This window comes from Butyrivibrio sp. INlla21, assembly GCF_900116875.1.
Classification (GTDB): Bacteria; Bacillota; Clostridia; order Lachnospirales; family Lachnospiraceae; genus Butyrivibrio.
Genome location: NZ_FPCC01000003.1, coordinates 57,672 through 227,739, shown reverse-complemented (window position 1 = coordinate 227,739; position 170,068 = coordinate 57,672). Strand labels below are relative to the sequence as shown.

The window sequence follows — 170,068 nt, the reverse complement described above, 5'->3', positions numbered from 1 at the left end:
GGATCGTAAATACGGGAAACAGTTTCTCGGCTTCAGATCCCATGATACAGCAATCATGCTTATCCTTTGCTACATCGATACCAACATAGATCATACACATGATCCTCCTTCAACGTATTTGATGCTGCTGTAAGATCCACAGGGCTCTCTGCCGGATGTAACCTCGTTCTACATAAACCGTCATGCGGTATCTAACTGATTAACATTGAGACAAAGAGGTTGCGGTTGGAGCCTTTCAGAAACCGTCTATGCGGTAGGAGAAAAAAACCAATCCACAGCATCTTTAAAAGCATACCCTACACCTAAGAACAGGTAAAGAATGGGTATGACTATATAATACGAGGAGGAAATTGAAGAATATGAATGAGCAAGAATTGTTAAAAGAATACAATAAATCAGAATCAGAGGCTAAATTTGAAAGCCAGAAGTATAATGCATTTGTTCCATATGTCAATTCGTGTTATAGCGGTGAAGGGATGATTGGCGAGAATTCATATCTTATGTTGTGGGATAAGGAAGATATAGAAGAATTAAATGATGATTATGAAGTTAATGAGTTTTTAAATGATAGTATTTTGATTGGCTCAGATGGTGGTGATACGGCATACGGAATTGATAGGACTGGCAGATTTTTTTCGGTTCCGTTTATAGGCATGTCAAATGATGAGATGGAATATTTGGGTGATTCATTTACAGAATTCTTAGAATATCTCTTTAAACTATAAAATAGATAAATTCTATGAAACTATGAGATGGACGGGATGGGAAATAGACGTTAAAGAAGTAAGCTTTGACCAAGGATTATTGATATATCCGTTCTTATGGGCAAAAGAGTGCGTCATTGATAAAGCTGATAAGAAAGTGGTTCCGTTTGATGAAATAGCAGCATTGAATTTTGATTATAAAAAAAGATTATTTCCCTCGGATGATAAGAAGGTAGAGTAAAATAAAAGATTTATACGACACCACCAAGATGCCCTATGAATAGGAATTTGGTGGTGTTTATAATATCATGCAAAATAGGGCTACGAATCAGCCGGTTATCTTCTTACAACGATAGGAACCATGGTTATTGGAGGAGAAGGGGGCGCAGCATCTAAAGGAGGAGAAGCCGCCAAGGCAGGAGAGGTTGCAGCCGAGACAGCTGAGATTGCAGAAATAGCATCCAAGGTTTCAAAGGCAGGAGAAGCCGCAGAGGTGGCAACAAATGCAGCCAAAGTTGGAGAAGCTGCGGAAGTAGCAGTAAAAGCAACTAAAGTCAATCCAACCACTACCCCGAATCAGAATCGTTGAAAGGGATGATTTAGATAATAATCAGCAGTACTATGCATTAGTTCCGATAAATTGCAATGTGAAATCAATTTACGAGATTTCTGTAAATGATATTTAACGGGATTATGCTTGTATATAGTAGTAGAAAAAAAGAGGAAAGAGAAATGAAGAGAAAAAATTTAAAGTTATTAATTGCAACTACAGTAGTGACAAGCTTGATGCTTGCAGGATGCGGGGAAACAGAGCTGAGCGCTGATACACAGGCAAGCTCTGAAGTATCGATAGAGGCAGTGACGGAAGCTTCTGCGGAAAAGACAAGTGATGCTGATACTGCAACTGAGGCGGTAAGCACGGAAGAAGCCGATACCTTGAACAGTACTGAAAGCACTTCTTCTGCAGGCACTACAGCTACAGTTGACGAGGCTTCCACATCGGTTTCAGTTCCTGAATTTAGCAGCGCTGACGAAGAAGAGCAGTGGGTACTTGAGCAGATCAGCGGAGTCTGGGAGACATGTTATAAGCCCGCAGAGCTGTGCAATATAGAAGGAACAGATGTGTCCTATTATGGTAATAATTGGTATGACGACGGGAATGATGATTCAATGTATAAATTCCGTAAATCTGATTCTCGCTCGAAGGTAAAATATATAGGAAAATCATCTGATCAAAACGGGGATTATTATGAATTTGAGTTCTCCGGTGCGGAAAACAGGACTTATTATTGGTATCCCGGTAAAGATGCATACATGTTCGTTGCTATAGATCCATACAGTGCAAGCGATAGCTTTGAGCGCTCTTATGGTTATGATTACAATAATAGATTCACAATTAATGATTATAATGTAGTTGAATAAAAAACTGTGGGACCGAAAATTAGATTTCGGTCCCTCTTTTTTTTACTCACTTATAAGCTTTAAGCTTGATATATCGGGTGCGATGGCAAGAGAGTAGTTGGTGTAGTAAACTACAAAGCCGGGCTTGGCGCCGTTAGGCTTTTTGACATCTTTTCTTTTTAGATAATCGATCTCGACTTTCTCCTGATTCTTACCCTTTGAATAGTAAGCGGCAAGAGCTGCGGCTTCTTCGAAAGCTCTGTCCGGAACTTCTTTACCGCCTGTAAGAAGTACGACGTGGGAGCCGGGAATCTTCTTGGCGTGGAACCACCAGTCGCCGCCGTTTGCGGTCTTGAAGGTAAGCTCATCGTTTTGCAGATTGTTTTTTCCTACATAGATATCAAAACCGTCGCTTGAAAGATAGTGGAAGGGTTTACTTACAACCTTTTCCTTTCGCGCGTTCTTGCCTTGATAATGAGCCTTGATATATCCGGTCTGTTGAAGCTCTTGCTTGATCTGAACAAGGTCGGCTTCTTCTTTTGCGATCTCGAGAGCTGTCTCAACGGATTCAAGCTGATCGATCGCTTCTTTTGTTTCCTTCATCTGCTCTTCAAGAGCTTCCGCTGTTCTTTTAAGTTTGGTATATTTATCAAAATACTTTTTCGCGTTCTGAGCGGGTGTGAGAGTAGGGTCCAGTGTTATAGTCACATCTTTTCCCGAGTTATAGTCATTGACCGTTATCTTCTCGGCACCTGGCTCTGCGCTGTAACCGTATACAGTTAGGAGTTCTCCGTAAACGCGGTATTTATCTTTCTTCTCGGCATCCTTCATCTGCTTAAGCTGAAGGTCATATTTACGAACGTTACGCTCAAGAGCGGTCTGGACAATCTTTCTTAGGTCGACCGACTTCTGTCGGATCCTTGTGACTATGTTCTTCTCAAGATAATACTGCATGATAAGAGAAGAGATGGTCTCGGGATATACAAGCTCGGCGCCTTCTGAGTCCTCGTAGATGGACAGAGGAATTGAAGCGTACTCCTTGGGAGTGTCGTTTTCATATGCGATGCAGGGAGTAAAAGAGCCTTCTTTAATATTCTGAACAATCTCATCAAAAGCTTTATAAAGTGCGATCGCTTCTTTGGTTTCAAGACTGATCGCGGATTTATCTGCGTCGACTCCCGCTCTGTGGCAGATTTCCTGTGAAATGATGGGAGAAAGACCTGTGTAAGCAGAGTAGATTGCTTTAAAAACAGGCATTCCTTTTGATAGAACACATGACGAGAAGACATCAGCGTTTGTTTCAAGCGGATTTTCTTTTTCCTGGGAAGGGATAAAGTATTCTCTTCCGGGAAGTACCTCGCGGACTGAGCTTACAGATGCGGGGATGTGCTTGATGCTGTCGATTATGACGTTGTTCTCGTCTACAAAGATGATGTTGCTGTATTTACCCATGATCTCGATGAGAAGAGTCTTGTGGCGAAGATCACCCATTTCATCGAGGTGCTCGATTTCAAAGCGTATGATCCTTTCAAGTCCCGGCTGTGTGATGCTGATGATGCGGCCGTTCTGGATGTGCTTACGAAGGAGCATGCAGAAATTGGGCGCGGTCATTGGTGAAGGCTTGGTCTCGTCTGTCTCATAGATGAGGGGAAGAGAAGCGCCTGCAGACATCAGAATCTTGGCCTGCTTAATGCCGTATTTATCAATATTCTCGTAGGAGAGTTTGACAGTGATAAGAAGCTCGTCGCTCTCAGTCTGTGCAATTTTATATATACGGCCGCCTGTTAAGCGGTCGCTGAAATCTTTGGTGAGATTTGCAATTGTAATACCGTCAAATGCCATAATTATCAATATCTCCGTTTATTAAAAAGAGTCTGTTTAATTATATTCTGTGAGTGGTAAAAGGTCAAAGTGAACAGATATTATAACGTTTAACAAAAAATGATTATCATCGGGACAAGATTTGCTTTGACCGGATCCTTTTAAAATAATAACATTAAAAAGATAGGAGGTTTTTATTATGGCTAAGGTTATTTTATTAAACGGCAGCCCCAAGGCTAACGGCTGCACAGCGACTGCGCTCGCTGAGGTTATAAAGGTTTTGAATGAAGAAGGAATAGATACTGAGCTTATACATGTGGGAAATAAAGCTGTAAGAGGCTGCGTATGCTGCGGTTCTTGCGGAAACACAGGTAAGTGTGTGTTTGACGATGATCTTGTAAATGAAGTTGCAAGGAAGTTTGAAGAGGCAGACGGCCTTATCGTGGGAAGCCCTGTTTACTACGCTTCACCAAACGGAACAATTCTTTCGTTCTTGGACAGATTATTTTTCAGCTCACATTTTTCAAAACAGATGAAAGTCGGAGCGGCTGTTACAAGCTGCAGAAGAGGTGGCAATACTGCGACCTTTGATGTACTTAATAAGTACTTTACTATAAGCGGAATGCCTGTTGCTTCTTCAACATATTGGAATCAGGTGCACGGTCATACGGCGGAAGATGTTCTTAAGGACAAGGAAGGCCTTCAGACAATGAGAAATCTTGCCCGCAACATGGCGTTTATGATAAAAGCTATCGGCGATGCTAAGGAGAAGTACGGACTTCCTACGCTTGAGAGCGGCGCATTTACAAGCTTCCCTGACGGAAAATAATTTAGAAAATGGCCACGGGAGACCGAGGTGCCCGGCCGGTTTACACGACCTTATACAGGATATTGAAAACGGCATCGAGGAATTCTTTGTTGTTCATTCCGGTTTCCTTTTGGATGAAGGCTTCCTTGTTGGCGGCAAGTTTGATAACACCGCATAGTGAGCCCCACATCGCAAAGGTCGTGACAAAGGCTTCGTCGCCGAGTTTAAACAGTTCCTTTATATAGGCGCTGATTTCCTGACCTACAATATACGTATCGAGGTCGGTGTTGTAGAATTTGTTTTCTGAAAAATCAACGTTGATGGTGTCTTGTGCAAAGTCAAAGTACATGGGATATTTTTTATAATATTTCAAAAGACCCTTGCAGATACCGAGAAAATTTTCTTTGTCAGTCTTTTTAGGATCGGTGTTTTTGATGATCTCACTTTTTAATAATGACATGCTTTTAAGGGCGAGATAGCTGACTATCTCGTCCTTGTTTTCAAAATAGGTATATAGAGTCGCCTTGCTGTAGCCGGCTTCTTTGGCAATGTCGCTGACCGTTACCTTGACGGTGTCTTGCTCTTTAAAAAGCTTTTCGGCCGCAGCTGCGATTCTTTCTCTGTGTACTATAGGTTCTTCTTTTATTCGTCTTCCCATGTTTAATGTACCTTTATGTAGTCTGATAAGTCCCTTCTGACAGCGTTGTTTTCGCCGTATTTCTTGACACATCCTACGCGTAGGAGCATCTGCGGATTTTCCGAAGGAAGCTGTGTCTTGTATTCGGCTTCCTCAATCGCATAGCTCATCGGATGAACGGATATGTTGTTTTCCGTAAGATCAAGCCAGATGTCTGTTGCCTTGATACCGCACTCCACAAGCTCTTTTTTGGAATCGCCGGAAGATACGATGATAAAGCCCATGCATCCGTTTAGCTGATTTTCCGTATTGGCAATGCCCTGATCTGCGAATGTCTTTCCCTTGGCATTTTCATGGTTGGTAAAAAGATAGTAGAAGACCTTCTTGATACCTGTGATGCCAAGCTGCTCAGCGCTCAGACCGTCTTTTTTATCTTTTGTTTCTTTGTTGGAGAGCCTAAGCCAATTTGAAAGTTCTGCCGCAGTTTCTTCATCGTAAGCTTGTTTGATATAAGCATCCGTCGTTGCTTTTTTTATTATAGCAAATTCTTTGGTGTCAAAAGAGTAGTATTCGCAGCCGTTGTTTTTGCAAAGCTTTGCAACGTATTCGTTTTTGGAAGAATCACTTATGTCAAAAGCTCTTTTGTCTGTGTGACGTTTCTTGATCCTTGCGATTGTATTTGGATCGATCTTATCTGAGATCTTTTTAAATGACAGATTCATGGTATCCGTTGATTCGTCATAGCTGTAAGTAACATTGTACCCGTAAGCGAGAAAAGCCTCTTCGAGGGTTCGTATATAGCATCCGAGTGAGAGGAACTGTTCTCTGGCGTGGGGGTCAACGACACCCAGCTTTCGCTCGGGGTCGGCAGAGACGGTAAGCTTTCCTTCTTCCGGGTACAATTCAATGAGCCAACATTGTATGTTGTGAGAGCTAGGGGCAAGAGAGCCCAGGTACATAATCTCGGACAGTTCTTCGTTAAGTCCTTGTATACTCTTATCAGTATTCACGTTTGTTTTCCTCCCTGTGACAAGTATTGATGTAAGCGCTGATACCAGCACTACTGTAGTTGTGATAAGCGCTATCAGTGTTTTCTTTTTCATAATAGGGTCGCTCCTGAAAGTATTTATTTAATTAAACCAACAGTTCAATTGATGCATCGTAGTAATTAAACCATTGGTTCAATTAATTGTCAAGAGGAAAATGAATCATTAACCCCGAACCTTAAGTTATGGTAGTATATTTATACGAAATATATTTTTGCAAAAGACAAGGAGAACACTTATGGAAACCTGGTATTACATAGTAGACAGCATTGACGGAGATTATGCCAATCTTAAGAGATGTGATATAGAATCCGATGATCTTAAGCTTGTTGCGAGAGCTCTTTTGCCCGAAAGTATTGCAGTTGGCACTAAGCTTAAGTATGAGTTTATGCAGTATTCAATAACTGAATGATATTTGATAAAATAAATAGGACAAAATTTGATAGTGTTAAAGTCGAAATATAAGAAGTAAAAGGGTGAATTATGGATTACAGTCAATACGAAACATACGGTTTTGATAACGTGAGCGCTTTTAATATGTCTACCGGCTTTAAAGAGCGCAGCTACCAGATGCATTGGCATTCCTACGGCGAGATCATTCTCGTTGGACCGGGTAAGACCAATGTATATAAGGTCAATCAGGACACTTACACTCTTGTAGAGGGTGATTTCGTGCTGGCTTGGCCTATGGAGATGCACTCTATAGTTGACGCGGACAGAGAAGAAGCGCTTGTTATTCAATTTAGCAATGCTTTTGTCAATTCACTCTTTGATCTTCAAAGAATCATGCATTTTTACAGGAATCTGCATGTCATCTGCATCAATTCGCATCCGCTCCTTGCAGCCAAGCTTAAAGAGATCACATATAAGATGAAAGAGATCTTTTTTTCGGACGGACCCGATCGCGAGCTTAAGTGTTGCATGCTTTTAATGGAGTTTATGATGACACTTGATGAGCACAGAGAGGAGTTTGTTCCCGAGATTCAGCCGGGGGCTCACAACGGATATACGGATGATGTCATGAAGAGGATGATCGGAGTTACCGATTATATCAAGAATAATCTGACTTCTGACGATCTTTCTCAGACAACAATGGCCAAAAAGGTCGGTATCAGCAGAGACTATTTTTCCAGAATGTTCAAAGAAGTTACCGGAATGAATTACAATAAGTGGCTAAACATGATCCGCCTGGAGAAAGCTATAGAGCTTCTTTCCAACAAAGGGATGACACTCACGGAGGTTGCGATGTTATCGGGCTTCCAGAGTATTCCGAGCTTTAACAGGGTGTTTCATAACGAAAAGGGCATGGCTCCCGGAGAGTACAGGGATCTGTACATAAAGGAGAGGTAAGCTGCCCTTATATCAGTATTTTTTATGAGGGAAGGAAAAGAAATGTCTAATACGGATATCATTAAGTTTTTGTCTGAGAGAAAAAGGCGTATCGCCATGTCTCTTGCAGGCGTCATTATCTGCGCGATAAGTGTCGGAATCTTTAAGCTGGCCGCGCTCGGAGTCGATCCGTTTCAGTCTCTTATGAGCGGACTTGATGCGATCATTCCGATCGAATTCGGTACCTTGTATGTGATTGTAAATGCGATTCTTTTGATATTCAGCTTGGTTGCGGACAGGCATAACATCGGTATCGCAACTTTTATCAATCTGTTTCTCTTGGGATATATCACACAATTTACGTACGCAGCACTTCAAAAGGTATTTCCGAATCCGTCTATGATCTTTAGGATCATCTGCCTGATCATAGGAATCGTGATCATCTGCTTTGGTTCGGCTCTTTATATGACGGCGGATCTCGGTGTCTCGACATATGATGCGGTTGCTATCGTTATGGCAAATAAGTGGAAGCTCGGAAGATTCAAGTACATCAGGATCTGCACGGATCTTGTTTGTGTATCTCTCGGCTGCGCTTTGTTTATAATGGCGGGCAATCATATCGATAAGATTCCTACAATTGCGGGAATCGGAACGATCATCACGGCTTTCTTTATGGGACCGCTCATCGATTTCTTTAATATAAAGATAGCCAGACCTATGCTTGAGAGAGGTAAGAAATAATCAGGGGCACAGCACGTTAGAAAGGATTATTTATGGATTACAAGTTACTTAAAAATATTCAGGGACCTTCGGATGTAAAAAAGCTTTCTGAAAGTGAGCTCATTGAGCTCGCTGCAGAAATAAGAGAGGCTCTTTTTAACAGAACAACAAAGATAGGCGGTCACTTCGGACCGAACTTCGGAGCGGTTGAGCTTACGATCGCCCTTCACTATGTATTTGAGTCACCCATTGATCAGTTTGTGTTTGACGTTGCGCATCAGACATATCCTCACAAGATGCTTACGGGAAGAGCTGTTGCGTACTATGACGACGCACACTTTGGAGATGTTTGCGGCTTTACTCATCCCGATGAGTCAGAGCATGACATGTTCTACATAGGCCACACATCAACTTCTGTAAGCCTTGCAACAGGACTTGCCAAGGGACGTGATGTTACGGGTAAAAAAGGTAACGTCGTTGCAATAATCGGTGACGGATCGCTTAGTGGCGGTGAAGCTCTTGAGGGTATCGATTATGCAGGAGAGATGGATACCAATCTCATTATTGTTGTTAATGATAACGAGCAGTCTATAGCAGAGAATCACGGCGGTCTTTACAAGAATCTGGAGCAGCTCAGAAAGAGCGCCGGCACTTGTGAAAATAATCTTTTCAGAGCGATGGGACTTGATTATAAGTATGTAGAAGAGGGTAATGACATTCAGACTCTTATCAAGGCTTTTTCCGAGGTAAAAGACATTGATCATCCGATAGTCGTTCATGTTCATACACAGAAGGGTAAGGGCTATCCGCCTGCCGAGAAGGATAAGGAAGAGTGGCACTATGCTATTCCTTTTAACAGAGAGACCGGAGAAAAATATGGCGGTGGCGGAGAGTCTTATTCGGATATTTTTGCGGATTATATGCTTGAAAAGATTAAAAAAGATGATTCGGTTGTATGCGTGACTGCAGCGATACCGGGAGTGGCGGGACTTACCGAGGTTGTAAGAGGACTTATGGGTAAGAATTATGTCGATGTCGGAATAGCAGAAGAACAGGCTGTTGCGATGTGCTCAGGTATTGCAAAGAACGGCGGTAAGCCTGTATTTGTAACCAATGCGACATTTGCTCAGAGAGTGTACGATCAGGTTACTCAGGACGTCGGACTTAACAGCAGCGCTGTTACGATAGTTCTTTTCTCTGCATCTATATTCGGAATGGGCGATGCGACACATATCGGTATTTCAGCGATGGACATGTTTACAAACGTTCCGGGAATCGTATATCTGTCACCCACTAACCGCGAGGAGTTCATGGCTATGCTCGATTACAGCCTTGAGCAGAATGATCATCCCACGATCATTGCGGTTCCTTGTGACGGCGTAAATGCGGCGGAATATGAGGTTGCCAAGAGCTATGGCGAATTCAATAAATATCAGGTTTGCGAAAAGGGTGAGAAGGTTGCTGTCCTCGCACTCGGAGATTTCTTTAATATCGGCCGCAAGGCAGCTTCGCTTATCGAAGAGAAGACCGGAACAAAGGCAACACTTGTTAATCCCAGATACGCTTCGGGCGTTGATACGGCTCTTTTGGATGAGCTTATCAAGAATCATGATACGATCGTAACTCTTGAGGACGGTATCCTTGAGGGAGGCTTCGGTCAGAAGATAGCATCATATCTTGGCGGAAAGAACGTCAGAGTCCTTAATTTCGGCTTGGAGAAGAGGTACTATGACGGTATTTCTACGGATGAAGTTCTTAAGATGAATAGACTGACACCTGAGCAGATCTGCGAAGATACTACGACGATTTAATCAAAGTGACAAAATTGTAAGATAATTTATATTGTATTCCTCCTTGGTGAGTGATATAGTTTCAAGATATATTCACACATCAAGGAGGCTTTTTTATGAAGACTATCGGACTTATCGGTGGAATGAGCTGGGAGAGCACGATCACTTATTATGAGATCCTTAATAAGGAAACCGTGGCGAAGCTCGGTGGATTCCACAGTTCCAAGATCATGATGTACAACGTTGATTTTGCGGAGCTTGAAGACAACATGAGTAAAGGCAACTGGGACGGCAATGCCAAGATCCTTACCGACGCGGCGGTCAGACTGGAAAAGGCGGGCGCCGATTTCATCGTTATCGCGACTAATACGATGCACAAGCTTGTACCTCAGATCGAGAAGAATATAAGTATCCCGATTCTTCATATTTCCGACGCTACCGCTAATGCGATCAAGCGCGACGGATATAAAAAGATCGCACTTCTCGGAACGAAGTTTACTATGACTCAGGACTTTATTAAGGACAGACTTGTTGAAGCGGGACTTGAAGTAATGATCCCAGATGAAGCTGACATTGAGCTTGTTAACGACGTTATCTTTAACGAGCTTTGCCTTGGCAAGGTGCTTGATTCATCAAGAAAAGAATATCAGAGAATAATCTCATACATGAAAGATAGAGGCGCTGAGGGTGTTATCCTCGGCTGTACCGAGATCGGAATGCTGATCAAAGAAAAAGACAGTGTTCTTCCTGTCTACGACACGACAATAATTCATGCAACCGAGGCCGCAAGGGAGGCACTTTAAGTAATCAGCAGACTCAGTCCTTTTGAGTCGTGCTGTGCTACTTAGTTCTGGCGAGCAAAGCGAGAGCAGAACTTCCTTTCGGTTTTTTGAAATAATGAGGAGAATATACGATTATGAATATCTTACTTTTTTGCTGTAAGGGTTTTGAAAACATGGAGTTTGCTCCTTTCGTAGATGTTATGGGCTGGGCAAGGAACGACCACGGCTACGATGTAAACGTTACTACCTGCGGTTTTACCAAGGTTGTAAATTCCACTTTTGATATCAAGATAAATATGGATAAGACAATTGACGAGATCGATGTAAGCAACTTCGATGCGCTCGCAATCCCCGGCGGTTTTACAGAGTGGGATTTCTATGACGAAGCTTATGACGAGAAGTTCCTTGAGCTTATCAGAGAGTTTGACAGACAGGGCAAGATCATCGCATCTATCTGCGTCGGTGCTCTTCCCATCGGTAAGAGCGGAGTTCTCAAGGGTAGAAATGCAACAACTTATCACTTAAGGGGAGGCTATAAGCAGAAAGAGCTTGCTGAGTTCGGAGTTAACGTTATCCCCGATCAGAGAGTTGTTGTCGATAAGAACATCATCACAAGCTTTTGTCCAGAGACCGCAGCAGACGTAGCTTTCACACTTCTTGAGAAGCTCGTTGGAAAAGAAAAAACCGCTGTCGTTTCTGAGGCGATGGGATATTAAATACGGGAGAATAGTCATCGGGACATTTTCCTGATAAACTTGTAGTAGCATGGAGGGTGACTTATGCCTAATGAAAACGGAACATGGATAATGTACGGCGTATCTTGGAACGATCCTGAGTGTTTGCACAGCTATGAAGAGGCAATTGACTACATAAATGAAGTAGGCTTTTTGCCTCTTTTTAAAAATGACATTCCCGGATTTTCGCTTGAGGAGCGAACCGTTCCCAAGTACTGGTGGTGCGGAGATCCCGAAGTCGATCCGTGGGAGTGGCGAGAGCTTATCGCAAGGAGCGGAAAGGTCGCATACGGCAAGTTTTTTGATAAAAAAGCCGGTTTCATTTCAAAGAAATGGCTTCCGTATTTTGTAAATGTAAGAAGAGACGGATATGATTTCGATGCGCTATGGGAGGACGGAAAAGCTTCAGCTAAGCAGCGCAAGATCATGAGTCTTTTTGCCGAAGAAAATGAAGACGCCGAGATTTATTCCAATGAACTAAAAGCCAAAGCGGGCTTCGGTAAAGGCGGAGAAAAGAACTTTGACGGAACAATAACCGGCCTTCAAATGCAGACATATCTATGCGTCCGCGATTTCAGACAAAGAAAAAATAAACTTGGAGAAGAGTATGGATGGCCCATTGCAATTTACTGTACGCCCGAGCATCTGTGGGGCTACAAGCATGTTACCAAGGCATACAAAGAAGATCCTAAGGATTCTGCAAAGAGAATCATAAAGCATATGAATGATATTTATCCTGTGGCGACAGAGAAGCAGATACATAGGATTATAAAATTATAGAAAGTGGGGAAAAAAGATTGTATTGTAAAAATTGTGGTCAGGAAATAAATGAGAATCAGAAATATTGTCCGACTTGCGGAGTGCCGATAGAGCATACGCTTGATGAGGTGCCTATTGATAATGAGCCTTTGAATTTTGGAGGACCCGTTCAAAGACCTGTGATGCAGAGCCCGATCGATCAGAGCAATACCGGAGAATCGCAGTATCAGAACAACATGAATGCGCAACAGAATAATATTCCGCCTCAGAATAACGTTCCGCCTCAGTTCGGTGGGATGCCTCAGTATTCAAATGTGCCTCCGTATGTGGCACCGCGCAAAAAAGAGAACAAGCTTGTTGTGGCACTTTTGCTGGGACTCGTAGCTCTTTTTGTATTCGGAGGTATTGTTTCATTTGCTGTTAGAGTTTATAAAGGTATGAACAGCGGATCATATAACAGTGCCTTTGACAATGACAATACGGAAGAAGAGGACAGCGACACTTATACAACGGTCGAGGAAACAGACAAAGATTCGGATGATAAAAGCGAAAACGCCGAATATGCCGCAGAAGATTACACGGGACCCTATGATTATTTCAATGATGAATGGGTTGTTCCCGTCCAGGGAGCGTTTGTAAGTTCAAGCGGCTTTGTTAATTCCGAATACCTTGGAGATTCCATGTCTTTGGCTCAGACGACTGACCTCAAAAAGAGCATGGCCCTTGTAAACGGATTACAATTCATTTTCTTTGACCAAGACGCTTCGGATATTGAGTTTGCTCCTGATGCGCACTGTGCGGACATCGCGCCTAAGGGCGGAAACATGTTCTATGTTATTCCTGCCGGAATTCATGGTGACATTGAGCTTGGAAAGCTTTACATTATTGATACCAATAACGGCAAGACTGAGCTTATCGCAGAGGATGTTGTCAGCAGCTCTCCGGTAATCTCACCCGGGGGAAAATATGTTGCATACTCAAGATATTCCGAAACAGACGGAGACTTTATTCTGTGTGTTGGCGGAAAAGATCTGGAAGAAGAACTTGTAACTATAGGTGTGCTTGCTCCCATATGTGTTTCCGATGATAAACAGATTGTTTTCATAAATCAAAACGAATCAAGTATTGATGCGTTTGACGGGGCCGTATGCTATCCGATATTTGAAAATTGTGAGATCACGGATACTTTTATCAACACGGATTGCAACGAGATATTGGGAACCGGAAAAGACGGAACTTATTATTATAAATTCAATAATTCAGAGGGTGAAAAAAAGATATTTGATTCAAAGCTTTCCGGTATTTTTACCGATTGCTTAAATCAGCCCTACGGACAGATCGCCAATACCAAATACTGCGATGTACCTTCGCTTACAGACATTCTTTTTATATCAAAAGACGGAACCGTATTTGCGATCAACAATGATGGACATGGAGTTACCAAGCTTCCGCATGCTTTCTCGGAATTGTCGAACGTGATGATGAATAGCGGGGTGAACGCAAGAAAAGTGCTTTATTCCTGTGACGGTACGCTTTATCGATTTGATTTTGATGACAGCAAATCGGTAGAATCGGTGGTATACGAGGATATTACCGTCGATAATTTCGTTTGTAGTTATGACCTTAAGAAGATATGGCTGATTTCAGGCTCAGAGATCTATTATCTGGAAAAAGATAAAGCTACACTTGTCGCATCAGGCCTTGCACCACATTCCGATCCGCTTGAGGATGGTATTATGTGGAACATTGAAGATAACTGGCTTTATTATTTAAAGAGTGGCAAGCTGTACAGAGTTAATACAAAGGAAGACAGTAATCAAGTCGTTTCCGATGATGCAAGTATACTTACAAATGTATACGGAAAGCTCTATTATCTTAATGAAGCGAGAACAGGTGTATATCTGTTTATGGACGGCGAATTTAAGAAGGTGCTGTAAAACGGATTTATGTTGTTCTATGGGCTAAACTTGATTGTATTGCAAATGTAATGATGTAGCATTATAATGTATTACACAAGCATTAATGGAGGTTGATTTATGTCAAGTACGATACAGATTCGTGTAGATGATGACCTTAAGAATAAAGTGGATACGCTTTTTAGGGAGCTTGGAACAGATACCACTTCTGCTATAAGAATGTTTCTTGCACAAGCATTAGCAAATAATGGTTTTCCTTTTGAAATTAAAAAGAAAACCGCTAATCCTTATGTCACACTTTCGGAAGAAGAATTTCTTCAAAAGCTTGAAACTGCAAGAGAACATGCAGAGCAAGGTATGATTAGAAATGCTGATGATGTTATAGCGGATATGAGGACTAAGTATGGATTATAAAGTCTACATAACCTCAGATGCTGAAGAGGATTTAAATCAATTCATCAGTTATTTACTTTATGAAAAGAAAAGTGAGCAGGCGGCTTCTAATCTTCTAAATGATTTTGAGGCTACTAAGCTTAGTTTATCAAAGGTAGCGGGAAGTCTTAAACTTTGCAATAATTCTCATTTAAAGGCGCTAGGATATAGAAGGATAAATTTTTTATCACACAGATATTTTATGTTGTATCGAGTTCAAAAAAAGAATGTTTTTGTAGATAGAATATTCCATGAGTTACAGGATTTTGAGAATAAAATGAATTAACAGAAATTAGGAGAGAGACTATGAGCAAGATCGTAAATAAAGAGCAGTACCAAGAATCGTTAAATGCAAAAGGTGAGATTCGTTATACGGAAAGACAGAGACTTCTTTTCTTTGGTCTTCCTTGGACTTTTACCAAATATGAACTTAGAGACAATGATCTTACTATAATCAAAGGCTTTTTTACCGTAAAAGAAAATGATTGTTATATGTACAAGATCTCAGATGTTGAGATAACAAGATCGCTCCTTCAGCGTATCTTCGGACTTTCAACAATTATCTGCTTCACTTCCGACGTAACGGATAAGACTATCACGATGAAGAATATCAAGCACGGACGCGAGATCAAGGATTATCTTCTTCATGCATCCGAGAATGCGAGACTTCGCAGAAGAACAGTGAGCATGCAGAATATCGGATATGAAGGAGATGATCTTCACGACCTTCATGACTTGCATGATATGCATGATATGAGCGATATTCATGATGCCCATGATTTTGAATAAATAAACCGGGATTTGGAAACGGAGTGCGATGCTCCGTTTCTTTTTTTCAGCATTATAATTATCTTAATAATAATCGCAAAGGTGGGAGATATATGAGAAAACACTATTTGGACAATATCAGATGGATAACGGTTGTGATAGTAGTTTTTTACCATGTTGTTTATATGTACAATGCCGCCGGAGTAGTGGGCGGGCTTGGAAATATAACGGGGATGGAGATGCAACCGATTGATGCGTTTATGTATTTCGTATATCCGTGGTTCATGCCGGTTCTTTTTCTGATTTCAGGTATGAGCTCGAGATTCTATTTGGATGCACATAGCGAAAAAGATTTTGTAAAGAGCAGAACGGTAAAGCTCCTTGTGCCGTCAACCATCGGTTTATTTACATTTCAATTTATTCAAGGTTACGTGAGCATGTCGTTTGGCGATGCGTTCTCTGCGCTTGACGGCCTTGTTCCAAAGCCTGTTATTTTCCTTATAATGGTTGCTTCGGGAAGCGGAGTTTTGTGGTTTATACATTTGCTGTGGATTTACAGCATGATACTGTTGCTTGTAAGAAAGATTGAGAAGGGACGACTTTTGAGCGCAGGCGCTAAGACACCCGTTTGGATGATAGTTCTTTTTACAATCCCTATCTGGGGATGCGCGCAGATCCTTAACGTTCCGGTTCCTCCGGTTTACAGGATCGGTTTTTACTTTTCGTTTTTTATGCTCGGTTATTATGTCTTTTCCAATGATGAGGTTATGGAAAAGCTAAAGAGATGCGCGGGAGTGCTGATTTTTATTGGAGTTGCGGCGTCTGTAGCCTTTACGGTGCTCTATTTTATCATGTATAATGAAATGAATTATGCGGACAAGCCCGTAAATAGGGGCATTTTATATACGATGGCGGCGTATTTCGGCTCGCTTGCCATGCTTTCCGGGATGGCGAGATTCGGAGATTTCAGTAACGCTTTTACGGAGTGGATGAGTAAAAAGAGCTGGGGACTCTATGTTTTCCACTATCTTGGAATTTCCTCGGTGGCCCTTTTTATAGCTAAGAAGGGGCTCCTTCCGGCGCCTATGTGTTATTTGCTTAGTTTATTGGCGGGCTTTGTGTTCGGGTACGGTCTGTATGCAATCATTTCAAGGATTCCTATCTACAGGTGGACTGTACTTGGAATAAGAGGAGATAAAGTATGAAAGTATTGGTGATCAACGGGAGTCCCAGAAACATCGGCGTCACGGCAAAGACGCTTCATGTTATCGAGAAGGAGCTAATTGACTTTGGTGTAGATGTAGAGTTTGTTGAGCTTGGAAATATAAATATGTCGCATTGCATCGGCTGCTGTTCTTGTTATACAACAGGGCAATGCCATATAGATGATGACGCGGAAGAGTTGTCCAAAAAGATCGCGAAGGCTGACGGCATTGTGCTCGGCTCGCCCACATATGCGAGCAACGTGTCCGGAATCATGAAAGATTTCATAGACCGCGGGCATTTTGTTATAGAACAGCTGCTTCACGGGAAGTACTGCGTTACGGTCGCAACAGGTGAGAATTACGGCAATAAAGACACGCTGAAGGTTTTGAATAATCTTGTGCTGTATTCAGGCGGAAGGCTCAGCGACAGCGTTCTTATAAAGGCTCCGTTTAATGATGCTTCGGGCGTTGAAGAAATGGTTAATGCCAAGGGTAAGAAGGCTGCGAGAAAGCTTTTTTACGGAATTGGGAAAAAGAGCTTTCTCCCGATTCAGAGTCTTTGTCATTTCATTATCTTTAATTTCGGAATCAGGTCTTTTGTCCAAAAGAAAGGTAAGAAGTACAGCGGAGTAGTGAAGAAGTGGGAAGCTATGGGGATTTGTTAGTGGGATCGCGGAGGAAAAATGAAATCATTTTTACGACTTACAGATTTTAAAACCGAAGAACTGGCGGAGATATTCAAGATCGCTGATTCGATTGATGAATACGCGGACTTTTTGAAAGGCAAAACAATAGTGATGTTTTTCCCTGCATCAAGTATCAGGACCAGAGTGTCTTTTGAAAAGGGAATCTATCTCCTTGGCGGACAATCGATTCTTTTTGACCCGTCGACTTTGGAGAAGAAAGAGGATATAAAAGATGTCTGCGGCTATCTTGAGAACTGGGCGGATGCAGTTGTTGTAAGATACAAAGACATTTCGCTTCTTGATAAAATGGTAGATTCATTGGACATCCCTGTAATAAACGCGCTTACAGACAATAATCACCCGTGTGAAATGATGGCAGATCTTTATTCTCTTTCCAAGAGGAGAGCGGATTATCTTAATGATAAATACTTATTTGTTGGAGCTGACGGCAATATCGGAAGGGCATGGAAAGAGGCTTCAAAGGCGTTTGGCTTTTCGTTTACGCAGAGCTGCCCCGAGAAGTATCGCATCCCTGATGTGCAGTATGTAAGCGATATTAAAGAAGCTATCATCGGAAAAGATATTGTGTGTACAGATTCATTACCAGGTAAGGCACTCGAAGATTTCAGAGATTACCAAATTACAAAAGAGCTTATGGAAACAGCAAATGAGAATGCCGTTCTGAATCCCTGCCCACCTTTTTACAGAGGAGAAGAGGTGTCCGGCGATGTGATCGACTCAAAGTTCTTTGTCGGATACGACATTAAGAAAGATCTTTTGAAGGTTCAGCAGGCGATAATTATTTATTGTATGGGGAAATGAACCTGTAGGGACGCGGGTGGTGACCACTTTTATATAAAATATTGAATTGTGCTATAATATGCTTATGTCAAGGTGGGGTCCTTGATAGGAGAATTATGAGTAATATAGTTACATTTTCAAGAAAGAGAGGTGCTACTGTGGATTATTCTAAGCTAACTATAGATGATCTTAAAGTTGGAATGCATGTAGTACCTGAGCAACTGTCTGACCTTTATGGAGTTTGGGTATTTATAAATCCGGAAACTGCTAATAAAGACGGTTTTGACATACTGTATTTTTGTGATGAAAACACGAAAGATGACAAAGAAATAGAAAAAATACAAAAGCAGTATGGAAAGACCACAGTCATTTATCAGCCTAAATTCTATGAAGATGAGGACGCTGCGATATATGACTGATTTTCTGGAAATAACACTTACCAAAAGCTTAGAGTTTAGATGTGATTTTAAATCTGATATTTATGGAATTCATGGAGAATCTACATTTTATCCGAGTATAAGACAATCCGGTATTAAGATTGATACAGGTGCTCATGGAATATTGATTCCGTTAAGGACTCTGTGTTGGACTGATGCACAGATTCAAAAGATTTTAGACGATGCAATTATAAGTAGCAGAAAAAGTTTGTCGGTTATAAACGGTGTTGAAAGTGTAAATAACATTTCAAGCAGTCAATTGCGAAAAGAGTCTGAGAGTTTTATTAAAAATTACAGAGGAGTTGCAATCACAGTTTTGGCTGACAAAATTGTTATTGGAGATCTTGAATTTGTCGATGTTCCGGTAAGGGTGACTCCTCATACAACAGGAAATATTTTACTTGGAATGGACATTATAAAAAAGATGGATAATCATATTGGGACAAGTAGAGAAACAGGAGAAACAACTTTGTTGGCGTGTCCTGAAGATATGATATCAGAAGATTATTTAAATGCATTAAACAAGCATTTTGGTATCATGAGAAATTAAAAGAAGTACAAATCAAGAGGCTTTGCGATGTATTGTCAGAGCCTCTTTTTTTATTTAAGGAACCCAAAAAACACCATTGACTCTTCCCTTAGGGAACCCCTTAAGGTGGATTTATAAACGAAAAGGAGGTTCCTAAAATGGAAAAGAAAATGACATCAGGAGAAATGGCAAAGAAGGCGGGAGTATCACAGAAAGCGATACGTCTTTACGATGAAAAGGGGCTGCTTAAGCCGACCGATTATTCCGAAGGCAACTATCGTTTGTATGATGAAGCTGCGTTGCAGATCCTGGAAAAAATTGTTGCGCTTAAGCAGATAGGTTTTTCGCTTGAGGAGATAAGAGACAATCTTAAAAGCGGTGAAGCCGGCGACATCAAAGATGCACTGGAGATCCAACTTCAAAAGATGGAGGAAAAGAAATACCGTCTTGAGAAAATTACTGATGCAATAAAGAGAACACTGGCTCGGGGAGATGAACTTGATTGGGACGATGTTGCAGGTATCGTACAGTACGTTAGTGCTGACCAAAGCGCCGATGAGCGCCAATGGGATGCGCTTAAACACACTAGCGGAGAGCTTGACTGGTATGTGAGGATATTTCAATCACTTGATATTAAAGAGGCAAGCAGAGTGCTCGACCTTGGCTGCGGATATGCGAAGCTTTGGAGAAATAACTGGACCGATATTCCGAAGGGAACAAAGATTTCCGGCTATGACATCCACGGAAGCTGGGCCGATGATTTTGAAAAATACATTGCCGATAACAATGATACACTTCCCGAAGGCGTAAGCATAGAACTTGATTTTTCTGATGTTGAGGATGAGAAAACCTGGCAGAAAATTGATTCTACGGGAGAATATGATCTTGTTGTTGCTCACTATCTTGACAATGATATTAAGAATATCGAAGCTATAGTAGCTCACGCAAGCCGCGTTATAGCTGAAGATGGCGTATTCTCTTTTAACGGAGCAAACGTTGCAAACTGGAATAATATCTTTAAAGAAGTGATCGAAGCTGTCGGAGAAGATGCGTCTTTTATCGATGAAACAATAGCTAACCAGACACAGAAGAGAAATGATTATATATCTATGATGGAGAAATACTTTGCAAGGGTGGAGTCGGTTCTTTTGCCCAATTATTGGCATTATACCGAGGCAAAAGAAATAGTGGATAAGATGAAGGACTACTACAAGGATTACGAAAAAACCATCGCCCGCTACGAAGATAAGCTCCTTGATTATTTCAAAGAAAAGATAGAAAATGGCGGTGAGTATGTTCTTGAAGCAAAAAGTCAGTTTTGGCATTGCTATAAGAAGTGATAAGCGTTTGGATTCTAAATGGACCTAGGGAATATTCTTGGGTCCATTTTTCAAGTTCAACTTGAATATATTATTGAAACATAAATCTGTACTTGCTAGAATTATAGTGGATTCGGCAATAGTATTAAGCTGTAAAGAAGAGATCTCTCAACGAAGCAATTCTAGGAGGAAGATGATGAGTATTGGAACAAATATCAAGCGTCTTAGAGAAGAAAGAAAAATGACGCAGGATCATGTTGCGGATGCTTTGGGAATATCTTTTCAGGCCGTATCTTCTTGGGAAAGAGATGAGTACAAGCCGGATACCGATAAGCTGATCAAGTTGGCGGAATTCTTCGACGTTTCTGTTTCTGCAATCGTCGAAGAGAAAAGCAATACATTCAAGACAAAAGAGGCAATCTATGACTGGGAGCACATGAGAACCTTTGTAAAAACTACTGCTAGAAATTTTAAGCTCCCCAACACGCTCAAAGCTGTTGATTATGCTATAAAGGCGCATGAAGGTCAGAACAGAAAACATTCTTCGATTCCGTATATCTATCATCCGCTGAATCTCGCTTGTCATGCTTTGTCGATGGGGATTGTGGATGACGCGATTATAGCCGCTTGTCTTCTTCACGATGTTGTTGAGGACTGTTCCGCAAAGGTAGACGAGCTTCCGGTTGATGAAGAAACGAAAGATTTAGTAAATCTATTGACTTGTGAAGAGACTAATGATGATAATCGACAAAAGGTCAGAAGTGCTTACTATAAGGCTATTTCAAAGAATCCCAAGGCTGCGCTCATAAAGTGCATGGACAGATGCAATAACCTCACAACAATGTCCTGGGGGCTGAGCCGTGATAGAATCTATCGAATGATAAAAGAAACAGAAGAGTATTATCCTGTTTTGCTGAAAACAATAAAAGATACAACGGAATATAACAACGCTGCGTGGCTTCTTAAATATCAGATGGAGAGCATGTTGGATATATATAAGAGATTGCTGTGAGAGGTGAATATGAAATCTATTTTGATCAAAGATACTACAAGAGAAGAAAGAGAACGCATAGTGGCGGAATCAATCGGCAATATTGATGGAAGCTGTGATGGCTGCAGCGCCGGGCTTATAGAAATGTATCAGCCATATATAGATGGCGTTAAGGAAATCCGTGATATCAATATGGAGTTCAGAGCACATTATGAATCCGGAGTGGATGGACCGATGAAGGCTGATTGCGGATATAAGAGGTAACAATTGTTGATGGTGATTTGATTATTTTGAAGGGATGTTTTTTTAATAGAAATGTGGAAGATAAAGCAGATTTTTGATGGGGATTATGGCTGTGAAGAATTGCAGCCCGGACAAAAACCAAAGGTATCTGTAACTCTTGTGGATGATGCCGGAAATGAAAAGTTCGTATCAGCAGAAGATGATTGGCTTTTGGAGAATGGCTTGGATGTCGGTTCAGAATGGCCGATTCAATAAACCGGACATTTTTGTCAGGTGCTTAAATTCGCTGTTTGTGTCGTGTTCTTGAACCGGCAGTTTTTATAATCTCGTAAAGGAAAGGGGAAAAATGGACCAGAAGAAAACAGGAAACTTGTTGAGGGAATTGCGTAAGACTAATGGATTTACACAGGAACAAGTTGCAGAGAAACTTGGTGTATCCGGTCGTACTATATCGAGATGGGAGACAGGCGCATATATGCCCGATATTTCCATGCTTGTCGATATCGCAGAGATGTATGACGTGGATGTCCGCGAGATTATTGACGGAGAAAGAAAGGACGAGAACATGAACAGTGAAGTAAAAGAAGTGGCTGAAAAGATGGCCGATTACTCGACAATGGAAAAGAACAACATGCTTAAGTGGTTTAAGATGATGGGCGTTGGGACAATGATCATATCGTTTTGTCTTATATTGATAAATATAATAAGATTATTTCTCTTACACGATAAGTTGCCAACTCTTGAATGGCCGTTATTCTTAGTTGGTTTTGTATCTCCCGATGCATTGTTATTGTATGTAATGTTTGCTTTTTCCTTTGTTGTTGTGCTTTTCGCCGGCGGAAGATTTAAGTCAATCGGACAGAATTCAAAAACTGTTAAGGTGACGAAGTTTATAATCGTTGCTGCAATAGTCCTTGCGATTATAGCAGTTATTGAGGCTGTGATTGGAGTAGTGGGAATAGTAGTGATTACACAGAACATGAGGTAAAGGGATTATATATCGAGTAAAAGTATGTAGTTGAATATGAAAAAAGCAGCCATAGTGCTGCTTTTTTTATATAGGAAATAAAAATGGTGTGGGACACCCACACCTTATCGTTGGACCCGGGTCTTTCGACCAACCCCTGTCTTGTTTTACATTACTTTTGTATTAGTATCTTAATATAGAAAAACGATAAAAACAATGAAGATTAGAAAGGTTTTATAGAAGAATTATAAATATCGCAATAACGTATGTTTATAAACATTATAATATAATTATTATGACTGATTTTTGACAATTATACCTAGCTTGATCACTTTTTATGGAGATTTCCAATAAAGAGATAGAACAGGAGTTAATGTAGAAATAATGTATAGGGGACAATGGCATGCGAGAACGTTTATTTCAGATAATTGAAGTCGGAGAAGAGAATGACAAACTTAGTCGAGTATATGACTTCTTTATGATGGCGACAATAATTATCAGTATAATACCGCTGTGGTCGCATGAAGACACGACTTTATTTTATTTCATTGACAAAGTTACTGTGTTTGTCTTTATAGTGGATTATTTTTTAAGGCTACTTACGGCTGATTTAAAACTAAAACGGGGAGCTATTTCGTTCTTGCTATACCCATTTACATTAATGGCTATCATAGATTTGTTATCAATTTTGCCATCTATAACTGTGCTTAAGAAGGGTTTTCGCTTACTTAAAATATTCAGACTGATGAGGACTTTTAAGGTTTTTAGAATATTTAAGGCGTTCAGATATTCTAAGAACATTACTATGATAGTAAATGTGTTTAGGAAGCAAAAAGATAGTCTAATTGTAGTTTGCGGTTTTGCTGTAGCGTATGTTCTGATCTCGGCGCTGGTTATTTTTAATGCTGAACCTGAAACATTTCCTACCATGTACGATGCTATATACTGGGCCACAATATCATTAACTACTGTGGGATATGGTGATGTATATGCAACAAGTTCAATTGGTAAGTTTATAACCATGATATCTGCCGTTCTGGGAATAGCTATCGTTGCGCTTCCTGCGGGAATAATTATAGCTGGATATCAAGATGAATTGGAAGAGCAAAAAAAGATTAAAAGAGGATGAGTACAAATAGCTTTATTAGAAATTGCAAGTTATTAAGGAGGTAAAATCAATGAAAATTGGTCTTCGTACTCCATCTATAAAAAAATCGTTTAAGGCTAGGACAACCGGGAAATACAAACGCAAGCTCAAAAGACTTACAAACCCATTCTATGGTAAGAAAGGAATGGGGTGGATTAAGAATCCATCAAGAGCATTAAAAAATAAGATTTATCATAAGACAACTTTTTCAGCTAAGAGTGCTATAAAAGGTACATCTAACATAATTGGCGCAATATTGTATTATTTTATAGCGCTTCCTACGAAATGGATAGCTATTGCTTTATTCTACATGATGAAATACATGTTGTTGGGAATGGCATGGATTTGCGTTGCTGTTTTTAATGGTATTGTTTTCTTGATTGAAATGATTATTAATTTTAAGAGAGAAGATGATCCTGCAGTAGCTAAAATTGTAGATGAAAAGAATCCATTAAGGGACAATGAAACAGAGGATAAAAATGGTGACGCTGAAGGCGTCTGATTTACTTCTTTTGAAGATAAACTATCTGATGAAAGATGAGAGCACTCTGCGTGATGCAGGGTGTTTTTTCTTTGGTTTAGTAGCAATTAAAGTGGCAAATAGTGGAAAAAAGAATTAGGATTGCATAAAAATGTCGATTCAAAAAGCGAAAAGGCGCGCATAATCAAAATGTAAAGGCAAATTATATTGCGCATAGTCAAAAATAGCGGTATAATATGCGTATAATCAAAAGGTGAGCAAACACGAAAAGTGCGCATAATCATAATTGCATGATGAAAAGTCCAATTGTCGATACCAAGGAGATTATCATGATTTTAAAAAGAAAAATCTATAGCAAATTACTGAATTGGAAAAATGAATGTCAGGGAACAAAAGCGATAATGGTGGAGGGCGCCAGACGTATTGGTAAATCCACAATTGTAGAGGAATTTGCCAAGCAGGAATATGAATCATATATCCTTATAGATTTTGCGAAAAAAGATAAGGTTGTAGAAGAATACTTTAATCAATACCTTAATAAGCTGGATGATTTATTCATGCTGCTTAGCACATATTATGGCGTTAATCTTGTTCCGAGAAAGTCTGTATTGATTTTTGATGAGGTGCAGATGTTTCCACAGGCCAGAGCCGCAATAAAGTATCTGGTTGCTGATGGCAGATACGATTATATAGAAACCGGATCGTTGATATCAATCAAGGAAAATGTAAAGGACATCGTAATTCCTTCAGAGGAGAGGAGTATCACGATGTATCCGCTTGATTTTGAGGAATTCGCCTGGGCACTCGGAGAAGAACAACTAATAGGTTATATAAAGAACTGCTTTGAAAAGAGAGAAGCTTTGGAAAGAGGGATGCATAACAAAGCAATGATGCTTTTTAAGCAGTATATGCTAGTAGGAGGTATGCCAAAACCGGTTATTCTTTTCATTGAGAATGAGAAGAACTTTAGCTTAGCGGATGCTGAGAAGCGAGATATCTTGAAATTGTATCGTAATGACATTATGAAGATCAAGGCTCAATACCGTAGTAAAGTTTTGGCGATTTTTGATCAGATTCCCGGTTTGTTGTCACAACATGAGAAACGTGTCGTGTTTAAAGATATACAAGAAGGAAGTTATGCGGATCAATACAGTGATACGTTCTTTTGGTTGTCTGATTCTATGATCTCAAACGAGTGTTTTTTGTGTAATGATCCCAACGTCGGACTTTCCATAAATGAAGAACGTACATATGTGAAATGCTATCTGGGAGATACCGGACTCTTGCTCAGCCATGCTTTTGATGAGAATGAACTGCTGGAGAGTGAGGTATATTCGCAGATACTTAATGATAAGCTTTCTGTTAATGAGGGAATGTTATATGAGAACGTAATAGCACAGATGCTTGTAGCGAATGGATACAAATTGTATTTCTACACTCATTACTCAACTGAGAAGCATCGTAATGATATAGAAATTGATTTCATTATTTCCAATAACAGCAAGCTAAAATATAAAATGTATCCGATTGAAGTTAAGTCAGGGAAAAAATACACTACAACTTCGTTAAATAGATTCATGGAAAAATACAAAACAAGAATCGGGGAAAGCTATATTATCCACCCAAGAAACTTGGTTATAAAAGATAATATAGTGTGCATACCGGCGTATATGACATTTTGTTTATGATCTAATTGGCTGTTGAAAGAGAAACTGGAGAAAACTAATTATGATAAATATACTTTTCGTCTGCCACGGCAATATCTGCCGCTCAACAATGGCGGAGTTTGTTATGAAAGATATAGTCTGTAAAGCGGGAGTTGCGGATGAGTTTCACATTGAATCCGCAGCGACGCATACAGATGAGATATGGAACGGAATGGGAAGCCCCGTGTATCCGCCGGCGAGAGCGAAACTTCGCGAGCATGGGATCGGAACAGATGACAATGAGCTTGGCGTAGCGGAGAAGAGAGCAAGACTTACAAACAAAAGAGATTACGAGAACTTCGACTATATCATAGGAATGGATTCTGCGAATATACGCGACATGAACCGTATATACGGCGGAGATCCTGACGGAAAGATATACAAGATGCTAGATTTTACCGATAGAGACGGTGATGTAGCAGATCCTTGGTACACAGGGAACTTCGATGCGACTTGGAGGGACGTATCTGAAGGGTGCCGGGGACTCTTTTCACAGATAAAAAAATAATAATAGGAGAATACGCTTTATGAAAGGAAAGAAAGTAATTGCACTGATTATCATGGCAGCGCTTTCTACGTGCGCATGCACGAAAGAAACTGAAAGATCGCAAGATTTAAGTAATGAAGTTTCCCAAAAGGAAGCATCAATTGAGACATCAAATGAAGGATTAAGTGAAGGATCAAATGTGGCAGCAACTACCGCTATATCATCTAATAAGCCAGAACAAAGGTATACAAGGGAAGCCGATGATAAATCCGGCTTATATACAGCTTTTTTAAATAATGAGGAGCAGGTAACCATTGAGCTGGAGCATAAGTATAATGATTATGCCGGGATAGTTGATGATGATTTTAAATTTGATCCCGGCGAAAGTATCAATCTTAAGACTTTGACGGAGAGACTCAGTGGAGCTTTTTCCAATGACGGCGAAGAAGTATTCTTAGATGATCATCGATATATAGATTGCGGAAATGACGGTGAAAAGGAGCTTCTTGTTACTTTTAAGCTTCAAGAAACAGATCCCGATTACTATTCATTGGTAATTAAAGAGCGCGATGGTAAGCTTTACTTGCGCTATGGTAAGTACGGAGAGAACTCTGATATAAGTGATGACGGATATATTCATTCTTCAGGGAAATATACCGGTTCTTCCTGCTATTTTAAATATGGTTTTTTAGATAAAGACGTCAATTACATTTTTTACTACAGCGGAATTTATTATCTTGATTGGGCTGAGCAAATGTTAATGCAATATCCCAATAAGGATGCTTCTTTATGGAATGACAGTCAGCTTATATCATATAATTTAGGGGAAGACGATAATGCTAAGACTTACTCCCGATTTTTTAGAGATTATGACAAGGATTATAAAAAAGAAAATGATCCGGACAGCTCTTTTGTGAAAGTTTTAAAACAAGACGGAATGAATCTGTGTACGGAAGAGGAACTTGAAAAGCTTCTTGATGACAGGGCAAAAGAGATCGGATGGGAGAGAAACACTGCTATATTAACTGAAAAAGAGCTTGAAGCCATAAACGAAGATTTTAATGTAATAAAAAAAGAAAATATAGAAAACAGAGTTTTTCTTAAAGAAGAATTTAGCAGTGAAAAAGAAATCAAAGAAATAGAAGAAACTGTAAGCTATATAAAAGAAAATTTTGAAATGGAAGCGAAATCCATAACAGGTTCCTATAAAGTCGTTTCCGGAAAAAGAGAAGGCGATACATACACCGTAAGAGTAGAAGTGACAGAAGGAGATAACTGGGCTGAATTGGTATTTCCTCCGCGTGATGTTACTTTCACCAAGGATGGAGATACTTATAAGTTTATTTCCAATAAATTTGATTGGGCAAAAGAGAGCAACATTGATAAATCCTATAAGGTCGATTTAGATAAGTATTCCGGATCTGTATATTGTTATATTTATGAATATTCCGATGCAAACTCACCTTCAAACCTGATAGCACCCGGGGAATCTTTTATATATGTGGTTTATAACGGAAAATGCATTACACGAATAAAAAAACATCCCGAAGAGATCACAACGAATGAAGCTGATGAATTAGTAGAGGAATATCTGAAATAATTCTATTGACATGGAACAAAAGTTGTAAAATCGCAATATTTTTTAAATTTCAATTTGGACAAAAAATCCCTTGTGTAAATGTCCTTCTGATAATAGAATGATAAGGATGATTATTAAAAAGACACAAGGGAGGAGTTCCATGGGACAGAGAACAGACATACACAAAGTGCTGATAATCGGTTCAGGACCTATTGTTATCGGGCAAGCGTGTGAATTTGACTATTCAGGAACGCAGGCGTGTAAGGCGCTTCGTAGTCTTGGATATGAAATCGTATTGGTAAATTCAAATCCGGCGACTATTATGACAGACCCGGAAATGGCAGATAAGACATACATCGAGCCACTTAATGTGGATCGTGTTGCAGCAGTTATTGAAAAAGAAAGACCGGACGCTCTTCTACCTAATCTTGGTGGACAATCTGGTCTTAATCTTTGTTCTGAGCTATATCAGGCAGGTATTCTCGATAAATACAATGTAAAAGTTATAGGTGTTCAGGTTGACGCTATTGAGCGTGGGGAGGACAGAACCGAGTTCAAAAAGACCATGGATATGCTTGGCATTGAGATGGCTCGTTCCAAGGCATGCTACAGCATAGAAGAGGCACTTGCTGAAGCAGATGAGCTTGGCTATCCCGTAGTTCTTCGTCCTGCATATACAATGGGCGGCGCCGGCGGCGGACTCGTTTACAACAAAGAAGAGCTTCAGACCGTCTGTGCAAGAGGACTTCAGGCATCCATCATCCATCAGGTTCTTGTTGAGGAATCAATCCTCGGATGGGAAGAACTTGAGCTTGAAGTAGTTCGTGATAAAGACAACAACATGATCACTGTTTGCTTTATCGAGAACGTTGATCCTGTCGGCGTTCACACAGGTGATTCATTCTGTACGGCTCCCATGCTCACAATCGATGAGGACCTTCAGAAAGAACTCCAGCGTCAGGCTTACAAGATCGTTGAGCACATCGGCGTTATCGGCGGAACCAACGTACAGTTCGCTCATGATCCCGTTTCCGGACGTATTATCGTAATTGAGATCAATCCCAGAACATCCCGTTCTTCAGCCCTTGCAAGTAAGGCAACAGGCTTCCCGATCGCTTTGGTATCGGCTAAACTCGCTACAGGACTTACACTTGCGGAGCTCCCCGATTCCAAATTCGGAACCCTTGATAAATATGTTCCCAACGGAGACTACGTAGTAGTTAAGTTCGCTCGTTGGGCCTTTGAGAAATTCCACGGCGTAGAAGATAAGCTCGGTACTCAGATGCGCGCTGTCGGCGAAGTTATGAGTATCGGTAAGAACTTCAAGGAGGCATTCCAGAAGGCTATCAGATCCCTTGAGAAAGACCGCTACGGTCTCGGCGCCATCGAGAAGTTTGAAAAGATGGACAAAAAAGAGCTCCTTCGCCTGTTAAAAGACGCATCTTCAGAGCGCTACTTCCTTATGTACGAAGCAATGAAGAAGGGTGTTACAGTAGACGAACTCTACGATATAACCAAGGTTAAGCACTATTTCCTTAACCAAATAAAAGAGCTTGTGGATGAGGAAGTTGAGCTTGTAAACAAGTATAAAGGAACAGTTCCCGCTGCATCCGATCTTATAACAGCCAAGGAAGATGGCTTTGCGGATAAGTACCTTGCAAAGGTTCTCGGCGTTACAGAGGATGACATCAGAGAGGGACGTGAAAAAGCAGGTCTTACAGAGAGCTGGGATGGCGTTCACGTATACGGAACAAACGGAAGCGCATATTACTACTCAACATATCAGAATGAAGACAATGCAGGTGCCAATGAAACACCCGATACTGCCGGCAGCAACAAGATCATGATCCTTGGCGGCGGCCCCAACAGAATCGGTCAGGGTATCGAATTTGACTATTGCTGCGTACACGCTGCGATGGCTCTTAAGAAGCTCGGTTTTGAGACTATCATTGTAAACTGTAACCCCGAGACGGTTTCAACAGACTATGACACCTCAGATAAGCTCTACTTTGAGCCCCTTACACTTGAGGATGTGCTTCAGATCTACAGAAAAGAAAAGCCTCTCGGCGTAATCGCTCAGTTTGGCGGACAGACACCTCTTAACCTTGCGGCTAAGCTTAAGGAAGAGGGCGTAAATATACTCGGAACAACACCTGAAGTGATCGATCTTGCCGAAGACAGAGATCAGTTCAGAATGATGATGGATAAGCTCGGAATCCCTATGGCAGAATCAGGCATGGCTTCTGATGTTGAAGGGGCAAAAGAGATCGCGGCCAAGATCGGATATCCCGTAATGGTTCGTCCTTCATTCGTTCTCGGTGGTCGCGGAATGGAGATCGTTCGCGACGAAGAGAGCATGGAAGGATACATGAAGGCTGCTGTTGGCGTAACTCCCGACAGACCTATCCTTATCGACAGATTCCTTCACAACGCACTTGAGTGCGAGGCAGATGCAATAAGTGACGGAAAGGAAGCATTTGTTCCTGCGGTTATGGAGCATATCGAGCTTGCAGGTATCCACTCAGGAGACTCTGCTTGTATCATTCCTTCCAAGCACATTTCCGAGAAGAATCTCAGAACTATCGAGGAATATACCAAGAAGATCGCGGTAGAGATGAACGTTGTCGGACTTATGAACATGCAGTATGCGATAGAAGACGATACTGTATACGTTCTTGAGGCCAACCCCCGTGCATCGAGAACAGTACCGCTTGTTTCGAAAGTATGCGGAATCAAGATGGTTCCCGTTGCTACAGATATCATCACTGCAAGTCTTACAGGAAGAAAGTCTCCTGTGGAAGACCTTATTGCAGCCAAGAAGAATACAGAGCCTGCATACTACGGCGTAAAAGAGGCAGTGTTCCCGTTCAATATGTTCCCTGAGGTTGACCCTGTTCTCGGACCCGAGATGCGTTCAACAGGAGAGGTACTTGGACTTGCCAAGACTCCCGGCGAAGCATTCTTTAAGGCTCAGGAAGCAGCAAATGCGGCACTTCCTACAGAAGGTGCGGTTCTTATATCACTCAACAATGAGGATAAGCCCAATGCTTCAGCACTTGCAAAGAGCTTTGCGGAAGACGGATTTAAGATCTACGCAACAGGTAAGACCTATGATCTTATTAAGGAAGCGGGAATTGAAGTCGGAAAAGTAATGAAGAATTATGAAGGCGGAAGACCCAACATCGAGGATCTTATCAAGAATGATGAGGTTCAGCTCATTATCAATACTCCTATCGGTAAAGATACCGAGCACGATGACGGCTATGTTCGCCGCGCAGCTATAAAAGCAAGAATCCCTTATATCACAACCGTAGCCGCTGCTAAGGCTGCAGCAGAGGGAATTCATGAAGTTAAGACCAAAGGTTGCGGCAACATCAATTCTCTTCAGGATTATCACGGTCAGCTGTAAAAACCTAAATTGTTCTTACAGCTCCTCATCGTATGAGGCATCCAATATATCATCAAAAGGGATCTTGGTGTTTACTATTTGAAGTATGCGGGCGACATCGTCGAACCTCGCAACCATTCCTGTGACCTTGAGGTATTCGCCTTTGTGGAAATAGACACAGGTTATGATCCGACCCTTTTTGATATTATGCATTTTCTTATCGAGCTCTTCGTACATTTCTTCGGAGAGCTCGATTTTTGGTACAACTATTTTTTCTTTTGCAAGGAGAGCTTCGTCAAGTCCCTTAACCGCCTGAAACGGAAGGAACTGAGCGGCTCTTTTTTCTATTGGCATTTTCTGTCTGGCCATATGTATACCTCGTATTCAGAGTGGCGATGGGCTGCGCGGGGTGTGGGTGCGGAAGTGGCCCCGTCTCCTAGGTCCGGTCCCCGCTACGCTTTATGCCCTCCGATCTGGTTGTTGCGGTCGCGTGTTGTGGCGCCGTCTTCGAAGTTCAGTCCCTTTAGGATCGCATTTTTTCCGAATTTGTTCTTAATCTCAAGGACAGCCTTTTGCATCTTGCGGTCCTTCTCAAGATCCTGCGCGGGCATGAAAAACGAGTACTGCGTATATTCCTCGGGGATTACGTTGTTGGCTACAACGTACATGCGGCGAACCTTGTACTGCGGATTGACGATCTTGCTGTAAAGGTCTGCAATTCCGGGAATAAGCAAAAACGAAGCATTTGTTTCCGTGTCAAAAGAAAAAGTGCCCTTGGCGGCAGGTAACGGGCAGCCCTTGGCATATCCGACCATCAGGGAAAAAGATTTACTGACAAGCCCTTTGTCGACCATATCGAGGCAGAGGATATCCATCATTTCTTTTGCAATCACTAGTCCCATATCGAAGGTATAATCGCTCATAAGGACCTGTCCCTGAGAAAGAGAGTGCGCCGCAGACGAATACGCCTTGATATCCTTGATGGTAGTGGGTTCGCGTCCCCAGGCGTGGTCTATAAGAAGCTCTGCATTTACGCCGAGAAGCTTATAGATAAGATTCTCATCGCCGTTTGCGATATCTCTCATTGTCAGCATGCCGTAAGTCTCTAGTTTACGCGCAATTCCGGGACCGATACGCCAAAAGTCGGTAAGCGGTCTGTGATCCCATAGAGTCTCTCGATAGCTCTTTTCATCAAGTTCTCCGATAAAATCCTTGGCGTGCTTGGCTGTGATATCAAGGGCGACCTTGGTTAAAAAGAGATTGCTTCCGATTCCGCAGGTTGCGCGAAGCCCCAGCGAATCGTATATGTCGCCGATTATGGTCTGTCCGAGCTCCCTGGCTGTCATATGATAGAGATTGAGGTATTCCGTGACGTCCATAAAAGCCTCATCGACGGAGTAAACGTGTATATCGTCCTTGGAAATGTACTTAAGATATATGGAATAAACTTGTGCGGAATAATCGAGGTATTTCTGCATCCTCGGAACCGCCATGATGTAATCTATGTGCTTTGGGATCTCAAAGACGCGGCATCTGTTGGGAACTCCCAGTGCCTTCATCGCGGGAGAGACCGCAAGACAAATAGTCTTGTCGCTGCGCTCGGGATCGGCTACGACAAGACGTGTGGTCATAACGTCAAGTTTCCTCTCAACGCACTCAACGGAGGCGTAGAAGGACTTAAGATCTATGCAGATATATGTTCTTTCTCTTTCAGCTGCCATAGCTATATTATACAAACGTATGTTCTGCTAGTCAAACTTAAGTTTCCGGAAAGACACCGCCTTATTTGTAACACAATTAAATATATATTGTGCTATAATCGGTATATCTGAGAAATTCTTCTGTTCATACATGCAATTCGCGTATTTTCTACATATGTATGAATATAAAATATGCTTTTAGAGGAGGAAGGTATGTTAAAAGACGGAAAAATATGGGTTGCTAACAACGAAAGCGGCGAGAATGTATTTCTTTTGCCCAAGATGGCTAACAGACACGGACTCATTGCAGGTGCAACAGGAACAGGTAAGACAATAACTCTTAAGGTTCTTGCTGAGTCTTTCAGTGATATGGGAGTTCCCGTATTCCTTGCGGACGTCAAGGGTGACCTTGCCGGAATGGTACAGGAAGGCGTGGATTCCGAGGATATGCAGAAACGTATTCAGAGATTCGGTCTTGAAGAAGCAGGCTTTGATTATCAGAAGTATCCTTCAACATTCTGGGATGTATTCGGAGAAAAGGGTATTCCGCTCAGAACAACGATCTCCGAGATGGGACCTGTTCTTTTGTCAAGAATACTGGGACTTAACGACCTTCAGAGAGACATACTTTCAATCGCTTTTAAGATTGCCGATGACAACGAGCTTCTTTTGGTAGATACCAAGGATCTCAAGGCAATGCTTACATACATTTCCGATAATAATAAAGAGTTTGCCGCTGAATACGGTAATATCAGCAAGGTTTCGGTCGCAGCCATCGTGCGTGCGGTTGTTTCTCTTGAGATCGCAGGCGGAGATAAGTTCTTCTTCGAGCCCGCGCTCAACATCAAAGACTGGTTCACAACAGGCGAAGGTGGCAAGGGTATGATCAATATCCTCGACAGTACAAGCCTTATCAACAACGGAACTCTTTATTCGACATTCCTTCTTTGGATGATGTCCGAGCTCTTCGAGACACTTCCCGAAGTCGGCGACCTCGACAAGCCCAAGATGGTATTCTTCTTCGATGAAGCACACCTTCTTTTTGCGGATGCTCCCAAGATCCTGATGGACAAGATAGAGCAGGTAATTAAGCTCATCAGATCTAAGGGCGTCGGAATTTACTTTGTAACTCAGAACCCCAGGGATATTCCCGACGGCGTTCTTGCACAGCTCGGAAATAAGATCCAGCATGCACTTCGAGCTTACACACCTTCAGATATGAAGGCAGTTAAGGCTGCAGCTGATTCTTTCCGTGAGAATCCCGCATTCAAGACTGCTGACGTTATTCAGGAGCTTTCCACAGGTGAGGCTATCTGCTCATTCCTTGATGAGCACGGAACACCCACAATGTGCGAGAGAGTTAAGATCTTACCTCCTCAGAGCCTTATGGGCGGAATCGATGATTCTGTCAGGGATAAAGAGATCAAGGGCAGCGTACTTTACAGCAAGTACTTCGAGCCTCACGATCCCGATTCTGCTTATGAGTTCCTGCAGAGAAAAGGTATAGAGGACGCCAAGGAAGCCGAGAGACTCAAGGCCGAAGAGCTCGCACGCAAGGAAAAAGAAAAAGAGGAAGCTGCCGCTGCTAAGGCAAAAGAGAAAGAAGAGGCAGCCGAAAAGAGAAAACAGAAACAGAGAATCAAGACTGTCGGTAATGCAGTTGTTGGTACTGTAGGAAGAGAAGTAGGAAAAGGACTTGGCGGAAAGTTCGGAAAATTCGGAAAGACACTCGGAGGAAATCTCGGAGCAAGTCTCGGAAGAGGAATACTTTCAACAATCTTCAAGACCTGATAGCCGATGTTTATTCTTATCAAAAGATATTTATGCAATACAAAGGACCTGCTTATTATAAGCAGGTCCATATTTTTTGGGAGGAGGGGCTGTCCGGTTGGGGGACCTGACAGCCCGTGTATGAAAAAAAGTATTGTTGGGGGTTCAGAAGGTCTGTCCTTCTGATGTAATTTATATTACAATGTAACTGTTGCCAAACTGTGACAAAATTATAAAAGAATTATAACCAATTCAAAAAATAAAAATAGGAGAGAGAAAAAATGTCAAAAGATATACGTAATAACAACTACGCAGACCGCGAGTACTATTCGCGGGATGATAGGCGTGAGCGGGGATACGAGCGCTATAGAGATGAATACGACGATCGTTATGATGATCATATAGATTATTATGGAAATGAAGAAAGAAATGATGGCGACGACCGCTATGATGATCACTTTGATAATGGAGATCGCTACGATGACAGAGATTATAGATACGAGGATTCCGACGATCGCTATGATGATTATCGATATGAGGATGCCGATGGTGGTCGCTATGACGATCGCTACGAAGATGACAGACGCTACGAAGATGAGCGCTATGACGATCGCTACGAAGGGGACAGACGCTACGAAGATGAGCGCTATGATGATCGTTATGATGACGACTATGATCGCAGAGATGACCGTTACGACGAGCGCGATGACCGTTATGACGACCGAGGCGAGCGTTATGAAGATGATTACGAGGATGATTATTATCGTGACGACCGCTATGATGACAGATATGACGATGAGAGATATGATAGAAGAAAAGAACGTGACAGGCGCCGCGATGATGACAGGCGTGATGAGCGTGGCAGACGCAGGCGTCGCGATCGCGTAGAAGATTTTGAAGACGATTTTGATGATATTCACGGTGGTAAGGATATGAAAAACGGTGCAGTTAAGGCAATTATTGTAATTGCGGTATTATTGATAGTGGGACTTGTTTTTGTAAAAGTCGCAGTTCCGGCGATCAAGCAAAAGGCTAAGAAGGCAGTCGCTGAAAAAGCGGTAGAGACAGTGATTGAAAATGCAGAGAAGATCCCCGGTGCAGGAGAAAAGATCGGGGAGATCACTTCCAAGATGAGTGAAGAAGACAAGCAGAAAGTTACCGAAATAGTTGAAGAGCATATGGATACCGAGACGGTTACCGAAGTAATGCAATATGTAAATGATGGTGACGAGGCGGGACTTATGAAGTACGCCGCAGAGAATCTCTCACCGGAGGAGGTACAGGAGCTTACCGAGATGTACCAAAAGTACAAGGACTGAGATGTAGAGTGAAAATCTATGGCAAACGCCTTATATTTCAGAATTAAAAAAGTCCGCAGCAATTGCTGTGGACTTTTCTTGTGCTTTCGACGTACAAAACGGTGCATATTTAATAATGATATAAAAATAATCCAATAACGCAAAAACACCCACGGGGGGACGTGAGTGCCTGCGATTTTCTTATGAGGGGGAGATAGTGATTACTCTATAGAATAGAGCATGATTACATCACTAACTTTATAAATACTATAAACCATAAATGTGTTCAAAAAGTGAAATATTTTATTTTTTTCAAAAAAATTTTCAAATTTATTTGTGCGCAATGTAATTTCATTTCAGTTTCGATGTAATTTTATAATTTAAATATAGTTTTTTACAAAACCACTTACTACTATAAGAATAGAGTTATGTTTTTTTTGATAAGGAGGCCGATATGACAGGCATTTCTTCAGTATCCGGATATTCTTCATATTCACCATATTCGGTTATTTCAAACGGAGGTACGTACACCAAGGCTGCTCAGGGAGCGTCCGAGCTTGCGATTCAGGAAAAGACCAAGGCCCAGACAACAGGTCTTGAAGCCGGCGGTGAGAACCTGACTTCCGCAAAGTCTGCTCTTAACGTAGAAGACGGAGCGATGCAAGAGGTTACAGAGTATCTTCAGTCGATAAAAGAGCTTTCGGTAAAGGCTTCAAACGGAACTTTATCGGACAGTGACAGACGCTCGATCCAGGATCAGATCGATCAGTATAAGAAGGGCATTGACGATATAGCAGGTGCCACTACTTATAATGAAAAGAAACTTCTTGACGGAACAACTCCCGATATGAGAGTTGCATCCGATAACAACGGCTCCGAGGAGGTTATCTCTTCCAAGAACGTTTCACTTAAGGCGCTTGGAATCGAAGATTACGACGTAACGAGCGGTGACTTCGATATGAGCAGGATCGATAAAGCGATCGAGAAGCTTTCAAGTGAAAGAAGCGATGCGGGAGCTACAACGAACAGAGTGGAGCATGCGCTTACATATAACAGCCATGCCGCTATGGAGCTTAACGGCTATCAGATGAACAAGGAAGAGCAGAACGTATCTGATGCTATAAGCGCACTTAAGACCAAACAGGCTCTTGATGCATATCAGGTTAATCTTCAGAAGAAACAGCAGGAGGATAAAGAGAGACAATCGTTAATGATGTTCGGTTGATAACGATACAAGGAGCTGCCAAATTATTTTGGCAGCTCTTTTTTGCTAAAAAAGTCTTTCGCTCGCGCACAGGTGTTTTTTTGTCAAGGATTCTTGATTTATTTTAATCACTTTGAGTGATTTTAATGTATCGCTTGACATGGGTTAATCGTTTGATTATTATAGTCTGTGCTTGCACGTATTTAAGATAAGATTTATACGTGTGCTTAATATGGATGTTTCGGTACAATGACGTACGGGCAAGTATGTCATTGTACTTTTTTTGCTCGATTTAATGTGATAAAGTGGTAACGCTTTGCTCGAAAAATGAAAGCTCTAACATTCCATTATTTCGGTGTATAATATACTTATACCCGATAACATAAATTTTTACAGGTTGGAGAGACTATGAATACTAAGACATTAATGTACATTGTAAAGAGAGTATTGCTTGCAATCGTTACTATATGGGTAGTTATCACAGTTACCTTTTTCGTTATGCATGCAGTACCGGGAGGCCCATTCACAGGGGAAAAGGCTGTAACCAAACAGGTTATGGCAGCTATGGAAGCTAAGTACGGTTTGGACAAACCTTTAGGAACACAGTATCTTACTTATCTTAAGGACGTATGTCTGCACTTTGACTTCGGTCCTTCATTAAAGCAGAGAGGACGTAATGTAAACGGTATCATCCTTGACGGAATGAAGACTTCCGCCAAGCTCGGTATCATTGCAGCGCTCATCGCTCTTATCTTCGGAGTTGTTCTCGGATCTTTTGCAGCGCTTCGCAGAAACAAACTCGTTGACAGGATCATTATGGTAATGACAACAGCATTCGTATCAATGCCTTCATTTATCATGGGATCGTTCCTTCTTATAATATTTGCAATTTCTCTTAAGATTTTCCCGGCTAACGGAGCGGCAAGAAACGGACTTTTCCTTCCCGTTGTAACGCTTTCGCTTTATCCGATGGCATATATCACAAGACTTACCAGATCTTCAATGCTTGAAGTATTGGGACAGGATTATATCAGAACAGCAAAGGCAAAAGGCGTATCCGGAACAAAGATTATTTTCGGACATGCGCTTAAAAATTCACTTATCCCGGTTATCACATACTTTGGACCGATGCTTGCCGGTATTGTTACAGGTTCCCTCGTTGTTGAACAGATCTTCGCGGTTCCCGGAATCGGAAGAGCGTTCGTTAACAGCATCACGGGACGTGACTATCCGCTTGTAATGGGCACAACTATCATACTTGCAGCCCTCATCGTAATCATGAACCTTATCGGTGACATCATGTATAAGGTTGTGGATCCTCGTATCACTTTAGAATAATTGGGAGAGTAATATAAATGGACAAGAAAATTTTCAGTGCACAGGTTAATATGGACGACTTTATTCCTGCCACAGACTCTGAAAAAGAGTATATGGTGCAGATGCGTCCTTCATCTACATTTTTTAAAGACAGCGTAAAGAGACTTCTCAAGAACAAGGTTGCTACAACTTGTTTCTTTATAATAGTATTTATCACATTGGCAGCTATTTTCGTGCCGATGTTCTGGCCTTATTCATATGAGCAGATGCTTGGGATGCAGGCCGGTAAGGCTACAGACAATTCTTTTAATAATCTCAGTCCTTTTGAGTACAGCACGACAGAGCAGACTTTAAGAGCTGCCGGAGAGAAGGTTGTTCCTCATATCTTCGGAACAGATTCTCAGGGCAGAGATTATTTCATTCGTGTTGTTTACGGAACACGTATTTCACTCGCAGTTGGCTTTTTTGCCAGCATAATCGTTCTTATTATTGGTATGACGATCGGTTCCATCGCAGGTTATGCGGGAGGAAGAGTCGATCTTATCATAATGAGAATAGTCGATATCATATATTCACTTCCGGATATGCTTATGGTTATCCTTCTTTCATCCGTCCTTAAGGTCGTAATGGAGGGAGCGCTTGACGGAACGGTACTTGCCAAGATCGGTTCGAACATCATCAGTTTGTTTATAGTATTTGGTGTTCTTTACTGGGTATCAATGGCAAGACTTATCAGAGGACAGATCCTTTCACTTCGTGAACAGGAGTATGTACTTGCTTCTCAGGCAGCCGGAGCAAAAGGAAAGTGGATCATTCTTAAACATCTTATTCCTAACTGCTTTTCGGTAATCATTATTTCAACAGCGCTTCAGATTCCAAGTGCAATATTCACAGAGAGTTACCTCTCATTCCTTGGACTTGGTGTTAACGCACCGATGCCTTCGCTCGGATCTCTTGCATGTGACGCGCTCAACGGTGTTTCATCATATCCTTCAAGATTGGTGATCCCTGCACTTGTTATTTCACTCATCGTTTTGTCTCTTAACCTTTTCGGCGACGGACTACGCGATGCGTTTGATCCTAAGCTTGATACTTGATAGACATTTTTATAAGAGAAAACAGATGGAGATTTAAATATGAGTTTATTGGAAGTCAGAGATCTGCACACCTCTTTCTTTACGGATGCGGGAGAGGTCAAGGCAGTTAACGGAATATCTTTTAATTTAGACAGAGGCAAAGTCCTTGGAATAGTAGGAGAGTCAGGCTCCGGTAAGTCAGTTACGGCTTATTCGATCATGCAGATTCTTGCGGGAGCAGGTAAGATCGTTTCGGGTTCTATAAAGCTTGACGGTCAGGAGCTTGTTAATTCAGGCGAGAAAGTCATGAAGACCGTAAGAGGAAATAAGATTTCGATTATTTTCCAGGATCCCATGACCAGTCTTAACCCTACATATACAATCGGTCATCAGCTTATGGAGGCAATTTTACTCCATACAGGAAGAAATAAAGAGCAGGCAAAAGAGCGTGCGATCGAGATGCTGAGGCTCGTTAACGTAAACGAGCCCGAAAAGCGTATGGATCAGTATCCTCACGAGTTTTCAGGTGGTATGAGACAGAGAGTTATGATCGCTATGGCGCTTGCATGCGAACCTGATATCCTTATCGCGGATGAGCCCACAACAGCGCTTGACGTTACTATTCAGGCACAGATCCTTGATCTTATGAAATCACTTCAGGAAGAGCTCGGAATGGCTATCATCATGATCACACACGATCTTGGCGTTGTTGCTCAGATGTGCGATGAAGTTATCGTAATGTACGCAGGTTCTATCTGTGAGCAGGGAACAGCGGATGAGATCTTCTACAATCCTTGTCACGAATATACGAAGGGCCTTCTTCGTTCAATTCCTACAGAGGGAAAAGAGGGTAAGAAGCTTGAGCCTATCAGCGGAACACCTATCGACCTTCTCAATATGCCGAAAGGATGTCCTTTCGCACCCAGATGCGATGCTGCCATGAAGATATGTCTTCGTGAGAGAGCAGAGCGTATGCAGATTAATGACGACCACGCCGCAGGCTGTTGGATGAATGTCAAAAAGCAGATGGAAGGCGGTGATAGGTCATGAGTACAAATAATAACGAAAAAAATCTCCTTGAGATTAAACACTTAAAAGAATACTTTGATATTAACGTAGGATTTTTCAAGACCAAGCCTCTTAAGGCGGTTGACGATGTCTCTTTTGCCATCAAAAAAGGTGAGACATTAGGTCTTGTAGGAGAATCAGGCTGCGGTAAGACAACCGTAGGACGTACCATTCTTAATCTTTATAAGCCCACATCCGGTGAGATCTGGTATGACGGCAAACTTATTAAGACCAAAGAGGATATAAAAGAGTTCCGTAAAAAAGCCACTATGGTTTTCCAGGATCCTTATTCATCACTTAATCCGAGAATGACGGTTTCCGATATTATCGGCGAGCCGCTTGACATACATAAGCTTTACAAGACTAAGGAAGAGCGCAGAGAGCGTATCCTTGAACTCATGGGATATGTTGGACTTAACTCTGAGCATGCTTCCAGATATGCACATGAATTTTCCGGCGGACAGAGACAGCGTATCGGTATCGCAAGATCTCTTGCCGTTAATCCTGAATTTATAGTTTGTGACGAGCCCGTATCGGCTCTTGACGTTTCCATTCAGGCGCAGGTTATCAATATGTTTGATGAGCTTCAGGATAAGCTTGGTCTTACATATTTGTTTATAGCACACGACCTTTTGGTTGTACGTCACATAAGTGACAGAATCGCAGTTATGTACTTAGGTAAGATGGTAGAGCTTGCGGATGCTGATGAGATTTACAATAATCCTCTTCATCCTTACAGCAAATCACTTCTTTCCGCAGTACCCGTTCCGGATCCCAAGATCGCAAGAGCCAATCAGCGTATCGTATTATCCGGTGATATACCCAGTCCTCTTAATGCTCCTTCGGGATGTCCTTTCCGTACGAGATGCCCTTATGCAAAGGCTGATTGTGCAGAGTGCATGCCTGAGTTTAAAGAGGTTAGCAAAGGTCACTTTGTTGCGTGTCATCATATGGAAGACGCCAACTGAATGATAAAACCCAACTCATAATTCATAATAAGGAGGAAAATTATGAAAAAGAAGTTATTTTCAGTACTTCTTGCAATGACAATGGTACTGAGCCTTGTTGCCTGCGGCTCTAAAAAGGGCCCTGCAGAGGATGGAATCAACGTATGTTTAGCATCCGAGCCGGCAACACTTGATCCTGCACTTCAGTCAGCTGTAGATTGCGGTATCGTTATCAATCACCTTTTCGCAGGTCTTGCTACTTGGGAAGAGGGCGCAAACGGTGAGAGCGTACTTGCTCCCGATTGCATCACAGAGTTTACTGAGGGTGTAGAGAATCCTGACGGAACAGTAACTTATACTTATACACTTAGGGATGGTCTTACATGGTCTGACGGTAAGGCTGTAACAGCAGGCGATTTCGTATTTGCTTGGAACCGTGCTGCTTCACCTGCTACAGCAGCAGATTACGGTTACATGTTTGATGTAATCGACGGATATGATGCTATGTGGGCTGATGATGCCAAGGGTGATGAGACACTTAATGTTCAGGCTCCCGATGACAAGACTCTTGTTGTAACACTTAAGAATCAGGTTCCTTACTGGAACGAGCTTATGGCATTCCCTACATACAAGCCTGTACGTGAGGATGTTGTATCTAACGAAGCTTGGGCAACAGAGCCTAAGACAATGATCTGCAACGGTGCTTACACAATTGAGAGCTGGGAGCACAACTCTTATCTTACACTTAGAAAGAGAGATGACTATGTTGATGCTGCTAAGGTAACAATGCCTGCTATCAACTTCTATCTTTCTGACGATGTAAATAATGACCTTGCTAACTTCAAGAACGGCGATTGGCAGTTCATTGATGATGTACCTACAAACGAGATTCCTGCTCTTAAGAAGGATTACCCTGATGAGTTCGTTATCACAGGTAACGTTGGTACATATTATCTTTGCTGGAATGTAAATGAAGACCTTCTTCCAAACAGTGACCTTGAGGGCACAGAGAAGGCTCTTGCAGAGGCTGAGATCAGAAACGCCGTTAACCTTCTTGTAGACAGAAACTACATTGTTGAAGATGTATCACAGGGCGGACAGGTTCCCGCTTCTTCATTCGTAGCTATGGGTCTTACGGACGCTGACGGAACTGAATTCTATAAGAATGCAGGTAATAACGACTATACAGGATACTTTGATGTATCTAAAGAAGCATATGAAAAGACTTGGGAAGAAGCTAAAGAAGTACTCAAGAAGTACTACACATTTGATGAGGCTTCAGGAAAGTTCACAGATATGCCTTCACTTGTATACCTCTACAACACAAACGAGGGACATAAGGCAATCGCTGAGGCTATCCAGTCTAACTTCGCTCAGATGGGCATCAACATGAGCCTTGAGAATCAGGAGTGGGCTACATTCCTTGAGACAAGAAAGAACGGTGACTTCTCTGTAGCACGTAACGGATGGCTCGGAGATTACAACGATCCTATTTCTTTCCTTGATATGTGGACAACCGTTTCCGGAAACAACGATGTTCAGCTCGGTAAGGGCGACAATGAGACAGTTAAGGCTTACAGCATTGACCTTACAGACCTTGGATATGAGACAAAGGTTGAGAACGGAACATGGGCTGAGACTTATGACGTTGTTATCAGCGACATCAAGACATGCACAGATCCTAAGACAAGATATGCTCTTATGCACAAGGCTGAGGATCTCCTTATGTCAACAGGCACAATTTGCCCTATCTTTTACTACACAGATCTTTACATGATCGACGACAGCGTAGACGGATTCTTCACAACTCCTCTCGGCTTTAAGTATTTCATGTATTGCACAATCAATAAATAATAGTTATACTTCTTGTGTATGACATCATGGCGTCGCCCCGGAGGTTCCGGGGCGGCGTTTTTACGGAGAATGTTATCAGGGAGAATATTATGGAAAATGAAAAACTTAAACCAATGCTGTTTACCGTTTTAAAAGGCTATAACGGTAAACAATTCGCGCAGGACCTTGTATCCGGAATCATAGTTGCGATAATCGCACTTCCTCTTTCAATCGCACTTGCGCTTGCATCAGGTGTTGGGCCTGAAGAAGGTCTGTACACGGCTATCGTTGCCGGCTTTATTATTTCCTTCCTCGGTGGAAGCAGAGTACAGATAGCCGGTCCTACAGCAGCCTTTGCAACAATCGTTGCGGGCATTGTAGCCACAAAAGGAATGGAAGGCCTTGCTCTTGCAACTGTATTTGCAGGAATCCTTCTGATACTGATGGGTGTATTTAAACTCGGATCACTTATCAAGTTTATTCCTTATACGATCACAACAGGATTTACAGCCGGTATCGCAGTAACCATCCTTATAGGACAGATAAAGGATTTCCTTGGACTTACTTATCCTGCGGGAACAGCAACGGTTGAGACAATGGATAAGATCGAAGCCATCGGTAAGAATATCGGAACTTTAAATTATCAGGCTCTCATCGTAGGTGTTGTTTGCCTTGTTATTCAGATAGTGTGGCCTAAGATAAGCAGCAAGATCCCCGGATCTCTTATCGCTGTTATAGTCGGAATCTTTATGGTAAAGTTCCTCGGACTTCACGTTAATACGATTGGAGACCTCTATGTTATTAAGGGACAGCTTCCTGCGTTCAGATTACCTGCAATAAGCTATCCATTGTTAAAAGACGTAGCGGGAGACGGCTTTACAATTGCAATCCTTGCGGCTATCGAATCTCTTTTGTCCTGTGTTGTTGCAGACAGTATGATCGATTCGAAACACAGATCCAATATGGAGCTTGTAGCGCAGGGCGCTGGTAACATCGGATCGGCTCTTTTTGGCGGAATCCCCGCAACAGGAGCTATCGCACGTACCGCAGCCAATATCAAGAATGGCGGTAGAACACCTATCGCAGGTATGATCCATTCAATCTGCCTTGTTCTTGTGCTTGTGGTGCTTATGCCTTACGCAGCACTTATTCCTATGCCTACAATAGCGGCTATTCTTTTCATGGTCGCTTATAATATGTGTCAGTGGAGAACCTTCGTACATCTTGTAAAAACAGCGCCCAAGAGCGATATTTTGGTGCTTGTTCTTACATTTGTACTTACGGTGGTATTTGACCTTGTTGTTGCCATCGAAATCGGTATGGTTCTTGCTTGCCTCCTTTTCATGAAGAGAATGAGCGAAGAATCTCGTGTAAGAGGCTGGAAGTACTTCGATCCCGAGGATGATCCGGACGGAACGGACCTTAAGGATATTCCGAAGCACGTTCGTGTTTATGAGATCAGTGGACCCATGTTCTTTGGTGATGCCGAGCAGATCGCCGAGATCAGCATTAAGGACTTTACCAAGGCTCTTGTTATCCGCATGCGTGGTGTACCTGCGATCGACGCAACAGCAATGCATTCATTCGAGCAGCTCTATGACAGATGTAAAAAGAACGGTGTTCAGCTTGTCTTTTCACATGTAAATGAGCAGCCTATGAACACGATGAAGAAGGACGGCTTTGTAGAGCTTGTTGGAAGTGAGAATTTCCTCCCTCACATCGACGAAGCACTTAAGAGAGCCGCAGAAATACAGTAAAAATATGGCTTTAATCCCCGAATGCCGGTAGATGACATTCGGGGAATTTTTTTGCCTCCTCGCATCAAGAATTATATTGTTAAAACACAAGATGTGGTATAATTAAGGTACAAGTCATACAAATAAGGGGGACGTACGCATGAAGAAGATCTACGTACTGGACACCAACGTTTTGATTCAGGCACCACACGCCTTGAAGTGCTTTGATGATAACGAGGTCGTTCTTCCGCTGGTAGTCTTAGAAGAATTGGACGCCCACAAACGCGATGAGGGCGAGAGAGGAGCCAATGTAAGAGAAGCAATCAGAATCCTCGAACAGCTTCGGGGATCAGGCGATCTGGTTGCAGGTGTTAAGCTTGATAACGGGGGAAGTCTTCGAGTAGAGAAGAACTTCAAGGATACAGTCCTTCCGGAAGATATGGCGGAACACAAATCCGACAACAGGATACTTAAGGTATGTAAGGGATTGTCGGAGAGTAGGAAAGAACAGGTAGTTCTGGTAACTAAGGATATTCTGATGCGTATCAAGGCGCAGCTTATCGATATCAGATCCGAGGATTTCACAACCGAGCAGGTTGCGGGACACCAAGAGCAGTACAGTGGTAGGATTGATGTATATGCGCCCGAAGAGATTTTTAAGGATTTCAAGAAAAAGGGTATACCCGTCAGCAAAGTTTATTGTTGCGATGAAGACGGTAACAGATATGAACCTGAGTTATACGAGAATGAATTTGTTGTTGTAAGAGCCGATCAGTCTACCAATAAGACTCAGATGGGCAGAGTAAGTAAGGGCGTCATCAAAAAGCTTGAATTTGAAAGATCGCAGCCCTACGGTGTTAAGCCGAGAAATGCAGGTCAGTACTTTTTACAGGAAGCGCTTATGCAGCCCGCTGACGTGGCGCCGCTTGTAATCGTTAAAGGTATGGCGGGTACAGCCAAGACTTTCTATTCACTTGCTGTCGGACTTGAGAAGATGATAAACCGGCCGACAGGAGAGTACAGAAGGATTCTTGTGTGCAGACCCAATTCACAGTTTGATGATGATATAGGCTTTCTTCCCGGCGATGAGCAGGAGAAGATATCACCGCTTATGCGACCCATTATCGATAACCTTGAACAGCTCATTGATTCCAATGAGGAAGAGAGATACAAGGACGAGAAGGAGCTTCAGGATAAGACTGATGAAGTCTTTGACAGAGGTATCGTACAGTGCGAAGCGCTGAACTTCATAAGAGGAAGATCAATTCTTAAGACTTTCCTTATTATAGATGAAGCTCAGAACATGACACCTACACAGGCTAAGGGTATAATTACCCGTGCCGGTAAGGATACCAAGATCATACTTCTCGGTGATCCCAATCAGATAGACAGACCGTTCCTTGATGAGAGAACCAACGGTTTATCCTATGCTTCAGAGCATATGAAGGGCAGTCCGTTCTGCTGGCAGGTATCGTTATCTGCTTCAGAGTGTGAGCGTAGCCGTCTTGCAATGGATGCGATTGAGCGTATGAGAGATAAAAAAGACTTCTGATATTATTAGGTAAGTCTTCATATTATTAGTGCATGCTAACACCTCACTTTTAAAAGTGAGGTGTTTTTTACTTACAAAGCCTTGAAAACACTATGAAATTTTGTTAGCTATTAACAACAAAAAATTGCCAAAATCTATTGACAAAGAATTTCAAAAAGACTATTCTTATCATGGTTAGCAAGGACTAACATTTTATTAGATGATGCTAACAGGTAATTAATTTTATCTTTTATGCATTTGAAAGGAGATCAATATGCCTTTAAGTATGGGAAATATTGGTGAACTTGTTTCTATAAAACGTGTCACCGGCAATGATGAGACACGTCAGCATCTCGCAGAACTTGGTTTTATCATTGGTGAGCCGGTTACCATTGTAAGTAAGAACGGTGGGAATCTGATCATCAATGTTAAAGATAGCCGAATTGCTCTTGATAAGACTTTGGCTAATCGCATTATGATCTAATAGATATAAAGAAGAGGAGACTTTATTCATGAAGACATTAAGAGATGTTGCGATCGGACAGACAGCTGTTATTAAGAAGCTGCATGGGGAAGGTCCTACAAGACGCAGAATTATGGACATGGGACTTACAAAAGGAACAGAGATAATTGTTCGCAAGGTAGCGCCTCTTGGTGACCCTATCGAGCTTACAGTCAGAGGCTACGAACTTACAGTTCGTAAAGCAGACGCAGAATTTGTAGAAGTCGAATAATCAGGAGGTTAACATGGAAATCAAGATTGCTCTGGCGGGTAACCCCAACAGCGGAAAAACAACATTATTTAATGATCTTACAGGTAGCAGGCAGTACGTTGGTAACTGGCCCGGTGTTACTGTAGAAAAGAAAGAGGGTAGACTTAAAGGTCAGGAATTTAAGGATGTTATCATCCAGGATCTACCCGGTATTTATTCTCTTTCTCCATATACTCTTGAGGAAGTTGTATCTCGTACATATCTTGTAAATGAGAAGCCCGATGCGATCATCAATATCGTAGACGGTACCAATATAGAACGTAATCTATATCTCACAACTCAGCTTCTTGAGCTCAATATTCCCATTGTAGTTGCACTTAATATGATGGACCTTGTTCGTAAGAACGGTGATAAGCTTGATATCAAGGCTCTTTCAGAGGCACTTGGTTGTGAAGTTGTTGAGCTTTCTGCTCTTAAATCCGAAGGTACGGATGCACTTGTAAAAAAGGCTGTCGCAGCAGCCAAGGAAGGAAAGGCAGCCGACAGAAAAGAAGTTCTTACAGGTGAAGCAAAAGAAGCTATCGAAAAGATAGAAGAAGTTTTGAAGGGTTCGGTTGATGATAAATTCCTTCACTGGACTTCAATAAAAGCTTTTGAGCGTGATTCCAAGGCGTTGGAGGCACTTAATCTTTCTTCAGATAAGAAGGCTCAGATTGAGAGTATTACCAAAGCTTGCGAGGCATCTCTTGATGATGACGCAGAATCAATCATCACTAACGAGAGATATTCTTATATCACAAGCGTGACAGAAAAAGCTGTTAAAAAAGGCCGTGCAAAGGGCGAACTTTCTATTTCCGATAAGATAGACAGAATAGTGACCAATCGTATTTTGGGTCTTCCTATTTTTGCACTTGTTATGTTCCTTATCTATGCGATAGCAATGGGCGGATGGAGCGTATCTATCGGTACAGCGGCAACTGATTTCACCAACGATGTTATCTTCGGTGAGTGGATTCCCGGATTCTTTGATACTTTGCTTACAGCTCTTCATGTTGAAGAGGGAACCGTTCTTTACGGACTTATTCAGGACGGTATTGTTGCAGGTGTCGGAGCCGTTATCGGTTTCGTTCCTCAGATGCTTGTTCTTTTCTTCCTTCTTTCAATCATGGAAGATATCGGATATATGGCTCGTGTAGCATTCGTTATGGACCGTATTTTCAGACAGTTCGGTCTTTCCGGTAAGTCATTTATTCCTTGCCTTGTTGCTACAGGCTGCGGTGTTCCCGGTGTTATGGCAAGCCGTACTATCGAGAACGAGCGTGACAGACGTATGACTATCATGACAACAACATTTATGCCTTGCGGAGCTAAGCTTCCGATTATCGGACTTATTGCAGGTGCCGTATTCGGAGGATCACCTCTTATCGCTGCATCGGCTTACTTTATCGGAATCGGTTCAATCGTTCTTTCAGGTATCATACTTAAGAAGTTCAAGGCATTTGCAGGAATTCCCGCTCCTTTCGTTATGGAGCTTCCCGCATACCATATTCCTTCATGGACAGGTGTGCTTCGTGCAACATGGGAGAGAGGCTGGTCATTCATTAAGCGTGCCGGCAGCGTTATCGTAGTTTCTTCTATCATTATCTGGTTCTTATCCGCATTCGGTAATGTAAACGGAAACTTCGGACTTGTAGACAACCTCTTTGAGGATGAATCAATAGTTACGGAAGAGTATGTTCAGAAGCTTGCTGACAAGATGGATGTTCCCACTGAAGATGTAAATGCTATGGATGCATCACTTCTTGCAGGATTCGGTAATGCATGCTCACCTGTATTTAAGCCCCTTGGATTCGGTAACTGGAAAGCTACCGTTGCAACGATCACAGGTCTTGTTGCAAAAGAAGAAGTAGTAGGAACTTTCGGTGTCCTTTATAACTATGACGATGAGGCTGAGGAGCTCGGAGAAGAGGGTGAACAGATCTGGGATAGAGTAGCTTCAGATTACACACCTCTTGCAGCGTTTGCTTTCATGGTATTTAACCTTCTTTGCGCACCTTGCTTTGCTGCTATCGGTGCGATCAAGAGAGAGATGAACAATGCAAAGTGGACATGGGCAGCTATCGGATATATGACGGTATGGGCATATGTGCTTGCACTTATCACATACAATCTCGGAAGCTTTATAACAGGAGCCGCATCATTTGGATTCGGTACTGTTGTTGCGGTAGTTCTTTTGGCTGCTATAATCTATCTTCTTTTCAGAAAGGGCTATGTAGCTACGGGAAATGAAGGTCTTGAGTCAGCTGTAAAGGCTAATTCATAATTGTTTTAGGATTTTTGGAGGTGGTAAAATGACACCTTTGGTTGGACATATTATAGTAATTGCTGTTTTATGTGCTATAGTTTTTATATGCGGTAAGAATTTTATCAGAAATATCAAACATGAACTTTCGGGCGGAGGCTGTGCTTCCTGCCCGGGAGGTTGTTCTTGCGGCAAATGCGATGGCAAAGGACATAAGTAATTACTTATAATGAATAACAATTTCAGACAGATCGAATATACGGTAACAAAAGATGACGGCATCATAACAGCCGGTGATATTATGCGCCAAAGACTTTTTCTTTCAAGCAGAGAGGTTTCAAGGTGTAAGTGCTTTGATGACGGCGTTATGCTCGACGGTGCCCCTATCAGGATATTCAAAAGGCTTGGTCCCGGGCAGACTCTTACTGTCAGGATTTATGAGGATATAGAGAACGGCTCAGAGATCGTTCCCTCGGACATTCCTGTGGATATCGTATATGAAGATGAGGATCTGATACTTCTTAATAAGCCGGGAGACATGGTCGTCCATCCTTCCTATGCACATTTTTCGGATTCGCTCAGTAACGCTCTTGCAGGTTTGTATAAAAGACGCGGTGAGGAGCATGTAATGCGTGTTATAGGAAGACTTGATCGTGAGACTTCAGGGCTTATTATTTTTGCCAAAAACAGGCACAGCGCGGCGCTTTTATCCAAGCAGGGACAGAATATGTCCAAGAGAAAAGAGTATCTGGCTCTGTGCAGCGGTATCTTTGATAATCCGGAAGGAACCGTGGATGCGCCCATTGAGAGGATTCCCGGTCAGAGAATGATAAGGGAAGTAAGAGAAGACGGAAAAAGAGCGATTACCCATTATAAGGTTATTAAAGCATTCAAGAATTGCAGCCTTGTAAGGCTCCGCCTCGATACGGGAAGAACGCATCAGATAAGAGTTCACATGGCGTATCTTGGTCATCCGCTTCTTGGAGATAACTTCTATGGAAAAGAGATTTCGGAGAATTACGGGCTGACGAGAGCGGCGCTCCATGCGGCATATTTGGAATTTGATCAGCCGATAACGGGAGAAAAGCTTGTCTTTGAAGCTCCGCTTCCGAAGGATATGGAAGAAGCGATGAAAATGATGCGATGATACCATATATAAACGGACAAGAGCAGAAAATGCTTTTGTCCGTTTTTTTCAATTTATCTATTTAAGCAGACTGCCTTTTACAACGGTATTTTTACCAAACTTATCTGCAAGCTCGTCGGCCATCTTGCCAAGCTTCCTGGTCTTATCGTCGGTGGAGAATGCTTCATCGAAAAGGCTCATCTGTCTGTAAGAGCCGTCGTCGAGTTTACTTACTCCGACGCCGACAAGGCGAACGACTTCGCCGTATATAAACAGTCCTTCTTCTCCGAGAAGGAGCTTATCTGCGAGATATTTGGAATATTTATATATTTCAGCGGCATCGGACGTAGAATTATCAAGCTGCATCTGAGATGAATGCCGTTTGAAATTACCTGTTTTGACAGACAGGGTTATAGTTCTTCCGAAAACTTCATCTCTTCGAAGCCTTGATGATACCTTCTCTGATAGATATTTAAGGACGGGAACTATATCTTTATCATAATTATCTGCGTTAAGATCCGAGGATAACGTGGTTTCGTTGGAATAACTCTTGGCTTCTTCATAGGAATCGGAAACATGTGAACTTCCAATACCGTTGGCACTTGCGTAGATGTAGCTTCCCGCGTTATCGCCAAGTATGCCTGTAAGCATCTCATAGTCTGCATTGGCAGCATCACCTATTGTGCGAATCCCAAGGCTATTAAGTCTGCTTGCCGTAGAACCTCCGCATCCGTACAGGTCACCTATTGGAAGCGGCCACATTTTCTCTTCAATTTCATCGGGAAAAAGAGTGTGTATCTTATCGGGCTTGGTAAAATCACTTGCCATCTTGGCCAAAAGCTTATTGTCTGAAATTCCCACATTAACCGTAAAACCTAAAGTATCACGTATCTCGTCTTTGATCTTCCGGGCAACGCAGATGGGAAAAGGGCAGTCGGGTGTTTCAAGATCCTTGTACATCGATCTTGTACCTGTCATATCCATATAAGCTTCATCTATAGAAACTTGCGCAACTACAGGGGCGTATTTATGAAGTATCTCAATAAAAGCATGAGAGCATTCTCTGTAGAAATTAAAGTCAGAGCTTACCATAACAAGGTTAGGGCACTTCTGAAGCGCCTTGACAACGGGCTCGCCCGTAACTATTCCGTATTTCTTGGCAGGGATAGACTTGGCTGTGATGATACCGTGCCTTGTCTTGACATCGCCTCCGACAGCGGAAGGGATAGTTCTAAGGTCAATGCTCCCGGGTTCTTCGCGCAGCTTTTTAACCGCAGACCATGAGAGGAATGCGGAGTTTACATCAACGTGAAATATGAAGTTGTCATAGTCATAAGCCCTTGATTTCTCCATGCTTGTATTATACATCGAACAAACGTGCGAGACAAGACGCCGGTAGAAAGTTTCACAATAATATAGGTTTGGAAAAAAAGTTTCAGAGTTTGATTTGCGCTATGAAATAAAGAGCTTAAAAATGCGAAAAAATTTAAATATCCTAATTGATTCAATTTCGCTAATGGATTAGCATTATTTTAGGAATATGGATATCTATTTCCATGAATGATCACAGGGAGAAGTGAGACGATGAACAGATTTGGCAAGATAGTAGCAATACTGATGGCCGGTGTTCTTACGTTCACATTTACAGCTTGTGGCTCAGCTAAGATCGGAGCCGTTGATGATGAAGCTGTAAAGAGAACCGAGGAACTGGCAGCCGGAGAGTACATAATCGATGAGAACAATTTAGCTCTTGCAGGAAGTGCAGCTTCCAGCCAGGCTTGTATCGATGCGTGCTCAGCAGTTTACAACTTAATAAATCAGCAGAGAACAGCTCAAGGTTTACCGGCTCTTGCTTGGAGCGATCAGCTTACCAATGCAGCACAGGTTCGTGCCAATGAGATCATCACAACATTCTCACACACAAGACCTGACGGATCGGAATTCTGGACAGTAGACAGCAGTGTTCAGTACGGTGAGAATCTTGCTAAGCTTTATCAGTCAGCTGACAGCGTATTCGTAGCTTGGATGAATTCACCTACACACGCAGCCAACATGATGGACGGTGGTTTCAAGACAGTAGGAATCGCAATCGCACAGGATTCTGGCGGCAACTGGTTCTGGGCTCAGGAATTTGGATATTGATAATATGATGATATAACATCCGCATAGATGAACGAATAATTGCTTTCCTTCATTTATGCGGATTTCTTTTCCTAAATACTTATTTTTAAGGAGGTATCTGATATGTTTGGAAACTCTTCGAAAGATATTTACCTTAACAGTGAGACAAGACCGATCTCCGTATCGGGAGCCAATGACAATCCGTATATGCAGGAACTTTTAAGAAGCGAGGAGAGACGCCGTGAGAAACATACGGACGATATCTACAATCGCCAAAACGGATACATTAAGTAAATAACCGAGAATGATCGCATTTAATAAACGAGCCGACCACTTATGTGATCGGCTCGTATTATTATTGCTTTATCATATCATTTCTTTACTGCGTCGCCGTCGGAATACTTCTCGTCGCAGTATTTGCATCTGTAAACTTCGTTCTTTTCATCTGCAAGATAGAAGATCTGAGGAAGCTCCTGCTCGATGGAAGAGATGCATCTGGGGTTGTGACATCTGAGCACGCCGTGAATCTCCTTGGGGAGTACGAGAGCTCTTTTTTCTATGATCTCACCTGCCTTAATAACGTTTACTGTGATGTTGTGGTCTATGAAGGCAAGGATGTCGAGGTTAAGAGTATCTATGTCGCATTCGACCTTTAAGATGTCTTTTTTGCCCATAACCTTACTCTTGGCATTCTTGATTATGGCGACGGTGGAATCGAGCTTATCAAGTCCGAGATGACGATAGATCTGCATTCCTTTTCCGGCCTGGATGTGATCGAGAACGAATCCTTCTTCGATTTTTCCGATATTTAACATGAAATACCTCTTTCTGTTTGATTAAAATTTTCTGAGTAACCCTTCATTCATATGCGCATCTGTCATATCAAGGAGTGTCAGGATGAGTGCCATTCTTACGTATAATCCGTATTGAACCTGCTTAAAGTATGCGGCTCTGGGGTCGCTGTCGATCTCGACTGAGATCTCGTTAACTCTCGGAAGCGGGTGGAGGATAAACATTTTTTCTTTTGCAAGCTCCATCTTGGCTTTGTCGAGTATATAGAAATTCTTCAAACGAATGTAGTCTTCTTCGTTGAAGAAACGTTCTTTCTGAACTCTTGTCATGTAGAGGAAATCGAGCTTTCCGATGACTTCTTCGAGTTTAATAACTTCTTCGTATGTGATGCCCTTGGAATCGAGCATTTCTGTAATGTAATCGGGAACACGGAGCTCTTTGGGAGAAACGAATACGAAGTGGATTCCCTCGTATCTTGTAAGAGCATTGATTAGAGAGTGGACCGTACGACCGAATTTGAGGTCTCCGCAAAGACCGATCGTAAAGTCACCGAGTTTACCGTATAAAGATCTGATGGTTAAAAGATCTGTAAGTGTCTGTGTGGGATGTTGATGACCACCGTCGCCGGCGTTGATAACCGGGATAGAAGATTTGGATGCTGCCACCATAGGAGCGCCTTCCTTGGGGTGACGCATTGCGCATATATCTGCGAAACAGGAAATAACACGAATAGTATCAGCGACACTTTCGCCTTTTGCTGCTGAGGAACTGCCTGCATCGGCAAAGCCGAGCGTCTTTCCTCCAAGTCTTAACATAGCTGTTTCAAAACTTAGTCTTGTTCTGGTACTGGGCTCATAGAAGCACGTTGCAAGGATCTTGCCGTCACACTTATGTGAGTAGGCTTCCATGTTGTTTTCGATGTCATTGGCAACATCGAAGAGCGCCTCGAGTTCATCCACCGTGAAGTCCAGCGGATTCATCATGTGTCGCATGTTATTCATACACTCTCCTCGTTATAAAATTATATTTATTTTACTTTCACATCAAAAATGGATGCAGGAGCTGATCCATCCAAAGGTATATGGTACATCACTTCGTCGTTTCCGTAAACCTTAAAATAGATATATTTTGATGTGACATTGAGACTGTTGGTCACGCCGTTAAACATTGTAACCGTGCCGCTTCCGGTAAGGTCGCAGCGCTTAAGGGCTTCACGGCCGGAAGCAGAGGTTGAATAGTAAATATAGTTGTCATCCATAGTAAAGCAATCGACTCTGTCCATCGTGATCTTGTTCTGCTCACCGTTAAGAAGACTAGTTCTATAGATTGAGTAATTGTCGTCGCCGTTAAGATAGTAGATATAACCGCCCTGAACAACAGGGAAGAAGTAATTGCCATATAAAACAGGAGAAATTGAATCGCCTGCGTTGGTATATAGCGCATGGATATTGTGGTCGTTTGTTACTCCTGTGTAGTAGATAACTCCGCTCTCATAACAGACGGGTGATACATACTCCGTTGAAACAAGAGAAGAATTGGTCTGATCCACGCGTATCTTATGGAGAGAGCCGCCGTTTGGCTTAACCTGATAATACAGGTATTCGCCGCAAAGCTGAACTTCGCCGCAGAAATCACGAAGAAGGCATGTTTGGCTGCGGCCGGAGGTTCTGCATCTGTAGATACCGAACTGGTTGGTCGCGGTTCCGAGGCCCTTAACTCTGCCCGATACTTTGGTCGAATCCATATAGAAATATAAAAACTCTTTTGCTCCGCTGATATATTTGACGCCCATACTTGTAAGACGTTTGGGCTTTGATTCGTCGACATTCATAGAATAGAGACAGTTACTGTCGTTGGGATTGGAGAAATAAACCTTACCGTCCATTTCAAAAAAGAGGCCGGAATTATGAAGATTGCCGGCGCTGTTTCCTCGATCGGTCGGTGACATCGTAACCCGTTGTTCCGAAATATAAACAAGCAGGATACCGACAAGTATAAGCGTTGTCAATATTGTGAATATTACAGTTTTTAATTTCATATCTTTCCCCTCAATGTTTATCCTCATAATTATTATAGGCGCGTTATTTCTTGCTATCAAGCTGTATTTGTTCTAAAATTCAAATAGATAATAAGGTTTTCGGAGGACGAAATGGATTTAAAAGATCTGCGCACAGAAATTGATGCGGTCGACAAACAGATAGTTGAATTGTATGAAAAAAGGATGGATATAGCATCCCGAGTGGCCGATTTTAAGATAAATACGGGCAAAAAAGTTTTTGACAAGCAAAGAGAAGATGAGAAATTAACAGAGATCAAAAAGCTTGCAAAATCTGATTTTAACAGAACGGGACTTGTGGAGCTCTTTTCACAGCTTATGTCCATGAGTAGGAAGCTTCAGTATCAAAAGCTTGCCGAGGCGGGGGCTTCAGGTCAGCTTCCTTTTATAAAGATTGATTCTATAGATAAAAAGAATGCAAGGGTTTGCTTCCAGGGAGCGGCAGGATCATACTCCGAGGGAGCCATGAAACAGTTCTTCGGTGAAGATGTTAACAGCATTCCCGTGGACACGTTCAGGGATGCGATGGCTCTTTTGGAAGAGGGAAGTGCCGATTATGCGGTTCTTCCGATCGAGAATTCCACAGCGGGTATCGTAAGCGAGATCTACGACCTTCTTGCCGAGTATGAGCACTATATAATTGGCGAGCAGATCATAAAGATAAGGCATTGCCTTTTGGGTGTTCCAGGTGCAAAGCTTTCCGATATCAAGACGGTTTATGCACACCCTCAGGCTCTTATGCAGAGCGCAAGATTTCTTTCGGATCACAGCTATATACAGCAGGTCGGTATGAAGAACAATGCGTTTGCAGCAAAGAAGGTTTCTGAGGACAAAGACATAACTCAGGCCGCTATCGCAAGTGCGGGGGCTGCGAAGGTTTACGGGCTTGATATCATTGAAGAAGGCATCAATTCAGCCGATGCCAATTCAACAAGGTTTATCATCATTACCAATCAGAAGGTTTTCCTTAAGGATGCCAAGAAGATAAGCTTATGCCTTGAGATTCCGCATGAGGCGGGTTCGTTGTACCACCTTATGTCACATTTTATCTATAACAATCTCAATATGTCCAAGATTGAGTCAAGGCCTATTGAGGACAGAAATTGGGAATACAGATTCTTTATTGATTTTGACGGTAACCTGGCAGACAGTGCTGTTAAGAATGCACTTAGGGGGCTGCGCGAAGAAGCGAGAATGCTCAGGATACTGGGTAACTACTAAGAAGACCTGACAGCTTAAGTTTTTACGTGATTTTCACAGAGGGTATTGATTATGATGGGTGAGGTATTTGCTGCAATTGATGTGGGTTCATACGAGATCGCACTCAAGATCTTCGAGCTTTCCAAGAGGAAAGGTGTAAGAGAGCTTGATCATATTAGGCATCGTATGGATATCGGAAGTGAGACTTATGCAACCGGCAGGATCTCGAGTCTTCATGTCGATGAGATGATAAGGATCCTTTCGGAGTTTAAGAAGATAATGAAGGAGTATGGGGCTTCGCATTATCAGGCTTACGGAACGAGCGCGATAAGAGAGACCAAGGATATTTTGATCGTTCGTGATCTTATCGAGCAAAGGACCGGAATTCACATCGATGTCTTAAGTAACTCGGAGCAGCGCTTTATTGATTATAAGTCGATTGCTCTAAGGCACGATAAGTTTGAGAAGGTGCTGGAGAAGCCGACTGCGATAGTTGATATCGGAGGCGGAAGTATTCAGATATCTCTTTTTGAAAAAGACACTTTGGTTGCCACTCAGAACCTTATGACAGGTGTGCTTAGGCTTCATACGACAATGGAGCAGGTGCACGCTTCAAGATTAAAATACTCAGAGCTTGTTTCGGAGCTTGTTAATTCAAGACTTTCCGTTTTCGCCAAGATGCATCTTAAGGATAAAAAGATAGAGAATCTTATCATAATAGATGACTATGTTTCTCCTATAATGCAAAAGATTAGATCAGGTGATGACGGAGACGGCTTTGCCACAAGGGATGAATTTAATAAGATCATCAAAGTGGCTGATGAAATGAGTGATTATGAAGTTGCCAAGAAGCTCGGGATTCCCGAAGAGAACGTTCCGCTTTTGCATGTTGCAAGTACACTTATAAAATGTATTTTGGATGCTACGAAGGCAGAGAATCTCTGGGCTCCCGGAATTACGCTCTGCGACGGTATCGCATATGAATATGCGGAGAAAAAAGACTATATCAGATCGCCGCATGATTTTGAGCAGGACATCATAGCCTGTGCTCAGAATATTTCCAAGAGATATATGGGAAGTAAGTCAAGAAGAGAGACACTAAAAAAGATTGCGCTTACGATCTTTGACAGTACAAAAGAGATCCACGGTCTTTCAGACAGAGACAGACTTCTTTTAGAGATTGCGACAACGCTCCATGACTGCGGTAAATATATTAGTCTTGTTTATCTTGGCGATTGTTCCTACAACATTATCATGTCGACCGAGATCATAGGTCTTTCTCATATTGAGAGGTCGATAGTCGCCAATGTTGTCAGATTCAATCACGAGGAGTTTGAGTATTATAACAGCGGATCTGAATTCTTTGACGGACTTTCAAGAGAAGACTATCTGAGGATTTCCAAGCTGACCGCTATCATGCGTGTGGCGAACGGACTTGACAGAACGCACAAGCAAAAATTCAGGGACGTTACGGTCAGCATTAAAGACAGAAACCTTATTATCAATGTTGATACATCTGCGGATATTACACTTGAGAAAGGGCTCTTCTTTAACAGAGCGGCTTTCTTTGAAGAAGTATTTGGACTCAAACCTGTTATTCGTCAAAAGAAATTGATGTAAATATGAGAGGGAATCTATGGCAAAGGGCGGACATAAAAAATTAAATGAATTTGATTTTGAAAATCCAAAGCTCTATATCAACAGGGAACTTAGCTGGATAAGCTTTAATTCGAGAGTTCTTTCCGAGGCGGAAGATGCTTCAAATCCGCTTTTTGAAAGACTTAAGTTCCTTAGCATATCTGCGAGCAATCTCGATGAGTTTTTCATGGTAAGAGTTGCTTCGCTCAAAGATATGATCAATGCCGAGTACAGTAAGCTCGATATCGCGGGCATGACTGCCAAACAGCAGCTTGATGCTGTACTTAGAGATCTGCACAGATTTGTGGATCATCAGTACAACATTTACAACGACATGCTCATCCCGCTTCTTGGAAAAGAGGAGCTGTATATCTGTGATCCCAAGAACCTTTCCGATAAGGACAAGGATTATCTGAGCAGATATTTTGATGAGTTTGTTTATCCCGTGCTTACTCCGATGGCAGTTGATTCATCTAGACCTTTTCCGCTTATCAGAAATAAGACGCTCAATATCGGATCTCTTTTGAAAAAGAAAGAGGGAAAAGATGATGTCGATTTCGCAACGGTTCAGGTTCCGGATGTTCTTCCGAGAGTAATTGAGCTTCCGCAGGAATTTGAAGATGAAACAATAAGAAGAGTTGTTCTTTTGGAGCAGCTTATCATGGCGTATGTAGATAAGCTTTATCTTAACTACGATGTAATTACGAGTGCGCCGTACAGAGTTGAGAGAAACGCCGATCTTTCGATAGATGAGGATGAGGCGGAGGATCTTTTAAAAGAGATCGAGAAGCAGATCAAGCGTCGCCAGTGGGGACAAGCGATAAGACTTGAAGTGGACAAGAGCATCGATAAAAAGCTGCTTAAGTTTATTTCAAGAGAGCTTCAGGTAGATGACAGCGAGATATTCTCCGTTAACGGACCTCTTGATCTTACGTTTCTTATGAAGGTTTATAAGCTTGAAGGTTTTGATGAGCTTAAAGAGCACAGCTACAAGGCACCTCAGGCTGTTCCCGAGTTCGACAAGGGCGAGGATATATTTGAGGTTATAAGTAAGGGTGATATTCTTATGCACCATCCTTACGAGACTTTTGAGAATGTCGTCAAGTTCGTTGAGAACGCGGCCGTAGATCCCAATGTCCTTGCGATCAAACAGACTCTTTACAGAGTAAGCGGTAATTCTCCGATTATCGCCGCACTTGCAAAGGCCGCAGATAACGGCAAGCAGGTTACGGTGCTTGTTGAATTAAAGGCTAGATTTGATGAAGAAAATAACATCGTATGGGCCAAGATGCTTGAGAAAGCGGGCTGCCATGTTATTTACGGACTAGTGGGACTTAAGACTCACTGTAAGATCACTCTCATAGTAAGACGTGAGGAGGACGGTATCAAGAGATACGTTCATCTTGCGACGGGTAACTACAATGATTCAACGGCTAAGCAGTATACGGATGTCGGACTCTTTACCTGCGCACCTGCGTACGGTGAAGATGCGACCGCTGTGTTTAATATGCTTTCGGGTTATTCGGAGCCTCTTTCATGGAACAAGCTATCACTTGCTCCGTTGTGGCTTAAGGACAGGATCATCGATCTTATTAAAAGAGAAGAAGAGCATGCTCTTTCAGGTGAGCCTGCAAGGATCATCGCCAAGATGAATTCCATCTGTCACAAAGAGGTTATCGCAGAGCTTTACAGAGCAAGCTGCGCGGGCGTTAAGATCGATCTTATCGTAAGAGGTATATGCTGCCTTAAGGCAGGTATTCCGGAGATCTCGGAGAACATAACTGTCAGATCCATTGTCGGAAACTTCCTTGAGCATAGCAGGATCTTTTACTTTGAAAACGGCGGAAGTCCCGAGTACTATGCAAGCAGTGCGGACTGGATGCCTCGTAACTTGGAGCGCCGTGTAGAGATCATGTTCCCTGTTGAAAACGATAAGCTCAAAGCTAAGCTGTGGCACATTCTTGATACCGAGCTTAAGGATACCGAGAAGGCACACGTAATGAACGAGAACGGAGTGTACGTTAAACAGTCGGCTGTTTTGCCTGAAGGATCGAAAAAGATCAACTCGCAGAAGATTTTCGGAGATGAGGCTTCGAAGGCTGTCGGCGAGCTGAATACACAGAATTCAAGAGTATTTGTTCCTGAGATGAATCCGGACAATAGATTTTGAATGTTATAATAAACAAAAAAGGAAAGAGGATTTATTTGTAATGCGTTATATTTTGGCATCGGGTTCTCCCCGAAGAAAGGAGCTCCTTTCAAAACTAATAAAAGAATTTGAGATTATACCGGCTGTGGGAGATGAGTCCACGACAAAGGTCAGACCGTTTGAAGTTGTCGAGGAATTGTCTTTCAAGAAAGCTTCAGAAATTTTTCACAAAATTTTTACCGAAGATGGAGCAAAGCCTGTTGTAATAGGCGCCGACACAGTCGTATCATATAATTATAAGATACTTGGTAAGCCTAAGGACAGAGAAGATGCAAGGAAAATGATATCTTCCATGCAAGGCAACGAGCACACGGTCTATACAGGGGTGACCGTTTTTTATCAAAAAGACGGGAAAGTAGAGCACTTTACGTTTTCCGAAGAGACTATCGTATATGTGACATCAATGACCGATGAAGAGATCGCTGCTTATCTCGAAACGGGAGAAGCAGACGACAAAGCAGGTGCTTACGGCGTCCAGGGACAGTTCGGAAAGTTTATTAACGGAATCAGAGGAGATTACTTTAATGTTGTCGGGCTTCCTATAGCAAGGCTTTACCGGGAAATGAAAAAAAGAAGTTTGTTATAAGTGGAGGTTTTGTATGCACGAGTATGATGAAGCGGTTTTGAAATGTTTTCTTGAGAATCAGGGACAGCTTTTTCCTGAAAATGTAGCAGAGAACATGGAAGAGGCTGAGGCTTTTCTGGAGGATTCCATGGCGGTTGTTGTTGACGGCCCCGATGAAGTTATGGAATACTTCGAAGAGACAGGCGTTGACGTGGAAGATGACAACGTGCTTGATGCAGATGAGGTTTTTGACATAGGAGATGGCAGATATCTCATTGTAGAGGCTTGATGATCGGAGTTTTTTAATATGAGTATATCCGCTAAAAAAATATTTTTCTTTGATCTTGATGGGACTTTGCTTACGAGTAGTAAGCAGGTCTCAGAAAAGACCATGGAAGCCCTTAAAAAATTCACGGATGCGGGAAATCATTTCTGCATTAATACCGGGCGGGCGATTGACAGCGCTAAAGCTGTCGCTTCCGACCTGGGGCTGAATTTTAAGGGCTCTTTTTTATGTGGCAGCGACGGAACGGAGATCTTTGATGTCGACAAGGGTGAATACGTCTACAAGGTAGGTGTTCCGCTTGAACTTATCCGTCCTATCTTTGATCTGGCAAAAAAATATGATGTTCATATCCACGCTTACACGGAGACTCACCTTGTTTCATTAAATGACGGCGAGTGCATGAAATACTACAGAAGAGTTATAAAGACTCCTCTCATTATTACTGATGATATCTTAAAAGAAGTAAAGACGCCTCCGTCAAAGCTCTTATCGGTTGAGCTTCACGACCATGACAAACAGGAGCGTTTCAGAGAGGCTCTTCATAAGATGACGGGTGATGTGCTCACGACTCTTTATTCCAATCCGTATTATCTGGAAATCTTCCCTGCTGAAGCAGGAAAAGGAAGTGTTGTAAAACGCCTTTCTGATTATCTGGAAATCCCGATTGAGAATACGTATGCTGCGGGCGATGAAGAAAATGATATTTCGATGTTGCAGGCTGCGGGCTGCGGAATCGCAATGATAAACGGTAAGGATAACGTGAAGGCATGTGCGGATGTAATCACCAAGGAAGACAACGACCACGACGGACTGGCGGAGTATATACTGGGAGCGATATAAATGAGAGCAATTGATCTACACACACATTCGAATAATTCCGACGGAACTTTTACCGTTAAGGAACTAATGGATTATGCATATAAAAAAGACTTGGCGGCGATCGCACTTACAGACCACGATACGGTCAAGGGACTTGATGAAGCTATAAGCTATGCGGAAAAGCATTGCCCCGGACTTGAGGTTATTCCGGGCGTTGAAGTCTCAACCGTAAATGAGGGCAAGGATTGTCATATCGTCGGTCTCTATATCAATCATCACGATGAGACTTTTCTTAATAGGTTAAAAGAGCTTCATGATGTGCGCGAAAGAAGAAATGTCGAGATCGCAGCGAATCTTCATAATATCGCAGGCTTTGATTTTACCTATGAAGACGTTCAAAAAGAATTCCCCGGAGCTGTTATAACAAGAGCTCATTTTGCGAAATATCTTTTGGATAAAGGCTATGTCGGAAGCTGGCAGGAGGCCTTTGACAGATATATCGGAGAGGGTAAGCCCTGCTTTGTTCCTCCGAACAGGATAGATCCCGAAACAGGCGTAAGATACATTCTTGATGCGGGTGGTGTTCCGGTTCTTGCACATCCTATTTTGTATCATCTTAGTGATGAGAAGCTTGAAGCGCTTGTTTCAAGGCTTAAGGATGCGGGACTTATCGGAATAGAAGCCATTTATTCAACGTATGATTCACGAGATGAGAGACAGATAAAAGACCTTGCGAAGAAGTATGATCTTCTTATAAGCGGCGGCTCCGATTTCCATGGTAAAAATAAACCGAAGATCGATTTGGGAAGCGGCATGGGAAAGCTGTTTATTCCTGAGGATTTACTTGATGCGCTTAAGGCTGCGAGAGGTTGACAGAGCACGCGTTTTTGTGCTTTAATGAATTAAATTGTGAAAATTCAGGGGGCATTATTCCATGAGTGAAAATAATAAGATACCTTATAAAATTTATTTAAGTGAGGACGAGATTCCCAAGCAGTGGTACAACGTAAGGGCTGATATGAAAAATAAGCCTGCTCCGCTTCTTAATCCGGGAACACTTGAGCCTATGGGCTTTGAAGATCTTCGTCCCGTATTTTGCGATGAGCTTATTAAGCAGGAACTTGACGATACAACTCCTTATATTGATATTCCTCAGGAAGTTCAGGACTTCTACAAGATGTACAGACCTTCACCTTTGGTAAGAGCGTACTGTCTTGAGAAGGCACTCGGAACACCTGCCAAGATCTATTACAAATTTGAAGGTAACAACACAAGCGGAAGCCACAAGCTTAACTCCGCTATTGTTCAGGCATATTACGCCAAGAAGCAGGGGCTTAAGGGCGTTACCACAGAGACCGGTGCAGGTCAGTGGGGAACAGCTCTTTCAATGGCATCTGCATATCTTGGAATTGATTGTAAAGTATACATGGTTAAGGTTTCATATGAGCAGAAGCCTTTCAGAAGAGAGGTTATGCGTACATACGGTGCAAGCGTAACGCCTTCACCTTCAATGGATACTGAGATCGGACGTAAGATCAACGCCGAGCATCCCGGAACAACAGGTTCACTCGGATGTGCTATCTCAGAGGCTGTAGAAGTTGCAACCAAGACAGAGGGCTACAGATATGTTCTTGGTTCGGTTCTTAACCAGGTACTTCTTCATCAGACAGTTATCGGTCTTGAGGCTAAGGCCGCACTTGATAAGTACAACATCACACCTGATGTCATCATAGGATGTGCAGGTGGCGGATCAAACCTCGGCGGACTTATTTCTCCTTTCATGGGCGAGAAGCTCAGAGGAGAGAAGGATTACAGAATTGTCGCTGTTGAGCCCGCAAGCTGCCCGAGCTTTACAAGAGGTAAGTTTGCATACGACTTCTGCGACACCGGAATGGTATGTCCTCTTGCCAAGATGTACACACTCGGAAGTAACTTCATTCCTTCTGCGAACCATGCAGGCGGACTTAGATATCACGGCATGAGCCCGATCCTTTCACAGCTCTATCACGATGGTTATATGGAGGCTATTTCTGTTGAGCAGACATCTGTATTCGAAGCAGCTCAGCAGTTTGCAAGAGTTGAGGGTATTCTTCCCGCACCCGAATCAAGCCACGCTATCAGAGCAGCGATCGATGAAGCTCTTAAGTGCAAGGAGACCGGAGAGGAGAAGACAATTCTCTTTGGCCTTACGGGAACAGGATATTTCGATATGGTTGCATATCAGAAATTCAACGACGGCGAGATGACAGATTATATTCCTTCAGATGAGGAGCTTGCAAAGAGCTTTGCAACACTTCCAAAGGTTAATGGATAATATATAGACATTCACCCGCGAATGCTTGTTTTCTGTCTCGCATAGATTTACTAAAATTCAAAAACAGGAAAATGTCTCATTTCGTGTTACTCATGGAATTCGACATTTTCCTGTTTTTTTATTTTGTAAATCACTGCTCGTGCGAGAACAGCGCATTTGCGGGTGAATTGTCTATATATTAGCTATTATACCTTTGCGGTATTCTAATTGGTATTGCTTAGGTGATACACCAACTTGTTTGGTAAATGTTCTTGAAAAATTGGAGTAGTTGTTGAAGCCTGATTTGAAGCAAGCTTCATAGGCTGTGCTTCCTTCTCGCAAATGCTTGCATGCAAGTGCTATTCTTTTTGCGATGACATATTGGGAAATTGAAAGTCCCGATATTTTTTTTACGCATCTTGATATATATGTTCCGTTACTGTGGATTTCTTTTTCCAAGATCTTAAGTGAGATATCGTCTGTAAGATGCTTGTCTATGTAATTAAATGTTCTTTTTACGATGTCGGGCATCTTATCTTGTGAAATGGTTATATCGTTATGTTTATATTTTTTGTTTAGCATAACCATGATGATCTTAAGATAAGACATGGCGAGGATCACGGATTCGGGAGAGTTATTAAAAAGATTATCCTGAAGCTTTCTGCTTAACAGATCTATCTCTTCGAGTTCTTCCTCCTCCAGATGAAAAGAGTGAATCTTCTTGTCGTTATATGGCTTAAAACAGTTGTTTAGGCTATATTCTGATGTTGAAGCATCGTCTATTATATTTTCACTTACGTTTATTACAATTCTATCGTAGATACCGGGAGTCGAAAGCTTTCCTCTGTGGAATCTGTACTTTGGGACCAGTGCGACATCACCGCGTTCCATTTCGATACCGGAATTATCCGTAAAAAGACTAAGGCGACCTTTTTTAATGATCAGTATCTCGTGGCAGGTGTGATTATGCATGTCATCAGTCTCGTCGAGAGGATCGGTAATGGTCTTTACTTCGCATACAAGGTCGGAACCCATAGCCTGATAAAGTTTTCTTCCTTTTTCGTTCATAATTTCTTTCCTTTAATATGACTTTGAAAGTATTATATCGTGATTACGTTTATACCACAATCATAAAAATTGCGCAAACTGATATAAGTATTGTACAGAATTTTATATGTTTTTTGTTGCAACATGCATAAAACGCCGAAAATAGGTATTATTCCAAAATATACATGGTCGCATTTTGCAATATTTTAATCATATCTGTAAAGGAGAAATCTATACTTAAGTGATAAAGTGAGCTTATCAGAAAACTTGAAGGAGAAAGAAAGTGGCTAGAGATAAAGCTTTTAAAGCACCAAAAGTAAAGTTCGACAAAGTCTACTTCAAGAGATATTATCAGCTGTATCTTTTATTGGCATTACCTTTGATATATCTTTTGATATTCAAGTATATTCCCATGTGGTACATACTTATCGCATTCAAAAAATACAGTATTGTCTTGCCCGTTCATAAGATGGCATGGGCCAAGAACAACGGTATGGAGTTTTTTATAAAAGCTTTCAAGTCAAAAGACTTTATGATAGCGCTTAAAAATACCATTGTTCTTAATCTTAAAGATCTGATCGTAGGTTTCCCGGTTCCGATAATATTTGCTCTTATATTAAACGAGCTTAGAGTTAAGCGATTTAAAAAGGTTGTGCAGACGATCACTTACATGCCTCACTTTCTTTCATGGGTTGTTATCTATGGATTGGCGCTGCAGCTTTTTGCTCCTTCAACCGGACTTGTAAATATATTCATCGAAAAGCTTGGCGGAACTTCCGTAAATTTCCTTGGTGAACCCGGAAATTGGGTGAGAACTTATATAGGACTTGGAATCTGGCAGAGCTTTGGCTGGAATTCGATCATATATCTTGCAGCGATCGCAGGAATCTCGCCCGATCTTTATGAAGCGGCGAGCGTGGACGGCGCTTCAAGATTTCAAAAGATGTGGCATATAACACTTCCCGGAATCAGATCAACTATAATCGTTCTTCTGATCATGGCACTTGGAAATATCATAGGTTCAGGATTTGACAGACCTTTTGCACTTGCCAATCCCACTGTGCTTGAAAAAGCTGAAGTAATTGCTACGTATGTTTATAAGGCAGGTATTAAAGGCTCGCAGTTTTCTCTTACCGCCGCGGTTGGCTTATTCCAATCTGTAGTAAATGTATTCTTCTTGTTAGGCGCCAACTGGTTATCCAGAAAATTTGGCGAACGCGGAATCTGGTAGGAGGTTAATGTAATGGAAGAAAGTAGAGCGGTGCATTCCACCGGAAGTAGGATTGGGGATGCGATATTTATTTTGATTTGCCTTATCATTTCTCTGATGTGTATCATCCCGATGATAAATCTTTTGGCTAAATCCGTTTCGGGAACTGACTATCTTATCAGAAGAGAAGTTTATTTATTGCCGAAAGGCTTAAACTTTGATGCATATATGCATGTTTTAAAGGATGCAAAATATATAAAGTCTTTTGCGTGGACAGCGTTTTTGACAGTCGGATGTACGATCCTTTCTCTTACAATGACGATGTTGTGCGCTTATCCTCTTATCTTTGAGGGACTTAAGGGCAGAAAGTTCATAAACATTTTTGTCACCATCACAATGTTTTTTAACGCAGGTATTATTCCGAATTACCTTCTTCTTTTTAGGATCGGAATGATAGATACTCCTTGGGCGCTTATTATTCCCAGCTGTATGAGCGTTTATAACGTCATCATCATGAGAAGTTTCTTTTACGGAATACCGGAGTCTCTCAGGGAGTCGGCGCAGATAGACGGGGCAAGCTTTATAAGGATACTTGTCAGCATCTATATTCCTCTTTCCAAGCCTGTTATGGCAACGCTTGCATTATTCTATGCGGTAGGAAGATGGAACGGATACTCTGATGCACTTATGTACATTAAGAACAAAGAACTGTATCCTTTGCAGCTTCTTTTATATAACATTCTGAAAAATATAAATGCTGTTGAGGTTGCGACGCAGGAGGGATTTACAACTCCGGGACTTAACGAAGCGATCAAATGTGCAATTGTTATGTTCTCAACGGTTCCGATCATTTGTATATATCCTTTCCTTCAGAAGTACTTCATTTCGGGAGTAACTCTCGGAGCGGTAAAGGAATAAAGAGGGTAGTTAAGCAAAAAAACTATATATAAAAATAATGGGAGGTTATAAGGATGAAGAAAAAAGTTTTATCGGTTGTTCTTGCATGTGCAATGGTCTTTTCTCTTGCAGCATGCGGTAACACAGGCGGGGGATCTGCGAACGCACCGGCCGGCACAGGTTCAAACGGTTCTGATTCGGTAGCTTCAGGGGATGCAGCCGCTTCTGAGCTTACAGACGGAAAATTTGCCGACACAAGACATATCACCGTAGAGGTATATGACAGAAATAACGACGGTGGTTCGGACCCTACCAATAATGTTTACACAGAGTATATTAAAAAGGGCATGCTTGAAAAACACAATGTTGAAGTTGAGTTTGTAGCTATTCCCCGTTGGACTGAGACAGATGAGATCAACACTCAGCTTGCAGCAGGAACGGCTCCCGATGTATGTGTGACTTATTCATATCCTACTATCAAAGCTTACGCTGATATGGATGCTGTAATCGATATGAGACCTTACATCGACAATTATAAGGATGAGCTTCCAAACCTTTGGAACTGGCTTGGAGAAACAAATCTTTATTGGAATTCGGATCTTAATGACGGAACAACTTGGGCTATAGAAGCTAAGCTTGCAAACATGAATCGTGTTATCACATTCATTCGTAAGGACTGGCTTGATAAGCTCGGACTTAAAGAGCCCACAACCAAGGAAGAGTTCCATGATGTTCTCGTTGCGTTTAAAGAGAATGCGGATACACTTCTTGGCGCTGACGCAAACAAGATGATCCCTTATTCGGTATCATATGATGTGGGTTGGAGAGCAGGAACACTTATTGAATCTTTCTTGGATCCCAATATGTCCGATAAAGAATATTATGTAAATGGTTTTGATGACAGAAAGCTTACTCAGAACGGAACCAAGGAAGGTGTTAAGCTTCTTAATGACTGGTATAACGAAGGCCTTATGTGGAAGGATTTCTACCTTTACGGTTCAGGTGATTCTACTGAGGATGATATGATGAAAGCCGGTTATGTCGGAGCATTTACACATAACTGGGATTATCCGTGGAGAAACGGTGATGATTCAATCGCAGCAAACCTTAAGAGACTTATAGGTGACGATGCCAAGTATATAGCTATCGATCCTTTTGAAGATAAGAACGGCGGACACAACAAGTTCCTTGCCGGTCCTATCGACAGAAAGATATTCTTCCCCGCAACCAATGATGAGCCTCTTGCGTCAATGCTTTATCTTGATTATATTTCAAGCCCTGAAGTAATCGAATTCCTTCAGGTAGGTGAAGAGGGTGTGACACACAATGTTCTTGATGACGGCGGTTATGAGATCGTTGCCGCAACAGGAGATGCTATACAGAACTCAGGAATGAATATCGACTATACGATCACATGTAACGGTCTTCACCTTACCAATGAGGATCTTACAAATAAGTCACTTGCACACACATATGCAGGTATCGATCCTCAGGATATACTTGATGCTGACAAGATCGCAAAGACAGATACAAGAGTAGGTATCAATGTTAATGTAGGTGATATCGAGGCTGAGACAGGTGCCGGCGATACGCTCACAGCTAAGAGAGATACATGCTATGATAACGCTGTAAAAGCTCCTTCTGCAGATTTTGATTCTGTATGGGAGGAAGGCCTTTCAGATTATCTTACTTCCGGCGGACAGGCTATTATTGATGAAAGAACCGAGAAGTGGGACGCTGTTTATCCTTCAGATAATATCAGATAATAAGAATATTTAAATTAAAAAGTCTTCTTCTTACATTTACAAAGTGTAGGAAGAAGGCTTTTCTTTATACATTTGCTATAACGCCGTTACGATATTCAATCTGAAACTGTTTTGGAGATACTCCGACTTGCTTGGTAAAAGTGCGAGAGAAGTTGGAGTAGTTGTTAAAGCCGGATCTGTAGCAAGCTTCGTTTGCGGTGTTGCCTTCGCGAAGGTATCTGCAGGCGAGTGCGATTCTCTTTGCGATTATATATTGAGAGATCGTAAGTCCGGATATCTTTTTTACACATCTTGATATGTAAGTTCCGTTGTTGTGTATCTCGTTTTCCAAAGACTTAAGTGTGATATCCTCGGTAAGGTGTTTGTCTATATAATTAAAGGTTCTCTTTACTATGTCGGGCATCTTGTCTTCGGCAAGAGAGAGTTCGTTTTTTCTGTACTTTCTGTTTATCATGACAAGTATAAGTTTAAAATATGCATCTATAAGAATGGGCGATTCGGGAGAATTGCTGAACAGATTCTCTTTTAGCTTAGAACTGTATTTGTCGATTTCTTCCAGTTCATCTTCATCCAGATGAGCGGTGTGGATGTGCTTGTCGTTATACGGTTTAAAGCATTTATTAAGATCATACTGATCATACGAAGCATCTTCCAATATATTCTCAGTGACATTTATAACTATTCTGTCGTATTCATTTGTGGTAAGTATCTCACCTCTGTGGAACTTATACATCGGAATAAGTGCAATATCACCCCTTGTTAATTCTATTCCCGCGTGATCGGTAAAGAGATTGAGTCGTCCCTTTTTTACGATAAGTATCTCGTGGTTGGTGTGATTATGCATGTCAGTAGTCGTATCGAAGGGGGCACTGACGTTCTTGATCTCACATAACAATTCTGCGCCTAGTGAATGGTATGATCTTTTCCTTATCTCGTCCATTGTTGTTCTCCCTTAATTTCTGAATATAGAGTATTATAACGTGAAAACGTGCACAACACAATGCTAAAAAATTGCGCAAATTGATACAAAAAATATATACAATTCTATATTTTTAATGGATAATCCGCATGAATACGTAAAAACATTGCAAATAGTATATTTTGTAAAAGTTAGTTGACGCAATGTTCTTATCAATTAAGTGGACGGAAATCAGACGATACTTTGATATATTAAAAACCAGCAAAAAACAATTCAAAATTTTGGGAGGCTTCTATGAAAGATCATCGTAAGCTTGGTGCCAAGATATGGAACTATCGCTGGCTATATCTGATGCTCGTTCCGATACTGGCATATTACGTCATCTTTAAATACATACCAATGTATGGCGTAACCATAGCGTTTAAGGACTACAACGTATTTAAGGGAGTACTTGCAAGTCCTTGGTGCGGATTTAAAGTTTTCAATAAGCTTTTTGCCAATAAGAATTTCTGGCACGCCGTACGCAACACACTTATTCTTAATTTCGCAACACTGCTTGTAAGTTTTCCGCTTACAATCATCGTATCTCTTATGCTTAATGAGGTAAGAAGTGCACTGTTTAAGAGAGTCACACAGTCAATTCTATATCTGCCTCACTTTATTTCATGGGTAGTTGTTGCAGCTATTTCGGTAAACATGTTCTCTGTGACAGACGGTACGATCAACATGATCGTTGAGAGAGCAGGTTTTAAAGCAATTCCTTTCCTTTCGGACAATACTTGGTGGGTTGTTACCTACGTTATATGTAATGTTTGGAAAGAGATCGGATGGGGAACAATCATATATCTCGCGGCACTTACCGGTGTTGATGAGAGCTTGTATGAAGCTGCTTACCTTGATGGCGCTACAAAGTTCCAGAGACTTATCTATATCACACTTCCATCAATTAAATCAGTCATAGTGACAATGCTCATATTACAGATCTCCAAGATGATGACCATTGGCTTGGAAGCACCTCTTCTTATCGGTAACAAGAAGGTTTTGGGTGTATCCGAAGTTATCAGTACATATACCTACAGAATAGGTATTGAGAGAGCAAAGTACAGCGACTCTACTGCGATCGGACTTTTCCAGTCTGTATTCAACATCATTGTACTTGTTCTTGCCGATAAATTTGCCAAGCTCATCGGCGAAGACGGAATTATCTAATCTAGGAGGCTTATATGACGACAAAGAAAAAACTGTCGGTAGGACTGGTTATAAACGGAATAGTACTTTTTATCATAGGTTTTATATGCCTGTATCCGTTTCTCAACGTACTTGCTTATTCGATGAGCGGATACAATGCGGTTCTTTCAGGCAAGGTAACCTTTTATCCTATTGATTTTAATATTGATGCTTACAGACAGATTCTGGGAAAAACACAGATCTGGCTGGCGATGAGAGCAACAGTGATAGTTACTTTATTGGGAACTGCACTTTCTCTTATACTTACGATTTTTGCGGCTTATGCTTTATCAATCAAGGATCTTCCGGGAAGAAAAGCTTTTACGATTTTTATTCTTTTCACTATGTATTTTAGCGGTGGAATGATCCCTACATTCATTGTTGTAAAGAGTTTGGGAATGTACGACACTTTGCTTTCGCTTTTTTTACCGCAGGCGATCAACGTATTCAACTTCATCGTAATGCGTACATTCTTTAGGAACCTTCCCGAGAGTTTATCGGAAGCGGCAAGAATAGACGGCGCTTCATATATGACGATACTGTTTAAGATCGTACTTCCTCTTTCAATACCGATCATTGCAACCATCGGACTTTTCTATGCGGTTGCATATTGGAACACATATTTCGATGCACTTCTTTATATCAAGAGTCCTGAGAAATATACATTACAGTTAAGACTTAAGAGCCTTCTTTTTGAAGGTGAGCTCAACAACTCAGGTGCTAATGTGGAGGGTATCGGTACTCAGGTTATGACGCAGTCACTTAAGATGGCAACGGTTGCGGTTTCAACAATGCCTATCCTTGTGGTTTATCCATGGCTGCAAAAGTACTTTGTTAAGGGCGTTATGATAGGTTCAGTTAAGGGTTGATCCTGTCTTAGCTTTTATAAATGCGAAAGGAGCAAAATATGAAAAAGAGAGTTATTTCTTTGGTTCTTGCAACAGTCTTTGCAACTACCATGCTTGCGGGGTGCGGTATCAAAAATGAGCCTGCTCAGCAGGGCACAACAAGCACTGACACAGCTGACACAACAAGTGAAGGGGGAGAGGATTCAGCCAAAGCTGATACACCGAGTAAGTATCAGACAACATACGGTTCAAAGCAGTTCGATAACGTGACTATCACTGTAGAGCTTTTCGACAGAAGCAATGCTCCTGACGGTTCAACCATCACTGACAACAAGTGGACCAAGTATGTTAACGAGCAGATGAACAAGGTTGGTATCAACGTAGAGTTTGTACCTGTTCCCAGATGGGATGAGGTTACCAAGATGCAGGCACTTGTTCCTGCAGGTGAAGCTCCCGACCTTACACTTACATACACATATGCATATGCAGAAGACTATTTTAACCAGGGTGGTACATGGGATCTTTCTGAGTTTGTAGACGGAAAAGATCAGGCTCAGAACCTTAGAGCTTATATCGGAAGCGATGTTCTTGATATCGGACGTAACTCAGACGGAGCGCTTTACGGAATCGTAGCAAGAAGAGCTACAACAGCTAAGAGTAACTACTTTATCCGTAAGGACCTTCTTGATAAGCTTGGACTCGATGTTCCCAAGAATCCCGATGAGCTTTACAACTGCCTTGACAAGATGGTTCATGAGAATCCCAACGGCGACAAGAATGCAGTCGGAGCCATCATCTGGAACGGCTGGAACTTAAAGGAAGTATTCTCACAGATTGCAAACGATCCTCTCAAGAACAATATTTGCGGCGGCGGTGAGGAAGTTATCCAGGATTACTATGATCCCGGTATGCATGATTACTACAAGTTCCTCAACAAGCTATACAACAACGGACTTCTTCATCATGAGTATTACACACTTAAGGAAGATGATTTCAAGAGCCAGATCGTATCAGGTAAGCTTTGCTTTGCTGAGTACAGTGTAAACGGTAACGTTGATGTTCTCCGCGGATCACTTCTTAAGACACTCAGAGAGAATGTTTCGGATGCAGACTTTGTTTCTATTCCTCAGTTTGCAAACGTTAATGACGGACAGGTATATAACGCAGGTTACGGTGAAGGCGGACTTATCGCATTCTGCCCCAAGACTGCTGATGAAGAGAAGGTTGAGGCTTGCATGACATACCTTGACTGGATGTGCACAAAGGAAGGCGGTTTCGTTCTTTATCACGGATTTGAGGGCGAGAACTACAACATGGTTGACGGTGTTCCTCAGGTTATCGATGCTGAGTTCAATGCAACAGATAAGGACTGGATCCGTACAGATATCTTTATTGTAGGTAACCAGGGTTACTTCGAGTCTGTTGAGGACTTCAACAAGTGCACAGCTAAAGAGGCTCCCGGCTTTGAAGATTATGTAATGCAGAACTATGAGCTTGCGCTTGAAGGAAATGTAATTCATGACGCTTCTTGGACATCACCTTCAACAGCAGATCTGATCACAGATCTTAATATCGCAAAGGATGATTATCAGGTTAAGGTTGTAACTTGCCCTGAGGCTGAGTTCGATGCTACTTTCCAGGAGTACATGGATGAGCTTAAGAGCATTGGTATAGACACTATCATCGATGAGCGTACTGAGTACTACGAGGCGAGACAGTAATACTTTTTCCAAAATGAATTTAATTTGAATTTATGCGGGGTGGCAGTAATAATCCTGTCACCTCGCATTTTTAAAGGAGAGAAAATGAGTAAACAAGACGGAATGAATTATGCGCCAAAGGGGAAGCCGAGCCCTGTTGTTAAAGACGGTGAGTTCTGCATTGCTGCAATAGCACTTAATCACGGACATATATACGGAATGTGTAACGGCCTTATCGAAGCCGGAGCGACTCTTAAGTGGGTATATGACGATGATGAGAAGAGAGTCGAGAATTTTGTAAAGACATATCCCGGAGTTAAGGTTGCAAAGAGTGAAAAAGAAATCTTGGATGACCCTGAAGTTAAGCTTGTTTGCTCTGCAGCTGTTACCAGCGAAAGATGCCCTTTGGGTATAAGGGCTATGAAAGCGGGGAAAGACTATTTTACGGACAAGGCTCCTCTTACAACACTCGAACAACTTGAGGAAGCCAAAAAGACGGTGGCAGAGACCGGTAAGAAATACATGGTTTATTACAGCGAGAGAATTCATGTTGAATCGGCTGTATATGCAGGACAACTTATTGAAAGAGGTCTTATCGGAAAGCCGGTTCATGTAGACGGCTTCGGACCTCACAGGATCGGTGATCCCAAGGGAAGACCCGATTGGTTTTTTGAAAAAGAAAAATACGGCGGAATCCTATGTGATATAGGAAGCCATCAGATAGAACAGTTCTTATTCTTCTGCGGAGAAGAGAACGCACACGTCGCATACAGTGAAGTTGCCAATTACAACCATCCCGATCATCCGGGACTTGACGATTACGGTGATGCAATAATAGTTGGCGATAACGGAGCGACACAGCACTTCAGAGTGGATTGGTTTACTCCCGACGGCCTTTCGACTTGGGGAGACGGACGTACATTTATCATCGGAACCGATGGATATATTGAGATCCGTAAGTATGTAAATGTCGGAACAAATGACGGAACGACAGATCATGTTTTCCTTGTAAATAAAGACGGAGAGCAGCATTTTGAAGTTGCCGGCAAGGTGGGATATCCCTTCTTTGGTCAGCTCATACTTGACTGTATCAACAGAACGGAAAATGCTATGACACAGGCACATGCATTTAAAGCAGCCGAGCTTTGCGTAAGAGCGCAGATGCAGGCGGTGGACTTAAGCCGCAGATATAAGTAATCACTTAGCGTTGGTTTGGGTTATATAACACATACAGATTGGAGACGTAATAATGATAAACGTAGCTATAGTAGGAACGGGTAATATCGCCAATATGCACGTTAAGGGACTTCTCGAATTCCCCGATAGATGTAAGATCGTAGCACTTTGCGATATCTACCCCGAAAAAGCGCAGGCAATGAAAGAAAAATATGATATTAAGGATGCTGAAGTTTTTGCAGATCATAAGAGCATGCTTGAATCGGATATAAAGATAGATGTTGTTCATGTATGTACTCCTCCTTACGTACATAGTTCCATCAGCATCGACAGCATGAATGCCGGCTGCAACGTACTTTGCGAAAAGCCTCTTGCAGCCAGCATTGAGGAGTGCAACGAGATGCTTGATGCCGAGAAAAAGAACGGAGTGGTTCTCGGAGCCATTGCTCAGAACAGATTCAGAAACGGCGTCTATAAGCTTAAAAAGCTCCTCGACAGCGGACTTGCGGGCAAGCTTTGTTTCGCTGAGGTTGAATCCGCTTGGTGGAGAGCTCATTCATACTATGACCTCTGGTGGAGAGGAACTTGGGAAAAAGAGGGCGGTGGACCTACACTTAACCATGCGGTTCACCATATCGACATGCTCAACTGGATGATGGGATGTGAGCCTACAGAAGTAATCGCTATGCTTTCAAATGTCATGCACGACAATGCGGAGGTAGAGGATATTTCTGTAGCATGCGTAAGATACAAGGACAATAGCATGGCAAGGATCCTAAGCTCTGTTGTTCATCACGGAGAGGAGCAGGGTATATCGCTTCAGTGTGAGAAGGCCAAGATCTCGGTTCCTTTTGATGTAAAGGCAGAGATCGGACAGGCCAACGGTTTTCCAAAAGAGGGCGGAAATACAGAACTTATTAAAGAAATCACAGATTACTACAACAGTATCCCAGATCTTAAATACGAAGGGCATACAGGCGAGATAGATGATTATCTTACAGCTCTTGAGAACGGAACAAGACCTCTTATCACGGGAGAAGACGGTAAAAGAACCATTGAACTTATCACAGCTATCTATGCAGCCGGAATTATGAAAAAGCAGGTAGAGATGCCTATTTCAATGGATTCGGAGTTTGCTCATACGGGAACTATAGTTAAGAAAGCACCTCATTTCTTTGAGAAAAAAGAGAGCGTTGAGAACTTTGCAGATGAATCTTTTACCGTAGGAAACTATAAATAAAAGACGGAGAAGCTTATATGATCAAGTTTGCTATTGTCGGTATCGGCAATATGGGAAGCGTTCATGCAGGGAAGCTTTATGATGGCGCGGTAAAAGGGGCAACCCTTGCCGCGCTTTGTGACGCCGATATGGAAAAACTAAATGCTGCCAAGGATATTTACGGTGATAATATTCTGTATTTTGACGATTATCATGAGATGATAAAGAAAAAAGTGGCGGATGTTCTTTTGATAGCTACGCCTCATTATCTTCATCCGATAATAGCTGTGGAAGCTTTTGAAAACGGTTGGAACGTTCTTACCGAAAAGCCTGCGGGAGTCGATACGGCTTCGGTTGAAACTATGAATGAGGCGGCGAAGAAGAGCGGAAAAGAATTCGGGATCATGTTCAATCAAAGAACAGATCCTTTATATCAGGCACTTCGATATTATATCTCTATCGGAATGTTTGGCGAAATAAAGCGCTTTGTTTGGATTATCAGCAATTGGTACAGGACGCAGGGATACTATGATTCCGCAGGTTGGAGAGCTACCTGGAAAGGCGAGGGCGGCGGAGTTTTGATCAATCAGTGCCCACACAACCTGGATCTTTGGCAGTGGATGATTGGTATGCCGATAAGTATTCATGCGCATTGTATTAAAGGTCATTTTCATGATATCGCAGTCGAGGATGATGCAACGATATATGCTCGTTATCCAAACGGTGCGACTGGTGTCTTCATTACTTCCACTGGAGAATATCCGGGAACAAACAGAATAGAGATATCAGGAACAATGGGTAAGGCTGTAGCCGAGGACGGAAAGCTTAAGCTGTTTCTTTTGCATAGGGATGAAGAGCTCTTAAGACAAGAGAAGTTCGGCTTTGTTACCGATGAGAAAGTCAGTAAGATCGAGCTTAATTTTGGAACGGATAACAATGGCCATATCAAGATACTTCAGAATTTTACTGACCATCTTTTAACCGGAAAAGAGCTTGTTGCTCCGGGATATGAAGGTATAAATTCGCTTACGATAAGTAACGCGGCTTATCTGTCTACATGGCTTGACCGGGAAATCGAGATACCTTTTGATAAGGAGCTTTTTGTAAAAGAACTTTCGAAGCAGAAGGATAAAGATAAACAAGGCGGCCCGGCAGAGCATAAGCTCAGTATGAATACGGAATACTCGGGAAGATGGCAGGTCCGCTGGTAAACATATGATAAAATACTTTGTTGTCTATGATGCTTTAATGTGTTAAAATGGGCACTGTGTATTGTGAATTGCATCGCATTTAATGCGCGGTAATAAATAAAGTTAGATTGGAGTATTGTTATGAATATCGTATGTTTGGACCTTGAGGGCGTACTTGTCCCTGAAATTTGGATCGCATTTGCAAAAGAGAGCGGAATCCCCGAGCTTAAGAAGACTACAAGGGATGAGCCCGATTATGATAAGCTTATGAACTGGAGAATCGGAATTCTTAAGGAACACGGACTTGGTCTTAAGGAGATTCAGGAGACTATCGCCAAGATAGATCCCCTTCCCGGTGCCAAGGAATTCCTTGATGAACTTAGAAAGACTACTCAGGTAATCATCATAAGTGATACATTTACACAGTTTGCAACTCCTCTTATGGAGAAGCTTGGCTGGCCCACAATTTTCTGCAACTCTCTTGAGGTTGCTGATAATGGAGAAATTACTGGATTCAAGATGAGAATCGAGAATTCCAAGCTCACAACAGTTAAGGCTCTTCAGTCTATCGGATATGAGACTATCGCAAGCGGCGACAGCTACAACGACCTTGCTATGATCCGGGCTTCAAAGGCAGGCTTCCTTTTCCGTTCAACGGATAAGATCAAGGCAGATTACCCTGAACTTCCCGCATTTGAAGAGTATGACGATCTTCTTGCAGCTATCAAGAAGGCACTTTGATAATCAGCCATTTGAATATTGTAATTAAGAGGAATCGCGTTCTTACAGGAGCGCGATTCTTTTTCTTTATTCATGTTGGTTTGTCTTTTTTGAAAAAAGAAGAATATAATAGAACTAGGTTTTGATTTCATGTACGATGGAGCAAAATATGGCGAATGTAATTAACTATATAAAATGGCGCGGAGATCTGACATTTGGAAGAGCTCCGTTTAATGAAGTAGATAATCTTGCGCTTTCGCTTCTTGTTTATAATGATTTTGCCGGAATAATCCCCGGCAAGGATGAAGAGGGAAGTGTAACTGTAAAAAAGGCATCCGAAGAATTTATTAAGACATATTCTTTGGAGGGCGCACCTAAAACGGACTTTGGCTGGGTGCCTTACTATATGAGGAATTCCAAGAGGTTCGGAGAGCTCAGGCTTTCCGATTATCTTGATATTAAAGATACCGAGAGAGATATGATGATCACGGCATTTACCGTTCATTTTCCAAGTGGTGCCGTTTTTGTGGTGTTTAGAGGAACCACAATGGAAATTGATGACTGGAGAATGGACTTCCAGATCAGTTTTGAAGAGATAAAAGCGCAGAAAGCCGCTGTTAAGTATCTTAATCATATTTTGAATAAATACGCAGGTGATGTGTATGTGGGCGGACATTCCAAGGGAGGTAATCTTGCTCTTTATGCTGCCATGCATATTTCCGATGATGTTCAGGACAGGATAAAACATATATACAGCAATGACGGTCCGGGCTTTTGTCCCGAGCTTATCGATATGAAGAAGTTTGAAGATATCAAGTGGAAGCTTACGCATATCGTTCCTACATACAGTATCGTGGGAATGCTCTTTGAACTTCCTGTTCCGCACAAGATAGTTGCCAGCGATGCCACTAAGCTTTTGCAGCATTCGGGTATGACGTGGCAGGTAGAAGGAGACCATTTCGTAACCAGATTGCATCTGACAGAAGAAAGCTCGGGGCTTAACAGGGTTATTGACGACTGGATCGGTAATGCCACCATGGAGCAGAGAAAGTCATTTACCAAGGATATGTTTGATTCGATGAAGTCAGGCGGAGCTGTTTCGCTTGAAGATATATCCAAGAGCGGAATCCACGATTTCGGAACGATAATCCTATCCGCAGCGGGATCGGAGAGTAAGACCAAGATACTACTTGGCAAGTTCTTCGGGTCACTATGGCGTGAATTTGAGAAGATAAGGATTCTTGAAGCTCTTAAGACGCAGCAAGGTATTATTGATGTCTTTCTTATATTGTTGGGCATTATTTTCCTTGCCACGCCTCAGGCTGTGTATAACTTTATAGGCGGCGGTGTAGCGATTTCCTGTGCAATCTGGAGCGCTACAAGGCTTATAAAGGCAGGCCTTCGAGAGGAAAAAGCCTTTATTAAGCGAGGCCGAATGGTATTCCATATATTTGTACTTAGCTTTATGGTCTTTATTCTTTCCAATATTGAGAGAATACCAAAATGGACCAATGCGCTAGTTTCGATAGTGTTCTTTTACCTTGCAATAGCCAGTGTGTTCTATATAGTTAAACACAAAGATACCATCAAAAAGGGTGGAATATTCTGGATGATCACGATAGCCGTTATCAACCTTAACCTCGGCATTATAACCTTGTTTATGCCGCAGCGCCTTAACTACGGTAAATCCATCACTGTGGGAAGTTACCTGATACTTATCGGTATCGTAAGACTAGTCATTCAGATTTTGACCAAGAGAGGATTGCACGAACGATCGGTCAATCCGTATGAAAGTAATGAATAAGTGAATAAGATAAAGAGTCGCTTGCCGGTCTTGTGCAACAAAAAAGTACCGCCACCGGGATCCTGCCGCAGTGACGGTACTTTATAATTCTGAAAGGTTATTCATGTTCCCTTTCCTCCTTCACTCTTTATATCGTCTTTTAGTTTTCCGCCTTTAGAGCTTTGAATTAAATTCATATATTTGTTAGAATGATTTACAAAATGTTTATAAATTTGGGGAATGACTCTATGAAATGCAATAATTGCGGACATGAAGTGAAAGAGAAATTAAAATATTGCCCGATTTGCGGTAATCCAATGATATCTATTGATGACAGCGGTTGGGAAAAGATAGAAGTAGAAGAGAAGATCTTTAAAGATGTTCCTGAAGATAATCCGGATAAAAACGATGCTGTTGAACAATATAATATAAAAAAGAAAAAAGAGATCAGGAAGGAGAAAGGCATTGCGGCGCTCATCCTTACTGCTTTGTTCGTGTTTATCGGATGTCTTTTTATAATTCCTAATTTCTGGTCTGTTTATTATACGTTTAAAAGTCCTGTTGTATCTAAATTTATCGATCCCGACTCGGATATAGTGAACCTTGCCGAGAATAACGGCGTTATTTATAACAATCGAGATAATGTCAATTCGGAGTTTAAAGACAATCTCAGCAATATGATCTATATTCCCGCAGGTCATATCGGTATTGTGGTAGATAATGACAATAATCTTTATTTTATAAACTGCGAGGATCTGACGACGGAATATATTGATCACGCGGTTGGATACAGTTGCAGCTATTACGGTGCGGTTTTATATTATATCGATGATGGTGGCAGGCTTAAGGTGAATGACCTTGCCAATAGGAAAACCTGGATTCATAAAACAAATAATGAAGTTGTCAGTGCGGCAATGTCACCTAATTCAGGTTATCTTTGCTGTGAAGAAACCTGGTACGATGTTAATAATGGCCAACAGTATAAGGCCTGTATAGTCGATAAAAACGATAATGTTATATATGAGTATACTATCGGAGATGAATTCTATGATCTTCTTGGCATGAGCAATGACGGAGACACTGTTTATATGTGCTCTTATAGCCTGGGAAGATTATATTGTCTGCATGATAAGCGTTTAAAAACAATCTATTGGTCGAATATCTACAATGCCGATCAGCTATATTTAAACAGTGAGCAGAATAAGCTGCTTTTTGTAAATAACGGTAAGGTATATTATCACGTTGCGGGAGAAGAAGAGTGCAAGGAAGTGTTCACGGGAACCAATTGCATAGTCTATCCAAAGGCGAATGTCGATATTATCGATAATATGCATTTTATTCTTGAAGAAGATTTTGACGGATACGTTATCTGTGAGCAAGGCTTTGGAAATGAGAGTAAGTACTACTGGCTTAATGAAGATATAAAGCCTATTCCGTTTGCAAAAAATGATATAGAGTATACGGTAGAAACCGTAACTACCGATAAGCATGGATATAAGTTTTTGTACACATACGGATCCGAAATTCATTATGCTACATTAAACGATGGAAAATCAGGCGATGTAACTCTTAAAGATATCAAGGACCCTGTTTTACAGATTGTTTCGGATAATCAAGCTGTTGATATTTGGATATCGACAGCGGGTAATAAGATATATCATGTAAGAGGTGATGCCATCGAACAAATTTATGAGCATCCTATTTCAGACGGTGAAGATCCCCCGGAACTTGCTTATGACTCACTTACTGAATTTTTGTATTATACGACTCCGGATAATAAGCTTATCGGTGTAGATAAAGAAGATGAAGTCAAAATGCTGATAAAAGGTGTTAAAGGCTTTGTCCCCGGAACCGAGGATTCGGGAGATATAATCTTTGAGTTTAAAGGCGGGGCAGAGTATAGGATCATATTCGATAAACTTATAAGATTTGATGATCAGTGATCGGAACAATATATTTATGATAAAAAACGGCTTGGGTACATATGTACTCAAGCCGTTAGTGTTTATTAATAATTATTATACGTTAAGTTCTGAACCTGTAAGGAGCTTATATGCTTCAAGGTACTTAGCGATTGTCTTGTCGATGACATCCTGAGGAAGATTGTAGTCACACTCGGGATTAGCCTTTAAGTAGTCACGAACGAACTGCTTATCAAATGAAGGCTGACCGTGACCGGGTTCATAGCCGTCTACGGGCCAGAAACGTGAGCTGTCGGGTGTGAGCATCTCATCAGCAAGCACAACCTCGCCGTTTTCATCAACACCGAACTCAAACTTGGTATCTGCGATTATGATACCGCGAGTGAGAGCGTAGTCTGCACATTTTTTATAAAGAGCAATAGTGTAATCCTTGATCTTGGTTGCGTACTCAAGTCCCTTTCCGGGGAAAGCCTTCTCAAGTACTTCTACGCTGCGGTCAAAATCGATATTCTCATCGTGATCGCCGATCTCAGCCTTGGTGCTGGGAGTGTAGATGGGTTCAGGAAGCTTGTCGCATTCCTTAAGACCTTCGGGAAGCTTGATTCCGCATACGGTTCCGTTTTCTTTGTAGCTGTTCCAACCGCTACCTGTGATATATCCTCTAACGATGCACTCAACGGGAACCATATTGAGCTTTTTGCAAAGCATGCTGTTTCCTGTGAAATCAGGTGTTCTGAAGAACTCGGGCATATCAGCCGTATCAACGCTGATCATGTGGTTGGCTACGATGTCTTTGGTGTAATCAAACCAGAACTTAGACATCTGTGTGAGAACAGCACCTTTCTTGGTTACTTTGTTTTTGAGAATTACGTCGAAGGCAGAAATTCTGTCTGTTGCTACCATGATCAGGTTTTCACCGATGTCATAGATCTCACGAACTTTACCTTCTTTAACAGGACTAAATGTTTGCATTATTGCTCCTCCTTAATATATAGAAAAGATAACTTTATCAGTCGTCTTCCTCTTCCTCAGCAACTGTATTGTATACTGTACGCTTTCTTGCCATCTCGTCGCTTTCGAGATATTCATCATAAGTTGAACGCTTATCTACCAAAGTTCCGTCGGGAAGGATTTCCATTATTCTGTTGGCTGTAGTCTGAACTACCTGGTGGTCACGACAAGCAAAGAGCTCAACTCCGGGGAATTTGATCATTCCGTCGTTAAGAGCGGAGATTGATTCCATGTCGAGGTGGTTGGTAGGCTCATCGAAGATAAGGCAGTTGGCACCGCTTATCATCATCTTGGAGAGAAGACAACGAACCTTTTCTCCTCCGGAAAGAACCTTAACCTTCTTGACACCGTCTTCACCTGCAAAGAGCATACGTCCGAGGAAACCTCTTACATAAGTGGCATCCTTGATCTCGGAATAGCCTGTAAGCCACTCTGTGATGTTGTAGTCATTGTCGAATTCCTTGGTGCTGTCCTTGGGGAAGTAAGCCTGAGATGTTGTTACACCCCATTTGTATGTTCCCTCATCGGGCTCAATCTCACCTGTAAGGATCTGGAAGAGAGTAGTCTTTGCAAGCTCATTACCACCTACAAACGCGATCTTGTCGTCGTGCTGAACAACGAAAGAGATGTTATCGAGAACCTTTTCTCCGTTGATAGTCTTGGAGATACCCTCGACTGTAAGCACTTCGTTACCGATCTCTCTTTCAGGTCTGAAATCAATATAAGGATATTTTCTACTAGAAGGCTTGATTGTATCAAGCTCGATCTTTTCAAGAGCTTTCTTACGTGAAGTAGCCTGCTTGGATTTACTTGCGTTAGCGGAGAAACGAGCGATGAATTCTTTAAGTTCCTTGATCTGTTCCTCTTTTTTCTTATTGGCTTCCTTCATCTGTCTGATCATGAGCTGTGATGACTCATACCAGAAGTCATAGTTACCGGCAAAGAGCTGGATCTTGCCGTAATCGATATCTGCGATATATGTGCAAACTTTATTAAGAAAGTAACGGTCATGAGACACTACGATAACGGTGTTCTCAAAGTTGATAAGGAACTCCTCGAGCCATGCGATGGCATCGAGATCCAAGTGGTTGGTAGGCTCGTCGAGAAGGAGAATATCGGGATTACCGAAAAGAGCTCTTGCAAGAAGAACCTTGACCTTCTGATTACCGTCAAGATCTTTCATGAGCTTGTAGTGATTCTCGGTCTCGATTCCAAGTCCGTTAAGAAGAGACTCTGCATCTGACTCAGATTCCCATCCGTTCATCTCGGCAAATTCAGCCTCGAGCTCACTTGCTCTGATTCCGTCCTCGTCTGAGAAATCCTCTTTTGCATAAATAGCGTCTTTTTCATTCTTGATCTCGAAAAGTCTTGCGTTACCTGCAATAACGGTATCAAGAACAACATTGTCATCGTATTTGAAGTGATCCTGCTCAAGGAAAGAGAGACGCTGACCGGGAGTTATAGCGATATCACCGTTTGTTGTCTCGATCTGTCCTGAAAGGATCTTAAGAAATGTAGATTTACCTGCGCCGTTTGCACCGATTATTCCGTAGCAGTTTCCCTCGGTGAATTTGATGTTTACATCCTCAAACAGAGCTTTTTTACCGACTCTTAGTGTTACGTTATTAGCACTTATCATTAAAAATTGCCTCACTTAATAAAATCAATTATCTTTGCAACAGTTCGTATTATAGGAGAATCTTCCATAAAATGCAATATATCCGCGGCCAATTGTTTTTACCGTAATTATAAGCTATTATATATAGACGTGAAAAATGTTTTCTTATTAATACGCATAAAGGGGACTATCAAATGAAGCTTAATTACAAGAGAACTTTACTTATCGGTTTTGCATTTCTTGCTATCTGTGCCTTTTGGCAATTCTATGACAATGAGATTCCCAAGATCCTTAAATATACATTTGGCCTTGGAGAGACCGCAACGGGAGCGGTTATGGCTATGGACAACGTCCTTGCGCTTTTCCTTCTTCCGCTTTTCGGATCTCTTTCGGATAAGACCGAGACCAAGATCGGTAAAAGAATGCCTTACATAATCACAGGAACCGTTCTTTCAATTATATTTTTGTTTGTGCTTATAGCTGTGGCAAGAAACAGCGGAAGCCTCCTTATTTTTATAGGAGTTCTTTTGCTTCTTCTTATATCAATGGGAATATTCAGATCCCCTGCGGTTTCGCTCATGCCCGATCTTACGCCTGCACCTGTACGAAGCAGCGCGAATGCGATCATCAACTTAATGGGCACTCTCGGCGGAATCTATGTGCTAGTTATGACCAAGCTTTTGCTTAAAGAGGCTGCAAATCCGGCAGATACAAACTACATGCCTTTTACCTTGAGTGTCATTATCTGCATGGCTATCGGAATAGGTATTCTTGTTCTTACCATTAAAGAGAATGCGATCAAGAAAAAGATAAAAGAAGAGGGCGGTCTTTTATCGCTGGGAGATGAGCTTGAAGAAGACGGATGCTCTTTCAGAGAAAAGACTACCGTGTCAAAAGAGGTTGAAAAGAGCCTTAGGTTCCTTCTGGTATCGGTATTTCTTTGGTATACGGCTTACAACGCGGTAACAACCGCTTTTTCCAGATTTGTTGTAGAAGTATGGGATTTAAGAAACGGAGCATATGCGACATGCCTTTTGGTTGCAACTGTCGCAGCCACATTAAGCTATGTGCCGATCGCATATATATCGGGTAAGATCGGAAGGAAAAAGACTATTTTAATAGGAATAGTTATCATGGCAACCGGTTATATATCAGCCGGAATGTTCCACAGCTTTTCGTCCCTTATTAATATATGCTTTATTATGGTCGGAATAGGATGGGCTTCCATCAATGTAAATTCATATCCCATGGTTGTGGAGATGTGTAAGGCTGGAGATATAGGTAAATTTACCGGTATGTATTATACCTTCTCCATGGCTGCTCAGGTGTTTACACCTATTTTTTCGGGATTTTTGCTTGAGCATATTTCCTACAAAACACTCTTCCCGTATGCGTTTATTTTCTCCGCATTTGCGTTTGCGACTATGCTCATGGTCAAGCACGGAGACACTCGTCCGGATAAAAAGAAGAGTATTTTGGAAAATTTTGATATAGATGACTGATTTTTCTGCAATTTATTGTTGTCAATTAGACAATTAGGCTGTAAAATATTTAGCGGACGCGTTACGAATTATATTACTAGGAAGTGGTTTGAATGTTCTTATTTGAGGTTTTATGCGCTGTTGCGGTTATTTTGATCGCGCTATATTTTATCATGATAATGCCCAGGATGTTCTGCAAACCTTCCAGAGAACCACATGTCAAAGTGCTGTATGCTCATCGCGGACTTCATGACAACAACAGTGAGGCCCCCGAGAATTCAATGGCTGCTTTTAAGAAGGCCGTTGATGCAGGCTACGGAATAGAGTGCGATGTTCAGCTCTCTAAGGACGGAGTTCCTGTTATATTCCACGATTTCACTCTTGAGAGAGTGGCAAGGAATGAGGACGGAACACCTGCAAAGGGTAAGGTTATCGATTATACCTATGAAGAGCTATTGCAGTTTAGGCTCCTTAATTCCAATGAGCGCATCCCCAAATTTGAAGATTTCCTTAAGCTTGTAGACGGCAAGATACCGCTTATAATCGAGCTCAAGATTGAGCTTAAGGACCTTTCGGTATGCCCGAAGGTAGACAATCTTCTCAGAGATTATAAGGGAGTTTATTGTATAGAATCCTTCAATCCTCTGGGGCTTATATGGTACAAGAGACATAATCCCGGTATCATGCGAGGACAGCTTTCCGATGAGTTCCACAAGGAAAAACCTGAAGAGTTCAATACATTTTTGTATTTTTCCCTTACATATCTTTTCCTTAATGTGCTTGCTAAGCCCGATTTTATAGCTTACAACCACAAATATCCTTATAATTTGTCGCTGTGGCTGTGCAGACATTTATATAAGAATGTAACCGCCGCATGGACGATAAAGAGTGAGGAAGAGCTCGACAGAGCCAAGAGAAACTTTGATATCTATATCTTCGATAGTTTCATACCGGCCGACGGCCCCAATCTTTGATAATTAACTGCATCTTTTTACTATTTGATAAAAGAACCGCAGTAGTTATAAATAAAAATGTATATATGAAAGGTTGCCATTATAGAGGAATGGCAAGAAAGGTAAAACAATGGCGAACAAGTGGGTTTATATGTTCAACGAAGGTAACATGACAATGCGTAACCTTCTCGGTGGTAAGGGTGCTAACCTTGCTGAGATGACAAGTATTGGTCTTCCTGTACCTCAGGGATTCACAATCACAACAGAGGCATGTACACAGTACTATGAGGACGGTCGTAAGATTAACGACGAGATCATGGCTCAGGCTATGGAAGGCGTTAAGAAGATGGAAGAGATCAACGGTAAGAAATTCGGCGACCTTCAGAATCCTCTTCTTGTTTCTGTTCGTTCAGGAGCTCGTGCTTCAATGCCCGGTATGATGGATACAATCCTCAACCTCGGTCTTAACGATGAAGTAGTTGCAGCAATGATCAAGGGTAACCCCGATCCTGCATTCGAGCGTTTCGTATATGATTCATATCGTCGTTTCATCCAGATGTTCTCTGACGTAGTTATGGAGGTTGGTAAGAAGTACTTCGAGCAGCTTATCGACCAGATGAAAGAGAAGAAGGGTGTTAAGTTCGACGTTGACCTTACAGCAGCTGATCTTAAGGAGCTTGCAGAGCAGTTCAAGGCTGAGTACAAGAACCAGCTTGGTAAAGACTTCCCTTCAGATCCCGTAGAGCAGCTCAAGCTTGCTATCGAGGCTGTATTCCGTTCATGGGATAACCCTCGTGCTAACGTATATCGTCGTGATAACGATATCCCTTATTCATGGGGAACAGCCGTTAACGTAATGCCTATGGTATTCGGTAACCTTAACAATGAATCCGGTACAGGTGTTGCATTCACTCGTGACCCTGCTACAGGTGAGAATAAACTTATGGGTGAGTTCCTTATCAACGCTCAGGGTGAGGACGTAGTTGCCGGTGTTCGTACACCTATGCCTATCGCTCAGATGGAGCAGGAGTTCCCTGAGGCTTATGCTGAGTTCATCAAGGTTTGTGATACTCTTGAGAATCACTACCATGACATGCAGGATATGGAGTTCACAGTTGAGAATAAGAAGCTCTACATGCTTCAGTGCCGTAACGGTAAGAGAACAGCTCCCGCTGCTCTTAAGATCGCTTGCGACCTCGTTGATGAGGGACACAAGACTCCTGAAGAGGCTGTAGCAATGATCGATCCTCGTAACCTTGATACACTTCTTCACCCTCAGTTCGATGCTGCTGCTCTTAAGGCTGCAACACCTATCGGAAAGGGTCTTGGTGCATCTCCCGGAGCTGCTTGCGGTAAGGTTGTATTCACAGCTGATGACGCTGTAGAGTGGGCTGAGAGAGGCGAGAAGGTTGTTCTTGTTCGTCTTGAGACATCACCTGAGGATATCACAGGTATGAAGGCTGCTCAGGGTATCCTTACAGTTCGTGGTGGTATGACATCACACGCTGCCGTAGTTGCTCGTGGAATGGGTGAGTGCTGCGTATCAGGTTGTGGCGACATCAACATGGACGAAGAAAACAAGAAGTTCACACTTGGTGGAAAAGAGTTCCACGAGGGAGACTTCATTTCAATCGATGGTACAACAGGTAACATCTACGAGGGACAGATCGCAACAGTTGATGCTCAGATCGCCGGCGAGTTCGGACGTATCATGGCATGGGCTGATGAGTTCAGAAGACTCAAGGTTCGTACAAACGCTGATACACCTGCTGATGCTAAGAAGGCTAGAGAGCTCGGTGCTGAGGGTATCGGTCTTTGCCGTACAGAGCACATGTTCTTCGAGGAAGACAGAATCGCTGCATTCCGTGAGATGATCTGTTCAGATACAGTAGAGGAGAGAGAAGCTGCACTTGATAAGATTCTTCCTTATCAGCAGAATGACTTCAAGGCTCTCTATGAGGCTCTTGAGGGATGCCCTGTTACAATCAGATTCCTTGATCCTCCGCTTCACGAGTTCGTTCCCACAACAGAGGACGAGATCAAGAAGCTCGCTGATGCTAAGAATAAGAGCGTAGAAGAGATCAAGGCTATCATCAATTCTCTTCACGAGTTCAACCCTATGATGGGTCACAGAGGATGCCGTCTTGCAGTTACATATCCTGAAATTGCTAAGATGCAGACTAAGGCTGTTATCCGTGCTGCTCTTGAAGTTCAGAAGGCACACGCTGATTGGAACGTTAAGCCTGAGATCATGATTCCTCTTGTATGTGAGGTTAAGGAGCTTAAGTACGTTAAGAAGGTAGTAGTTGAGACAGCTGACGCTGAGATCGCTGCTGCAGGCGCTAAGCTTGAGTACGAAGTTGGTACTATGATCGAAATCCCCAGAGCTGCTCTTACAGCTGACGAGATTGCTAAGGAAGCTGATTTCTTCTGCTTCGGTACAAACGACCTTACACAGATGACATTCGGATTCTCTCGTGATGATGCAGGTAAGTTCCTCAATGCTTACTATGACACAAAGATCTTCGAGAACGATCCTTTCGCTAAGCTTGACCAGACTGGTGTTGGTAAGCTTATGGAGATGTCACTTAAGCTTGGTAAGCCCGTTAATCCTGCTCTTCACGTTGGTATCTGTGGTGAGCACGGTGGTGATCCTTCATCAGTTGAGTTCTGCCACAAGATCGGTCTTGACTATGTATCATGCTCACCTTTCCGTGTTCCTGTTGCCAGACTTGCAGCAGCACAGGCAGCTATCGCTGACAAGGCAAGCAAGGCTTCTGATACAAAGTCTTTCGTAGACGATGAGACTAAGGAGAAGCTTAACGAGGCAGCTAAGAAGGCTGAGGCTATTGCTAAGGAACTCGCTGAGACATCAGCTGAGGTTGCTAAGGCAGGTCTTGCAGGTCTTAAAGCCGGACTTGAAGAGGCTAAGAAGGTTTACAACAACTCAAAGAAGAACTAATAGTTGAAAAACTATAGTGATAAGGAAAGGGCTGTCCGTTTGGGCGGCCCTTTTATTAGAAAGGAAAACAATTATGTGGTTGTTTTTTGCATTGGCTACGACTTTTATATGGGGCCTGGCCGAGCTCTTTTATAAAAAGGGAGCAAGAGAGCATGAAAAGTATGCTCACCTTAAGATATGCGTATGCGTCGGTGGTGTAATGGGAATACATGCGCTCTTTACGCTTATTACCAAGGATATAAATTATGATCCGATAAATCTTATCAGATACCTTCCCGTATCTCTTTGTTATATTGTATCAATGGCGTTTTCATTCTTTGGAATGAGATTTCTTGAAGAGTCTATTTCAGACCCAATAGAGAACACATCTGGAGCTCTTTGCTCACTTATGTGCGTTGTGTTTCTCGGAGAAACTATAGCAAGAGGATCGGTTGTCGCTATAATAATCATCGTTATCGGTATTCTTGGAATCGGATTTTTGGATAATACCGGTGATACGGACAGAAAAAAGAAGATAGGAAAGAAGATGGCGCTTATAGCTTTTGCGATGCCTTTTTGTTACGCCATGATCGATGCGCTCGGAAGCTTTCTTGATATATATTTCTTAGACATGAAAACAAGCCCTTTATTTGACGTTACGGAAGAAACGATAGAAGAGGTCGCAAATACCTCATATGAGCTCTCTTTCTTTATCGTAGCTGTTATTTTAATGATCTTTATGCTTGTAAAGGGAGTTAAGTTTGAACTGCCTACGCAGAGAGATAAGATACTTGCAGCTGTATGCGAGACTGCAGGACAATTTACATACGTTTACGCTATGAGCGGAAACGGCGCTATCGCCGCACCGATCATTTCTTCAGTATGTGTGGTTTCGCTTATTCTCTCTAGGGTGATTTTAAAAGAGAAGCTAAAAGCAAAACAATATTTCTTCTTGTTTTTAGTTATTATAGGAATACTTATCTTAGCTATTATTGAAGGAGATTGATTCAAAGAGTAATTTTGTGTATATCCGAAAATGTGCTGTTCTCGGACGAGCATTATGATTTTTTAATTGAAAAACACCTGTATATGCTGACTTTTCTGAGCAACGTCGAAAGGAAGCATATACAGGTGTTTTGAAATTTTAAAAATCAAAGCGCAGAAGAAAACAAACATTTTCGGATAACACAAATTATACTCTTGAATCAGTACAATCTTGTTGCTTGATCAATCAGGCCAAACGGACTGTCATTGGTTCCTGCTATAGCAAAAAGCATAACATATCCGTCTTTGGTAAGACACAGGAATCTTTGCCTGAAGTTTACACCGTCGACTTTTCCGGTGACATTTAAAGAAGGATGTTTCTCTCCGAGAAAAGCTATTGAATCTATGGTTGCATTTAGATCGCTGAATCCACCGACATTGTTATAATCGTCTATTACCTGCTTTGCCTTGGATTCAACAATGCTTTTTTCATCGTATTTATCTGTTATGTTTTTGCCGACATAGGTAGCTATAACGGTGAATACCGAGGATTTATTGGTGGTCGCATTAGCTAGGATAACAGGTGTGCTGCCGTTGATCTGATCGATAATGGCATTTACGGCGGCAGGATCGGATACTTTTTTGCCAAGCTCCGTGAGCTTTCCGTCTCTATCGAACTTCATTCCTTTAAGAACAGGGAAGCGTACGTTGAAAAATGAGTTTTCATAGGCTCCGTCTTTAATCTCACCGAGTGTAAATACGGCGTTTTGAGTTTCTACCGTTTTTGCTTCGTTTTGAGGGAGCTCATTCGTTTTTTCGGTTGCATATGCGGGAGCTGAAAACAGCATAGATAATGCAAGTACCGGAATTATTATCTTTTTATTCAGTAATTTAATCATGGATTTTCTCGCTTTTCCTTTATTTTATATTAAGCGTTATATATACTTTATCACGTTTTATCGTATGTGTGAAATCAAGGAAAAAGACCTGTAGGAGATTAGTGTCTCCACAGGTCTTTATTTCCGGCGCTTATATATTATTTTATGTTTTTTTTAAAATAGATTAGTTAAGCTTAGTAGCGTTTGCGATAGGAGCGAAATCCTTCTGCTCAAATCCGCCGAATCCGATTACAAGAACATATCCGTCCTTAGGAATGCAAACGTATTTGTGGTTGTAATTAACGCCTTCGATGGTTCCTGTAACATCCATACAAGGGTGCTCCTCGCCAAGGAAATTAGTGGTAGCAACAGAAGTCGTTACATCTGTTAATCCCATATTCTTATACATGTTTACGATATCATCTAGCTTTGATTCGATCAGAGCTTTTTCGTTAAGGTAATCGTCTGTATTATCAGCTACATAACCAACATATACATCTAATGATGCATTTTTGTTATTGTTAGCATTTAGAAGCTGTACAGGATAATCATTATCTAAGATTACCTGAACAAATGCTTTAGTAGCATCCTTTGCAAAAGGGGTTGAAGTATAATCATCAACAAGTGTCATTAATCCTTCATGATTAAAAGTAAAATCCTCGGGAGCAGTAAGACGAACGTTAAAGAAAGGATTCTCATATACCTGTCCGTTTACCTCGCCGAGAGTGAAGCCTTCTTCAATGGCTGCATCGGCTGCAGCTTCAACGCCGGAATCTGCGGCTGCGTCATCATTAGAAGAACTTTCAGCAGAAGCGTCAATTGAAACTTCGGTATTATTATTTTTGTTGTGATGATGAGATTTCTCGCATGCGAAAGCAGGCAAGCTTAAGACCATAGATAAAGCTAAAACTGATACAATTACTTTTGTAAGTTTCATAGTTTTCTCTCTTTCCTATTTTTATATAAGCGTCAAACATAATGTACCAGTTTTAGCTCTATTTGTAAATTGAATAGTATTTAATTTATTATTGACGCTTATATTTCATTTATTAGAATAAAAAGATTATTTGAACTTAGTAGCTTCTGTGATAGGAGAGAAGTCTGTTCTTTCAAAACCACCGAAGCCGATTATAAGTACATAACCATCCTTGGGAATGCATACATACTGATGTGTATATGGAACACCTAAGAGTGATCCGGTGACAAGCATTGCGGGATGCTCTTCGCCAAGGAATGAGATTGTATTAACTGATGTCTTTACATCTGTTAATTGCATGTTTGTAAACATATCTACTATGTTGCCAAGCTGTGATTCTATAAGAGCTTTCTCATTATAGATATCATCAGTATTATCAGCGACGTATCCTATGTGTACATCGAAAAGAGTATCTCTTCCATTGTCTGCATTGAGTAGCTGAACCGGCTTGCCATTTTTTGTGGTTACTTGAACATGAGCGACAGCTGCGGATTCAGGAATAATGGCGTTAGTGAGATAATCAACTTGTGTTTTAAAACCTGTGTCATTATACTGTAGATCTTCGGGAATGGTCACTTTTACATTAAAGTATGAATTCTCATAAACATTACCCTTTACTTCTCCGAGAGTAAAGCCTTTATTAATTGATTCCATCGCCTTAAGATAAGGTGATATTTGCTCTTCGGTAGCTTCGGATGACGAAGCAGTAGCAGTTTCTTCGGCTGATGATACAGCGGTAGCGGCAACTTCAGTAGAATTCTCTGTGGATGCAGCGTCTGTTGAAACAGCCTCTGTTGAAGAGGCCTCAGTTGACGCATTTTCTGTAGAAACATCCTCTGTAGATGAATCATCAGTAGAAGCAGCATCTGTTACAGCTGCATCTGCAGTTTTGTGATGATGGTGGTGATGGTGTGATTTGCCGTGAGCCATTACAGGCATGCAAAAGAGCATAGATAGAGCTAAAACTGAAACAATAAGACGTTTTACTTTCATTCTTTTTCTCTCTTTCCTATATTATTATTTGAAATATAAGCGCCTTATCAAGAGTATCAGTTTTAGCTCTTTTTGTAAAATGTATTTAATTTAGTTTAATGAAGTTGTCTTTCCAAAATAGTCGATAAAGTCAGCAAAACCGCTAAGTTCGAACTGGTAAACATATCCGTCCTTGGAGTAGAAGAGATAGTTGGCAATATAATTCTCTTCACCTAAAGTACCTTTGAAAGTATAAACATCATGACTTTCTCCGAGGAAATTTGTACTTCTTGTTTCAGAAGTAATATTTGTGGGAGGAAGATCACCATTTACGCTCTTATAAGCATTTGTTGCTATTTCAATATATTTATCCGGATTAAAATTATTATCCTTAAAAATTGTTACTTTAAAAGAATCCATATCAAGTCCTGCGTACTGAACAAGTACAGGTGAGCCGGATTCTACCTTTTGCATTGCGGTAGCGGGCCATTCAGCTACGGAAACGTTGTTCTGCTTTGCAAAATAGTCGTCTTCAGAAAGCCATACACTGTCAGGAAGATTCATCTTTAAATTTAAAAATGAGTTTTCGTAAACGCCTGCTTCACCTACTTTGACAGTCTTTCCAAGCATTGCGGAAGGATCCTGCGCAGAAGCGGATGCGTTGGAAGCAGGAGCGGAGTTTTCACTTGAAGTCTCATCAAATCCCATATCGGTGTCTTCGAGTGATTCATACTCAGAATCAACATCAATAGATTCGATTGATGTTTCTTCACCGGAACTCATTTCTACGTCTGTGTTACCGGATTCCTCGACAGTTTCAGTTGTTGTTTCATTGATCTGATCCTCATCAGAACATCCCATAACTGAGAGGATAGTAGCGGCTGCAACAATTGCAGCGATAATTTTCTTATTCATGTTATCTTTTTCCTTTTTCGTTTTATTCTTTTATATTCATATTACTTTTTTAAAAGTGATGATTTCTTTAAAACTTCTGTCTGGTTACGACCATATCCGTCTATAAGTACTTCCATATAGCAATCGTCTTTAAAATAGAAAGTGTGAGCGGATGTAAAATTACGTCCGGCATATTGTCCTTTAACTAAGATTACAGGACGATCCTTACCAAAACAGTTAATCTTTTTAAGTCCGCTTTCGGAAATTGTAAAATCGGGATCTTCATTCCATGCATCAATAGTAGCTTGAAGGTCTTCTTTAGCGATAGTCTTCATGAAAAGCTGTTTTTCTTCTTTTGAATCGAATTTTCCTACAGCGATTGAAACGACATTATTGTTGCTTTCGAAATGCTGAATATATACATGCTCGCCGGCGTTTATTGCAGCAATTCTCTTGTCTGCGGAATAACCGTTGGGATCAACTCCGTTATCGGCTGCAAGATCGGCGTCAGTTCCGATTGTTGAGTTTTTGAATAACGGAATCTTAACTCCGAAATACTCGTTTGTATAAGATTTGCCATTGGTTGATCCGAGGATGGATGCGTCAACGCTACCTGCAGCGAATGCTTCATTGGAAAAACCGATCATGCATGCGCCGAAGATTGTAAGCGCTGACAAAGCCAAGGCTAAGATATTTTTAATTCCCATTTTTCTTTCAATACATTTTTTCATTTTTTCTCTCCTTATTATTCACTAAAATCTAAATCTGAAATCATTTTTGAAAAACCTGCATTGGGTAGTACTTCCTCTTCGGCAGGTGATTCTTCTTGTTCTTCGTACATGTAGTCGTGAGCGATTCTGTATGGCTCATCGGCATGTGTCTTGTTAAAATGTGTCATGGTAAAGAAATTGATAATTATAAAAATGATAGCTCCAACAATATAAACTTCCATATTTAATCTTTTAAGATCTTTTTCCATACTTTTTTCCATGATTTTGTTCCCCTTTTTTAATCAATCCCAAACAATAATTTCTATCTATATCAATTAAGCTTAGTGGCGCCGTCCAAAATATTACAAACTTCTTCGGATGGACCGCCGACAGCGAATGTTCCGATATAACCATCTTTTAAAAGACAAATGACTTTGGCGTGGAATGTTACGCCTTGAGCTGTACCTGTCATTGAGAGACATTCATGTTCTTCTCCTATAAAAGTGGTCTTTTCAATCGATGTGCTGATATCTGTTAATCCCATTCCCTCGTACTGCGATATAAGAGAATCCTTGCTGGCTTCAATTATTTTCTTTTCGCTTAGTAGAGCGGTGGCGATTTTTCCTGCAGAACCAATCGAAACTGTGAAGGCTGAAAGATTATTATCTGTAGCATATGCTACGGCAAGAGAGCCTTGCTTATCCATCGCTTCTTTCAGCTGTTCATTGGTGATAGTGTTATCAACCAATCCGTTAAGTTCTGCAACCTTAACTTCATCCGCGAACACCATTCCTTCTGATACAGGAATCTTAACATTAAAGAATTCGTTTTCATAAACATTGTCTATGACTTCGCCGGATGTGAAGTTTGCATCTGTTGAAACCTCAGTGGAAGATTTGTCTGCCTCATCAAGCGAGTCATCATCGGACGCTTTGACTTCAATCCCCGATGATGTACCAAGCGTCGCCGGCTGAATCAGTACTTTGTCCCCACAAGCAACAGATGTAATTGCGATTGCAATTGACATAAGTGTTACTATTATTCTTTTTTTCATACCTGATTACCTCTCCAAGCTAAATATTAACTCTAACGTAATATTACTTTAATAGATATTAAAAAATATGTCAACACTTTTTTAAAAAATATTTCATTTTTATTTCATAAAGCTTTTAAAACTACAGTTTATTGAGAAAAGTACATATTGTATGGTAGAATTAATATATATTTAGAAGGAATCTGAATATTCTTTATCTTATGAGGGCATAAAATTTATGACAGTGCAGGATGATGAGCTTGTGAATGAATTAAATAGTTATGCCGGACTTGAATCTTTTAATAAGAACGCCTATGAGAGAGAATTAGAGTTGTGTGCAAACTTAGGAGCCGATGTTGAGAAACTTAAGGCTCTTGGTTTTAATGCCCTCCAGCTTGCTGAGATAAGGAAGGGTATTGCAGATAAAATAGATGTTTCTAAATATACTAACCCTGAAATGCCTTGGACGGAGATGGAAGAACTTCGTCTTGAGATGTCTCAGGGTATTGATATGTCATCATATAGGGAGCAGGGTTTTGACCTTCAACAGCTCTCGCAGATCCGCCAGGGTATTGCTATGGGAATAGATGTTACGGTTTATGCAAAACCTGAGTATCTGGCAGATCAGATGAGAGAATTGCGCATTGGTCTTTCCAAAGATCACGATGTTCCCATTATCTTTTATCAGGACCCGTCTTATGACAGTATGCAGATGAGAGAGATCAGAAAGGGGCTTGAAGCCGGTATCGATATTTCTCATTATGCTTCTCCGGCAATTCCTTATATGAAAATGAGAGCTGTCAGAAAGAGTGCGGTTGACGGGCTCATATTCAGCGGCGGAGAGATCACCAAATATAATGCAAATATACTTGAGCAGCTTCACCTTGCACATCTTGACGGGGTTGATATTCAAAGATACATAAAAGACAGCTTTGATGCCGAACAGCTTGAGCAGATCAGAATCTGTTTAAAGGAAGGCATCGATATAGACCGTCATATAACCGGTGATATGAGAGGCGATGCGATCAAAGAAATAAGGCTCGGACTTGAAAGTGGTGTTGATGTCGGTCAGTACGCAGATCCGTCATACGGATGGATGCAAATGTACGAGCTCAGAACGGGACTTGAGCATCAGATAGATATTTCGCCTTATGCAAAGCCTCTGTACCAGGCTGATCAGATGCGTGAGATTAGGCTTGGCATAGAAGAAGGCCTTGATATCAGTAAGTATTCAACGATGATGTATACCGCTACCGATATGAGGCGCATTAGAGAGAAGCTTGAAAAGGGTGAGATAACCGGCGGCGAAAGGAAGGTTACGGCTGATAGTCCCGCTGCACTGGACAGAACCGAGGGTATCAGTGATGACGCTGTGCTTCTTAATTCTATGCTGGCGCATAAGGATGATTATATTTCTTTCTCGGCAGACGATATGCTCTGTATGTTAAAGCTTCCGCTTAGAAGTGACGGTGCTTCTTATACGGAAGAACTGATATTTAACTTCCTTTTAAAATGTAGGATCAGAATGGGTATCGATAAAGAGGGCATCAAAAGGATGCTTCGGCATATCAATTCCGGTGAGAATTACGTTGTTGCCGCAGGTAAAGGCCCTGTTGACGGTGTTGACGGATATTATGACTTCTTCTTTGATACCGAGACCAATAACGAACCTATAATATTAAAAGACGGTACGGCCGATCTTTCCAATATGGATACGCTTAAGCAGGTTCGCGTAGGCGATAAGCTTGCTTATTATCACAGAGCGACCAAGGGTGAAGACGGATACAATGTATTCGGAGAAGCTCTGAAAGCCAGAAACGGTAAAGAAATCCCGATACTTAAGGGCGAAGGCTTTATGATCCTTAACGACAGAGTTACTTATGTCGCGAAATATTCAGGCGCCATAAGTATGGTTGACGGTGTGATCAATATTCAGAAGGTAATGATCGTTCCGGAAGTTAAGGTGACGGATAAAAAGATCAATTATGACGGCGTTGTATATGTAACGGGCGACGTTCATTCAAGCAGTGATATCAAGGCTACCGGAGATATTATTATCGGTGGTCATATGGAAAGCTCCGAGATCGTGAGCGGTGGTAATGTCATAATTAAAGGTGGTGCGACTTGTCCTATAAGAGGTTCAATCACTGCAAAAGGAGATATTTCCGCCAAGTTCTTTGAGGGAGTTACGATCACAGGTAAGAATATATCCGGTAACTACTTTATTAATTGTAAGATCAACTCAAGCGGGCTTATAAAGACTTACGGACGTGTCGGAATTATATACGGCGGAACGTGCCAGTCGCTTGTCGGAATAGAAACGGCTTCCGTTGGTAACAGGTCAGGTGCCAAGACTATCATCAATCTTGGAGTTAACGGATCACTCCTTACTGAGTACAATAATATTCAAAAGATGATAAGCAGAGAGGAAGAGGATCTCAGAACCCTTCAGACAGAGAGTCTTAAGCTCCAGGAAGCAGGCGCTGTCGATAGGCAAAAGATGCAGTGGAAGATCAAGATCAACGCTGCCATCGGAATGAAAGAAGCTAAGATAAAAGAGCTTTCTGCCAAAAAGATAAGGATACAAGCCGAAATCGACAAAGGAAGTGCCGCTCAGGCCGTCATATCGGAAGTGGCTTATGCCGGAACCATATTTGTCATAGACGGAATTGTTCTTAGAATAGAGAACGACAGAAAGACTTATGACAAGATGATCGTCAAAGCAAATGCTCAAAAGGATGCGATCGAGATCATCTGATTTTGAAGTAAACGTTAAATAAAATCCATGAAAGGACGAGGCAGAGAAGCTTCGTCCTTTTTGGCGGAATATTCAGAAAACTTTAACTGCGTGGCGAATATTATTTGCGCAAAATATGTTTTAACCGTGAAAAGGATTGCACAATTACCGCATAAATTCTATAATAGTCTATAGTTTTGATTAACAGGAGAGCTGTATGAAAGAACTATTTAATGAACTTCTTAAAGAAGATAAAGCATTTATTCATGTTCCATACGGGAACGGTTTATTTGATCTTTATAAGTCGGTTGTTGTTTCTTGGATAGTAATAGGTATTCTTATTCTTTTAATCTTATTTCTTACCCATGGTTTTAAGGTGCACAATATTTCAAAAAGACAGGCCGCCGTTGAAAGCTTTGTACTCTGGATAAGAGGAGTGACGGGAGGTATGCTCGGAGAAGAGGGCGTCAGATATCAGGACTATATGGCTACGGTACTTATTTTTATCTGTGCTTGCAATATGGTCGGATTGTTCGGAGCCACTCCGCCGACTATGGATCTGACAGTTACGGTAGCTCTTTCTCTTATGAGTATAATTCTTGTCGAAGCGGCAGGGCTTCGCAAGAAAGGTCTCGGAAAGTGGTTTAAGGGCTTTGCGCAGCCGATGCCCGTGATCGCGCCTATGAACATACTTGAGCTTGCCATAAGACCTTTGTCTTTGTGTATGCGACTTTTCGGTAATATCTTGGGAGCAACGGTAATCATGGAACTTATCAAGCATGTTATGCCGGTTATTTTCCCCGCATTATTAAGTGTTTATTTTGATATATTTGATGGAGCAATACAGGCGTATGTATTTGTATTTTTGACATCATTATATATAAAAGAAGCAGTCGAGTAATATTTGACGCTAAGGAGGAACAGTAAGATGAATTTAACAGCATTAGGTGCAGCTATTGCAGCATTTACAGGAATCGGAGCAGGAATCGGTATCGGCCTTGCCACAGCTAAGGCTACTGATGCGGTTGCAAGACAGCCCGAAGCGGACGGAAAGATCATGAAGCTTCTTCTTCTTGGATGCGCGCTTGCCGAGGCAACAGCTATTTATGGCTTCGTTGTGGCTATTATGATTATCTTTTCTACATGATCTTTGATTAAACTATTAGAGACGAGGGTATAGACGTGTTAAATGTTAGTATCTTAAGTATTGGGTGTACAGTTTTTAATCTTTTGCTTTTGTTCTTTGTAGCCAAGAAGTTTCTTTTTGGCAGAGTAGATGCCGTTCTTGTAAAGAGAATGGAAGAGGTTGACGAAGCTACTTTGGAAGCAGAAGAGGCCAAGCAGAAAGCTCTTAATACACAAAAAGAATACGAGGATAAGATAGCGTCCGTTGATGTTGAAAAAGAGCATATTCTTTCCGAGATCAAGAAGAAGGGCTATGTTGAGTATGATCGTATAGTTAACGATGCCAAGAAAAAAGGCGAGCAGATCCTCGTAGAAGCCAAGCACAATGCTGAGGTTGAGAATGAGCGTGCAAAAGAAGTTTATGCGGCTCAGCTTACAGACATGGTTATCGATGCGGCTTCCAAGATTGCGGCAACCAAGCACAGCAGTGAAGATGACAAAAAACTGTATGACAAATTTATAATTGAAGCCGGAGTAAACAATGAGTGATGTTTTAAAAGCTAAGCTCCGCTATGCAGATACGGCCCCGAGCGGAGAGCAGTTTGACAAGATCAAGTCTGTTCTTTGCAAGAAGTTTGAAGTTGATGACATAGAGGTTGAGCTTGTATGCGATCCTTCCATCGGCGGTGGATTCATAGTGTCTTGCAAAAACTATGAATATGACTGGTCGGATGCCGGAAGGGCCAAACAGCTTCGCGCTGAACTTAATAAGATAAGCCGCAAGACCGGTGACAGAGAGACAGGTAAGATCATATCAATGCTCAGCAATAAGGTTGAGAGATTCGATCTTTCCATTAAGGACCGTGAAGTCGGAACAGTTACCTGGGTCGGGGACGGCATTGCAAATATTGACGGAATAGAACATGCATTTTACGGTGAGATCATTGAGTTTGAGGGCGGTACCAGAGGTATGGCTCAGGATATAAGAGACGATCACATAGGATGCATTCTTTTTGGTAATGATACATCGATCAGACAGGGAACAAGAGCTGTCAGAACATATAAAGAGGCAGGTATCCCTGTTGGAGAAGCTTTTATCGGAAGAGTTATCGATGCTCTCGGAGCGCCGATAGACGGGCTGGGCGATATCAAGGAATCGGGCTACAGACCTGTTGAGGAGCCTGCACCCGGAATCGTTGAAAGGCAGTCTGTATGCGAACCCATGGAAACGGGTATTTTATCAATAGATACCATGTTCCCTATAGGAAGAGGACAAAGAGAGCTTATTATAGGCGACAGACAGACCGGTAAGACTTCCATTGCACTTGATACGATCATCAATCAGAAGGGCAAGGACGTTATCTGCGTCTATGTTGCCATCGGTCAGAAGGCATCAACCGTTGCCAAGATCGTTCAGACCCTTAAAAAGACCGGAGCCATGGATTATTCCATAGTTGTAAGTTCAACGGCTTCCGATATGGCGCCTCTTCAGTACATAGCACCGTATTCGGGAACGGCTCTTGCTGAGTATTTTATGCATCAGGGCAAGGATGTTCTTATTGTATATGACGATCTTTCCAAGCACGCCGTTGCTTACAGAGCACTTTCGCTCCTTCTTGAGAGATCGCCCGGACGTGAAGCTTATCCCGGAGACGTATTCTATCTGCATTCAAGGCTTTTGGAGAGATCAAGTAAGTTATCTTCAGAGCTTGGAGGAGGCTCCATTACGGCGCTTCCCATTATAGAGACACAGGCAGGTGATGTATCTGCATATATTCCTACCAATGTTATTTCTATTACCGACGGACAGATTTTCCTTGAGAGCGATCTTTTCTTTGAAGGAATGAGACCTGCCGTTAACGTCGGACTTTCCGTATCCCGTGTGGGATCTGCGGCGCAGACCAAAGCAATGAAAAAGGCTGCGGGAAGTATCAGAGTAGATCTTGCGCAGTACAGAGAAATGGCTGTATTCACACAGTTTAGTTCCGATCTTGACGAAGCGACCAAGAAACAGCTTGATCACGGTAATGTATTGATGGAGCTTTTAAAACAGCCTCTTGAGCATCCACTTGCGATGCATGAGCAGGTTATCATACTCGTTGCCGTAGGTTCGGGAAAACTTGATATGGTTCCCGTCAAGAGCGTTAAAGATTATAAAGAAAGACTTCTTACTTACTTTAATACGGAGCAGGGTGAGATCTGCGAGGAGCTTACCAAGAGCAGGGATCTTTCAGATCTTTTGAAAAAGAGAATTTTGGACGCCGTAGATGAGTTTAACGATGCGGAGAACAAAAAACTGAAGGAAGAAATAGCAAGTGGCAACTATTAAAGAGATCAGGGATCGTATAGAAAGTGTCAACGATACCAGGAAAATTACAAATGCGATGTATCTCATATCTTCAACCAAGCTCCAAAGAGCAAAGAAGATGCTGACAGATACCGAGCCGTTTTTCTTTTCCACTCAGGCTATGATATCCAGAATTGTAAGGCATTTGCCTGAGGAAGTTGAGAATATCTTTTTGGAGACAAGGCTTGATATTCCCGAGGAAGAGAGAAGGCGCGGCTACATCGTCTTTACCGATGATAAGGGACTTGCGGGCGCATATAATCACAATGTTATCAAGCTTGCCGAGGAACATATCAAAGAGGACGGTGACAGATGGAAGCTCTTTGTGATAGGCGAAGTCGGAAGATTTCATTTTGCTACTAAGAATATGAAGATTGAGGAATCTTTTATCTTTACATCTCAGAATCCCACTCTTCACAGAGCAAGAAAGATTGCGGCAGAGATACTTGAGTATTACTACACAAGACAGGTTGATGAGTTTTACATCATTTATACAACGGTTCACGGCAATAAGACGGAGACCAGATTCCAAAAGCTCCTTCCGCTTGATATCATTACGGACATCAGAAAAGAGAAGGTACCTACAGGTACAATGCTTGAGGAATTTCTGATGGAACCCAGTCCTTCCGCCGTATTGGATAATATAGTTCCCAATTATATTACGGGATTTATATACGGAGCGCTTGTAGAAGCATTTTGCAGTGTGCAGAGCGCGCGTATGATGGCGATGGATAACGCTAACAAAAACGCCGAGAAGATGATAATGGATCTTCAAAGAACCTATAACAGGCAAAGGCAGGCGATGATAACTCAGGAAATAACTGAGGTTGTCAGCGGTGCCAAGGCGCTTAAGCATGCCAAAGAAGTTAAGGCAAAAAAAGCAGCCAAAGCCAAAGAAGCTAATTAATGAATCGAGGATATTCTTTTGAAAAACGGTAAGATTTTACAGGTCATGGGACCGGTTGTTGACGTAAAATTTGAAGACAACGATCTTCCATATATCAGCGACGCTCTTTATGTATATGTAGAAGATAAAAAGCGTGTCATGGAGGTTTCGCAGCATATCGGCGACAATGTCGCAAGATGCATCATGTTATCTCCTAGTGAAGGCTTATGTAAGGACATGGAAGTAATCTCTACAGGAGGACCTATTACTGTTCCCGTAGGTGAAGGAGTTTTGGGCCGTCTGTTTAACGTAATGGGCGATGTTATCGATAACAAGGGAGAAGTAGCCTGCAGCGAGAAGTGGGAGATTCACAGAGAAGCTCCGAATTTCGTAGATCAGAGTCCTGTTGTCGAGATACTTGAGACCGGAATTAAGGTAATCGATCTTCTTGCTCCTTATGCAAAAGGCGGTAAGATCGGACTTTTCGGTGGTGCCGGTGTAGGTAAGACCGTGCTTATTCAGGAGCTTATTCAGAATATCGCGACCGAGCACGGCGGATACTCCATCTTTACAGGTGTAGGAGAGAGATCCAGAGAAGGAAACGATCTCTGGCTTGAAATGTCGGAGTCGGGAGTTATTGATAAGACGGCGCTTGTCTTCGGACAGATGAATGAGCCGCCCGGAGCCCGTATGAGAGTAGCCGAGACCGGACTTACGATGGCTGAGTACTTTAGAGATGTTAAGCATCAGGATGTGCTTCTTTTTATAGATAATATTTTCCGTTTTGTGCAGGCAGGCTCGGAAGTTTCATCACTTCTTGGAAGAATGCCTTCGGCTGTCGGTTATCAGCCGACACTTGCAACAGATCTCGGTGCACTTCAGGAGAGGATTACTTCAACGAGATTCGGCTCGGTTACATCCGTACAGGCTGTATACGTTCCCGCCGATGACCTTACCGATCCCGCTCCCGCAACGACATTCGCACACCTTGACGCTACAACGGTTCTTTCACGTAAGATCGTAGAACAGGGTATTTATCCTGCGGTAGATCCGCTTGAGTCATCAAGCCGTATCCTTGAAGAGGACATTGTCGGAAAAGAGCATTATGAAACAGCCATTAAAGTTCAGGAGACCCTTCAGAAATACAAAGAGCTTCAGGACATTATCGCTATCCTCGGTATGGAAGAATTAAGTGATGATGACAAGCAGACTGTATACAGAGCAAGAAAGATTCAGAGATTCCTTTCTCAGCCTTTCCATGTTGCTGAGCAGTTTACCGGGATCCAAGGAAAATTCGTTCCTCTTAAGGATACGATAAAAGGCTTTAAGGCGATCATCGACGGCGAGATGGACGAATATCCCGAGGCAGCGTTCTTTAACGTTGGTTCGATCGAAGAAGTTATTGAGAAGGCTAAGCAGATAGAGGCGTAATTATGAGTAAAGAAAAAGCCCCGACCTTTGGACTTAGGGTCATATCTGTAAACGGAATATTTTATGATGACAGAGCAGAGGAGATAATCCTTCCCTGCGCTGACGGCGAGCTAGCAATCCTTGCCAATCACGAGGAGCTTATCCTTGCGCTTTCCGACGGAGTTATCAAGATTAAACAGCCCGGCGGAGAGTGGCTTTACGGAGTTGTGAGTTTGGGGTCTGTACAAGTAGCCAACAATAGGTGTATAGTTCTTGTGAATACCGTTGAAAGACCTGAAGATATTGACAAGCAAAGAGCAAGGGAGGCTTATGAGTTTGCCATGGAACATCTTCAGCACAAACAGTCTATCAAAGAGTTTAAGAAATCTCAGGCGGGACTTGCGAGAGCTCTTACAAGACTCAAGGCGGCATCCAAATATTCTGACTAATATACGGAGTGAGATTTTGAAAAAGTTTTTTAGAAAAAGTTTTTGTTTGGGTTTGGCTTTTGTGTTCATATTCATGGCAGTCGGATGTGGAAAGAAAAACGATAAGCTCGAAGCTTATAAGACCGAGATGTCTGAGTTTTATGATAAACTCTCGCAACTTGGTGATTCCATAGATGCTATCGATCCTAATTCCGAGGGCTCCAAGGAAGAGCTTCTTGGATATCTTGATGAAATGAATGATATATATCAGAAGATGGGACAGTGTGAAGTGCCCGATGAGTTTTCCGGTGTTTCCGAGATTACCGTCGAAGCTGCAGAGTATATGCAGAAAGCCAACGAGTGTTATCATCTTGCTTATGACGGCGAATTCGATGAAGAGAATGAACAGCTTGCTTCTCAGTATTATGAAAGAGCCAACAACAGAGCGATGGTAATCTTGCAGGTTCTTCACGGAGAGGTTCCTTCCGGTGAAGGAGTTTCCGTCACGACAGAAGATGCATATCAGTTATCGACTATAGATTCAGAGGATTCAGATTCAAGCACTGAGTAACATCAGTGCTTCTTTTCTAGTATAATAGGAAACGCTCAGTAGTGATGCGTCGGAACTATGCCCATGGAAATGAAAGAAAATAAATTTTTATATCTTATAAGTTTTATAGCATGCATGCTTGTTATTGTAATCCATACAGGTTTTCCGGGAAATATCGGAACACTTATGGAAGCTGTCAGTAGGATGGCTGTTCCTTTTTTCTTTGTTTTATCTGGAAGATATCTTCTGAGGGACGGTGACGACAACGCTCAAAAGATACGTGAAAAAAGCGGAAGATATTTCATAAAGATATTAAAAGTCACCGCCTGTGTATATATCATTTATTTTATCTTTTCGATAGCTGTACATTTGTATCTGGGTGATTCAATCAAAGAATGGCTTTTTTCAAAATACGGATATAATGAGGCTTTAAGATTCGTTTTGTTTAACTCCGGAACATTTGTATATGACTCTGCATTTGTGTTCGATCATATGTGGTTTTTGTTCGCACTTTTGTATGTTACGGGACTTATCTATATTTTTGCACCTGTACTCAGGAAGTGGTATAAATTCCTTATTGTTGCATTGCTTGTCTTATTGTATTTCGGGCAGGCGCTTCAGACATTTTATCCGATAAGACCGTTTGGAATAAGCATAGCGACTTGGTATGTTATGAGGAACTGGTTGTTTATCGGTATGCCCTTTGTGCTTCTTGGCATATTTTTGTCCGATCTTTTCAGGGGCAAAAGAAATGAGCTTAAAGATTCGTATATAGATGTAATGAGTGCGAAGAAGCCGGTCTTTATTTTCATGACAATATTCGGAACGCTGTTGTCTATAGTTGAAGCATTTATTTTCGGTAAAAAAGAAGTGTATTTAGGATCTTTGATCGTAGTCGTCGGAATATTTCTTTTGTCTGAATGCAAAGTTTTTTCCGGGGATCATTTGTATAAGATCGGGAAAAAGAGCTCTAATTACATTTACTATTATCATGTGCTTGTTTTGGCAGTGGTAGATAGATTATCATATGCAGAGATAATTCCGTATCCACCGATGTGGCTAAAGCCGTTCTTGATAGCTGCCTTATCTTTGATATTGTTTTATTTCGCTCCTATATTTATAAAAAAGGTAAAAGATAGATGAACAGAGAACAATTTTTGGAATTTACAAAAGACAGGATAATATTTCTTGACGGTGCGACGGGCTCCAATCTCATAAAGGCCGGTATGCCGGTCGGAGTTTGCCCCGAGGCGTGGATCCTTGAACATAAAGATGTAATGAAGGAGCTTCAGAAGAATTACGCCGAGGCGGGTTCCGAAATTGTCTATGCTCCGACATTTACCGGAAATAGGATAAAACTTGCCGATTACGGCCTTGATAAAGATATAGTTAAGATAAATACCGAGCTTGTTCGGTTGTCAAAAGAAGCTGTTGCAGGCAAGGCTTTGGTTGCCGGAGATCTTACGATGACAGGAAAGCAGCTTAAGCCTATAGGCGACCTTGATTTTGAAGAGCTTGTCGATGTTTATAAGGAACAGATCAAGATTCTTGAAGATGCAGGCTGCGATCTCCTTGTTGTTGAGACAATGATGAGTCTTCAGGAGTGCAGAGCTGCGCTTATAGCTGCAAAAGAGGTATCGGATCTTGCGGTAATGGTCACGCTAACATTTGAAGCTGACGGAAGAACGCTCTTTGGTTCGGATGCAGCTGCAAGTGCCATTACATTGGAAGCTCTCGGAGCTTGCGCCGTCGGAGCAAACTGCTCGACAGGTCCCGATAAGATGGAAGAGATCATTCGCAGCATGGCGGAGGTTACTTCTATACCGATAATTGCTAAGCCCAATGCAGGACTTCCTTCCGTTGATGAAGACGGAAACACTACCTATGACATGGACTGCGATACTTTCGTTGTCGAGATGGAAAGACTTGTTAATGTCGGAGCCTGTGTGCTTGGCGGTTGCTGCGGTTCAACACCTGCATTTATCAAAGGAATTAAAGATAGATACGGTGAAGTTAAGCCCAGTACGATCGTTGACGGTGAAGGTAATCATATTAAAAGAAAAGATCTTTCTAAAAGATATCTTTCATCAGAGAGAAGCTCACTTTCTTTTGGAATGGACGATCTCTTTATGATAGTTGGTGAGAGGATAAATCCCACAGGTAAAAAGAAACTCCAGGCGCAGCTTCGCGAAGGAAATCTTGAGATGGTAATGGATTTTGCCCAGAGCCAGGAAGAAGACGGAGCTTCGATACTTGATATAAATGTCGGAATGAGCGGAATCGATGAAAAGAGCATGATGCTTACGGTTATGGAAGAAGTGAGTTCCATAACGGATCTTCCTCTTTGTATTGACTCAAGTAGCGCCGAAGTAATGGAGGCTGCTCTTCGCAGATACCCGGGAAGAGCACTTATGAATTCAATATCACTTGAAAAGGGTAAGGCAGAGGTTTTCCTTCCTCTTGCAAAGAAATACGGTGCGATGTTTATTCTTCTTCCTCTTAATCCCGAGGGACTTCCGAAGTCATCGCAGGAGAAGATAGATAATATAAACAAACTTTCACAGATGGCATTTGATATGGGAATGGTCAAGCAGGACATTGTTGTTGACGGTCTCGTTGCAACAGTCGGAGCCGATCCAAAGGCGGCGCTCAACACACTTGATACGATAGGCTATTGTCATTCAAACGACTATGCAACTATCTGCGGATTATCTAATATCTCATTCGGACTTCCTCAGAGAAGTAATGTAAACACGGCGTTCCTTACAATGGCGATCCAGAACGGACTTACCATGGCTATTGCCAATCCGTCTCAGGAAATGCTGGTAAATGCGGCTTTTGCGTCAGATCTTTTACGCAATAAGGAAGGCGGAGATCTTCGCTACATCCAAAGGATGCAAAGGTATGAGATTAATAATGCACAGGGTGATGCTCCTGCAAAAGAGGTTAAAAAGGACACTCCCGCTGATGGTGATATTCTTGGTATAATAAAAAAAGATGTGCTTAACGGTTCAAAGAGAAATATCGTAAAAGATACTGAAAAAGCAGTGAGCATGGGTATTGAACCCAGAGTCATTCTCGATACGGTCTTGATGCCTGCGATCAACGAAGTCGGAGATCTTTTTGATAAAGGAAAGTTTTTCCTTCCGCAGCTTATAGCGGGCGCTGAAGCCATGAAGCTTTCTATCGGTTATCTCGAGCCGCTTCTTAAGGATAGCGCAGATACCGGCAAGGAGCTTCCTTCGATCGTTATTGCTACGGTTCACGGCGATATTCATGATATCGGTAAGAACCTGGTTGCTCTTATGCTTAAGAACTACGGCTTTAGAGTGGTTGATCTTGGAAAAGATGTTCCAAAGGAAGAGATAGTTAAGGCTGCGAAAGAGAATAATGCAAGTATCATTGCTCTTTCAGCTCTTATGACGACTACTATGAAAGAGATGAAAAATGTGGTCGATCTTGCCAAGGACGAGCATCTTGATGCAAAGATAATTATAGGCGGAGCGGTGGTCACACCCGATTATGCCGAAGAGATCGGTGCGGACGGTTATTCATCAGATGCGGCCGATGCGGTAAGACTGGTTAAACAGATACTTAGTATTGAATAAATATAGACTTATGTTTATTGAGGAGGATTGTTATGATTGGAGCTGAGGCGATAGTTAAGTGCCTTGAAAAAGAGAAGACCGAATACGTATTTGGTTATTCCGGAGTTGCAATTGATCCTTTTTGGAACAAGATTCTTGATACCAACATCAAGAGTGTTCTTATAAGGACTGAGCAAAATGCTGCTCATTGCGCAAGCGGATTTGCACGTATCAGCGGTAAAACGGGAGTGTGCGCCGTCACATCAGGCCCCGGTGCGACCAATCTTATAACGGGAATTGCTACGGCATATGCCGACAGTATCCCTCTTGTTTGCATAACAGGACAGGTAAACAGCGACATGATAGGAAGTGATGTCTTCCAGGAGGCCGATATTACTGGTGCTGTTGAGTCTTTTGTTAAATACAGCTACCTCGTAAGAGATGTTGCGGACATTCCGAGGATCTTTAAGGAAGCTTTTTATATTGCCAGCACAGGTCGTAAAGGCCCTGTACTTATCGATGTTCCTTTTGACATCCAGAATGCGGAGTTCCCGGGCAAGTTTGTATATCCCGAGACAATTTCCATGAGAACCTACAAGCCTACGGTTAAGGGTAATATGGTTCAGATCAAGAAAGTCATTAAAGAAGTTGAGAAGGCTAAAAAGCCTATCATCTGTGTGGGCGGCGGAGTTCATTTGAGTAATGCGACCAAGGAACTTAGACAGTTTGCCGAGCTCAACAACGTTCCCGTTGTTTCAACAATGATGGGAATAGGAGTAATGCCGACAGAGCATCCTCTTTATTTTGGAATGGTCGGTAACAACGGTCAGTCTTATGCAAATAAAGCCATGAATGAATCCGATCTTCTTTTGATGGTAGGAGCAAGAGTTGCGGACAGAGCGGTAAACAGACCCGATCTTATCACAGAGAATAAGGTCATGGTACATATAGATGTCGATCCCGCCGAGATAGGTAAGAACGTCGGTCCTACAATACCTCTTGTAGGCGATATCAAGCATATCTTTCAGGATTTCCTTGAACAGGACGATCATGCGGACGATCATTCCGAGTGGATCGCTACTATTAATGGATACAAAGAGGCAGCTCTTTCCAAGGCTAAAAAGAGTGTTAAGAAGAAAGCCTACGTTGAGCCTAAAGAGTTTATAACAAAGCTCTCCGGCGCAATGAAGAACGACGCGGTCTATGTTGCCGATGTCGGCCAGAACCAGATGTGGTCCTGCGCTTATCATATAGTAAAGAACGGCAGATTTATTACTTCGGGCGGAATGGGAACGATGGGATATTCAATCCCGGCTGCGCTCGGTGCCAAGCTTGCGAGTCCCAAGAAGCAGGTAGTTGCCGTTACCGGAGACGGAGCATTCCAGATGTCCATGATGGAGCTTGCGACGATGAGACAGTACGGCGTTGCGGTCAAGATCGTGGTAATGAAGAACGGTTATCTCGGAATGGTAAGAGAGCATCAGCACTTTGCGTATAACGACAACTATTCCATGGTCGAACTTAAGGGGGATCCCGATCTTTCTCTTATTGCGGCAGCATACGGAATGGGATATGCCAAGGTTGACGGAAGCGTTGACCTGGACAAGGAGCTTAAGGCTTTCCTTTCAGACGATTCATCGGCGCTTATGGAGGTCATTGTTGATCCCAAGGCGCTTACCAAGTAATAAGGAGGGACTGTGATGAGAAGAATATATTCAGTCTTGGTAGAAAACAGAGCAGGTGTACTCTCCAAAGTATCGGGACTATTTTCAAGAAGAAATTTCAATATCGAATCGCTTGTTGTCGGTGAGACTGCCGATAAGAGCGTTTCATGTATGACCATCGTTTCATCGGGTGATGAGCGTACTATCGAGCAGATCGAGAAGCAGCTTAATAAGAAGATCGATGTTATCAAGGTTAAGACCTTTAAGGAGAGCCTTAGTATCAACAGAGAGCTTATGCTCATAAAGGTTAAGTACAACAAAGAGAACAGAAGAGATATCATGGAGAACTGTGAGATCATGAATGCCTCTATAGTAGACATGTCCAAGAATCTTATGGTTATCCAGATCTGTGACACTTCGGAGAGGATAGAACTCTTTATAGAAATGCTCAAAAGCGTGAGTATTGTTGAAATTGCACGCACCGGAACGGTAGCATTGACGAAGTGTAAAGAGCAGTGATATAATCTGATTTAATTGGTTAAAAGATTAAAGTGTAAAAGAATCAATTATATATGGGAGCTAAGTAATGCAAAAAAAGGTTTTTCAGCTTCTTGTAGATAACAATCCCGGTGTACTTTCCAGAATATCGGGACTGTTTTCGAGAAGAGGATATAATATTGAGAGCATCACCGCCGGTGTTACCGCAGATTCGAGATATACGAGGATCACGATCGTTGCGGCGGGAGATGATGTGATACTTGATCAGATTGAGAAACAGGTAGCCAAGCTTGTCGATGTAAGAGATATTCATGAACTTATCCCTGCAGACAGCGTATACAGAGAGCTTGCGATGGTCAAGGTAAGAGCACATGCGGATCAGAGACAGAGTATTCTTGCAACTGCCAATGTGTTCAGAGGTAACATTGTTGATGTAAGTATTGATTCACTTATTATAGAGATCACAGGTAGCCAGTCCAAGATTGATGCTTTCCTTAAGCTTCTTGAGGGCTATGAGATCTTGGAGCTTGCAAGAACAGGTATTGCCGGACTCGGAAGAGGAACGGACAACGTCATCTATCTCGATGACTGATGATCGCCTTTTAAATTTTTTAAATATATAATCTATCTAAAGGAAAAAATGGAGGAAAAACAATGTCACAGGAAGCACGTATTTTTTATCAGGAAGATTGCAACTTATCTTTACTTGAGGGTAAGACAATTGCAATTATCGGCTATGGCTCACAGGGACATGCACATGCCCTTAACCTTAAGGATTCAGGCTGCAACGTTATTATAGGACTTTACGAGGGTTCAAAGAGCAAGGCTAAGGCTGAGGCTCAGGGACTTAAGGTTTACAATACAGCTGAGGCTGCTAAGATGGCTGATATCATCATGATCCTTATCAATGATGAGAAGCAGGCTAAGATGTACAGAGAGGACATCGAGCCCAACCTTCAGCCCGGCAACATGCTTATGTTCGCACACGGTTTCAACGTACACTTCGGACTTATCAAGGCTCCCGCAGGTGTTGACGTTGCTATGATCGCTCCCAAGGCTCCCGGCCACACAGTTCGTTCTGAGTACCAGGCAGGAAAGGGAACACCTTGTCTTGTTGCTGTAGAGCAGGATGCTACAGGTAAGGCACTTGATATCGCACTTGCTTACGGTGCAGGTATCGGTGGGGCAAGAGCAGGTCTTCTTGAGACTAATTTCAGAACAGAGACAGAGACTGACCTCTTCGGTGAGCAGGCTGTTCTTTGCGGCGGTGTTTGCGCACTTATGCAGTGTGGTTTCGAGACACTTGTTGAGGCAGGTTACGATCCCAGAAATGCATACTTTGAGTGTATCCACGAGATGAAGCTCATCGTTGACCTTATCTACCAGTCAGGTTTCGCAGGAATGAGATATTCAATCTCCAACACAGCTGAGTACGGTGATTACATCACAGGACCCAAGGTTATCACACCTGAGACTAAGAAGGCTATGAAGCAGATCCTTAAGGACATCCAGGACGGAAGCTTCGCTAAGGAATTCCTTCTTGATATGTCAGAGGCAGGCGGACAGGTTCATTTCAAGGCTATGAGAAAGCTCGCTTCCGAGCATCCCGCTGAGAAGATCGGTGAGGAGATCAGAAAGCTTTACAGCTGGAACAACGAGTCTGATAAGCTCATCAACAACTAATTTAAGCCTAACTTTACGTTGAAAAACTTTGTTAAGTAGACTAATATTAAAAGAGTGTCATTATGGCACTCTTTTACTTTGTTTATTTCAAAAAACGATGCATTTTTGCATGATGGTTGAAGGGGAAAGGTTTTGAATTCTAATAATTTAGAGTATGCAGGATCCAATAATAAAAAGGGCCGGTATGTGACACTTATCGTGTTCCTTAGCTCGTTTTTGTTCTATATTTTGGCGGTGTTGCCTATCTTTATACGCAGAGGTTTGCCGTTCTTTTATTACGGGGATTACAACGTTCAGCAGATTCCGTTTTATATTGTTGCTCACAGGGCAGTCAGAAGCGGAAGCCTTTTTTGGAACTGGAATATTGATCTGGGCGGCACGATGCTGGGCGACTTTGCCTTTTATCTGATGGGTAGTCCTTTCTTTTGGATATCTACACTATTTCCCGAGGCTGCGATACCTTATATGATGCCTTTTTTAATGGCGCTTAAATATGCTACTGCCGCAGCTTGCGCATATGTTTATATAAGAAGATATGTTCATAAGTACACCTACGCCATGATAGGTGCATATCTTTATGCATTTTCGGGCTTTAACGCCTGCAACATTGTCTTCAACCATTTCACCGAAGCGGTTGCGTTTTTCCCGTTGTTCCTTTTGACATTTGAAGAGCTTATGAAGGTTGATGACGGAAAAGAAGAGGTTAGCATTAAATTTTCCGGACTTCCTTTTGTCAGATTCGCACTTATGACAGCACTTATGTCCGTTATTAATTATTATTTCTTCTTCGGACAGGCTGTCTTTATGGTGATATACTTTGTCATTCGCTATGCACTCAGCAATAAGATCAAGACTACGCTTGTTATGATGCTTCGTGCTGCGCTTGCCGGTATAAGCGGTATTTTGGTTTCTGCGTTTTTCCTTCTTCAGGCATTTGCCGGACTTAAGGGAAATACCAGACTCAATAACTTTGTACTTGGCTATGATATGTTTGTTTATCCAAGCGAAAAGATGCTCTGGGATATCGTAAAGAGCCTTGCCATGCTTCCGGATATCATCGGAAAAGGTACTTTGTTTTATACGGGTACGGTTAAGAACGCTTCACTTGCGGCATATATTCCTTTGTTTGGAATATCCGGTGTCATCGCTTTCTTTTTAATTTATAAGAAAAAGAATAACTGGGAAAAGAGTCTTTTGATTGCATGCGCAATAATAGCTGTAATACCTTTGTTTAATGCGGCATTTTCTATGTTTAACAGCTCATATTACGCAAGGTGGTTCTACATGCCCATTCTTATAATGTGTCTTATGACAGCTCAGGTCGCTGAGAGAGGTAAGTCTCCTCAGCTTAAAAAAGGCGCGGTTGTATCCGTTATCCTGTTCCTGTTCTTTGTGCTTGTGTACTACTTGCCTTCAAGGAATGATGATGGTGAGATTGTTTTCTTTAACATGACGGAGAATACCGAGATATTCTTAAGAGATGTCATGGGGACAGCGATCCTATGCTTTGTTCTTTTGGTTATAGTATTCGCTCTGCCCAAGAGATTTAAGAAGGAAAAAGAACTTACGGGTAGACGTGTGTCTTTTAGAGATAGAATAGTTCTGGTTGTAGTTATGCTCAGCTGTATCTTGTCAACATATATCCCTCTTCAAAACGGAAGCTCGATCATAAGCGAAAGAGGAAAGAAGATGTGGCAGCAACAGATGATTTTTAATAAAGTCACTGTAGATATGAGTGATTTCTGCCGCGGAGAAGTTGACAGCACTTCTACCAACTATGATATGGTCTGGGGAATTCCTTCAATTCATTGCTTCCTTAGTACGGTTCCTTCCGAGATTTTTGATTTCTTATACGGAACAGCGGGTATTAAGAGAACGGTAGAGACTACAATACCTGTAAACAGATGCGGCGCAAGAGCAATCCTTTCCGCAAGATATTACATGGAAAATGCCGAGATCAGTAAGAACAGAGTTTTCTACAATGATGAAGGTACGGAAGGATATCATTTCGCTGAGCTTATGAACGGCTTTGATATCTTTGAAAACGAGAATTTTATCCCTATGGGATTTACATATGAGAATTACATAACTGAGTCAGAGTGGGAGGATCTAAACCCTGCAGATCATGACTATGATCTTTCGAGAGTTCTTATAATCTCTGATGATGATGCCCTTAAATACGGCGATAAGATCGGAATGAAAGAGCTTACCGCTGAAGATATCGCGAACGATGAGTTCTCGTATGTTGATTTTGCAAATGAGTGTAAAAAGAGAGCACAGACTTCATGTACGGACTTTGTATATGATACACATGGCTTTACTGCCAAGACATCGGCACTTTCAGAGGATACACTTGTATTTTTCTCAGTTCCTTGCACGGAAGGCTTTGTCTGCACGGTAGACGGAAAAGATACCGAACTTATCAAGGTGGATTACGGCCTTATGGCAATCCCTGTAACTGCGGGTGTTCATGAGATCAAAGTGACTTATATTCCCGAAGGCTTTAAGCTTGGTCTTATACTGAGCATTGTAGGAATCGCTTTTCTAGGGACTTATCTGGTTGTTATATTAAAAAGCATCAAGAAAAAGTGATTAAATTTGTTATGTGTTTTTTATGACCGGTGTATGTTATATTTACTGTTAAGTTTTTGATTTATATTAACTATAGATGTGAAGGAGACAGACTATGAGTGGAATGACAATGAGCCAGAAAATATTGGCTGCTCATGCCGGACTTGATCATGTTGAGGCAGGACAGCTTATTGAGGCAAATCTGGATCTTGTACTTGGCAATGATATTACCAGTCCCGTTGCCATCAATGAGATGAGCAAGTTTACTACAAAGGGAGTTTTTGATAAGGATAAGATCGCGCTTGTTCCCGATCACTTTGTTCCCAATAAGGATATCAAATCAGCTGAGAACTGTAAGTGCGTTCGTGAGTTTGCAAGAAAGAACGAGATCACCAATTATTTTGAAGTCGGAAAGATGGGTATCGAGCATGCTCTTTTACCTGAGCAGGGTCTTACTGTTCCCGGTGACCTTATTATCGGTGCTGACTCTCATACATGTACATACGGAGCACTCGGAGCTTTCTCTACAGGTATCGGTTCAACCGATATGGCTGCAGGTATGGCTACAGGAAAGGGATGGTTTAAGGTTCCTTCCGCAATTAAGTTCAATATTGTAGGAAAGCCTTCAAAGTGGGTTAGCGGAAAAGACGTTATCCTTCATATCATCGGTATGATCGGCGTTGACGGCGCTCTTTACAAGTCAATGGAATTTGTGGGAGAGGGAATTAAGAATCTTTCCATGGATGACAGATTTACTATCGCAAACATGGCTATCGAGGCAGGCGGAAAGAACGGTATCTTCCCTGTTGACGAGCTTACTGTTGCTTACCTTGAGGAGCACGCTCCCAGTAAGAAATATACTGTATTCGAGGCTGATCCCGATGCGGTCTACGATGAGGAATACACGATTGATCTCAGCACTCTTAAGTCAACCGTTTCATTCCCTCACCTTCCCGAGAATACACATACATTTGACGATATCGCAGATATCAAGATCGATCAGGTAGTTATCGGCTCTTGTACAAACGGAAGACTTGACGACCTTAGATGTGCCGCTGAAGTAATAAAGGGACATCACGTTGCGAACGGTATCAGATGTATCGTAATACCTGCTACACAGCAGATCTTCTTAAAAGCTATGGAAGAAGGTCTTGTAAGAACATTTGTTGAAGCCGGTGCGATCATCTCAACTCCAACATGCGGACCTTGTCTTGGCGGATATATGGGCGTTCTTGCTTCAGGAGAGAAGTGTGTATCTACTACAAACAGAAACTTTGTGGGAAGAATGGGAGCGATCGATTCCGAGATCTATCTTGCTTCACCCGCTGTTGCGGCTGCAAGTGCCATCACAGGAAAGATTTCTCAGCCGTCTGAAATCGGTTTATAATAAAAGAGATTATTAAGGAGAGTTAAAATGAAAGCTGCTAAAGGTACAGTTTTTAAATATGGTGACAATGTGGATACGGATGTTATCATCCCCGCAAGATATCTCAACAGCACTACCGGAGAAGAGCTTGCCAAGCATTGCATGGAAGATATAGATAAGGATTTTACCAAGAACGTTAAGAAGGGCGATATCATTGTTGCCGAGAAGAATTTCGGCTGCGGTTCATCAAGAGAGCATGCGCCTATTTCAATCAAGGCTGCAGGTGTTTCTTGCGTTATCGCAAAGAGCTTTGCAAGAATCTTTTACAGGAATTCGATCAATATCGGACTTCCCATCATTGAGTGTGAGGAAGCTGCTGATGCTATTTCAAACGGTGATGTTGTAAGCATCGATTTCGATTCCGGCCTTATCACCGATGAAACAACCGGAAAGACATTTAAAGGACAGGCATTCCCTCCTTTTATGCAGAAGATAATCGATTCCGAAGGTCTTATCAATTACATTAACTCATCGGAGGATAAGTAATGAGCAGATTATTCTGTGTAATCCCTTGTTATAACGAACAGGAAGTTCTGCCCGAGACTGCGAAGAGACTTAAAGAGAAGTTTGAAAGTCTCATCGCAAATGGGAAAATCGACGAGGATAGTAGGGTTTTATTTGTTAATGACGGTTCAAAAGATGAAACCTTCAATATGATCAAAAAACTTCATGAAGAGAATAAGCTTTTTCAGGGTATCAATCTGTCCAAAAACATGGGACACCAGAATGCGCTGCTTGCGGGACTTATGACCGCAAAAGATTTATGTGACATGGCAATATCGATGGATGCCGATCTTCAGGATGATATAAATGCCATTGATGCCATGGTTGATAAGTTTAATAACGAAGGCTGTGATGTTGTTTACGGAGTAAGATCCAAGAGAGCAACAGATACTTTCTTTAAGAGATTTACTGCCGAGTCATATTACAAGCTTATTGACTCGATGGGAGCCAAAACCGTTTTTAATCATGCTGATTACAGACTTTTGAGCAGACGTGCGCTCTTTGCGCTTTCTGAGTTTGGCGAGGTTAATCTTTTCCTTAGAGGAATCGTTCCAATGCTAGGCTTTAAGTCAGATATAGTTTACTACGAAAGAGCCGAGAGATTTGCGGGTGAGAGTAAGTATCCTCTTAAGAAGATGCTTAGCTTTGCGATTGAAGGAATCACGAGCCTTAGCACCAAGCCCATCAAGATGATCACGGGTCTTGGCTTTATGATCGTTTTTATCACTTTGCTTGTATTTATCTATTCACTTGCAAGGTATTTCACGGGACACAATGAGCCCGGATGGACAACCATCGTTATGTCTGTCTGGTTTATCGGTGGTCTTACAATTTCTTCGATCGGTATAATCGGAGAGTATATCGGTAAGATTTATCTTGAGACCAAGAACAGACCAAGATTTATAATCGAATCATATGTCGGCGACGATGAAGATGTGGAAGTATCCGATTATATCTACAAGCGCTGATATGTAAGTAATAAGGAATGTGTCTTTTTGCATAGTATAATATATGCTAAAGGCACTCCTTTTATGTTCTAAAATAAATTCAGAAACGGAGACATATAATGGCTAACGGACACGGCAAGAAACCCGAAGATTTCAAAAAGCAGATGGAAGATAATTTCAAGGTTAAACCATCTGAGCATTCTCATATTAAAAAGGTTATAGGTATAGTGAGCGGAAAGGGCGGCGTCGGAAAGAGCCTTGTGACAGGACTTTCAGCCGTTTACATGAATAAAAAAGGTTATAAGTGCGCGATCATGGATGCCGATATCACAGGACCTTCAATACCTAAGATGTTTGGCATAGGCCAGGCCAAGAACGCGGATGAGACAGGTCTTTTGCCGGCTGATTCCAAGAACGGCATTAAAGTTATGTCGCTTAATATGCTTATGGACAACGAGACAGATCCCGTTATATGGAGAGGACCTGTAATTGCGGGAATCGTTAAGCAGTTCTGGTCGGATGTAAACTGGGGCGATGTTGATTATATGTTTGTTGATATGCCTCCCGGAACAGGTGACGTTCCGCTTACGGTGTTCCAGTCTCTTCCCGTTGACGGAATAATCGTAGTTTCAACTCCTCAGGAGCTTGTAAATATGATAGTCGAGAAGGCTGTAAATATGGCTACCATGATGAATATCCCTGTGCTGGGAATAGTTGAGAACATGAGCTATATGAGCTGTCCTCACTGCGGAGAAATGATAAATATTTTTGGAGACAGCGGGCTTGATTCATACGCCGCATCCAAGGGAATTGACGTTCTCGGAAGACTCCCTCTCGATCCCAAGATTGCGGGATTATGTGATTCTGGTAAGATAGAAGATATAGAAGAGAATTATCTTGATAGTCTTGTTTATGTTCTTGACGCTATGAAAGAGTAAATAGGAGAGTAATTATTATGAAGATGAAACCCGAGAAAAATCAGGTCACATGGGCAATCACCATATTTTGCTTGTGTATTGCACTTATGCTTGCATATTATGTGCTGTTTGACGGAAAGACGATCGTAAAAACTTTTTCGTCAATATTAGATTCGCTTTCGGGCATTGTAATCGGTATAGTTATCGCGTTTGTGCTTATTCCGCTCCTTGAGTTCATCGAGGAGAAGATTCTTATGCCTATCTATAAATTGAGAGGTATAGACGTATCCAGAGCGAGCACAGCCGATAAGAAAAAGAGAAAGCATATAAGATATATTTCTGTTTTGATCACAATGATCATTTTTCTCTTTATTATGTACGGGCTATTTAGGATCATTATCCCCGAGCTTATAAGGAGTTTACGTGAGATCATAAGGAATATGCCTATTTATATCAATCAGATTGATACGCAGTCCAACAAATATCTCGCCGATAACCCCGAGCTTCAGAAGTTTATCGATTCTCAGCTCGATACTTATTATGAGAACTTGAGCTCTTATATTTCCAAGCAGCTTATCCCGATGATGCCGAGTGTAAATATCATTATGAAGTTTGCTTCACAGAGCTTCTTTTCAGTATTCGGTGTTATCCTTGATCTTGTTGTCGGATTTATTGTTGCAATCTATGTGCTTCTTTCAAAGGAACGCTTTACAACGAGCGGCAAGAAGCTTGCATATGCGATCTTCAGAGAAGACTTTGCCAATGAACTTATCGGCGGTTTCAGATTTGTGAACAATACATTCGAGGGCTTTGTAGGCGGTAAGCTTGTTGATTCCTTCGTAATAGGTGTTATCTGTTACATAGGATGTCTTGTCCTTAAGCTTAAGTATCCGCTTTTGATTTCGGTTATTGTAGGTGTTACCAACATTATTCCTTTCTTTGGCCCTTACATCGGAGGAATCATGGGAGCGATGCTGCTTGTGCTCATTGATCCGATACAGGCTTTGATATTCCTTATATTTGTCATCGTGCTTCAGCAGTTTGACGGCAATATCTTAGGGCCTATGATCCTTGGAAATTCCACGGGACTTTCAAGCTTTTGGGTTATCTTTTCCATTATGTTGTTTGGCGGACTGTGGGGAATTGTAGGATGGCTTATAGGTGTTCCTATTTTCGCTGTTATTTATGCGCTTGCTTCTCGTCTTACGAATATTCTTTTGGAAAAGAAGGGGCTCAGTACAAACACCAAGGATTACTATGATCTTGCCTATATAGAAGATAAAGAATATAAGACGCTTAGCAATCCCGATAATACCAAATTTAACGCAGGAAAAGAAACATCAACATTTAAGAAGATCTTTAGTATCAATTTAAAAGAAAAGATAAGTGCCGCCAAGAACGTTAAAAATAAGGCGGATAAAAATAAGTGATATAAAATCGTATAGCTTACTTGACGCATGAAAATAAAGGGTTATAATTTAAACATTAGTGTTTTGACGTGCTAAAGTAATCTAAGGAGATGGAAGAAAGATGAGCAAGAAGAATTTGGATTGGGCAAATATTGGTTTTAGTTATATGGTTGCTGATAAGAGATTTGTCTCCAACTATAAAGACGGCAAGTGGGATGATGGTGTCATTACAAGCGACAACACAATCGTACTCAGTGAGGATGCCGGTGTTCTTCATTACGCACAGGAGTGCTTCGAGGGACTTAAAGCTTATGAGACAGAGGATGGCAAGATCGTAACCTTCAGACCCGATCTCAATGCCAAGAGAATGGTAGACTCAGCTAAGAGACTTGAGATGCCTGCATTTCCTGAAGATAAATTTATAGAAGCAGTTGAGAAGGTTGTTGAAGCCAACAAGGATTGGGTTCCCCCTTACGGAAGCGGTGCAACACTTTATATCAGACCTGTTATGTTCGCTACAGGTAATGTTATCGGTGTTAAGCCTGCAGATGAGTATCAGTTCAGAATCTTTGTTACTCCCGTAGGACCTTACTTCAAGGGCGGCGCTAAGCCTATCGTTGTTAAGATCAGTGATTTTGACAGAGCAGCACCGCACGGAACAGGTAATATCAAGGCCGGACTTAACTACGCAATGAGCCTTCATGCTATCGTTACAGCACACAACGAAGGTTTTGCAGAGAACGTATATCTTGATGCCGAGAGCAGAACATATATCGAAGAGACAGGCGGAGCAAACATCATCTTCGTTACAAAAGAGGGCGGACTTGTAGTTCCTAAGTCACATACAGATTCAATCCTTCCTTCAATCACAAGAAGATCACTTGTACAGGTTGCAAGAGATATCCTTGGACTCAATGTTGAGGAGAGACCCGTTAAGCTTTCAGAGGTTGAGAACTTTGTTGAGATGGGACTTTGCGGAACAGCTGCTGTTATCAGCCCTGTCGGAAAGATCAACGATCACGGCAAGGAAATCTGCTTCGCAAGCGGAATGGATGAGATGGGACCTGTTATCAAGAAGCTTTACGATACACTCACAGGTATCCAGATGGGTACAGTTGAAGCTCCCGAGGGATGGATCCACACAATCTGCTGATCACGGCAATAAAATAATGGTTATTAAGGGTCACGTTCGCGTGACCCTTTTTTGTATCTGAAGCTAAGAATTGTAGTATTCTTCGTGCTTGGAATTGTGGTATAATGAGCGTTGTAGTATGAAAAAAAGGGGAAGAGAAATATTATGGATAACAAAGAAAAAATGAGAGTAGCAATAACGGCAGGAGTTATCGCCGTTATATTATTGATATTGATAGCTTATATTGCAATATCAGGTAAAAAGGTTGATAAGAATAGCGAGGATGCGCTTCTTGCAAGCGATATCATGGAATATGCGAACAGCGGAGCATCCGATGATCAGTCATCAAATCTTGTCTCACAGGGCGTATCACCAGGTTCTTTTGATAGCTCAGAGGATGCTTCATCTGCGGCTTCTTCCGATAATGCCGATTCGAGCGTTTCATCATCAACAGTTATTGAAAAGAACGAGAAAGTAAATAAGGAACCCGGTAAGTGCTTTTACAGAGCAGATGCTGCCGAGCTTAAGGATAAATATGGCAAGGTTAAATACGACAGAGATGCTCAGCTTAAGGAAATGCACGATTACTGGGCTAAGAATAATATGAACGCCGTAAGAGAACTCGCTCATCTCGAAAGATATGAAGCGATGTCTTATGCTCTTAACGGAAGCTACGACTTTTATTATTACGGTGAAAAGAATAAAGACGGTAAACCTGAAGGAAAAGGTCTTGCGGTATATGCCAACGATCAGTATTACTTCGGTGAGTTCAAGGACGGAAAGAGAAGCGGAAGCGGTTCATGGATCTGCTTTTATCCTTCATATTCCGGCAATGTCGTAACCGAGCACACTTATTCCGGCGAGTGGGCTGAGGATCGTCCGAACGGAAAAGGTCAGGAGCACTATGACTATGACACAAGTAGAATGAACACTGCAGATGTCTATATTCAAAATGCGATAGGTTCTTTCAAGGATTCTTATTATGACAAGGAAATGTATATTATTACCCTAGATAAGTCCGAACATACCGATGAGTGGGTCGGAACATGTACTGAAGGAAAGTTTAACAGTCCTGCGCATGCTTCCAAGGATAAAACAGGAAGATATCCCGTTATGTCACTTAAAGGTAATGATGATACACATCTATACATGACCGATAAGGAAATTGAAGAGAATCTTATCAGAGGTATCATCACAGGCGGAAATGCCGCAAACTAAAAGGAGAATTATTGAGCTCTGTAGATATAATATGCGTCGGTAAGATCAAAGAGAAATACTGGAATGATGCTATCGCTGAATACTCCAAGAGACTTTCAAGGTATTGTAAGCTTAATATCATAGAAGTTCCGGATGAAAAGACTCCCGATAATGCTCCGCCTGCTATAGAAGAGCAGATCAAGCAAAAAGAGGGAGAGAGAATCCTTAAAAATATTGATGATAAAGCCCATGTTTGTGCGCTTGCTATCAAAGGTAAAAAACACAGCTCAGAGTCTTTTTCCGAATTTATAAATGACTTGGGAGTAAGAGGTGTCAGTCGTATTCAATTCGTTATCGGAGGATCGCTCGGACTTTCTGACGAGGTACTTAATAGAGCCGATTCGCAGATAAGCTTTTCGGATATGACGTTTCCTCATCAGATGATGAGAGTAGTGCTTTTGGAGCAGATCTACAGGGGTTATAAAATTATAAGCGGAGAACCATACCATAAATGAGTGAGATTACAGAACTTAGCCTGGCGCTTACAGCTGAAGACGAGCGCAATATATTCGGAGGCAACGACAGCTATATCAGAAAGATCGAGGACAGCCTTCATGTCGAGATAATCGATCGAAACGGTGAGCTACATATTATCGGAGATAAAGAGGGCGCTCAGAAGGCATCCGAGATAATAAGAGAGCTTGTGCAGCTTTCAAGACGCGGCTCTGACATTGAGGAGCAGAGCGTTGATTATGCAATTCTTTTAAAGGATGACGAAGAAAAAAAGAATAATCCGGAAGCTGATAACAGCAATGTCCTTGCTGACATAGACAGGGATATTATCTGTCATACCATTTCGGGAAAACCTATAAAGCCCAAGACTCTCGGGCAAAAGAAATATATCGATGCGATCAGAAATAAGATGATCGTCTTCGGTATCGGTCCTGCCGGTACAGGTAAGACTTACCTTGCCATGGCTATGGCTATAACCGCATTTCAGAGAGAAGAAGTAAGCAGGATCATTCTTACGAGACCTGCTATTGAAGCGGGAGAAAAGCTGGGATTTCTTCCCGGTGACCTTCAGAGTAAGGTCGATCCTTATTTAAGACCTTTATATGATGCGCTGTATCAGATAATGGGAACAGAGAACTTTATCAAGAATATGGAGAAGGGACTTATTGAGGTTGCACCTCTTGCATATATGAGAGGAAGAACACTGGATAACGCATTTATTATTCTTGATGAAGCTCAGAACACAACACCTGCACAGATGAAGATGTTCCTTACCAGAATCGGTTTTGGCTCCAAAGTGATCATTACCGGAGATGAGACGCAGAAGGATCTTTCCGCCGATGTAAGAAGCGGACTTGATGTTGCCCAGAGTGTACTTAAGACCATAGACGATATCGCATTTTGTAAGCTGACCAGCAGCGACGTTGTAAGACATCCGCTTGTTCAGAAGATTGTAAAAGCATACGAAGACTTTGAGAAAAAGTCAGCCAATAAGAAGACCAAGAAAGAAATACAAAAGATGGAGAGACGTTCAAAGAATGGCAAATGAGAATTCAACTGCTAAGAAGATCAAGCTTTTATATTCTGTAATGTTTTTTCTTACGGGCATTTTTGTATTTGCATTTTCATATTTTACCGATAAGAGCATCGAAGCGATAATAAGAAACACTGTTGTTTCTCTAATGATGAGCGGAACTGTGATATTCATGCTTCTTGATGCTTCTTCAAGGGGAAGAGAAGGCTTTTTTTACGATAACTACGATCAGAGAAACAGATTTGTTCTGGCTTATATAATCGGCCTTTTGCTTTCGCTTGTTCTTTCACTTGTACCGAATATGTTCTGGCCTTATCTGGCTTTCTTTGTAATACTTTCTCTTTTATCCAATACGGAGATCGGACTTATAACCGGAACTTTTTTTGTTTGCCTTTCGGTTATGCTTGAGGAAAGCGGCGGATGCAGCGAACTGTTTATGTATGTTCTTGCCGGAGTAGTTGCCATTGCAATGTTCAGGGATCTTAAGGAAAACAGTTCGATCGGACTTCCGACCTTTGTTTCGCTCTTTATGCAGGCGGTACTTCTTATCGCTTTCAATATTTTGTTCCTTAACAGGACGCTTTCGTTTAATCTTTTTGTTGCACCGTTCATCAATCTGATGATCAATCTTATTTTCTTACTTCTTTTCCTGAATCTATTCGGGGTGTATGTAATAAGAAAATCCAATGATATGTATATGGAGATCAATGATCCTGAGTTTCCGCTTCTTGTATCCTTAAAGGAAAAAGATAAGGATGAATACTTCAGGGCGATTCATACGGCCTACCTTGCCGAGCGTATAGCGATGGGGCTTTCGTTTAACGCAAGAGCTGCCAAGACCTGTTCATATTATCACAGGATAGGTGCTCCTGAAGGAAAGCTTAAGTGGGATGAGATCAAGCACTATTATGAGGAAAACAATTTCCCTACGGAAGCGATCGAGCTTCTTCATGAGTACACGGAACCTCAAAAAGGAAACGTTAAATCCAAGGAATCTCTCACAGTCATGTTAAGCGAGACCGTTATTGCTTCGATCATGTACCTTATCAAGAAAGATAAAGACATCAAGATAGATTACGATAAGCTCATTGATTCGGTATTGGAAAAAAAGATGAGCGAAGGTAAGCTAAAGGACTTTGACGTTACGTTCAGAGAGTTTGACGAGATCGGAAAGATACTTAAGAAGGAGAAACTCTACTATGACTTTTTACGTTGAGAATGAGGTGAACGCCGAGTTTGACTTTGATATAGAAGAGGTTGCCAAAACTGTTGCTGCGGAGGTCCTTAAGGAAGAGGGCTGCGAACACGACGTAGAGATAAGCCTTACGATTACCGATGATGAAGGCATCAGGGAAATGAACAGGGATTTCAGAGATATAGACAGACCGACAGATGTTCTTTCTTTTCCGAACGTTTCCTACGATGAGCCGGGCGATTTTTCCGTGATAGACGGAGAGCAAAGGGTAGACCTTTTTAATCCCGATACAAATTGCATTATGTTTGGTGATATAGTTATTAATGAAAAAAGAGTTCGCGAGCAGGCTTTAGAGTATGGACACAGCCTTAAGCGAGAATTTGCTTTTCTCGTAGCGCACAGTATGCTTCATCTTTGCGGCTACGATCATATGGAAGAGGATGAAGCTGCTGTTATGGAAAAGAAGCAGAGCGACGTTCTTAATAAACTTGGAATTACAAGAGACTGATTTTTAGGCATTTGGAGAACTTGTATGAAAATTTATTCTGAAGAAAAGAGAATACGTCCTGATATACTTACATCTGCGGTATATCTGGCTGTTGTTATAATGATGTTGTTTGCGATTTTTTCAATTCGCATTTTCGGAGATAAAGGAGCCGGCTTTGCATGCGCTCCGCTTGCATTTTTCTTTACCTTTTATGCTATTTTCGTTCTGGCTGTTCAGAAGGCTGTTTGGGTAATGGTAAGAGTGCGTGCAAGACGTTCGCAGTTTGTAAATGCCGAGCACAATATGAAAAGTTCGCTCAGATTCTTTGCTGTTTCGGGTGGAATTGCGGCGTTTCTTCTTGTGCTTATCAATATATTCGCTTCTAATTTTCTTTTCGGTACACAGAGAGGACTTATTCAGGGACTTATTGCCGCTGTAAGTATTTTGTTCTTGGCGGTTCAGGGTGTCCTTAGGGGCTATCTTCAGGGAATAGGTTACACCAAACCTATCGTGATATCGGATGTGATCATAGCTGCCGTTGCTTTAATATTCGGAATTCTTTTTTCATTGGTTCTTTTCAGATACGGGATTAAAGTAAATGCACTTTTTCATGTAAATGAATTCAGCGCTGTTTACGGCTCTACAGGAATGATGATCGGTATTTTGGTTGCTTCATTGGCAGGCCTTATACAGATCGGTATCAGTTTTTATCTAAGAAGAGATGAGCTTAGAGATATAGTTAAGGGCGGAGCTCCCAGATATCTTGACAGCAGTAATGATGTGCTCAGCAGTGTAAGACCGCTTATTTTCTTATATGCAACGCCCGGTGTGATGCTTCTTTTTGATCAGGTCTTTTATTTGATCTATGAAAGAAAGATAGGAAGCGAAGCGGATACACTTCTTAATTTTGGAATATACGCGGGAAGAGTCGTTACTTTGATTGTTCTGTTTTCAATCCTTGTTTGCATTCCGTTTATCAAAACGTGGAACAGGATCATGGCAAGAGCTTCGAGAGATGAGTTCGACGGAGCAAGGGACAGATACGCTACTTTTGTAAAGAGGTTCTCACTTCTTGTATTTCCTGTAGTTATATTTGTGTTTACACTCGCTTCACCCATTGAGGTCGCGTTATTTGGAAAGACTTCGCAGCTTGCGGACGGTCTTTTGAGAGCGAGCGCTTGTTTGATATTGCTTGTTCCCATTGCGGTTTTTGCTTCATGGATGCTTAGTCAGATGGGAAAGACTATCCTTATAGTCACCAATCTTGCGATCGCATGGCTTTTCCATATCGGAATGACTGTTGTGTTTGAGATCATTCTCATGATGGGAATCTACGGAGCAGCCGTAGCTACGATCGTTTCGGTACTTGTTTATGATATTTTATGTCTTCTTATGTTCTCTAAGATGTTTAGGATCAAAGTGAATAAAATGAGGACATTTATATTTCCGCTTGCGTGCAGCGCTGTTGCGGGACTGGTTGTATTCTTCCTTAGTATGGCACTTGTCAATCTTATAGGTGATATACTTACCATCGCAGTATGCTTTATACTGTTTTATGTAGTTTATGTTGTGGCAATTGTGCTGCTTAGGCTCGTTAATTCTTATGAGATCGGAGTTATTCCCTTTGGCAAAGCTTTTTCCGGACTTCTTATGATGTTCGGCGGCTTTGATGGAGATGAGGAATGAGCGTATATAAAAAGAAAATAATAGTTGCGGGAGGCGGCGCGTCAGGAATGTGTGCGGCTATATGTGCGGCAAGAAGCGGCGCCGAAGTAACTTTACTTGAAAAAAATAATGTTCTTGGAAAAAAGCTGTCGATGACGGGAAACGGAAGATGTAATCTTACGAATCTTAAAATTGACGGCTCGTATTATAATGCAGCTGCGAAAAGCAGAATCGGCTCATGGCTTAATGAATTCGGTGCATTGGATACGATAGAGTTTTTCAGATCTCTTGGCGTTATCACGATGAGTGAATATGGCTATGTATATCCCGTATCAGAGCAGGCGGCCGGTGTTGTCAGTGCTCTTTCCAATGAGCTTTCAAGACTTGGTGTTACTATTGTATATAACAGCCAGCTTAAGAGCATTGAAAGAACGGGAGAATCCGTAGGTTATACGGTAAAGACTTCCGAGGGTGTTTATGAAAGCGATAAGGTTATCATCGCGACAGGTTCGTTATCGGGCGCGAAGACTACAATGTCTACGGGCGATGGCTATTATATTTGTAAAAAGCTTGGAATGAGCGTCAAGGATACGTTTCCCGCACTTGTAGGCTTTAAGACGACGGATGAAGATATCATGCCTGCTGCCGGAGTCAGGAGCAAAGCCGCTATTTCTTTTTATCTGGGAGAAGAGCTTCTTACTTCCGAAAAAGGTGAAGTGCAGCTACTTACTGATGGTATTTCGGGTATTCCCGTTATGCAGGCAAGCAGGGGAATAATCAAGCTTGTTTCCGAGAATAAACCTGTTTATGCACTTCTTGATCTGTATCCCGATTATGACGAAGAGTCTTTTGACAGGCTCATCAATGAAATGATAAAACTTCGAGACAGTCGCAGTATTTCTGAGCTTCTTTCGGGATTTGGAAACAGCTATATCAATGAGATGGTCTTAAAGCGAATGAAGCTTTCACCGACTATGAAAGCGGTCAATATCTCAGAAAGCATGCTCAGATGCATATTTGAAAACTACAGAAAGCTTAAGTTTAATATAAAAGAGTGCAACGGCTATGCGGCTTCTCAGGTGACAACAGGCGGGATCAGTGTCGGAGATATTAATGATGATTTTTCATATAAAAACAATCCCGGTATATATGTTGTCGGAGAGCTTTTGGATGTTGACGGAAGATGCGGAGGCTATAATCTTCAGTTTGCTTGGACTTCCGGGTATATCGCAGGAAACGCCGCTTCGCACTGATTGCGAGGCTTAAATATAAATTATTTGAGGAATTTAAATGATCCGAATCAATCAGATTAAAATTTATAATGATCTAAATACAAGCAAAACAAAGGAGGAGCTTTTTGATATGCTGTATCAAAAGGCTTCTAAGCTTTTACGGATAAACAGGAGCGATATCGAAAGCCTTGAGATCATAAGGCATTCGATTGATGCCAGGAAAAAGCCCGATATCTTTGATGTTTACATGGTAGACCTTTCCGTTAAAACGGGCTCTGATGAAAGAATCGTAAAAAAGTGTAAGGATAATAATATATCTGTTGTTTCGGTAGCCAAATATAATTTCGAAGAAATGGCTAAAGCTGCCAAGACAAAGGTTTCGGAGCATATTGATAAAGACGGAAAGATAGTTATTGTCGGGGCGGGTCCCGCAGGACTTTTCTGTGCATATATGCTTTCGGAGGCAGGATACAAGCCTCTTGTGATCGAGAGAGGTTCCGATGTTGATAAAAGGCTGCAGGCAGTGGAAGCTTTCTGGAGCGGAAAAGAGCTTGATGAGCATACGAATGTTCAATTTGGTGAAGGCGGTGCAGGTACTTTTTCCGACGGTAAGCTTAATACCATGGTAAAAGATAAGGACGGCAGAGGAAGAAAAGCACTGTCGATATTTGTAGAGCACGGTGCAAGTGACGATATCATGTATGAGGCAAAGCCTCATATCGGTACGGATATCTTGTGCAGAGTAATCAAGAGCATGAGGGAAAAGATCATAGAACGCGGCGGAGAGTTTATGTTTGACTCTAAAGTAGATGAGCTAATGCTTGATGAAACAGGTAAGCTAACAGGCGTTAAGGTTTTGGATAAGATTATAAGCTGCTCATGCGCGGTTCTTGCGATCGGACACAGTGCGAGAGATACCTTTTACATGCTTAAGGATAAAAAGGTAAATATAGAGCCCAAGCCTTTTGCTGTGGGATTTAGAGTAGAACATCCGCAGAGTATTATAAATTTATCACAGTACGGAGTCGCAGATCCAAAGTCGCTTCCGGCATCACCATATAAGCTTGTGATGAATACGGATAAGGGCAGAGGCGTTTATTCGTTTTGTATGTGCCCGGGTGGCTTTGTCGTAAATGCTTCTTCCGAAAAAGGAAGGCTTGCAGTTAACGGAATGAGCTACAGTGCCAGGGATTCCCGCAATGCCAATTCCGCGATAATCATGACGGTTTCACCAAAAGATTTTGGCGGTGATGATGTTTTGTCGGGAGTTGAGTTCCAAAGAAGACTTGAAGAAAAGGCTTTTGAGATCGGAAAAGGTAAGATTCCCGTTGAGTACTACGGTGATTTTAAGAAGGCCGTTAGCGGTAACGACAGCTCTTTTGACAAGAATAATAATGGAGTTGCATCCAAAGCGGTACCTGAAAATGAGCTTATAAAAGAGCTTGATAAAAAAACCAATCTGCCGTGCATGAAGGGTGAATACTCTTTTGCGGAAGTGCATAAGATACTTCCCGATGAGCTTAACAGGGACTTCATACAAGGAATGGAGAAGTTCGGAAGGATGATAAAAGGATACAACAGTGACGGAGCGCTGGTTTCCGGTGTTGAGTCAAGGACATCGTCTCCCGTTAGGATACCTAGGGGTGAGGATGGTGTGTCTACGAATATAAGAGGTCTGTATCCGTGCGGCGAGGGCGCGGGATATGCAGGCGGAATAATGTCCGCTGCGATGGACGGAATTAAGACAGCTGAGCTTATAGCAGCAAGTATAATGAATTAAGGAGTTTATATGAGCGACATGATCAAAATCGATTCTGACGGCAAGGTTAACTTTAACAACAATGTCGATTACTGCGTCGGAACAGGACGCTTAGGGCTGGCTCTTACAGAGGAATATCTTAAAGAGCTTAAATATGTTCAGGATATGATCGGTTTTTCTTTTATAAGAGGACACGGTCTGTTTTCCGATGATATCTCCATCTATCATGAGTATGAAGAAGACGGAGAAACAAAGGTTGAATATAATTATACGTATATAGACAGGATCTTTGACAGCTACTTAAAGTTGGGAATTCGTCCGTACCTTGAGCTTGGCTTTATGCCGGAGCAGCTTGCGAGCGGAACCCAGACTATCTTTTACTGGAAAGGAAACACCACACCGCCCAAGGATTATAAGAAGTGGACGGATATGGTTATAGCTCTTTTGCAGCATCTTATGGACCGCTATGGTGATGAAGTTGCAACATGGCCCATAGAAGTATGGAATGAGCCCAATCTTGCCGGCTTTTGGTACGAAGCCGATATGGATGAGTATTTTAAGCTCTTTAAAGAGACATTTTATGCGATAAAGAAGTTTGATTCACGTTTTATGGTCGGAGGCCCCGCAATCTGCGGAGTTAAGGATGCCGAATGGATAGAAGGCTTTTTAAAGCTTTGTAAAAAAGAGGGTATCCGTCCCGACAGGATAACGAGACATCATTATACGGTTGATTTCCCCGAGAGGATCGGGCATTATGATTATTCCACATTGGAAGACAGCGAGATGCGTTTTGACAATCTTAAGTCTACGCGCGATATAGTTGATTCTTTTGAAGAGTATAGAGGTCTTCCGATTCATCTAACGGAGTTTAGTACTTCTTATACTCCAAAGGGTGTTATTCATGATACGAATATCAATGCGGCTTACCTTGCAAGGCAGCTTTCAAGACTCGGCGATGTAAACGAAGCTTATTCGTATTGGACTTTCGGAGATGTGTTTGAAGAGCAGGGAGTTCCTGATTCTCTTTTCCACGGAGGTTTTGGAATGGTCGCCGCGGGCAATATCCCCAAGCCGACTTTCTGGACATTCTATTTCTACAAGCAGCTTAAGCTTTTTGGAAGTGATTGTGTATATAGGGATGATAATTCTGTTATAGTTAAAAATGACAAAGGATTTAGCGGAATTATTTGGAACATAGATGAAGAGGATATAGAGAGGCAGTATTCGTTTGACCTTGATCCTTCATCCGAGTACACGCTGATAAAAAAGATTGTTGATGAGTCTACATGTAATCCGCTTAAGCTTTGGCACGATATGGGTGAGCCCGCATATCCTACGGACGATGAGATCGAGATGATCAAGAGCGGCGCTAATCCGCTTGTTTCAAGTTCCGTTGTCGCAGGTAAGAGCGGCGCGGAAGTTTCTTTTGAGGTTAAAAAACACGGTGTTGTCTATTTTACTCTTACAAAGAGAAATTACACACCGGATCGCGGATATGATTATGATAAAGTGATATCTTTTCACTGATATTTTTTATGAAGGGGAGTATATGAAAAGTAAAGACGACATTAGGAAAGAACTGCTAAAGAAAAGAGATATTCTGACTTCGGAAGAAGTTGAAGCTAAGAGCAGAGCGATTTTTGAAAAGCTTGTGAATAATGAAGCCTACAAAAACGCAGAGAATATTCTTATTTACGCTTCATTTTTGACTGAAGTTAAAACGGATGAGATCATTCTCGATGCGCTCAGCCTTGGGAAAAATGTCTTTTGCCCAAAGGTTACGAACAGGGATCTGGGCTTTATGAAGTTTGTTAGGATATATGATACTTCGGAGCTTTCGGAAGGTTATTTTGGAATCAGAGAGCCTGAAATATCGGAAAATTCTGAGATCTACACTTCTTCGCCGAACACACTTGTGATAATTCCGGGAGTTGCCTTTGATAAAAAGGGTAACAGGATTGGCTACAAGGGCGGTTTTTACGACAGGTTTTTGGCCGATCACAATGAAGCTTATAAAATTGCGATAGCTTACAGTTTTCAGATTTTGGACGAAATTATTCCCGAAATTCATGATATTCCTGTAAATGAGGTGATTTGTGAGTGATTTTCGGATATAATGTATTGAAGATTTTGATTTTTGAATCTGAAGAATTAAAAAGGATGGGAGTATTAAATGGAACTTATTGAAATATGCAAACGTGCCAAAGAGGTTAAGTACGAAGTTCAGAATCTTTGCACGGATAAAAAGAACAAGGCACTGCTTGCCGTTGCGGATAAGCTCGAAGCAAAGGCGCAGGGTATAATAAATGCCAACAAGAAAGATTACGAGAACGGTGAAAAGAACGGAATGCATCAGGGGCTTCTTGACAGACTCCTTCTTGATGAAAAGAGGATTAAGGCTATGGCTGACGGACTTCGCGTTGTAGCCGAGCTTCCCGATCCCGTAGGCGAGATCACCGAGGAATTTGAAAGACCTAACGGACTTAAGATAAAGAAAGTAAGAGTTCCTATGGGCGTTATCGGAATAATCTACGAGGCTCGTCCCAATGTAACCGCAGATGCATTTGCGCTTACTTTTAAAGCAGGAAATGCGGTTATTTTAAAGGGCGGAAGCGATGCAATCAATTCCAATATCGCTATTGCCAATACAATGAGAGAAGCTCTTACAGATGAGGGAATCAATCCCGATGCGATCCAGCTCATAGAGGATACGGACAGAAGCGTAACTACACAGTTCATGCAGATGAACGGTTATGTTGACGTTCTTATTCCCAGAGGAAGTGCCGGACTTATCAGAGCAGTTGTTGAGAATTCAACTATACCCGTTATTGAGACAGGTACCGGTAATTGCCACATCTATGTTGATAAGGCTGCCGATCTTGATAAGGCTATTACCATTATAATCAATGCCAAGACTCAGAGGATTGGTGTATGTAATGCCGCTGAATCATTGGTTGTTCACGAGGCCGTTAAGGACGAGTTTCTTCCTGAGTTTGAGAAAGCGATGAAGGAGCATAACGTAGAGATAAGAGGTGACAAGGATAGCACGGCTGTAATGAGTTCAGCCAATCCCGCCACTGAAGAGGACTTTGGAAAAGAGTACCTTGATTACATTATCTCTGTTAAGACGGTTAAGGATGTTGATGAAGCTATCGCTCATATCAACAAATACAACACAGGACATTCCGAATCCATTATCACAGAGGATAAAGAGGCGGCTCAGAAGTTCCTTGACAGAGTCGATGCTGCTTGCGTATACGTTAATGCTTCGACCAGATTTACGGACGGTTTTGAGTTCGGATTCGGTGCCGAGATCGGAATCAGCACACAGAAGCTTCACGCGAGAGGACCTATGGGCCTTAAAGAGCTTACATCATACAAATATCAAATTGTGGGAGAAGGACAGATCAGGGGATGATAGAAAACGAAATGGAGTTACTTGAAGCAAAGAAACATATCATAGCGGTTTCGCGCGAGCTCCACGAAGTCGGATTGCTCGTTCGAACCTGGGGAAACATAAGCCAAAGAATTGATGATAACAGTTTTTTAATAACACCTACGGGAATCAGATATGAAGACCTTACACCCGACATGATCTGTGAGGTCAAGATATCAGATCTTTCTTGTAAGGGAGATTATGCGCCGTCAAGCGAGACGGCTGTTCATGCGGCAGCATATAAAGCAAGAAAGGACGCGGGATTTATTGTCCACACGCATCAGGTGTACGCATCATGCTGCAGCGCACTTGGTCAGAAGAAGATATATACATATTTTGACGATGAGGATATTGTTGTTCCTTGCGCTCCTTTTGCGCTTCCATGGACAGACAAGCTTGCTCAGAATGTCGGCGCCACACTTGAAAAATACAGTGATGCGCAGGGAATAATCATGGCCAATCACGGCGCACTCTGCATCGGAAGAGATTCCAAGGAAGCTATTTATGTTGCCGAGAAGCTTGAGGTTTCCTGCAACAACTTCCTTATCGATGTATGTAAGACGGATATGACTCACGGAGTGGAAGAGGGCTATAGCAGTCATCTTGAAAATGGACATATAGTCTATGATATTCACGATACTCCGAACAGAGTTAAGGATATTCACAAAGAGATATATGCAAAACGTCCCGATGTCAGATATATCATACACAATAAATCGGAGGCTGTTGTAACCGTATCGAGAACGGCAACACATATGAGACCTCTTTTATATGATTTTGCACAGCTTATCGGATACAGTATCAAGGTGCCCAGCAATGAGCACGGTAAGGACGGAATGAATTACCATAACATCAAAAAGAATGTAAACGCCGTTTTTGCGCTCAATGACGGAGCTTATTGCCTCGGTGTTACTTATGATGATGCCATGGATGCTTCGATCGTTCTTGATAAGGGATGTATTGCACATCTGGCTGCGCTCAGGCACGGAGAATGTCACTATCTGTCTATCTTTGATTGCATAAGGATGAACAGGCTATACAGGAATAAATATTCCAAGCTTGCAGATATGTACAAGCATAACAAGGAGAATGAATGATAAAGAGGCCAAAGAGTATAGGTCCAGGATCCGTTATCGGTATTACCGCACCTTCTTTTGGTTGTGCGAGAGAACCGTACAGCTATCTAATAGATGTTGCCATTGAGAATATTACTAAAAGAGGCTATAAGATCTTGGAAGGCAAGACAGCCAGACTCGGTGACGGAATCGGAATCAGCACCGATCCCAAAGTGGCGGCTATGGAGCTTACAGAGTTTTACAAAAGAGACGACATAGATGCGATAATCTCTGCGGGCGGCGGCGAGCTCATGAATGAGACAATAACTTATGTTGATTTTGAGGAGCTTAAAAGTGCAGAGCCCAAGTGGTTTGTAGGCTATTCAGACAATACCAACTTTATTTTTCCTCTTGTGACCATTACAGGCGTTCAGGGAATTTACGGACCTTGTATTTCGGGCTATGGTAAGGTCTTTGAAGCTACGGAAGAGGATGCGTTTGCTCTTTTGGAAGGAACTAAGAACGAATTTAAGGGCTATGACAGCTTTGTAAAAGAGCCTGAGAAGACAGATGAATCTGAAGCGGAAGCTTTAGACGATACGGAGCCTGAAGATGATCTTTTTTCAAAGCCGAGAGAAGAGATCTTAAAAGTTTTGCGCGAGTATAGATTTGAATTAAATGAAAAGAAGGTTCTGACTTCTTTTTCATGTGACGGAGGAAAGGCTGTTAAGCTATCTTCCGGCGATAAGGTAAGTGCCTCCGGAATTCTATTGGGCGGCTGCCTTGAAGTTCTTGAAAACCTTGTCGGTACAAGATTTGACAGGGTAAAAGAGTTTAAGAAAGAAAATAAAGATATTATATGGGTTCTTGAAAAGTGTGAAATGAACCCGATGAGCTACAGAAGGAGTCTTTGGAACCTTAGAGAAGCAGGCTGGTTTGACGGTGCTGCCGGCTTTATAATAGGTCGCCCCGGAAACTTTTTTGACGGCGACATGATGGGAGTAGACAGATTTAATGCTGTTACAGATATACTTACACCTATCGGAGCTCCGATAATAATGGATGCCGATATAGGACATGTCAATCCCATGCTTCCCGTGATAATGGGAGCTGATGCGCATGTTACAGCCGCCGGAAATGACCTTAATATCAAATATCTATAGATTAAAAGCCATATACACCCTGACTTTATGACGAGCCGGGGTGTATTTTTGTTCCCACTTTTCTTTATCTGTGCTAAAATATGAAGAAGACAAAGCTTTTACAAATCGCTTTAGGGAGGCATATATTAACAATGGCTGCTAATAAAAAGTATGTTGCTTACGTTTCAAGCTACACATCCGGACTTGGTTCTGATTACGGAATCAGAATTTATGATGTAGATCTTAAGAAAGGCAGACTCACCGAGAAACAGAAGGTTGAGATCACCAATTCTTCTTATATAGGAATCGCACATAACAAAAAGACATTATACTCGATCACCGACGAAGGTGTTGAGGCTTATCATATTGAGAAGGACGGAAGTCTTAAGTTCCTTAACGAGGCTTCTATCAACGGTATGCGCGGATGCTACGTTAATATGGATCAGCAGGATAATTATCTTATCACCGCAGGTTATCATGACGGTAAGGTTACGATCCTTAAGCTTAATAAGGACGGAAGCATCGGCAAGATAACAGATGAGAGATACCATAAGGGACTTGGTACAGCTGCGGGCAGAAACCATGTTCCTCATGTTCAGTGTATCAAGGTGTCCAAGGACAATCAGTATCTTCTTGCGGCAGATCTTGGTATGGACAGAGTTAATGTTTATAAGCTAGATCTTGAGACAGGTAAGATCAAGGAAGTTGACGTTATTCACTGCGATCAGGAATCATCACCCAGACATATGCAGTTTTCCAAGGATGGAAAATTCTTGTATGTTTGTCTTGAGCAGAAGTGTGCGATCGAAGTTTATGAGTATGTAGATAACAACGGCGATCCCGATTTTAACAAGGTTCAGTCGGTTTCATGTTCCGATGAATCCGATTCACTCGGCGTGGCAAGCAGCGCGCTTACTTTCTCTGAGGACTACAATTACCTTGTAAGCTCAACAGCAGGAGAGAATAACGTGATCGTATTTAAGGTTGATAAGGATACGGGACTTCTTACGAAGCTTATCCAGCTTCCTGTTGCGGGAGAGTATCCCAAGGATGCAGCTCTTTTCCCCGATAACAAGCATTTGGTATCACTCAACCACGAGTCTGATTCAATGACTTTCTTCCATGTTGATATGAAGGCGGGAACGATCGTTATGAACGGACCTGAGCTTCCGATACCCAGACCTAACTGTATAGTATTCCATCAGCTTGAGGATTGAAATTAATAAAAACTATTAAAGCCGCAGGAATCTGAGTTTTTAGAACCTGCGGCTTATATTATTTCTGTTATTGTAGTATCAGAATATATGCTTTATTTCTTGTAGAAGTTTATGACATTTTCTGCCTTGGCATACATATTGGATATCATGAGGTCCAAAAGTGTGATGGCGCACATGCTCTCAACAACGACAACCGCTCTCGGAACTACAACGGGGTCGTGACGGCCTTTGATATTGATCTCGATATTTTCACCGTTTTTGTTTACGGTATTCTGAGAAGCAGCGATGCTGGGAGTCGGCTTTACATGGGCTCTTAACATGATGGAAGAGCCATCGGACATTCCTCCGAGTATTCCGCCTGAGTGGTTGGTAGCTTTGGCTACTGAGCCTTCTTCCATAATAAATTCATCGTTGTTTTCAGAACCGGTATATTTTGAAACTTTTGTGCCATCACCAATCTCGATTGCTTTAACGGCACCTACACTCATAACGGCTCTTGATAGAAGAGCATCAAGTTTATCAAAAACAGGTTCTCCGATTCCTGCGGGAACTCCCGTTATCTTACATTCTATGACACCGCCTATAGAGTCACATTCGGCGCGTTTAGCCGCAATAAGCTCCATTGCTTTTATATCTGCATCTCTGTCAGGCATTGAAGTGGGAGTTGAGCAGATCGCGTCCTTATCAAACTTGGAATCGTCAATCTCGACATCTCCGATAGAACGTGTATATGCGCATACATCGATGCCCATTTGCGAAAGAAGCTTTTTGCAAAGAGCTCCTGCGGCAACTCTGCCTATCGTTTCTCTTCCCGAAGATCTTCCGCCTCCTCTGTAATCTCTAAAGCCATATTTCATATCAAAAGGATAATCGGCATGACCGGGGCGATAGTAGCTTGCAATCTCACTGTAATCTCCAGAGCGCTGAGAAGTATTCTCAACAAGCATTGAGATGGGGGTTCCGGTTGTCTTACCTTCGAATATTCCGGATAAGATCCTTACCTTGTCATCCTCTTTTCTTGAAGTTGTAGCGGCGCTTGTTCCGGGCTTTCTTCTGTCAAGGAGCTTCTGAACGTCTTCTTCGCACAGCTCCATGCCTGCAGGGAAACCGTCTATAACCACTCCCAGAGCGGCTCCGTGAGATTCTCCCCATGTTGATATTTTGATATTGTTTCCGAGAATTGAACCTGACATTTTAGTTCCTCATTTCCAGTATTAGTTGTCTTTCTATATCATAATACATTACCTAGGGCAAAAAATGTAAAAAAAGATGAAAACGGTACAAAAATGTTATATAATATATAAAGACTTTGATTAAGGCATAATATCGAAATATGAGGGGATTTCCGATATGAACGCTAGTAATCTACAGATGAAGCTCACCTTTAAGAATAAGGTGGTTTCAGCCGTTAGTAAATTTAACAGGAAGCATAAGGCTTTGTCCTTTTTAGGCATCGCTTATGCGTTATTTGCGATAACTGTTTACAATATTCTGTTTTATTTTTACAGAAATGCAAAGAGGCATATTTGTCTTGCGTGTATCTTACTGTTCTTTGTCTTCAGCAGCAGCTTTTCTTATCCTGCTATGTCCCTTAACATCAGTTTTGCTACAGATATGAGTATAGAGGATTATTCGGCCGATGATTCTATAAGTCTGTCCGAGACGGAAGTTGCGGAATCAGATGCTGAGCTTGCTGTTGTAAATGATGTCGACAAGACTCTTATTGAAGAAGCTATGGACAGCGTCAATCCCGACGTTGCCGAGGCGGAACACATGAATCCCGAAAAGCAGGCATCACTTTCTCAGATCTTGGAGTCTGCCGGCGATTCCGATGATACATCAATAGAAAATACTGCCGATGATGTAGAGTCTAACTCTGAAAAAGCAGATCCTGTGACAGAGTATTTTTCACAGTTTACGGAAACAGGTAAGGTTTTTGACAGCAACGAATGGAATATCATTCTTGTCAACAAACAGCACCCGATACCCGAGAATTACGAGTTTCCTCTTGGAGTTATCAGCGGAAGCATGAAGTGCGATGAGAGGATCATCTCACCGCTTCTTGATATGATGAGAGCGGCAAGCGCCGACGGTGTTAGTCTTATTATCTGTTCTCCTTACAGAGATCGTGACAGACAGACAATGCTTTTTGACAACAAGATTGACAGATACATGGATGGCGGAATGTCTTATATGGAAGCTTATAACCTTGCGTCTCAGGCTGTTACGGTTCCGGGATCTTCAGAGCACCAGATCGGACTTGCGATTGATATCATCAGTGACAATTATTCCAACCTCGATGAGGGATTTGGCAATACACCCGCCGGAAAGTGGCTTCACGACAACAGTTACAAGTATGGATTCATATTAAGATATCCCGAGGGAAAAGAGAAAATTACAAGTATTGAGTACGAACCCTGGCATTTTAGATATGTGGGGGTTGACGCAGCAACGATTATCTACGAAAATGATATCTGCCTGGAGGAATTCTGGAATACATACGTTAAGTAGAGGATATATATGTACAAAATAATTAAAAAAGACGGAAACGCCAAGAGAGCTGAATTTACTACCGTACACGGAGTGATTCAGACTCCCGTGTTTATGAACGTTGCAACGGTTGCGGCAATAAAGGGCGGTGTTTCCACTTATGATCTTGAAGGTATAGATACTCAGGTGGTTTTGTCCAACACCTACCACCTGCATTTAAGACCGGGAGATGATCTGATCTACAGAATGGGCGGGCTCCACAAGTTTATGTCGTGCGATAAGCCTATTCTTACTGATTCAGGCGGATTCCAGGTCTTTTCTCTTGCTAAGACAAGAAGGATCAAGGAAGAGGGCGTTTATTTCCATTCGCATATTGACGGACATAAGCTTTTTATGGGACCTGAGGAGAGTATGAGAATACAGTCGCACCTTGGTTCCACTATCGCGATGGCTTTTGATGAATGTCCTTCAGCCAAGGCTGAGCATGATTATGTTCAGATGTCTGTAGACAGGACAACAAGATGGCTTGAGCGTTGCAAAAAAGAGATGGACAGATTAAACGGACTTCCTTACACGGTCAATCCGAATCAGATGCTTTTCGGTATCAATCAGGGAGCAATCTTTGATGACATAAGAATTGAACACGCCAAGAGGATCAGTGAGATGGATCTTGACGGTTATGCTGTCGGCGGACTTGCGGTCGGTGAGAGCCATGAGGAAATGTATCATGTTCTTGAAACTACGGTTCCTTATCTTCCGGAGAACAAACCCACATATCTGATGGGTGTCGGAACACCGGCCAATATTCTTGAAGCGGTAGACAGAGGAATAGACTTTTTTGACTGTGTTTATCCAAGCAGAAACGGTCGTCACGGTCATCTTTATACAAAGAGAGGCCATATCAATATTTTAAATGCAAGATATGAATATGATGACACACCGATTGAAGAAGGATGTAAGTGTCCCGCATGTACGAGATATTCCAAGGCCTATATAAGACATCTTCTTAAGGCCGGAGAGATGCTTGGAATGAGGCTTTGTGTTCTTCATAATCTCTATTTTTACAATCATCTTATGGTTGATATAAGAAATGCCATTGAAAAGGGAGAGTATTCGTCCTTTAAGAAGCAGATGATCGAAGGAATGCAGGAATTTGACGGCGCTGAATCAAAAAGTAAATACAACATCGCCGTTAATTGGAGAAAAGGTTGAATTTAGCTTTTCTTTTTAGTATTATTTATTGGTGTATATTAAACTAACTAATACTTGGAGGATGTTATGGTATTATTTTTAACAGCTCAGGAAGCCGGAGCCGGCACTCCTATTTACGGAACATTGGCTATATATGCGGTATTCATGGTAGCTATTTACTTTTTGATGATCCGTCCCGGAAGAAAAGATCAGAAGCAGAAGGCACAGGTACTTGCTTCTCTTGATATCGGTGACAGTGTTAGAACAACAGGCGGATTCATCGGTACAGTTATTGATATCAATGATGATATGGTTATTGTTGAGTTCGGTAACAATAAGAATTGCCGTATACCTATGGTAAAGGATGCGATCGTTGAGGTTGAGAAGCCCGAGGATGCAACCGTTAAGGCAGACAGCAAGGATGCCAAGGATTCCAAGAAAAAGTAATCACTTTCGAATTCTTAAAGCCTGATTGGCATGCCAATCAGGCATTTGTTCTATAATAGAAATTTATTAAATTAACTTACTAAAGCATCAAGGGAGTCATTATGAAAATGAACATTACTTGCATCCCGGGTGACGGAATTGGACCCGAGATTGTTACAGAGGCCAAGAAGGTTCTCGATAAAGTTTGTGAGAACTTTGGTCATGAGATTGAATACAAAGATATTTTGATGGGCGGATGCTCAATAGATGTACACGGAGTTCCTCTTACAGACGAGGCAATTGCCGATGCCAAGGCTGCCGACGCGGTTCTTATGGGATCGATCGGAGGAAACACATCAACATCTCCTTGGTACAAGCTTGAACCACAGCTTCGTCCCGAGGCAGGACTTCTTAAACTCCGCAAGGCACTTAATCTTTTTGCCAATTTAAGACCTGCATATCTTTATCCTCAGCTTAAGGACGCATGTCCTTTAAAGGAAGCCGTTGCAGAAGAGGGTTTTGACATGCTCATTATGAGAGAGCTTACGGGTGGTCTTTACTTCGGAGAGCGCAGTACAGAGCTTAAAGACGGAGAGATGGTCGCAACAGATACACTTACATACAAAGAGAGTGAGATCAGAAGAATAGCGATCAGAGCTTTTGATGTTGCAAGAAAGCGCAGAAAGAGCGTTATCAGTGTAGATAAGGCCAACGTTCTTGATTCTTCAAGACTTTGGAGAAAAGTAGTCGAGGAAGTTAAAAAGGATTATCCCGATGTGACTTTAGAGCATATGCTCGTAGATAACTGCGCAATGCAGCTTGTTAAGAACCCTGCTCAGTTTGACGTTGTTCTTACAGAGAATATGTTCGGAGATATTCTATCCGATGAAGCCAGCATGATCACAGGATCTATCGGAATGCTCTCAAGCGCATCCTTAAATGATACAAGCTTTGGACTTTATGAGCCCAGCCACGGCAGTGCTCCCGATATCGCGGGAAAAGATATCGCCAATCCCATTGCAACGGTTTTGTCTGCTGCAATGATGCTCAGATATTCATTCAACCTCGATAAAGAGGCTGATGCCATTGAAAAGGCAGTTGAGAAAGTACTTGAGGACGGTTTTAGGACTGTAGATCTTTTACCTAAGGGTGAAGAAGATAAGTTTACACTTGTCGGATGTAGCCGGATGGGAGACCTTATTGCTGAACGAATCATTTGTAGCAAAGAGTGAAAAAAGAATATATGACCTGTTACCGCATGAACCTGAGACAATCGGTGTAACCTTGTTTATAATCGGTATGGCCGTCTATTATCTGTGGCGTATGTTTGCGATTACTCCTCAGTATGATGAGCTTTATACTTTTTATACTTTTATAAGTAAAGGACCGGTATATTCAGCAATTCATTGGCCGCTTCCGAATAACCACGTAGGATATTCGGTTTTGTCTGCGATACTCAATGTTTTCGGTAATCCGTATATCGGACTTCGCGGTATTTCTTATATCTGCGCGGTTTCAAACCTTATTCTTGTCTACAGGATATGTAAAAGATACTACGCTCACGGACTTCCGCTTGGTGCGGTGTGCTTATACAGTGCAATGCAGATTGTTAATGAGTACAGTGTTCAAGGAAGAGGATATACGCTTGCGACAACATGTTTTTTGATAGCGATCTATGTTATCGGTGACATTTGCAGAATCGGTGAGGATGATACGTTCCCTTATGCCAAGCTTACCATTGCGCTTGTGCTCGGATTATATACCGTTCCCAGCAGTATTTACTGGGTTATTCCGGTCAGCTTGTCGGCAGTTCTTTTTCTTGTTATCAATGCATACAGAAGTAAGAGCGTTTACACCAAGATAGGGGATAATATTTATTATAAGAAGCTGCGTTCCCTGGTTATTTCGGGAATAGTAGCGGCGGCCATCACATTCTTTTTATATCTTATTATTTGGCTCGCGATCGGTTCCAACCTCTTGGTGAAAACCGAAGATTCCGGATTCTATGGTATGTCTCACGTAAGTGTGCTCCTTCATGCTCCGTTTAAAGCGGCCGGAACAGGAATTAATTACATGCTTTCGCAGCCTTATATTCAGAGTGTCAGTGCCGCAGAGTTTAAGGCCAGATACCCGGGCTGGATCATGAGTCTTTTTGAATATATGATCCCGAGAGGCGGAGCAGTACTTCTGATTTTTGTTATTATAAGCTTGGGATGTCTTTTTTATGAGTGTTTCAAGCATTTTGAATACAGCAGAACGGTCATAAACCTTGTTGTTATAGTAAATGTGCTTTTTATAGCGATTGTATTGATCCTTCAGCGTAAATTGCCTTATCTTAGAGTGTTCAGCTACAGTGGTTTTATTTTTACCCTGTGCTTTTGCACTGTAATGGAGAGGCTTATCAATGTGACGGTAAGACTGTACAACAAAAAGAAAATGGCCGGAAACTGGGATGCTTCTTTACATCCCGAAAATGAGAGCATTGAAAAAAGCGGAAAGTGGTACGGCGGACTTGGCGTCTATCTTCCGATGGCGTTCATGCTGCTTGTGTTTATCTGCAGATTCTTTAGTCCTTCGTACAGCATGCAGCTGGGCGGACGAGAGAATGAAGTGTTCAACATTCTGTATATTGCGGATGTTCCGATCCGAGACAATATGGCGGTGCTTGACTGTGATCAGCAGTATCTTCTAAAGTTTGGATGGGACATAAATTGCAATAAGATGGATGTTACCGATTCTGATTGTGTTATTCTTGATAAGAATATGATGACTCCCGGATACAGCGGTGATGATTTCTGGAAGTTCTATCAGACATATGAGACCATTGATTGGGATTATTTGAATACACTTCATGTTTTATATGAAAATGAGAATTTTATTCTATATATCAAGTGAGAAAAAGGAGAAATGTTATGGCTATGAATAGTGACAGAGTTATGGAAGGTTTACAGCAGGCTCCTCACAGAAGCTTGTTTAATGCTCTCGGATTTACCGAGGAAGAAAGAAAAAGACCGCTTATCGGTATTGTTAGTTCATACAACGAGATTGTTCCCGGTCATATGAATCTTGATAAGATTACTGAGGCTGTTAAGCTTGCGGTTGCGGAAGCCGGTGGAATGCCTGTCGTTGTTCCCGCTATCGCTGTTTGCGACGGTATTGCCATGGGACATATCGGAATGAAGTATTCACTTGTTACAAGAGATCTTATCGCTGACAGTACGGAATGTCTTGCTACAGCACATGCTTTTGACGGAATGGTATGTATTCCCAACTGCGACAAGAACGTTCCCGGACTTCTTATGGCAGCTGCAAGAGTTAATATTCCTACAGTATTCGTTTCGGGCGGACCTATGATGGCCGGAAGAGTTGACGGTCATAAGACATCACTTTCTTCTATGTTTGAAGCGGTAGGAAGTGTTTCTGCAGGTAAGATGACAAACGAAAAGCTCTGCGAATATGAAGAGAAGGCTTGTCCCACATGCGGATCTTGTTCAGGTATGTACACAGCCAATTCTATGAACTGTCTTACAGAAGCGATCGGTATGGGACTTCCCGGAAACGGAACAATTCCCGCCGTATATTCAGCACGTATCCGTCTTGCTAAGCACGCAGGTTACGCTGTAATGAACCTTATTAAGAACAACATTCGTCCCAGAGACATCATGACAAAAGAAGCATTCATGAATGCTATGGCTATGGATATGGCTCTTGGATGCTCTACAAATACAATGCTGCATCTTCCCGCTATTGCTCATGAAGCAGGTGTTGATATTAACATGGAAGTTGCCAATGATGTATCAAGCAGAACTCCCAATCTTTGTCACCTTGCTCCGGCCGGTGCCACATACATGGAGGATCTCAACGAGGCAGGCGGTGTTCTTGCAGTTATGTCAGAGCTTGTTAAAAAGAATCTTCTTAATCTTGATGTTCTTACTGTTACAGGTAAGACCTTGAAAGAGAACCTTGAGGGTGTTAAGAATCTCAATCCCGAAGTTATCAGACCTATTGAGAATCCTTATATGGAGTCAGGCGGAATTGCCGTACTTAAGGGAAATATTGCTCCCGATACAGGTGTTGTTAAGAAGTCTGCCGTTGTTCCCGAGATGCTTGTTCACGAAGGACCTGCAAGAGTATTTGACTGTGAGGAGGATGCTATCGAAGCTATCCTTACAGGTAAGATCGTTGCAGGAGACGTTGTAGTTATCAGATATGAAGGACCTAAGGGAGGCCCCGGAATGAGAGAGATGCTCAATCCCACATCTGCGATCGCAGGTAGAGGACTTGGCTCAAGCGTAGCTCTTATCACTGACGGAAGATTCTCAGGAGCCAGCCGCGGAGCTTCTATCGGACACGTTTCTCCCGAAGCTGCAGTCGGCGGACCTATTGCTCTTATCGAAGAAGGTGATATAATCAGCATCGATATCCCTAACAATGCACTTAATGTTAAGGTATCCGATGAAGAGCTCGCCAAGAGAAGAGAGAAATGGCAGCCCAGAGAGCCCAAGATCACTACAGGCTATCTTGCAAGATACAGAGAGCTTGTTACCAGCGGAAACAGAGGAGCAATCCTTGAGATTCCCGGTACTTCAAAATAATTATATATAAATAGGATGGTATATAAGAAATGCAACTTACTGGTTCACAGATCGTTTTGGAATGTTTGAAAGAACAGGGCGTGGATACCGTTTTCGGTTATCCCGGCGGAAGTATTCTCAATATTTACGATGAGCTGTACAAACAGCAGAATGATTTTTTGCATATCAGAACTTCACATGAGCAGGGCGCGGCACATGCTGCCGACGGTTATGCAAGAGCTACGGGTAAGGTTGGCGTTTGTTTTGCGACAAGCGGACCCGGTGCTACCAATCTTGTAACCGGAATTGCTACCGCATATATGGATTCTGTTCCCATGGTTGCGGTTACGTGTAACGTTAATCTGCCTCTTCTTGGAAAAGATACTTTCCAGGAGGCTGATATTGCAGGAATCACGATGCCTATCACCAAGCATGGCTATATTGTAAAAGACATTAAAGAGCTTGCTTCCACTATGAGAAAGGCATTTAAAATCGCTACTTCAGGTCGCCCCGGCCCGGTTCTTGTTGATATCACCAAGGATGTAACAGCCAAGACCTGTGACTTTAAGCCTCTTAAAAATGATAAAAAAGAAGAGCCTAAGAAATCTTATACAGATGAAAACATAAATGCTGTTCTTAAGATGCTCAAGGCTTCAAAGCGTCCTTTTATTTATGTAGGTGGCGGAGCCGTTATTTCAGGTGCTTCCAAAGAGCTTGCAGAGTTTGTTTCCAAATTCAATGCACCTGTTTGCGACACACTTATGGGAAAAGGCGCTTTTGACGGAACAGATAAGCTTTATGCCGGAATGATCGGTATGCACGGAACAAAGGCTGCCAATTTCGGTGTAAGTGAGTGCGACCTTCTCGTTACTCTCGGAGCCAGATTCTCTGACAGAGTTACGGGTAACGCCAAGACATTTGCTTCAAAAGCAAAGATCCTTCAGATTGATGTGGACGCCGCAGAGATTAACAAGAATATCAGAACCAATTATTCTATAGTAGGAGATCTTAAGGAAGTTCTTTCTGATATCAATAAAGTACTTCCTAAGATGGATCATTCCGATTGGGTAGCAAAGATTGATGATTACAAGAAGCAGTTCCCTCTTAGCTATGAGAAGGATAAGCTCACATGCCCTTATATCATCGAAACATTAGATAAGCTTACCAAGGGTGATGCCATTATCTCGACCGATGTAGGTCAGCATCAGATGTGGACAGCTCAGTATTATAAATTCAGAAATCCCAGAACCTTCCTTACATCGGGAGGCCTCGGTACTATGGGATACGGACTCGGAGCTTGTATCGGAGCCAAAGTCGGCATGCCTGATAAGGTTTGTGTAAATATCACAGGCGACGGCTGCTTTAGAATGAATATGAACGAGCTTGCTACCGCTTCCGGATACGGTATTCCTATCGTTGAGATCATTATCAACAACAGCGTTCTCGGAATGGTAAGACAGTGGCAGACTCTTTTCTATGAAAAGCACTACTCACAGACTGTATTTTCCGATAAGGTTGATTATTGTAAGGTTGCAGAGGCACTTGGGTGCAAAGCGATCAGGATTACCAAAAAGTCTGAAGTTGAAGATGCTTTGAAGAAAGCGTTAAATTCAAAAGTTCCTGTAGTGATCGATTGCGTTATAGAAGAGGACGACAAGGTGTTCCCTATGGTTCCTGCGGGCGCTTCTATCAGTGAAGCTTTCGATGCCAAGGATCTTGCGAAGAAAAAATAATATTTATAAATACTTCATTTAAGTTGGGGAAAAAAGATGAAGAGAAAATTTAAGCGGATATGGCTTGTACTTTGGTTAAACCTGGCGGCCATTATAGCTTTGTACATAGCACTTGCGTTTTATTACAGTGAAGGTTTTCCTTGCTGCTGTTGGATAAACGGTGTTTATTGTACAGGAAAGAGTGTTGAAACAGTAAATAAAGAACTTCTTGCTAAGCACGGATACGAAGGCGTCAATGTAATTGACGCCGGAGGAGCCGAGCTTTATATAAGTGCGGAATCCGTAGATTTTAATGCGGATTATACCGAATCACTTAATTCTTTTATTGAGTCACGGAATTCTTTTCTCTGGGGCTATAATCTCTTTCAAAATCTCATTGTAAAAGTTGAACCGAGAGTATCTCTTAATGAAGATAAGCTTCTTGGTTTTGTAAATGATTGGGAGATCTTTTCTGATATAGGAAGTAATGATGTCTATATTGAGAAGGGCGATAACGGTTATATTCTTATAAACGGTATAACCGATGTTCCCAATAAAGAAAAGATAGTAAATACCGTATATCATTGTATGCTTCATCTTGAAGATACAGCCGATCTCGGAGCTACGGAAGGCTGCTATACGGAGGTTGAGGCTACAGAACAGCAGAGGGCTACGATAGATCTTTTTGATAAGGTAAAAGAGCTCCAGGCCTGCGGTATCACTTATGATATCGGAGGTGAGCTGATAAGCTTCGGCCCGTCGGTTGCATCTGATTGGTTTGTGACGGCTGATGAGGTTGATGAATATTTGAATCAGGAAACATCGTCTACGGACCCTGCAAGCGGATTGTTTATCATAGACAGAGCCGTTAGAACATTCCCTTCGGAAGAAGAGATGTATACACTAAACGGTTTTGTATGTGATGCAAATGGAAGTCCGATCCTTAGTGAAAAGAAAATATATGATACTCTGAACAATATCGCGAGGTCGCACAGCACAAAGAGTTTGATCGAGAGATACAGACAGACTCATGAAGGAAGCATTTTGGTCAAAAAGGGAAGTAAAGGTGACGGAAGTCTCTATGATGTGAACGGAGAGTTTAACTATCTCGTTGATAAGTATGTTTCCGGCGATATCTCTGCTGAAGAGAGCAGACCCCTTTCTTATTATGATTCTGTTGCCTCTTATGATGCTGCGACTGAGCTCGGTGATACTTATATAGAAGTAAATATGAGCGAGCAGCTTCTTTCTTATTACGTAAACGGTGAGCTTAATATGCAGATGCCTGTGGTTACCGGAAATATCAACAGAGGAAGAGGAACGCCGGCAGGACTTTTTAATGTCTATAATAAAAGATATCACACTTATCTTAGAGGAACCGATTATGTTTCTTATGTAAATTATTGGCTTGGAGTTAATAAAGGCGTCGGAATTCATGACGCAACATGGAGAACTCAGGAAGAATTCGGAGGAGATACTTTCAAAAGAAACGGATCTCACGGATGCATAAATTGTCCTTTGGAATCAGTCGAACAATTGTGGAATGTCGCGGAAGTAGGCACTCCCGTCATATTATACTATTAAATTATCCGCTCTTTTATGATTAAAGAAGCGGATAATTTTTTGGTTAAAAACCGATTTGAAAAAATAAAATAACAGAGATTATGTAATGACGTTATTGACATTTTTTTATCTGCGTATAGAATAAAATTATTGAGGCTTTTTAATGCTTTAATATGATAAAACACAGGAGGATACAAAAGTGTCACGAGTTTATAATTTTTCTGCCGGACCGGCAGTGTTACCCGAGGAAGTATTGAAGCAGGCAGCTGCAGAGATGCTTGATTACAACGGATGTGGAATGTCCATCAACGAGATGAGCCACAGATCCAAGACTTTCGATGAGGTTATTCAGACTGCCGAGCAGGATATCAGAGATCTTATGAATATTCCTGACAACTACAAGGTTCTCTTTTTACAGGGTGGCGCAAGCCAGCAGTTCGCTGCAGTTCCTCTTAACCTTATGAAGAACGGCAAGGCTGCATATATCGTTACAGGTCAGTGGGCTAAGAAGGCATACCAGGAAGCTCAGAAATACGGTGAGGCTATCGAGGTTGCTTCAAGTGCCGACAAGACTTTCTCTTACATTCCGGATTGTTCGGATCTCGACATCCCTGAGGATGCTGATTACGTATATATCTGCGAGAACAATACAATCTACGGAACAAAGTTCAAGACTCTTCCCAATACTAAGGGACATGTTCTTGTTTCCGACGTATCATCATGCTTCCTTTCAGAGCCTGTTGATGTTACAAAGTACGGCGTGATCTACGGCGGTGTTCAGAAGAACGTAGGACCTGCAGGTCTTGTTATCGCTATCATCAGAGAAGATCTTATCAGAGATGACGTTCCCGCATTTACACCTACAATGCTTAAGTGGAAGACTCAGGCAGACAACGGTTCACTTTACAACACACCTAACTGCTGGAGCATCTACATGTGCGGTCTTGTATTTAAGTGGCTCAAGAAGCAGGGCGGACTTGAGGAGATGAAGAAGAGAAACGAAGCAAAGGCTAAGATTCTTTACGATTATCTCGATCAGAGCAAGATGTTCAAGGGTACAGTAAGACCTGAGGACAGATCACTTATGAACGTTCCTTTCGTAACTGACAGCGAAGAGCTTAATGCTAAGTTCATCAAAGAAGCTACAGCTGCAGGCTTTGTAAGCCTTAAGGGACACAGAACGGTTGGCGGTATGAGAGCAAGTATCTACAACGCTATGCCTATCGAAGGTGTTCAGAAGCTCGTTGAATTTATGGCTAAGTTTGAGAAGGAGAATTCATAATGTATAAGTACAAATGCATGAACCCGATTGCCAAGATCGGTCTTAATAATTTCACTGATGAGTATCAGGTAGTAGACAATGTTGATGACGCAGAAGGCATTCTTGTAAGAAGTGCCAACATGCTTGAGATGGAGTTCTCTGACAACCTTCTTGCAATTGCAAGAGCAGGTGCCGGAGTTAACAACATCCCCCTTGATAAGTGCGCTGAGCAGGGTATCGTTGTATTCAACACACCCGGTGCCAATGCCAACGGTGTTAAGGAGATGGTTCTTGCTGCAATGCTCATTGCTTCAAGAGATATCATCGGCGGTACAGAGTGGGTTAAGGCCAATGCAGGTGATCCCGATATCGCTAAGCTTACAGAGAAGTCAAAGAAGAAATTTGCAGGAACTGAGATCTTTGGTAAGAAGCTTGGTATCATCGGACTCGGTGCTATCGGTGTCAGAGTAGCTAATGCCGCAAGACAGCTTGGTATGGATGTTTACGGATATGATCCTTATCTTTCAATTGATGCTGCTTGGAGACTTTCTTCAGACGTTAAGCACGTAACCAATGTTGATGATATTTATTCTAAGTGCGACATCATCACAGTTCATGTTCCTGCGCTTGATTCTACAAAAGGCATGATCAATGCGGACGCTATCGCTAAGATGAAGAAGGGTGTTATCCTTATCAACCTTGCAAGAGATATCCTTTGCAACGAAGTTGATGTTCTTGCGGGCATCAATTCAGGCAAGATCCGTAAGTATGTTACAGACTTCCCGAACCCTACAACATCAGGTCATGACGGATGTATCGTTATCCCTCACCTTGGCGCTTCTACAGAGGAGTCTGAGGATAACTGTGCTGTTAAAGCAGTTCTTGAGCTTAAGGATTATCTTGAGAACGGTAACATCAACAATTCGGTTAACTATCCTAACTGCGACATGGGCATCTGCACACGTCCCAGAATCGGAATTTTCCATAAGAACGTTGCCAACATGATCAGCCAGTTCACAACTGCGCTCGGTGATGCAGGCTACAACATCTCCGATATGACCAATAAGTCTAAGGGAGACTATGCTTATACACTTATCGATCTTGAAGATAAGATCACAGACGATCTTGTTAAGAAGCTTACTAAAGTTGACGGTGTTATCAGAGTCAGAGTTGTAAAGAAAGAAGCATAATTATGGCGGATATCAGACCTTTTAAGGCATACAGACCGACAAAAGAAAAAGTGGGAAGAGTTGCGGCTCTTCCCTATGATGTTTTTAGCAGAAAAGAGGCTCTTGAATATGTAAAAGAAAATCCCGAGTCTTTTCTTGCTATAGACAGACCCGAGACACAGTTCGAGCCCGATCATGACATGTATGCGCCCGAAGTTTACAAGAAGGCACATGACATGCTTCATGAGCAGATGGAGAACGGTGTCTTTGTTCAGGACGAAGAAAAGAGTTATTACATCTATGAGCAGACAATGAACGGAAGAACTCAGACCGGTATAGTTGCCTGCGCTTCTATAGATGACTATTTAAACGGAGTCATCAAGAAGCATGAGAATACAAGAGCTGACAAGGAAGAAGACAGAATTAAGCATGTCTATAACTGTGAAGCTCAGACGGGACCTATTTTCCTTTGCTACAGAGAAAATAAGATGCTTTCCGATCTTATTAATAAGGTTAAGGAATTGGATGAACCCGTTTATGATTTTGTTTCCGCAGATGATGTGAAGTCCAGAGTATGGGTTATTGATGACAAAGAGGAGACCGATACAATCAGCAGGATCTTTGCCACCATCGATGCCGTATATATTGCGGACGGTCATCACAGATGTGCATCGGCGGTCAAGGTCGGACTTAAGAAAAGAGAAGAGAATGAAGGAAAGGTTCGCGGTAAGCAGGAGTATGACTATTTCCTCTCGGTTCTTTTCCCTGACAACGAGCTTATGATCATGGACTACAACCGTGTGGTTAAGGATCTTAACGGCCTTTCCAAGGATGAATTCTTTGATAAGCTTAAAGAGAAGTTTGATCTTGTAAAAGAAAATGAAGCCGTTAAACCTGCTAAAAAAGGAGAGTTTGGCCTGTTTATCGATGACGAATGGTTTAGACTTTCCGCTCATGCAGACATATTAAAGAGCGATGCTGTAGACGGACTCGATGTTTCTGTTTTACAGAACGAAGTTCTTTCACCGATTCTTGGTATCGGAGATCCCAGAACGGATAAGAGAATTGATTTTGTCGGAGGAATCAGAGGACTTAAAGAGCTTGAGGATAGGTGCCATAATGACATGAGGCTTGCTTTTTCCATGTATCCCACATCTATTTCGGAGCTTTTTGCCGTTGCCGATGAGAAGAGACTTATGCCTCCAAAGTCAACTTGGTTTGAGCCTAAGCTCTTAAGTGGGTTATTTATTCACGAAATTAATGGTACAATTATCTAAATAACAACAATTTAAGTATTGTTTTTTATTTGGAGGGGACCATAGTGAATAACAGACTGTACAAGATGATGAACTGGCCGGAGATTGAAGAGATTATTTATTCTGACGGAGACGATCCACACAGAATACTCGGAGCACATAAGGTTGGAGGAAACTATCTTGTGCAGGCTTTTTATCCAAATGCGAAGGCTGTAAGTGTTCTTGTTGAGAATACCAAGAAGGCTTATGAGATGGAGCTTGCCGATGAAGCCGGTTTTTATGCGGCTATTGTTCCTTATGTTGACAAGCTTAAGTACAAATTCATCATAACCGATGAAAACGACAAGCAGGAAACTGTTATTGATCCTTATTCCTTCGGACCTACCATGGACCGTGAGGATTTTATAAAGTTCGGTAGCGGTATTCATTACCGTATCTATGAAAAATTAGGAGCTCATCCCATGAGGCGTGGCGGAGTAGCCGGCACGCAGTTCGCGGTATGGGCTCCTTCTGCTGCCAGAGTCAGCGTTATTGGTGATTTCAATAATTGGGACGGAAGAATGTGTCAGATGCACAGACTCGATCCTATCGGAATTTTTGAGATATTTGTTCCGGGCGCCAAGGTAGACGACGGCTATCAATTTGAAGTTAAGACCAGAAGCGGTCACATCTATAAAAGACCCGATCCCTATGCTACAAAATCAAAAGGAGAAAACGGCGTTATTTCCGTTATAAATAAGTTTGCTCCGTTTAAATGGACTGATGAAAAGTGGATCGCCGCAAGAAAGAAATTCGACAAGGACGAGGGGGCTCTTTCTATTTGCGAGCTTTCTCTTGATGCGTTTGCCGAAAGACATGAGCATAAGACTACAATAGAAGAGATAACGCAAGATATCCTGACTTATGTTACGGACCACGGCTTTGATACAGTTGAACTTATGCCTGTTATGAAGCATATTCCCGAGCATTTTTATCATATTCTTGATTTCTTTGCTCTTGATGATGCCAACGGTAAGCCTGAAGAGTTTATGAACTTTGTAAATACCATGCATGAGAACGGAATCAGAGTCATCCTTGATTGGGTTCCAACGTTCTTTCCCAAGGCGTCATACGGACTTAGCGATTTTGACGGTAAAGCTCTTTATGAATACGAAGATCCGAGAGTTGGAATCCATCCCAAATCAGGCGATCTGATATTTGATTACGGTAGAAAAGAAGTTACGAATTTCCTTGTTTCAAACGCTCTTTTCTGGATTGAAAAATATCATGTGGACGGTCTTAGGATATCCGATATCTCAAGGATTCTTTATCTTGACTATGACAGAAAACCGGGAGAGTGGATGCCCAATATCTACGGCGGAAACGAGAATTTGGAGGCGCTTGAGTTTCTTAAACAGTTAACTACTGCCGTACATAAGGATAATCCCGGAGTATTCATGATAACCAAGGAGACGGCATGCTGGCCGCAGGTTACCGACAGTATAGACGACGGCGGACTTGGGTTTGATTATAAGTGGAACAACGGCTGGACGAGAGATTTTCTTTCTTACATGCAGAACGATCCATTGTTTAGATCGGGCCACCACGACGAGCTTACGTTTAGCATTATCTACAGTTATACAGAGCGCTTTATCTTAAGCTTTACGCATGAGGAGCTTGAAAAGGGACTGGATGGTCTGTATTATCTCATGCCGGGTGATTCCAATCAGAAGATGGCAAATCTAAGGCTGGCGCTGAGCTTTATGATGGTTCATCCCGGAAGAAAGCACATATATATGGAACCTGATGCACTCACTGTTGACCAGTCGGTGTTTGTTGAAAACATGCTTTCAAAGCTTAATGCTCTTTATAAAGAGCATCCGGCACTTCATCAGCTTGACAGTGTTGAGGGCGGCTTTGAATGGATCAATAATCTGGCTGCGGATGATTGCATGATCTCTTTTGCACGTAAGAGTTCTGATGAAAAAGAGATTCTGCTCGTTGTTGCCAACATGGCGGGAATCGAGCGTGAATATGAGATAGGTGTCATCGCTGACGGAAGATATACGGAAATTTTTAACAGTGACGATGTCAGCTACGGCGGCTCCGGAATCCTCAATGAAGGCAAGATTGAAGCTAAAAGAAAAGAGGCCGACGGACGCGATTATTCCGTCAGCATAAAACTTGCTCCCGTTTCGCTTGCAATCTTCTCGCTTACTCCTTATACACAGCAGGAGAAGAAGATACGTGCAATTAAGGAAGAAGAGGAGATCAAGAAAGAAAAAGAGCGAGCTGAGAAACTCACCGCTCTAAAAGAAAAGCAGAACGAAGAGGAGCAGAGACTTATTTCGGAGCTTAAGAAAAAATATGAAAAAGAGCTCGCGAACGAGGAAAAGGCTATAGAAGAAAAATATGCCAAGATCGAAGAGGAAAGAATATTTGATATTGTTTCCAAAGAAGCAATAAAGAATATCAATAAGAAAAAGCGCGGCAGAAGAAAAAAGTAATAAAAAAAGAAGGCTGATAAAGCCTTCTTTTTTAAAGCTGGAAAAGGGACTTGAACCCTCGACCTACTGATTACGAATCAGTTGCGCTACCAACTGCGCTATTCCAGCATGCCCATGCTTTCTTGGCACAAAAATGATTATACATTCAGGATGCCCATTTGACAAGAGAAATTGGAAATATAATTATTCAAATGCAGTCAGTTTGTGATATACTAATATACTGAAATAATATTTTGTATTGCCGGTGCGTTTTAGCGCAAGGTAGAGAGGATTTTCATTATGAAAGATTTAAAAGATTACGTTAGAACCATTCCTAATTTTCCCGAGGAAGGAATCATGTTTAGGGACATAACTTCTGTTTTACAGGATCCCGACGGATTTAAACTTGCTATCGACAAAATGCAGGATATGGTAAAGGATTTGGATTTTGACGTTGTTCTTGGTGCTGAATCCAGAGGCTTTATCTTTAGCGCACCTATAGCATATAACAGAGGTAAGGCGCTTGTTCCTGTTCGTAAGAAGGGTAAGCTCCCTTGCGAGACAATTGAGGTAGAATATGACCTCGAATACGGTAAGGCTGTACTTGAGCTTCACAAGGATGCGATCAAGCCCGGGCAGAAGGTTCTTCTTGTAGACGATCTTATGGCTACAGGCGGAACTATCGAAGCTATGATCAAGCTCGTTGAGAAGCTTGGCGGCGAGGTTGCCGGAGTTCTTGTTCTTATGGAACTTAAGGGCCTTAAAGGAAGAGAAAGAATCAGCAAGTACAGACTTGATGCTGCAATAAGCTACGAAGGGAAGTAATGTAAATGCCGCAGGACTTCGATGACGGAAAAATTGAAGCCATTGAGGAATTTCAGGCGCCTGATAAGCTCTATGAGGGACTTATAGAGAGAGTCAGAAAATATCACCCTTCAGATGATATTTCCCTTATAGAAAAGTCTTACAACACAGCGGCTGAAGCTCACAAGGACCAGTTACGCAAATCGGGTGAACCTTATATTATTCACCCTCTTTGTGTTGCCATAATCCTTGCCGACCTCGAAATGGATAAAGAGACTATAGCAGCGGGCCTTCTTCATGATGTTGTTGAGGATACTATCTACACCAAGGAAGAGGTCGAAGCGGAGTTTGGCGCGGATGTTGCGTTACTTGTAGACGGTGTTACCAAGTTGACGGCTCTGCAGCTTTCAACAGATAACGCCAATAAGACGCAGGAACAGCTTGATATGCAGGCTCAGAACCTTCGTAAGATGTTCCTTGCGATGGCTAAGGATATTAGAGTAATTCTGATCAAACTTGCCGACAGACTTCATAATATGAGGACTCTTGCTCATATGCCTCCGGAGAAGCAGTCAAGGATTGCTCAGGAGACCCTTGATATTTATTCCCCTATTGCGGGAAGACTCGGTATCAGCCGTATCAAGGTTGAGCTTGATGACCTTTCACTTAAATATCTTAAACCCGATGTTTACTATGATCTTGTGGAGAAGGTTTCCGTAAGAAAGAGCGAGAGGGAGAAATACGTTGAGGATATCTGTGCCAATGTCAGAAAGGCTATTGCAGATGCCGGAATTATCGGTGATGTCAACGGAAGAGTTAAGCATTTCTTCAGTATATATAAGAAGATGCGCAATCAGAACAAGACTCTCGATCAGATATACGATCTTTTTGCCATAAGGATCATTGTTGCGACTGTAAAAGACTGTTATGCGGCTCTTGGTGTTATTCACGAGATGTATAAGCCTATTCCCGGAAGGTTCAAGGATTACATCGCCATGCCCAAGCCCAATATGTATCAGTCTCTTCATACGACGCTTATCGGTCAGACGGGACAGCCCTTTGAGATTCAGATCCGTACCTATGATATGCACAGAGCTGCTGAATACGGTATCGCTGCCCACTGGAAATATAAGGAAGCATCCGACGGCAAAAAGGCTGAAAACGGAGAAGAGGAGAAGCTTATCTGGCTTCGTCAGATCTTAGAATGGCAACAGGACATGTCTGACAACCAGGAGTTCATGAATCTTCTTAAGAGTGACCTCAACCTTTTCTCAGAGGATGTTTATTGTTTTACTCCTACAGGAGAAGTCAAAAACCTGCCTGCAGGTTCTACGCCTATTGACTTTGCTTACAGTGTTCACAGTGCTGTCGGCAATAAGATGATAGGTGCCAAAGTTAACGGTAAACTTGTGCCGATCGATTATAAGATCCAGAACGGCGACAGAGTTGAGGTTATCACCAGCCAGAATTCAAGAGGCCCGAGCAGAGACTGGCTTGCCATTGCCAAGGCTACATCAACCAAGAATAAGATCAATCAATGGTTCAGGCATGAACTTAAAGAGGAGAATATTGCCAAGGGCAGAGAGCTCCTTATCGAGTATTGTCGCAGTAAAGGAATAGATCTTTTTGCGATTTCCAAGCCTGAATTCCAGAATATTGTTATAAGAAAATACGGTTTCCATGATTGGAACGCCGTTCTTGCCGCAGTCGGACACGGCGGACTCAAGGAAGGCCAGATCATCAACAAGATGCTTGAGCTCGGAGAGAAAGAGCATAAGCGCAACATTACCGATGAGGAAGTTCTTGCTGCCGTTGCGGAGTCCAATGTTACTCCTCAGGTTTCCGGTTCCGACAATGCCATTATCGTTAAGGGTGTACATGACGTAGCTGTTAGATTTTCCAAGTGCTGTAATCCTGTCCCCGGCGATGAGATATGCGGTTTTGTTACAAGAGGGCGAGGTGTATCGATTCACCGAAAAGACTGTGTCAATGTTATTAAGATGCAGGAAGAAGACAGAACCAGACTTATCGAGGCAAGATGGCAGTCTGATTCCACAACGGGAAGTCAGTATGCCGCTACGATCAAGATATTTGCCAATAACAGAAGCGGTCTTCTTGCCGATATTTCTAGAGCGCTTACCGAGAAAGATATCGATATCATCTCGATGAATACAAGAACGAGTAAGCAGGGCCTTGCCACAATGGAGACTTCGTTCCGTGTAAGCTCCAGAGAGCAGCTCAGAATTATCGTCGATAAGATCAGACAGATTGACAGCGTTATTGACATTGAAAGGACAACAGGCTGATGGCAAAAAGAAAACTTAATGTCGGGTTACTTACACTTGGCATGGTTGCTACCAACTTTTACTTTGTTTTCGATCCCGAGAAGATTGATGAAAACGGGAAAAAGCACGTTATATGCTTTGATCCGGGAGACAGAGGAAAGTATATCTATGATTATCTTTCCGAAAAAGACTTTGTGGTTGACCTTATATTACTTACGCACGGTCATTTCGATCATATCGGCGGAGTTGAGGAACTTAAAGAGCTAACGGGAGCGAAGGTTGGCTGTTATGAAAAAGAAATTGCCATTTGCCAAGATCCCCATCTTAATCTTTCCAATTATTACGGAATGAATTTAGGAATAACTCCGGACGTAACATATAGAGACGGAGATATAATTGAAGCTGCGGATCTTTCGTGCAAGCTTATTGCCACTCCCGGACATACTTCCGGTGGCTGCTGTTATTATTTCGAAGATGCAGACATACTTATAAGCGGAGATACACTTTTTGAGGAATCTGTCGGAAGAACCGATTTTCCTACCAGCTCCACAAGCGAGCTTGTAAGATCTGTTACAGAAAGACTGTTTGTCCTCCCTGATGAAACTTATGTATATCCGGGGCACGGAGAGATGACAACAATCGGTCATGAAAAGGAATATAATCCTTTTTTCTAAAAAAATTTGCAGCTGTAAATGCAGTAACGAAGAGCCTTTGCGGGCTCTTTTTTAATTTATTTAAAAAAAATAATTAAAAAAGATTTGACAAATAGTTACATATGATGTAATATATGATCGTCCGATGATTACAAAATCAGTAAGGACAACGTTAGAGTAAATTGCTTTTGGCAATAACTCAGTTTAACGAATATGCTTATTTAAAATGAAAGGGAGAAATTTTAAAAATGTTTAACAGAAAAAAAGTTAGTGTTCTTTGCAGAACAGTCGCGGCTGTAGCCGCTTCAATATCTATGATGCTCGGATGTGTTGTACCTTCATTTGCACAGGTACCCGGAAACACTCCTGATGAGCAGATTTACAATTTCATGAAGAATGAATGTGGTGTTAAAAATGATGCCGCTATCGCAGGTATTATTGCCGTAATCGAACAGGATTCAGAATTTAATCCTCAGATGGTTGCTTGTGACGGTGACACAGGGGCAGACAGAATCGGTCTTTGCTTATGGACAGGAAATAGACTTAATAATCTTAAGGCTTTCTGTAAGAAGAACAATTATGATTGGCAGAGTTTCGAAGGTCAGTTACGTTTTATTAAATACGAGTGGGAAACTTCATTTAAGAACGTAAACAGAGCAATGCACAATACTCCTATCGATCAGGATTATAACTTCCCTGATTCTGAGGCAGGTGCACAGAGTTTTGGTGATTACCTTGTATGCCAGTATGTTCTGACAGGTTTTGCGGAAAATGATGAAGGAAAGAGAGCAAAGGAGTATTACCCCAGAGTAAAGCAGATTGCACAGGCTTCATCAGCAAATGCAGCTACAACAAATGCATCAACTCAGGCACCCGCTGTAACTAACAGTGCAGCACCCGCTCCTGCAGCTCAGGCAGCACCCGCTCCTGCAGCTCAGGCAGCTTCAGCTCCCGGTCAGTCACAGGAGAGCACAGAGCAGCACATTTACAATTTCCTTGTAAACAATGCAGGAATTAAGAATAAGGCTGCTATTGCAGGTATCATGGCAACTATGGAATTTGATACAGGTTATAACCCCAATGCTGTTAATAATCAGGACGGTGTTGAGAGATATGGTCTTTGCTCATGGTCAGGCGACAGACTTAAGGGATTAAAGGTTTATTGTAAGAAGAATAAGCTTGATTACCAGAGTGTTGACGGCCAGCTCAACTACATGGTATATGAGTGGAATACATATTTTAAGAACATTGACAGAGTAATGCATAACAACGTAAAGGATCAGGATTATAATTTTGCTGACAGCGCAGAAGGTGCAGATCAGTTTGCTACATTCTTTGTACTTCAGTATACAAAATTTTCAAATGTTATCAATAACGAGTTCGCCGGTGACAGAGCGCGTAACGTAACATATCAGAAGGTTGTTAACGGATTCACAGCTAAATAAAAATATCTTTAAAAGAGCCGCTTGCGGCTCTTTTATTGTGGTATAATCTTTTGGATATCAGTAATTCAAAAGGTAATGCAATGATAAAGATTATTATTTCGGAAGATAAATTTGCATATGACATCCATTCTCTTTTTAAGGCTTTTTTTCCTAAAGAAGAGATAAAGGTTATTCCCGGAGACACTAATTTTATAGAAGATTCTGCCGGCGAAGATATTGTTTATAACATTGATGTAAATGTTACCAAGAATGAGCTTAAAAGAAATATATATAAGCTTTTATCTAAAGAAACGGGAAAAGAGCTTCCCTGGGGCAATCTTACCGGTATCAGACCTACAAGGATAGTGATGAATCTTTTGGATGAAGGCATGACCGATGATGAGATTCGCACCTATATGAAAGAGACTTACTTTGTAAGTGATGAGAAGATCGAGCTCAGCCTTCTCATCGCTCACAGGGAAAAAGAGATCCTTAGTGATATAGATTATGAGAACGGCTATAGCCTTTACATCGGAATCCCTTTTTGCCCGACAAGATGTCTTTATTGTTCTTTCACGGCTTACCCGATAGGAGCATATGCGAATATCGTTGATGATTATCTTACTTGCCTTGAAAAAGAAATTGATTATGTTTCGGAGAATTTCAAAGGTAAGACACTTGATACTATCTATATCGGAGGCGGAACACCCACAACACTTGAACCGCATCAGCTCAAGAGACTTTTGTCTTATGTTTACGATAAGCTCGATGTCTCCAAGGTAAAAGAGCTTACGGTGGAATCCGGAAGACCCGACTCCATTACAAGAGAAAAGCTTAAAGTAATGAAAGAGATGGGGGTAACCAGGATATCGGTTAATCCCCAGTCAATGAAGGATGAGACACTTGAACTCATAGGAAGAAGGCACACTGTCAAAGAGCTTGTCGATGCTTTTAACTTGGCAAGGGAAGAGGGCTTTGATAATATCAATATGGATATTATTCTAGGTCTTCCCGGTGAAGATGAAAGAGACGTTGCCTATACCATGAGTGAGATCAAAAAGCTTGATCCCGATGACCTTACGGTGCATTCGCTAGCTATAAAAAGAGGTTCGAAGCTTGCGGAGATCCTAATGGAAAGAAAGGCTGACGCCGAGAAAAAAGGCAATATCCTTCACGGCGAAGAAGATGAAGCTGTTATTATGGCGGGAATGATGAAAGAAGCATCTGAGGGAGCTAAGCAGATGGGGCTTTTACCATATTATCTATATCGCCAGAAGAATATCAGCGGAAACTACGAAAATACCGGCTATGCAAGAAAAGGAAAGGCCGGAATCTATAATATACTTATAAATGAAGAGGTTCAGTCAATAGTTGCGCTCGGTGCGGGCACAGTTACAAAGAGAGTTTACGGCTTCGGCGGACTAATAGAGAGGTGCGATAACGTCAAGGATATTAAGCTTTATATGGAGCAGATTGACGAGATGATAGAAAGAAAGAAAAAATTATTTTCATAAAGGAGACAGCAATGGGTAACATACGCGTGGTTGAAGTTAAGAGAAGCATCTTTGAAGATAACGATCAGGATGCGCAGAAACTTAGAAACGAGCTTAAAGAAAGTAAGACATTTCTTTTGAATCTGATGTCATCACCCGGATCGGGAAAAACAACGACTCTTACAAGAACGATCGAATTATTAAAAGACAAATACAGGATCGGCGTAATGGAAGCCGATATCGATTCAGACGTTGATGCTATCAAGATCGCGGAGACGGGCGTTAAGTCAATTCAGCTTCATACAGGCGGAATGTGTCATCTTGATGCCGATATGACAAGACAGGGCATTAAGGAACTCGGTGTCGAGGATATTGATTTTGCCGTACTTGAAAATGTCGGAAATCTTGTTTGTCCCGCAGAGTTTGACACGGGTAGCACCAAGAATGCCATGATCCTTTCGGTTCCCGAGGGACACGACAAGCCTCTTAAATATCCTTTGATGTTTTCAATCTGTGATGTTGTTCTTATAAATAAGATCGATGTGATGCCATATTTTGATTTTGATCTTGAAAAATGTAAAGAGAACATACATATGAGAAATCCTAAGGCTAAGATCATTCCCATCTGTGCCAAGACAGGCGAAGGCATGGAAGAATGGGCAAAGTGGCTTTCGGAAAACATAGAAGAAAGCATCAGATAAGGGATTGCGGTCACTTTTAATAGCAAGTGTTTTTGTTTATACAATTTTTATAAATTCTGCAAAAAGTCCACTTGACCCCGATGGGGTCTGGTGGCTTTATTTGCATAAAGTGAAAATGGCATCTTGATATTTTTTCTTCTTCGTAGTAAAAATGTTTATGGGTTTATCTGGGAGAAGGATGGATATGATATTCATATAACAGTGGGGTAGATGTATGAATATGGCTTGTTTAGGGGATTTGGTAATCAATATCTACACATTTTCATTGGCAATGATGCTTCTTGTCTTTCAGGAAAATGATAGAAAATCCAAATCAAATTTAAGTTTTACCAGATTGATAGGAATTTTGGCCATACTTGTTATTGCCTCAGCTCTTATTGATGTAGGCACGCTTGTGGGCGGTACGTTTACAGGCTTTTCTAAATTTGCCACATACGTTATATTCGCACTGGATCCCTTCGGATTTCTTTTCGCAATCCATTATATCGATTGTTTCGTTAAGAAAGACGAGCTGACCGACGACCTTAGCGGCTTTTTTATATTGCCCGTTAAGGCGTACGCTATCAGCAATTTCTTTATCATCACCGTTTCGACATTGTTTAGCTTAAATTGGTTCTTTTATTATGATCTTGCAGGCTACCACAGAGGTAATTTCTTTTATATAAGACTTGTTTTCCATGCAATGGCATGTATCTGTATTCTTGCGTATATTATTTATTACAGAAACGCAATTATATCGGTATACAGAACGCCGCTTCTTGCTTTGCCCATTATTGTAGGCGTCGGCATAATCTCGCAATTTATTATTACAGGCATTAATTTTGCTTACGCGGCAACGGTCTTTGCTTTCCTTATTTTGTTTATCTATGTTCAAAGATGCGACGTCAACATGGATTATCTGACGGGCGTGGTTAACAGAAGAGGAATCGACAAGGCTCTTAAAAAAGCGGTTAACGACAGCGTATTTAAGTCTTTTTCCGTTATTATGGTAGATATTGACTACTTTAAGCTTATTAACGACAGATTCGGACACAGATCCGGAGATGAAGTTTTATCCGCTATCGCGAATATATTAAAAGAAACTTTTGATGACGATACTGTTGTCGGAAGATTCGGCGGAGACGAATTCTGCGTTGTAACTCCGATTTCCGATGAAAAGATACTAAAAGAGCGTGTTGATAAGATCAAGGATGCGGTATCCATGATCGAATGGAGCAATAAAGGTGAGATGGATCTTTCCGTAAGTACAGGAATTGCAACTTATAAGCGCAACAGTAAGATGCAGATCAAAGACTTCATAGATCATGCCGACAGAATGATGTATGAGGAGAAAACACGGCATCATCTTGCAGCCGGTCTGTAATGTATAACAACAATCTTAAAATTTTAGGGTTGACGAAAACTCTTAAAATGTTTATTAATAAGAACGTGAGTAAATTTTGTATGAAGGGGTTGTATTTACAGTAATGGCAACTAAGAAACCAGTATCAAAGAAAAATTCACTTCTTATTGTTGAGTCACCGACAAAAGTTAAGGCTATAAAGAAATTCCTCGGCTCGGGATATGAAGTTGCGGCCAGCAACGGACATGTCAGAGATCTTCCGAGGAGTCAGATGGGCGTAGATATCGAGCATGATTTTGAGCCCAAGTATATTACTATCCGCGGTAAAGGAGACGTTCTTGCGGCACTTCGTAAGCAGGTTAAGAAAGCCGACAAAGTGTATCTCGCAACCGACCCGGACCGTGAGGGAGAAGCTATTTCCTGGCATCTTATCTCCGCACTTAAGTTAAAAGAGGGCGAAGCCAAGATCCAGAGAGTCACATTTAATGAGATCACCAAAAATGCGGTAAAAGAAGCTATGAAACACCCAAGAGACATCGATATGAATCTTGTCGATGCTCAGCAGGCAAGGCGTGTCCTTGACAGAATGGTTGGTTACAGCATTTCTCCGCTTTTGTGGTCCAAGATCAAAAGAGGTCTTTCCGCAGGAAGAGTTCAATCTGTTGCTCTTAGAATAATCGCGGACAGAGAAGAAGAGATCGATTCTTTTATTCCCAAGGAATATTGGACACTTGATGTAAAACTTGATATTGCGGGAGAAAAGAAGCCTATCGTTGCGCACTATTACGGCAAGGGCAACGAGAAGAAGGAGATTGAATCCAAAGAAGAGCTTGATGCTATCTGCGCTTCCTTAAAGGGCAAGAGCTATAAGGTTTCCGATATTAAGACGGGAGAGAGAACCAAGAAGGCTCCGCTTCCTTTCACTACATCAACTCTTCAGCAGGAGGCATCCAAGGCTCTTAATTTCTCAACTCAGAAGACTATGAGAGTTGCTCAGCAGCTCTATGAAGGAATTGATCTTGGAAGTGAAGGAACAGTCGGTCTTATCACTTACCTCAGAACCGATTCAACCAGAGTATCTGATGAAGCCGTGGCTGCGGCTAATGATTATATCAAAGAGAACTTCGGAGATAAGTATCTTGCGGACGGATCCGTTTCAAAGAAAAAGGACGTTAAGATCCAGGATGCACACGAAGCGATCAGACCTACTTATGTTGATAAGACACCGGTTAAAGTCAAAGATTTCCTTTCAAGAGACCAGTTCAGACTTTATCAGCTTATCTGGAGACGCTTCATGGCAAGCAGGATGGCTGCTGCCAAGTATGAGACAACTTCAGTTAAGATCGATGCGGGAGAGCATCGCTTTACACTTGCCGCATCCAAGACTGTTTTTGACGGATTTTTAAATGTATATACAGATGATGAGGATCAGATTGAGAAGAATGTAATCAGCTCCAATCTTAATGCCGATTCAAAGCTCTCTTTTGACTCATTTGAATCAGATCAGCACTTTACACAGCCGGCTCCTCATTACACAGAGGCATCACTTGTTCATGACCTTGAGGCACTCGGAATAGGCAGACCTTCTACTTATGCTCCGACGATCTCTACTATCATGGCAAGACATTACATTACCAAGGAAAACAAGAGTCTCTACATAACAGAGCTTGGACAGGCCGTTAATAAGATGATGATGGATGCATTTCCTCAGATTGTCGATGTTAACTTTACTTCCAACATGGAGGCGCTTCTCGACGGAATCGCTGAGGGTGATGTTAAGTGGAAGACTGTTATAAAGAATTTCTATCCCGACCTTGAAGAAGCTGTAAGTGCAGCTGAAAAAGAGATGGAGAAGATACAGGTTCAGGATGAGGTTACTGACGAGATCTGCGAGGTTTGCGGAAGAAATCTTGTTATCAAATACGGCCCTCACGGCAAATTCCTTGCATGTCCCGGATTCCCGGAGTGTAAGAATACCAAGCCTTACTATGAGAAGATTGGTGTTAAATGCCCTAAGTGCGGCAAAGACATTGTAATGAAACGTACAAGAAAAGGTCGTATTTTCTACGGATGCATCGATAATCCCGAGTGTGACTTCATGTCATGGGCTCGTCCTGTCGACAAGAAATGTCCCAAGTGCGGAAGTCTTATGGTCGCAAAGAGCAACAAGCTTGTTTGCAGTAATCAGGATTGCGGATTTATCTGCTCGAAAGACGATGAAAAGAAATAACTGATAATTTGATTGAATTTTTAGAAAACTTTAGCTTTTTTTCATAATTGTAGGCGCTTTGTGGTTTGAAGCGCCTATTTTTTTATGATATGATTACAATAGTGTATATAATAAATTGTCGCTATTTGGACAACAAAAGGAGATATTTTTAATGAGTAGTGTTCAACTTTTGGATAAGACCCGTAAGATTGGTAAACTATTACACAATAGCAATTCCGGGAAGGTCGTATTCAATGATATCTGCAGAGTGTTGTGCGACATTTTGTCTTCTAATATGTTTGTTATCAGTAAAAAAGGCAAGGTTCTCGGAATAGGTGAGAGCGTAGGCGTTGATTCGTTAAGTAAGATGCTTGCCGCAACGGTTGGTGAATTCATCGATCCGATGCTTAACGAAAGACTTCTTACCATTCTATCCACCAAGGAAAATGTAAACCTTGAGACGCTTGGATTTGAAGGGCTGGACAGCTCCAAATTTCAGGCAATAATTACTCCTATCGAGATAGCGGGTGAGAGACTGGGAACTTTGTTTATCTATAAGACCAAGGTTCCGTATGATATTGATGACATTATACTTTGCGAATACGGAACGACGGTAGTCGGACTCGAGATGCTAAGAGCCGTCAACGAAGAGAACGCTGAAGAAAACAGAAAGCTTGCGGTTGTTAAATCGGCGATCAGCACACTTTCTTTTTCCGAGATGCAAGCCATTATTCATATATTTGATGAGCTTGACGGAATGGAGGGCGTTCTTGTAGCAAGTAAGATTGCGGACAGAGTCGGCATAACAAGAAGCGTTATAGTTAATGCACTTAGAAAGTTTGAGAGTGCGGGCGTTATAGAATCAAGATCTTCGGGAATGAAGGGAACATATATCAAAGTCACGAATGATGTTGTCTTCTCCGAAATTAAAAAGCTCAAACAAGAGATGTAATAAGGCTTTTGGCATAATATGCAAATTCATATCAGGATGGAATTTGATGAAAGGATTTATCGTTTTTGATAAATCCTTTTTATATATTTTGTAGTGAGTTTTTAATACAAGCACAAGATAAAGTATATTTTGCTTGTATTTTGAACAAAATAATTCTATTATAAATATAAGTATGATACCAAAACTGTATCTATCATTATGTTCATTTTTGGTATCGAGGAGGGCGAGATATGATTAACAGCAATGTTTTTGATTACATCAACGTCCTTGATAAGGCGGCAGATGCCTCCTGGACAAGGAATGAAGTACTTTCCAACAATATTGCCAATGTTAATACTCCGGGCTATAAGAGGCAGGATCTTAACTTTGAGGCTGAGCTTGAAAGAGCACTCGGTCATTCCAAGTATAAGACCATGGATCAGAAGGTCGGCGATCTTAAGGATAAGCATCTTAAGGCAAGAGTAGTTAATGATTATTCCAATTTCTCATACAGAACCGATGGGAATAATGTCGATATAGATACTGAGAACGTAACTCTGGCTGCCAACCAGCTTAAGTACCAGGGGCTTATGGAAGGGCTTAATGCAGAGTTCAAGAACCTTCAAATGGTAACGAAGTCATCATAACGGAGGGATAGAGTATGAGTATATTTGATTCTTTTAATATCAATTCATCGGGCATGACTGCTGAGAGATTTCGTATGGATATAATCTCTGAGAATATTGCCAATGCAAATACAACAAGAACCAAGAACGGAAGCCCTTATGTAAGAAAAGTGGTTACTTTTGCTGAGAAAGGCTCACAGACTCCGTTCTCAAGAATTCTTAACGAGAGAATGGACCATTATTCGGGACGCGGCGTTAAGGTTACCAAGGTTCAGGATGATACCTGGACTCAGATGAATATTGTTTACGATCCTTCACATCCCGATGCGGATGAGAACGGTTACGTTACATATCCCAATGTAAATACGGTCACAGAGATGACCAACCTCATAGACGCAAGCCGTTCTTATGAGGCCAATGCAACTGCATTTAATGCAAGCAAGAATATCGCAA

The 170,068-nt window shown here is 41.9% G+C and carries 153 protein-coding genes and 1 tRNA gene (1 of these 154 running past the window's edge); 132 read left to right on the top strand and 22 right to left on the bottom strand.

What is annotated here, in order from left to right; all coding sequences use genetic code 11:
- Positions 1-359 precede the first annotated feature (359 nt).
- The 4 genes from BM377_RS02610 to BM377_RS02595 all read left to right on the top strand — a co-directional run bounded on the left by BM377_RS02610 (position 360) and on the right by BM377_RS02595 (position 2,126).
- Positions 360-725, top strand: coding sequence for an SMI1/KNR4 family protein (locus BM377_RS02610; RefSeq protein ID WP_092243248.1), 366 nt, complete (start codon positions 360-362; stop codon positions 723-725).
- Between the two features lie 22 nt (positions 726-747).
- Positions 748-945, top strand: a complete 198-nt coding sequence (locus BM377_RS02605) for a DUF2625 family protein (protein ID WP_177223774.1) — start codon at positions 748-750, stop codon at positions 943-945.
- 120 nt (positions 946-1,065) lie between these two features.
- The gene (locus tag BM377_RS02600) at positions 1,066-1,293 is read left to right on the top strand and encodes a hypothetical protein (protein WP_092243243.1); all 228 of its coding nucleotides are present in this window, start codon (positions 1,066-1,068) and stop codon (positions 1,291-1,293) included.
- A gap of 143 nt (positions 1,294-1,436) precedes the next feature.
- The gene (locus BM377_RS02595; protein ID WP_092243241.1) at positions 1,437-2,126 is read left to right on the top strand and encodes a hypothetical protein; all 690 of its coding nucleotides are present in this window, start codon (positions 1,437-1,439) and stop codon (positions 2,124-2,126) included.
- A gap of 42 nt (positions 2,127-2,168) precedes the next feature.
- Here the strand turns inward: BM377_RS02595 and BM377_RS02590 are convergent, their stop codons facing one another.
- Positions 2,169-3,947 carry an Rqc2 family fibronectin-binding protein gene (locus BM377_RS02590; RefSeq protein ID WP_092243239.1) on the bottom strand — a complete coding sequence of 593 codons (1,779 nt, stop codon included), beginning with the start codon at positions 3,945-3,947 and terminating at the stop codon, positions 2,169-2,171.
- A 178-nt stretch (positions 3,948-4,125) separates the two neighbouring features.
- Between BM377_RS02590 and BM377_RS02585 the strand changes: the two genes are divergently transcribed.
- Positions 4,126-4,755 carry a flavodoxin family protein gene (locus tag BM377_RS02585; protein WP_092243238.1) on the top strand — a complete coding sequence of 210 codons (630 nt, stop codon included), beginning with the start codon at positions 4,126-4,128 and terminating at the stop codon, positions 4,753-4,755.
- A gap of 40 nt (positions 4,756-4,795) precedes the next feature.
- On the opposite strand, the gene BM377_RS02580 is transcribed toward BM377_RS02585, so the two are convergent.
- Complete coding sequence (locus BM377_RS02580) at positions 4,796-5,392, bottom strand: TetR/AcrR family transcriptional regulator (RefSeq protein WP_158588929.1); 597 nt, start codon at positions 5,390-5,392, stop codon at positions 4,796-4,798.
- 2 nt (positions 5,393-5,394) lie between these two features.
- Positions 5,395-6,474, bottom strand: coding sequence for a hypothetical protein (locus tag BM377_RS02575; RefSeq protein WP_092243235.1), 1,080 nt, complete (start codon positions 6,472-6,474; stop codon positions 5,395-5,397).
- A 181-nt stretch (positions 6,475-6,655) separates the two neighbouring features.
- Here BM377_RS02575 and BM377_RS02570 point away from each other — a divergent pair, with 181 nt between their 5' ends.
- From BM377_RS02570 to carB, 27 genes are all read left to right on the top strand, one after another.
- Positions 6,656-6,829, top strand: coding sequence for a chorismate--pyruvate lyase (locus tag BM377_RS02570; protein ID WP_092243232.1), 174 nt, complete (start codon positions 6,656-6,658; stop codon positions 6,827-6,829).
- A 71-nt stretch (positions 6,830-6,900) separates the two neighbouring features.
- Positions 6,901-7,767, top strand: a complete 867-nt coding sequence (locus BM377_RS02565) for an AraC family transcriptional regulator (protein ID WP_092243229.1) — start codon at positions 6,901-6,903, stop codon at positions 7,765-7,767.
- Between the two features lie 42 nt (positions 7,768-7,809).
- Complete coding sequence (locus tag BM377_RS02560; protein ID WP_092243279.1) at positions 7,810-8,487, top strand: YczE/YyaS/YitT family protein; 678 nt, start codon at positions 7,810-7,812, stop codon at positions 8,485-8,487.
- A 32-nt stretch (positions 8,488-8,519) separates the two neighbouring features.
- Positions 8,520-10,277: a 1-deoxy-D-xylulose-5-phosphate synthase gene (locus tag BM377_RS02555; protein ID WP_092243226.1), complete on the top strand. Its 1,758-nt coding sequence runs from the start codon at positions 8,520-8,522 to the stop codon at positions 10,275-10,277.
- Positions 10,278-10,372: 95 nt separating this feature from the next.
- Positions 10,373-11,059: an aspartate/glutamate racemase family protein gene (locus BM377_RS02550; protein ID WP_092243223.1), complete on the top strand. Its 687-nt coding sequence runs from the start codon at positions 10,373-10,375 to the stop codon at positions 11,057-11,059.
- Between the two features lie 113 nt (positions 11,060-11,172).
- Positions 11,173-11,754 carry a DJ-1/PfpI family protein gene (locus tag BM377_RS02545; protein ID WP_092243220.1) on the top strand — a complete coding sequence of 194 codons (582 nt, stop codon included), beginning with the start codon at positions 11,173-11,175 and terminating at the stop codon, positions 11,752-11,754.
- A 63-nt stretch (positions 11,755-11,817) separates the two neighbouring features.
- On the top strand, positions 11,818-12,552 hold the full coding sequence (locus tag BM377_RS02540; RefSeq protein WP_092243216.1) for an AlkZ-related protein: 735 nt from the start codon (positions 11,818-11,820) through the stop codon (positions 12,550-12,552).
- 17 nt (positions 12,553-12,569) lie between these two features.
- Complete coding sequence (locus BM377_RS02535; protein WP_092243213.1) at positions 12,570-14,468, top strand: zinc ribbon domain-containing protein; 1,899 nt, start codon at positions 12,570-12,572, stop codon at positions 14,466-14,468.
- Between the two features lie 99 nt (positions 14,469-14,567).
- Positions 14,568-14,861, top strand: coding sequence for a type II toxin-antitoxin system RelB/DinJ family antitoxin (locus BM377_RS02530; protein WP_092243210.1), 294 nt, complete (start codon positions 14,568-14,570; stop codon positions 14,859-14,861).
- Positions 14,851-15,165, top strand: coding sequence for a type II toxin-antitoxin system RelE/ParE family toxin (locus BM377_RS02525; RefSeq protein ID WP_092243207.1), 315 nt, complete (start codon positions 14,851-14,853; stop codon positions 15,163-15,165). Before BM377_RS02530 ends, BM377_RS02525 begins: the two co-directional genes overlap by 11 nt.
- 20 nt (positions 15,166-15,185) lie before the next feature.
- Positions 15,186-15,668: a PH domain-containing protein gene (locus BM377_RS02520; protein WP_092243204.1), complete on the top strand. Its 483-nt coding sequence runs from the start codon at positions 15,186-15,188 to the stop codon at positions 15,666-15,668.
- Between the two features lie 92 nt (positions 15,669-15,760).
- Positions 15,761-16,852 carry an acyltransferase family protein gene (locus BM377_RS02515; protein WP_092243201.1) on the top strand — a complete coding sequence of 364 codons (1,092 nt, stop codon included), beginning with the start codon at positions 15,761-15,763 and terminating at the stop codon, positions 16,850-16,852.
- Complete coding sequence (locus tag BM377_RS02510) at positions 16,849-17,517, top strand: flavodoxin family protein (RefSeq protein ID WP_092243198.1); 669 nt, start codon at positions 16,849-16,851, stop codon at positions 17,515-17,517. The genes BM377_RS02515 and BM377_RS02510 overlap by 4 nt, the downstream gene beginning before the upstream one ends.
- An 18-nt stretch (positions 17,518-17,535) precedes the next feature.
- A complete protein-coding gene (locus tag BM377_RS02505) occupies positions 17,536-18,360 on the top strand; it encodes an ornithine carbamoyltransferase (protein WP_092243194.1) in 825 nt (274 codons plus the stop codon).
- 95 nt (positions 18,361-18,455) lie between these two features.
- The gene (locus tag BM377_RS02500; protein WP_092243192.1) at positions 18,456-18,758 is read left to right on the top strand and encodes a hypothetical protein; all 303 of its coding nucleotides are present in this window, start codon (positions 18,456-18,458) and stop codon (positions 18,756-18,758) included.
- Positions 18,751-19,326: a pepsin/retropepsin-like aspartic protease family protein gene (locus tag BM377_RS02495; RefSeq protein ID WP_092243188.1), complete on the top strand. Its 576-nt coding sequence runs from the start codon at positions 18,751-18,753 to the stop codon at positions 19,324-19,326. Before BM377_RS02500 ends, BM377_RS02495 begins: the two co-directional genes overlap by 8 nt.
- A gap of 137 nt (positions 19,327-19,463) precedes the next feature.
- Complete coding sequence (locus BM377_RS02490) at positions 19,464-20,645, top strand: MerR family transcriptional regulator (RefSeq protein WP_092243185.1); 1,182 nt, start codon at positions 19,464-19,466, stop codon at positions 20,643-20,645.
- 175 nt (positions 20,646-20,820) lie between these two features.
- Positions 20,821-21,636 (top strand): helix-turn-helix domain-containing protein, encoded by an 816-nt coding sequence (locus BM377_RS02485; protein WP_177223773.1) that lies wholly within the window; start codon positions 20,821-20,823, stop codon positions 21,634-21,636.
- Positions 21,637-21,645: 9 nt separating this feature from the next.
- On the top strand, positions 21,646-21,879 hold the full coding sequence (locus BM377_RS02480) for a purine biosynthesis protein PurH (RefSeq protein WP_092243179.1): 234 nt from the start codon (positions 21,646-21,648) through the stop codon (positions 21,877-21,879).
- 51 nt (positions 21,880-21,930) lie between these two features.
- Positions 21,931-22,113, top strand: coding sequence for a hypothetical protein (locus BM377_RS02475; protein ID WP_092243176.1), 183 nt, complete (start codon positions 21,931-21,933; stop codon positions 22,111-22,113).
- 91 nt (positions 22,114-22,204) lie between these two features.
- Positions 22,205-22,846 (top strand): helix-turn-helix domain-containing protein, encoded by a 642-nt coding sequence (locus BM377_RS02470; protein ID WP_092243173.1) that lies wholly within the window; start codon positions 22,205-22,207, stop codon positions 22,844-22,846.
- A gap of 382 nt (positions 22,847-23,228) precedes the next feature.
- Complete coding sequence (locus BM377_RS02465) at positions 23,229-23,954, top strand: ion transporter (protein WP_092243170.1); 726 nt, start codon at positions 23,229-23,231, stop codon at positions 23,952-23,954.
- A 49-nt stretch (positions 23,955-24,003) separates the two neighbouring features.
- A complete protein-coding gene (locus BM377_RS16675; RefSeq protein ID WP_330392930.1) occupies positions 24,004-24,474 on the top strand; it encodes a hypothetical protein in 471 nt (156 codons plus the stop codon).
- 308 nt (positions 24,475-24,782) lie between these two features.
- Positions 24,783-26,141: an ATP-binding protein gene (locus BM377_RS02455; RefSeq protein ID WP_092243167.1), complete on the top strand. Its 1,359-nt coding sequence runs from the start codon at positions 24,783-24,785 to the stop codon at positions 26,139-26,141.
- A 40-nt stretch (positions 26,142-26,181) separates the two neighbouring features.
- Positions 26,182-26,667, top strand: coding sequence for a low molecular weight protein-tyrosine-phosphatase (locus BM377_RS02450; RefSeq protein WP_092243164.1), 486 nt, complete (start codon positions 26,182-26,184; stop codon positions 26,665-26,667).
- 19 nt (positions 26,668-26,686) lie between these two features.
- Positions 26,687-28,246, top strand: coding sequence for a hypothetical protein (locus BM377_RS02445; RefSeq protein ID WP_092243161.1), 1,560 nt, complete (start codon positions 26,687-26,689; stop codon positions 28,244-28,246).
- Positions 28,247-28,385: 139 nt separating this feature from the next.
- Positions 28,386-31,634, top strand: a complete 3,249-nt coding sequence (gene carB / locus BM377_RS02440) for a carbamoyl-phosphate synthase large subunit (protein WP_092243158.1) — start codon at positions 28,386-28,388, stop codon at positions 31,632-31,634.
- A gap of 15 nt (positions 31,635-31,649) precedes the next feature.
- Here carB and BM377_RS02435 read toward each other — a convergent pair whose 3' ends face one another.
- The gene (locus BM377_RS02435; RefSeq protein WP_092243155.1) at positions 31,650-31,982 is read right to left on the bottom strand and encodes a YolD-like family protein; all 333 of its coding nucleotides are present in this window, start codon (positions 31,980-31,982) and stop codon (positions 31,650-31,652) included.
- A gap of 83 nt (positions 31,983-32,065) precedes the next feature.
- The gene (locus tag BM377_RS02430) at positions 32,066-33,334 is read right to left on the bottom strand and encodes a Y-family DNA polymerase (protein ID WP_092243276.1); all 1,269 of its coding nucleotides are present in this window, start codon (positions 33,332-33,334) and stop codon (positions 32,066-32,068) included.
- 192 nt (positions 33,335-33,526) lie between these two features.
- Between BM377_RS02430 and BM377_RS02425 the strand changes: the two genes are divergently transcribed.
- The 15 genes from BM377_RS02425 to BM377_RS02360 all read left to right on the top strand — a co-directional run bounded on the left by BM377_RS02425 (position 33,527) and on the right by BM377_RS02360 (position 51,255).
- Positions 33,527-35,104, top strand: a complete 1,578-nt coding sequence (locus BM377_RS02425; RefSeq protein WP_092243152.1) for a helicase HerA-like domain-containing protein — start codon at positions 33,527-33,529, stop codon at positions 35,102-35,104.
- 260 nt (positions 35,105-35,364) lie between these two features.
- Complete coding sequence (locus tag BM377_RS16265) at positions 35,365-36,402, top strand: hypothetical protein (RefSeq protein ID WP_177223772.1); 1,038 nt, start codon at positions 35,365-35,367, stop codon at positions 36,400-36,402.
- Between the two features lie 433 nt (positions 36,403-36,835).
- On the top strand, positions 36,836-37,606 hold the full coding sequence (locus BM377_RS02415) for a flagellin (protein WP_092243150.1): 771 nt from the start codon (positions 36,836-36,838) through the stop codon (positions 37,604-37,606).
- Positions 37,607-37,993: 387 nt separating this feature from the next.
- Complete coding sequence (locus tag BM377_RS02410) at positions 37,994-38,923, top strand: ABC transporter permease (RefSeq protein ID WP_092243146.1); 930 nt, start codon at positions 37,994-37,996, stop codon at positions 38,921-38,923.
- 17 nt (positions 38,924-38,940) lie between these two features.
- On the top strand, positions 38,941-39,999 hold the full coding sequence (locus tag BM377_RS02405) for an ABC transporter permease (protein ID WP_092243140.1): 1,059 nt from the start codon (positions 38,941-38,943) through the stop codon (positions 39,997-39,999).
- 39 nt (positions 40,000-40,038) lie between these two features.
- Positions 40,039-41,028, top strand: coding sequence for an ABC transporter ATP-binding protein (locus tag BM377_RS02400; protein ID WP_092243137.1), 990 nt, complete (start codon positions 40,039-40,041; stop codon positions 41,026-41,028).
- Positions 41,025-42,014, top strand: a complete 990-nt coding sequence (locus tag BM377_RS02395) for an ABC transporter ATP-binding protein (protein WP_092243134.1) — start codon at positions 41,025-41,027, stop codon at positions 42,012-42,014. The genes BM377_RS02400 and BM377_RS02395 overlap by 4 nt, the downstream gene beginning before the upstream one ends.
- 42 nt (positions 42,015-42,056) lie before the next feature.
- Complete coding sequence (locus BM377_RS02390; protein WP_092243133.1) at positions 42,057-43,847, top strand: peptide ABC transporter substrate-binding protein; 1,791 nt, start codon at positions 42,057-42,059, stop codon at positions 43,845-43,847.
- Between the two features lie 89 nt (positions 43,848-43,936).
- Positions 43,937-45,583, top strand: a complete 1,647-nt coding sequence (locus BM377_RS02385; RefSeq protein ID WP_092243131.1) for a SulP family inorganic anion transporter — start codon at positions 43,937-43,939, stop codon at positions 45,581-45,583.
- 139 nt (positions 45,584-45,722) lie between these two features.
- Positions 45,723-47,114 carry a PhoH family protein gene (locus BM377_RS02380; RefSeq protein ID WP_092243128.1) on the top strand — a complete coding sequence of 464 codons (1,392 nt, stop codon included), beginning with the start codon at positions 45,723-45,725 and terminating at the stop codon, positions 47,112-47,114.
- Positions 47,115-47,367: 253 nt separating this feature from the next.
- Positions 47,368-47,577, top strand: coding sequence for a FeoA family protein (locus BM377_RS02375; protein ID WP_092243124.1), 210 nt, complete (start codon positions 47,368-47,370; stop codon positions 47,575-47,577).
- A gap of 28 nt (positions 47,578-47,605) precedes the next feature.
- Positions 47,606-47,827, top strand: coding sequence for a FeoA family protein (locus BM377_RS02370; protein WP_092243121.1), 222 nt, complete (start codon positions 47,606-47,608; stop codon positions 47,825-47,827).
- Between the two features lie 13 nt (positions 47,828-47,840).
- A complete protein-coding gene (feoB, locus tag BM377_RS02365) occupies positions 47,841-50,129 on the top strand; it encodes a ferrous iron transport protein B (RefSeq protein WP_092243119.1) in 2,289 nt (762 codons plus the stop codon).
- A 28-nt stretch (positions 50,130-50,157) separates the two neighbouring features.
- On the top strand, positions 50,158-50,328 hold the full coding sequence (locus BM377_RS16260) for a hypothetical protein (RefSeq protein ID WP_177223771.1): 171 nt from the start codon (positions 50,158-50,160) through the stop codon (positions 50,326-50,328).
- Between the two features lie 9 nt (positions 50,329-50,337).
- Positions 50,338-51,255, top strand: a complete 918-nt coding sequence (locus BM377_RS02360; RefSeq protein ID WP_092243118.1) for an RluA family pseudouridine synthase — start codon at positions 50,338-50,340, stop codon at positions 51,253-51,255.
- 57 nt (positions 51,256-51,312) lie between these two features.
- Here BM377_RS02360 and BM377_RS02355 read toward each other — a convergent pair whose 3' ends face one another.
- Entirely contained in the window at positions 51,313-52,602 is a 1,290-nt protein-coding gene (locus tag BM377_RS02355; protein WP_092243117.1) for a DNA polymerase Y family protein, read from the bottom strand.
- 216 nt (positions 52,603-52,818) lie between these two features.
- On the opposite strand from BM377_RS02355, the gene BM377_RS02350 reads away from it, so the two are divergent.
- Both BM377_RS02350 and BM377_RS16255 read left to right on the top strand, forming a co-directional pair.
- On the top strand, positions 52,819-53,376 hold the full coding sequence (locus BM377_RS02350) for a CAP domain-containing protein (protein ID WP_242948069.1): 558 nt from the start codon (positions 52,819-52,821) through the stop codon (positions 53,374-53,376).
- A 102-nt stretch (positions 53,377-53,478) separates the two neighbouring features.
- Positions 53,479-53,649: a hypothetical protein gene (locus BM377_RS16255; RefSeq protein WP_158588926.1), complete on the top strand. Its 171-nt coding sequence runs from the start codon at positions 53,479-53,481 to the stop codon at positions 53,647-53,649.
- 77 nt (positions 53,650-53,726) lie between these two features.
- Here BM377_RS16255 and BM377_RS02345 read toward each other — a convergent pair whose 3' ends face one another.
- The 3 genes from BM377_RS02345 to BM377_RS02335 are packed head-to-tail and all read right to left on the bottom strand — an operon-like array spanning position 53,727 to position 56,185.
- The gene (locus tag BM377_RS02345) at positions 53,727-54,170 is read right to left on the bottom strand and encodes an aspartate carbamoyltransferase regulatory subunit (RefSeq protein WP_092243112.1); all 444 of its coding nucleotides are present in this window, start codon (positions 54,168-54,170) and stop codon (positions 53,727-53,729) included.
- 21 nt (positions 54,171-54,191) lie between these two features.
- Positions 54,192-55,139, bottom strand: coding sequence for an aspartate carbamoyltransferase (gene pyrB / locus BM377_RS02340; RefSeq protein ID WP_092243273.1), 948 nt, complete (start codon positions 55,137-55,139; stop codon positions 54,192-54,194).
- A gap of 35 nt (positions 55,140-55,174) precedes the next feature.
- A complete protein-coding gene (locus BM377_RS02335; protein WP_177223770.1) occupies positions 55,175-56,185 on the bottom strand; it encodes a DUF5050 domain-containing protein in 1,011 nt (336 codons plus the stop codon).
- Positions 56,186-56,296: 111 nt separating this feature from the next.
- Between BM377_RS02335 and pheA the strand changes: the two genes are divergently transcribed.
- From pheA to BM377_RS02295, 8 genes are all read left to right on the top strand, one after another.
- Positions 56,297-57,424: a prephenate dehydratase gene (gene pheA, locus BM377_RS02330; protein WP_092243107.1), complete on the top strand. Its 1,128-nt coding sequence runs from the start codon at positions 56,297-56,299 to the stop codon at positions 57,422-57,424.
- Positions 57,425-57,475: 51 nt separating this feature from the next.
- A complete protein-coding gene (locus BM377_RS02325) occupies positions 57,476-59,023 on the top strand; it encodes a Ppx/GppA phosphatase family protein (RefSeq protein ID WP_092243106.1) in 1,548 nt (515 codons plus the stop codon).
- Between the two features lie 16 nt (positions 59,024-59,039).
- Entirely contained in the window at positions 59,040-61,211 is a 2,172-nt protein-coding gene (locus tag BM377_RS02320; protein ID WP_092243104.1) for an RNA degradosome polyphosphate kinase, read from the top strand.
- A 40-nt stretch (positions 61,212-61,251) separates the two neighbouring features.
- Positions 61,252-61,836: a Maf family protein gene (locus BM377_RS02315; protein ID WP_092243101.1), complete on the top strand. Its 585-nt coding sequence runs from the start codon at positions 61,252-61,254 to the stop codon at positions 61,834-61,836.
- Positions 61,837-61,849: 13 nt separating this feature from the next.
- Complete coding sequence (locus tag BM377_RS02310; protein WP_092243098.1) at positions 61,850-62,104, top strand: glyoxalase; 255 nt, start codon at positions 61,850-61,852, stop codon at positions 62,102-62,104.
- 18 nt (positions 62,105-62,122) lie between these two features.
- The gene (locus BM377_RS02305; RefSeq protein ID WP_092243095.1) at positions 62,123-62,941 is read left to right on the top strand and encodes a Cof-type HAD-IIB family hydrolase; all 819 of its coding nucleotides are present in this window, start codon (positions 62,123-62,125) and stop codon (positions 62,939-62,941) included.
- Positions 62,942-63,793: a PHP domain-containing protein gene (locus BM377_RS02300; RefSeq protein WP_092243092.1), complete on the top strand. Its 852-nt coding sequence runs from the start codon at positions 62,942-62,944 to the stop codon at positions 63,791-63,793. It abuts the gene before it with no gap.
- Positions 63,794-63,854: 61 nt separating this feature from the next.
- The gene (locus BM377_RS02295) at positions 63,855-65,234 is read left to right on the top strand and encodes a TrpB-like pyridoxal phosphate-dependent enzyme (protein ID WP_092243089.1); all 1,380 of its coding nucleotides are present in this window, start codon (positions 63,855-63,857) and stop codon (positions 65,232-65,234) included.
- 171 nt (positions 65,235-65,405) lie between these two features.
- On the opposite strand, the gene BM377_RS02290 is transcribed toward BM377_RS02295, so the two are convergent.
- The gene (locus tag BM377_RS02290) at positions 65,406-66,281 is read right to left on the bottom strand and encodes an AraC family transcriptional regulator (protein WP_092243086.1); all 876 of its coding nucleotides are present in this window, start codon (positions 66,279-66,281) and stop codon (positions 65,406-65,408) included.
- Between the two features lie 262 nt (positions 66,282-66,543).
- Here BM377_RS02290 and BM377_RS02285 point away from each other — a divergent pair, with 262 nt between their 5' ends.
- Genes BM377_RS02285 through BM377_RS02275 form a run of 3 tightly spaced genes read left to right on the top strand, consistent with a single transcriptional unit; the run spans position 66,544 to position 70,133 of the window.
- Complete coding sequence (locus tag BM377_RS02285) at positions 66,544-67,491, top strand: ABC transporter permease (protein ID WP_242948068.1); 948 nt, start codon at positions 66,544-66,546, stop codon at positions 67,489-67,491.
- A 12-nt stretch (positions 67,492-67,503) separates the two neighbouring features.
- Complete coding sequence (locus BM377_RS02280; RefSeq protein WP_092243083.1) at positions 67,504-68,388, top strand: carbohydrate ABC transporter permease; 885 nt, start codon at positions 67,504-67,506, stop codon at positions 68,386-68,388.
- 53 nt (positions 68,389-68,441) lie between these two features.
- Positions 68,442-70,133 carry an extracellular solute-binding protein gene (locus BM377_RS02275; protein ID WP_092243080.1) on the top strand — a complete coding sequence of 564 codons (1,692 nt, stop codon included), beginning with the start codon at positions 68,442-68,444 and terminating at the stop codon, positions 70,131-70,133.
- A gap of 64 nt (positions 70,134-70,197) precedes the next feature.
- Here the strand turns inward: BM377_RS02275 and BM377_RS02270 are convergent, their stop codons facing one another.
- Positions 70,198-71,073, bottom strand: coding sequence for an AraC family transcriptional regulator (locus BM377_RS02270; protein WP_092243077.1), 876 nt, complete (start codon positions 71,071-71,073; stop codon positions 70,198-70,200).
- A 273-nt stretch (positions 71,074-71,346) separates the two neighbouring features.
- Between BM377_RS02270 and BM377_RS02265 the strand changes: the two genes are divergently transcribed.
- From BM377_RS02265 to BM377_RS02225, 9 genes are all read left to right on the top strand, one after another.
- Entirely contained in the window at positions 71,347-72,261 is a 915-nt protein-coding gene (locus BM377_RS02265) for an ABC transporter permease (RefSeq protein WP_092243074.1), read from the top strand.
- A 14-nt stretch (positions 72,262-72,275) separates the two neighbouring features.
- Complete coding sequence (locus tag BM377_RS02260) at positions 72,276-73,148, top strand: carbohydrate ABC transporter permease (protein ID WP_092243071.1); 873 nt, start codon at positions 72,276-72,278, stop codon at positions 73,146-73,148.
- Between the two features lie 38 nt (positions 73,149-73,186).
- Positions 73,187-74,848 carry an extracellular solute-binding protein gene (locus tag BM377_RS02255; RefSeq protein WP_092243068.1) on the top strand — a complete coding sequence of 554 codons (1,662 nt, stop codon included), beginning with the start codon at positions 73,187-73,189 and terminating at the stop codon, positions 74,846-74,848.
- Between the two features lie 84 nt (positions 74,849-74,932).
- On the top strand, positions 74,933-76,024 hold the full coding sequence (locus BM377_RS02250; protein WP_092243065.1) for a Gfo/Idh/MocA family protein: 1,092 nt from the start codon (positions 74,933-74,935) through the stop codon (positions 76,022-76,024).
- A gap of 52 nt (positions 76,025-76,076) precedes the next feature.
- Positions 76,077-77,243 carry a Gfo/Idh/MocA family protein gene (locus tag BM377_RS02245; protein ID WP_092243064.1) on the top strand — a complete coding sequence of 389 codons (1,167 nt, stop codon included), beginning with the start codon at positions 76,077-76,079 and terminating at the stop codon, positions 77,241-77,243.
- 17 nt (positions 77,244-77,260) lie between these two features.
- Positions 77,261-78,433: a Gfo/Idh/MocA family protein gene (locus tag BM377_RS02240; RefSeq protein WP_092243063.1), complete on the top strand. Its 1,173-nt coding sequence runs from the start codon at positions 77,261-77,263 to the stop codon at positions 78,431-78,433.
- Positions 78,434-78,553: 120 nt separating this feature from the next.
- Positions 78,554-79,153 carry a bifunctional phosphoserine phosphatase/homoserine phosphotransferase ThrH gene (gene thrH, locus BM377_RS02235; RefSeq protein WP_092243061.1) on the top strand — a complete coding sequence of 200 codons (600 nt, stop codon included), beginning with the start codon at positions 78,554-78,556 and terminating at the stop codon, positions 79,151-79,153.
- A gap of 148 nt (positions 79,154-79,301) precedes the next feature.
- Positions 79,302-80,936 (top strand): Mbeg1-like protein, encoded by a 1,635-nt coding sequence (locus tag BM377_RS02230; RefSeq protein ID WP_177223769.1) that lies wholly within the window; start codon positions 79,302-79,304, stop codon positions 80,934-80,936.
- 227 nt (positions 80,937-81,163) lie between these two features.
- A complete protein-coding gene (locus tag BM377_RS02225; protein WP_092243053.1) occupies positions 81,164-82,858 on the top strand; it encodes a zinc ribbon domain-containing protein in 1,695 nt (564 codons plus the stop codon).
- 75 nt (positions 82,859-82,933) lie between these two features.
- On the opposite strand, the gene BM377_RS02220 is transcribed toward BM377_RS02225, so the two are convergent.
- Positions 82,934-83,809 (bottom strand): phosphoribosylaminoimidazolesuccinocarboxamide synthase, encoded by an 876-nt coding sequence (locus tag BM377_RS02220; protein ID WP_092243050.1) that lies wholly within the window; start codon positions 83,807-83,809, stop codon positions 82,934-82,936.
- Positions 83,810-83,846: 37 nt separating this feature from the next.
- Positions 83,847-85,487, bottom strand: coding sequence for an ABC-F family ATP-binding cassette domain-containing protein (locus BM377_RS02215; protein WP_092243046.1), 1,641 nt, complete (start codon positions 85,485-85,487; stop codon positions 83,847-83,849).
- A 173-nt stretch (positions 85,488-85,660) separates the two neighbouring features.
- Between BM377_RS02215 and BM377_RS02210 the strand changes: the two genes are divergently transcribed.
- From BM377_RS02210 to BM377_RS02195, 4 genes are all read left to right on the top strand, one after another.
- Complete coding sequence (locus BM377_RS02210; RefSeq protein ID WP_092243045.1) at positions 85,661-86,968, top strand: MFS transporter; 1,308 nt, start codon at positions 85,661-85,663, stop codon at positions 86,966-86,968.
- Between the two features lie 92 nt (positions 86,969-87,060).
- Positions 87,061-87,921 (top strand): glycerophosphodiester phosphodiesterase family protein, encoded by an 861-nt coding sequence (locus BM377_RS02205; RefSeq protein ID WP_092243043.1) that lies wholly within the window; start codon positions 87,061-87,063, stop codon positions 87,919-87,921.
- 109 nt (positions 87,922-88,030) lie between these two features.
- Positions 88,031-90,862, top strand: coding sequence for a pyruvate, phosphate dikinase (gene ppdK / locus BM377_RS02200; protein ID WP_092243040.1), 2,832 nt, complete (start codon positions 88,031-88,033; stop codon positions 90,860-90,862).
- Positions 90,863-90,935: 73 nt separating this feature from the next.
- On the top strand, positions 90,936-91,847 hold the full coding sequence (locus tag BM377_RS02195) for a DMT family transporter (protein ID WP_092243039.1): 912 nt from the start codon (positions 90,936-90,938) through the stop codon (positions 91,845-91,847).
- 199 nt (positions 91,848-92,046) lie between these two features.
- On the opposite strand, the gene BM377_RS02190 is transcribed toward BM377_RS02195, so the two are convergent.
- The 7 genes from BM377_RS02190 to BM377_RS02160 all read right to left on the bottom strand — a co-directional run bounded on the left by BM377_RS02190 (position 92,047) and on the right by BM377_RS02160 (position 97,309).
- Positions 92,047-92,724, bottom strand: coding sequence for a hypothetical protein (locus tag BM377_RS02190; protein WP_092243035.1), 678 nt, complete (start codon positions 92,722-92,724; stop codon positions 92,047-92,049).
- A 163-nt stretch (positions 92,725-92,887) separates the two neighbouring features.
- A complete protein-coding gene (locus BM377_RS02185; protein ID WP_092243032.1) occupies positions 92,888-93,640 on the bottom strand; it encodes a hypothetical protein in 753 nt (250 codons plus the stop codon).
- 126 nt (positions 93,641-93,766) lie between these two features.
- The gene (locus BM377_RS02180; protein WP_092243029.1) at positions 93,767-94,672 is read right to left on the bottom strand and encodes a hypothetical protein; all 906 of its coding nucleotides are present in this window, start codon (positions 94,670-94,672) and stop codon (positions 93,767-93,769) included.
- 90 nt (positions 94,673-94,762) lie between these two features.
- Positions 94,763-95,566, bottom strand: coding sequence for a hypothetical protein (locus BM377_RS02175; protein WP_092243028.1), 804 nt, complete (start codon positions 95,564-95,566; stop codon positions 94,763-94,765).
- A 41-nt stretch (positions 95,567-95,607) separates the two neighbouring features.
- Positions 95,608-96,276 (bottom strand): hypothetical protein, encoded by a 669-nt coding sequence (locus BM377_RS02170; protein ID WP_092243025.1) that lies wholly within the window; start codon positions 96,274-96,276, stop codon positions 95,608-95,610.
- 14 nt (positions 96,277-96,290) lie between these two features.
- Positions 96,291-96,536 (bottom strand): hypothetical protein, encoded by a 246-nt coding sequence (locus BM377_RS02165; RefSeq protein ID WP_092243019.1) that lies wholly within the window; start codon positions 96,534-96,536, stop codon positions 96,291-96,293.
- Positions 96,537-96,586: 50 nt separating this feature from the next.
- Positions 96,587-97,309, bottom strand: coding sequence for a hypothetical protein (locus BM377_RS02160; RefSeq protein WP_092243014.1), 723 nt, complete (start codon positions 97,307-97,309; stop codon positions 96,587-96,589).
- A 217-nt stretch (positions 97,310-97,526) separates the two neighbouring features.
- On the opposite strand from BM377_RS02160, the gene BM377_RS02155 reads away from it, so the two are divergent.
- The 36 genes from BM377_RS02155 to BM377_RS01980 all read left to right on the top strand — a co-directional run bounded on the left by BM377_RS02155 (position 97,527) and on the right by BM377_RS01980 (position 139,040).
- Positions 97,527-100,046, top strand: coding sequence for a DUF342 domain-containing protein (locus tag BM377_RS02155; RefSeq protein WP_092243011.1), 2,520 nt, complete (start codon positions 97,527-97,529; stop codon positions 100,044-100,046).
- 196 nt (positions 100,047-100,242) lie between these two features.
- Entirely contained in the window at positions 100,243-100,926 is a 684-nt protein-coding gene (locus tag BM377_RS02150) for a F0F1 ATP synthase subunit A (protein WP_092243007.1), read from the top strand.
- Positions 100,927-100,953: 27 nt separating this feature from the next.
- Entirely contained in the window at positions 100,954-101,172 is a 219-nt protein-coding gene (atpE, locus tag BM377_RS02145; RefSeq protein ID WP_092243006.1) for an ATP synthase F0 subunit C, read from the top strand.
- Between the two features lie 35 nt (positions 101,173-101,207).
- Complete coding sequence (locus BM377_RS02140) at positions 101,208-101,699, top strand: ATP synthase F0 subunit B (protein WP_177223768.1); 492 nt, start codon at positions 101,208-101,210, stop codon at positions 101,697-101,699.
- Positions 101,692-103,479 carry a F0F1 ATP synthase subunit alpha gene (gene atpA, locus BM377_RS02135; protein WP_092243002.1) on the top strand — a complete coding sequence of 596 codons (1,788 nt, stop codon included), beginning with the start codon at positions 101,692-101,694 and terminating at the stop codon, positions 103,477-103,479. The genes BM377_RS02140 and atpA overlap by 8 nt, the downstream gene beginning before the upstream one ends.
- Entirely contained in the window at positions 103,466-104,404 is a 939-nt protein-coding gene (gene atpG / locus BM377_RS02130) for an ATP synthase F1 subunit gamma (RefSeq protein ID WP_092243001.1), read from the top strand. Before atpA ends, atpG begins: the two co-directional genes overlap by 14 nt.
- Positions 104,405-104,422: 18 nt before the next feature.
- A complete protein-coding gene (gene atpD, locus BM377_RS02125) occupies positions 104,423-105,814 on the top strand; it encodes a F0F1 ATP synthase subunit beta (RefSeq protein ID WP_092242998.1) in 1,392 nt (463 codons plus the stop codon).
- A 2-nt stretch (positions 105,815-105,816) separates the two neighbouring features.
- Positions 105,817-106,242: an ATP synthase F1 subunit epsilon gene (gene atpC, locus BM377_RS02120; RefSeq protein WP_092242995.1), complete on the top strand. Its 426-nt coding sequence runs from the start codon at positions 105,817-105,819 to the stop codon at positions 106,240-106,242.
- A gap of 16 nt (positions 106,243-106,258) precedes the next feature.
- Complete coding sequence (locus BM377_RS02115) at positions 106,259-106,792, top strand: hypothetical protein (RefSeq protein ID WP_092242992.1); 534 nt, start codon at positions 106,259-106,261, stop codon at positions 106,790-106,792.
- 63 nt (positions 106,793-106,855) lie between these two features.
- Positions 106,856-107,914 (top strand): acyltransferase family protein, encoded by a 1,059-nt coding sequence (locus BM377_RS02110; protein ID WP_177223767.1) that lies wholly within the window; start codon positions 106,856-106,858, stop codon positions 107,912-107,914.
- The gene (locus tag BM377_RS02105) at positions 107,911-110,379 is read left to right on the top strand and encodes a homocysteine S-methyltransferase family protein (RefSeq protein ID WP_092242986.1); all 2,469 of its coding nucleotides are present in this window, start codon (positions 107,911-107,913) and stop codon (positions 110,377-110,379) included. The genes BM377_RS02110 and BM377_RS02105 overlap by 4 nt, the downstream gene beginning before the upstream one ends.
- A gap of 32 nt (positions 110,380-110,411) precedes the next feature.
- Positions 110,412-112,043 (top strand): biosynthetic-type acetolactate synthase large subunit, encoded by a 1,632-nt coding sequence (ilvB, locus tag BM377_RS02100; protein WP_092242981.1) that lies wholly within the window; start codon positions 110,412-110,414, stop codon positions 112,041-112,043.
- Between the two features lie 15 nt (positions 112,044-112,058).
- Complete coding sequence (gene ilvN / locus BM377_RS02095) at positions 112,059-112,541, top strand: acetolactate synthase small subunit (protein WP_092242978.1); 483 nt, start codon at positions 112,059-112,061, stop codon at positions 112,539-112,541.
- A gap of 67 nt (positions 112,542-112,608) precedes the next feature.
- On the top strand, positions 112,609-113,112 hold the full coding sequence (gene ilvN, locus BM377_RS02090; RefSeq protein WP_092242975.1) for an acetolactate synthase small subunit: 504 nt from the start codon (positions 112,609-112,611) through the stop codon (positions 113,110-113,112).
- Positions 113,113-113,174: 62 nt separating this feature from the next.
- The gene (gene ilvC / locus BM377_RS02085; protein WP_092242972.1) at positions 113,175-114,203 is read left to right on the top strand and encodes a ketol-acid reductoisomerase; all 1,029 of its coding nucleotides are present in this window, start codon (positions 113,175-113,177) and stop codon (positions 114,201-114,203) included.
- A 132-nt stretch (positions 114,204-114,335) separates the two neighbouring features.
- Positions 114,336-116,795, top strand: coding sequence for a YfhO family protein (locus tag BM377_RS02080; protein ID WP_092242968.1), 2,460 nt, complete (start codon positions 114,336-114,338; stop codon positions 116,793-116,795).
- A gap of 94 nt (positions 116,796-116,889) precedes the next feature.
- The gene (gene leuC, locus BM377_RS02075) at positions 116,890-118,161 is read left to right on the top strand and encodes a 3-isopropylmalate dehydratase large subunit (RefSeq protein WP_092242962.1); all 1,272 of its coding nucleotides are present in this window, start codon (positions 116,890-116,892) and stop codon (positions 118,159-118,161) included.
- A 27-nt stretch (positions 118,162-118,188) separates the two neighbouring features.
- Positions 118,189-118,686 (top strand): 3-isopropylmalate dehydratase small subunit, encoded by a 498-nt coding sequence (gene leuD, locus BM377_RS02070; RefSeq protein ID WP_092242960.1) that lies wholly within the window; start codon positions 118,189-118,191, stop codon positions 118,684-118,686.
- Positions 118,686-119,672, top strand: coding sequence for a glycosyltransferase family 2 protein (locus BM377_RS02065; protein ID WP_092242957.1), 987 nt, complete (start codon positions 118,686-118,688; stop codon positions 119,670-119,672). Before leuD ends, BM377_RS02065 begins: the two co-directional genes overlap by 1 nt.
- Positions 119,673-119,770: 98 nt before the next feature.
- Positions 119,771-120,589 carry an Mrp/NBP35 family ATP-binding protein gene (locus BM377_RS02060; RefSeq protein ID WP_092242954.1) on the top strand — a complete coding sequence of 273 codons (819 nt, stop codon included), beginning with the start codon at positions 119,771-119,773 and terminating at the stop codon, positions 120,587-120,589.
- 17 nt (positions 120,590-120,606) lie between these two features.
- Positions 120,607-121,998: an AI-2E family transporter gene (locus BM377_RS02055; RefSeq protein ID WP_092242951.1), complete on the top strand. Its 1,392-nt coding sequence runs from the start codon at positions 120,607-120,609 to the stop codon at positions 121,996-121,998.
- 100 nt (positions 121,999-122,098) lie between these two features.
- A complete protein-coding gene (locus tag BM377_RS02050; protein WP_092242948.1) occupies positions 122,099-123,130 on the top strand; it encodes a branched-chain amino acid aminotransferase in 1,032 nt (343 codons plus the stop codon).
- A gap of 144 nt (positions 123,131-123,274) precedes the next feature.
- Positions 123,275-124,327 (top strand): MORN repeat-containing protein, encoded by a 1,053-nt coding sequence (locus BM377_RS02045; protein WP_092242945.1) that lies wholly within the window; start codon positions 123,275-123,277, stop codon positions 124,325-124,327.
- Between the two features lie 11 nt (positions 124,328-124,338).
- Entirely contained in the window at positions 124,339-124,821 is a 483-nt protein-coding gene (gene rlmH / locus BM377_RS02040) for a 23S rRNA (pseudouridine(1915)-N(3))-methyltransferase RlmH (protein WP_092242941.1), read from the top strand.
- Positions 124,818-125,867, top strand: coding sequence for a PhoH family protein (locus BM377_RS02035; RefSeq protein WP_092242936.1), 1,050 nt, complete (start codon positions 124,818-124,820; stop codon positions 125,865-125,867). The genes rlmH and BM377_RS02035 overlap by 4 nt, the downstream gene beginning before the upstream one ends.
- Positions 125,857-127,068 carry an HD domain-containing protein gene (locus tag BM377_RS02030; RefSeq protein ID WP_092242933.1) on the top strand — a complete coding sequence of 404 codons (1,212 nt, stop codon included), beginning with the start codon at positions 125,857-125,859 and terminating at the stop codon, positions 127,066-127,068. Before BM377_RS02035 ends, BM377_RS02030 begins: the two co-directional genes overlap by 11 nt.
- A complete protein-coding gene (gene ybeY / locus BM377_RS02025; RefSeq protein WP_092242929.1) occupies positions 127,052-127,555 on the top strand; it encodes an rRNA maturation RNase YbeY in 504 nt (167 codons plus the stop codon). The genes BM377_RS02030 and ybeY overlap by 17 nt, the downstream gene beginning before the upstream one ends.
- Before the next feature lie 24 nt (positions 127,556-127,579).
- Positions 127,580-129,220 carry an MATE family efflux transporter gene (locus tag BM377_RS02020; protein WP_092242927.1) on the top strand — a complete coding sequence of 547 codons (1,641 nt, stop codon included), beginning with the start codon at positions 127,580-127,582 and terminating at the stop codon, positions 129,218-129,220.
- Complete coding sequence (locus BM377_RS02015) at positions 129,217-130,452, top strand: BaiN/RdsA family NAD(P)/FAD-dependent oxidoreductase (RefSeq protein ID WP_092242925.1); 1,236 nt, start codon at positions 129,217-129,219, stop codon at positions 130,450-130,452. Before BM377_RS02020 ends, BM377_RS02015 begins: the two co-directional genes overlap by 4 nt.
- A 37-nt stretch (positions 130,453-130,489) precedes the next feature.
- Positions 130,490-132,211 carry an NAD(P)/FAD-dependent oxidoreductase gene (locus BM377_RS02010; protein ID WP_092242922.1) on the top strand — a complete coding sequence of 574 codons (1,722 nt, stop codon included), beginning with the start codon at positions 130,490-130,492 and terminating at the stop codon, positions 132,209-132,211.
- A gap of 9 nt (positions 132,212-132,220) precedes the next feature.
- Positions 132,221-133,717, top strand: coding sequence for a GH39 family glycosyl hydrolase (locus BM377_RS02005; RefSeq protein WP_092242917.1), 1,497 nt, complete (start codon positions 132,221-132,223; stop codon positions 133,715-133,717).
- Positions 133,718-133,739: 22 nt separating this feature from the next.
- Positions 133,740-134,294, top strand: coding sequence for a 5-formyltetrahydrofolate cyclo-ligase (locus BM377_RS02000; RefSeq protein WP_092242913.1), 555 nt, complete (start codon positions 133,740-133,742; stop codon positions 134,292-134,294).
- Between the two features lie 69 nt (positions 134,295-134,363).
- Positions 134,364-135,608, top strand: coding sequence for a glutamate-5-semialdehyde dehydrogenase (locus BM377_RS01995; RefSeq protein WP_092242909.1), 1,245 nt, complete (start codon positions 134,364-134,366; stop codon positions 135,606-135,608).
- A complete protein-coding gene (locus BM377_RS01990) occupies positions 135,605-136,723 on the top strand; it encodes a class II aldolase/adducin family protein (RefSeq protein WP_092242905.1) in 1,119 nt (372 codons plus the stop codon). The genes BM377_RS01995 and BM377_RS01990 overlap by 4 nt, the downstream gene beginning before the upstream one ends.
- Complete coding sequence (locus BM377_RS01985; RefSeq protein WP_092242899.1) at positions 136,720-137,844, top strand: S66 family peptidase; 1,125 nt, start codon at positions 136,720-136,722, stop codon at positions 137,842-137,844. Before BM377_RS01990 ends, BM377_RS01985 begins: the two co-directional genes overlap by 4 nt.
- Before the next feature lie 131 nt (positions 137,845-137,975).
- Complete coding sequence (locus tag BM377_RS01980; protein WP_092242897.1) at positions 137,976-139,040, top strand: lactonase family protein; 1,065 nt, start codon at positions 137,976-137,978, stop codon at positions 139,038-139,040.
- Between the two features lie 92 nt (positions 139,041-139,132).
- Here BM377_RS01980 and aroC read toward each other — a convergent pair whose 3' ends face one another.
- Positions 139,133-140,233, bottom strand: coding sequence for a chorismate synthase (aroC, locus tag BM377_RS01975; RefSeq protein ID WP_092242892.1), 1,101 nt, complete (start codon positions 140,231-140,233; stop codon positions 139,133-139,135).
- Positions 140,234-140,390: 157 nt separating this feature from the next.
- On the opposite strand from aroC, the gene BM377_RS01970 reads away from it, so the two are divergent.
- From BM377_RS01970 to glgB, 12 genes are all read left to right on the top strand, one after another.
- Positions 140,391-141,551, top strand: a complete 1,161-nt coding sequence (locus BM377_RS01970; RefSeq protein WP_092242887.1) for a M15 family metallopeptidase — start codon at positions 140,391-140,393, stop codon at positions 141,549-141,551.
- 9 nt (positions 141,552-141,560) lie between these two features.
- Positions 141,561-142,742 (top strand): tRNA guanosine(34) transglycosylase Tgt, encoded by a 1,182-nt coding sequence (tgt, locus tag BM377_RS01965; protein ID WP_092242883.1) that lies wholly within the window; start codon positions 141,561-141,563, stop codon positions 142,740-142,742.
- A 66-nt stretch (positions 142,743-142,808) separates the two neighbouring features.
- The gene (yajC, locus tag BM377_RS01960; protein WP_092242880.1) at positions 142,809-143,168 is read left to right on the top strand and encodes a preprotein translocase subunit YajC; all 360 of its coding nucleotides are present in this window, start codon (positions 142,809-142,811) and stop codon (positions 143,166-143,168) included.
- Positions 143,169-143,269: 101 nt separating this feature from the next.
- Positions 143,270-144,379, top strand: coding sequence for a 3-isopropylmalate dehydrogenase (leuB, locus tag BM377_RS01955; protein WP_092242877.1), 1,110 nt, complete (start codon positions 143,270-143,272; stop codon positions 144,377-144,379).
- The gene (locus BM377_RS01950; RefSeq protein ID WP_092242874.1) at positions 144,348-146,042 is read left to right on the top strand and encodes a glycosyltransferase family 39 protein; all 1,695 of its coding nucleotides are present in this window, start codon (positions 144,348-144,350) and stop codon (positions 146,040-146,042) included. Before leuB ends, BM377_RS01950 begins: the two co-directional genes overlap by 32 nt.
- A 23-nt stretch (positions 146,043-146,065) precedes the next feature.
- On the top strand, positions 146,066-147,742 hold the full coding sequence (gene ilvD, locus BM377_RS01945; protein WP_092243265.1) for a dihydroxy-acid dehydratase: 1,677 nt from the start codon (positions 146,066-146,068) through the stop codon (positions 147,740-147,742).
- A 29-nt stretch (positions 147,743-147,771) separates the two neighbouring features.
- Positions 147,772-149,454: a biosynthetic-type acetolactate synthase large subunit gene (gene ilvB, locus BM377_RS01940; protein ID WP_092242870.1), complete on the top strand. Its 1,683-nt coding sequence runs from the start codon at positions 147,772-147,774 to the stop codon at positions 149,452-149,454.
- A 36-nt stretch (positions 149,455-149,490) separates the two neighbouring features.
- Complete coding sequence (locus BM377_RS01935) at positions 149,491-151,017, top strand: L,D-transpeptidase (RefSeq protein ID WP_092242867.1); 1,527 nt, start codon at positions 149,491-149,493, stop codon at positions 151,015-151,017.
- A gap of 178 nt (positions 151,018-151,195) precedes the next feature.
- Positions 151,196-152,278 carry a 3-phosphoserine/phosphohydroxythreonine transaminase gene (serC, locus tag BM377_RS01930; RefSeq protein ID WP_092242861.1) on the top strand — a complete coding sequence of 361 codons (1,083 nt, stop codon included), beginning with the start codon at positions 151,196-151,198 and terminating at the stop codon, positions 152,276-152,278.
- Complete coding sequence (locus BM377_RS01925) at positions 152,278-153,447, top strand: phosphoglycerate dehydrogenase (protein WP_092242855.1); 1,170 nt, start codon at positions 152,278-152,280, stop codon at positions 153,445-153,447. Before serC ends, BM377_RS01925 begins: the two co-directional genes overlap by 1 nt.
- Positions 153,448-153,449: 2 nt before the next feature.
- A complete protein-coding gene (locus BM377_RS01920) occupies positions 153,450-154,703 on the top strand; it encodes a DUF1015 domain-containing protein (RefSeq protein WP_092242850.1) in 1,254 nt (417 codons plus the stop codon).
- Positions 154,704-154,747: 44 nt separating this feature from the next.
- Positions 154,748-157,168 carry a 1,4-alpha-glucan branching protein GlgB gene (glgB, locus tag BM377_RS01915; RefSeq protein ID WP_092242847.1) on the top strand — a complete coding sequence of 807 codons (2,421 nt, stop codon included), beginning with the start codon at positions 154,748-154,750 and terminating at the stop codon, positions 157,166-157,168.
- 35 nt (positions 157,169-157,203) lie between these two features.
- Here the strand turns inward: glgB and BM377_RS01910 are convergent.
- A tRNA-Thr gene (locus BM377_RS01910) sits at positions 157,204-157,276 on the bottom strand.
- Between the two features lie 171 nt (positions 157,277-157,447).
- Between BM377_RS01910 and BM377_RS01905 the strand changes: the two genes are divergently transcribed.
- The 11 genes from BM377_RS01905 to flgC form a co-directional block, all read left to right on the top strand.
- A complete protein-coding gene (locus BM377_RS01905; RefSeq protein ID WP_092242844.1) occupies positions 157,448-157,972 on the top strand; it encodes an adenine phosphoribosyltransferase in 525 nt (174 codons plus the stop codon).
- A 5-nt stretch (positions 157,973-157,977) separates the two neighbouring features.
- Positions 157,978-160,257 (top strand): RelA/SpoT family protein, encoded by a 2,280-nt coding sequence (locus tag BM377_RS01900; protein ID WP_092242841.1) that lies wholly within the window; start codon positions 157,978-157,980, stop codon positions 160,255-160,257.
- The gene (locus BM377_RS01895; protein ID WP_092242838.1) at positions 160,257-160,910 is read left to right on the top strand and encodes an MBL fold metallo-hydrolase; all 654 of its coding nucleotides are present in this window, start codon (positions 160,257-160,259) and stop codon (positions 160,908-160,910) included. Before BM377_RS01900 ends, BM377_RS01895 begins: the two co-directional genes overlap by 1 nt.
- Positions 160,911-161,137: 227 nt before the next feature.
- On the top strand, positions 161,138-162,334 hold the full coding sequence (locus tag BM377_RS16250) for a phage tail tip lysozyme (protein WP_092242835.1): 1,197 nt from the start codon (positions 161,138-161,140) through the stop codon (positions 162,332-162,334).
- An 80-nt stretch (positions 162,335-162,414) separates the two neighbouring features.
- Complete coding sequence (gene hemZ, locus BM377_RS01885; protein ID WP_092242832.1) at positions 162,415-163,827, top strand: coproporphyrinogen dehydrogenase HemZ; 1,413 nt, start codon at positions 162,415-162,417, stop codon at positions 163,825-163,827.
- Between the two features lie 11 nt (positions 163,828-163,838).
- The gene (gene hypB / locus BM377_RS01880) at positions 163,839-164,507 is read left to right on the top strand and encodes a hydrogenase nickel incorporation protein HypB (RefSeq protein ID WP_092242828.1); all 669 of its coding nucleotides are present in this window, start codon (positions 163,839-163,841) and stop codon (positions 164,505-164,507) included.
- Between the two features lie 214 nt (positions 164,508-164,721).
- Complete coding sequence (locus BM377_RS01875) at positions 164,722-165,870, top strand: GGDEF domain-containing protein (protein WP_092242827.1); 1,149 nt, start codon at positions 164,722-164,724, stop codon at positions 165,868-165,870.
- A gap of 103 nt (positions 165,871-165,973) precedes the next feature.
- Complete coding sequence (topA, locus tag BM377_RS01870; protein WP_092242826.1) at positions 165,974-168,079, top strand: type I DNA topoisomerase; 2,106 nt, start codon at positions 165,974-165,976, stop codon at positions 168,077-168,079.
- A gap of 151 nt (positions 168,080-168,230) precedes the next feature.
- Positions 168,231-169,010: a GTP-sensing pleiotropic transcriptional regulator CodY gene (gene codY, locus BM377_RS01865; RefSeq protein WP_092242823.1), complete on the top strand. Its 780-nt coding sequence runs from the start codon at positions 168,231-168,233 to the stop codon at positions 169,008-169,010.
- 230 nt (positions 169,011-169,240) lie between these two features.
- Positions 169,241-169,636, top strand: a complete 396-nt coding sequence (gene flgB / locus BM377_RS01860; protein ID WP_092242821.1) for a flagellar basal body rod protein FlgB — start codon at positions 169,241-169,243, stop codon at positions 169,634-169,636.
- 14 nt (positions 169,637-169,650) lie between these two features.
- Positions 169,651-170,068, top strand: the 5' portion of a protein-coding gene (flgC, locus tag BM377_RS01855) for a flagellar basal body rod protein FlgC (RefSeq protein WP_092242819.1). Its footprint extends 29 nt past the window's final position; only the first 418 of its 447 coding nucleotides appear in the window; its start codon is at positions 169,651-169,653; the stop codon falls past the right edge of the window.

Bases quoted from the DNA above. Each gene is read 5' to 3' on its own strand.
- BM377_RS02610 (WP_092243248.1), top strand. From the start codon at position 360: ATGAATGAGCAAGAATTGTTAAAAGAATACAATAAATCAGAATCAGAG.
- BM377_RS02605 (WP_177223774.1), top strand. From the start codon at position 748: ATGAGATGGACGGGATGGGAAATAGACGTTAAAGAAGTAAGCTTTGAC.
- BM377_RS02600 (WP_092243243.1), top strand. From the start codon at position 1,066: ATGGTTATTGGAGGAGAAGGGGGCGCAGCATCTAAAGGAGGAGAAGCC.
- BM377_RS02595 (WP_092243241.1), top strand. From the start codon at position 1,437: ATGAAGAGAAAAAATTTAAAGTTATTAATTGCAACTACAGTAGTGACA.
- BM377_RS02590 (WP_092243239.1), bottom strand. From the start codon at position 3,947: ATGGCATTTGACGGTATTACAATTGCAAATCTCACCAAAGATTTCAGC.
- BM377_RS02585 (WP_092243238.1), top strand. From the start codon at position 4,126: ATGGCTAAGGTTATTTTATTAAACGGCAGCCCCAAGGCTAACGGCTGC.
- BM377_RS02580 (WP_158588929.1), bottom strand. From the start codon at position 5,392: ATGGGAAGACGAATAAAAGAAGAACCTATAGTACACAGAGAAAGAATC.
- BM377_RS02575 (WP_092243235.1), bottom strand. From the start codon at position 6,474: ATGAAAAAGAAAACACTGATAGCGCTTATCACAACTACAGTAGTGCTG.
- BM377_RS02570 (WP_092243232.1), top strand. From the start codon at position 6,656: ATGGAAACCTGGTATTACATAGTAGACAGCATTGACGGAGATTATGCC.
- BM377_RS02565 (WP_092243229.1), top strand. From the start codon at position 6,901: ATGGATTACAGTCAATACGAAACATACGGTTTTGATAACGTGAGCGCT.
- BM377_RS02560 (WP_092243279.1), top strand. From the start codon at position 7,810: ATGTCTAATACGGATATCATTAAGTTTTTGTCTGAGAGAAAAAGGCGT.
- BM377_RS02555 (WP_092243226.1), top strand. From the start codon at position 8,520: ATGGATTACAAGTTACTTAAAAATATTCAGGGACCTTCGGATGTAAAA.
- BM377_RS02550 (WP_092243223.1), top strand. From the start codon at position 10,373: ATGAAGACTATCGGACTTATCGGTGGAATGAGCTGGGAGAGCACGATC.
- BM377_RS02545 (WP_092243220.1), top strand. From the start codon at position 11,173: ATGAATATCTTACTTTTTTGCTGTAAGGGTTTTGAAAACATGGAGTTT.
- BM377_RS02540 (WP_092243216.1), top strand. From the start codon at position 11,818: ATGCCTAATGAAAACGGAACATGGATAATGTACGGCGTATCTTGGAAC.
- BM377_RS02530 (WP_092243210.1), top strand. From the start codon at position 14,568: ATGTCAAGTACGATACAGATTCGTGTAGATGATGACCTTAAGAATAAA.
- BM377_RS02525 (WP_092243207.1), top strand. From the start codon at position 14,851: ATGGATTATAAAGTCTACATAACCTCAGATGCTGAAGAGGATTTAAAT.
- BM377_RS02520 (WP_092243204.1), top strand. From the start codon at position 15,186: ATGAGCAAGATCGTAAATAAAGAGCAGTACCAAGAATCGTTAAATGCA.
- BM377_RS02515 (WP_092243201.1), top strand. From the start codon at position 15,761: ATGAGAAAACACTATTTGGACAATATCAGATGGATAACGGTTGTGATA.
- BM377_RS02510 (WP_092243198.1), top strand. From the start codon at position 16,849: ATGAAAGTATTGGTGATCAACGGGAGTCCCAGAAACATCGGCGTCACG.
- BM377_RS02505 (WP_092243194.1), top strand. From the start codon at position 17,536: ATGAAATCATTTTTACGACTTACAGATTTTAAAACCGAAGAACTGGCG.
- BM377_RS02500 (WP_092243192.1), top strand. From the start codon at position 18,456: ATGAGTAATATAGTTACATTTTCAAGAAAGAGAGGTGCTACTGTGGAT.
- BM377_RS02495 (WP_092243188.1), top strand. From the start codon at position 18,751: ATGACTGATTTTCTGGAAATAACACTTACCAAAAGCTTAGAGTTTAGA.
- BM377_RS02490 (WP_092243185.1), top strand. From the start codon at position 19,464: ATGGAAAAGAAAATGACATCAGGAGAAATGGCAAAGAAGGCGGGAGTA.
- BM377_RS02485 (WP_177223773.1), top strand. From the start codon at position 20,821: ATGAGTATTGGAACAAATATCAAGCGTCTTAGAGAAGAAAGAAAAATG.
- BM377_RS02480 (WP_092243179.1), top strand. From the start codon at position 21,646: ATGAAATCTATTTTGATCAAAGATACTACAAGAGAAGAAAGAGAACGC.
- BM377_RS02475 (WP_092243176.1), top strand. From the start codon at position 21,931: ATGTGGAAGATAAAGCAGATTTTTGATGGGGATTATGGCTGTGAAGAA.
- BM377_RS02470 (WP_092243173.1), top strand. From the start codon at position 22,205: ATGGACCAGAAGAAAACAGGAAACTTGTTGAGGGAATTGCGTAAGACT.
- BM377_RS02465 (WP_092243170.1), top strand. From the start codon at position 23,229: ATGCGAGAACGTTTATTTCAGATAATTGAAGTCGGAGAAGAGAATGAC.
- BM377_RS16675 (WP_330392930.1), top strand. From the start codon at position 24,004: ATGAAAATTGGTCTTCGTACTCCATCTATAAAAAAATCGTTTAAGGCT.
- BM377_RS02455 (WP_092243167.1), top strand. From the start codon at position 24,783: ATGATTTTAAAAAGAAAAATCTATAGCAAATTACTGAATTGGAAAAAT.
- BM377_RS02450 (WP_092243164.1), top strand. From the start codon at position 26,182: ATGATAAATATACTTTTCGTCTGCCACGGCAATATCTGCCGCTCAACA.
- BM377_RS02445 (WP_092243161.1), top strand. From the start codon at position 26,687: ATGAAAGGAAAGAAAGTAATTGCACTGATTATCATGGCAGCGCTTTCT.
- carB (WP_092243158.1), top strand. From the start codon at position 28,386: ATGGGACAGAGAACAGACATACACAAAGTGCTGATAATCGGTTCAGGA.
- BM377_RS02435 (WP_092243155.1), bottom strand. From the start codon at position 31,982: ATGGCCAGACAGAAAATGCCAATAGAAAAAAGAGCCGCTCAGTTCCTT.
- BM377_RS02430 (WP_092243276.1), bottom strand. From the start codon at position 33,334: ATGGCAGCTGAAAGAGAAAGAACATATATCTGCATAGATCTTAAGTCC.
- BM377_RS02425 (WP_092243152.1), top strand. From the start codon at position 33,527: ATGTTAAAAGACGGAAAAATATGGGTTGCTAACAACGAAAGCGGCGAG.
- BM377_RS16265 (WP_177223772.1), top strand. From the start codon at position 35,365: ATGTCAAAAGATATACGTAATAACAACTACGCAGACCGCGAGTACTAT.
- BM377_RS02415 (WP_092243150.1), top strand. From the start codon at position 36,836: ATGACAGGCATTTCTTCAGTATCCGGATATTCTTCATATTCACCATAT.
- BM377_RS02410 (WP_092243146.1), top strand. From the start codon at position 37,994: ATGAATACTAAGACATTAATGTACATTGTAAAGAGAGTATTGCTTGCA.
- BM377_RS02405 (WP_092243140.1), top strand. From the start codon at position 38,941: ATGGACAAGAAAATTTTCAGTGCACAGGTTAATATGGACGACTTTATT.
- BM377_RS02400 (WP_092243137.1), top strand. From the start codon at position 40,039: ATGAGTTTATTGGAAGTCAGAGATCTGCACACCTCTTTCTTTACGGAT.
- BM377_RS02395 (WP_092243134.1), top strand. From the start codon at position 41,025: ATGAGTACAAATAATAACGAAAAAAATCTCCTTGAGATTAAACACTTA.
- BM377_RS02390 (WP_092243133.1), top strand. From the start codon at position 42,057: ATGAAAAAGAAGTTATTTTCAGTACTTCTTGCAATGACAATGGTACTG.
- BM377_RS02385 (WP_092243131.1), top strand. From the start codon at position 43,937: ATGGAAAATGAAAAACTTAAACCAATGCTGTTTACCGTTTTAAAAGGC.
- BM377_RS02380 (WP_092243128.1), top strand. From the start codon at position 45,723: ATGAAGAAGATCTACGTACTGGACACCAACGTTTTGATTCAGGCACCA.
- BM377_RS02375 (WP_092243124.1), top strand. From the start codon at position 47,368: ATGCCTTTAAGTATGGGAAATATTGGTGAACTTGTTTCTATAAAACGT.
- BM377_RS02370 (WP_092243121.1), top strand. From the start codon at position 47,606: ATGAAGACATTAAGAGATGTTGCGATCGGACAGACAGCTGTTATTAAG.
- feoB (WP_092243119.1), top strand. From the start codon at position 47,841: ATGGAAATCAAGATTGCTCTGGCGGGTAACCCCAACAGCGGAAAAACA.
- BM377_RS16260 (WP_177223771.1), top strand. From the start codon at position 50,158: ATGACACCTTTGGTTGGACATATTATAGTAATTGCTGTTTTATGTGCT.
- BM377_RS02360 (WP_092243118.1), top strand. From the start codon at position 50,338: ATGAATAACAATTTCAGACAGATCGAATATACGGTAACAAAAGATGAC.
- BM377_RS02355 (WP_092243117.1), bottom strand. From the start codon at position 52,602: ATGTATAATACAAGCATGGAGAAATCAAGGGCTTATGACTATGACAAC.
- BM377_RS02350 (WP_242948069.1), top strand. From the start codon at position 52,819: ATGAACAGATTTGGCAAGATAGTAGCAATACTGATGGCCGGTGTTCTT.
- BM377_RS16255 (WP_158588926.1), top strand. From the start codon at position 53,479: ATGTTTGGAAACTCTTCGAAAGATATTTACCTTAACAGTGAGACAAGA.
- BM377_RS02345 (WP_092243112.1), bottom strand. From the start codon at position 54,170: ATGTTAAATATCGGAAAAATCGAAGAAGGATTCGTTCTCGATCACATC.
- pyrB (WP_092243273.1), bottom strand. From the start codon at position 55,139: ATGCGACACATGATGAATCCGCTGGACTTCACGGTGGATGAACTCGAG.
- BM377_RS02335 (WP_177223770.1), bottom strand. From the start codon at position 56,185: ATGAAATTAAAAACTGTAATATTCACAATATTGACAACGCTTATACTT.
- pheA (WP_092243107.1), top strand. From the start codon at position 56,297: ATGGATTTAAAAGATCTGCGCACAGAAATTGATGCGGTCGACAAACAG.
- BM377_RS02325 (WP_092243106.1), top strand. From the start codon at position 57,476: ATGATGGGTGAGGTATTTGCTGCAATTGATGTGGGTTCATACGAGATC.
- BM377_RS02320 (WP_092243104.1), top strand. From the start codon at position 59,040: ATGGCAAAGGGCGGACATAAAAAATTAAATGAATTTGATTTTGAAAAT.
- BM377_RS02315 (WP_092243101.1), top strand. From the start codon at position 61,252: ATGCGTTATATTTTGGCATCGGGTTCTCCCCGAAGAAAGGAGCTCCTT.
- BM377_RS02310 (WP_092243098.1), top strand. From the start codon at position 61,850: ATGCACGAGTATGATGAAGCGGTTTTGAAATGTTTTCTTGAGAATCAG.
- BM377_RS02305 (WP_092243095.1), top strand. From the start codon at position 62,123: ATGAGTATATCCGCTAAAAAAATATTTTTCTTTGATCTTGATGGGACT.
- BM377_RS02300 (WP_092243092.1), top strand. From the start codon at position 62,942: ATGAGAGCAATTGATCTACACACACATTCGAATAATTCCGACGGAACT.
- BM377_RS02295 (WP_092243089.1), top strand. From the start codon at position 63,855: ATGAGTGAAAATAATAAGATACCTTATAAAATTTATTTAAGTGAGGAC.
- BM377_RS02290 (WP_092243086.1), bottom strand. From the start codon at position 66,281: ATGAACGAAAAAGGAAGAAAACTTTATCAGGCTATGGGTTCCGACCTT.
- BM377_RS02280 (WP_092243083.1), top strand. From the start codon at position 67,504: ATGGAAGAAAGTAGAGCGGTGCATTCCACCGGAAGTAGGATTGGGGAT.
- BM377_RS02275 (WP_092243080.1), top strand. From the start codon at position 68,442: ATGAAGAAAAAAGTTTTATCGGTTGTTCTTGCATGTGCAATGGTCTTT.
- BM377_RS02270 (WP_092243077.1), bottom strand. From the start codon at position 71,073: ATGGACGAGATAAGGAAAAGATCATACCATTCACTAGGCGCAGAATTG.
- BM377_RS02265 (WP_092243074.1), top strand. From the start codon at position 71,347: ATGAAAGATCATCGTAAGCTTGGTGCCAAGATATGGAACTATCGCTGG.
- BM377_RS02260 (WP_092243071.1), top strand. From the start codon at position 72,276: ATGACGACAAAGAAAAAACTGTCGGTAGGACTGGTTATAAACGGAATA.
- BM377_RS02255 (WP_092243068.1), top strand. From the start codon at position 73,187: ATGAAAAAGAGAGTTATTTCTTTGGTTCTTGCAACAGTCTTTGCAACT.
- BM377_RS02250 (WP_092243065.1), top strand. From the start codon at position 74,933: ATGAGTAAACAAGACGGAATGAATTATGCGCCAAAGGGGAAGCCGAGC.
- BM377_RS02245 (WP_092243064.1), top strand. From the start codon at position 76,077: ATGATAAACGTAGCTATAGTAGGAACGGGTAATATCGCCAATATGCAC.
- BM377_RS02240 (WP_092243063.1), top strand. From the start codon at position 77,261: ATGATCAAGTTTGCTATTGTCGGTATCGGCAATATGGGAAGCGTTCAT.
- thrH (WP_092243061.1), top strand. From the start codon at position 78,554: ATGAATATCGTATGTTTGGACCTTGAGGGCGTACTTGTCCCTGAAATT.
- BM377_RS02230 (WP_177223769.1), top strand. From the start codon at position 79,302: ATGGCGAATGTAATTAACTATATAAAATGGCGCGGAGATCTGACATTT.
- BM377_RS02225 (WP_092243053.1), top strand. From the start codon at position 81,164: ATGAAATGCAATAATTGCGGACATGAAGTGAAAGAGAAATTAAAATAT.
- BM377_RS02220 (WP_092243050.1), bottom strand. From the start codon at position 83,809: ATGCAAACATTTAGTCCTGTTAAAGAAGGTAAAGTTCGTGAGATCTAT.
- BM377_RS02215 (WP_092243046.1), bottom strand. From the start codon at position 85,487: ATGATAAGTGCTAATAACGTAACACTAAGAGTCGGTAAAAAAGCTCTG.
- BM377_RS02210 (WP_092243045.1), top strand. From the start codon at position 85,661: ATGAAGCTTAATTACAAGAGAACTTTACTTATCGGTTTTGCATTTCTT.
- BM377_RS02205 (WP_092243043.1), top strand. From the start codon at position 87,061: ATGTTCTTATTTGAGGTTTTATGCGCTGTTGCGGTTATTTTGATCGCG.
- ppdK (WP_092243040.1), top strand. From the start codon at position 88,031: ATGGCGAACAAGTGGGTTTATATGTTCAACGAAGGTAACATGACAATG.
- BM377_RS02195 (WP_092243039.1), top strand. From the start codon at position 90,936: ATGTGGTTGTTTTTTGCATTGGCTACGACTTTTATATGGGGCCTGGCC.
- BM377_RS02190 (WP_092243035.1), bottom strand. From the start codon at position 92,724: ATGATTAAATTACTGAATAAAAAGATAATAATTCCGGTACTTGCATTA.
- BM377_RS02185 (WP_092243032.1), bottom strand. From the start codon at position 93,640: ATGAAACTTACAAAAGTAATTGTATCAGTTTTAGCTTTATCTATGGTC.
- BM377_RS02180 (WP_092243029.1), bottom strand. From the start codon at position 94,672: ATGAAAGTAAAACGTCTTATTGTTTCAGTTTTAGCTCTATCTATGCTC.
- BM377_RS02175 (WP_092243028.1), bottom strand. From the start codon at position 95,566: ATGAATAAGAAAATTATCGCTGCAATTGTTGCAGCCGCTACTATCCTC.
- BM377_RS02170 (WP_092243025.1), bottom strand. From the start codon at position 96,276: ATGAAAAAATGTATTGAAAGAAAAATGGGAATTAAAAATATCTTAGCC.
- BM377_RS02165 (WP_092243019.1), bottom strand. From the start codon at position 96,536: ATGGAAAAAAGTATGGAAAAAGATCTTAAAAGATTAAATATGGAAGTT.
- BM377_RS02160 (WP_092243014.1), bottom strand. From the start codon at position 97,309: ATGAAAAAAAGAATAATAGTAACACTTATGTCAATTGCAATCGCAATT.
- BM377_RS02155 (WP_092243011.1), top strand. From the start codon at position 97,527: ATGACAGTGCAGGATGATGAGCTTGTGAATGAATTAAATAGTTATGCC.
- BM377_RS02150 (WP_092243007.1), top strand. From the start codon at position 100,243: ATGAAAGAACTATTTAATGAACTTCTTAAAGAAGATAAAGCATTTATT.
- atpE (WP_092243006.1), top strand. From the start codon at position 100,954: ATGAATTTAACAGCATTAGGTGCAGCTATTGCAGCATTTACAGGAATC.
- atpA (WP_092243002.1), top strand. From the start codon at position 101,692: ATGAGTGATGTTTTAAAAGCTAAGCTCCGCTATGCAGATACGGCCCCG.
- atpC (WP_092242995.1), top strand. From the start codon at position 105,817: ATGAGTAAAGAAAAAGCCCCGACCTTTGGACTTAGGGTCATATCTGTA.
- BM377_RS02110 (WP_177223767.1), top strand. From the start codon at position 106,856: ATGGAAATGAAAGAAAATAAATTTTTATATCTTATAAGTTTTATAGCA.
- BM377_RS02105 (WP_092242986.1), top strand. From the start codon at position 107,911: ATGAACAGAGAACAATTTTTGGAATTTACAAAAGACAGGATAATATTT.
- ilvB (WP_092242981.1), top strand. From the start codon at position 110,412: ATGATTGGAGCTGAGGCGATAGTTAAGTGCCTTGAAAAAGAGAAGACC.
- ilvN (WP_092242978.1), top strand. From the start codon at position 112,059: ATGAGAAGAATATATTCAGTCTTGGTAGAAAACAGAGCAGGTGTACTC.
- ilvN (WP_092242975.1), top strand. From the start codon at position 112,609: ATGCAAAAAAAGGTTTTTCAGCTTCTTGTAGATAACAATCCCGGTGTA.
- ilvC (WP_092242972.1), top strand. From the start codon at position 113,175: ATGTCACAGGAAGCACGTATTTTTTATCAGGAAGATTGCAACTTATCT.
- leuC (WP_092242962.1), top strand. From the start codon at position 116,890: ATGAGTGGAATGACAATGAGCCAGAAAATATTGGCTGCTCATGCCGGA.
- leuD (WP_092242960.1), top strand. From the start codon at position 118,189: ATGAAAGCTGCTAAAGGTACAGTTTTTAAATATGGTGACAATGTGGAT.
- BM377_RS02065 (WP_092242957.1), top strand. From the start codon at position 118,686: ATGAGCAGATTATTCTGTGTAATCCCTTGTTATAACGAACAGGAAGTT.
- BM377_RS02060 (WP_092242954.1), top strand. From the start codon at position 119,771: ATGGCTAACGGACACGGCAAGAAACCCGAAGATTTCAAAAAGCAGATG.
- BM377_RS02055 (WP_092242951.1), top strand. From the start codon at position 120,607: ATGAAGATGAAACCCGAGAAAAATCAGGTCACATGGGCAATCACCATA.
- BM377_RS02050 (WP_092242948.1), top strand. From the start codon at position 122,099: ATGAGCAAGAAGAATTTGGATTGGGCAAATATTGGTTTTAGTTATATG.
- BM377_RS02045 (WP_092242945.1), top strand. From the start codon at position 123,275: ATGGATAACAAAGAAAAAATGAGAGTAGCAATAACGGCAGGAGTTATC.
- BM377_RS02035 (WP_092242936.1), top strand. From the start codon at position 124,818: ATGAGTGAGATTACAGAACTTAGCCTGGCGCTTACAGCTGAAGACGAG.
- BM377_RS02030 (WP_092242933.1), top strand. From the start codon at position 125,857: ATGGCAAATGAGAATTCAACTGCTAAGAAGATCAAGCTTTTATATTCT.
- ybeY (WP_092242929.1), top strand. From the start codon at position 127,052: ATGACTTTTTACGTTGAGAATGAGGTGAACGCCGAGTTTGACTTTGAT.
- BM377_RS02020 (WP_092242927.1), top strand. From the start codon at position 127,580: ATGAAAATTTATTCTGAAGAAAAGAGAATACGTCCTGATATACTTACA.
- BM377_RS02015 (WP_092242925.1), top strand. From the start codon at position 129,217: ATGAGCGTATATAAAAAGAAAATAATAGTTGCGGGAGGCGGCGCGTCA.
- BM377_RS02010 (WP_092242922.1), top strand. From the start codon at position 130,490: ATGATCCGAATCAATCAGATTAAAATTTATAATGATCTAAATACAAGC.
- BM377_RS02005 (WP_092242917.1), top strand. From the start codon at position 132,221: ATGAGCGACATGATCAAAATCGATTCTGACGGCAAGGTTAACTTTAAC.
- BM377_RS02000 (WP_092242913.1), top strand. From the start codon at position 133,740: ATGAAAAGTAAAGACGACATTAGGAAAGAACTGCTAAAGAAAAGAGAT.
- BM377_RS01995 (WP_092242909.1), top strand. From the start codon at position 134,364: ATGGAACTTATTGAAATATGCAAACGTGCCAAAGAGGTTAAGTACGAA.
- BM377_RS01990 (WP_092242905.1), top strand. From the start codon at position 135,605: ATGATAGAAAACGAAATGGAGTTACTTGAAGCAAAGAAACATATCATA.
- BM377_RS01985 (WP_092242899.1), top strand. From the start codon at position 136,720: ATGATAAAGAGGCCAAAGAGTATAGGTCCAGGATCCGTTATCGGTATT.
- BM377_RS01980 (WP_092242897.1), top strand. From the start codon at position 137,976: ATGGCTGCTAATAAAAAGTATGTTGCTTACGTTTCAAGCTACACATCC.
- aroC (WP_092242892.1), bottom strand. From the start codon at position 140,233: ATGTCAGGTTCAATTCTCGGAAACAATATCAAAATATCAACATGGGGA.
- BM377_RS01970 (WP_092242887.1), top strand. From the start codon at position 140,391: ATGAACGCTAGTAATCTACAGATGAAGCTCACCTTTAAGAATAAGGTG.
- tgt (WP_092242883.1), top strand. From the start codon at position 141,561: ATGTACAAAATAATTAAAAAAGACGGAAACGCCAAGAGAGCTGAATTT.
- yajC (WP_092242880.1), top strand. From the start codon at position 142,809: ATGGTATTATTTTTAACAGCTCAGGAAGCCGGAGCCGGCACTCCTATT.
- leuB (WP_092242877.1), top strand. From the start codon at position 143,270: ATGAAAATGAACATTACTTGCATCCCGGGTGACGGAATTGGACCCGAG.
- ilvD (WP_092243265.1), top strand. From the start codon at position 146,066: ATGAATAGTGACAGAGTTATGGAAGGTTTACAGCAGGCTCCTCACAGA.
- ilvB (WP_092242870.1), top strand. From the start codon at position 147,772: ATGCAACTTACTGGTTCACAGATCGTTTTGGAATGTTTGAAAGAACAG.
- BM377_RS01935 (WP_092242867.1), top strand. From the start codon at position 149,491: ATGAAGAGAAAATTTAAGCGGATATGGCTTGTACTTTGGTTAAACCTG.
- BM377_RS01925 (WP_092242855.1), top strand. From the start codon at position 152,278: ATGTATAAGTACAAATGCATGAACCCGATTGCCAAGATCGGTCTTAAT.
- BM377_RS01920 (WP_092242850.1), top strand. From the start codon at position 153,450: ATGGCGGATATCAGACCTTTTAAGGCATACAGACCGACAAAAGAAAAA.
- BM377_RS01905 (WP_092242844.1), top strand. From the start codon at position 157,448: ATGAAAGATTTAAAAGATTACGTTAGAACCATTCCTAATTTTCCCGAG.
- BM377_RS01900 (WP_092242841.1), top strand. From the start codon at position 157,978: ATGCCGCAGGACTTCGATGACGGAAAAATTGAAGCCATTGAGGAATTT.
- BM377_RS01895 (WP_092242838.1), top strand. From the start codon at position 160,257: ATGGCAAAAAGAAAACTTAATGTCGGGTTACTTACACTTGGCATGGTT.
- BM377_RS16250 (WP_092242835.1), top strand. From the start codon at position 161,138: ATGTTTAACAGAAAAAAAGTTAGTGTTCTTTGCAGAACAGTCGCGGCT.
- hemZ (WP_092242832.1), top strand. From the start codon at position 162,415: ATGATAAAGATTATTATTTCGGAAGATAAATTTGCATATGACATCCAT.
- hypB (WP_092242828.1), top strand. From the start codon at position 163,839: ATGGGTAACATACGCGTGGTTGAAGTTAAGAGAAGCATCTTTGAAGAT.
- BM377_RS01875 (WP_092242827.1), top strand. From the start codon at position 164,722: ATGAATATGGCTTGTTTAGGGGATTTGGTAATCAATATCTACACATTT.
- topA (WP_092242826.1), top strand. From the start codon at position 165,974: ATGGCAACTAAGAAACCAGTATCAAAGAAAAATTCACTTCTTATTGTT.
- codY (WP_092242823.1), top strand. From the start codon at position 168,231: ATGAGTAGTGTTCAACTTTTGGATAAGACCCGTAAGATTGGTAAACTA.
- flgB (WP_092242821.1), top strand. From the start codon at position 169,241: ATGATTAACAGCAATGTTTTTGATTACATCAACGTCCTTGATAAGGCG.